We start from the raw sequence: 209456 nt of genomic DNA, 5'->3' as shown, positions 1-209456 counted from the left end.
CTCGGGCTTAAGCCCTCCCGGCGGTCTCAGGCCGGCGCCGCAGTGGCCGACTTTTGCTCCGCCCCGTGGCCGGTTTTTACTCCGCCGTTGACATCGAGAGCAGCCGTGGACAGGAACTCGGACTGCCAGTTCTATCGGAAGCGCGCCGGTCGGTTTGTCAGGTTCATCTGGATTTCGAGCCGGCTTGCAAATCGACCCACCAGCCGCACGAGCTTTCTGGTTTCCGACTCCTTGATGCGCTGTGATCGGCAATAGGCCAGGACGTCGAACACTCTGCTTGCCGGTGTCGAAAGTTTCTTGTCGAGATGTTGCATGATGCCTCCCCCGCTTTCGTGCCAGCCAAATGCGCTGGAGGAGAGGATGTTCCTGTCGAACGAGGGTTTGTACGAAACCGTACCGATTTCCGTGCCCGCTTTCTCGCAGGCTCGGCCGACGGTGGATGCACGTCCGTTCCCCTTTGTCCGCTTCCGTACCGACACCCGTCGCTGGGTTGTCTCACCGATTTTATGGTCATAGATGGACGGCCATTGACTCCAGGAGAGACCGAGGCCTTTGGCAGATATGCGGTCGCTGAACTGCATGGGATTGTTGGATGGCAAACGTTTGGCAGGGCAGGTTTCGGAACAACCTGCTGCGGCGTTTACCGGAAACGAGTCTGGAGCGGTTTGCTGCGCGGCTGGAGCGAATAGAGCTTTCTCGCTCCTGCCAGCTCTCCTCTCCGCATCAGCCGATGGAGCACGCCTATTTCTTCGAGAGCGGGATCGCGTCCGTCGTCGTGCGGTCTCCGGAAGGCCAGCATAGCGAGATCGGGATCATCGGGCGGGACGGCATGTGCCCGACATCGGCGATCCTTGATGTCGATACCGATCCCTTCTCAATCCTCACGCAGATGCATGGGGAGGCCTACCGCATCCCTGTCCCGGTCCTCAAGGCGGTGCTGTCCGAGGATTTCGAGGTTCGCAGGCTTTTTTCCCGCTACGCCCAGGCCCTGGCCGTCCAGCAGGCCTACACCGCGCTCTCCAATGCCGCGCACCAGATCGATGAGCGGCTCGCCCGATGGATCCTGATGTGCCAGGACCGCGTGGATGGGGCGGATATCAGCCTGACGCACGAATTCCTGTCGGTCATGCTTGCCGTCCGCCGCCCGAGTGTGACGACGGCGCTCCATGTGCTGGAGGGCAAGAAGCTCATCTATTCCGGGCGCGGCGTCGTCAGCGTGCGCGACCGGGCAGGCCTCGAGGCCTTTGCGCATGACGCCTATGGGGAATGCGAGAAGGAATACGAACGGCTTATAGGGATCGTTGTGTCCCGGCCCGCTAATTGATTGCATCGCTGAAAGGCATGCGCGCCACCAGTCGCCCGCTTTCGTCGACAATCTCGAACATGCGTGTTTCGTCTACCTGCCCTTTGCGGACATCCTCGGCCAGTATCTCACGGGCTGCAAGACGGGCATCGTCCAACGCTGCATTCAACGTGTTGAAATCCGCACCTTCCCGATCCTCGATCCGTTCGGCTCGACTGCAGATGTGAAAGAAGTAGCGGGTCATGTTCGCCTCGGAACAGTTTCGACTCTTCTAAGGACTAACGAAGCCGCGAAGTGTTCCATTCTCTTTTGCCGGAATCCGTACGCTATCGTACAGCAACCTCCACGACCGCGCTCCGTTTCCCCCGAAAGGGAGGAATGAATGGAAGTCCTGGTCTCCGAGCGCGCCACTCAGACGGTTTACGGTGCAATTGAAGCGCAATTGCCTGCGCTGCGGCGGTTTGCCCAACGGCTGAGCCGGTCGGCAAGCGATCGCGAAGACCTGATCCAGGAAACGGTCATGCGGGCGCTTCGATCCTCTCACCATTTTCACCCAGACACGAGACTCCGTTCGTGGCTCTTCACGATCATGCGCAACACCTTCAACACGGAATATCGCCGCCGCTGTCGGGAACCTGTCGGGTTGGACGACGCAATCATCGAACGAACCGGCATGGCAGCGCCGCAGGAATGGGCGGTTCGCCGCAGTGAGTTGCACTGCGCACTTCGACGCATTCCGCCGCGCTCGCGCCGTACATTGCTGCTTGTCGCGATGGGCGTTAGCTACATCGATACCGCGCGGTTGTGCGGGTGCGAGATCGGCACCGTGAAAAGCCGCGTCAATCGCGCGCGAAAGATGCTCGAGGACGAGATCGGCCGCCCTGGCGCGTCTTGACGAGAACAATTGCTGAAACCATCGGTCCCCCCTTCGCGTTGCAAACCTGACCCCTGAAGAAGAGGAGAGGGTGCCATGTCCGATGACAGCACGAAGACCATGTGGGCGACATTCTCGACCCGGGAGGCCGCCGACCGGGCCGTCGAACATCTCGTGCAGCAATGCGGGATCGCCCGCGCCGATGTCTTCGTCGAACCGAGCACGGAGGCCAACACGGCCGGCGTCGAGCCCTCCGGTGGCGATGCCTTTCGCGCCGATGCGCCGCTTCACGGTGAGATCCGGGTCTCGGCCGATATTGCGCGCACCGATCTCCTCAAGGTCGAAGAGGCCTTTCGCCAGGTCGGCGCGCGCAGCGTGATGGCGCAATAGACCTGGTCAAACCTGCAAGGAGCCCACTCATGGCCATCATTCCGAACGAACCCAGTCCCGGCCCGAACCCGGTGCCGGATCTTCCTCCGATCGGCGAGCCGACGCCGCCGGTCAAGGAGCCGGAGCCCGATCGCCTGCCGGACGAGGAGCCCAATCCGAACCCGGACGAGAACGATGACCCGCCCAAGCAGACCGGCTTGCGATAGGCTTCGATCCGTCGGTCTACGTCCGGGTCAATGCATCGTGATGGCGATGTTCGCATCGTGTGCGGCCGCCAGAAACGCATCCCGCACGTCCTCGTCCACCGCCTCGCCGTCGAGCGCATCCGCACAGAGGCGGATGGCTTTGTAGAAGGCGGGGCCGTGCTGCTTCGGCCAGAAATCCATGAGATAGGCCGCAGCCTCCTGAGCGTTGCGCACCACCACGAACGCTTCCGCTTCCGGATCGGCCAGTACGACGGGCAGTTGCCAATTGGGAGCGCTTTCCATGCCGAAACCCCACGCTGTTGTCTTCCTTCTACAACCGGGAATGGCGAAGAATGTTCCCTTTGCTTTCCGGAATTCATTGCGGATCTGTGGCTTCGTCGCCTTTATCCCTTCGGCAAACCCGGCCTCAGGGTGAGGCCATTTGACACCCCCTGAAAATCCCGAGGAACCAAACGCCTCGATCTCTGTTTGCTCCTTGCCTTCAACAGGCTGACAACGAGGAGACACCATGAACAAGTTATTGCTCGCCGCCGCATTCGTCGGCGCATCGACCCTCGGCGCCTTCGCCCAGACCTCCACGGCGCCTGCCACTGATGGCGATACGCCGGCGATCGCGACCCCGGACGAGAACAACGCCACCGCGCCGGTCGAAGGTGCGAACAGCTTCACCGAGGACCAGGCGAAGGAACGCATCGTGGAAGCGGGTTATGCCGACATCACCGGGCTCACGCTCGACGACAAGGGTGTCTGGCGCGGCACCGCGATGAAGGACGGCAAATCCGTCAATGTCGCACTCGACTACCAGGGCAACATCGTTGCCAACTGAGAAAAGGATACTGCCATGAAGAGAACTGCTACCGGACTTTTTGACGACTATTCCGACGCGCGTGACGCAGTCAGCGCCCTTGAAGCGCGGGGTATTCCCTCGGACGATATCAGCATCGTCTCGAACAATGCGGACGAGCGCCGGAGCGGCGATACGAATGCTGCGGAAGGCGCGGGAGCGGGTGCCGGTATCGGCGCGGCCGTCGGCGGCGTCGGCGGCCTTCTGACGGGCCTTGGCATCATGGCCATTCCGGGCGTAGGGCCGGTCGTTGCCGCAGGCTGGCTCGCCGCCACGGCGGCCGGTGCCGCCGCGGGTGCGGTCGCCGGCGGTGCGGCAGGCGGCCTCATCGGCGCGATGACGGAATCCGGCGTGCCGGAAGAGCACGCCCATGTTTATGCCGAAGGCGTGCGCCGTGGCGGCACGCTCGTTACCGCCCGCGTCGAGGAAAGCCTCTATCCGGAGGCCGAGGCGATCCTGCGCCAGTCGAACTGGGTCGATCCGGACGAGCGGCGGGCGGCCTATTCCGAACAGGGCTGGACGCGCTTCGACGAGACGCTCGATCCCTACGGTCCGGCCGAAATCGAGCAGGAGCGGCTGCGCTACCGGCGCTGATCGCGCAGAAACGTCGCAATTCCCAGATCTTTGACGAAGTGGCTGGCCCGGACCTTCGGGCCGGCCGCGTTTGTATGCGTCGCCTCGCGTGTGGCTCACCGTCGCGCGCCCGCTCTTGCGACATGGACAGGAAGTCGTAAGCTCGGCGGCGCGTCGGCATCATCTCCGAAGTGCCGATGCCAGGCGCTGCAATATACATCGGCCCGAAACAGGAGGCGTGGACATGGCCGCCCCGTTGCGCTCCGCACCCCCCAATAACCTCCTGCAGCTTCTGCCGGATGTCGACTTCCAGATGCTGGCACCCGATCTCAAGCATGAGGTCCTTCCCAAGGGCAGGCCCCTGGCGCATCGGGACCGGCCGATCGACGCGGTGTACTTTCTGACATCCGGCATCGGGTCCGTCGTGATCACGACGCCGGAAGGCCGGCGCGCGGAAGCGGGCATCTTCGGTTTCGACGGCTATATCCCGACCTCCGCGGTGACAGGCGCCCGGATCAGTTCCTATGACGTGACGGTCCAGCTCGACGCCGAGGGCTACAGCATGGACTTTGACGATTTCCGCCGCTGGATGGACCAGAGCAAGCCCTTCGTCCAAATCATGAACCGGTCGATGGAGAGTTTTGCCGTGCAACTGGCGCACACGGCCGTGTCCAATGCGGTGCACGAGGTCAACGAGCGGCTCGCCCGCTGGCTTCTCATGTGCCACGACCGCTCGCGCAGCGACGAGATGGCGGTAACGCACGAACTCCTGTCGGTGCTCCTGGGCGTCCGGCGGCCCAGCGTGACGACCGCCCTTCATGTTCTCGAAGGCGAAGGCTTCATCCGTTCGCTGCGAGGCAGCGTCGTCATTCGCAACCGTCCGGCCTTGGAGGATTTCGCGCGTGATTCTTACGGCAGGCCGGAGGAGGAATATCGCCGCCTAATGAACGGGCTTTTCTGAAGCGTGTGGATGTGCCGTCAAGGCGCAAAGCGCACTTCGACCGTTCGCCGGCAACAGACATCGATCTTTCCTGTTGCGTCGCGTCTGGTGTGGTGCGACCGCGTGTTCGCGGAATGCAATATAGGCTCGCCGCAGCGTTGATTGTCGGCGCAAGAACGGGGCTGAATGCCTCATTCCTGATGTGCCCCTGAGCCGAACGTCGCCCGAGATCCGGTCTTTCCCTTTTCTCCGGCATGGCGGAAAAACATCATTTTTTCAATAGATTGACTTGGGCGGCAGGTGTCTTGGGATTTGCCGGCGGCATGTTGTGTTCATCAAGATATCACATATTGCGATAGATAGTTATTGACATGTCATACCAGTTTGAGGATATAGGCTTACACCGGGTGCCCGGTGAGGGAAATTCGGCTGGACGACGTTGGGTTCGGCTGTCGCATTCAGGGAGGTCTTCGATGACATCGATCGCGTTGTTCGGCGCCGGTGGCAAAATGGGCTATCGGCTCGCCAGGAATCTCAAGGGTTCGCGCTTCGATGTCCGCCATGTCGAGGTGAGCGATGCCGGAAAGGCGCGTCTTTCCGATGACCTTGGCCTTTCCTGCGTCTCCGCCGATGAAGGCCTCGACGGCGCCGATGTCGTGATCCTCGCGGTTCCGGACGCGGCGATCGGCAAGGTCGCGGCCGGCATCGTCGACAAGCTGAAGCCGGGCACGATGGTCGTGGCGCTCGACGCGGCCGCCCCTTTCGCCGGCCATCTGCCGAAGCGCGGCGACCTCACCTATTTCGTCACGCATCCCTGCCATCCGCCGATCTTCAACGACGAGACGAACCCGGCCGCCAAGCGCGACTTCTTCGGCGGCATCGCCGCCAAGCAGCATATCGTGTCCGCCCTGATGCAGGGCCCGGAAGAGGCCTATGCGCTCGGCGAGGAGATCGCCAAGGCCATCTGGGCTCCGGTCATGCGTTCGCACCGCGTCACCGTCGAGCAAATGGCGCTGTTGGAGCCCGGGCTCTCCGAGACGGTCTGCGCTTCGCTGCTCGTCGTCATGCGCGAGGCCATGGATGAATGCGTCAGGCGCGGTGTCGCCAAGGAGGCGGCCCGCGACTTCCTCCTCGGCCACATGAACGTGCTCGGCGCGGTCATCTTCGAGGAGACGCCCGGCGTCTTCTCCGATGCCTGCAACAAGGCGATCGAATTCGGCAAGCCCGTGCTCATGAAGGACGACTGGAAGCGCGTGTTCGAGCCGGAGGAAATCGCCGCCAGCATTCAGCGCATCACCTGATTTTCCGGCGGGTTCGCCCGCTGACGACGCGACTTGCACCGGGGCGGCCCTTTTCAATGGAGGAATGGCCGCAGGGAGCCGGTGCCTAACCGGGAGGAAAAGATGAACATTACCCGCAGACTGATCACCGTCGGCTTCGCCGCCGTCATGGCCGCAGGCGTCGCCATGCCGTCCTTCGCCGCCGATCTCATCGCCATCATCACGCCGAGCCACGACAATCCGTTCTTCAAGGCGGAAGCCGTCGGCGCGGAGGCGAAGGCCAAGGAACTCGGCTACGAGACGCTGGTCCTCGTGCATGACGACGACGCCAACAAGCAGTCGCAGCTCATCGATACGGCCATCGGCCGCGGCGCCAAGGCGATCATCCTCGACAATGCCGGCTCGGAGGCCTCGATCGCCGCCGTGCAGAAGGCGAAGGATGCCGGCGTTCCCTCCTTCCTGATCGACCGCGAGATCAACGCCACGGGCGTCGCCGTCTCGCAGATCGTCTCGAACAACTATCAGGGCGCGCAGCTCGGCGCGGAAGAATTCGTCAGGCTGATGGGCGAGAAGGGCAACTATGTCGAGCTGCTCGGCCGCGAAGCCGATCTCAATGCCGGCATCCGCTCCAAGGGCTATCACGACGTCATCGACGAATATCCCGACATGAAGATGGTCGCCCAGCAGTCGGCCAACTGGAGCCAGACCGAAGGCTACTCCAAGATGGAGACCATCCTCCAGGCGAACCCGGACATCCAGGGCGTGATCGCCGGCAACGACACCATGGCCATGGGCGCGATCGCGGCACTCCAGGCGGCCGGCCGCAAGGATGTCATCGTCATCGGCTTCGACGGCTCGAACGACGTGCGGGACTCGATCAAGGCCGATGGCATCAAGGCGACCGTCATGCAGCCGGCCTATGCCCAGGCCCAGCTCGCCGTCACCCAGGCGCATGAATACATCACGACCGGCAAGGCGCCGGCCGAGGAAAAGCAGCTTATGGACTGCGTGCTCATCACCGCGGACAACGCCGGCAAGCTCGAGACCTTCGCACTCGCCGAATAATTTTTCGCGGTGGCGCGAGGCGGGGTGCGGTCCTGCCTCGCGCTTTCTGTTCATGACGGAGAATGGAATGGTGAGGTTTCAGGCTGCCTGTACGGTTCTGCTTGCCGGCGCTCTGGCGCTTGGCGGCTGCAAGTTCGTCAAGACCGAGGACGAACAGAAGCAGGCGGCGGCCGGTGCCTTCAATCCGGACAAGCTGGTCGCCGATATCTGGGACGCGAAGGTCGTGCCCTATCTCGAACAGCGCGCCGGCCCGTTCCGGGAGGTTTCCGCCCTTGCGGCGAACGACCTCGACGCGGCGGCTGCAAGATACGGCCACAAGGAGAAGCAGGGCAACGCGCCCTGGACCTTTGCGGCCAAGATCGACGGGGTGATCGTCGCGGAAGAAACGAAGTCGCGCGCAGCCTATGTGGACGTGGATGTCGACGGTGACAGGCAGGCGGATGTGCGCGTCTCGATCGGCCCGGCCATCCGCGGCACGGCGCTGCGCGACAGCCTTGATTTCGTGATTTTCAACGACTTCAAGAACCAGATCGAATGGGCGCAGTACGGCAAGTCCTTCAACACCCATGTGAACGGCGCGCTATTGGAAAAGCTGCCGCGCGAAGGCCTGACCGGCAGGACGATCAAGGCGACGGGCGCCTATCCGCTGCCGGCCAAGGGGCAACTGCCGCAATTCGTGCCCGCCACCATCGCGGTCGGAGGCTGAGATGAGCGGCATCGACGACGGCGACGTCATTCTCGAACTCAAGGACATCACGAAAGCCTATTCCGGCATCGTGGCGCTGAAGAAGGCCGACCTGAAGCTGCGGCGCGGTGCGGTCAACGTGCTCGTCGGTGAAAACGGCGCCGGCAAGTCGACGATGATGCGCATCATCGCCGGCGTCGAGCAGCCGACGCTGGGGGAAATCTGGATGGATGGCGAGCGCATCCACCTGAACAGCCCCGCGGACGCCGTGCGCCACGGTATCGGCATCGTCTTCCAGGAGCTGAACCTCTTCGGCAATCTCTCCGTCGCCGAGAACATCTTCGCGACGCGCGAGATCACCCGGGGCCTGCGCGGCATCGACCACAGGGCGCAGGTGGAAAGGGCCAACGCATTCCTGAACCGGCTGGAGGCCGGCATTTCCGCCGATACGCTGGCGGAAGACCTGCCGATCGGCCAGCAGCAACTGGTCGAGATCGCAAGAGCCGTCTCGCTCGACACGCGCATCCTCATCATGGACGAGCCGACCTCGGCGCTCAGCGCCGCCGAGGTCGACGTGCTCTTCCGCGTCATCGCCGACCTCAAGGCGCGCGGCGTCGCCATCGTCTATATCTCGCACCGGCTGGAAGAGCTGATGCGCCTCGGCGATTACATCACCGTCTTGAAGGACGGCCAGATCACCGGCCATGCCATGGTCAAGGATATCGACACACGCTGGATCGTACGCTCGATGATCGGCTCGGACGCCAAGGATTTTGCCAAGCAGGTCGATCACGAACCGGGCGGGGAGGTCTTTCGCACGGAAAACATCTGCCTGCCGCGGGCGCAGGGTGGCTATGCCGTCGATCATGTCTCGATCGGCGTGCGCAAGGGCGAAATCCTCGGCATCTACGGCCTGATGGGGGCGGGGCGTTCCGAACTCTTCGAATGCATTATGGGTCGGCACGAGCACTATACGGGGAAAATCTTCGTCGAGGACGAGGAGCTGAAGGGGCGCGATACGACGCGGCGCATCCGCGAAGGTCTGGCGCTGATCCCAGAGGATCGCCAGCGCGAGGGCCTCGTGCAGTCCATGTCGATCGCCGACAACCTCTCCATGGCGAGCCTGGGCCAGTTCCTGAAGGGCGGTTTCCATATCGATCTGAAGCTTGAGAAGAAGGCGGTCCGGGATGCGATCCGCAATCTTTCCATCAAGGCGAAGAACCCGGAATTCGACGTCACCTCCATGTCCGGCGGCAACCAGCAGAAGGTCGTCATCGGCAAGGCGCTGATGACCGGGCCGAAGGTGCTGTTGATGGACGAGCCGAGCCGCGGCATCGATGTCGGCGCCAAGGCGGACGTTTTCCGCACCATGCGGCAACTGGCGGGCGAGGGGCTTGCCATCCTGTTCTCCACCTCCGACCTCGAAGAGGTCATGGCCCTTTCCGACCGCATCGCCGTCATGAGCAACGGCCGGCTGGTGATGGTGGTGGACCGCAAGGATGCCACCGAGGAGATGATCGTTTCGGCCTCCGCGGAGGGACACAAAACCAGAAGGATGCATGCGTGATGACGACAGCAACGCACACTGCCGCCACCGGCAATCATCTCTCCACGGGCGCGGCCCTGCTCACGATCATGAAGCTGAGGACCTTCATCGCCCTCTTCGCGGTGATCATCTTCTTCTCGATCTTCGCGCCGAATTTCTTGTCGACCGCCAACATGATCCTGATGTCGAAGCACGCGACGCAGAATGCGTTCCTTGCCATCGGCATGACCTTCGTCATCATCACCGGCGGCATCGATCTCTCGGTCGGCTCGATCGTCGGCCTCTGCGGCATGATCGCCGGTGGCCTCATCATGTATGGCGTGGCGTTGCCGCTCGGCTACACGGTCTATTTCAACGTGGTCGAGGTCGCGATCATCGTCATGGCCGTCGGTATCCTGATCGGCGCGGTCAACGGCCTGCTCATCACCCGGCTCAACGTCGCGCCCTTCATCGCGACACTCGGTACGCTCTACGTGGCGCGCGGCATGGCGCTGCTCTATTCCGACGGCCAGACGCTGCCCAATCTCACGGGCCGCGAAGACCTCGGCAACCAGGGCTTTTCCTATCTTGGTTCCGGCTCGATCCTCGGCCTTCCGGTCTCCGTCTGGATTCTCATCGTCGTCGCGCTGGGAGCGGCCTACTTCGCCCGCTTTGTCCCGCTCGGCCGCCATATCTTCGCCGTCGGCGGCAACGAGCGCGCCTCCCGCATGTCCGGCATCCGCGTCAATCGCGTGAAGATGTTCGTCTACATGTTTTCAGGTTTCTGTGCAGCGATCGTCGGCCTGATCATTTCCTCGGAACTGATGGCCTCGCATCCGGCGACCGGCACCAATCTCGAACTGAACGCCATTGCGGCGGCCGTTCTGGGTGGTACATCCATGTCGGGCGGACGCGGCACGATCGGCGGCACGATTATCGGCGCCTTCGTGATTGGCATTCTCTCCGACGGTCTGGTGATGATGGGTGTCAGTTCCTTCTGGCAGATGGTGATCAAGGGGCTCGTGATCATCGTGGCGGTCGTGGTCGACCAGGCACAGCGCCGTCTCCAGCAGCGCGTCACCCTGATGCAGATGGCAAAGGCAGGCTGAGCATGGCGAAGACAAAGGGTGCGCTGATCGGCTGCGGCTTCTTCGCCGTCAACCAGATGCATGGCTGGCAGGATCTTGATGGCGTCGAGATCGTGGCGATCTGCGACCGCGATCCGGAGCGTCTTCACCTCGTCGGCGACCAGTTCGGCGTCGACAGGCGATACCGGTCGGCGGACGAGATGTTCGATGATGGCGGCTTCGATTTCGTCGACATAGCGACGACGGTCGGCAGCCACCGCGCGCTGGTCGAGCTTGCCGCCAGCCACGCGGTGCCGGTTATCTGCCAGAAACCGTTCGCCCCGGCGCTTGCCGATGCCAAGGCCATGGTCGCCGCTGCCGAAAAGGCCGGCATTGCCCTGATGATCCACGAGAATTTCCGGTGGCAGACGCCGATCCTCGCCGTCAGGGCGGTGCTGGACAGCGGTGTGATCGGTGAGCCCTTCTGGGGACGGGTTTCCTTTCGCTCCGGCTTCGATGTCTTCTCCGGCCAGCCCTATCTTGCCAGGGGAAAGCGCTTCATCATCGAAGACCTGGGTATCCATTCCCTCGATATCGCCCGTTTCCTCTTCGGGGATGCCAGCCGCATGACGGCCCGCACGCGCCGTATCAATCCGGATATTGCCGGCGAGGATGTCGCCACGATGCTGCTCGACCACGACAACGGCATCACCTCGATCGTCGATGTCAGCTACGCGACGAAACTGCCGGAAGAACCCTTTCCGGAAACCTTCGTCGAGATCGACGGCAGCAGGGGCACGCTGCGCCTCGGCAAGGATTACAAGCTGACTGTCCACGGTCCCGACGGTACGACACGGAGCGTCGTCGCGCCCAATCTGCTGCCCTGGGCCTCGCGCCCATGGCACAATATCCAGGAGAGCGTGGCGCTTATCCAGAAACACTGGGTCGAGCGACTGGCGGAGGGCCGCGAGCCGGATACGTCCGGCCGTGACAACCTGAAGACCTTCGCGCTCGTCGAGGCCGCCTATCGCAGCGCCGAGTATGGCGAGACGATCGCGATTGCGGACCTGCTTGCATGAGCGGCGACCCGTTCAGGCTCTATGGCACGAACGAGCGCGAACCGGAAAGCCGCACGCTCGTTGCCGGCGACCTGAGCGTGGTGCTTCAGGATGGCAATCTGCGCACCCTGCGGTTTCGCGGTCATGAGGTGCTGCGCGCCATCGCCTTTCTTGTGCGCGACAAGGATTGGGGCACCTGCAATGCCGTGATCCGCGATCTGGCGGTGCAGGCAGCGGGCGAGGGTTTTTCCGTTACCTACAAGGCCCGCTTCACCGCGCCGTCGGGCGCCAATCTGGATTGCGCCATTGCGATCTCCGGCACCACGAAGGCCGTGGCCTTCTCCGCCGATTGCGTCAGCGATGCCGATTTCGAAACCGCGCGCGCCGGCTTCGTCGTGCTGCATCCGGTCACCGGCGTGGCGGGACGGCCCTTGCAGGTCCGCCACGGCGATGGCAGCGTCGAGCACGCGCACTGGCCGGACCAGATCGAGCCCTGGCAACCGTTCAAGGATATTTCCGCGATCACCCATCAGGTCGCATCCGGCATTTCGGCGGCGACAACGTTCGGCGGCGACGTCTTCGAGATGGAGGACCAGCGCAACTGGACCGACGGCTCTTTCAAGACCTATGTGCGCCCGCTGTCGCTGCCTTGGCCCTATCTCGTGCCGGAGGGCCAGCCGTTCAGCCAGGCGATATCGGTCGAAATCCAGGTTGCCGACAATGCGGCGCCCGCCACCGGCGCATCCGGCGCCATCACCCTGCAAATGGCGCCGACAGGTCGCCGCTTTCCCGAAATCGGCGTCGGTCTGCGCCCGGAATGCCTCGCGCAGGAACATGCCGCGCTCGATACCCTGGCGGCCGTCGGCGCACGGCATCTGATTGCCCATTTCGATCCCGGCGCCGGCCACGGCCTGGCGGCCTTGAAGGGATATGCCGGCATCGCGGCGAAATCCGGTCTCAGGGTGACGCTGGAACTGGCCGTGCCGTGCAGGCGTCCGCTGGCCGAGGAGATGGCCGGATTTGCCCGCCTGGTGCGTGAAGCCGGTCTGCTGCCCGACACGCTCTTCGTCTGCCCCTCGGTCGATCGCCAGTCGACGCCGCCGGGCAGCATCTGGCCGGAATGCCCGCCGCTCAAGGACATCTATGCCGCGGCGCGGGCCGCCTTTCCCGGTATCCGCCTCGGCGGTGGCATGATGAGCTATTTCACGGAACTCAACCGCAAGCGCGTGCCCGCGGATCTCATCGACTATGTCAGCCATTGCACGAACCCCATCGTGCACGCTGCCGACGATCTCTCGGTCATGCAGACTTTCGAGGCGCTGCTTTCCGTCGTCCGCTCGACCCGCGCCATCTACGGCGAAAAGCCCTACCGCATCGGCCCTTCGACCATCGCCATGCGGCAGAACCCCTATGGCAGCACGACGAAGGACAATCCGGCGGGAGCGCGCATTCCTATGGCCAATGTCGATCCGCGCCACAATGGTCGGTTCGGCGCCGCCTGGACGCTGGCCTATGCCGCGACCGTTGCCGCGACGGGGCTGGAAGTCCTGACGCTTTCGACGCTTGCCGGTCCGTTCGGGCTGGTGGCGGGGGAGGGCGAACCGAGGGCGCAGGGGACGTGGCGGCCGCTCGCGCATGTCGTCGCACGCCTCGGCGCGCTGGCGGGCGAGGATGTGCAATCCGTCGAAACGTCGCGGCCGGATGCGGTGCTTGGGCTTGCTTCGCGGAAGCGGTTGCTGCTGTCGAATATCACGCCGGCAATGCAGACAGTGGTCCTGCCTTCGCTGCCGCGTTCGGTTTCGCTGATCGCAGAAGAGGCTTTGCCCGTCGCCGCGCGGCTCGTCCTGCCGCCCTATGGCTGTGCCGAGATCGTGCTCTGAACTATTTCTGTCCCTTGAGCGCATAAAGTGCGCGGGAGCGTTCGAGGTGCTTGATCATCGCCTTTTCGGCAAGGTCCGCATCGCCTCTCTCGATGGCACGGATGATTTCCTCGTGCTCGGCGAGCGTGAAGTTCTCGCGACCGGTCCAGATGAGCATTTCGGTATGATAGGATTTCAGCCACCCCAGCATCGCGCCGCTGACGGCGGCGAAGATCGGATTGCCCGAGATCTGCGCGATGTACTGGTGGAATTCCATGTCGGCATCGATGAAGGCATCCGCATCGCCGAGGCTCTGTTTCTGCTTGTCGAGGAGGGCGCGCAATTCCGCGATGTGCTCCGGTGTCGCCTTGGTGGCGGCCTCGCGAATCATGCCGCGCTCGAAGAAGATGCGGGCGCTCTTCAGGTGTTCCAGCGAGTCGGAGGAGCCGGAAAGCATCAGCTTGGCCGGCAGGTCCACCTGGCGGATGATGGATTCGGCGGTGATGCGCAGCACCTTGGCACGTTCACCCTGGGAAATCTCGACCAGCCCCTTGCCGGCGAGCGCCTGCATGGCCTCGCGAATGGCCGGGCGGCCGACGCCGTAGCGCTCCATGAGTTCGCGTTCGGAGGGCATGTCGTCGCCGGCTTTCAATTCGCCGGTTTCGATCATGGTCTTCAATCGCGCGAAAACTTCGTCGGAGAGTTTCTTGCGGACGATCGGTTCGGAAACGACGCTCATGAGTCACCTGATTTCGACAGGTTTGAATATGCACCAAGTTCCTTCGCCGCAACAGCTTTCACCGCAATCGGCTTGCAATAACATAAATACTCATTATACCAGTTATTGGGCTATAACAAGATACGCCTCGGCGGCGGGAGGGAACGTGATCCGTCTGACATATCGGATAGAGACGCCGGGTCCGGTGGAGGCTATGGCGATGAAAATCGCCAGCGACCAGTCGACCGGTACCTTCGTGGCGCTGCCGGGCGAGACGGAGGCGCTGAAGGCCCGCGTCGCCGCGCGCGTCGTCGCCATCCGTCCGCTCACGCCGGTGGATCGCGCATCCTTTCCCGACGAGGCAGGCGACGCCACGCAGTTCAGCCGCGCGGATGTCGACATCGACTTCCCGCTGGATGCCATTGGCACCGATCTTTCCGCGCTGATGACGATCGCCATCGGCGGCGTCTTCTCCATCAAGGGCATGACAGGCATTCGCATCGTCGACATGAAGCTGCCGCTGGAATTCGCCGCTGCCCATCTTGGGCCCCAGTTCGGCGTTTCCGGGAGCTTTGCGCTGACGGGGGTCAGGGGCCGGCCGATCATCGGCACCATCGTCAAGCCGGCATTGGGCCTTCGCCCGCATGAGACGGCGGAAATGGTCGGTGAACTGATCGAGGCGGGTGTCGATTTCATCAAGGATGACGAGAAGCTGATGAGCCCGGCCTATTCGTCGCTGAAGGATCGCGTGGCGGCGGTCATGCCGAAGATTCTCGACCACGAGCAGAAGACCGGCAAGAAGGTCATGTACGCCTTCGGCATCAGCCATGCCGATCCGGACGAGATGATGCGCAATCATGATCGGGTGCTGGAAGCCGGCGGCAATTGTGCGGTCGTCAATATCAATTCCATCGGCTTCGGCGGGCTTGCCTTCCTGCGCAAGCGCTCCGGCCTTGTATTGCACGCCCACCGCAACGGCTGGGACATCCTAACGCGTCATGCCGGGCTCGGCTTCGAGTTCTCCGTCTGGCAGCAGTTCTGGCGCCTGCTCGGGGTCGACCAGTTCCAGATCAACGGCATCCGTGTCAAATACTGGGAGCCGGACGACAGTTTCGTGCGCTCCTACAAGGCGGTCACCACGCCGCTGTTTTCAGACAGGGACGTGGCGCTTCCGGTCATCGGCTCCGGCCAATGGGGCGGCCAGGCGCCGGATACGATCGCGGCGACGGGTGGTTCGACCAACCTGCTCTATCTCTGCGGCGGCGGCATCGTCAGCCATCCGGGCGGGCCGGGGGCAGGGGTGAAGGCGGTGAAGCAGGCCTGGGAGGCGGCGGTCGCCGGTGTGCCGCTCGAAGCCTATGCCAAGGACCATCCGGAACTTCGGCAATCCATCGAAAAATTTGCCGATGGCAAGGCGGCCTGAGCCATGATGCGACCCCTGATCAGCTACTACGGCGACGATTTCACCGGCTCGACCGACGTCATGGAGGCGCTTGCCTCGAACGGTGTCGAGACGGTGCTTTTCCTGAAAGTGCCGGATGCCGACCTGTTGTCGCGCTTTGCTGGTGCACGCGCCTTCGGCCTTGCCGGCACCAGCCGCAGCGAGGCTCCGGACTGGATGGATGTGCATCTGAGCGAGGCTTTCGGCTGGCTGAAGACGCTGGATGCAGAGCTTTGCCACTACAAGGTCTGCTCGACCTTCGATTCCGCCCCGCATGTCGGCAATATCGGCCGGGCGATCGAGATCGGCCGCGCCGTCTTCGGCGCGGCGACCGTGCCGCTTATCGTCGGCGCGCCGCAGATCCGGCGCTATACGGCCTTTGGCGAGCTCTTTGCCGCCTATCAGGGCCGCAACTATCGCATCGACCGCCATCCCGTCATGGCGCGCCATCCCGTCACGCCGATGGACGAGGCCAATGTGCTGCTGCATCTCTCGCGCCAGACAAAACTGTCCTCCGCGCTGGTGGACAATGTCGCGCTGCTCGATGCGCCGGAGCCTGAGGAGGCGGATATCCTGCTGCTCGACGTGCTCGACCGGCAGACGCAGGCGGCGGCAGGCAGCCTGCTTTGGAACCGGTTGCGCCCGAAAAGCCGCTTCGTCTGCGGTTCGTCGGGCGTCGAATATGCGCTGATCCCCGCCTGGCGGAAGGACGGGTTGCTCGGCGAGAAGCCAACCTTTGCCGATGCCGGTCCGGTGGATCGTATCGCCGTCGTCTCCGGCAGCGTTTCGCCGACGACGGAGCGCCAGATCCGCCATGCACTCGTCAATGGTTTCGATGGCGTGACTCTCGACCCGGTCGCCCTTTCCCGTGCAGAAAATACTGCAACCATCGCAGCCGCGGTCGAGGCCGGCCTCACGGTGCTTGAGAGCGGCCGAAGCGTCGTGCTTTACACGGCACTCGGGCCGTCCGCCGACCGTGGCGGCGAGCTCGATTCATCCGTCGGCGCACGCCATCGGCTTAGCCGGGCACTTGGTCGTATCCAGTTGGAACTGGTGGCACGCGCGGGCCTTTTGCGCGCCGTCGTCGCCGGAGGCGACACGTCAAGCCATGCGCTCGGCGAGATGGGAATCGCCGCCCTCACGCTGAGAATGCCGCTGCCGCAAACGCCCGGCTCGCCGCTCTGCATGGCCCATGGCGGTCCTGCGGATGGCCTGCAGATTGCATTGAAGGGCGGCCAGGTGGGTGGAGACAATTATTTCAGCATGATCCGGTCGGGTAGGATTTAGACTGCCGTTCCGGGAAACTCGGAGGGCTTGCGATCCGGCGGTCTCTTAAGGGGGGCACATCCCCTCTTCCCTACCGGTTGGAAGAGAAATCGAGGCCGGCGGGCAGGTCTGTAGCCTTTGATCTTGCTTCCTGCCGGGCCTGGCGTGGAGTCAGGCCGGTCGCCTGGCGGAAGGCGTGGATGAAGGCGCTTTCCGAACCGTAACCGAACTGCGCCGCGATGGTCGCGATCGTTGCATCCGGTTGCAGCAGCGCCTTTTGTGCGAGTGTCATGCGCCATCGCAGCACATAGTCCATCGGGGCGCGCCCGACGGCGGCACGAAACCGTGCGGAGAACCGCGATCGTGAGAGATGGCTGATCCCTGCAAGCTCATCGAGGCGCCAAACCCGATGGGGCGCATCGTGAATGGCGCGCAGCGCGGCGCCGATCCGCGGATCGGAAAGCGCCGCAAGCCAGCTGCCCGTCCGCTCTTCCGGTAGGTTTCGCAGCAGCTCGATGAAAATCATCTGCATGATCTGCCTTGCCATCGCCGTCGAGCCGGGGGCGTTGGAGGAAAGCTCGTCCTCCAGCCTGCCGACAAGCCAGTGCAGGCGCCCGGCAACCGGGCTGTCCGAGCGGACCACGATTATCGGCGGTAGCGTGTCCGTCAGAAACCGTGCGGTTTCCGTCAGGTCCATGCGCCCGCTGAGACAAAGGAAGTCCGGTCCCGCGCCGGCATCCAACTGTGCGTAGCTGCTCTCGCGTGGTCCGGCAAAAACCTCGGCAGCGTGCCGGGGCAGGCGGTTCAAATCGGTCCCGATGACAAAAGGCAGTTCGGGGCCGATCAGGAAACAGTCTCCCGCCGTCAGCCGCCATCGCTTTCCCCTGGTCTCCACCGTGCATTCGCCACGCTTGATCATGTTGCATTTGAGCGCCCGCACGGGCGGTACATGCATTGCCCATAGGCCTCGTGCCGCAAGCCCGGTGGATATCACCGCGCGCGCCTCGACCAGGCTCAGGAACTGTGAAAGCGGGTCTTCCATGACGATTCAGGATGATCTCGATATGATTCAGGTATATTTCATATAGAATTACTCGTCTTCGGCGTCCACTTTCCTGGCTTTCAGACAGGAGAAGAACATGACGGTCACTCAAGAGACACTTGGCACGCCCTTTGGCCCCTTCACGACGGCAGAGGAGGTCGTGCGGGACGTCGACCTTTCCGGCAAGACGGCCATCGTTACCGGTGGTGCATCCAACCTTGGTCGCGAGACCGTGCGGGTTCTTGCGTCGAGGGGCGCCCATGTCATCGTGCCGGCACGCGACGTCACGGCCGCACGGCAAGCATTGTCCGGAATGGATCGCGTCGAGATCGTTTGCATGGATCTGCTCGATCCGGCTTCCATCGACGGTTTTGCCGACAGGTTTCAGGCCGATCACGAAACCCTCGATCTTCTGATACTGAGCGCCGGCGTGATGGCCACGCCCCTGTTCCGCGACAAGGAAGGGCATGAAGGGCAACTTGCCACCAATCACCTTGGGCACTTTCATCTGACTGCCGCGCTGTGGCCGGCGCTGCGTGCCGCCGAAGGCGCGCGTGTCGTGGTCCTTTCCTCCCGCGCGCACCAGCTTGGAGGCCTCGATCTCGACGACCTCAATTTCACGCGTCGTCCCTATGACAAGTGGCTCGCGTACGGCCAGGCCAAGACCGCGAATGCCCTCTTCGCCGTTGCATTGGATGCGCGTGGCATCGCGCATGGCGTGCGGGCGTTTTCGGTTCATCCGGGCTCTATCCTCGGTCCGCTGGCGCGGCATCTGAGCCGGGAAGAGATCGATGCGTTCGGCGCTTTGAGCGAGGACGGTACACCGGTGGTCGATCCTGCCCGGGACAAGAAATCGTCCGAACAGGGCGCCGCCACCACGATATGGTGTGCCACCGCGCCGGAACTGGCCGGGATCGGCGGTGTCTATTGCGAGGATTGCGACATTGCACCTTTGCGCACGGAAGGCCAGCTCGGCGCGGCTGGTGTTCGGCCTTTCGCGGTCGATCCGACCATCGCCGAAGCTCTGTGGGCACAAAGCGTGCGGTTAACCGGTCGCGATCTGCATGAGTGATCGCGACCGGGCTTCCGGATGCCTGGCAGCGGCGATGCGGCCCGTCGATCGGGCCCATCCGAACGTCATCCTGCTTGCAAGCCATAACGCGGATCATTATAGTCCGCGTTATGGCGCATATCACCGCTGGCGTGGAATACGCATTGCATTGTCTCCTGTGGCTGGTGGATTCGCCCGGTGCACCATTGAGCAGTCGCGACCTGGCGGATTTTCAGGGCATTTCCCCGAGTTTCCTGGCGAAGGTTTTTCCGAAGCTGGAGAAAGCGGGAATCGTGGCTTCATCGGAGGGCGTGAGGGGCGGTTATCGACTGGCCAAGCGGCCCGAGGCAATCAGCGTGCTCGCGGTCGTCGATGCCATCGAAGGCGAGAAACCGCTGTTCGATTGCCAGGAAATCCGGGGCCGTTGCGCCGCCTTTGGCGGGCGGCCACCGGCATGGGCAACGAAGGGTGTATGCGCGATCCATGCGGTGATGCTGCGTGCGGAGAAGGCGATGCGCGATAGCCTGGAAAGCCAGACGCTGGCCGACATCGCCGGCACCCTCGAGCGCAAGATGCCGCCGGAGTTTTCGGAGGAAGTCCGCAGATGGGTCGAGGAAAGAACCGAAGCCCGGATCCGCGGTAAGGCATGAGGCGGATTTCGGATCCGTCGCTCCGGCGGGTGGGGATGTTGGTCATGAAGGACATGTTCATTTGCAAGCGTGAGACAGGTTCTGCGGCACACGCAAATCATCCGGAGGCCGCACGATGACCGCCACCGCCGCCGTCATTGCGGATTGTCCGCTGGTTCTCGTCGTCGATGACGACGCGGGCGTCCGGAATTCCCTGCAGGAACTCATGGAATCCGTCGGGCTCGACGTTGCCTGCTTTCCATCCCCCTCCGAACTCCTGAATGTCGGCCTTCCCGACCGGCCCGGGTGCCTGGTTCTCGATGTCCGGATGCCGGGGGCAAGCGGCCTTGACCTGCAGCACCAGCTTGCGACACGGGGAATTGCGAAGCCGATCATCTTCCTGACGGGTTACGGCGACATTCCGATGACGGTGCAGGCGATGAAGGCCGGCGCCATCGATTTCCTGACGAAACCCGTGCGTGACCAGACGCTGCTGGACGCCGTGATTGCCGGTATCCAGCGGGATGTCGAGCAGCGGGCGCAGGCGCAGAACATCCACCAGCACGCGACACGGTTTGCGACCCTGACACCGCGTGAACGGCAGGTTTTCCGGGAGGTCGCGCATGGGCGCCTCAACAAGCAGATCGCCTTCGACCTCGGGATCAGCGAGATCACCGTCAAGCTCCACCGCAGCAATGTGATGCGCAAAATGGGGGCGATTTCGGTTGGCGAGCTCATTCGTACCTGGGATTCGTTGCCGCCCGGCTTGCGCGAGAAGCCGCAGGCCTGATTTCAGGCATCAGCGGTTGCAGCGGGCCTGATCAAGAAGCCCCTATCTCCTGAAAGATCTTCCTCCCCGGCCATCGGCGACCGGGCCGAAGCGGTCTTGCTCCCCTGTCCGCTGGTCTGGCGCCAACCTATGCCAATGCCGTCAGACATGCCCGAGGTGTGCCCTGACGCCATGCCGACAGAGTTGGTGATCGACGGATGGGGCAAGGCACCTAATCCCCCGATGTGCCGGACCTGTCCTCTGGGACTAGGTAAGCGATGCTTGCGTTCGATAGTCCGGCGGCCCGCTCTGGCGCATTCTCCTCACAAGTCGAGACGACGCGAGGGAGAGACCGGATGCGAGATATCATCGAAGCAAGGGCCCCCGCCGTCGTGGCCGGCCTGCCCTGACGGCTTCCCATCCCGGGGAAGCAGCCTCGTTCATCGATAAACGGCCTCGTCAAACAGTCGCCCGGCGCCCCTGCGCCGCTCGGCGATCCGAGCAATCCGACATCAACTTGAAACCAGGAGAGTGGACATGAAAATCGTCGTCATTGGAGGCACCGGGCTGATCGGCTCGAAAACTGTCGAACGGCTTCGCAAGAAGGGCCATGACGTGCTGGCCGCTTCGCCGAATTCCGGCGTGAACACCGTTACCGGCGAAGGCCTGGACGAGGCGCTTGCCGGCGCCCAGGTGGTGATCGATCTGGCGAATTCGCCGTCCTTCGAGGAAAAGGCTGCCATGGACTTCTTCGAAGCGGCGGGCCGCAACCTGTTCGCGGCGGAAAAGGCCGCCGGCGTTCGCCACCACGTGGCACTTTCGGTGGTCGGCACCGACCGGATGCAGGCGATGGGGTATTTCCGCGCCAAGCTGCTTCAGGAGAAGCACATCAGGAATTCCGGCGTTCCCTACACGATCGTCCACGCAACCCAGTTCTTCGAATTTGCGGGCGCCATCGCCCAGTCGGCCACCGAGGGAATGACCGTTCGGCTGCCCACGGGCGCCTTTCAGCCCATCGCAGCCGACAACGTGGCGGATGCGATGGCTGATGCCAGCACCGCCGAACCCGTGAACGGCATGATCGAGATCGCCGGTCCGGAGCGGGGGCGGATGCACGATTTCATCGCCCGCTACCTCAAGGCTACCAACGATCCGCGCACCGTCGTTGCTGATCCGCAGGCCCGCTACTTCGAGGTCGAGATCGATGATCGGACGCTGGTTCCGGATGATGGCGCACGCCTTGGCCAGATCCGCTTCGACGACTGGCTGAAAACCGCCGCTGCCCCGAAAGCGTGAACGGCCCGTTCCGGGATTTCTCTCAGCTTCGCCGGATCCTCGGTTCGGTGAAGCTCTGTTCAACAAGGAGAACGAAGATGATCAAGACACTTTTCTGCGCGACGGCGTTCCTGTTCGCTTCCATCGTGGCGGGCGCCGCCCATGACGGCGATGACGAAAAGGTCACGCTGGTCTATGACCAGCCATTGCCGAACGTGCCCGGCAAGAGCATGAAAGGCGTGCTCGTCGAGTATGCGCCCGGCGGCAACTCGCCCGCGCACACGCATCCGGATTCGGCATTCATCTATGCGACGGTTCTGGAAGGCGCGATCCGCAGCCAGGTCAATGACGGCCCGATCGTCGTCTACCGTGCCGGCGAGAACTTCTCTGAATTTCCCGGCGATCATCACGGCGTCAGCGAAAATGCCAGCGAGACGGAGCGCGCCCTGCTGCTTGCCGTGTTCGTGGTCGACACGGACGAAACCAACCTGACGACCTACGAGAAATAAGCTCGTGACACGCGTCAGGGCGAAATTCCGGAGCCACTTCGACGCCATCGGCGCCAGGACCTCGCCGGGCCTGCCCGTCCATGTTCGACCCCGCAACGACGGGCTTCGCCTGACGCAGGTCACCGATGCCGGAGTGGCGCAGCCGCCGCGCCACTCCGGTTTTCGCATCAGCGGCCGCACGGCCGTGAACGACGCCATGCGCATCGGAAGGCTCTATACCTCGGCACAGGTGTCTTTGTCGTCAACTCCATTATACGCTGCCGGTTGGGTGGATCGTGGTGCCGGTCGTCGGACGAGGCATCACGACGATCTCAAGTGCAATGGGATCAGGTCGAGGCATGTCGAGGTCAGCCGGAACATCGGGAGCAGATAGGAGCGGATCTGCAAAACCACCTGATATCAACGCTATGGAGGCGGCCAGGATTGTCGAGCGGATTACCGGCAATGCTTGGGCGACAGATGCCGAGGGCGTCTTCATCTATGTGACGCCGGCTGCGCTGGCCTTTCTCGGCATCACCCTGGAAAGCCTCAATGCGCCTTCTGCCGGAAGCGCCTTCGGCTGGAGGCGGGTCATACATCCGGAGGACTACGATGCCGCGGCAGCGGCCTGGCGCCGCTGCCTGCAAACCGGCGAACACTACAATGTCGAGCACCGGATGTTGCGCGCGACCGGTGTCTATGGCTGGGCGCGCAGCACCGGACAACCGATACGCAACGGCGAGGGCATGATCGTCGGATGGTACGGCACCGTGATCGACGCTGCCCTTCGGCCCGAGCCCGGCGAGCGTTCGGCGATACATCTCGATGATCCTCTAGCCGGCGGACCCGCCCGCAATCCGCGTCCGTCCATGGAAGCGATCCATCCACATGACAGGTCCATTGTCGAGCAGGCGGCGGCGAGGGCCTTCTTCCATGGCATTCCCCAGATCAGCAGCTACCGCCAGCTTCAGGCGGACGGCAGCTATCGCTGGGTCGAGTTCCGGATGGAGCCGGGCCATGGCAATAGCGTCGACGTCGATCCGGCGGTGGCACGACAGGATGCGCCATGGACGATCGCGCGCTCCTTCGGCGAGACCGGCGATGCGATTCAAGCGGCCCTTGCCATCGAAAAGCTCTATGGCGGCGCCTGGGCCATCGATGCCACCGGACAGTTCACCTATGCGACGCCGACGGCGCAGACCTCGATCGCCATGACATTGGAGGATCTCAATCTTCTGCTGGACGGCAAACCCTTCCTGGACGGTGGGAGACAGGGCTGGCAGCGAGGCACGCATCCCGACGACAGCGACCGGGCAGCCGAGACGTTGCGCCATGCCCTTAGGACGGGCGAGAACTGGAACTTCGAATACCGGGTCCTGCGCGCCAACGGCGCTTATGTCTGGCATCGGGCCGCGGCACGGCCGACACGCGACGAGCAGGGGCGGATCACCGGATGGTACGGTACCGCGCTGGACATCGACGTCTATAAACGCACCGAGACTGCCTTGCGCGAACGCGAAAGGCAGCTCCAGCAATTGATCGATACCGTGCCGGCGCTGATCTGGAGCACCGCGGCGGATGGGACGCCGACCTATGTCAGCAAACCCTTCACCGAGATAACCGGCGCCACGCTGCAAGACATCACCGCACCCGATGGATCTGCGTCCCTCGGCGTGGTGCATCCGGAGGACAGGGCGGCGGCAAGGGAAGCGTTCCGGCAGTCGGTCACGGCAGGTGTTCCCTATGTCCAGCGCTATCGTCAGCGCCGGGCCGATGGAAGCTATCGCTGGACCGAGACGCGGGCGGCGCCGTTGCGGGACGAAGCCGACGCGATTCTTCAATGGTACGGCGTGAGCACGGACATTCATGACCTCGTCACGACGCAGGACGCGCTCCGCGAGAGCGAACGGTATTCCCGTCAGTTGGTCGAAACGTTGCCCGCAATGGTCTATTGCGCCTTGCCCGACGGCAAGCCGATATATCGCAGCCAGCGGCTCCGCCGATATCTCGGCTTCAACCTCGAGGACAAGGACGAAGAGGGAAAATCCCGGCTGGACGGCACACTCGACGCGGTGATCCATCCCGAGGATCTCGCGGCGGTGAAGCAGCGATACAACCACGCACTGTCCACAGGCGAGCCCTATGCGCTGAGGCATCGGCTGCGGCGGTTCGACGGCGTGTATCGCTGGGTGGAGACGCGCGCCACGGCGATGCGCAATGGCGATGGTGCGATCGTCCAGTGGAACGGAATATGCCTCGATATCGAGGATCAGGTGAATGCGCAGGAGGAGCTCAGCCGTGCCCAGGAGAACCTGGCCCGGGCAAACCAGGCAGCGAGCCTTGCGGAGCTGTCGGCATCGATCGCCCACGAGGTCAACCAGCCGCTCTCGGCCGTGATGAACTATTCCAGCGCCTGCCAGCGCTGGCTGACCGCGGAGCCCCCCAACATCGAACGGGCCCAGAAGGCATTGGAGATGATTGTCCAAAGTGCCGATTCCGCTGCCGATGTCGTCAGCCGTATCCGCGCCCTCTTCAAGCAATCGACGGACAAGAGGGATTGCACGACGCTTGGCACCGTCGTTGCCGAAGCCCGCGCTCTGCTTGCCGAGGAGGCCTCGCGGCGGCGCGTGCGGATGACGATCGAAGGCGACAGCGGGCTTCGGCCGGTTCCGTTCGATCGGGTCCAGATCCAGCAGGTGCTGGTCAATCTCATGCGAAACGGTATGGATGCGATGGCATCCGTCTCGAACGAAAGGATCCTTCGGATCCAAGGTTACGGGGCCGGGGACATGGCCCGGATCGAAGTCAGCGATCAAGGCAGAGGCATCCAGTTTCCCGACAGGATATTCGAGCCCTTCTTCACGACGAAGGATCAGGGAATGGGGATGGGGCTCGCCATCTCCCGTTCGATCGTCGAAGCGCATGGCGGGCAGTTGTGGGCGGAGAGGAACGAACCGCGTGGTGCGAAATTCATCTTCACCCTGCCGCTCGTAATGACGAAAAACGCATGAGCCGGGATTGGCGCATCGAACCGAACCGGCCGCCAATGGAATGGCGGATAGCAAGGAACACGGTATGAGCAAGCCTGTTGTGGCAATCGTCGACGATGATCCGAGGGTGCTTGCTTCCCTGGAGGAGCTGCTGGAATCGGCAGGATATGTGACCAGGAGCTTCCTTTCGGCAGAGGCACTGCTTGCCCAGGGGCTCACAGGCATAGAGGTCCTGATCACCGACATCGGCATGCCGGGAACCGACGGGTTTGAACTGCGCGACCGGATCCGGCAAGCGCTTCCGGAACTGCCGGTATTCCTGATCACGGGCCGGCACGAGATTACCGATCAGAGCCGGTCTCGCGGCAAGGGTGGTTTCCTGCGCAAACCCTTCGATGGCCATGTCCTGCTTGCGGCCCTCCGCGATGCTCTGGATAGCCGGGCAAGCTGATCCCGTCCACGTTCGCTACCGCTCGCGCATCATGGCCGATGTCTGGTTCACGCGGCAGCGTGGAGGCTGGCGCGAGCGTTTGTTCGGCCCGTCCACCCGGGAGGGCTTGTCTTCGCCCGTAATACGGGGAGGGGCGCTCGTCTTGGCGATCACGTCGACATCATCCGTATCCCTTCCTTCACGCCAGCCTGCCATCACGGAATCCCTGCTCCCGTAACCGAACCGGGCAGTCAACCCTGTTCTCTGGTGTAGCCCAGCCTCTTCCATGGCCTGATCGACCGCCAGAACACGCCGACCTACACTTCGTCGCATGGTCCGTGCTCGGCACGTTCCGACCCCGCAAAACAGGAGCGCATCATGACGCAGGCAGAAGCAAATCCCCGTACGATGGGGCAGCAGGAGACAAACTTGGGTTTGAGTAGGGCCCTCCCGAATGGATCGGGAACGGAAGAACTGGTTCCCTCGCGCTACGCGGTGCAGGTCGGCGAGATCGAAGTGCTGGTGATCAGCGACGGCGTGCTGCCCCTCCCGACCAAGATGCTGGGGCACAATGTCGAGCCGAAGGAACGCGCGGCCTGGCTGGACGGGATGTTCCTGCCGCCGGATGCCTTCGACTGGTCCTTGAACGTGGTTCTGGTCCGCAGCGGCGGGCAGACCATACTCGTCGATGCCGGGCTCGGGCTGGACCCGGATTTGAACCTGCCCCGGGCCGGGCAGGTGGTCAGGCGGCTGGAAGCCGCCGGCATCGATCTTGCATCCGTGACCGACGTGGTGCTTACCCACATGCATATGGACCACATTGGCGGGTTGCTCGTCGAGGGCGTGAAGGACCGGTTGCGCCCCGATCTGCGCATTCACGTGGCTGCCGCCGAGATCCGGTTCTGGGAGGCCCCCGATTTCACGCATGTCAACATGCCCCCAGGCTTCCCGGACGCGCTTCGGGCGGCAGCCAAGCGGTTCGCGGCAGCGTACCGCAGCTATCTGCGGCCGTTTGATGAAGAGCATGAGGTGGCGCCGGGCGTGACCGTCCGGCGCACCGGTGGCCACACGCCCGGGCACAGTGTCGTCCGCCTGGCATCCGGCGGCGACCGGCTGACCTTCGCCGGCGATGCGGTGTTCGCGGTCGGCTTCGACCACCCCGACTGGCACAACGGCTTCGAGCACGACCCGGAGGAGGCCGCCCGCGTTCGGATCCGCCTCTTGCGGGAACTGGCGGATACCGGCGAGCAGTTGGTGGCCACGCACCTGCCGTTCCCCTCCGTCGGCCGGGTGGCGGCCGATGGTGACGCCTTTCGCTGGGTTCCGGTCTTCTGGGACTACTGACCGTATGGTCGATTGCGTTTGCCAGGGAAAGACGATCTTCCCGTAAAGCCAAACGAAAACACAGGAAGATGGAGCGGGTCCGGTTCAATCCGAACCGGACCCGCTCTAGGTAAGAAAAACTCAAAGCCCGGCAAGCGCCTTGGCCTCGCTGGCCATGAAGTCGCAGAACAGCTTGACGCGCGCGGGGACGGTACGTCCGAAGGCATGCAGGACGCTGAGCGGAAGCGTCGGCAGCGCGATGTGCGGCGCGACGGAGACGAGCGCGCCCTCCCGCAGTTCATGCGCAACCAGGCATCGCAGGACATAGGCGGCGCCAAGCCCGCTGCGCGCGGCATGAATCAGGGCGGCGCCCGTGTCGCAATCGATCCTCCCCCTTGGAGTGAAGGCCGTTCCGTCTGCCAGGCGGACGGGTTGCACCGCGCCATTCATCGCGTAGCGGGCGAAAGGCAGGTCGGCAAGGGCTTCAGCGGTTTCAGGATTGCCCCATGTCTCCAGAAAGGCGGGGGAGCAGACCATCGCCATCGGCAGGTCCGCCAGACGACGGACGATAAGATCGTCCTGCAGGGGAGCGCCGGCACGCAAGGCGACATCATAGTCTTCGCGGACAAGGTTGACGAAGCGATCGGTCAGCCCGACGTCCAGATGCAGGTCCGGGTAGTCCGCCGCAAAAGCACCGAACAGGCGTGGAAGCAAGAGCGGGGCGAGCTCGGCAGGCATGCTGATGCGCAGTCTGCCCGATGGTGTCCCCTGCGACCGGATGGCTTCGTCGCTCGCATCCAGTTCCCGCAAAAGCGGCGCGACGCGCTCGAAGAACACCTGCCCGTCCTGCGTCAGGGTGAGCGCGCGGGTGGTACGCAGGAAAAGCCGCGTGCCGATCTTCTTCTCCAGGCGTGCCACGCTCTTCGAGATCGCCGAGGGCGTGGTGCCCAGATCGCGTGCGGCCGCCGTGAACGATCCGGCCTCGACCGTCCGCACGAACGCCATCAGTCCCGATGTCTCATCCAGCAGATTTGGCATTGGCATCTCCGCGGCACAGATCATGTGCCTGACCATGGTCTAAAGGCTTGAGGTCGCAGTGCTTATCTCACGCTCCGTTGAAAAGGAGATAAGCAAAATGCAGCAGCTCAAGAACAAGGTCGCCGTGATCACCGGCGGCAACAGCGGCATCGGCAAGGCGACCGCGCAGCTCTTCGCCGAAGAGGGCGCACAGGTCATCATCACCGGGCGGCGTGATGACGTCGTCGACCAGGCGGTCGCCGACATCGGCCACGGCGCCATCGGCCTCGTTGGCGACGTGGCCGATCTGGCGCATCATCAGAAGCTTGCCGACCTGGTGAAGAACAGATTCGGCAGGCTGGACGTCTACATGGCGAATGCCGGCATCATCAACCTCACCACGTCGGACAAGGTGACGCCGGACGAATACGACCGGCACTTCGCGACGAATACCCGCGGGGTGTTCTTTGGCGTACAGGCGGTCGCTCCGCTGATCCGCGACGGCGGCAGCATCATCGTCACCAGTTCGCTCGCCGCAACGAAGATCCTGCCGGACCATACCGTCTATGCCGGTTCGAAAGCCGCGGTCGCCGCATTCGCCAGGAATTGGGCCGTCGAGCTCAAACCGCGGAAGATCCGGGTCAACATTCTCAGCCCCGGGCCGGTCGAAACCGCGATCCTCGGCAAGCTCGGCGTTTCGGAGGCCGACAGCCCGGCTTTCGAAAGGCACATGGCATCCCTTATCCCCGTGGGGCGAATGGGCCTGCCTGAGGAACTTGCGCGCGCGGCGCTGTTCCTCGCCTCTGAAGCCGGAAGTTTCGTCAACGGCATCGAACTGCATGTCGATGGTGGCATGACCCTGGCTTGAAGCAGGGGTGCGCGCCTGCGCTCCCCGGAATGCCTTGCAGCCGGTTCGCCGCGAACCGGCTGCAATCGTCTCTGACAACCGGTTGCCGATTTCGGCTTCCGGAGCCGTGGTAAAAATCCGGCTGTCGCTCATGGTGAGTGCCAATTAGCCGGCGGTCCGGCGCCATTCGCTGGGCGTCAGGCCGGTGTGCCGTTTGAATGCGACGGAGAAAGCGGTCAAGGTCGCATAGCCCAGCACGCCTGCAATGTCGGTTATCGGCATCGCGGAATCGCGCAGCATCGCCACCGCCTGCTCCATGCGCCTTTGCCGCAACCATTCGTGTGGCGTCAGGCCCGTGCTTTTTTTGAATGCACGGCAGAAGTGGAAGCGCGAAAGGTTGGCCGCCTCCGCGAGAGCGCCCAACGAGAAATCGTCCTCGTTTTCCGACGACAGCCGTTCCAGCGACATCCGCAGGACGCTGGGAGACAGGCCGCCGTATGCTTTCGAGGCCATCTCGGCGAGACCGCTATGGGTCTTGACGATATGGATGGCAATCAGCGTCGCGAGTTGCTGACGATACAGGGCATCCAGATGGACCAGTCCGCCCGCCGAGTTGAGCGTCATTTCAAGGAGTGTCGACATGATATTGTCGGGCCGCACCGTACTTTCGATCAGCGGTTTGGTCGGACCAGGGCACTCCCGTGCCACCTGCTCGAGAAGCTCCGGCGCCAGATAGAGCTGCACGATCTCCATCGGACCATGAATGTCCCAGCGCGAACTGGACCCGGCCGGGATGAAGGTTATGCTGCCGCGACGCCCCATACCGGTTGAATATTGCCGTCCGGATCGGCGCTCAAGGCGTTGCATCGGTCCGAGATAGGTCATGATGACGTGATCCGACATTGGAAGCACGACCTCATGAAACGGCGCGTGCTTCCAATGAGCGAGGCGGGTATCGAAAGGGTCGTCGATGCTGAAGGATTCGATCGGGGCGGTGCGGAGCACGCGCTGCATCTCTCTATCCGCCGGGACTCCGCTCTGTTTCTGAGGGGCGGCGATTGCAGCGGGGTCTTGATCCATGAAAGGGGAGGGAGCCATACGTGATCCTTCCAACAGGCTCGTGGTCGAGAATGTGGAAGAAAAGTAGAGCCCGAGGGCTGCAGACGATATCGGCCGATGGGATATCCTGATCTGCTCCGGGGGAACGGGCAGCCCCCTTCGAATGCGGGCCTGATCCCTGTCGATTGGTGAAATGCCCTATGCTTGGGAATAGCTTCGCCTTCAATGCCGATGTCTGCGATCTGGATCGGGAGGCGGCGCCAGCGGCGGATAGCGCCGCCTCCCGGCCGGCCTACCGCTGGATGAAAGCGAGCAGGTCGGCGTTGATGATCCCGGCATGGGTCGTGCACATGCCATGCGGCAGGCCGGGATAGATCTTGAGGGTGGGATTCTTCAGAAGCTTGGCCGCGAGGGGGGCGGCGTCGGCGACGGGCACGATCTGGTCGTCGTCGCCATGCAGGACAAGCGTCGGAACCGTGATGGCCTTGAGGTCTTCGGTGAAGTCGGTTTCCGAGAAGGCCCTGATGCCGAGATACTGCGCGTTCGCAGCTCCCGTCATCGCCTGACGCCACCAGTTCTGCACGATCGTGTCGGTGACCTCGGCGCCGGCGCGGTTGAAGCCGTAGAAGGGGCCGCTTGCCAGGTCGAAGTAGAATTGCGCACGGTTTGCGGCGAGCTGCGCCCGCAGCCCGTCAAAAACCTCGATCGGCAGACCGCCGGGATTGGCCGCAGTCCTTACCATGATCGGCGTCACGGCTCCGATCAGCACCAGCTTCGCCACGCGCCCGTTCGGCTGGCCGTGTCTGGCGACATAATGCGCAGCCTCGCCGCCGCCGGTGGAATGGCCGATATGGATGGCATTGCGCAGGTCGAGATGTTCGACGACCGCCGCGACGTCAGCGGCATAGTGGTCCATGTCATGGCCGCCGCTGACCTGGCTCGAACGGCCATGACCACGGCGGTCATGGGCAATTACCCGATAGCCCTTGCCGAGAAAATAGAGCATCTGAGCGTCCCAGTCGTCTGCGGAGAGCGGCCAGCCGTGATGGAAAACGAGAGGCTGGGCATCCTTTGGGCCCCAGTCCTTGTAGAAGATCCCGGTGCCGTCGGCGGTGGTTACGTAGTTCATATCGTGGTTTTCCCTGGTGGCATGGTTGCCGTTGCTGGAGGTGTTCTCGGCGGCAGCGCTGAGAGGCATTCCTGCCAAAACAGAGGCCGAGAGGCCGGCAATCAAGAGGTTGCGGCGAAGTGGCATGGGGGCCGCAAAAAGATGCTCGCTGGCGATGGATGGGTCCGGATAAGTGGGTTTGATCATGGCTATCTCCTTCTTGGGGTGTCTCGCCCGGGGAGATTTATCGAAGAGGGAAGGTCTGTGACCTTTCGCTATTGCCGGGGGTGTCGCGGGATTGCTGCACTTTCGCTCGATTGAGCCAGGAGGGGCTCAAAACGGCTTCCGTTGATTGCCGGAGACGCCCCGGAAGGCTTCCTCAAGCCTTAACGGTGCCAAGGAGGGAACTCGTCGGTAATGGCGCTCACGACGGTCATCGCGACGCGGAAGATTGATGCGAAGCATCTGTAAAGGGGAGAAAGGTTATCTCCCTCGGGCCTTGTCCGGCAGCCATGTCGCCGGTGTTCATCTGCCCGGAAAGAGGGGCCAGCCGGCCACCTCGCGCCAGCGAACATCCTGGAGTGATCGGCAGGGCATCCCTATGGATAGGACATGACTTCCGCGTGGGAGGCGACGCGAAACTCCTTCGTGTCCGTTACCCAGCCGCGGAACATGCCATCGGTGTTGTAGGGGGCGGCGACCGAGCCGTCGGCGCCGACGGCAACGAGGCCTGCGCCGATATTGTGCGGCTTCAGGTCTTCCATGATGACCTTGGCAGAGGCAGTCTTCACGTCCTCGCCGAGATAGGCCATACGCGCGGCGACCTCGTGGCCGACGACGTGGCGGATGAAGAATTCGCCCTTGCCGGTGCCGGAGAGCGCGCAGACGCCGTCGCGTGCATAGGTGCCGGCGCCGATGACCGGACTGTCGCCGACCCGTCCGTCGGGCTTGTTGTTATAGCCGCCCGTCGAGGTGGCGGCGGCAAGGTGGCCGTGCCGGTCGAGCGCGACCGCGCCCACTGTGCCGTGCTTTTCGGATTCGCTGGCGGCGACCTGCGTGCCGGCGGCGACATGGGCCTTCATCGCGGCCAGCGCCTGCCTTCGCCGTTCGGTGGTGAAATAGGCCTGATCCACCACCGCCAGCCCCCTGGCCTCGGCGAAGCGGTCGGCGGCGGGGCCTGCAAGCAGCATGGCATCGCCATGTTCGAGAACGGCGCGCGCGGCAAGCACGGGATTGCGGATATGGCGCGCGGCGCAGACCGCGCCGGCCGCCAGCGTCTCTCCGTCCATGATGGAGGCGTCCAGTTCATGAATGCCGTTCTCGTTCAGCGCAGCGCCATGGCCGGCGTTGAAATGCGGGCTGTCCTCCATGACGACGACGGCGGCCTGCACGGCGTCGATGGCACGTCCGCCGCGCTCCAGAACGGCATAGCCGGCTTCCAGCGCGCGCCCGAGGTCGCGCCGGGCTGCGATCCATTCGGCCTCGCTGAGGTCCAGCTTGGCCATCACGCCGCAGCCGCCATGGATGGCAAGGGCGAATTTCGTCATGGGAATCTCCGATTATCATGAGAAAGGGCACCGGCGGCTGCCGGTGCCCCTGAGGCCTGTTGCCGGGCTTATTGCTTGGGATGGACGTCCATGGCCAGCGTGTCCTCGTCCGAGCGCGGATCGTAGGTCACCTTGTCGGCCTTGGCGCCCCAGGCGGAAAGGTTGGTCGCCAGCGGGAGGTCGGGCAGGTCGGTCGCAACCAGCATGTTGGCCTCCTCGAGCAGGGCGCGGCGCTTGGCTTCGTCCATCTCGACCGCTGCATCCTCGATCAGCTTGTCCATCTGCGGGTTGGAATAGCCGCGCACGTTGAAGGCGCCGAGCGACTTTTCCGCATCGTTGGTGTGCATCAGCGACGACAGCATGTAGTTGGCTTCGCCCGTCAGCGTGCCCCAGGAGGCCATGTAGAGCGAATATTCGCCGCGCGTCTTGGCCGGGTTGAACACCGCGGCCGGCACGCCCTGCACATCGACCGTGACGTTGATCGCGGCCAGAAGCTGGGCGACGGTCGGGCCGAGTTCGGTCGGCATGCGGTCGTTGGCATAGCTGAGCGCGACCTTGAAACCGTCAGGATAGCCAGCCTCGGCCATCAGCTTGAGCGCCTTTTCGACATCGAAGGCCGGAGCGGCGATCGCCGTGTTGTAGCCGAAGATATTCGGGCTGACGAGCTGGGTGGAGACGACGCCCATGCCCTCAAGCGCGAATTCCACGATGGTCTCGCGGTCGAGCGCCAGATCGAAGGCTTCGCGCACCTTCGGGTCGAGGAAGGGGTTCTTGTCGAGTGTCTTGCCAGCATTGTCCCAGACCTGCGGGGAGTTCTCCCGGAAGTCGAATTCCAGATAGGGAATGTAGATCGATTCCGTCTTGATCACCTGCAGGGCGGAATCGGACTCGATGCTGGCAAGATCCGTTGCCGGCACCTTGGAGATGAGGTCGACCTGACCGGCCTTCAGCTGGGCGACGCGGGCCGCGTCATTCGGGATTTCCTTGCGAATGACCTTGTCCCACGGCTGGGCGCCGTCCCAGTAGCCGTCGAATTTCTCCAGCACCAGGTCCTGCGTCGGTGCCCAGCTCACGAACTTGTAGGGGCCGGTGCCGATGGTCGCCTTGCCCATGTTGAAGCCCTCGGCCGAGCTGTCCTTGGTCGAGTAGTCGGCTGCCGCCTTGTGCGAAACGATGAAGAGGCGAATGAAATCGTTCGGCAGGGTGGGGGCGGGACCATTGGTCTTCACGCGCAGCGTATAGTCGTCGATGATCTCGACGCTGGCGACGCGCCGTACATAGATGGTCGACGGGTTCGGGCCGGTGACGTTCGGGATGCGCTCGATGGAGAACTTCACGTCCTCGGCGGTGAAGTCGGAGCCGTCATGGAACTTCACGCCCTGGCGCAGCTTGAATTCCCAGGTCGTGTCGTCCAGCGCCTGCCAGCTCGTCGCCAGCGACGGCAGGATTTCCAGATTGTTGCCGGAGCGGAGCAGCGTGTCGAAGATGTGCTTGGTGGCTTCGGCATTGGCCGAGGTCGCGGTGAAGTGCGGGTCCATCGAGGCCGGGCCGTTCTTCGTCGCGATCACCAGATCGGCGGCGAGCGCGGCGATGGGCGACGACAGCATGGTGGCCACCAGGGCTGCGCGGAGCATGGATTTCAATATCATCGGACTTCCTCTCTCGTTAAACGGGGTGTTGGCGGGTCCGCCGCCGTCCGGCTCCAGCCGGAGAATGATAGGTGCGGATCAAAGCGCGTCGTCCGACTGATCGTTGTCGATCATCTGCGGCCACTGGCCGGAGGCGGTCACGAGCTTGGTCATGATCTCCGAAAGGCTCAGCCGCTCGGCGGGGCTGAGGCATTCCAGCATGCGGCGTTCATGCTCGATCATCATGCCCTTGGCGAATTCCACCGCCTCGCGCCCCTTGCCGGTGAGATCGAGCGTGATGCGGCGCTGGTCGTCCTGGTCGATGGCGCGGTCGATCATGCCGAGGCGGGTCAGCTTGTTGGCGGCGCGGCTCAGCGTGTTCTTCGGGAAGCCGGACGAGCGCACCACATCGGTCAGCGTCGAGCTTCCGCCGAGATAGAGCGACCAGAGCACCACGAATTCAGGGCGCAGCAGGCCGAGATGCTGCTGGATATAGCTGTAGACCGGGTTGTTGAAGTGAAGCGCCAGATAGTTCAGGCGGAAGGAGAACCAGCAGGGATTGTCCCACAGTTTCGCGTGCATGAGCGCGTCTATTTTCGTGCCCGGCGCGACCACGGGCTCCTCCCGGCCGGCCCGCCCCTCAAACAGTGCCTGACGCAACGCCTCGTCCATTCCGCTATCCCATGCAAAATAGATATTGATCTCGAATGGGACTTTATTTGGCGTGAAACCCTTGCGTCAATCGCAATTTTTGATCCATAAAGAACTAATTTCAAGAAGCGGCTCCCCGTGGACAACGGGGACGGGCGGCGCGCCGAAGGCGTGGCCGAGCAGTGAGAAGGACGGGAAATGCGCATTCAGGACATGCATTGGAGCCAGGTCGAGGAGCGGGTGAAGGAAGACGATCGCTGCGTCCTGCCGATCGGCTCGATCGAACAGCATGCCTATCTGAGCCTCGCCACCGACATGATCCTGGCCGAGCGGGTCTCGGTGGAGGCAGCCGAGCCGCTCGGCGTGCCGGTCTTTCCATGCCTGCCCTACGGCATGGCCTCGGGCTTTGCCGATTTCCCCGGCACGGTCACCCTTTCGCTGCGCACCTATATCGGTATCTTCGAGGATATCCTCGACAGCCTCCACGGTTCCGGCTTCCGGCGCATCCTCATCGTCAACGGCCATGGCGGCAACACGCCGGTCAATCCTGTCATCAGCGAGTGGATGAACCGCAATCGCGACGCCTCGGTCAAGCTGCACGACTGGTGGCGCGCGCCCAGGACCATGGCGAAGGTGCAGGAGATCGATCCTGCCGCCTCGCATGCGAGCTGGATGGAAAACTTCCCCTGGACCCGTCTCGAAGGCGCGCCGATCCCCAATTTCCAGAAGGAGCGGATCGATTTCGCCGCCACGTCGCGCGTCGACGCGGGCCGCAAGCGCGCGCGTATCGCCGAGGGCAACTATCACGGCGTCTTCCAGCGGCCCGATGCGGACATGCTGGAGGTCTGGCAGGTCGGCGTCGAGGAAACGCGTCACGAGATCGAGCACGGCTGGCACTGAAATCCGGGGGCATTTTGCCCCGTCGCGGGTTCACCGGGGGGAGACATGGCATCTTTCATTCTTCGCAGATTGGGGCAGGCGGGCTTCGTGCTCCTGGTCATGTCCATGCTCGTCTTCATGGGCGTCTACGTCATCGGCAATCCGGTCGACGTGCTGATCTCGCCCGATGTGACGCAGGAGATGCGCCAGCAGGTCATCCAGCAATACGGGCTCGACCTGCCCTTGTGGGAACAGTATTTCCAGTTCCTCCAGCGCCTGCTGACCGGTGACCTCGGGCGCTCCTTCGTCTTCAACATGCCGGTCGTCACGCTGATCGCCCAGCGTCTGCCGGCGACGCTGGAACTGACGCTGATCGCGGTGCTGTTCGCCTCCCTCATCGGCATTCCGCTCGGCGTCTATGCCGGCTACAAGCCCGACAGCTATATCGCGAAGGCCATCATGGCCGTGTCGATCCTCGGCTTCTCGGTGCCGACCTTCTGGATCGGCCTGATGCTGATCATGGTCTTCGCCGTGCAGTTCGGCGTCCTGCCGGCCGGCGGGCGGGGGCAGACGGCGGAGCTTTTCGGCATCCCGTTCTCCTTCCTGACGCTGGACGGCTGGTCGCATCTCATCCTGCCGGCCCTCAATCTCTCGCTGTTCAAGCTGTCGATGATGTGCCGGCTCGCCGCGTCCGGCACCCGTGAGGTGATGCTCACCGACACGATCAAGTTCGCGCGCGCGGCTGGCATTTCGGAAGGCACCATCCTGCGCCGTCATGTGCTCAAGCTGATCTCGATTCCGCTGGTGACGGTGTTCGGCCTGGAGCTCGGCTCGACGCTGGCCTTCGCGCTGGTCACCGAAACGATCTTCTCCTGGCCGGGGCTCGGCAAGCTGATCGTCGATTCCATCACTTCGCTCGACCGGCCCGTCATGGTCGCCTATCTGATGCTCGTCTCGGCGCTCTTCGTGGTCATCAATCTTTGCGTGGATCTCGCCTATGCGGCGCTCGATCCGCGCCTGCGGCAGGGGAGGCGCTGACATGTCGATGGAAGCCCGCGCGGTGACGTCCGTCTCGCCGCTTTCCGAATTCTGGCATATCTTCCGCCGCAACAAGATCGCGGTCGTGGCCCTCGGCGTCGTGATCGCCATCATCCTTCTGGCCGTCTTCGCGCCGTTTCTCGTGCCGCAGGACCCTTATGACCTGAAGTCGCTGGTGCTGCGCGATGCCCGCCGCCCGCCGGGCCATGTCGGCTCGACCGGCATCGTGCATCTGCTCGGCACGGACAGCCAGGGACGCGACCTGCTTTCGGCCATCGTCTACGGGCTGCGCATCTCGCTGCAGATGGGGCTTGTCGCCGGCGCCATCGCCTTTTCGATCGGCGCGGTGGTGGGGTGCTTTGCCGCCTATGTCGGCGGGCGCATCGAATCCGTCATCATGCGCATTGTCGACATCCAGCTCTCCTTCCCGGCGATCCTGCTGGCCTTCGTCGTGGCGGCGATCCTCGGCCAGGGCAAGTCGCAGCTCATCCTCGCGCTGGTCTTCGCGCAATATGCCTATTTCGTGCGCACTGCCCATGGCGCCGCCGCGGCCGAACGGCAAAAGGATTATGTGCAGGCCGCCCTTTCCGTGCCCATGAGCGGCTGGTTCGTCATCACCCGGCATATCCTGCCGAATTCGCTGCCGCCGCTCATCGTGGTCGCCACGGTGCAGATCGCCTCGGCGATTTCGCTGGAAGCGACCCTTTCCTTCCTCGGTGTCGGCCTGCCGCCGACGGAGCCGTCGCTCGGCATGCTGATCGCCAACGGATTCCAGTACCTGATGTCGGGGCGCTACTGGATCGCGATCTATCCGGGCGTCGCCCTCATCATCCTCATCATGGCGATCAATCTGGTCGGGGACCAGATCAGGGATCAGCTCAATCCGAGGCTGCGCAAATGAGCGATCTTCTGGATGTCCGCAATCTGCGGACCTATTTTGCGACCGACAGGGGCACCGTCAAATCGGTGGACGACATCTCCTTCACGCTGAAGCGCGGCGAGGTCATGGGCCTCGTCGGGGAGAGCGGCTCGGGCAAGTCCATCACCGGCTTTTCGCTGATCGGCCTGCTGGACGAGACCGGCCGCATCCAGGAGGGCAGTTCCATCCGGTTCAACGGGCGCGAACTGGTCGGCCTGGACGGCAAGGAATTGCGCAAGATCCGCGGCAAGGACATCTCCATGGTGTTCCAGGATCCGATGATGACGCTGAACCCGGTGGTCCGGATCATCGACCAGATCGGCATGGCGATCCGGGCGCATGAACCGGTCTCGGAGGCCGAAATCCGCCGCCGCGCGGTCGAGGCGCTGGAGCGGGTGAGGATCGTCGATCCGGAAAGCAAGGTGGACCAGTATCCGCACGAATTTTCCGGCGGCATGCGCCAGCGCGTGGCGATCGCCATCGCGCTCCTGCATCGCCCGCAACTCGTCATCGCCGACGAGCCGACGACCGCGCTCGACGTCTCAGTTCAGGCCGAGATCCTGCGCATGGTGAAGGCGCTGGTTGCCGAGATGGGGACCTCCCTGATCTGGGTGAGCCATGACCTTGCCACCGTTTCCTCGATCGCCGACACCATCGCGGTGATGCGACGCGGCAAGATCGTCGAGGCCGGTCCCGCACGGCAGGTGCTGCACAACCCGCAGCATCCCTATACGCAAGGGTTGCTGGACGCCCTGCCGTCGCGCTCGACGCCCGGAAAGCCGCTGGCGTCCGCCGCGACCGAGGCGGCCGGCCCGGTGGACCTCGACGGTCTCGGCGGCGCGGCGATCGGTGCCGCACCCGACGAAGCCTTCGTGAAGGCGGAGGCGATCGAGAAGATCTTCGCCCCGCGCATCGGCTTCCTGCGGGGTCTCGGCATACGCTGGGGCCTGCTGCGCCAGCCCGGCCCCGTCCATGCGGTGATCTCGGCAAACCTTGCCATTGCCCGCGGCGAGATCCTCGGCCTCGTCGGCGAATCCGGCTCCGGCAAATCGACGCTCGGGCGCATCCTGTGCGGCATCTATCCGCCGACCTCCGGCACGGTCAGCGTCGGCGGCAAGCCGGTGCGCTCGGCGACGGGCAAGCTCGGCACCCATGTGCAGATGATCTTCCAGGATCCCTTCGCCTCGCTCGATCCGCGCCGCACCATCTTCCAGTCGGTGGCCGAAGGGCCGATCGCGCACGGTTTCTGCACGCGCGCCGATGCGCGCGACTATGTCAACCGCTGGCTGCGCGCCGTCGCCTTCGACCCGGCGCTGGCCGATCGCTATCCGCACCAGTTCTCGGGCGGACAGCGCCAGCGCATCGCCATCGCCCGGGCGCTGGCCATGCAGCCGGAAGTCATCATCTGCGACGAACCGGTCGCCTCGCTCGATGTCTCGATCCAGGCGCAGGTCATCAACCTGCTGATGGAACTGCGCCGCAGCCTCAACATCACGCTGCTGTTCATCAGCCACGATCTCTCGGTCGTGCATCACCTGTGCGACCGCGTCGTCGTGATGCGCCATGGCGAGATCGTCGAACAGGGCCCGGCGGGACAGGTTTTTACCGCGCCCCGGCATCCCTATACGCAGATGCTGCTCGCTGCCGTTCCGAAGCTTGAGACGAGTCCACAATAACATCGGATCGCGTGTCGATGTCGGTGGAGAATCCTCGGCATTGTAACGAGCGCTTCGAACGGGACGGATGCGAGCATGATGCCCGAGCGTTTGAGCGCCGGGGAAGGGTAGCCTTCCGGCAAGAAAAGTCGGCTTTCGTTTCATGGCAGTTCGGGGAAGAGCCGTGGTCGACGCGCATCACGCTCCAAGCGTGGAAAATTTTCTTATTGGAATCAACACAGTGGGTCCCCGGTGTGCGGGACATGCCGATTTGGCTGTGTTTTGTTGATTTTCTGCATATTGACAATTTCCACAAAACCAACATAAATCCACATAACTGGAGATGAAGGTCGTGGATTTTTCGGTTCTTGCACTCAGATCGGCAATTGCTTCCGGCAGCCTCACCTCCGAGGCGCTCGTGCAGGAAAGCCTGGAGCGCATCCGGCGATTGAACCCGGTCGTCAACGCCTTCAGCCAGGTCTACGAAAAGGAGGCTCTGGAGGAGGCGCGCGCCTGCGACCGGGAGCGGGCGGAAGGCCGCCTGCGCGGCCCGCTGCACGGCATCCCCATGGGGGTGAAGGACCTCTTCTTCGTGGCGGACCGGCTCTGTCAGCGAGGCTCGGCCGCCTACAGCAATTTCGCTCCCAAGGCGACGGCACCGATTGTCCAGCGGATGATCGATGCCGGATCGATCATGATCGGCAAGACGACGACGACGGAAATGGGCTGGTCCGGATCCGGCTGCTCGGATTTCTACGGGCCGACCCGCAATCCCTGGAACCTGGAACTGACGAGTGGCGGCTCGAGTTCCGGTTCCGGTGCGGCGCTCGCCGCGCGGATGGTTCCCTTCACGCTGGGGTCCGACGGCGGCGGTTCCGTGCGCATCCCGGCAGCCTTTTGTGGAATTTTCGCCATGAAGGGTTCGCTGGGGCGCGTACCGGCCTGGCCGTGGAGCGCAACGGAAATGCTCTCCCATGCCGGTCCGATGAGCCTTTCGGCGAAGGATAGCGCCCTCCTGTTCAACATCCTCAAGGGGCCGGATCCGCGCGACCATCAGGCGCTGCCCGATGACGGCGCCGACTATACGGCACCGCGATCCCTCGGGTCGTTGCGCGTCGGTTTCGTACCCGGCCTGTTCGGCTTTTCCGTCGCGCCCGAAATCGAGCGGGTGGTTCGGGAAGCCGTTGCGACCCTCTCCACGACGCTCGGCATCGACATCCGCCCGGTCGTCCTCGACTGGCAGGACCCGATCGGGATTTTCGAAACGCTCTGGGTCGCCGGTCGCGGCGTCGCCTATGGCGCGCAGGCGGACCTCTCGGCTTTCGGGAGCGGTTTCCGCGGTCTCGTCGAGGCTTCGGCGCGCTACGATCTCGCCGACTATCTTGCGGCTGCAAAGGCGCGCGCCGAATTCGCCGGCAGCGTCCATGCGCTTTTCGAGGATATCGACCTTCTGCTCATGCCAACCGTGCCGGTCGAGCCCTTCGCCGCCGACCGCGAGGCGCCCGAAGGCTTCACGTCGCCGTCCGAGGTGCTGGCCTGGACGGGTTGGACGCCCTTTACCTATCCCTTCAACCTGTCGGGCAACCCGGCAGCCTCGCTGCCCTGCGGGCTGACGGCGAATGGCCTGCCGGTCGGCCTTCAGGTCGTTGGCCGGCGGCATGCCGATGCGCTTGTGATGGCCTTCTGCCAGCAGGCCGAAGACCATCTTTTCCAGAATAAAATACCTCCGCTTGTCGTTGCTGGCGGCAAAGCGGGGTGGGGAACACCCAGCAATCCAACTGCGGAGATATCGTCATGCAATTCAACAGGAGAGCATTCCTAAAGAGTTCTGCGCTCGCTGGCGTCGCCGTCGGCCTGCCGGTCCTCAATACCGCCTTTTTTGTCAATCCGGCGCATGCCGCCGAGGGCAAGGTCCTCAATTTCATGTCGGCGGAGAACCTGACCGGCAACTGGGACCCGTCCTCGCACACCACGCTCGCCCAGATCAATCTGGAGAGCTTCGTCTTCGGTTATCTCACCCGCGCGCCGATGCGGCCGGACAACCCGGACGAACTGGTGATGGAACTGGCGACCGACATGAAGCTCGTCGACGAGCATACACTGGAGTTCACGCTGCGCGAGGGCGTGACCTTCCATGACGGCAAGCCCTTCACCGCCGAAGACGTGAAGGCGACCTTCGAATATGCCAGCCAGCCCGACCGGCCGGCGGCGTGGTATCCCGGCCCCTGCGAGGTCGAGGTGGTGAGCGATCATGTCGCCCGCATCAGGACCGACAAGGCCGGCTACCCGGCGAGCCTCTTCTGGTTCCTGTCGGCCTTCCTGCCGATCATGTCCGCAAAGGACGTCGCCGACCCGAAGACGCTGTCCTCGCGTCCGAATGGCACCGGCGCCTTCAAGTTCGCCCGCCAGGACGGCAACACGACGGTGCTGGAGGCTTTTGACGGCTTCTATCTCGGCAAACCGGCCATTCCCGGCATCAATTTCAGCTTCGTCGGCGATGCGACCACCCGCACGCTGGCGCTGCTCAACGGAGAGGCGGACCTCATCGAGCGTCTTGAGGCCGAGCAGGTCCAGACCATCGAGGAGACCGGCGGCTATAAGTTGAGCAAGGCGGTGTCGGTCGAGAACAAATATCTCTGGTTCCGCTGCTCCAAGCCGCCCTTCAACGATCCGCGCGTGCGCAAGGCGGCCGCCCATGCGATCGACCGCGCCGTGCTGCTCGACATCCTCGGCGTCTCCGGCCACGCGTCCAAGGCGTGGATCTCGCCGGTGAAGTTCGGCTATGTCGATACGCCGAACTATCCGGAATACGATCCGGAGGAAAGCCAGCGGCTTCTGGCCGAAGCCGGCTTCCCGAAGGGTGAGGGCCTGCCGGAACTCGAATACATCACCTCGGTCGGCTTCTATCCGAAGACCAAGGAATATGGCGAGGTCATCACGGCGATGCTCCAGGAACAGGGTTTCCCCGTGAAGCTCAATGTCATGGAGGTCGCGGCCTGGAACGAGCGGCTCTATGACCGGCCGGGCGGCGGGCCGGGCCACATGATCGACTGCGGCTGGTCGACGGGCTCGCCGGAACCCGACCTCGTGCTGCGCACGCATTTCCATTCGAGCTCGAAGCGCATCTGCGGCATCGAGGACAAGGATCTGGATACGGTTCTCGACAAGGAGCGCAACACGCTCGATCCGGCGGAGCGCAAGGCGGTGATCCAGAACGAGGTGATGCCGATGCTGGCGGACAAGGTGCCGGCGCTGTCGCTGTTCACCTCGGTCTTCATCCACGCCATGCGCGACGGGCTGGACGGCATGTACTTCTACCCGAACGGCATGATGGACGCGAACAAGGCGACCCTGGCCTGATGGCACGCGGCGGCCGCCATCAAGGGCGGTCGCTTCCATACCGATCAGCGCAAGGGAAACCGCATGTTCGTCCTGTCGTTCCTGTTGAGACGGCTCCTGCAGGGAGCGCTCATCATCCTGCTCGTGACCTTCATCATCTTCACGCTGCTGCGTGTGGTGCCGGGCGATCCGGCACGCCTCATCGTCGGCGGCATGGCGCCCGACGAGGTGGTGGTGATGAAAGCGAAGGAACTCGGCCTCGACCGGCCCATTCCCGTGCAGTTCGTCTCCTATCTCGGCGATCTCGTGACCGGCGATCTCGGCACGTCCTTCGTGCGCCCGAAAAGCGGCGCCAGCCTCGGCGGCTCGTCCTTCGACGATGCGACGCGCGAGGAGCGCGCCAAGGTGCTGGACCTCATCCTCGCGACGCTGCCGATGACGCTCCAGCTTGCGGCCGTGGCGCTGGCGCTCGCCTTGCTCGTGGCCGTGCCGCTCGGCACTTTGGGCGGGCTCTATCCGGGGCGCTGGCCGGACAAGCTGGCACTTGCGATCGGCTCCATCTGCGTGTCGACGCCGAATTTCTGGCTCGGCATCGTGCTGACGCTGTTCCTGTCGGTGAAACTGAAACTGCTTCCGGCCATCGGCTATCGCGGTTTCAGCTACACCATCCTGCCGGCGATCGTGCTTGCGGTGGAGATCGTGCCGTTCATCCTGCGCACGCTCACCGTCTCGGTGGCGCAGGTGATGCGCGAGGATTTCATCCAGCTCGCGCCGATCCGCGGCCTCTCGCGCAGCCGCACGATCTTCTCCCATGCGCTGGGCAATTCGGCGATCCCGCTCATCAATCTGCTCGGCGTGCAGCTAGGCATGCTGCTCGGTGGGGTCCTCGTCATCGAGTTCATCTTCGACTATCCCGGCCTTGGCCTCCTGACGATCAATGCCGTGCTGCAACGCGATTTCCCGCTCATCCAGGGCATCGCGATCTTCATTTCCGTGATGTTCGTGATGATCAACGTTCTCGTCGATCTCATCGCGATGACCATCGATCCGAGACTGGAGTACTGACGTGGCCGATATCGCCCATGAGAATGTCGCCCCGCGCCCCGCGGCCAAACGGGGCGTCACGCCCACCCGGCGCATGCTCCAGATCGCTGCGGCGCGTACGGATTTCCGCATCGGCCTCGTCGGTTTTGCCATGCTCGTCGGCCTTGCGATCCTGTTGCCGCTGGTGAGCCCGGTCGATCCGATCAAGATCGCCTACGGTTCCAAGCTGCTGCCGCCGTTCCCCGCCGAGGGCTGGAAGTGGCCCTACCTGCTCGGCACGGACCAGCTCGGCCGCGACGTGCTGATGCGCTGTCTGGTGGGCCTGCGCTATTCGCTGCTGATCGGCATCACCACCGTCGTCCTGATGTTCGTCGTCGGCTGCAGCCTCGGGCTCTATGCCGGCTTTCGCGGTGGCTGGGTCGATGCCGTCATCATGCGGCTCACCGATGCGCAGCTTTCGATCCCGATGATCATCCTCGCCATCACCATTCTCGGTGTCTCCCGCCCGACGGTGCCGGCGATCATCCTCGTTCTGGGGCTTTCCGGCTGGCCGCTCTATGCCCGCGTCGCCCGTTCCGTGGCGCTCGGCGAGCGCAGCCGTGGCTATGTGCTGGGCGAGCGGGTGCTCGGGGCCTCGGACCTGCGCATCATGCTGCTCTTCGTCGCGCCGGTCGTTCTGCCGCCCATCGCCTTCGTCGCGGTGCTCGATATCGCCCGCATGATGATCTTCGAATCCATTCTCGGTTTTCTCGGCCTCGGCGTGCAGCCGCCGACGCCCACCTTCGGCAATGTCATCGCCGATGCGCGAAAATACCTTCTGAACGCCTGGTGGATCGCCACCATGCCCGGCGTCTTCATGCTGGTTTCGCTCACCTGCCTCAACCTGATGGGATCGGCGCTGGAGCGCGCGCGCAATGCCGTGCTGCGGGGAGAAGCGTGATGACCGGTCCCATTCTCGCCGTCTCCAATCTCAGCGTCGATCTCGAGCGTGAAGGGCGCAGCCGGCGCGTCGTCGACGATGTCAGCTTCGCCCTGGCGCCCGGCGAAGTGCTCGGCCTCGTCGGCGAGGCCGGTTCCGGCAAGTCGGTGCTTGCCCGTGCGCTGGTGCGCGCCGTCTCCACGCCCTTGGAGATCGCCGCCGGCAAGGTCGTCTTCGAGGGCAAGGACATCCTGTCGCTGCCGCCGCGCGCGCTCTCCGCCATCCGCGGCAACCGCATCGGTTTCATCGGCGCCAATCCCATGGGGTCGCTCGATCCCCGTCTGCCGATCGGCCAGCAGATCGTCGAGAAGCTGCGCTGCGTGCGGCCCGGGATCGGCCGGGCCGAGGCGCGCGACAAGGTGCTCGACCTGCTCGCCCGCGTGCGCATCCCTTCGCCGGGCGCCCGCTTCCACGAGGCGCCGTTCCAGTTCTCCGGCGGCATGATGCAGCGGGTGATGATCGTCGATGCGCTTGTTTCCGATCCGTCGCTGGTCATCGCCGACAACATCACCCAGCCGCTCGACGTGACGGTGGCCGCGCAGATCATCCGTCTCATCGACGGGCTGCGGCAGAGCCTGGATACCGCTTTCCTCTTCATTTCGTCATCGCTGCCGGTGGTGGCGCAGATCGCCGAGCGCACGCTCGTCATGCAGCGCGGCCGCATCGTGGAGGAGGGGCGCACGGCGGAGATCGCCGCGCGTCCCCGGCAATCCTATACGCGCGCGCTCATCTCGCGCATCCCCTCGATCTGGAAGGATGTGACGGCCCCGGCGGCGCGGGAAGGCGAGGCGGTGCTGACCGTCGACAACGTCATGCGCTCCTACCTCGTGCGCCGGCGGGGCTCCTTCAACGCCTATAACGAGGTGAAGGCGGTGCGCGACGTCTCCTTCACCGTGAAGGCCGGCGAGAATTTCGGCATCGTGGGCGAAAGCGGCTGCGGAAAGTCCACCCTGACCCGCCTCCTCGCCTGGCTGGAGCAGCCGGACGGCGGTCGCATCGCCTTCCTCGGCAAGGACCTTTCGCACCTTTCCGCCCGCTCGCTGACGGAAATGCGCCGGTCCTTCCAGCTTCTTCTGCAGGACCCCTACGGTTCGCTGCCGTCAGGCATGCCGCTCCAGCGCATGATCGAGGAGCCTTTGCTCATTCACGGCGTCGGCCGGGCGGAGGCGGCGAAACGGGCACAGGAGGCGATGGCCGAGGTGGGGCTCGACATGGAGCTTGCCGACCGGCTGCCCGTGGGTCTGAGCGCCGGCCAGCGCCAGCGCATCAACATCGCCCGCGCGCTGGTGCTGAAGCCGCGCCTGCTCATCCTCGACGAGACGCTGTCGGCGCTCGACCAGGTGGAGCAGGCCGAGCTTCTGGACCTCTTCAACCGGCTCCAGGCAACACACGGATTTTCCTATGTGTTCATTTCGCACGACCTCGCGCTCGTGCGCCGGATGTGCCACCGTATCGCCGTCATGTATCTTGGGCGCATCGTGGAATTGGCCGACAACAGCACGCTTTTCGAACAGCCGCACCACCCCTATACGCGGGCGCTGCTGAGCGCCATGCCGACGCTGGAGGACAACCGTTTTCCGCGCCCGCGCTACCTGCTCGACGGCGAGCCGCCAAGCCCGATCGATCTGCCGCTCGGCTGTTCGTTCCGCTCGCGCTGCCCGCGCGCGCAAGGCGACTGCGAGAAAACCGATCCGCCGCTGCTGGCCCTTGCCGGCGGCAACTACGCCGCCTGCCTGCACCGGCACGAGGCGCCGCATGAGGAGGAAGCCGTTCATGTCGAGTGAGATCCGCAAGGAGGTCATCCTGGAGCGCCTGGACCGCGATCAGCGCGTCAGCGTGCTCGAGCTTTCGGCCGAATTCGGCGTTTCCGGCGAAACGATCCGGCGCGACCTCAAGGACCTGGAGGCGGAGGGCGCCGTGCGGCGTGTGCATGGCGGTGCCATTCCGGCGGGCCGCACCGCCGACACGCCGATCACCGAGCGCATCAAGCTGAATGCCCTGGAGAAGGACGAGGTCGCGGGCCTTGCGCGCGACCTCATCGTCGACGACTGCGTCATCTTCCTCGACACCGGCACGACGACGCTGGCGCTGGCCCGCCGGCTCGTCGGTTTCAAGAAACTCAGGCTCTATACCAACTCGCTGCGCATCGCGCAGGCGGCCTGCGAGCATTTCGGCGTTCAGGTGCTGATGACGCCCGGGCACCTGCGTCCGGTGGAGCAGGATCTCGTCGGCTACGACACGATCGCCTACATCCAGCAGTTCCATTTCGACATGGTGTTCATGGGCGCAGCCGCCGTGAATGCCGATTACGGCTTCATGGACTTCGAGGAGGACGAGGCGCGCATCCGCCAGGTGCTGCTGAAGCAGACGTCGCGAAGCGTGATGCTTGCCGATCACTCCAAGTTCGGCAAGGTCGGCAATGTCATCACCGCGCCCTTCGGCCGGGTTCATACGCTGGTGACGGACCGCCGTCCTCCGCCTGCCATCGTCACGGCTGTCCAGGCCGAGGGGCTGGAGATCATCCATGGATAGCGCAGCGGCTATGACCGGCTCCGATCTGGCGACGATTTTCGATCGGATGTCCGCGATCGGCGCGCATCCCGGGGCAGGGATCACGCGGCTGGCCGCAAGCGCCGAGGATGGCGCGGCGCGGCGCCTCTTTGCCGACTGGATGTCGAGGGGTGGCGCCCGCATCGCGCAGGATGCGATCGGCAACCAGTTCGCCTGTTTCGACTGGGCGGGTGAGGGTGCCCCCTGGGTCTTTGCCGGCTCGCATCTCGACAGCCAGCCACGCGGCGGCCGCTTCGACGGCGCGTTTGGCGTGCTCGCGGCTGGCTGCGCGGCGCTGGATCTCGATGCGGAGATTCGCGCTGGCGGCTTTCGCCCAAGCTGCAATCTCGCCGTCGTCAACTGGACGAACGAGGAGGGCGCGCGCTACCAGCCGAGCCTCACCGGCAGCGGCGTCTTTTCGGGCGCCCTGCCGCTGGACGATGCGCTTGCTCTCAAGGACGGGGCTGGCATTGCGCTCCGCGCCGCCCTCGATGCGATCGGTGTGGCCGGCGAAACGGGAAGCGTTCCGCCTCGCCCGGAAGCCTATGTCGAATTGCATGTCGAACAGGGCCGGGTCCTGACGGAGGCCGAGCGGCGGATCGGCGTTGTCGAGGGAACCTGGGCGGCCCGCAAGATCACCGCGGCCTGGACCGGCCGCGCCGCCCATACGGGACCGACACCCATGGCGGACCGGCGCGATGCGCTTCTCGCTGCGGCGCGGGGTATTACGGCCTTCGAGGCCCTTGTCGCCGCGCATCATCCCCACCTCCATCGCTCGGCTGCGCGCCTCGTCATCGAGCCGAATTCGCCGAACGTCGTGGTCGAGCGCGCGACGGTCTGGTTCGAACTGCGCGGTCGCGACGTCGTCGAACTCGACATCGCTGGCCGGGCGGTGATCGCGGCCTTCGAAAAGGCGACGCGCGAAACCGGCACGCGGTTGGAGATTGCCGCCGATGGGCTGCGTGCGCCCGCCCGCATGGACGACCGTCTGTCGGCGCTTGCCGGCGACACGGCACGTGCCTGCGGTTTCGATCCGCTGATCATGCGCTCGGTTGCCGGGCATGACGCCGTGGCATTGCAAAATGCCGGCATTCCCTCGGCCCTGATCTTCATTCCGAGCGTCGACGGCATCGCGCACCATCCCGACGAACTGACCCATCCGGAGGACATGAAGGCGGGTCTCAAGGTTCTGACAGCACTGTTGCGGCGGCTCGCCGAGGGAGGATTTCATGCAGAACGATGAGGCGATCCTGCCCGCGCTTGCAGCCATCGGCCTGTCTGGTGCGGCGCTTTCTCCGTCGATCGGGGGCATTGTTTCCCCCATTCACCGGGCCGTCGAGAACACCTGCCTTTTCGCCACGGCGCCCGGCCGGCCGCCAGTCTTCATCAAGCACCGTCACGACGACATGGCCGATTTCATCGCGCTGGACCGCGTTGCGGAGGCCAGCCGCAAGGCGGGAGAGCTTGGTATCGCGCCCCGGCTGCTGCATGCCGATCCCACACGCGGTGTCCTCGTCTTCGACGCGCTGGGCGAGGAATGGGCATGGGGCCGGGCGGATGTGCTTCGCCGTCCCGCGGTGCTCGAAAACCTGCTTGCCGCCAAGCGCCGCTTCCAGGAGGCGGAACCGCTTGCCGAAGACCGCAGCGTGTTCGATCTCGTCGCCGCCTATCGAAGGCTTGCCGAAGCGCCCGGCGTGATCCTGCCCGCGCCGGTGCGGACCGTTGCAGCGGCCGTAGAGCGGATTGGCGCGGCGATCGCGGCCGCCGGCGTCGATCGCGTCGCCTGCCATGCCGATGGCGTGTCGTCGAACGTGATGGTCGGGCCGCAAGACGCCGTCCGGCTGGTCGATTTCGAATGGGCGCGACAGGCGGACCCCGCCCATGATCTTGGAACCGTGCTCGCCGAACTGCTTCCCTTCGATGGCGAAGCGCTGCTGGCGATCGAGATCGCGACCGGAAAACCGGATGGGCAGATCCTTGCCCGCGCGCGCCTCTATGGCGCGGCGGACGATCTGATGTGGGCGCTATGGGGCTTCATCAGTGCGGCGCGCTCGCCGCGAAAGCACGTGGAATTCTTCAAATACGCCGAATGGCGGCTGCTCAGGGCGCGCACCGTGATCGAGGGGCCGCGCTTCGAAACGTGGCTGAAACAGGTCTGAGGGAGGGGCGGATGCGGCGCAGTCTGGGTGAAGGCGTATCTCCGGCGGAGCGGGCGATCGAGGCCGCCATTCTCGCCGTCGCGGATTGGCGGGAGCGGCCGGTTTCCTACGAGCCGGTGCCTGGCGGCATCAGCAATCCGAACTGGCGGGTGCATGTCGATGGCACGCCGCACAGCTTCTTCGTCAAGATCCCGGGCGAAGGCACGGAAATGTTCATCGATCGCCGGACGGCGAACGAGGCCGGCCGCAAGGCGCATGCCGCCGGCGTCGGCGCGCGCATCATCGACTTCTTCCCCGAGACCGGCGTGGAGATCAGCGAGTTCGTCGAGGGGCTGCGCACATCCACCAATGCAGACTTTCTCGACCCGGTCGTGCGCTTCAACGGCCTGCGCGCCCTGAAGGCCTTCAATGACAGCGTGCCGCTCTCCCAGCGCAAGACGACCTTCGACATGATCGACGAGCATTTCGAGCAGGCCCTGGTGTTGGGCGGCGAGTTTCCCGGCGATTTCGGCTGGCTCAATGCGCGCTACCGCGAGGCGCGGCAGGCCCTGGAAGCGTCCGGCCTCGACCTCGCCCCCTGCATGAACGATACGCTCGCCGGGAATTTCCTGCTCCATGCCGACCAGCGGGTCATGCTCGTCGATTTCGAATATGCCTCGACAAACGACCGGGCGGCCGAACTTGCCCTGTGGTTCAGCGAAATGTGCTTCTCGCCGGAGGTGGAAGCGGAGATGATCGAGGAATATTACGGCCGTCTCGATCCGGCTCTCCTGGCGCGGGTCTGCCTGTTCAAGGCGCTGGTCGATCTCAAATGGTCGACCTGGGCGATGGTGCAGAACCGGATCTCCCGCCTCGATTTCGATTTCTTCAAATACGGTTTCTGGAAGCACATGCGGGCGCGCTTCGTGATGAGCGATCCGCGCTGGGCGGAATGGTTGAAGGCCGTTTGAGGAAGGCGGAGCAATGATCCCCGTTGATTTCATACACCGGCTCGCCGCGGTCGCGGCGCGCGAGACCCTGCCGCGGTTCCGGCAGGCAGGTCTTATCGCCAACAAGCTTGCGGCCGGCTTCGACCCCGTGACGGAGGCCGATCGCGAAACGGAAAAGGCCATCCGCGCATTGATCCGGACCGAGTTTCCGGACCACGGTATTCTCGGCGAGGAGTTCGGCGCGGAGGGAGCGGAGAACCGGTATGTCTGGGTGGTCGATCCGATCGATGGAACGCGCTCCTTCATTGCCGGGATACCGCTCTGGGGCACGCTTGTCGGCCTGACGGAAGAGGGCGATGCGGTCGCGGGCATGATGGTGCAGCCGTTCATCGGCGAATTGTTTTACGCCACTGGCCACGGCGCGCACTATGAAGGGCCGCATGGCCGCACCAGGCTTGCCACGCGGGCAACGGAAAACCTCGCCGACGCCACGCTCTGCACGACCACGCCTGCGATCTTCGAGCCCGCGCAGAGAGCCGCCTTCGACCGGCTGGAGCGGCAGGTTCGCCTGTCGCGCTACGGCACGGATTGTTACGCCTATTGCATGCTCGCCGCCGGGCAGGTCGACCTCGTGGTCGAGGCGGGTCTGCAGCCGTACGACATCGTCGCCCTCATTCCGATCATCGAGCAGGCGGGCGGCGTCGTCACGGATTGGAGCGGCGGGCCTGCGGAAAATGGCGGCTCCATCATCGCGGCCGGCTCTGCCGGATTGCATTCACAGGCGCTCGCCTTCCTGGCGTCTGCCTGAGCTTCCGTGCAAGGCATCCGCTGTCTTTGTAGCCGGTCTTTTTGATTCAATCGGCTAACGACGGGCTCCCGTCCTGTTCACCAGAAGCCTTCGTGAGCCTTTGCAATCTCCTCTTCGAGCGCAGGGACGGGGCCGACGACCTCCACCCGGCGCTGCCCGGCATCGAAAATGCGCTCGCAGGGCATGTCCATCGTCAGGTTTTCCGGATTGTCGCCCGTCAGTTCCGCGAGGCGCTTTTCCGTCATGCCGTAGACGAGACGGCCGATACCCGCCCAATAGGTGCCGCCGGAGCACATGCAGCACGGCTCCACCGAGGTGACGAGCGTGCATTCGGCTAGAAATTCCGGAGAATAGGCCTTTGCGGCGTTGCGCGCGACATTCATCTCGGCATGGCCGACGCCCTTGTCGTCCTTGAATGTGTTGCCCGCGGTGAGGAGCACGGCGCCATCCGGCCCCGCCAGCAGCGCGCCGAACGGGTGATTGCCCGTCGCACGGCTTTCCTCCGCGATCTTCATCGCCTCGCGCAGGTTGCGCAGGTCGATGTCGGTTGCCTGTCCCTTGTTCTGTTTGCCAATCATTTCTTTTCTTCCTCAACGCTTGAAATTCCTGCAGTCACAGAGTGCGCGAGAAAGGGGCTTGCGCCAATGATGCGCGCGACCTGGCGTCCCTTCACGCCCGCTTGGAAACACTCACTTTCTAAGCCAGACAGTGCCGCTCGTGTTGATCGCCGGCACACCGCCGGCCGGCTGGTGGGAAACCTGCCGCAGGCCGGAGAGCGCGTCCTGTATATCCCGCCGGGTCCTTGATGAGTCCGCGTAGACGGCATAGACCGGATAGGTGAATTCGGGGGCGCCTTTGATCCTTTCGAGCGTGCCGGCCCTCAGATAGGGCGCCACCGTTCCCTTGCGGAAATAGCCGGTGCCGCCGACACGCAGGATATAGTGGAGGGCGAGCAGGCCGAAATCCACCTGTAGCGCCGGCTCGGCAAAGCCGGCCTGCCCGAAACCGGACTGGCCGGCGAACTGCGGCCCCCATTCGACATGGACATGGTCCGGTTCCTCGCCCTCCTTCAAGCCGGTGGTGCTGCGAACCAGGACGAGCTGTTCTTCTTCCAGAAGATCGACCCGGAAGCCCGGCATCAGCTTCGGCGCGTAGAGCACGGCGATGTCGAGCACCCCCGTGCGCAACTGTTCGAGCAATTGGTCGGGAATGCCGATGCGGGCATGGACCGCGATATTCTGGCAATGCCCCTTCATCCAGACCAGCCATTCGAGCATGAGGGGGTTCCACAGGCTCACCTCCCCGCCGACGGCCACGACGGCGGTGCGGCCGGGCGGCACGGTGAGCTGCTGGCGCGCCCGTTCCCAGACCTGCACGAAGGATTGGGCGAAGCGCTCGAATTCCCGGCCCGCCGCCGTCAGCGCCGCGCCGTTGCGCGTGCGCACGAAAAGCTTGCGCCCCAGCGCTTCTTCGAGCGTGCGGATGCGTGCGCTCACCGTCGTCTGGGTGATGTGCAGCCGCTCCGACGCCTTCAGGAAGCTGCCGGTATGGACGATCTCAAGAAAGGTGCGAGCCCGGTCGATATCCATGCGAAGCCCCGTTCAATGCAATTTTTTTGTGCTTATAACGCATTTAGATCCGTTTGCCTTCCTGTTCCCTACTGTCAGGCATTCTCGGAACCGGCCTTTCCGTGGTGCTGCGCATGGAGACGCTCTCCTCGCCGCCGCCGTTGATCGAACAGTCGAGGGACTTGCAAGCGAGGTGCGTAGCGGCAGGCGGCCTCCTCGATCTTCGGAGAAACAGGCTCGGCAGTCCCGCGATTGCTGATTGCCGACCAAGCCAAAGGCGAACTTGTGCGCTATAACGCCATCATGACAATACAAAGCAATATCGCCGTTATCTCCAGTCACGATGCGCATCATCCGCAGGTGCTGCTTGCGGACGCCGTGACACGGTGGCGCGATGAGGGCGCCCGCGTTGCAGGGGTGCTCGCAGAGGGTTACGAAGGGGAAGGCGCGTGCAGCGCGGGCCATTTGCGCGACATCGCGACCGGCCGTCGGTTTTCGATCCATCTGGATGCGCCGCCTGCCGGCACCTCGTGCCACCTCGACGCCCGCGGCGTGGAGGAAGTCTGCAGCGTGTTGATGGCTGGTATCGCTTCCGCCGATGTCCTGGTGCTCAGCAAGTTCGGCAAGCTGGAAGCGATGCGGCAGGGCCTTTGGGATGCGTTCACGTTCGCCGCGCAGGCTGGCATGCCTTTGCTGACGACCGTTTCGCCCAGGCATATGGAGGCCTGGAACGCGTGGGCGCCGTCGGCGATCCGGCTGCAGCCGGATGCCGAAGCGATCGACGGCTGGTGGCGGGCGGCGCGTCTCGTGGCACCTCGTCCGCGCTGAGGCGATGGCCCCTTGGTCATGCCACTTGGATTATTTTAACGCAATTCCGGACGCAAAACCGCTTCGCACTTTTGCTGGAACTGCTCTAGAAACCGGGGAGCGTGTCAAGCCTGACGACCTTGACGGTTTCACCCGCCACGGCTGGCGCAGCCCCCGCCGGCCGAAACAGGAGCGCATTGGCGGATGCGAGCACGGCCAGCATCGAACTGTCTTGCTCGGAGAACGCTTCGACTAAGAGCGCACCATCATCAAGGGAGACCGTTGCTCGCAAATAATCGTCCCGCTCTCCCGTCTTGCCGATTGGGGAAACAAGACGAGCATTCTCGAACCGCGGGCCGGAAGCGTCGTGGCCCGCCAGCGCGCCGATGGCGGGTTCGAGGAAAAGCACGGCACAGACCAGGGCCGATACCGAATTGCCGGGCAGCCCCAGCACCGGCATGTCGCCGAGCGTGCCGAACATCAGCGGCTTGCCGGGGCGCATGCGGATCTTCCAGAATTCGAAGCTCAGGCCGAGTGCCTGAAGTGTCGGCCGCACCCTGTCGTGGTCGCCGACGGAGGCGCCGCCGGTGATCAGCAGGAGATCCGCATCCAAGCCCTGAAGGGCGGCTGTGATCGCGGCGTCGTCATCGCCGGCAATGCCCAGGTCCGATGCCTCGCCACCCCATGCCCGGACGAGCGCAAGGAGTGCCGGGCGGTTCGCGTCGAAGATCCGGCCCGGACCGATGCCGGTCCCGCTTGCCACCAGTTCATCGCCGGTCGAAAGCACCGCGACCCTTGGCCGGCGGTGGACGAGGATGCTGTCGTGACCGGAGGCGGCAAGCAATCCGATGTCGCGCGCCGTCAGCACGCGCCCGGCCGCGACGACCTCGGCTCCTTCGGCAAAGTTCAAACCGGCCTTGCGGATGAAGAGGCCCCGTTGGGCGGCGGTGCGAAAGACGATACGCTCCCCGTCGCTCTCCACGTCCTCCTGAATGACGATCGCATCGGCGCCGGCTGGAACAGGCGCGCCGGTGAAGATACGCATGCATGTTCCGTGACTGAGCGTCGGCACGGCGGCAAGCCCCGCTTTCGACGCGCCCGCGAGGGGAAGCGCAATGCCGCTGGCAGGGACGTCGTCAGCCCGGACGGCATAACCATCCATTGCGGACACGTCGAAGGGCGGCGACGTCGTCAGTGCCTTGACCGCGGCGGCCGAAACCCGACCCAATGCCTCTTGCAGGCCGATGGTCTCCACCGCGACCGGGCGTATCGCGGAGGTGATCATTCCGCGTGCTTCGTCGACGGTAATGGCACTTTTCCCGAACGGCTTCTCGATACCCATGCACCCCTCACATTCCGGCAGCCTGCAATGAACAGTTCATTCCGGTTCCACGTCAGTCCGCAGCGGCGGCGGTCGTCCTCGAAATGGTGGCTCCGCGCGCGCCGCTACCGTTGGCTTCGGTCGAATATAACGAGGCGTCGCTGGAACCGATAGGCCGATCACGCACCGGCACCACTTGCGTCGCCGCCGTATCGCAGCAAACTGCACGCGCACGCGACGGACCGCAGGAATGCCTTGCTGCCGCGCTTCCCTCTATCCCTTCGTCGCGCGGGGGCTCCTCCTTCAAGCAAGCACCGTTCCGGGCAGTTCCAGGCTCCGGAAGTGCTCCTTCGCATGATCGTAGAAGACGGCCGGTGCAAAATGCAGACCGGCGCGGGCGCGCACCATCAGGCCGAACCGGTTGGTGGAAAGCCCGGGATCGTCGAGCGGGCGGAACACCAGAGCCCCGCTGCTGATTTCGGTGTGCGCGCCGATCGGGGTCATGATCGAAACATGATGCCCGGCCTGCGCCAGCTCGACCAGCATACGGATGGAGCCCACCTCCAGAAGCGGCGGCGGCACGGATGCAGATGCGTCGAGGGTCGACTGGATGGCGCGCCGGATGGACAGTTCGCGGGTCCCGATCGCGACAGGGTGCACGAAACAGTCGGCAAGGGTCAGCTTCTGGCGGCTTGCCAGGGCATGGTCCGGCCGCATCAGGGCACCGACGCGAACGTCGCGCCGGACGGCCATTTCGATCTCGCGCGGCGGCACCGTGACGAAGCCGAAGCCGACATCCACGGTCTCGTCGACGAGGCGGGTGACGACGTCGGCCGACGACGTGACCTCGACGCTGAGATGGAGCGTCGGATAGCGTTGCGCGAACGCGGTCAGGAGGGGCGGCAGGAAGGAAAGGCCGACGCTCTCCACCGTGGCGATGCGCACCGATCCGGTCTTCAGCCCGCGCAGCATGTCGAGCTCCGAGACGGCCGCCTCCAGCGGCGAAGCAACGCGGCGCACATGACGGAAGAGAATTTCGCCGGCCGCCGTCAGCCGCAATCCGCGCCCCTCGCGCTGGAAGAGCGCCATGCCGAGCGCATCCTCGAGCTGGGCGATCTGGCGCGAGACCGCGGACGACGCGACGTTGAGCCGGCGGGCGCATTCGCGAACGGAGAGCAGCTCCGCGACGGTCTGGAAGTAGATCATCGCGGGCTGGTGGAACATGCGGGCGAGCAGGGCAGGCGACAGCGCGCGCTCGCGCGGCGGTGACGGACGGGTGGTTTTTTCCTTCGGAGCGCGCATGGGCGATGCATTCCATTGATGCCTTTCCGGCAACAATCTGCTCTTGAATTGGAAATGGCAAGATCAGTTGCGATGCGCGACAGTGATGGCGCGGCACGGGACGCCGCCATTCGCACCGGAGCTGCCGCCTTGGACATCAACACCATCACCGCCGTCAGGAGGCCGCGCGAGCGCGCCGAACTCTGGCCGTTTTGCGAGGGCGATGCCTGGCTCGGCGGCGGGACCTGGCTGTTTTCCGAGCCGCAGCCGAAGCTCTCCCGGCTGGTCGACCTTTCCGATCTCGGCTGGCAGCCCCTTGTTGCCAGCGATGCGGGCCTCTCGATTGCGGCGACATGCAAGGTGGCGACGCTCGATGCCTTCGAACCGCCGGTCGCCTGGCCGGCGGCGCGGCTGATCGGAACGTGCTGCCGCTCGTTCCTCGCCTCCTTCAAGATCTGGAACATGGCGACGGTCGGCGGCAATCTCTGCATGTCGCTGCCGGCTGGTCCGATGATCTCGCTGACGGCGGCGCTCGACGGCGTCTGCACCATCTGGTCGCCGGATGGTTCCGAGCGAAGGGTTCCGGTGGTCGATTTCGTGAAGGGGCCGCTCAGCAACGACCTGCGGCCGGGCGAGATCCTGCGCAGCATCAGCCTGCCCTGGCAAGCGCTGGCGCGCCGCACGGCCTTTCGCCGCGCGAGCCTCACGCCGCTCGGCCGTTCCGGCGTGCTTCTCATCGGAACGCTTGCGAGCCGGGGGGAATTCGTCCTCACGGTAACGGCGTCGACGCGGCGCCCGGTCCGGCTCGCTTTCGCCGCTCTTCCGGGCGAGAGGGAGCTCGTGCGCCGCCTGGAAGCCGAAATTCCCGAGGCGCTCTACTACGACGACATCCACGGCCTGCCCGACTGGCGCCGGCACATGACGCATGTCTTCGCGGAAGAGATCCGGCTCGAACTCGGAGGACGGCCATGACCTATCTCGTAAACGGCGTGGAGCATGGGGCAACGCCCCGTCCGGGCCAGTGCCTGCGCACCTTCCTGCGCGACCTCGGCTGTTTCGGGGTCAAGAAGGGGTGCGATGCGGGCGACTGCGGTGCCTGCACCGTCCACCTCGACGGCCGGCCGGTGCATAGCTGCCTGGTGCCGGCATTTCGTGCCGAAGGCTTGGAGGTGACGACGATCGAGGGGCTCGGATCGCCGGACGACCTGCATCCGGTGCAGCAGTCCTTTCTCGACGCGCAGGGTTTCCAGTGCGGCTTCTGCACGGCCGGCGCGATCATGACGGCGGCGGCGCTCGACCAGGCCCAGCGCCGTGACCTGCCGGCCGCGCTCAAGGGCAACCTGTGCCGTTGCACCGGCTACCGGGCGATTGCGGATGCCATAGAAGGCGTGAAGCATGTCGAGCGCGTCGGCGCAGGCGAGGCGTGCGGCCGCAATCTCGCGGCCCCTGCTGGGCCTGGCGTCGTGACCGGCCGTGTGCGTTACACGATGGATGTCGCGCCCGTCGGTGACCTGGCCGGCCTCACCCATATGAAGATCCTGCGTGCGCCGCATCCGTCCGCGCGCATCGTTTCCATCGATGCGCGCGCCGCGCTTGCGCTGCCGGGCGTCGTCGCGGTGCTGACCCACGAGGATGCGCCGGATCGCTATTTCTCCACCGCGCGCCACGAGATGTATACGGACGACCCCGACGACACGCTGGTGCTAGATCCGATCGTCCGCCATATCGGCCAGCGGGTTGCAGCCGTCATTGCGGAAAGCGAGGGGATCGCCGAGGCCGGCTGCAAGCTGATTGCGGTCGAATATGAACTGCTGCCCGCTGTCTTCGATCCGGAGGACGCCCTGAAGCCCGGTGCGCATGTCGTGCATGACAAGCCCCTCTCGTCCCGCATCGCCAATCCGCAGCGCAATATCGTCGCCGAACTGCATGGGCATCTCGGCGATGTCGAGGCGGGTTTTGCCGAGGCGGACGCCATCCACGAGGGCACCTACCATATCCAGCGCGTGCAGCACGCCCATCTCGAAACCCATGGCGCCATCGGCTGGCTCGACGGCGACGGGCGACTCAACATGCGCACCAGCACGCAGGTGCCGTTCCTGACGCGCGACGCGCTGTGTGCCCTCTTCGACCTGCCGCAGGACAAGATCCGGGTCTTCGCCGAGCGCGTCGGCGGCGGTTTCGGCGGCAAGCAGGAGATGATCACCGAGGACATCGTGGCGCTCGCCGTTTTCAAGACCGGGCGCCCGGTGAAGCTCGAATATACGCGTATGGAACAGTTTTCCGCCTCCACCAGCCGGCATCCGATGAAGATCACGGTGAAGGTCGGCGCGAAGAAGGACGGCCGCCTGACGGCCATTTCGATGCGCATGCTCTCCAATACGGGCGCCTATGGCAATCACGGACCGGGTGTCATGTACCACGGCTCGGGAGAATGCATTGCGCTTTACCGCTGCCCCAACAAGAAGGTCGATTCCGTCGCCATCTACACCAACGAAATGCCGAGCGGTGCCTTTCGCGGCTATGGGCTGAGCCAGAGCAATTTCGCGATCGAATCGGCGATGGACGAGGTAGCCCGGCAGATCGGCATGGACCCGATCGCGTTCCGACGGATCAACGTCGTCGTGCCGGGCGACCCGATGACCGCGGCGGACGACGGCCCGCATGACGTGGAATATGGCAGCTACGGGCTCGACCAGTGCCTTGACAGGGTGGAAGCCGCCCTGTGCAAAGGGCCGCATCCCGATCTCTCCGACGACTGGCTGATCGGCCGCGGCATCGCCGCCGGCATGATCGACACGATCCCGCCGCGCGGCCACCGGGCCGAAAGCCGGGTCACGCTTTTGCCGGACGGCACCTACGAGCTGAAGACCGGCACGGCCGAGTTCGGCAATGGCACGACGACCGTGCATGGGCAGATCGTTGCCTCGCTGCTCGGCACGACGCTTTCCCATGTGCGCATCAAGCAGTCGGACACCGACCACATCTCGCATGACACGGGCGCCTTCGGCAGCACCGGAACGGTCGTCGCCGGCTCGGCGACACGGGAGGCGGCGGAGGACCTTGCCGGCATGCTCCTCGATTTTGCGGCATCGTTCGCCGGCGCCCGGCGATCGGCGTGCAAGCTCGGCGAGGGCGTCGTGATTGCCGCGGGCCAAAGCATCCCGCTTGCGAAGCTGGCGCAGGCAGCGGCCCTGGCGGGGGTAAAGCTCTCGGGGCAGGGTCGCAGCGGCGGCACGCCGCGCTCCGTCGCCTTCAATGTCCAGGGTTTCGAGGTTGCCGTCCATCGCCGTTACGGCGAGATCCGCATCCTGCGCTCCGTCCATGCCGCCGATGCAGGCACGGTGATGAACCCGATGCAGTGCCGTGGCCAGGTGGAGGGCGGGGTCGCCCAGGCGATCGGCGCCGCGCTCTACGAGGATCTCAAGATCGACGGGGAGGGGCGGGTCACGAACCCGACCTTCCGGGGCTATCACATCCCCGCCTTCGCCGATATTCCGCGCACCGAGGTCTTCTTCGCCGACACTTACGACCGGATCGGACCGCTTGGCGCGAAATCGATGAGCGAGAGCCCGTACAATCCGGTCGCCGCGGCGCTCGGCAATGCCATTCGGGATGCGATCGGGGTCCGCCTCTACGCGACGCCCTTCAAGGCCGACATGCTTTACAAGTTGGCGATGGAGGTGCGGCCCGCGCCGGTATCGATGCCGGCCGATGTTCATGAACCTGCCTGAGAAGAGGAGCACGCGATGAAGATGCCAGCCGGATCGTGGGATCAGTTCGACGATTACGTCATCGACTTTGCCATCGACCGAAAGCGCCGCAGCGAACGGATCGCGATCGTCACGCTGGTGCAGATCGAGGGATCCTCGCCGCGTCCGCTGGGGGCGCAGATGGCGGTTTCGGAGACGGGACGCTGGACGGGCTATCTCTCCGGCGGCTGCATCGAGCGGGCCGTGGTCACGGAGGCCATCGCCGCCATCCAGGACGGGGAGAACCGGCGCGTGCGCTACGGCCGCGGCTCGAAATATTTCGATATCCAGCTTCCCTGCGGCAGTGCGATCGAACTCGTTTTCGATGTCGGCATCGCGGATGAGGACCTGGTTGCGATCGATTCCCGCCTGCACCGCCGTCTGCCGGCCATGATGCATGTGCCTTCGCTTGCGGGCGACGAGACCGAGACATTGACCCGCATCTACGCGCCGCGCACGCGCCTCATCATCGCCGGCATCGGGCCTTCGGCCGTTCAACTCTCTAGGCTCGGCCTGCTCACCGGTTTCGAGGTTGTGCTCTATTCGCCGGACAGGGAAACGCGGGAAGAGGTGCTGAAGACGCCGGGCGTGGAGGTGGTGCCGATTCCGAGCGCGGCGAGCCTGCCGGTGATCCATGCGGATCGCCATACGGCGGTGGCGGTGATGTTCCATGACCATGAATGGGAAACGAACCTGCTGCCGCTCATCCTCGAGACGGACGCCTTCTATGTCGGCGCCATGGGCAGCCGGAAGACCCATCAGCGCCGGCTCGATATCCTCGCGCGCTTCGGTGTGGAAAAGGAGAAGCTGGGCCGGATCCGCGGGCCGGCCGGCCTGTTCGAGAGCGGCAAGAGCGCATCCTCCATCGCTCTCTCCATCCTGGCGGAGATCATGCAGGCGAATGTGGGTGCAACAGCCGGAGCCGGCCTGTTGACGGATGGCAGCGAAGCGTCTGCGTTGCCGCTCTGGGAGCCCGCCAACCAACCCTTGCCGGTCGGTTGTCTTTCTCGCGACGGCACAGTCACCCTTTGACGGCAGCCCGTTTACAGTCTGCCGTAGGCGCCGGTGATCGCGGCGAGGAAGCTGGCAAGGCCGGCCGAGCGAAGCGGCAGATACGACTTGCCCTGTTCCCGGCACAGGCGCTTCACGAGGCCCACAGCCGTGTGGCTGATGTGGTCGACCGGAAAGAGAACCGTCGCCGCCTGACCGACGAGGGCGGGCAGGAGCGTCGTGCTGTCTTCCATACCGCCGTCGTGAAGAAGCAGATCGACCCTTCGGTTTTCCGCGCAGGCGCGCAGATGATCGAACAGATTGCGCCGGCCGCCGACATAGAGAACAGGTCCGGGCATCGCGACGGCATCCTGCCTCTCCCCGCTCCTCGTCCTTTCGGCAAGCATCGCCTCAAGGGCCTCGTTTTCCCGAAGCAGGGCATTGCTGAGATCCTGCGAATGGTCGAGGGCGCGCTGCAGGCCGCCAATGGTCTCCTCGGCCGCGACGAGCTGTTCGGCGAAGGTATTGGCGCGGTTCGACCCGGTTTCGACGCGGTCCGTCGCGCCGGTTGCGGGGGATGCCTGGCGAGAAGCGGCGGCGGATGCTTGGGCCTGTACCAGCTTTTCCTCTAGCTGCCGGATGCGCTGCTGCAAGGCGACACGCTCGTCGGCGGCCGTCCTCAGCCGCTGCTCCTGGCGTTCGCTCTTCTCATGCGCAAGCGCGAGGTCCTTTTCCAGCCGTGTCAGGCGGGCGATGTCGAGGCGGCTCGCGCTGCCGACAAGGTGCGAAAGCATATGCACCTCGCCGAAGATATCGCGGATCAGCGCCTGCGGGCTGCCCGGATGGCTCATCAGCGCCCAGTAGGGGCCGGCGATGTCGCCACGGTCGAAGGATTCCCGCCAGATGCTGCGCAACGCCGCCTCGTCCGCCTGGCGGGGAATGCGCTTGATGGCGCTTTCGTGGCGCTTGTCGAGCGCCTTGTTGAGCAGCTTTGCCGCGTGGTCGCGCTGGCCGGCAAGACGCACGCCGCGCCCGTGCAGGGCATGGTCTGTCGCGGTGCGTGCGTCCTCCTGTCCGGCCTTGACGAGAATCTGGCGGAGTTCGCCGGCGGTCAGGCATGTGCCGATGATCGAGCAGTGGAACGTCGTGGGGATGTCCCATGTCCGCAGGCGCTGCGAGCCGGCTTTGGCCGCAGGCGCTTGCAGGGGCAGGAAAACGCCCGAAGGGCCCGGTTGCGGAGATGTCAGGCGGGGCAGGCTCGGCATGGATGTTCCGATCTTGGCAGGGGGCGTTCAGGCCGCGGCTTCTCGGCCTTGCTGATGGGGCAGATCCGTTCCGAACTGCATCTGCCAGTACAGGGTGAGGATGTGGTTGCGTGTGAGCGGGGCGAGCGGCAGTGTCGGCGCGTCATGGATCGGCATCCACCTCGCCTCGTCGATCTCGCAGGTCGGCGCGATGATCTCGTCTTCGAGCTGGACCCTGAATACATAGGCGACGAGGAGGTGGTCCGTTTCGTCGGCCGCCTCCGCTTCGAAACAGCCGAAGGGCGCCATGCGCGCCGGCGGAATGTCGAGGCTCAGTTCCTCGCGCAATCTCCGGGCAAGCGTCGCCTTCGGCGTTTCGGTGCCCGCGATCCTGCCGCCGGCCTGCATGAATTGCGGCCCGCCGCGCTTGCGCACGAGAAGCGTGTCGCCGTTTTCTCGGATGATGAGCGCGACCGCGATCCGGATTTCTTCCTGCATGATGATCGGATGACCCTTCAATTCGTTGTTGCCGCGCCGGATGCCGCCCAAAGGCGCTTTCGCTTCGATGGCAAATCCACTAATCGTTATATTTCATGAAATATAACGATTTGAAAAGAGCGATATCGATGCGGTGGCGTGCGGCGCCGAGCCCAGCCGCTTGAGGCTGGCGGCCGCGACCGGGCGGAAGTCCGTTCGGCTCTCCGATCGATGACGCGAGAAACGATACGGGACGCGCTAATGCTGATCAGGCATCTGAAGTTTTTCGTGACGCTCGCCGAAGAGCAGCATTTCGGGCGGGCGGCGGAGCTGTGCAGCGTCACGCAGCCGACGCTGTCGCAGGCCATTCGAAAGCTCGAGGAGGATTTGAACCTTTCCCTGATCGTCCGGGGTCACCGCTTCCTTTCGCTGACCGCCGAAGGCGAAAAGGTCCTGCGCTGGGGGAGGCAGATCCTTGCCGACTACGAAAGCCTGCACGATGACCTCAGGGGCAAGAAGAAGGGCGGGCTGACCGGCACGTTGCGGCTCGGCGTTATCCCTGCGGCCATGCCATCGGTCTCCTTCGTCACCGAGCAGTTCGAAGATCGCAATCCGCTGGTCCAGATCGAGATCCGCTCGATGTCGTCACGGGCGATCGAGAAATCGCTGGAGACCTTCGAGATCGATGGCGGCCTGACCTATCTCGACAACGAACCGCTCGACAATGTCCGGCGCTTTCCGCTCTACCGGGAGCGCTACGTTTTCGCATGCCGGTCCGACCATCCCCTGGCGAAGGCGCAGACCGTGCGCTGGGCGGAGGCGGTGACGCAGCCGCTGTGCCTGTTGTCCGACGATATGCAGAACAGGCGTATCCTCAACGGGATTGCCGCAGGCGCCGGAGTGGAGCTTCGGCCGAAGGTGGTCAGCAACTCCTTCCTCGGCGTTGCTTCGCATCTGCGCCGCGGATTGTGGTGCGCGATCGTGCCCCACACCTTTGGCTTCGTCTTCGGCCGTGCGGACGACCTGGTCCTTCTCGACATGGTCGATCCGGTTCACCATCAGGCGATCGGCCTCGTGCTCGCCGACCGTCTGCCGCAATCGCCGATGGTCCTGGCGCTCCAGGACTGTGTGGAGCGCGCCGATATCGAAGGGCATTTCGATCGTGCCTTCGGCGGAGGCACTGGACCCTTGCGGGACGCCGCGATGCAAGAACACGGCCGGAAGGGCCGAAAGCTGGGTGTCGTCGGGGAGGGCCGATGACGGCGCACCACAGGGAGTTCAAGATCCATGATGCTGCGCGTGGCCGACTCGCGGTGTTCCGTGGAGGCGCCCATTGTGTCCGCGGGGCGTTGCGGTCCCCCGATCGCCAGTTGCGGGCAAATTTCCTGACCGGCATTGAAGTTGCTTATTGCTGCGCTGCAACTTCATCGGCATCGCCTATGGATTCGTAAAAAACATCCATTGGATGTCGCATCGGCTGCCATGCAAGATGCCCGTGTCAAAGAGATACCTCTTAACCCGAGGCCTCCAGGAGGAACCCCGCATCTCGCCGGTCACCGGCCGGCGTGCCTGATCGTACCGAGCAGGCCTTTGACCCGTACGCGGCACGCGTGCGGGAGGTCTCTGGTTGTCTCAAGTTCAGAAAGGAAATGTCATGGCCAAAGTAGTGTGCGTCCTTTACGACGATCCGATCGACGGTTATCCGACCGGCTATGCGCGTGAATCCCTGCCGGTCATCGAACGCTATGCCGACGGGCAGACCCTGCCGACGCCGAAGGCGATCGACTTCGTTCCGGGAAGCCTGCTGGGTTGCGTGTCCGGCGAGCTTGGCCTGCGCAACTATCTGGAATCGAACGGTCATACCTTTGTCGTGACCTCCGACAAGGACGGGCCGGAATCCCGGTTCGAGGAGGAACTGGCCGACGCGGACGTCGTGATCTCCCAACCCTTCTGGCCCGCCTATCTGACGGCCGAACGCATCGCCAAGGCGCCGAAGCTGAAGCTGGCGCTCACGGCCGGCATCGGTTCGGACCACGTCGACCTGCAGGCCGCCATCGACCGCGGCATCACCGTCGCGGAGGTCACGTTCTGCAACTCCATCAGCGTGGCCGAGCATGTGGTGATGACCGCCCTCAACCTCGTGCGCAACTATACGCCGTCGCATGCCTGGGCGGTGAACGGCGGCTGGAACATCGCCGATTGCGGCGCCCGCTCCTACGACATCGAAGGCATGCATGTCGGCACGGTGGCCGCCGGCCGTATCGGTCTTGCGGTTCTGCGCCGGCTGAAACCGTTCGGCATGCATCTCCACTATACCGACCGCCACCGCCTGCCGCGCGAGGTCGAGCTGGAACTGGGCCTGATCTGGCACGAGACGCGGGAAGACATGTATCCGGCCTGCGATATCGTGACGCTGAATTGCCCGCTGCATCCCGAGACGGAGAACATGATCAACGCGGAGACGCTGAAGCTCTTCAAGCGCGGCGCCTATCTCGTCAATACCGCACGCGGCAAGCTCTGCGACCGGGACGCCGTTGCGCGCGCGCTGGTGAGCGGCCACCTGGCCGGGTACGGCGGCGATGTCTGGTTCCCGCAGCCGGCGCCCAAGGATCATCCCTGGCGAACGGCCCCGAACAACGCCATGACGCCGCATATCTCGGGCACCTCGCTCTCGGCGCAGGCCCGTTACGCGGCCGGCACGCGCGAAATCCTCGAATGCTTCTTCGAGGGTCGGCCGATCCGCAACGAATATCTGATCGCGCAGGGCGGAGCCCTGGCCGGTGTCGGCGCGCATTCCTATTCGAAGGGCAATGCGACCGGTGGCTCCGAAGAGGCGGTCAAGTTCAAGAAGGCCAATTGATCGGCCCGGCCCGCGCAAGACGGACATGCGCGGGCCGATTTTCCTGAGGAGGCGAGCACATGTCGCCAGGTATGGAAGCCGTCAGGCCCGTTTCCGGGACGCAGGCGCTTCTCCTCCATATCAGGAGGAGTGCGATTCCCGCCCTCGCGTCAGGCCTCGGTGGCGCGTTCGCAATCTGGTTGCTTGCCGTGCTGACGGAGAATCTGGGCCAGGTTCTCTTGATCGCACCATTTGGAGCAAGCTGCGTTCTTCTCTTCGCCTTGCCGCAAAGCCCGCTTGCACGGCCGCGGAACGTCATCGGTGGCCACCTGATCTCCGCGCTTGTCGGCCTGCTTGTCCTGACGTTCCTCGGCAACGGTGTCGTCGCCATGGGGCTCGGCGTCGGTCTTGCCATTGCGCTCATGCAGTTCACCGATACGCTTCATCCGCCGGCCGGGGGCAATCCCTTGGTTGTCATCCTTGCCGGCGCAGGCTGGTCTTTCCTGCTTCTGCCGATCGCCGCGGGAACCGGAGCCCTTGTTCTTCTTGCCTGGCTCTATCACCGGTTCGTTTCGAAGCGCGTCTATCCCGCATGAAAGGCGCCAGGCGTAAGTTCATCGCGCGTGTGGACGAAGGCCCGCCGCCATCCATGCGAAATCGACGGCGGCCATCACCACCACGCAGATGACCCTATTTGGCAACGGTATCGGCTGTAGCAAACGCCGGATTCGCCTTCGGCGATACCGGGAAGCCCTCCGGCGTAAACCATTTGGCTAGGGCCTAGACCTTTCAGCCACGTTGCCTCGGCGGAAGAGAGTTTTACGATGCAGCATGGTCCGTGACCTGGCCCTCCGCCGGAAGCATCGGCCGGGCAGAACCGTGCCGGCAGCCCCCGACCCCCATCCTTGCCGGCCACGGTTGGGGGAGACCCCGAGGCGCCCTGTGTCCTCGTCCTCCGGGTCTCTCCCGCCCTGGCGCGGCTGTTCGGCCGGCCATGGCGCAACCATCCTTTCCGGAAGGGGCTTTCTCATGGAAAAAGTGAAGGAACGAAAGATCGCATCCACACCCACGCGGCGCACGGTCGACGCGGCTCTCGACAAGACCGACAAGAGCGCCGCCACGCTTGCGGATCTCTTTCTCCGCTATCGGCGCGAAGGCTGGAGCGACAGCGAAATCGAAATGGGCATCGCCGGCCAGTGAGGCCGGTGGACATTAGCGGCGCGAAGCGCCGCCCCGCACGAGAAGAAGCCAGTCGCTGGAGCCCGAAGCGTTCTGCGTGGACGGGGCCTGCAGCCGGTGTATGCCGGCATTTCTGTCCAGCGGGCCGGATCGGCTGAGCGCGCCGGTGGACGGATCGTACCATTCGAAGGCCAGGTCCGCAGCCGCAAGCCCGTGCGCATCGATCTCCACGGAAAGCGCATCATAGAGATAGACGACGGCGAAGGTTCCATCATCCGCAAGGGCCGAGATCGCGGTCGCCGTGGGCAGTCCCGTGGCCCTGACGGCGAATGTCGGGTCGGCAGGCCGCAGCCTCCACCAGTCGAGACGTTCGAAAAACCGTGCGAGATGGCCGATGCTTTGCGCGCCTTCGCTTGCGAGCGCCTGCTCCCAGCCCACTGGGGCGTCGTAAAGGCCGGGGCCGCCGAAATGCCACACGGGATTGTTGCCGTAGACCTGGCCGCTCGCCCCCGACAGCAACGCGCCATAGGCGATCTTGCGGATTTCCGATGCGCCGACGCCGTGCTCGTTTTCGTAGCGCGATTCGATGAGGAAGAAAGGCCGGCGCGGACCGGAGCGGTGGCGCGCCAGAGCCGCCGCGGCCACGTCGCCATAGGTGTAGACGGTATCGAGCTTCAGCCAGCCTGCGTCCTTCCAGTAGAGGTGGGTTGCGGAATCGCGATCCCCGTGCACCGTCTGCAGGACGCCGGGATTTCCCGCCTCGATCCCCGCGGCCAGGGCCTCCACAAGGCGCTTTTCGGGTGGATCATAGTCGCCGCCCTGGACCCAGATGACGTTCGGATAGCGGGCGAACCGCTTGCCGACATAGCGGCCATAGGCCTGCAGCGCCTCGGGGCCGGCCGCGGCCACTTCGCCATACCAGCCCTGCGGGCCGCCATTAGCGCCGAGATAGGCCGGCGCCAGAAGCACCAGCATGTCCGCCTTGAGCGCGATATCAAGCATGCGCTCGGCCGCCGCAAAATAGGGATCGTTCGGCTTCGTGAAATTGCCCGGTTCGAGAAAGGGTGCGACGCCGTCGATATTGGCGGGTGCGTTCCGGGCGAATTCGTGCTCGATCAGCGAGACCAGGAGGGTGTTGAACCCCCGCGCCTTGCGGTCGGCGACGTAGGACTGCGCCTCCGATGCCGAGAGGTCCGCGATCATCGACCAAGCCGAATCTCCCGTGATGAGAAACGGTTGTCCCGCCTGGTCCTCAAGATGGAGGCCGCCAGGTGCGATGCGCAGGGGAAACCGCGCATTCTCCGCACCGGTCGCATCTCCCGGAAGCGACAGGCTGGCCAGCAGGCAGACGCAGAGGGCGAGGCGGAGGACATGCATGGCGGTTCCTTTCGAAGGGATCGACATCGGCCGCAAGCGACAGGTCACAGCCGCTCGCGAACCAGGCGCAGCCAGTTCTTCACCGGGCCGGGGAGGTAGGTCCGCAAGCCGGGGCGCAGACCCGAGGGCAGCGACCAGTTCTCGATGGGCAGCGACGGGGCGATCGGCGGGGGATTCAAGGCGGTCTTGCGCAGCGCCTCGGCATAGCGCATCGCCATGCGCTCCACGGTAAAATTCCGCGCCACCTTGCGCCGGGCGCCGGCGGACAGGTGCGCGAGGCGCGGGCGATCGCCATCGAGCGCATGGACGAGGTCGGCGGCCTTCCTCCTGTCGCCGACAGGAAACAGAAGGCCGTCATGCCCGTCGTCGACGACCATGTCCGTGACGCCGCGAAGGGCGGAAGCGATCGGCACGCAGCCCGCGGCCATGGCCTCCACCAGGGCCATGGGCAACCCCTCGTAGCGTGACGGCATGAGGAGGACATCATGGCGTGCCATCAGCGCTGGCACCGCCTGGATGCCGACGGCGCCCAGGAAATCGACCCGCGCCGAGGCGGGCAGGGCCGCCCGGAGGCGGGGCAGGTCCGGACCATCGCCGACGATCGTCAGCCGCGCCGTGCCGGGCGACCGCGCGAAAATCTCCGGCAGCCACAGGACGCCCTTCGACGCATCCTCGATCCGGCCGAGAAACAGCAGGCGAAGGCCCTCAAACCGTAACGTGCGATCCTGCAAAGGAAAATCCTTCAGCGAAACGGCGTTCGGAATGACATGGGTGCGGCCGGCGGGAAAGCCGTGACGGTCGACGAGATCATCCCGGGCGCGGCGGCACACGCAGATGGTCGCGTGCACATGCGGCGCGATGGCGCAGGCCGCGGCATAGGTGCCGGGCGTGATGTTGTGCACGACCATGAAGCGCAGGATCTCGGGCGGCAGGTAACGCACGATGTTGGTCTGGACGCGGTCGCTGAGAACATTGACGACGACACCATCGAAGCCTTCCGCCACGATGGCGTCGGCGAGGCGGCGGGCCGTTTCCCGGTCGTCGGGAAGGGCGGCCGCATCGATCCCGGCGCCCAGGGCCGCCGCGTCCGAAAGCGTGGGGTCGACGCCGCCGGTCCCGTGGCGGAGCCCGAGCCAGCGGAGTTCTATATCGTAGGGCGCAAGCCCCCTGCGAAGCTGCGTGAACACGGTGTAGGTGCCGCCGAGATGCGGGAGGACGAAATAGGCAAGCTTCATGGTCAACCCCCTGCATCCTTTGTCGCTGCACGGGGGAGGCATTGGAATCCGCCCGTTCGTACCGTCACGGCCCTCCTTCGCGACAGCCCTCCGCCGATCTACCCCTTCCGGATGAGGCTGCGGGTCGAAGGGGGGCGTTTTCCGCTCTCCGCCCGGGCGCAATAATCCCGCCGCTATCACGCTCCGGATGGGACCTACGGATGAAGATCGGCCTGCTGGGACAGTTCGGCTCCGGAAACTCCGGCAATGACGGCTCGCTGGAAGCCATGGTGCGCTTCCTGCGCCAGGCGCGGCCCGAGGCGAGGCTGCTGTGCATCTGCTCCAATCCGGCAAAGGTCCGCGACGACTTCGCGCTCGATGTCGTCAGCATCCGCGGGAAGAAGCCGTCAACGGGCCGGTCTGTACGATCGCCCGGCGCCGGCTTCTGGCGCGTGCCCTCCCGGATCGGCAGCATGATCGCCATTTTCCAGGCGCTTGCCGGGACGGAGGTCCTTGTCATTCCCGGCACGGGCATCCTCGACGATTTCCAGGAGACGCCGTTCGGCTGGCCCTTCATCCTCTTCTGGTGGTGCCTCGCCGCCCGTTTGCGCGGCATCCGCATCGCCTTTGTCAGCATCGGCGCGGGACCGATCCACAATACGCTCAGCCGCCGCTTCCTGAAGGCGGCGGTGCAGATGGCCGAATATCGGTCCTACCGCGACGATTTCTCGCTCCGTTACGTGAGGGATCTCGGCGTCGATGTGTCCCGCGATCTTCGCTTTCCCGATCTTGCCTTCGGATTGCGTGCCCCGACCCAAGATCCCGTCGTGGACCGCCGGCCGGCGCATGCCGCCATCGGCGTCGGGGTCATGCACTATCGCGGCTGGAAACGCGGGCAGGCCGATGGGGACGCGATCTACCGCACCTATATAAACAAGCTTTCGGCGGTCATCGGCCGGCTTCTCGAGGATGGCCGGAGGGTTCATCTCTTCATGGGGGACAAGGCGGACGAAACGGCCCTGGACGATATCTTCCAGGGGCTTGCACCACGCCCTGCGGGCGCGAGCCACGCCTTCGTGTCGGTGGCGCGCACGACCTCGCTGGATCAGGTGATGGAAGAGCTCAAGAAGGTCGATATCGCCATCGTCTCGCGCTACCACAACCTGCTCTGCGCCCTGAAGACCGGCCGGCCGGCCTTTTCGCTCGGATATGCGCAGAAGAACGACGAACTGATGGCGACGTTCGGCCGCGCTGCCTTCTGCCAGCATATCGAGGATTTCGATGTCGAGGTCCTGATCGGGCAGGTGCGCACGGCGCTCGCGGACCTCGATGGCGCCCGCAAGGAGATCGAGCAGCACAACGCCGCGATCCGTCGCGAACTCGCCCGGCAGGGAGAGCTTCTGCTGTCGGGCATATTGAAGGAGCGGTGCGCCTGACACCGTACGCCTTGAAGGGGAGGGCCCAGGCTAAACGGACAGGTGGTGTGCACCGGCGGCGGGCTTACGTTACCCCGTCACTGTGGAGTGAACCGACATGAGATGCAGTTCCGAAAATGCAGCGCCGCCGGCCCGCCGGCGCCGGAAAGTGTGACCCGCATGGTTCGCCGCGCCTATATCATGGCATCGCTGGAGCAATATCTCGCCCTGCTCATCAATTTCGCGGTCCTTGCGACCGTGGCGCGACTGCTCACCCCCGGCGAGATCGGCGAGGCCGTCACGGGGCTGGCCATCGCGGTGGTCGCCTTCTCGACGCGTGAATTCGTCACGGCGGAGTTCCTCATCCAGCGCCATGCCGTTGACCGGGAGGCCGTGGGCACGTCCCTGACGCTGCAGGTGCTGTGCAGCGCCGCCGTCGCCCTCGGTCTCGGTCTCGCCTCCGGCCTCATCGCCGGCTTCTATGGCACGCCCGACCTTTCCTTCTTCCTGCTGCTCGCCGCCGTCGCGGGGTTCACGGAGGCCGTCGCCCAGCCCGTCATCGCCATCCTGCGCAGGAACATGAGCTTTGGCGCGCTTGCGGCGATCCGCACTGCGGTGTCGCTCGTCAACGGGCTGACGACCATCCTTCTTGCCGTCCTCGGCTTCGGTCCGATCAGCTTTGCCTGGGGCTTGCTGGCGGGCGCGATGATGCTCGCGGGCCTCTCCGTCATGCTTTCTCCCGTGCCGACGCGGGAATTCTTTCGCCCGGGCCTCTCGCGCTGGCGGGAGGTCCTTGCCTTCGGCGCCTTCAAGGGGGCGGCGCTGGTGGTGGAGCGTATCCAGGAGGCCGTGCCGCAACTGATCCTCGGCCGGCTCACCTCCATGACCGCCGTCGCACTCTACAACCGCTCGAACGCCCTTTGCGGCGTGCCGGACCGCATCATCATGTCCGCCTTCTACAGCATGGCCTTCCCGGCGCTGGCAAACAGCATCCGCGAGGGATACGACATTGAGAAAACCTATCTTCGCGTGCTGGCCTATCTTTCGGTGCTCTACTGGCCGGCCGCCATCATGGTTTGCCTTCTCGCTCCGCAGATCGTGCGGATCGTGCTCGGCCACCAGTGGGAAGAGGCCATTCCCGTCGTGCGGATCCTCGGTCTTTCCGCGGTCTTCTGGGCGCCGGCGATCGTCACGGGACCGCTTCTCCTGGCACTTGGCCAGAACCGCGACGCCTTCCTCGCCAGCCTGGTTTCCCGCGTCTTTGCGGCGTCCGTCCTTTGCACCGCCAGCCTCTACGGGGTGATCGCCATGGCGCTCAGCCAGTTCATCGCGCTTCCGGTCCAGACGGCGGTGGGCTTCTTCTTCGTACGCCGCCATATCCCCTTTTCCCTGCGCGCCCTCGTTGCGGCGTTTGCGCCGAGCGCCATCGTCACCGCCTTTGCCCTTGCAGGCCCCTTGGCGCTTGTCATCTCCAACGAGCAGCCGCAGTCGGACCTCCTGTCCTTCGCTGCGGCCACCGTCCTTGCCGCGATCGGCTGGCTCGCCGGGCTGCACCTCACGCGCCATCCCTTCCTTGCCGAAATACAGATCGGGCTGCGCCTTGGCCGCAGCCGCATCGAACGGCTGCGGCGGCTCCTCGCCGCAGGGGCCTAGGTCATGGCGAGCGTCGATGTCGTCATTCCCAACTACAATTACGGCCGGTATCTCGAAGCCTGCGTGACGAGCGCGCTGTCCCAGGAAGCCGCCGCCGTGCGCGTCCTCATCGTCGACAACGCCTCGACGGACGACAGCGTGGCGATCGCCCGGCGCCTTGCGGCTGCGGACCCGCGGGTGGAACTGCTGCTTCGCCCGGAAAATCTTGGTCCCCACGCCTCCTTCAACGCCGGCATAGACTGGGCGCGCGCCGACTATTTTCTTCTCCTCTTTGCGGATGACTTTCTCGTGCCGGGCGCACTCCGGCGGGCAACCGCGGTCATGGAGAAAGACCGGGCGATCGCCTTCTGCTACGGACATGCTGTCGCGATCCGCGACGACGCGCCGTTGCCCGAGGTCGCGGCGCAGCCTGCTTTCCCGACGGTGGAGCTGATGTCCGGCCGCGCCTTCATCGAGCGTTTCTGCTATCTCGGCGTCTTCCAGATACCAGGCCCCTCCATTCTCGTGCGCACCAGCGTCCAGCAGCGCACCGGCCACTACCGGACCTCCCTTCCGCACAGCGACGACTACGAAGTTTGGCTGCGGCTTGCCATGCACGGTCCCGTTGCCGCGCTCGATTGCGTGCAGGCCGGAATCCGCACCCACGCCGCAAACCGTTCGACGGACCTGTGGACGCATCAAAGCCTGCATGTCCTGCACACGGCGGCGGCGGCGGAGAGCTTCTTCCACCATGAGGGTCGATGGCTGGACGGGGCCGAGGCGCTGCGCAAGCGCGCCCGGCGCGGTATCGCCCAGCGCGCCTACTGGTCGGCCGTGTCCCATGCCCTGCAGGGAAATGCGGAGGCCTTGCGACTGCTGAACGTCGCCTTCCGGCTGTCGCCCTTCACGGCGCTCGTGCCGCCCCTCGGCTATCTCCTGCGGCGTCGCGATATGATGCCGCGCGTCCGCTCGCTCCTTGCCAGGGCGCTGCGCTAGCGCCGGTTGACGGGAACGACCTGCCGATGCTCTCGCGACAGGGCGTAAGCCTCCTATACGTTCGGTGGAGGTTCTACCCCATACAGTCGCGTTAACACCGTCGGAACGGTTTCCTATAGTGTCGGTTACGGGCGCTCAGTCTGTCCGGCCTTGCCTCACGGGGGAGAACATGACCGTTTCCGACGCAGCCGCCGTTTCCGAAAAGAACGCCTATTATGACACGTCCTATTTCGACAAAACGTTCGCGCACCAGCGCTACGCGGCCTATTTCGATCGCCTGAAGTTCGAGAAGTTTGTCGGCCCGTCGGATCGCGTGATCGATTTTGGATGTGGCGGCGGCTACATACTCTCCGGCCTCGATGTCAGGGAGAGGGTCGGCGTCGAGATCAACGAGGCGGCCGCGGCGGCGGCGCGCGAGAACGGCATCCAGGTTTTCGACAGTATAGAGAAGATAGAGGAAGGCTGGGCCGACATCATCATTTCCCATCATGCACTCGAACATGTCGACGACCCGCTCGCCATGGTGCGGTTGATGTTCACCAGGCTTCGCGCAGGTGGGCGGATCGTGCTCGTGACGCCGAGCGAAACCTTCAAGATGCGCTACCGCGAGGACGACCCGAACTTCCATCTGTTCACATGGTCGCCCAGCAATCTCGGCAATCTGCTGAAGCGCGCCGGTTTTACGGAAATCAGCGCGTCGCCAATCCATCACCGCTGGCCGCGCTACTGGTGGGTTGTCGGCCCCATCGTTGGCAAGAGGGCAATGAACCGCATCTGCACCGTCTACGGACGGCTCATGACGGGGATCAGCCAGGTGAGGGCCGTCGGCTACAGGCCTTGAGCGTGTCGCTCACCATTGACAGGCGTTCCGGGGCGGTGAGCCACGGTTCGCTTCCGCCTCCGGAATAATTTCCAGCAAACGTGTGAAACGGTTTCGCGCCCCGGCTCATCGGCGGGCGATGTTCGCCTCGTCCAGGATGATGCTCACGCGAAGGATGTCGCCCGCCAGCACCGGGTCGGTCTGGCCGACCTCGACTTCCTGGTACTTGCCGTCGAGCATCCGGATGGCGGAGAAGCGGAAGGCGGCCTGCCGGCTGCCATCCTTCTTCTGCAGGGCGATGCCTGCCTCCGCCATGGACTGGATGTTGTAGGCCATCTTCCGGCGCAGGCGCAGGATGTCGATGTTCACCTCGCGCAGCTCGGCTGCCGCCTCGCCGCGGCGCTGCCCGCGCAGCGATACCAATCGACCGTCGATCAGCGTCAGGTTCTGGCGCGCCCGCGCGAGGAACGAGCCGAACTCCAGGACGTCGCGGTTGGTGGCGGATATTTCCCGCTGTTTCTCGCGAAGCTGGGTTTTCGAGGTGAGGCCGCGCTCCACCATGGCGCTCGCCACCTTGACGTCCTCGTTGAGCAGCGCAAGCTCGCCGTCGCGCAGCTTGCCGCTCTTTTCCAGCGTGTCGATCTCCTCGACATAACCAACCCGCTGCCGCTCCAGGCTGCTCAATTCGGCATCGAGCGAGGTGCGCCGCATTTCGAACAGCGTGCGCTCGGCCTCGACCACCTGCTGGACGACGCGGGCATCGGGCGTTCCGATGTCGTCATTCGCCACATAGGTGAAAGGCCGCCCGTTGAGTTCCGCCTCGAGGCGCGCCCGCTTCACGTCCTGGCCGAGAAGCTGCACGCCCAGATCGGCATATTCCTGCCGGAGGCCGGTAAGGCGCGCGGAACCGCTTTCGCCCTCCGCAAGCGCCTCCTTCTGTCCTCCGCCGAGCGCGAACAGTTCAAGCGCGATCATGCCGGGGTGAAATTCGTATTTGCCGGGCTTCTGCACCTCGCCGACGATGTAGACGGGTGCGTAGTTCTCCACCACCACCGCGACGGAGAGATTGGCGATATGCACCTTCAGCCCGTCGTCGATGATCGCGCGGACCTGCTCGATGCTCTTTCCCCCCACGGGGAGATTGCCGAGCAGCGGATAGCCGATCGTGCCGTCCGCGCCGACCGGAAAGGAGCCGCTCAACCCGGTATCGCCATAGACGGTGATGCGCAGCACGTCGCCGCTTCCCACCGGATATTCGGCGCCGGCCGCCTTGTCCGGACCGCTCGAAACGGCAAGCAGCAGGGCGCCGAGGACCGCGGCCAGGCGGATGGTGCCTCGTCGACGGCCGGCGGCAGTGGGAATGGCCTCTTGCGCTTTCAGCATCTGTTTCAAGCCTCACATTCCGGCAATCGACGGCATGTCGACGGCCGCATCGGTTCGTTTTCTGCCTTCATTCGCGGCCTGGAGATCCTTGGTCGGGCTCGCCCGGCGTTTCAATGTGCCGCGCGAAGCCTCGTTGATGACCAGACCGTCCACGACGATACCGGCCGCTGCGGCCTTGCGCAGGCCGCTCATCGCCTGCAGGAGGTCGCTGCCGGCAGGGATGACAAAGATGGTCGCATCGACCAGCGCCGACACGAGCAGCGCCCCCGACCCGCTCCCCACCGGGACGGAATCGATGACCACCGCGTCGTAGGTCTGCTTGAGCGTACCAAGCAGCCGGGCGAAGGACTCGTGGCCGAGAACGTGTTCGGCCGGGCCTTCCGCCAGGTCGGCACAGACGAGATCGATGCCCGATCCGCCGTCGTGGCGCAGGATGTCGTCAAGCGAAATGCCATCGCGTGCGGCAACGAGATCGACGAGCGTGCGCCCGGGCTGGATGGAAAACTCCCGCGCCACCGCGGGGGCCAGCAGGTTCGCGTCGAGCAGGACGGTTCGCAGGCCCGTTGCCGCCAGCGACCGGGCGAGACAGGAGGCGATGAAGGTCTTTCCCTCGCGAGGGCCGGCCGACGTCACCGAAACCGTCAGGGCGTTGCCGGCGCGGGCGGAGAGCCGCAGGCGCCCCTGCAGGTCGGCCACCGCATGGGCGAAGGGCGCATGCCCCTGGCAGATCAGCTTGGCGATGCCGGTCCGCTGGTGCTGCGAAAGCTCGGGAATGCGCCCGACGATCGGCACGCCGGCATGTTCCTCATAGGCGGTCGACCGGCGCAGGAAGACGGAGCGCAGCTCCAGAAGCACGGCGGCGAGCAGCCCGCCGGCGAGGCCGAAGACGATCCCGGCGAGCAGCCAGGTCGCAGCATCGGGGCCTGCCCGCGAGGATGGCGGCATCGCCTTGGAGATGATCCGCGCCTCCGCCATCGCGATGCCGTCCTGCTCGATCGTCTGCTTGTAGCGGGCAAGATAGCTCTCGTAGATCGCGCGGTTCGCGCTCGCCTCGCGATCGAGCTGGTCGGCCTGGACGATCGCCTCGTTCGCGATGGACATCTCGGTCTGCATCTGCTTGAGGCTCGCTATGAGGCCGGCCTGCTGACGCTTGGAGACCTCGATCTCGTTGCGCAGGCTCTCGACGATCTGGTCCACCTCCACCGCGATCTGCGCCTGGATCGTCTCGAGCTGGGACTTCAGCTCGGGGATCTGCGGGTTCTTGACCGCACCGCTCTCGCTGATCGTCGCAAGCGAGCGCTTGAGGCGCGACTCCTCGGTGCGCAGTTGCTGGATCGCCGGTGAGTTCAGGACCTCCGACAGAGTGAGGCCGCTTTCTGTCTTGGAAACGTCGAGCGCGGTCTCCAGCCGGGCGCTCGCGCCCGCGACCTGTGCCCTCAGCTTCGCCAGCTCCGTGTTCAGCCCGGCAATCTGCTGCGAAAGCAGGGTCGTGCCGCCCGACTTGACGATGCCGGATTTTTCGCGGAACTCGGTGGCCGCATGTTCGGATCGTTCGAGCTCGCTGCGCAGGCTCACCAGACGGGTGCCCAGCCAGTCGCTGACATGCCGCGTCGCGGTCGTCTGCACGTCGACCTGATAATCGATATAGGCCTCCGCATAGGCATTGGCGACGATGGCGGGAAATTCCGGGTTCGCACCGCTGAACGAGATGTAGATCGTATAGGACCGGCCGTCGTTGGCGACGCGCACGCCGGAGAGCAAGTGATCGACCAGAATGCGATCGTCGATGGCCGGGTGGAATCTCGGCTCGGCGGTCGTTGCCGCCGAGGAGCCGGCGCCGGTCTCCCCTGTCAGCCCCAGACCCCTGGCGACATCGACGCCGGCCGCCCGGAGCTGCGTCAGGACCTTTTCGCCCATGGACCTCGAACTGATGATGTCGATCTCGGTGCGCAGTGCCGGGCTTTCCTGCGGCAGGGGCGAGACGACGGATTCGGTGGGCAGCGCCTGGAACTTGCGCACGTCCAGCGCCAGCACCGCCTCGGCGAAGTAGCGCGGCGGCTGGTCCAGGTAACCGACCGTCGAGCCGAACATGCCGGCCGCCAGGAAGGCGAGGATCAGCCATTTGCGCTGCAAGACAAGCGATACCGCCCGAGAAACGGCAAGTTCCTCGGAGACGCCAGGGTTCCCCGACACGATCATGACACTATTCCTGTTGCGGGGCGTTCTAGACCCGGTCGAGATGATGCTCGGCGTCGGGCAGGAGGTCGCCGACCTTGCATGCGACCTCGGTGCGGTTCGTGGCGCCGAGCTTCTTCATGATGTTCCTGATATGCACCTTGACGGTGCTTTCGCAGAGATTGAGTTCCCGTGCGATCATCTTGTTCGCCTTGCCGCGGCGCAGCGCTTCGGCGACGGCCGTCTGGCGTACCGTGAAGGCGGAACGGATCGCCTTGCGGGCAACGAAGCCCCCGACGAGCCCGCGCATCGCAAGCACGCTGCTTGCCGGCACGAATTGCCCTCCGGCAATCGCCAGTCCGATCGCCTCGATGCACACGTCGATGTCGACGGAACTTGGAATGAAGCCATGCACGCCGAGATCGATGGCCTGCAGCACATGGTCCAGCGTCTGGCTGTTGGAGAGCACCACGACCGGCACCGGCTCCAGCGTCGTCACGAGCTGGGTGATTTCCTGGCGAACCGAAACATCCGTGATGTCGTTGCTGCCGATGTTGATCAATGCGACCCTGAGGGTGCCGAGCGTCGACTTGCATTGCTGCCAGCTTGCGATGCCCGAGAAGGTGAAGATGCTGATGCCGATCTGGTGGGAAATGAGACTGTTCGCCAGGCATTCCCGGTCGAGGTTCCGTTTGTCGAAGATCGCCAGGTAATCGTTTGCCGCGTAGGTTTGCGACGGATACTCAACTCGCTCGCTCACGGCCTCCCGCCGCTCGACGCCGAGCGAGTTCCGTGATCGAAAGATATCGATTGACTGCCTCTCCAAAAATGTTTCGTCTTTCGCCATGGTATCCCTCGCTAACTCCTGGTTCGAAATCCGAGTCCTGATCTATTTCCGCTTGTGCCTCGCTCCGCTTTATTAGCGTTAACGTTTCGTGAAGGTGAATCCACTTAAACGAGAGCCAATTTTCTTACAGTAAACGCCTCCGCGAACAGCGAGGGCGAACGGCATTCCATTCCGCGCATGCGCGCAACGCCTCGAAACACGTCCTCGTGGAACCAGTCCTTCGATCTTTGCGTCGCAAAATGCTCCATGAGCAGGTCAATCTTGCGCTCGATCATTCCCGGCAGCAGCGGCACATAGGTGTTGCGCTCCGTGAAGTCCCCGTCCCATTTCGGAACCTCGTATTCCAGCACGAGGTGGTCGCGGAAGACATTCGTGGTCAGCCTGTTCAACTCCTGATGGTCCTGATGCGCATCGAAGCGGCTATGCGTGAAGATCACCTCCGGCTCCACGCGCGCGCGCAATGCCAGCAGGAACTGCTTTATCTCGCGGCTCTGGCTCGGAAAGTAGCTGTCCTCGAAGCCGCAGACCTCCACCACCGCGGCGGCAGCGCCCTCGAGAAAGGCGGCCGCCGAACGTCGGGTTTCCAACGCGCGCTCCGGCGTTGCGCTCAGCACGCACCAGTAGACGTCGAGCTTCACGCCGGCCGCGATCAGGCCGAGGATCGTGCCGCCCGCTCCGATCTCGATGTCGTCGGCATGCGCGCCGAGGCAAAGGATCTTCAACGGGTGCCCGGCGGAGGCTATCGACAGCGTTTTCATGAACGGCCTGCCATCCGAAGGCTGGAGACCCGGCCGGCCGCCGCCCGGCGCACCCACGGCATCTCGCCGCGCTCGACCATTTCCTCCAGCACCTGCCAGTCGCGCAGCGTATCCATCGACCGCCAGAAGCCCTCATGCTTGTAGGCCATCAGCATGTCGTCCGCGATCAGCCGCGCGAAGGGTTCGAGCACCAGCTCCTCACCCTCCCGCATATAGTCGAAGATCTCGCGGCGCATCAGGAAGTAGCCGCCGTTGATCCAGATTTCCGATGTGTCCGACGAGCGGAACTCGACCACCCGGCCGGTCGCGTCGATGTCGGCGAGATGATAGGTCAGCGGCGGCCTGACCGCGAGGAAGCAGGCGATCTTGCCGCTGGCCTCGAAGCGGGCGACCATGTCGTCGAGATCGACATCGGTCAGGCCGTCGCTGTAGTTGGCGAGGAACATTCGCTCACTCATCACATGGTCGCGCACGGCCCACAGGCGCTCACCGATGTTACGCCAGATGCCTGTGTCGATCAGCGCCACGCGCCATTGCTCCTGCGCCTCGCCAAGAAGTTCGACCCGGCCCTCGCCGGACACCACGCAGTCCGAAAAGGTTTGCGGCCGGCAATTCAGGAAGAATCCCTTGATGACATCCGCCTTGTAGCCAAGGCAGAGGGTGAAATCGTCATGCCCGTAGGAGGCGTAGTACTGCATGACGTGACGCAGGATCGGCTGGGTGCCGAGCGGGATCATGGGCTTGGGGATGCTTTCGGAATATTCCCGGATGCGCGTGCCCCGGCCACCGCAGAAAAGCACGACCTTCATGACCAGGCCTCCGAGGGATCGATGATGCTGACATCGGGGATCGGGACGATGAATTTCGCGCCCCATTCGCCGACATGGCGCATCTGGGCGACGATCTCGTCCTTGAGGTTCCAGGGCAGGATCAGGATGTAATCCGGCTTGTGCCGGTCGATCGCGTCGACGGGCAGGATGGGAATGTGCATTCCCGGCGTGAACCGGCCATGCTTGTAGGGATTGCGGTCGACGGTGAAATCGAGGAAGTCCGTGCCGATGCCGCAATAGTTGAGCAGCGTGTTGCCCTTGCCGGGGGCGCCGTAGCCGCAGATGCACCCGCCGCGCTCCTTCACGCCGATGAGGAAAAAGAGCAGGTTGCGCTTGGCCTTGCGGGCCCTGGCTGCAAAGGACGTATAGGCCTCCACCGTATGGAGCCCGGCGCGTCGTTCCTGTCCCAGGAGGTCGGCGACGCGGGGGCTGATCACGCTGCGCGCGCCGGCATGGCCGAGATAGACCCGCAGCGAACCGCCATGGGTGGGCAGTTCCTCCACGTCGAAAACCTCAAGGCCGTGCAGCCGCGCGGCGATCTGCACCGTGAGCAGGGAGAAGTAGGAGAAATGCTCGTGGTAGATCGTGTCGAACTGGTTGTGCGCCAGAAGCATCGCGACATGGGGAAATTCCAGCGTGATGACCCCGTGCGGCTTGAGGATGCGGTTCATGCCGGCGAGGAAGTCGTTGAGGTCGGGCACCTGCGCCAGAACGTTGTTGGCGGCGATCAGGTCTGCCTGCTGGCCGGCCGCGACCATGTCGTCGGCAAGCCGCCGCCCGAAGAAGGCGATCTTCGTCGGCACGTTCCTGGCGATGGCGGCCTTCGCCACATTGGCGGCCGGCTCGATGCCGAGCACCGGAATGCCGCGCGCCACGAAATGCTGGAGCAGGTAGCCGTCATTGCTGGCGACCTCCACGACGAAGCTCTCGCCATCGAGGGCGAACCGGTCGATCATCCCTTCGCAGTAGCGTTTCGCATGCGCCACCCAGCTCGTGGAGTAGGACGAGAAATAGGCATACTCCTCAAAGATGCTTTCGCGGCTGACATACTCCTCCAGTTGGACGAGCATGCATTCTTCGCAGACACGGACATGGAGCGGATAATATTCCTCCATGCGTCCGAGCTCGTTTTCCTGACGAAAACTTTCGCAAGGCGGCGACATGCCGAGATCAACGACAGTATGGTTCAGTGCCGTACCGCACAAACGGCAGCTCGGTTTCAAGGAAATATCGGATGCGTACGAAAGCGAAGGACTAATCTGCGAGCTCATCTACCGTCTCCACAGAAAATTCGACAGAACGGGAACGAAAAGCTGAACGTGAACAGCTTTCCAAATTGAAATCGTCTCTTGGCCCACTGTCAGATTAGGCGAGTGGTACGGCAGTTACGATACTGCCATGCGAACAGACACCCTGTCTGAAAGGCGTAGCATTTCGAACCAGGGGGTAAGATTTTCCTAACTATAGGCCGGCCGGCCCGCCAGAATACGTCGGAAGCAGCACTTGGCAGCACCATCGCATGCGGCAGGATAGCGCGTCCCCGGAAGGGAGGATGTCATGTTGTTCGCCCAAACTGATCTCGAAGGCGTATGGTTGATCGGGTCATGTCCCGTTGCGGACGAGCGTGGTTCCTTCGCGCGAACCTTCTGCGTCGACGAGATGGAGCAGCATGGGCTCGAGCACCATTTCGTGCAGCACAGCCTTTCCCGCTCGCGGCAAAGGCATACGCTTCGCGGCCTGCATTTCCAGGAGGAGCCGCATGGCGAGGTGAAGCTGGTGTCCTGCCTCAAGGGGGCGATCTGGGATGTCGCGGTCGATCTGCGGCCGCGGTCGCATACCTATCTTCGCTGGACGGCGGCGGAACTTACCGAGCAGAACATGCGGCAACTCTATATTCCCGAGGGGTTTGCGCACGGCTTCCTGTCGCTCACCGAGGATGTCGCGGTCGGCTACCTCATATCGGCGCGCTATGAACAGGCGGCAAGCCGCGGCCTCCGCTACGACGATCCGGCGCTCGGCATCGACTGGCCGGCCACGCCCTCCGCCATGTCGGACAAGGACAGGAACTGGCCGTTGCTCTCAGGCTGACGGCCCCGCATCGGCCAGCAGCCCGCCGGCCTTCAGCCGGGCGGCGGCCTCGGCGATATCGCGGAAGGGCAGGCCGGAACGGCGGGCGATATCGAGAAGGGTATGAGCGCCATCCGCCAGATTGAGGACCCAGAGGTAGCCCATCGTGACATCCGAGGTAACCTTGTGCCCGCCGGTCGCCGAATAGAGCCCGCGCCGCCCGAGCTGCGGCTCGCCTTTCGGCGAAAGGTTCAGCGGCAGCCAGTCCCCCTCCAGAACCTCCACGATATCGAGGATCATCCGGAAGGAGGATGCCAGGTGTTGCGGCTGCACCAGGTCCAGGTTGTCGGCCGAGGTATGGTATTGCGGGAAGGAGCCGAAGGCGCTGCGTTGCAGGAGGCCGACCGGAAGGTTGAAGCCCGGCGAGCAGAACTGGCGTTCGTCATAGCCGAAAGGGCTGAAATCCACCGTGGCAACCCGCCGCCCTTCGCAGCGCACGGCATCGACCGCCCGGTCGATGACCGCGTCACCGCGGCGGCTGCGCTTGTAGACCGGACCGCCGCCGTCACCGATGCAGGAGACGACCAGGCCGTGATCGATGCGGCGCGTTGCCTCTTCATTTGCGGCCAGCCAGCAGAGCGCCCCTATGGTGCCCGGCGCGAAGAGGAAGCGGTAGCCGAAACGGTTGCGCCGCCGCGCCAGCGTTTGCGCAAGAAGGGCCAGAACAGCAAGGCCCGAGCAATTGTCGTTCGCCAGCGAAGGATGGCAGATATGGGCGGAGAACAGGACCTCGCGATCCGTTTCGCCCGGCAGGAAGACCTCGCCATAGGTCAGCGCCCCATCGGCAAGCTCCGTATCGATGAAGACCTCGTACTCCTCGTCGGGCAGGGCGAGGTAGTCGCGATGGGTCATGCAGAAACCCCAGTCGCGGCTGTAGTAACTGGTGCGGTAGGGGATCAGGTCCGGCTGGTCGGGCAGCGTGTGGAGATGCGGTCTCAGCTCTTCCAGCGACAGGCGGCGCAAGACCGGCTCGCTGTAATTCATGAGATGGAGGTTCGAGTCGGCGAAATCCACCACGGTCCGGCCGTTTGCCGTGCGCAGGAAGGCGCCGCGCACGGTCCATTCCTTCGGCACCGTCCAGTCGAACACCTGCGTGCCCGTCGGCACCTCCCGCACCGCGATGTCGACATGCTCCGACAGGATGGCGAGGGTTTCGCGCACGCCGTTGCCGGTGATGCTTCGGCAGATCGGAAAGAGCCGGGCGACGAGCGCAAAAAGCGCGCGGCCCGGATCGGCCGTGTCGCCCGGCAAGGCTCCGGGGGGAAATCGTGTGGCCTCGTTCATGCCATCGCCTCAAACGCGGATTTCCCGCATGGCGGCCGGGCTGCGAACCGCGGGGCGCCAGCGCAGGTCCGGGTCGATCGCGCCGGTTTCGAGGAGCTGGCGGATCTGGCTGATGCGCTGGTAGCGCGGCCCTTCGAACTCCGCGAGGCTGAGCCCGGCGCTGCTGTAGGCCGTATAAAGCTGGCGCGCGCCGGCGACCACGTCCCATTGCGGCCGAAACGCCGGCAGAACACGGGCGATCTTGCCGAAGTCGACGCGGTAGGAGCGCGCGTCCGGCCCGGCTTCCTGTGCATATTCCAGCCGGCATCCCGGGACGATCCGCGCGACGACGTCGGCGATCTCGCGGATCTGGTAATTGTGCGCCGTCTGGCCGACATTGAATGCCTCGTTGAAGACGCTCTTCACCGGCGCTTCGAGGGCTGCGAGGAAGGCGCGCGAAATATCCTCGACATGCACGATCGGCCGCCAGGGCGTGCCGTCCGATTTCAGGAGGATGAGGTGCTGCGTCACGGCCCAGGCGACGAGGTTGTTGAGAACGATGTCGAAGCGCAGCATCGGCGACAGGCCGTAGGCGGTCGCGGGGCGCAGGAAGACCGGGCAGAACCGCGCATCCGCAAGTTCGGCGATGTCGGCCTCGGCCCGCACCTTGGAAATGCCATAGGCAGAGACGGGATTGAGCGGCGCATCCTCGTCCACGAGGTCGGCGCCGGCAAGGCCGTAGTTGCTGCAGGAGGAGGCGAGGAGGAAGCGGGACACCCCCGCCTGTCTCGCCGCGCGCGCGACCCGCACGCTGCCCCTGTGGTTGATGTCGTAGGTGACCTCGGGATCGAGATTGCTGAGCGGATCGTTCGAAAGGGCGGCGAGATGGATCACGGCGTCGAAGCCGTCGAGGTCGCGGGGGGAGATATCGCGCACATCCTTCAGCACGGACGGGATATCGAACATCGCGCCGCCCGGCGTATAAGCGCAGTGCCGGTAGAGCCCGGCATCATAGCCATGCACGTCATGCCCGGCGCGCAAGAGGAAGGGCACCATCACGGCGCCGATATAGCCCTGGTGTCCGGTCACAAGCACCTTCATGTCGAAAACCCCCATCTGATGTTCGCGGATGGTAGGCGCGGGGTGTCGCGGCCGCGATTGAGGACAAAGACGGCGCCCCCTGCTCGAACGGCGCAGGCGCCGCGATACCCTACTCCTTTCGGCTGTTGTAGCGACGGAAGACGACCTCCGAGGGCCGGCCCACGAGGTAGCGTTCGACCCCTTCTTCCAGCGCCAGCCGATAGATGTGGAGGGCTCCGTCGAAGGCATCGACGGTCTGGTCTATATCGTCGTCGCCGTGCGAGTAGCTCACCACCAGCGACGGGGCGAGCACGCCGCGGCGGATCGTTTCCTGAAGGAGCAGGGTGCGCAATGCCTGCGAGGGCTTTCCCGTCGCATCCCGCGTTCCATAGGACAGGCAGGCCGGGTGCCCGACGACATTGACATGGCGTTGCAGGCCGTGCCGGGCGATGACCTGGTCAAGCCCCGCCTTCAGCCGCAGCCCCTGGCTGCGCAGATGCTCGATGACGGGCTCCTGCGCATAGACATGCATGGTGGCGATCGCCGCCGCCATGGCGTGGGTCTCGGCGCCGTGCGTCGTCGACAGCAGGAAGACCCGCGGCTTCTCCACCTGCTCGATGCCGCCGAGCACCATGTATTCCCGCTGGCCGGCAAGGGCCGAGATGGCAAAACCGTTGCCCAGCGCCTTGCCGAAGCAGGAAAGGTCTGGCTGCACGGCGTAATGCGCCTGCGCACCGCCGCGCGCCCAGCGAAGCCCGGTGATCATCTCGTCGAGGATGAACAGCGCGCCGTTGTCGTGGCACAGGTCCTTCAGGGCCTGGAGATAGCCAGGCTCGGGATCGTCGCCACGCGAGGCCTCCAGGATCAGCGCCGCGATGGCGCCGGGATGACGGGCGAAAAGCGCGCGCGCATCGTCAAGGTCGTTGTAGCGGAAGCCGAGCGTCAGGTTGCTGACGGCCTTGGGAATGCCGGCATTCATCTCGGTCGTGCCGATGAACCAGTCGTCCGTCGAGAAGAACGGATGATCGCTGCACCGCGCGATGAGGTCCCGCCCCGTCACCGCCCGCGCCAGGCGCACCGCCGCCGAGGTCGCATCCGAGCCGTCCTTGCAGAACTTCACCATGTCGGCCGTCGGGATCATGTCCAGGAAGGTGGAGGCGCATTCGACCTCGATATGAGAAGGCCGCGTGAAGTTGCAGCCAAATTCGAGCTGCCGCATGACGGCATCGAGCACATGGCGATAGGCATGGCCGAGGCCGACCGCCCGGTTGCCCATGCCGTATTCGATATAGCCATTGCCGTCGACGTCCCAGACGTGGCAGCCGTAGCCGTTGACGATGAAGCCGGGGGAGAGCACGGGATACTGGTCGTCTCCCTTGGCATAGGTGTGCGCGCCGCCCGGAATCATCGAATGCGCGAGGTCGCGCAGCCTGTTCGAATTGTCGAAATTCTGGATGAACCCGGCCATTGCGCAGCCCCCGCTCGGTCTCCTAGACCTATCACCGCAGGGGTAGCGCGCCATCCAAGTCCTTGGGATAGACGGGCTGGCCGATAGGGGTAGGCCCGTTCGCCTTCCGCGATTTCGGACACAGAGGCGCTCCCCATGTCGGCTGGAAATGCCCTAGCTGAACAGCTCGTTGAGCTTGAAGATGACCTCCGTCCGGTTGTGGACCTTCAGCTTCTTCATGATGTTGCGGATATGCACCTTGACCGTGCTTTCCCTGAGGTCGAGTTCGTAGGCGATGATCTTGTTCGCCTTGCCCAGCTTGAGCATGGAGATGACCTCCTCCTCGCGGCTGGTGAAGACCTCGGCCCGCTTGCGCTCCTGCTGGTCGGCGACGGACATCAGGCGGCGCAGTTCCGGCAGGCTCTCGGTGGAGATGAAGATACCGCCCGACAAGGCGAGCGAAATCGCCTTCACGCAGACGGCGATGCCGACTGCCGATGGAATGAAGCCCTTGACGCCGAGATCCAGCGCCGTCAGCACCTGGCGCAGGTCATGATTGTCGGACAGGATGATGACCGGCAGCTCGGGAAACTTCGTGACCAGCATGCGGATACTGTCCTCGATGCCGGACTCGGTGAAGTCATGGCTACCGAGGCTGATCAGAAGGCCGCTCGATTCTCCGGAATATTTCGCCATCCACGCGTCGATGGAATTGAACAGCACGATCGTCATGTTGAGACCGTGCGACACAAGGCTTTGCGACAGGCACTCGCGGTCGAGCGCCCGCTCGTCGATGATGTCGAGCACCGGCGCCCGGTAGAGCGACGGCTTCACGTTGACGGACGATGGGAAAGGGGAGGACGGGATCGCCCCGTTCAAGCCCTTTCCGATGCCAGACCCGATTATTCCCCTGACTTCAGTCACAGCGAAACTCCTGGTACATCACGCTTAACGTCGGGAATGTCTGGCCGCCGCGTCACATCTCAAAACAGATGCAACGTCAAAATTGAGTGTGACAAAAGCGGTTTTCCAGCCTGTCGGCCGCCGTCGCTTTCCCGTATTTGTCCATTTTCCACTATACATCACCAGAACGCGACCCGAATAGATTCGGAAAATACGTAAATATGGCAATTATTTAGTGTGAATAGTATTATGATTAATCATGAGTTGCGCAAGGCGACACCATTCTAAGGATAATCGTGCCGCCCTTGCACGCTACGGCTCGTCTTCTTCCATCGGTCGTACAGTTCCTCGATGCCGGCCCTGAGGCCGATGCTCGGCGACCATCCGAGCGCGCGAAGCCTGGAGCAATCAAGGAGTTTTCTGGGGGCGCCATCCGGCTTCAGTGTGTCGAAAACGATATGGCCGCGGAAATCGACGATGTCGGCAATGAGGAAGGCGAGCTCACCGATCGCGATCTCCTCTCCGGAGCCGATATTGATGGGCTTCGGGCTCTCATACTGCTTCATGAGGAAGACGCAGGCATCGGCGAGGTCATCGACATGGAGGAATTCGCGCCGCGGCGTGCCGGTGCCCCAGACGACCACGCTGTCGCGATGGGCGATCTTCGCCTCGTGCATCTTGCGGATCAGCGCGGGGATGACATGGGAATGATCGAGGTCGAAATTGTCGTTCCGGCCGTAGAGATTGGTCGGCATGACGGAGATGAACCGGTGGCCGTATTCCTCCGCATAGGCGGAAGCGAGCTTCATTCCGGCGATCTTGGCGATCGCATAGGCCTCGTTGGTGGGCTCAAGGCTTCCTGTCAGGAGGGCCTCCTCGCGGATCGGCTGCTCGGCATGTTTCGGATAGATGCAGCTTGAACCGAGGCACATCAGCTTCTCGACGCCCAGTTCCGAGGCCGCCTTGATGACATTCACCAGGATGAGCACGTTCTCGACGAGGAATTCGGCGGGATAACGGGCGTTCGCGCTGATGCCGCCGACCCGCGCGGCGGCTATGAACACCGCCTCGGGCCGCGCCTTTCGCATCCAGTTCGCCGTATCGGCCTGGGAGGTCAGGTCGACCTCGCTGCGCGGCACGGTCTGCAGATCGCAGTTTTCGTCCTCCAGGCGGCGCAGGAGCGCCGAGCCCACCATGCCGCGATGGCCGGCCACCCAGACGCGTTTTCCACGCAGATCATAGGGACTTTCATCCATGGAGGTCATTGCGACCCTTCTCCCTCATCATGACGTTCACGTCCGACATCACCATCTCCGAAACGAGATTGCTGAAGGAAATCGTCGGGCTCCAGCCGAGCCGGGCCCAGGCCTTGCCCGGGTCGCCGAGCAGGAAATCCACTTCGGCGGGCCGGAAATATCGCGGGTCGATCTCGATGAGGCGCTCGCCGCTCTTGCGGTCGTAGCCGACCTCGTCGACCCCATGCCCTTCCCACACGATGGTCCGCCCGACGACGTCGAAGGCGCATTCCACGAATTCGCGAACGGTGTGGACCTCGCCGGTGGCGAGCACATAGTCGTCGGGCGCATCCTGCTGCAGGATGCGCCACATGCCCTCCACATAGTCCTTCGCGTGACCCCAGTCGCGCTTGGTCTCGAGATTGCCGAGATAGAGCTTGTCCTGCATCCCCCACTCGATCGCCGCGACGGCGCGCGTGATCTTGCGCGTCACGAAGGTCTCGCCGCGCCGGGGGCTTTCATGGTTGAACAGGATGCCGTTCGAGGCATGGAAGCCGTAGGCCTCGCGATAATTGATCGTCATCCAGTAGGCGTAGAGTTTCGCCGCGGCATAGGGGCTGCGCGGGTGGAAGGGTGTATCCTCGCGCTGCGCCGTTTCCCCCAGCCCACCGAAGAGCTCCGAGGTCGAGGCCTGGTAGTAGCGGCAATCCGCTCCGAGCTTGAGGATGCGCATCGCCTCCAGGATCCGCAGGGTGCCGAGCGCGTCGGTGTTCGCCGTATATTCCGGCGTCTCGAAGCTCACCTGGACATGGCTCTGCGCACCCAGATTGTAAATCTCGTCCGGCCGGACCTCCTGGATGACCCGGCAAAGGTTCATCGCGTCGGTAAGATCGCCGAAATGCATCTGGAAGCGCGCGCCGGGCGTGCGCGGATCGACATAGAGATGATCGACCCGGGCCGTGTTGAAGGATGAGGACCGGCGCTTCAGGCCATGCACATGATAGCCCTTCTCCAGCAGCAGCTCCGTCAGATAGGAGCCGTCCTGGCCGGTTACGCCGATGATCAGGGCTGTCTTGTTGGTCATGGCTCGCTCCCCGTCTCAATCTGCGAGAGTTAGCGAGCGGACACCGGATCACAAGGTGACCGTTCGAGCAGTGCGATGCGTTTCTCCTCCTCCGATCAGGCGATGGCCGCCGAATGCAAACCGAAGGTTTATGCTCCCCCTGCGGAAGGCTTAGGGCGGATAGGGGAGCCGGATGCTCCCTAGCGCCTTTGGAGAGCTTGCCGGATGCGGCACGGCTGGCAGGATCGTACACTCCAGAATTGAGGGCGGGCGCGATCATGCGGGTGATTTTCGTCAATCGGTATTTTCATCCCGACCAGTCGGCGACGAGCCGGATGGTCTCCGCCCTTGCCTTCGGACTGGCGCGGCACGGGACCGAGGTCGCGGTTGTCGCCAGCCGCAGCCGCCATGACGACCCGCAGAGCGCTCTTTCCGGCAAGGAAACCCATGCCGGTGTCGGCATCGTCCGGCTCGCCACGAGCCGCTTCGGCCGCCATGCCCTGCCCGGGCGCGCCGTGGACTACCTCTCCTTCCACGTCATGGCTTTCATCTGGCTGCTGCGCCATGTCAGGCGTGGCGATATGGTCGTCGTCTGCACGGATCCGCCGCTCATCTCGCTCGCCTGCGGGTTGCCGGTGCGCCTGCGCGGCGGCCACATGATCAACTGGATCATGGACCTCTTCCCTGAAACCGCCGTCGAACTCGGCCTCTTTCGCAGGGCACCCTTCCTCGGCCGGCTCGCCGCCCATCTGCGCGACCGTTCGATCGCGCGGTCGCGGCTGAGCATATGCCCGACCGAAAGGATGGCGGATTTCCTGCGCCAGCGCGGTGCGCCGGCCGATCGCGTCAAGGTGCTGCACCACTGGTCGGACGCCGCCGAGATCCGGCCGGTCGCGAAAGACCGAAATTCCCTGCGCGCCGCCTGGGGCTACCAGGAAAAATTTGTCGTCGGCTATTCCGGCAATTTCGGCAGGGCCCATGAATTCGCCACCTTGATCGATGCCGCCACTTCGCTGAAGGACCGCACGGATATCGCCTTCCTGATGGTCGGCGGCGGCTACAAGCTGGCGCCGGTCATGACCGCGGTGCGCGAGCGTGGCCTTACGAATATAACGTTCAAGCCCTTGCAGCCGGCGGAGCGCATCGCCGAAAGCCTCGGCGTGCCGGATCTGCATGTTGTCTCCCTGCTCCCCCATCTCGAACATTGCATCATCCCGAGCAAGTTCTATGGCGTTCTCGCCGCCGGCCGGCCGACGCTCTTCATCGGCGATCCCAAGGGCAGCGTCGCCGCTGTCATCGACGCGCATGGCTGCGGCGTCACGGCCACCATTGGCGAGCCGGAGCGACTGGCCGGAACGATTGCGTCGCTTGCTGCCGCGCCGGAGCGCGTGGCGGCAATGGGTGCGAAGGCGCGGGCCCTGCTGGAAACGGACTACGCCTATGACCGCGCGCTCGTCAGTTGGCGCACCCTCTTTCACGCGCTCGCCGAGGATGATGCGCTTCCCGCACGATCCCGCATCCTGGAGGAGGAGCCGTCGTGAACGAGACGATCGTCGTCAGCCAGCTCGGCGCCCGCATGCACTATGCCGTGCCCCGGATCCTGGCACGGGAAGGCCAGCTCGGCCATTTCTTCACCGATATCTGCGGCACGAAGAGCTGGCCTTCCCTGCTGCGAAAACTGCCGCCGGCGATGTTGCCGAAGGCTGTGCGCCGCCTCACCGGACGCATCCCGAGCGGTGTTCCCGCCGAACTCATCACGGATTTCCCGCTGTTCGGCCTCAGATCCGGCATTCGGCGGCTTCGTGTCGAAAACGACATCGAGGAGATCTCGCACGCTGTCTGGGCCGGCAGTCATTTTTCGACGCTCGTCGCCGGCTGTGGGTTTCACGATGCGGCCGGCCTCTACGCCTATAGCGGCGACGCGCTGGAGCAGATGCAGGCGGCCAAGCGCCAGGGCATGTGGACCGCCGTCGAGCAGATGGTCGCGCCGCGCGCCGTACTGGAGCGCATCCTGGCGGAGGAGATGGGCCGCTTTCCCGACTGGGCCGGGCCGCCGAAGCGAAATCCTTTCGCCGACACGCTCGCCGAGCGCGAACGCGCCGAATGGCGGATTGCGGATTGCATCGTCTGCCCGTCGGAATTCGTCCGCGATCATGTCGTTGCAGAAGGCGGGCCGGCGGAGCGTTGCGTCGTCGTTCCCTATGGCGTCGACGCCGAGGCGCGGTTCGGCGCGGCGGGCCGCACGCCCGGGCCGTTCCGTGTGCTCACCGTCGGCGAGGTCGGGCTGCGCAAGGGGTCGCCCTATGTGCTCCAGGCTGCCGAGCGCCTCGGCGCGGCCGCGCGTATCCGCATGGTCGGCCCCGACCGCCTGCCGCCCTCCCTTCGCCGCAGGCTGGGTCGCTCGGTCGAATTGAAAGGCATCGTGCCACGCCAGCAGATCGCCGCCGAATACCATTGGGCGGACGCGTTCCTGCTGCCCTCGCTTTGCGAAGGCTCGGCCACGGTCGTCTACGAGGCGCTGGCGGCCGGCCTTCCGGTCATTACCACCTACAGCACCGGCAGCGTGGTGCGCGACGGCGTGGAGGGCCTCATCGTGCGCGAGCGCGATCCCCAGGCGATCGTCGAGGCCATCCGCCATCTCGCCGACAATGAGGATACAAGGGCGCGCATGTCGGAAAACGCCCGGCGCACCGCCCGGGAGAACACGGTCGAAAAATACGGCCGCCGTCTTCTCGATGTGCTCACCCACCTGCATGCGCGCCATGGCGTCGTGTCATGAAGATCGTGCACGTCATCACCTCGATGGATCCGGACAAGGGCGGGCCGCAGGCGGTGGTGATGCGGCTCGCCGCCGCGCAGGCAAATCTTGGCCATGACGTCCAGGTCGTCAGCCAGGCGGACCGGAACGTCGTCGCCCGCATGGCTGCGCTCGGCCGGCTCATCCCCGGCTTCGAACGGATCAGTTGGCATCTTCTTCCCCCGCCGGGACGCGTCGAGGAAATCCTCTGCCGCAAGGCGCGCGGCTTGCTGGGCCACGTGCTCGCCGATGCCGACCAGTTGCATCTGCATGGCGTCTGGGAACCGATCCTCGTTTCCGCCGCGACCATCGCACGGCGCATCGGCCTTCCCTACTGCGTCTGCCCGGCGGGCATGCTCGATACGTGGAGCCTCGCCCAGAAGCGCTGGAAGAAGCGGCTGGCGTTGGCGCTCGGCTGCCGCCGGATGCTCGACAACGCCGCCTTCATCCACGCGCTCAACCGGGACGAAGTCGACCTGATGCAGCCGGTGGGCCTGCGCGCTCCGGCCGAGATCATCCCGAACGGCGTCTTCATCGAGGAGTTCGAACAGCTTCCGTCGCCGCGACCGTTTCTCGATTTGATTGCCCGGCCGGGCGGGCGGCGCTACGTGCTCTTCCTTTCCCGGCTGCACTACAAGAAGGGGCTGGACCTGCTGGCCCACGCCTTCCGGCAGGTGGCCGCCGAATGCCCCGACGTCGATCTTGTGGTCGCGGGGCCGGATGGCGGTGCGGAAGACGATTTCCGTACGCTGGTGCGGCGCTTCGGGCTGGAGAAGCGTGTCCTGATGGTCGGGCCGCTTTACGGCGAAACGAAGCTGCAGGCGCTCGTTGCCGCCGCCTGCTTCTGCCTGCCGAGCAGGCAGGAGGGGTTCAGCATCGCGATCACCGAGGCGCTCGCCTGCGGCACGCCCGTCGTCATCACGCATGCCTGCCATTTTCCGGAAGTGGCGATCGCCGGTGCGGGCGTCGTCACCACGCTGGAGCCGGCGGAGATCGCCCATGGCATGATCGAGATCCTGGAGAATACCGGCGCGGCAGAGAAGATGGGAATGCGCGGGCGGCACCTGGTCTTCGAGAACTACACCTGGCCGCGCATCGCACGCCTGACGACCGGCCTCTACGAAGCCTATGCGCATGCTGCGTAATCAGGCGGCGTCGTCCTCGTGCCGGCGGCCGGCGACGGCGCGGGCCGGATTTCCGACATAGACGGTCCAGGGCGCAAGCGGCTTCACCGCCACCCCCCGCGCGCCGAGCACGGCCCCTTCGCCCACCACCGTTCCGGGGCCGACGAAGGCCTCCGCCGCGATCCAGCACTTGCGCCGTAGCACGATCGCTCGTGACACCAGCGGAAAGCCCGCCCGATGGATATCGTGCGTGCCGGTGCACAGATGTGCGCGCTGCGAGACGATGGCCAGCGCCTCCAGCGTCACCGGCGCGACATTGTAGCAGATCACGCCCGGCCCCATCGAGGCGTTGGGGCCCATGATGAGATTGCCCGGCCACCAGATGGAGGTCGTGCCATGCACGATGGCCGTCGGATCCAGCTTCGCCCCGAACAGGCGCAGCAACCGGTTGCGCCAGGGATGGAACGGCGAGGGCGTCCAGGCGGCAAGGCATCGCCATGCGATGAGCCATGCCAGCCGCATCAGCCGGAAACGCAGCGCGAAGGTCGGCCCGCCGAGAAGCGGTGAGACACAGGTCACGTCGTCGAAACGCGGATCGTCATAACGGGACTTCATGGGGGAACGGGCCTCCTCGATGTTGAAACGACTGCGCCGATCCACCTCGTCCCGGGTGCGACCGTCAGGAGCCGGAGCCTCGTCCTTCCTTCTCCTGACGGCGGCCTTGGGAGGCGGTGGGCCTCCCCTGACCCCGGTCATACCGGCAGGCCGCTTTCGCGTCGCCGCAGCTCCTCGGTCTTGATGACGATCATGTATTCGTAGGCCGCCAGCAGCCGGCAATAGTGATAGCCTTCCCGGCCATCGAGGAAGCCACCGCGCACGACATACATGTAGAGGAAGCGGGCAGCGGGGCGGAAGGGCAGCCGCATGGCGAGTTCCTTCAGCGCACGCCGGCGCGTCTCCGGCACATGGCTCAGCACATCGCGCCAGGGCACATGTTTCTCGCGCAGGCTGGCGATCGTCTCGCGCGCCTCGGAAGAGGAATAGCGGTTGTGCTTGTCGTACCAGGCGGTCATGCCCTTGTTGAAGCTGTAGTGGATGAAATGCGCATTGAGACGCCCTTCCGGGCCGTCTGAAAGGCAGCGCGAATGCGCCTCCCGCTCGTAGCGCACGCAATCGGGCCGCACGAGCCGGGTGATCCAGGTCGGGTAGAGGCTGCTGTGCTTGATCCAGCGCCCCATGAACATGTTCTTGTAGCGGATGCGGAAGGAGGTCTCCGGCCGTGTCGGGTCGCGGACGATGGCCAGCATCTCGTCGCGCAGGTCCGGCGGCGTGATCTCGTCGGCGTCGGGCGTGTAGACCCAGGGGTATTTGTATCGGATCTCCTTCAAGCCATAGGTGCGCTGCCCGGATTCCGTGTCGTGCACCCGCTGGTAGACACGCGCTCCCGCGGCGCGCGCGATTTCCACCGTGCGGTCGGTGCTGTAGGAGTCAAGCACCACGATGTCGTCGCACCAATCCAGCGAAGCGAGGCAGGCAGGCAGGTTCCGCTCCTCGTTCAGCGTCATGATGAGCACGGAAATCGACATGGGCTCGTCTCCGCCGGTCACAGATGCAGATGGATCGGGGGCCGCGCGACGCGGTGGCGCGCCGTGGCTTCGACGGCCAGCACGAAGGCCGTATGGGCGAAGGCGACGAAAAAGAGGCCGATCGTCATCACCGATGCCGGCAGGCCGGCGACAAGACCGGCATAACCGACGCCGCCGCACAGGAACGACACCGCGATGATGGTGTAGCTCGCAGCGGCCGGTGAAAGGCCCGTGTCGATCAGCAGGTGGTGCAGATGCCGCCGATCGGCCGACATCGGGTTGCGATGATCGAGCATGCGGCGCACCATCAGGCTGAGCGTGTCGATGACCGGCACGACGACCAGCCACAGCAGAACAGGGAAAGGCAGGCCCTCCGTCCCGTTGGAGAGGTGCAGAACAAGATAGGCGATGATCGCCCCAAGGGTGGTGCTGCCGGCATCGCCCAGATAGACGGACGCCCTCGGCCGCCACGGGCTCCGCGCATTGAAGATCAGGAAGCCGCCGATCGCCGCGATCAGCGCCATGACGGGGAAGACAAGCCCTTCCTCGCCGAGATGGACCGCAAGAAGGAGGATCCAGACCAGGGCGGCTGCGGCGCTGCCGCCCGCAAGGCCATCGACGCCGTCCATCATGTTCCAGGCGTTGACCAGCCCGACGATGAATATGGCGGAGAGGATGAAAAGGCCTACCGCCCCCCCGATCGCTTCCGGCGGCAGCAGATCGCCGAGGGACAGCCGGCCAAGATCTTCCGTGGAGATCAGGGCCAGCGCGATCAGGACCTGCGCCAGGAAACGGGTGCGGGCAGGCAGGGGAAACCGGTCGTCGACGACGCCGAGAACCGTGATCAGGCCCATCGCCACCCAGAAGCCAGGCCCGAGGCTCAAAGGTTCCGACAGAAGGGAAATCCCTGCGAAGGACAGGAAGATCGCGATGCCGCCGCAAAGCGGAACGGCGCCTTCATGAAGCTTGCGGTGATCCGGCAGGTCGATCAGGTGCAAGGGGACCGCAAGCCGGCGCAGGAAAATGATCAGAAAGGCACTCAAGGCAAGGGAAGCTGAACTTTCAAGCAGCAGGAAAACCATAGGATCCCCCTCGTTGCGGCGCTCACCGTTCATCATCACGGTGTTTGGCCGGCGATGAAGCATAGCGAGAGACCCCGGGGCCTGAACATTCGAGCAAAGGGGGAAGAGACGAGAAGTAAAACACCGGAAGATGTTTACACGCTCTGGTTTTCTACCTCGTTTCCCCCACGCACTCCGCCTTTTGGCCGAAGCAGGGGCATGTGCGGTCACCGCCTCCTACGCCGCAACCCGGCTTTCCCGTCGGTTTGGTGCCCGGTTTTGCGGGGAGGGCGCCTTACCACCAATGGCGCAAGGCGCTGCGCCGAAAGGACAGATGGCGCGCCTCCGGCGGCGACCGCATGCTCGCCGCATGGAAACGATCGAGAGCCAGCGCACGTTCTGGAATGCATGGAACGCCGAAAATCGCGAGGCGAGCGTCGGCGAGATATCGCGCCGCCAGGCCGAGATCGTTCTGGACTGGCTGGGCAAGCTCGACCGCGACGACCTGGACATCATCGAAGTCGGCTGCGGCACGGGATGGCTGTGCCCGCACCTTGCCCGCTTCGGCCGGGTCACCGGCACCGACCTGTCGGACGAGGTGCTGCGGCGTGCGCAGCTTCGCTGGCCCCATATCAAGTTCATCGCAGGTGATTTCGCCGCGCTGCCCCTTTGCGAGGAAGCCTATGACGTCGTGGTGAGCCTGGAGGTTCTCTCGCATATTGCAGACCAGCCGGCCTTCATCGCCCGGATCACGCGGCTCCTGCGGCCGGGCGGCGTTCTGCTTCTTGCTACGCAGAACAGGACCGTTCTCACCGAGCGCTGCCATGTCCCGCCGCCCCAGCCCGGCCAGTTGCGCAACTGGGTGAACAGGCGTGAGCTTCAACATCTGCTGGAAGCCGGCTTCCATGTCGAGCGGCTCGTTTCCGCCAGCCCCGTCGCCCACAAGGGGCTGCGCCGCATCCTGGCCGGCCGAAGGTTGAACAACGCCCTGAGAACCATCGTCGGCGATCGCTGGCGCGACCTTCTGGAGCGCCGTGACTGGGGCTGGACGCTGATGGCGATGGCGCGCAAGCCCGGACATCGGGTTGCCGGGCAAGGGTGCACGGGCTGACGTTTCACCGCGCCAGGCTTCCGCTGAACCGCACTTCAACAGCCGTCACGCCTTACCCGATCGGCCACCGGCCGGCAGTCTTCCCCCATCGGCGCGTGAGGGCAGTGCTTCACCGCGCGCGGTGAATAAAAAAAGCCCGATTCGCGTTGTTGAATGGGCTTTAGCCTATCGATGACTATCATGCGGGAGTCATAGATGAAGCTGCGTCAGAGTTCTCCAGATTTAATTCGAAATAATAATGTCGTGGTCAGTGGTGAAACGAGGAAAATTGCTGATTTCCTGAGAAGAATTGCATTGGAGATAGAACAAGCGGGCCATGAGGATGTATGTATCCCCTCTCAGATCGGGCCGTTCCTGGAAATAGACGGAAACAGAGTATGCCTGTGCATTCTGGACCAGTCGCGCATGGCCGCGGCACAGGTGAGCAATGGTCTTCTGTCCACCTTGTCTCGACGCCAGCACGAGATTCTCATGGAGCTGGTGAAAGGGCATTCGGCAAAAACCATTGCCGAGCATCTCGGCATTCATCCAAGAACCGTCGAAGCGCACATATACAGAATCTACCGGAAGACCGGCACCCATGGAATCGTTCAGCTCATGGAGGTTTTTTTCGCGCAGTTGTAGCGCTTTTCCAGAATGGGGGAAGAACGGTCGTTCGTCGCCCTGGGGGCGGGGATACGCGCGAAGATCAGCACTGGTATCATGAAGAGCGCGATATGCACCCAGGCGATGGCGATCTCGTTCGTGAAATGGGTCACGGCGAGCATGGCCGGTATGACGGACAGCATATAGAGCAGCTGCATGGCCGTATTGCCCTGCATGGCGCATGAATAGATCCCTGCCAGCAGGGCCGCGATCAGCGCGAATTTCAGGCATCCGAAATAGGAAAACGATGCGAAGGCGTCCATCATGCCCGTCGGCGTCGTTCCCGGCGCCGGTTCATAGCCGACCGCGTATCGCAAGGGGTTGCGAATGTAGAGCGCTTCCTTGCGCGCCGAGCCGACGAGCTGGGCCGGCACATAGGAATGGACCAGCGTGTTCCAGTGGGTCGAACCGAAATCATAGGCGTTGTTTTCGGAGACATAGGAAAGGGAGAACGCGAGGTTGCGGAATTCCGGGCCGCCTTGCTGGATGAGCTTGCGCCAGTTTTCCGCAAGGTTGATGTCGAGAACCGCGCGCCAGTTCGGCGCGCCGCTGTAATAGGTCGCCGCCCGATATTCGCCGGCGGCGAGCAGGCCGACGACGGCGAAGACCATGCTCGACGCCACGACATGACGGGGTACGGCATATCGCCGGTGAAACCACAGGGCGAGCGCTATCATCAGAGCGAGTTCGGCCGCCTCGCCGCGCCGTCCGGCGATCACGATGCGGTCGAAGTAGAACACGCAGTCGAACAGGATGATCCAGAGCGCCATCGGCGAGCGACGGCGCGCGAAGCACAGGAGCGCGATCGCCAGCCCGTAGGTCAGGAGCTTGGCGAAGAAGAGATATGCGACCGCGGTTCCGGTGAGAAAGCCGCGGAGGCGCTGTTCATCGTCGAGCTGGCCGAACTTGTGAAAGAAATACGCTCCGGCCAGCGACAGCACGGCGGAACAGGCAAGCAGCCGCTTTTCGCTGAATGTGGCGTTCCAGCCCGGTTTCGAATGCCGCCCGAGCTCCCAGCCGATAGCGCACATCATAAGGCACAGCCAGGAAAAGAAGATCGCACGCGTCAAGGCGCCGTCCTGCGGCATGAAGCGATCGTTGATGAGCCCGGGAATCTGCGGCAGGACGAATGTCAGGAACATGGCGGCGGCAAGAAACGGAAAACCGTAAAATCCGCCGCGCTTCCAAAGCCCCCAGCCCAGAAAGGCAAGGGACGTCAGCAGGAGAAGCACTGTGCCGATCCATGCCATGGCGAACCTCCGGCCGGTGGTCTCGCATGATTGCGACGAGACGCCCGCCGGCGCAACACAGCCGTTCGACGTAGCGAATGCCGGCGCCTGCCTCTCAAGCCGGTGTGGCGCACGCGGACATCGAGCCCAGGCCTGCCGCCTGCTGCCGGTCACCGTTCCGGCAGATGGAAGGCCTGCTGGAAATAGGAGCGGAAGGCGAGCATGGGCGGGGAAAGCTCCATTTTGCGCCGCCAGGCGAGGCCGACATCCATGGCGGGCACGGCATCGCTGATATTCACCGTCTCGATGCGCCGGCCCTCCAGCGACCAGGGCCGGTGCACCATGTCGGAAAGGATCGCCACGCCCTGGCCGTTGGCGACGAGCGAGCGCACCGCCTCCACCGAGGAGGTGCGCAGGATGACGCGGGGCTGGTAAGGCGTCGTGCTCCAGTATTTGAGGGCGGAATGCGCCGCCTCGTCCACCGTCAGCATGATGTAGGGCTCCTCCGCGATTTCCTTCAGCCCCACCGTCTCGGCCTGCAGCAGCGGATGCTGTGCCGGCAGCCAGAGGCGGCGCGTCGAGCTCAGCACCTTCTCCGTCACCAGCGCGGGATTGAGGATGTTGGAGGTGAGCAGCACCGACATGTCGTAGCGGTTGCTCAAAAGCCCCTCCTCGATCGATTCGCGATTGAGCTCGAAGAGCTGGATGTCGAGCTTCGGGAAGAGGCGCCGCAGCCGCTCGATATGCAGCGGCAGGAAATAGCCGATGACCGTATAGGTCGCCGCAACCGTCAGCGTGCCCTCGATCTCGCTGCTGACGGCATTGAGGTGCACCGCCTCGTCGACCTTCTTCAGGATCTCGTAGGCATGCGACAGGAACTGCCGGCCGGCCGGCGTCAGGTCCATGCCGTGCGGCGTGCGCAGGAAGAGGCCGACGCCCACCGTGCGCTCCAGTTCCTTGATCGCCGTCGTCACCGCGGACTGCGAGATCGACAGGTCGACGGCGGCCTGCGAGATCTGCCCGAGCTCGGCCGTCGCGACAAAGTAGCGGATCTGTCTGAGGCTGATCGTCAAGGCTGTGCTGTCCCTTCTGATTTATTGCGGCAAGGTATCGGAAAATCAGAAGGAGCGATATCGAAATGGGCATGGCGCTGCACCATTGCGGGCGTTCTGCGCATATCCATTTGATTTCCCGTATTTTTGCGCCGCAACAAAAAGAGGCAACGGGTTCTGATTTTCAGAATTCATATATAGAAAAATAGAATTTTTCAAAAGGCGGAAAACGACCTAGCGTTTCCCCGTCGGGAAAAGCAGGCGAGGGAAGAGACAGTGCGCGAGGTCGTCGACATCAATTGCGACATGGGCGAGGCCTTCGGCCGCTGGCGCGTCGGCGATACCGACGATGCCGCCCTGATGCCGCTGATCAGCTCGGCCAATATCGCGACCGGTTTCCACGCCGGCGACCCGAACCTGATGGACCAGACCGTGCGGCTTGCCGCCGAGCACGGCGTCGGTATCGGTGCCCATCCGGGCTACAACGACCTGCAGGGTTTTGGCCGCCGCAAGATCGCCGGCACCGCCCGGGAACTCGTCAACGACATCATCTACCAGGTCGGTGCCATCCGGGAATTCGCCCATCGCCACGGCGTGCGCCTGCAGCACGTCAAGCCGCATGGCGCGCTCTACATGGAGATGGCCGCCAATCCGGAGTTGTCGCAGATCTTCGTGCAGTACATGCGCACCGTCGAGCCGAATGCCTACATCTTCTGCATGGGCGGCTCGGCCACCTGGCGCGCAGCCGGGGAGGCCGGCCAGCCGGTCGTGCGCGAATTCTATGCCGACCGGGACTATGACGACAGCGGCTCCATCGTCTTTACCCGCGATGCCGGCCGGCCCGATCCGGCGGCGATCGCCCGCAAGGTCTTGCGCGCCTGCAAGGAGGGCAAGGTCAGGACGGTGACGGGAAACGACATCGCCATCGACTTCGAATCCATCTGCTTCCATTCCGACACGCTCGGCGCCTTCGACATCGTGCGCCAGATGCGCGAGGCGCTGGTGGGGGCGGGCATTCGCATTGCGCCGGTCTCGAACGTGGCCGGGCGCTGACGTCATAAAGTGGAGAGAGAACCATGAGCAAGATCGAGATCAGATCGCCCCTGCCGGGCACCTTCTACCGGGCATCCTCGCCGGACGTCCCGCCGTTCAAGGCGGATGGCGACGCCGTTTCGAGCGGCGATGCGATCGGGCTCATCGAGGTGATGAAGACCTTCCAGGAAGTGCCGGCCGGCGTTGCGGGCAGGAACATCACCTTCCTCGTCGACAACGAGGAGCCGGTCATGGCGGGCCAGGTCATCGCCGAGGTGGAGGCATGACCATCCGCTCGATCCTCGTTGCCAACCGCGGCGAGATCGCGGTGCGCATCATCCGGGCGGCCAGGGCGCTCGGCATCCGCACCGTGCAGGTTCACAGCGCGGCGGATGCTGACATGCTGGCGGTCAAGCTCGCGGACGCCGCCGTCGACATCGGCTCGCCGGCGCCGAAGAAGTCCTATCTCAACATAGCGGCGGTGGTGGACGCGGCGAAGGCCGCCGGCGTCGATGCGGTGCATCCCGGCTACGGCTTCCTCTCGGAAAATGCCGATTTCGCCGATGCCGTCGAGGCGGCGGGCATGATCTTCATCGGCCCGAAGGGCGACGCGATCCGCCTGCTCGGCGACAAGGTCGCGGCGCGAGCCGTCGCGGCGAAGGCCGGCGTGCCGACGGTGCCGGGCAGCGCGGGACGCCTTTCGACGATCGAGGAAGCGCGGGCCGTGGCGGAAAGAACCGGCTTTCCGATCATGATCAAGGCGGCGGCAGGCGGCGGCGGCCGCGGCATCCGCATCGCTGCCGACCTTGCCGACCTGGAGCGCCATTTCCCGCAGGCCTCCGCCGAGGCGCTCGCCGCCTTCGGCGATGGCGGCCTCTATCTGGAGAAGGTCATCACCCGGGCGCGCCATGTCGAGGTGCAGATCCTCGGCGACGGGCAGGATTTCATCCATTGCTTCGAGCGGGAATGCTCGCTGCAGCGCCGTCGCCAGAAGGTGTGGGAGGAGGCGCCGTCCTTCCTGCTGCCGGCGGATGTGCGGACGCGGCTTTGCGACAGCGCCGTGGCGCTCGCCCGCGCGGTCGGCTATCGCGGCGCCGGCACGGTGGAATATCTTTATGACGAGGCGACGCGGGAATTCTACTTCATCGAGGTGAACACCCGCATCCAGGTCGAACATCCGGTGACGGAGATGATCACGGGCATCGACCTCGTCGAGGAGATGATCCGCATCGCCGGCGGTGCGCCGCTGTCGATCCGCCAGGCGGATGTCGCGGCCGAGGGCCACGCCATCGAATGCCGCATCAATGCGGAAGACCCTGCCAGGGGGTTCATGCCCGCGCCGGGAACGATCACGAGGCTCGTCGTGCCTGAGGGCGAGGGCATCCGCTTCGATACGATGCTCTACGAGGGCTACACGATCCCGCCCTTCTACGATTCGCTCGTCGGCAAGCTCATCGTCTGGGCCGAGACGCGCGAGGCTTGCTTCGCACGGCTGAAGGGCGCGCTGGAGGGGCTGGTGATCGAAGGCATCCCGACGACGATCCCGCTGCATCTGGCGCTCGCCGCGGACGACAGCGTCCGGCGCGGCGCCTTCGACACTCGTTTCCTCGAACACTGGCTTGAAACCGAATTCGCCGCAAGGGCCGGCGCGACTGCGGAGGTTGCCTGATGAGCATCCGATACACATTTGGCGGCGACGAGCACCTCTTCGTCGAATGCAGCGAGGAGATGTCGCTCGAAGCCTTCTTCAAGAGCCTTTCCATGGCGAAGGGCGTGCGCGAGAGCGGCATTAAGGGCGTGACGGAGATCTGCCCGGCCAACGCCTCCTTTCAGGTGAAGTTCGATCCCGACCTCATCCATCCCGACGACATCCTGCGGGAAGTGAAGGCGATCGAGGGCGCGGCGGAAAAGGCCGAGCCCGTGCTGAAGACCCGCATCGTCGAGATCCCCGTCTTCTACAACGATCCCTGGACGCACGAGACGCTGATGCGCTTTCGCGAGCGCCACCAGGAGCCCTCGGGCACCGACCTCGACTATGCCGCGCGCATCAACGGCTACGGCTCGGTCGAGGATTTCGTCGGCGCCCATTCCGGCTCGCCCTGGTTCGTCTCCATGGTCGGCTTCGTCGCGGGCCTGCCCTTCATGTACCAGATGGTCGAGCGAAAGCGGCAGATCCAGGTGCCGAAATACCTGCGGCCGCGCACGGACACGCCGAGGCTGACAGTCGGCCATGGCGGCTGCTTCGGCTGCATCTATTCGGTGCGCGGGGCGGGCGGCTACCAGATGTTCGGCATCACGCCCATGCCGATCTTCGACCCGGCGCAGACGACCAGTTATCTCCGCGATTTCATGGTCTTCTTCCGCCCCGGCGACATCGTCAAGTTCAAGCCGATCGATCGCGACGCCTATGACCAGGCGGTGGAGGATGTCGACCGGGGCCGTTTCGCCCCGCCCATCCGCGAGGTGCGTTTCGACCTCCGGGACTTCCAGAAGGATATCGACGGCACCAACGCCACGCTGGAGGGCATGCTCCATGGCCATTAAGGTTCTCCACCACGGTCTTGCGACCACTGTCCAGGATCTCGGCCGGCCCGGCTATTTCCATCTCGGCATCCCCGTCGGCGGGGCGATGGACCGTTTCGCCATGCGCGCGGCGAATTTGCTGGTCGGCAATGACGAGGGCGCGGCGGGGCTCGAGGCCGTCTTCATCGGCCCCAAGCTGGAATTCACCGAGGATGCGCTGGTCGCCGTCACCGGTGCGGACATGCCGGCCAAGGTGGACGGCGTTGCCCAGCCCGGCTGGACGGCCTTCAAGGTGAAGGCGGGCCAGACGCTGACCTTCGACTTCCTGAAGTCCGGCGCGCGCATCTTGATCGCGGTCTCCGGCGGCATCGATGTGCCGGAAGCGCTCGGCAGCCGCTCGACCTATCCGATCGGCGCGCTCGGCGGCCACAAGGGCCGGCCGCTTGCCGCGGGCGACGAATTGCCGGTCGGGAAGGCAAGCCTTTCCGGCGAGGGGAGAACGGTGCCCGAGGCGCTGCGCCGCAAGCCGGGCCTGCCGGCGGCGCTGCGCGTCGTGCCGGGCCTCTACTGGCATCGCCTGACCGAGGCGTCGCAGGAGAACTTCTTCGCCGACGAATGGAAGGTGGCGAACGAGGCCGACCGCATGGGCTATCGCTTCAAGGGCGGGCGCAAGCTGGATTTCGTCGCGCGAGACCAGCCCTTCGGGGCGGGCTCCGATCCGTCGAACATCGTCGATAGCTGCTATCCCTATGGCTCGATCCAGGTGCCCGGCGGCACGGAGCCGATCATCCTGCATCGCGACGCCGTCTCCGGCGGTGGCTATTTCATGGTCGGCACGATCATCTCCGCCGACATGGACCTGATCGGCCAGCTCCAGCCCCACACGCCGACCCGTTTCGTCAAGGTGACGATGGAGGAGGCGCTGGCGGCGCGCAAGGCCCGGCAGGCGAGCCTCGCGCAGCTGCGCGAAGCGCTGGCATAGGGGAGGGGCGATGCGACCGGCCGCCGCGCTCATGACGAGACATGTCCTGCCCGGCGGGGCGGGGTCATTGTCCGTGCAGCGAGGGCGGCCTGGTCGTGGCGTTACGAGGCACCCCCCTCTGGCCTGCCGGCCATCTCCCCCTCAAGGGGGGAGATCGGCAAGAGGCGAAAACCTTGCTCAATTGGCAACTTTGGAGATTGGCGGAACGGTGCCCCATCCAATCTCCCCCCTTGAGGGGGAGATGGCCGGCAGGCCAGAGGGGGGTGGACGGCATGACCCGGCCTCTTCGCGGGAGGCGGGCGGACGCCTTGCGATCCGCTGCTTCTCAATCCAGCACGGGTGTCAGATACGCCGCCGTGACGCCCGGCCCGGGGATGATCGCGACGATCTTCATCTGGGCGATGGTGCGGTTCAGCGAGGCCTCCAGATGGGTCTCCATCATCGAGACGGCCGCTTCCGTCGCCCCGCGCAGCAGAAGCTCGCCGACCAGCCGCAGCTCCGTGATGATCGCGGGATCGCCCGGCAGGCCGAGGCGGCGCAGCAGCCGGTCGGTGGCCGTGACGGGCAGGAGGTTGTTGCGCACGAGATCCTTCAGCCGCTCGTTCGGCGCGGCGAGCACGCAGCATTCGATGAATTCGGTCTGGATCGCCTCGCTTTCGCGCAGGGAGCCGGCGGCGCTCGCCTCCTCGGCGGCGCGCAGGCGCTTCAGCAGCGCCTCCAGCCGCGCCTGGTTGACGGCACGCGCGCCAAGACGGATCGCCGGCGGCTCCAGCATGGTGCGCAGCACGAAATGGTCCTTCACCGTCTGGGCGGTCAGCGGCCCGGCGATCCAGTGCGAGCTCTGGTTCTTGCGCACGAGCCCCCGCTCGCGCAGGCGCGTCAGCACGTCGCGCACCACGGTGCGGCTGACGTTGAAATGGGTGGCGAGCTCCATCTCGATGATGCGGTAGCGGCCGAACACCACGCAGCCGGCGACGTCCGCCTCGACCTGGTTGTAGATGCGCTCCCAGGAGGAGCGGCTTTGCAGCGCCTCGTCCGCATGGCGCGGCACGATGAGCCCGAGCGCCTTGATGTCCGTGCGGTTCGGCTCGATGCCGGCGCCCGGCGGGCCGACCAGGAAGCCGCGGCCGGAAAAGCGGTGCACCAGCCCCTCCGCCTCCAGCGCCTGCAGCGCCCTTTGCACCGGCGCGCGCGAGGTCTGCAGGATGTCGGCGATCGGGCCTTCCAGGAGCACCAGGCCGGGTGGCAGCGTGCCCGCTTCGATATTGCTGCGCAGCACGTCCTCGGCGATCGCGTAGCGTCGCTGGGTGCCGGTGGCTGCCTGCTCGTCCTTCATGGGGTCCTGATCCGTCGGCCTCGTGGAGGGCAGCACTCTGCCGCATTCTCCGCCGCAAGGAAAGGATGGCATAAATGATTATTGAATACAAAATTTGAAGATAGCCTCGGCAGTTCTTCGAGCACGAAAGATGACGGCGCGCTATCGCTGGTCGCGCCACCATGGCGGTTCGGTCGCCGAATTTATAGGCGAAAGCGGTGAACTTTGCGCATAATGCGCGGAAATTCGCCAGAAGACGTGGAAAGCCTTGGTGCGAGGACGACGTCTCCGCAGCCGGAAATTCATGAGCAAAATGCCGGAACGGCCCCGCGATAGAAATTTCTAAAAAGTCTATTGAATACAAAAATCATTTATGCCATGGTTTTGACAACAAGACGCCCGGAAGAGGCGTCGACAGTGGAACAAAACGAAATGCTCAGGATCGACGCTGCGCCGCGCATCTGACCGATGCGCGAACGGGAGCCTCTTGCCCTCTCCGACGGCCTCTTCGCGCCCGGGGATGCGGAGCCCCGTGCGCCGAAGGTCCTGGCCGGAACTGGTGGGAACAGAGGTGTCAGCCGTCCTCCAATTGAAGAATGTGCACAAGGCCTTTGCCGGCGTGCCGGCGCTTGCGGGCGTCGATGCGGCGCTCATGGACAATTCCTATGTCTCGCTGCTCGGGCCGTCGGGCTCGGGCAAGACGACGCTGTTGCGCGTCATCGCCGGCTTCGAGCAGCCGGACGGCGGGGAGATCCTCTTTGCCGGCAGGCGCATCGACGGCGTGCCGCCGCATGAGCGCGGCATCGGCTTCGTCTTCCAGAATTTCGCGCTCTTTCCGCATCTGAGCGTCGCGCAGAACATCGCCTTCGGCCTCGAGAACCGCGCCGTCGCCCCGGTGACGGACGCGAAGGCCGTCACCGCCCGGGTGCGCGACATGATCGGCCTCGTCGGGCTCACGGGCCTCGAAGACCGCGCCGTCACGCAGATCTCCGGCGGCCAGAAGCAGCGCGTGGCGCTCGCCCGCACGCTGGTGACGGAGCCGAGCATGGTGCTGCTCGACGAGCCGCTCGGCGCGCTCGACGCCAACCTGCGCACGCGCATGCGCGGGGAGCTCCGCACCATCCGCGAGCGCTGCGGCGTCACCTTCCTCCACGTCACCGGTTCGGAGACCGAGGCGCTCGCCATGGGCGACACCGTGCTGGTGCTCGATCGCGGCCGCATCGCGCAAGCGACGGATGCCGGCACGCTCTACAGCCGCCCGGCCTCCGCCGACGTCGCGCGTTTCCTCAATTGCTACAACATCTTTTCCGGCGCGGTCTCGGGCAATGTCTTCGAGAGCCCCGTCGGCCGCCTGGCGCTCGGCGGCGTGCGCCAGGCATCCGGCAGGCCGGCCTACGCCATCCGCTACGACCGTGTTGCGATCCGCCCGAGAGATGCGGCGGCCGCTGGCGACGAGGTGCGCATCGAGGCGAGCTTCGTCGCCAGCGAGTATTCCGGCGCGGCGATCAACTCCTTCTTCACGCTCGACGACGGCCGCGTCTTCGAGGTGGAGACGCATCTCAGCCATGCCGCGCCCGAGGCCTTCGAGGAGAAGGCCCGCTACGCCCTCGTCTGGAAACGGGAGGACGCCCTTGTCTTCGTTTGAGAACCCCGTCGCCGGTCCCGCCCCTGTCCACCCGGAGAATGAGAGATGACGATGGCCGCCACCAGCCATGACACGCCCGTCGAAACGGCGGCGCCTTCCACCCGCAGGCAGCCGGACCGCACCTATTGGCTGCTCGCCCCCGGCGTCCTGTGGATGCTGCTCTTCCTCGTCGCGCCCATCCTGATGATGGTCTACGTCTCCTTCTGGACGCAGACCACCTTCAAGATCGAGCCGACGCTGACGCTGAAGAGCTGGATCACCTTCTTCTCCTCCGACACCTATCTCGGCGCGCTCTGGACGACGGTCCGCATCTGGCTGATCGTGCTCGTCTCCACCCTCCTCGTCGGTTATCCGGCGGCGCTCTTCGTCGGGCTCTTCGTCAAGAACAAGACGCTCTCGACCGCACTCCTGGTGCTCTGCGTCATCCCGTTCTGGACCTCCTTCCTCATCCGCGTGCTCGCCTGGCGGCCGATGCTCGGCAAGGAGGGCGCGATCAACATGATCCTGATGAAGCTCGGCATCGTCACCCAGCCGATCGAGGTGCTGCTGTTCTCCGAACTCTCCGTCATCATCGGCATGACGCAGATCTATTGCGTCTTCATGGTCGGGCCGATCGCCTTCATGCTCGGCCGCATCGACCCTTCCGTCATCGAGGCGGCGCAGGATCTCGGGGCGAGCTTCTGGCGGATCTTCAGAACCATCATCCTGCCGCTCTCCATGCCGGGCGTGGTGGTGGGCGCGATCTTCGTCTCCGTGATGGTGCTCGGCGAATTCGCCACCTCGGCCGCGCTGTCCGGCCGTAAGGTCAACCTCCTCGGCAACATCATCGTCACCCAGGTAGGGTCGCTGAAATGGGCCTTCGCCGCGGTCGCCGGCGTGGTGCTGACCATCCTGATGGGCGCGGTCGTCGCCGCGCTGCTCAGGGTCGTCGATCTCAGGAAGGAGCTCTGAGCCATGAACGCTTCCGGCATCAAGCTCGGCCTCGGCCTCTATACGACGCTGTTCATCGTCTTCCTTTACGGCCCGCTCGTCGTGCTCGCCATCCTCTCCTTCCAGACCGGGCCGGAAGGTGGGCCGCAATTCCCGATCATCGAATGGTCGACCTACTGGTACAAGCACCTCTTCGGCCTCACCCCGCCCTCGCGCATCGCGCCGCTGCCGATCGAACAGGCGCTGGTGCGCTCGCTGGCGCTCGCCGTCATGACGATGATCGTCTCGACCGTGCTCGGCGTCACCGCCGCCCAGGCGTTCCGCAAGAAGTTTCGCGGCTCGGGCGTCGTCTTCTATCTCATCGTGCTCGGCATGATGGTGCCCGGCGTGCTCGTCGGCCTCGGCATGGCGCTGGTCGCCAACACGCTCGGCGTCGACCGCCACTGGTGGGGCACGGCCTTCGTGCTGCATGTCGTCTACACCTTCCCCTTCGCCTTCCTCGTCATGCTGGCGATCTTCAACCGCTTCGATCCGAGCGTGGAGGAAGCCGCCTGGTCGCTCGGCGTCACCCCGGCGCGGACCTTCCGCAAGATCACCTTCCCGCTGATCTTCCCCGGCGTGCTCTCGGCCATGCTCTTCGCCTTCACGCTCTCCTACGACGAATTCTCGCGCACGCTCTTCGCCTCGGGCCGGGACCTGACGCTGCCGCTCGCCATCTACGGCACCTTCTCGGTGGAAGTGCATCCGAACGTCTTCGCCTTTGGCGTGCTGACCACGCTGTTCTCCTTCGCGTTGCTCGGCACCTATGCCGTGCTGATGGGCCTGTCGGTGCGCCGCGCCAAGCGCATGGCGATCCAGGAGGAGGCGTGATGGCGGGCGCAGCTCTCGTCACCGGCGCAGGCTCCGGCATCGGCCGCGCCATCGCGATGAAGCTCGCGGCGGACGGTTACGCCGTGACGGTCAACGACCTCTCGTCCGAGCGCGCCGAGGCGGTGGCGGACGAGATCCGCGTGGCGGGCGGCAAGGCCGTCGCCGTGGCGGGCGATGTCTCCGGCGAGGCGGATGTCGCGGCCATCCATCTTGCCGCCGTCGCGGCGCATGGCGATGTCACGCTGCTCGTCAACAATGCCGGCATCGCCCATCAGGCGTTGTTCGAGAACCTCGATGTCCGCGATTTCGACCGCATGTTCGCCGTGCATGTGCGCGGCACGTTCCTGATGACCAGGGCCGTGCTGCCGGCGATGCTCTCCGCCGGGGCGGGCGTCATCGTCAACGTCGCCTCGCAGCTCGGCCAGATCGGCGGCGTCGAGCTCGTGCACTATTCCGGCGCCAAGGCCGCGATCATCGGCATGACCAAGGCGCTTGCCCGCGAGGTTTCCGCCCGCGGGGTGCGCGTCAACGCCGTCGCGCCCGGCCCGATCAACACGCCGCTCGTCATGCAGCTTTCGGAGGACTGGCGGGCCGCCAAGCGGGCGGGCCTGCCGCTCGGCCGTTTCGGCGAGCCGGAGGAGGTGGCCGAGACCGTCGCCTTCCTCGCATCCCCCGCCGCCAGCCTCTTCGTCGGACAGACGCTCGGGCCGAATTCCGGCGACGTCATGCTGTGAACCCGGAGATATCCATGACCAAAGAAACGAAACGCATCGTCATCGTCACAGGGGCCGGCATCGGCATCGGCGCGGCCACCGCGAAGGCGTTTGCGGCCCTGGGCGACCATGTGGTCGTCACCGACATTCTTGAAAGGGAAGGCCGGGAGACGGTGGCGGCGATCTCGGCCGCGGGCGGCGCGGCGGAGTTCCACCTCTATGACGTGCGCTCGACGGAGGCGACCGACGCGCTGGTCGCCGATGTCGAGGCGCGGCACGGCCGCATCGACGTCGTCGTCGCCAATGCCGGCATCGCGCACCGCACGAAGCTGGCCGACCTCACCGACGAGAAGTGGGACCTCACCTTCGACATCGACCTCAAGGGCATCTTCCGCCTCGTGCGGGCCGCCGCGCCCGGCATGCGCGCCCGCCGGTCGGGGGCGGTCGTCGCGCTCTCCTCCATCATGGGCGTCGCCTATGGCTGGGACGAGCACGTGCACTATTCGGCGGCCAAATCTGGCGTCGTCGGCCTGGTGCGGGGCCTTGCCGTCGAGATGGCGCGCGACGGCGTGCGGGTGAACGGCATCGCGCCCGGCTACATCCGCACCGCGCAGCTTCTCTCGGAGGAGAACTCGCTCGGGCCCGCGGGGGCGGAGAAGGCGGCGGAGTTCATTCCGATGGGGCGGCTCGGGACCGGGGAGGACATCGCCGATGTCGCCGTGTTCCTCGCGTCCGACAGCGCGAGATACATGACCGGCCAGGTGCTGGTCGTGGATGGCGGCCTCCTGGTGGGCCGGTACTGAGCAATCCCGGCAAGCATGTGCAGCGGTTTGCGCCCGGAATTGCAGACAAAAAGGAGCCGCGGGGCGGCTCCGGGGAACGATAACAACTGGAGAAGAGACATGTTCAAGTCGGAAATCAATCGCCGCTCGCTCCTCAAGCGCTCGGCCGGGGTGATGGCGCTGGCGATGGGCGGCGGCACGCCGTTCCTCTCCTCACGCATGGCCTTCGCGCAGGCCGCTGACCTCGCCGGCCAGCAGCTGCGCACCATCGGCCTTTCCGTGACGGTGCAGGAGCGCATCCTCGAGGAGTTCAAGAAGGCCTCCGGCGTCGGCGGCACCTCGGGCACCGCGGCCACCTTCCCGGACGCGCAGACGAAGATCCTCTCGGGCTCGAAGGACTACGACTGCTGGGAGATCATCGCCGAGCGCCTGCCCTCCATCGTCATGACCGACAATGTCGAGACGATCCCGGCCGCCTCGCTGAAGAACTGGGCCAATATCCGCGACACCTTCACCACGGCGAGCGACAAGTGGGACCGTGCCGCGCAGATCGTCGGCCAGATCTGGGCGGACGAGGGCCAGACCGTGCTCAACATGGTGCCTGCCGTCTACAACTACGATTCCATCGGCTACAATCCGGATGTGCTCTCCGACGAGGAGGCCAACACCTGGACGGCGATCTTCGATGCGAAGTGGAAGGGCAAGTCGGGCCTCAACACCGACCCGCTCATCGCCTTCGGCCAGGCCATCATGGCGATGAACACGCTCGGCCTGTCGGATGTGAAGAACCCCGGCAACCCGACCGCCGCCGAGATCGACGAGGCCGCCGCCTTCCTCGTCTCCAAGAAGAAGGAAGGCCAGTTCCGCGCGCTCTGGGGCGATTTCGGCGAGCTGGTCAACCTGATGGCCTCGGGCGAGATGGTCGTCTGCGACGCCTGGCAGCCGGCCGTCATGGCCGTCAAGGCGCAGGGCAAGGCCTGCAAGTACGCCGTGCCGAAGGAAGGTTATCGCGGCTGGGCGATCGGTCCCTCGATGATCGCCGGCACGGCCAACCGCGACGCCGTCATCGCCTATGCCGACTACTGGCTCTCGGGCGAGCCCGGCATCACTGTCTCCGAACAGGGCTATTATTCGCCCTCCACCAACATCAAGGATGTCATGTCCCCGGAGAAATACGCCTTCTGGTACGAGGGCAAGCCCTGGGTCGGCGCGGAGGAGCGCGGCATCAAGGAGGGGGACCTGCGCGACGGCGGCTCGCTGGAGGAGCGCGCAAAGAACGTCGCCTACTGGCACCAGTGGCCGGACGAATACGACCACCTCATCCAGAAATGGGACGAGTTCCTCAACGCCTGATCCCAAGACGAAGGACCGGGGCGCGCGTGGCCCCGGTCCGCGACCGGAGATTTTCCTGATGCTGTTCGACCTCGAACTCAACAATGTCGGCAAGGTCTATGACAATGGCACGCCCGCCGTCATCGACTTCAACCTGTCCGTCCGCAAGGGCGAGTTCATCGCCTTCCTCGGCCCGTCCGGCTGCGGCAAGACGACGACGCTGCGCATGATCGCCGGCTTCGAGGGCATTTCCTCCGGCGACATGCTGATCCGCGGCGAGCGCATGAACGACGTGCCGCCGCAGCGCCGCCCGACATCGATGATCTTCCAGAACTACGCGCTCTTCCCGCATATGAGCGTGCGCCGCAATGTCGGCTACGGGCTGGAGGTCAAGGGTGTTCCCAAGGGCGAGCGCGAGGCGAAGGTCGACCGCATCCTTGCGACGCTCGGCCTTCAGGACATCGCCGAGCGCAAGCCGGAGAAACTCTCCGGCGGCCAGCGCCAGCGCATCGCGCTCGCCCGCGGCCTCGTCGTCGAGCCGGATATCCTGCTGCTCGACGAGCCGCTCGGCGCGCTCGACGCCAATCTGCGCAAGGCCATCCAGAACGAACTGAAGCTCTTGCAGAAGAGCCTCGGCGTCACCTTCATCTTCGTCACGCATGCCCAGTCGGAAGCGCTGGCGCTCTCCGACCGCATCGTGGTGATGAACCAGGGCCGCGTCGAGCAGGTGAGCCCGCCGCACCAGCTCTATACCCGCCCGAACACGCCCTTCGTCGCGCAGTTCATCGGCCGCAACACCGTGCTTTCGGGCGAGGTCGCGGGCAGCGAGGGCGAGGACGTGGTGGTGACGACGGGCATCGGCACGCTTTCCGGCCGCGCCAACGGCGCGCTCGCCGAGAAGGGCCGCGTCAATCTCGTCGTGCCGGCCGAGGCGATCGAGCTGCATGCGGCGGGCGAGGGGACGCTGTCCGGCGCGAAGAACCGGGTGGACGCCCGCATCGAGCGCTCGGAGGTCGTCGGCCATATCGCGCATCTGACGGCGCGGCTTCAGGACGGGCGGGCCGTCGCGCTCGAAGCCCATGTCGACAAGTACCGCCCGGGCGCGTTCCCGGCCGGAACCCCCGTTCTTTTGAGCTGGAACCCCGCCGAGGCGACGGTCATCCCGGCCCATTGATCCTTTTTGAGGGAACCAAGGAGATACAAAATGGCAAAAGAGATTTTGTGCAGTTTCGGCGTCGACGTCGATGCGGTGGCCGGATGGATCGGCTCCTATGGCGGCGAGGATTCGCCGGATGACATCTCGCGCGGCATCTTCGCCGGCGAGGTCGGCAGCCTGCGCCTCCTCAAGCTCTTCGAGCGGTTCGGCGTCAGGACGACATGGTTCATCCCCGGCCACTCGATCGAGACCTTTCCCGAGCAGATGCAGGCCGTTGCCGAGGCCGGCCACGAGATCGGCATCCATGGCTATACCCATGAGAACCCCATCGCCATGACGCGCGAGCAGGAGACGGAGGTGCTCGACAAGAGCATCGAGCTGGTCTCGAAACTCTCGGGCAAGCGGCCGACCGGCTACGTCGCGCCGTGGTGGGAGTTCTCCAACGTCACCAACGAGCTGCTTTTGGAGCGGGGCATCAAGTACGACCACTCGCTGATGCACAACGACTTCACACCCTATTACGTGCGCGTCGGCGACAGCTGGACCAAGATCGACTATTCGAAGAAGCCGTCGGACTGGATGGTGCCGCTGAAGCGTGGGCATGAGACCGACCTCATCGAGATCCCGGCCTCCTGGTATCTCGACGACCTGCCGCCGATGATGTTCATCAAGAAATCGCCGAACAGCCACGGCTTCGTCAATCCGCGGCATCTGGAGGAGATGTGGCGCGACCAATTCGACTGGGTCTACCGCGAGATGGACTATGCCGTCTTCCCGATCACCATCCACCCCGACGTCGCCGGCCGGCCGCAGGTGCTGATGATGCTGGAGCGGCTTTATGCGCATATGATCAGGCATCCGGGCGTGAAATTCGTGACGATGGACGAGATCGCGGATGATTTTGCGCGGCGGTTTCCGCGGAAGAAATAGGGGCGGGATCCCTGATCCAAGAGCGATGTTGGAGATGGGCGAAACAGTCCCATCCCATCTCCCTCCCTTTGAGGGGGCGCCGCATCCAAGGAAGAAAGGAACCACCCCATGTGCTCCCTATGCGGCGTCATCGGCGGAGATCAGCACTGGACGGATGCCGCCGCACGGCCCGGCGTCTTCACGCGCAACGTCGAGCGCCTCGACCGGCGGCGCGAGCGCGCCCGCCGGGTTGTCGCGGTCAACCGCGTTCTGGCCGCTTTCGGCATGAGCCTTTCCGACTGGCAGGGCTCGTCCTTCGTGCTGGCGACGCGCACCGGCAAGAGCGAGATGATCGAAGACCTCGGCCATCTCTGGCCGGCCGCCGAGCGCCTCGCCGGCCGGCCCTGCGATCCGCTCGACCCCGCGCTGATCGCGCGCATGGAAAGCGTGAGCGATGGCTGACATTCCCGCTTTCACGCCCGTCCATCTCCTCACCGGCTTTCTCGGTTCGGGCAAGACGACGCTGCTGAAGCGTCTGCTTGCCGATCCGGCGCTTGCCGATACCGCCGTCATGATCAACGAATTCGGCGAGGTCGGCCTCGACCACCATCTCGTCGAACGCATCGACGACACGATGGTGCTGCTGCAATCGGGCTGCGTGTGCTGCACCGTGCGCGGCGAGCTTGCCGAGGCGTTGCGCGATCTCCATTCGAAGCGCGAGCGCGGCCTCGTGCCGCCCTTCACCCGCGTCGTCATCGAAAGCACCGGCCTTGCCGATCCCTTCCCCGTGCTCTCGACGCTGAAATCCGACCCCGTGCTGCGCCATCATTTTCGCGCCGGCAGCGTGGTGACCACCGTCGATGCCGTCAATGGCCTCGCCCAGCTCGAAACCTATGTCGAATCGAACCGGCAGGCGGCCATCGCCGACCGGATCGTCGTGACCAAGGCGGATCTTTGCGCGGGCAGTGCCGGTCTGGCGCGCCTGCTTTCGCGCCTTGCCGAACTCAACCCCGATGCGGTCCGCCACATTGCGACGGCCGACGGGCCGGGCGCCGAAGCGCTCTTCGGCGATGACGCGGCCCATCGCGCAGCAAAACTGCAATCGGCGAGCGGCTTCTATTGCGATGCCCCCGCCGGGTTGGTGACGGCGGACGGCACGCCGCACCAGGCGGCCATCTCCTCCTTCGTGATCGCCGCCGATACCCCGGTCGACTGGACCGGTTTCGGCGTCTGGCTCACCATGCTGCTCAATCGCCACGGCGAACGCGTGTTGCGGGTGAAGGGCATGCTCGACATCGAGGGCGAGGACCGGCCGGTGGCGGTGCATGGCGTGCAGCATCTCGTCCATCCGCCCGTGCATATGGACGCGTGGCCGGCGGGGGAGCGCTCTTCGCGCATCGTGTTTATTGTTGACGGTCTCGATCCGAACCTGTTGAAACGGTCCTTCAACGCCTTCGCGCTTGCCGGGAAGGCCGCAGACAGTCCGCAGCCAGAGGCAGCCGAACCGGTTCGCAACGCCCAGAGCCCTTGATGAACAAGCATTCCCCGAAACCGGAACCGGCAGCACCGGCCGTCCATACGGCCGGCAAGCCGAAGCTGCGCGTGCTTGGCACGGCCATCTCGCTTCTGGAGGAGCTGCGCGTGAAGGCCGAGGCCGATCTCGGCATCGAGGTCAGTTTCGACAACAACGACTTCATCGTCACCCAGCACAAGGCCGCGCAGGAACCCGACAGCTACGACATCTACGATCAGTGTTTCCACAATCTCGATATCGTCTGGTACTGGCGCGCCATCCAGCCGATCGAGATTGCCCGCATTGCGCTCTGGGACGAGATCAACGACCTGACGAAGACCGGCCAGATCGGTCCGGGCGCCCGCCTCGGCCAGGGCGACGTGCCGGCCCGCAAGCTCTATGTCCAGCCGAGCCTTGCGCTCGGCGACACGCCGACCGGCCGCATCTCCATGCTGCCGACGACGCACAATTTCGACAGCTTCGCCTATCGCAGCGATGCCGTCGATCCCCTTCAGCCGATGAACAGTTGGGCCGCGCTTCTCGACGAACGCTGGAGCGGCCGCTCCGCCCTCGTCGACGAGCCGGCGATCGGCATTTTCGACGCCGCGCTCGCCGCGCAGGCGGCCGGCCTGATGAGCTTCGGCAATATCGGCAACATGACGGTGGCGGAGATCGACGAGCTGATGGATATCCTGGAGGCGCGGCGCAAGGCGGGCTTCTTCCGGGGGTTCTGGCGCACGGCGGAAGAGGCCGCGGGGCTGATGGTGGCCGGCGAAACCGACATCCAGAGCATGTGGTCGACGGGCATCGGCATCCTGAACGGCCGGGGCTTCCCCGTCGAGCAGGCCGCGCCCGCGGAAGGCTATCGCGCCTGGCACGGCGGCCTGTGCCTTTCGCGGCGGCTTTCCGGCCGCATGCTGGATGTCGCCTACGACTATCTCAACTGGTGGATTTCCGGCTGGCCGGGCGCGGTCGTCGCCCGGCAGGGCTACTATATCTCCACCCCGGAGCGTTCGCGCCGCTATATGAGCGCAGCCGAGTGGGATTACTGGTACGAAGGCCTTGCCGCGCGGGAGGACCTGCCAGGTCCCGATGGCACGGTCCGCGTGAAACGCGGTTCGGTGCGCAGCGGCGGCTCCTACTGGCAGCGCGCCAACGGCATCGCCGTCTGGAACACGACCATGGATGAACATAACTATCTCGTCCGACGCTGGATGCAGCTTGTCGGGCGCGCAGAGAAGGACATTTGACGATGACGACAGAGCCGCGGTCGATCGCCCAGCTTTCCGTGCTCCTGCAATCGGGTGCGCTCGATCCCGTCGCGCTTGCGCAAGAGACGCTCGCGGCCATCCGGTCCCATCCGGATGCCGCGATCTTCACCTTTCTTCTGGAAGAGCGCGCAAACGCGGAGGCGGAGGCTGCGCGGCGGCGCCTGCGCGAAGGGCGCTCGCGCGGCGCGCTGGACGGCGTGCCGGTCGCCTGGAAGGACCTTTTCGATATTGCGGGCCTGCCGACCACCGCCGGCTCGCGCGTGCTGAAGGATGCGGCGCCCGCAGGCCGGGACGCGGCCGTGGTGCAGGCGCTTGCCGGCGCCGGCATGGTCAGCGTCGGGCGGGTGAACATGAGCGAATTCGCCTTTTCCGGCCTCGGCATCAACCCGCATTACGGCACGCCGCGCAACCCGGCCTCGCCCGCCGGCGAGCACCGCATTCCCGGAGGCTCCTCGTCCGGCTCCGGCGTCGCGGTCGCGGCGGGGCTCGTGCCCGTCTCTATCGGCACGGATACCGGCGGCTCGGTGCGCATCCCCGCCGCCTTCAACGGCATCGTCGGCTACAAGGCGACGCGCGGGCGCTATGCCATGGACGGCGTATTCCCGCTGGCCAAAAGCCTCGATTCCCTCGGCCCGCTCTGCCGTACGGTGCAGGACGCGATCCTCATCGATGCGGCCATGCGGGGTCTGCCCGCCGCGGGACCCATCCCGCGCCGGAATGTTGCCGATCTCTCCTTCGTCATCCCCGAGACCGTGTTCTTCGACGGCGCGGAACCGGAGGTCGTCGCGGCCTTCGAGGCGGGCGTCACGCAGCTTTCGCGGGCCGGCGCGCGCATCCGGCGCGAGGCGTTCCCGGAATTTTCCGCGATTTTCGACTTGATGGCGAAACACGGTGCACTGGTGACGGCCGAGGCCTTCGTCCTTCACCGCGCGCGCATCAAGGGCGCGGCAGCGGCGGAGATGGATCCGCGCGTCGTCAAGCGTACGCTGCTCGGCGAAAAGATCACCGTCGCCGACTATCTCGAAACGCTGGAGGCCCGCGAAAAACTGACCGCCGCCTTTGAAGCCCGGCTCGGCCCGAAAGACCTGTTGCTCAGCCCGACGCTGCCCCATGTCGCCCCGGCAATCCAGCCGCTGCTCGATGACGAGGACCTGTTCTTCCAGACCAACGGCAAGACGCTGCGCAACACGCTTGTCGGCAATTTCCTCGACTGGTGCGGTGTCTCGCTGCCCTGCGGCACGGGTGCCGGCGGCATGCCCGTCGGGCTCCTCGTCTCGGCGCCGCGCAACGGCGACGACCGGCTGCTTGCCGCCGCTGCGGCGGTGGAGGGCGCGCTCGGCTGAGTTTCTTGATCAGCCCTTCCCGCGGCATCGGTGTTCCGCCGGTGAAATGCGGAGCCATGTGGCTGCGTTTCCACGGCACAGCGAACAGGGACATGGCGTGTTTTGCCGCCCGGCGCATTCCCGCCCGGGCGGCCGCAACACCTCAGAACTCGATCACGATCTTCCCGAATGGTCCGCGATCGAGATGCGCGAATGCCTTGTCTGCGTCCTCGAAGCGATAGCGCCTGTCGATCACCGGCTTGAGTCCGATGCTGTCCACGGCTCTGGCGAAATCTTCAAGCGCCCGGCGGGAGCCGACCGAAATGCCCTGCACGACCGGTGATTTGAGCAGAAGCGCCGATGCGGGACCGGAGATTTCGAACCCTTCGAACACGCCGATCAGGGAGACGCGCCCGCCCACCGCCACGGCGTTCAGCGCTTCTCCAAAACCCGCGCCGCCGGCGATATCGAGCACATGATCGGCGCCATGGCCGTCTGTCAGGTCGAGAAGCCGCTCCACCCAACCGTCGCGAAGCAGGCGATGGTCGGCGCCCAGGGCGCGCAGTCTTTCGAGCTTCTCCGCGCTTGACGAGGTGACGAAGGTCTCCGCGCCATGCGCCCGCGCAATCTGCAGGGCAAAAAGGGCGACCCCGCCCGTTCCCTGGATCAGCACCTTCTCGCCGGCCTTCAGCTTTCCGCTTTCGATGAGCGCCATCCATGCCGTAAGGCCCGCGCAGGGCAGCGTGCTTGCCTCCCCGGCATCCAGCGTCTTCGGCGCGGCAACGAACCAGTCTGCCGGAAAGGTCACATAGTCCGAGAGCACGCCGGGATGCGCGCCGCCGAGCGTCCTGTACGGCGGATTGCGCGCATTGCCCAGGCCCTTGCCTTCGATCCGGCCGGGCATGAAGGTGGAGATCACCCGGTCGCCGGGCTTGAAGCGGGTGACGCGGGGGCCGACGGCCTCGACCACGCCAGCCATGTCGGAGGCCGGTACGAAGGGATATTCCAGCGGCAGGCCCATGCCGGTCTCCAGAACAAGCTTGTCGCGGTAGTTCAGGGAAACGGCTTCGGTGCGCACGCGAACCTCGTCGTAACCGGGTTCCGTGATCGCGGCGGTGCGGATCGCGAAATCCTTCGGGCCGATTGCCGCCATGCTCCACTGCCTTGCCATTGTCATCGTCATTCTCCTTCTGGATGCATGAAGGAAGCCTATCGTTGAAAAAGCATCGGCAGTTGCGGTATTAATTCGCCACACTGGTTCCCAGATGGATACAATATGGAACACCTGAAGGACGTCTCGGTTTTTGTGGAAGCGGTCGATGCCGGCGGTTTCTCGGCGGCTGCGAAGCGGCTCAACCTGACACGCTCCGCCGTGGCCAAGACGATCGCGCGCATGGAGGCGCGGTTGAAGGTCCGGCTTTTTCATCGCACGACGCGCAGCCAGGGCATGACCGAAGAGGGTCGCTTTTTCTATGAGCGATGTCTGAGGGCGATCGAGGAGATCCGGGCCGGCGAGGCGGAGCTGGAATCGGGCCGGCGCGATGTCCGCGGCAAGCTGCGGGTCACGATGCCTGTCATTTTCGGCCGCCAATGCGTCGCCCCGCTGCTGATCGGCCTGCTCGACAAGCATCCGGGGCTCGAACTCGACCTCTCCTTCAGCGACCGTGTCGCCGACCTGCGGGCCGACGGCTTTGACCTGGCCGTGCGCAATGGCCGCCTCAAGGACGATGCCGATACCATCGTTCGGCGGGTCGCGTTCCAGCGCCTGACGGTCTGCGCCTCGCCGGCCTATATCGAGAGGCACGGCGAACCCCAAGGGCTGGAGGACGTGCCGAACCATGAGGGCATCATCTATGGCAAGAGGGAGAGCCATGACACCTGGGTCTTTCCATCGTCCGACGATCCCTGGCGTGTCGTCCTGCCCCGCTCCCGCCTGAGGCTGGACGATCTGGAATCGATCCGGGATGCGGCCTGTCGGGGATTGGGGCTGGCCTGGCTGCCCTGTTGGATGATCCGGAACGACGTTGCGGCGGGGCGGCTTCGGCAGGTCTTGAAGGCCGTGCCGTCGGTCACCTTCGAGACCCATGCCGTCTGGCCGCGCTCCCCCGTCATGCTGCCGCGCGTCCGCCTGGCCATCGACACGCTGGCGGCGGGATTGCCCGGCATGATGGAGTAAGTGTGAGCGAGGCAAGGGGAGGCGCCCCGGCACTATCCGCGCTTTGTCATTGTCACAATTGCCTCTGGCCGGAGGCACGTCCGTCTTGAAATTGCGCTGTTCCCGGCGTCTGCCAGAGGTGCCGCGCATGCCGCGTGCGTTGAAGATAGGAGAAAAAACTACGCTACCCGGTACAAGTTGGAATGTGCGCTCTCGTTGGGATTAAATTCTATAGATTATATAATTTGTAGGTTTCGAAGAAGAACATCGTGATGATCGCAGACCGCCCTTTCGCCGCCGCCCTTGCAGGCAAGATGGTTTTGTCGCCTCCAGGGGGCAGCTTGGGCTGGGTGCAAGTGCTGCGCGAAGCCGCCATCGTCCCCCGATGCTGCGATCGATCTCGGCTGTTCCCGGCAGGAGCTTGCCGATCCACGGGATGTCGACCACCGGGGGCGGATATCTGAAGACCGTCCCGAACCTTCGGCCGCGGCTTGGCCTTGCCGTATGTCCGGCCTGCGCATCATCTTTATCGAGGAGCTTTCATGACCATTCATACCAAGCCCATCCATTTGCCGACGATCGATTTTTCCCGCTTCTACGGCGGCCCCGCCGAGCGAGAGGGCTTCATCCGGGAGCTGACCCGCGTCCTGCATGACCACGGTTTCTTCTATCTTACCGGCCACGGCGTGCCGCAGAGCCTGATCGATGACGTACTCGCCGCTTCCAAGCGGTTCTTCGCCCTGCCGGAGGCGGAAAAGCTGTCGATCGAGATGGTGAAGTCGCCGCATTTCCGCGGCTACAACCGGGCCGGCTACGAACGGACCCGCGGGGAACAGGACTGGCGCGAGCAGCTCGACATCAACACGGAGGGCGTGCCGGTCGAAGCCGGGCCGGAGACGCCCTGGAACCGCCTCTACGGTCCGAACCAGTGGCCGGCGGCGCAACCGGAGCTGAAGCAGCTATTGCTGCGCTATCAGGCGGAGGTCACCCGCATCGGGATCGACGTGCTGAAGGCCATCGCGCTTTCGCTCGGCCAGCCGGAAGACGCCTTTGCCGAGATCTACGAGCCGTCGCCCTCGCAGCTCCTGAAGATCATCCGCTATCCCGGCCGCGAGGCTGCCGGCAGCGACCAGGGCGTCGGCGCGCACAAGGACGGCGGCTTCGTCACGGTGCTGTTGCAGGATACGACGCCGGGCCTGCGCATCCGCACGGAGGAAGGCGTCTGGATCGAGGCGCCACCGGTGCCCGGCACGTTCATCATCAACAGCGGCGAGCTCCTGGAGCTTGCGACCAACGGCTTCGTGCGGGCGGATGTGCATGACGTCGTCACGCCGCCTGCCGGCACGGAGCGCTTCTCCGTCGCCTTCTTCCTCGGCGCGCGCTACGACGCGACCATTCCCGTGATCGCCCTGCCGGACGAATTGAAGCGCGCCGAACGGGGCGTGACGGTCGATCCGCTCAACCCGATCTTCCGTGAAGTCGGCATCAATCACCTGAAAAGCCGCCTGCGCTCCCATCCGGATGTCGCGGCCGCGCATCATCCGGACCTGCTGTACCTCCTGGAAAAACCGGCCAAGGGGTGACGACCATGCCCGCCTCGAAAGGGCGGGCGTTTCCTCCGTGGCGAGGTCTAGCCATGTCCGAGGCGGCCATGCGGTTGTTTCCGGGTGGCAGGCCGCCACCCGGGCATTTGATGAGGGCCGGCCGATCCTACGACGCGGAGGTCAGCTTGACATTGCCGCCATGGCCGCCGCCGCCGAAGACCTGGTGGCCGCCGAAGGACGAGCGCAACTGGTTGCGCGGGCCGGGCAGGCCGAGTTCCGGGAAGAGCAGTTCGGAGACGCGGTAGGCCTCCTCCACATGCGGATAGCCCGACGCGATGACCGTATCGATCCCGAGCGCCTGATATTCGCGAAGCCGCGCGGCGACGGTCTTCGGCGAGCCGACCAGGGCCGTGCCGGCGCCGGAGCGCACGAGGCCGATGCCCGCCCACAGGTTCGGCGAGACCTCCAGCCTGTCGCGCCGGCCGTTGTGCAGGGCCACCATGCGCGCCTGGCCGACGGAATCGGAGTTCTTCGTCAGCACCTCCTGGGCCGAGGCGATGGCCTCGTCGGAGAGTTTCGAGATCAGCCGGTCGGCGGCTTCCCATGCCTCGTCGTCCGTCTCGCGCACGATGAAGTGCAGGCGGATGCCGAAGGTCGCCGCGCGGCCTTTGGCGGCGGCGGCCTTGCGGGCGTGGGCGATCTTTTCGGCGACCTGCGCCGGCGGCTCGCCCCAGGTGAGGTACTTGTCGACGATGCCGCCGGCGAAATCGATCGCCGCATCGGACGAGCCGCCGAAATAGATCGGCGGGCGCGGTGCCTGCACCGGCGGCAGGCCGAGCTTGGCGTCGATCGCCTTGATGTACTTGCCGTCGAGGGTGGAGCGGCCGGTCTCGATCAGCTCGTTGAAGACCTGGAAGAATTCGCTGGCGTGATCATAGCGTTCGTCATGCGGCAGGAAGATGCCGTCGCCGGCAAGCTCCTCGGCGCTGCCGCCCACCACGATGTTGAGCAGCAGCCGGCCGTTCGACACGCGGTCGAGCGTGGAGGCGAGGCGCGCATAATAGGCCGGCGTCGCGGTTCCCGGGCGGATCGCCACCAGGAACTTCAGCTTCTCCGTGCGTGCGGCAAGGTCGGCGGCGAGCACGAAGGATTCTTCGCAGGCCGCGCCGACGGGAATGAGCACGCCCGAATAGCCGAGGCGGTCCGCCGCCACCGCGATCTCGCGGAAATAGCCCGGATCCGGCGGGCGGCTCAGCTCATCGGAGCCGAGATAGGCGCCGTCGCCGGAGCTCGGGATGAACCAGAGGAAATCAAGGGGCTGGTCGGGTTTGCTCATGCGCTGTCTTCCAGGTTGGAACAAAGTTCGCAACAGGATAATAAATTCTATAGTTTGAGTAAGGAATTATATTCTCTGTGCCGCCGCCGCCGGAGTTATTCCTTGCGCGCCGCGGCCGATGCGCCGGCCGGCTGCCGGCCGGCCGTGAGCCGCCGCTCCAGCCACCGGCTGTAGCGGGACGCGCTGAAGCAGATGGCGAAGTAAACGAGCGCGACGACGATATAGGCCTCGTTGTAGAAACCCAGCCATTGCGGATCGGTCGCCGCGGCGCGGGCGGCGTTGAGAAGGTCGAAGATGCCGATGACGGCGAGCAGCGATGTCGCCAGAAGGAAGCCGATGGCCAGATTGACCATGCCGGGAATGACGATGCGGAAGGCCTGCGGCAGGATGACGAGGCGCTGTGTCCTCCAGTAGCCGAGGCCGAGCGCCGTCGCCGCTTCCCGCTGTCCGTCGGGAATGGCCTGCAGCCCGGCGCGAATGACCTCGGCGATATAGGCGGCCCAGAACAGCGTCACCATGAAGATGGCGCGCAGCATCTTGTCGAAGGAGAGTGCGTCCGGCAGGGCCATGGGCAGGATCAGCATGGCGACGTAGAGGATGCCGACCATCGGCGTGCCGCGCATCAGTTCGATATAGAGCACCGAGAAGGTGCGCAACCCGCCGAGCGACGAGCGGCGGGCGAGCGCCAGCAGCACGGCGACGGGCGTTGCCGCGGCAAAGCAGACGGCCCAGACGAAGAGCGTCACCGGCAGGCCGCCCCATTGATTGGAGGGGATGGGTGTCGCGGTGAAGGCGCCCTCCAGGAGAAGCCAGCAGGCGAGGATCGTCAGCGGCCAGGCGAGAAGCAGCGTGCGGCCCCAGAAGCGGGGCAGGGCGCTCGCCGTCAGGATCGCCGCGATGAGCAGGATGACCAGCGCTGGCCGCCATTGCAGGTCCGGCGGGTAGAAGGCGAAGAGAATGAAGCGCAGCTTCGCCGAAACGAAGGCCCAGCAGGCGCCCTCCCGCGTGCAGGCGCCCGCATCGCCGGTGAAGGTGGCGTCGAGCACGGCCCAGCGCAGCAGTGGCGGCAGGATCTGCGACAGGACGAGCAGCGTCGCGGCGGTGATCAGCGTGTTCGTGCGCGTGCCGAACAGGCCGGTGCGCAGTGTCGCAAGCGTTCGGGCGGCCGCCGTCATCGGGTGCCTCCCCGAAGGGCGACGCGGTTGTTGTAGGCGTTCATGAGGGCGGACAGCGAGAGGTTGATGGCAAGGAAGGTGCCGATCAGGATGATCAGCGCCTCCATGGACTGGCCGGTCGTGTTGGCCGTTGTGTTGACGATGCTGACGAGGTCGGGAAAGCCGATGGCGACGGCAAGGCTCGAATCCTTGGTGAGGTCGAGATAGCTCGACGTCGTCAGCGGCGTGATGACGCGCAGCGCCTGCGGCAGCACGACGAGGCGGATGATCTGGCCGTCATGCAGCCCGAGCGCCCGCGCCGCTTCCCACTGGCCGGTGCCGACCGACTGGATGCCCGCCCGCACGATCTCCGCGATCAGCGCGGAGAACCGGACGACGAGGCCGGTCAGGAGAGCCGCGAATTCCGGCGAGAGATTGAGCCCGCCACGAATGTTGAAGCCGGAAAGCGCCGGTATCTCGGCGACCGGCCGGGCACCGGAGAGGAGGAGAAGGGAAAACGCCGCGGCGACGGCGAGGATGACCGCCGCAAGGCCGGTCCTGCCTGTCAGCCGGCGGGCGGCGCGCAGCGCGAGAAGCAGCGCGATGGCGCCCGTGCCTGCAAGCGCCAGCGCGGCCGGCAGGCCGAAGACGCCGCCCTCCAGCGACAGCGAGGGCATGTAGATGCCGCGATTGGTGAGGAAGACCGTGCCGAAGAGCGCGGCGGCCTGGCGCGGGGCGGGCAGTGCCTTGGCGAGACCCATCCAGAAGAAGAGCTGCAGCAGCAGCGGCGTGTTGCGGGTGATTTCGATATACCAGCGCACGAGCCCGGACAGCAGGAGATTGCGCGAAAGGCCGGCAATGCCGACGGCAACGCCGAGGATCGTCGCAAGCAGGCAGCCGAGGAGGGAGACCTTCAGCGTGTTGAGAAGCCCGGCAAGGATCGCGCGCAGATAGGTGTCCCCCGCGCGAAAGGCGATCGGGCTTTCGCCGATCTCGAAATTGGCGGAGTTGGAGAGGAAGCCGAAGCCGGGCAGGATGCCGATCCGCGCCATGGTTTCGAGCACGTTGTGAACGAACAGGGCGGCGAAAAGCGCGACGACGGCAAGGAAGGCGAACTGGCCGACCGGCCAGCCGCCCCACCAGGCGCGCACCTTCCCGAAAGCGCCGGGCCTTGGCGGGCCCGGCACCACAGCGCGAAACACGCGTCTGTCCGACATCAGCGGAACGGCGGCGAATAGAGCAGGCCGCCGTCGGTCCACAGGCTGTTATAGCCACGGTCCCAGCCGAGCGGCTTGAGGTTGCGCTCGAAGATCTCGCCGTAATTGCCGACGGTCTTGATGATCGTATAGGCCCATTTCGGATCGAGCCCGAGCTCGTTCGCGAAGGACGGGTCGACGCCGAGGAAGCGCTGGATGGCCGGATCGTCCGTCTCCAGGAACTCATCGACATTGGCCGAGGTGATGCCCCACTCTTCCGCCTGGATCGTCGCGTTCACCGTCCAGTTCACCAGTTCCAGCCAGCGGTCGTCGCCGCCGGCAATCGCCGGTGCGAGCGGCTCCTTGGACAGGCGCTCGGGCAGGAGCACGTAGTCGTCGGGCTTCTTCAACTGCGTGCGCTTGCCGACGAGATCGGAAGAATCCTGCGTGATCGCATCGACCCGGCCGGATTCGAGCGCGTCGATGAACTGCCCGGTATCCTCGATGGTGACGGGCGTGAAGGTCTTGCCCGTCTTGCGGAAGAAGTCGGCGACGTTGAGCTCGCCCGTCGTGCCGCTCTGCGCGCCGATGGTCGCCCCGTCGAGGTCGGCGGCCTTGGTGACGCCGAGGTCCTTGCGCACGAGGATGCCCTGGCCGTCATAGAAGACCGTCGGGCCGAAGTGGAAGCCGAGCTTGAAGGCGCGCGTGGTGGTGACGGTCACGCCGGACAGCAGGATGTCGAATTCGCCGCTCTGGAGGGCGGGAAGGCGCTGCTGCGGCGAGGAGGAGGTGAACTCCACCTTGTCGGGCGTGCCGAAGACGGCGATGGAAAGGGCCCGGCCGAAATCGATGAAGAAGCCCTGCCACTTGCCGTTGCTGTCGGGCGCGAAGAAGCCCGGCGTGGTGCCGACGCCGACCTTGATGGCGCCGCGCTGGTTGATCTTGTCCAGCGTCGGGCCGGCATGGGCGAGACCCGAAAGCATGGTGGTGGCAAGGAAGGCGGCGGCCGCAGCCGCCTGAATGGCCCGCCGGAAGGGTTTTTGAACTATCATATTGAAATGTCCCCGTTTTCAAAAAGAACTGAGCTTCCGCGGGACACGCTCTCTGGCTGGCGCGGAAGATATCTTTATATTATCTATGTAATTAGTGTATTTAAGGGACGAACATTCCATTTTGCACGACGGGAGAGGAAATTGCTTCCCGGGGCGGACCTGTGGCGGCCGGTTTCGACTGCAGCGCGTGCAATGCGTTGGCCAGTCGGCGTATGGGGAGGGGGGAGGCGAATTGCCTATGGAATTCCTGGCGTTTCTTGCCTGTGGGGGCCTCCGCCGGAAACTTGCAAGAGGCGGAGCGGAAAAGGCAGGGCGCGCGATCGGGAGAATGCCGGAACCGCGATGCCTGCAAACGGCAAAAGAATATTCCTCCGTCGGGCGATGAAATAATCCATAAAATCTATAAACTATATATAATTTTGATAGGCTGACCCCATCATTTCGCGAGGGGACATCCGATGAGCCAGCAATCCGAAACCATCCTTTCCAGGGGCCTGTCGCGCCGCGGCCTGATCAAGGCGGCGGGCGTCACCGCATTCGCCGCCACGGCCGGCGTGATCGGCGCCCGTTCGACGCGCTATGCCATTGCCGGCAATCTCATACCGATCAAGCTGGAATGGACCGAGGTCGCGGCCTGCCATTCTCCCGTCGGCTTCGGCCTTTCCAAGGGCATTTATGCCAAGCACGGCCTCGATGTGGAACTGTTCTATCAGGGCGCGAGCGGCCAGACGCTCATCCAGGCGCTCGCCACCCGCAAGGCCGAAGCCGGTCCGGGCCTGCTCTACGACTGGCTGAAGCCCATCGAGCAGGGTTTCGACGTTCGGCTTTTCGCCGGCTCGCATGGGGGTTGCCAGAGCATCCTGGTCCAGCCGGACAGCGACATCAAGACCCTGACCGACCTCAAGGGCAAGACCATCGGCACCTTCGACGTGATGTCGCCCTCGCGCGTCGCCTTCTCCGTTGCGCTTGCCAAGGCCGGCCTCAATCCGGAAACCGACGTCACCTGGAAGGTCTTCCCCTTCGACCTCGTGGCCGAGGGCGTGCTGAAGGGCGAGGCGGATGCCGTCGCGCATATGGATCCCTGGGCCTATTCCTATGAGAAGCAGCACGGTTTCCGCCGTGTCGCCGATACGCAGACCGGCACCTTCCAGGATCGCGTCTGCTGTGTGCTCGGCGTCAACGGCGACTATTACGAGGCCAACAAGGATGCCATCAAGCGCGTCGCGGCCGCCAACCTCGAAATCCACCAGTACACGTCAAAGCACCCGGACGAAGTCGCCAAATGGTACTTCGACACGCTGAAGCCGGGCCTGTCGCTGCAGGATCTGACGGAGGTCCTCGCCGCCTTCACCTATCATGACCACTGGTTCGGCAAGGATCTGCTGAAGGAAGTGCGGATCGGCTACGAGGACCTGAAGCTGACCGGCGTCATCGATGCCTCCACCGATCCGGAAGAGATCGCAAGCCGCATCACCATCGACATCTTCGCGTGACGCCATGAGCACGGCGGTCGAGGAAACATTCGGCGGGGCAGGGCGGCGATCCCTCGCCCTTCCCTTTTCGGGCATCTGGCGCAACGGGCTTTTCGCGGCCGGCACCTGGTCTCTCGCTGCGGTGCTGACCTATGGCCTGCCCGATGTCATCACCTGGGGCGCGACGGAGCTTTTCGCAGCCGTCACGCTTGCCGGCGCGGGGATTTTTCTCGTGCTGTCGGTGACGGTCCACCGGCTCGGCGGGGTCGGCCGCACGCTCGTCCACTACGGGCCGTGGTTCATCGTGCTCGGCCTCTGGCTTGCCGCATGGGAGGTGCTGACGGCCAAGCTCGGCTGGCTGCCGAAGCCGTTCTTCTCGCCGCCGCAGGGCCTGCTGCACGTCTATGTCACCGACTGGGAGCGGCTGCTGATCTGCATCGCCTATACGGGGCGCCTGTGGGGGCTCGGCTTCTTCTCGGGCATCCTCGTCGGCTTTGCCGGCGGCGTCGCGCTCGGCTGGTCGAAGCGGTTCGCCTATTGGGGCATGCCGCTTCTCAAGCTGATCGGGCCGGTGCCGGCGAGCGCCTGGATCCCCTGCACCTTCTTCATCTTCCCGTCGACTTTCCACGCCTCCGTCTTTCTCGTGGCGCTGGCGTCGGGCATTCCGGTCGCGATCCTCACGGCGGCCGGGGTCAGCCAGGTGAACCGTTCCTTCTACGATGTCGCCCGCACCCTCGGCGCGGACAATCGTTTCCTCGTCCTCAAGGTCGCGATCCCGGCCTCGCTGCCGAACGTCTTCGTCGGCCTGTTCATGGGGCTCTACTATTCCTTCGCCGTTCTGGTCGTCGCCGAGATGCTTGGCGCCAAGTTCGGCCTCGGCTGGTATCTCCAGTTCAACACGGCCTATTCGGCCTATGCCAATGTCTATGCCGCCCTCATCGTCATGGCGCTGATATGCGCCGGGCTGGTGCGGCTGCTCTTCCTCGTGCGCGATGAACTGCTCGGCTGGCAGAAGGGGATCCTCTGATGGCGCTCGCCCTTGCAGAAGCCCCCGCCGCCAGCATCGCGCTCGATGTGGAAGGCGTTTCCCACCGCTACGAGCTCGACGGCAAGGAACTGAAGGTTCTCGACAATGTGAGCCTGACGATCGCGCCCGGCGAGTTCGTCGCTCTGCTCGGCCCGTCGGGCTGCGGCAAGTCCACGTTGCTGCGCCTTGCCGCCGGGCTGGAGACGCCGACGACCGGCAGGGTGCTGGAAGATGGTCGGCCCGTTACCGCGCCGAACCCGGACCGCATCCTCGTCTTCCAGGATGCGACGCTGTTTCCCTGGCGCACCGTGCGCGGCAATATCGCGACGGGCCTTGAGGCGCGGGGCCTCATCCGCGAGCGGGAATACCGCATCGACGAGGTGCTGGAGCTCGTCAAGCTGGAAGGCTTTGCCGATTTCTACCCGCACCAGCTCTCCGGCGGCATGGCCCAGCGCGCCGCGCTTGCCCGGGCGCTGGTCAACGATCCCAAGCTGCTGCTGCTGGACGAACCGTTCGGCAAGCTCGATTCCCTGACGCGGCTGAGGATGCAGAACGAGCTTCTCGACCTGTGGAAGAGCGCCGGCTTCACCGCGCTGCTCGTCACGCATGACGTGGAGGAGGCGCTGCTTCTGGCCGACCGCGTGATCGTGCTCTCCGACAGGCCCGCCGCCATCGTCGCGGAGGTGCGGGTCGACCGGCCGCATCCGCGCCGGCGGGACGATGCAAGCCTCATCGCGCTGCGCCGCTCGCTGCTCGAAACGCTGGGGATCGCCCACGATGTCTAGCGCGCGCCTTGGCCAGCATGCCGTCGCCATTGCCGGTGGTGCTCTCGCCCTCGTCGCCGTCGGCTGGTGGTGGCTGATCTTCGGCAAGGTCGTCGAGAACGACTATCTCACCGTCCGCCAGGCCGTGACCTGCCTTGCGGGCGCGAGCGACCTCTGCGCGCTCGCCCAGGCGCTCTGCACCAACGACCATCTCTACGGCATCCGGTGGTACGCGCCGGAGGCCTTCTGGGCCGCGGCAAGCATTCTCGTCGCGGGCGTGTTCCTGTCCGTCCGCCCCTCTCGCGCCTGAGGGCGCCTCACCAAAGGAGTACTGTCATGACGATCCATCAATCCCCCGAGGTCGCCGAGCAGGATATCGTCACCGTCCCGGCCGGAACCGCCACCTTCAAGAGCCGCCATCCGGAAACCATCGCGCTGCACGGCGGCAGTTTCCGCTTCGATCCGGCGAGCGGCGCGGTCGCCGTGCCGATCTACCAGACCTCGTCCTTCCAACTGCCCGGCACGGACGGCGCCGACAAGCTCTTCGCCCTCGAAGCGCCCGGCCATCTCTATACCCGCGTCTCCAACCCGACGCAGGACGCCTTCGAGCAGCGCCTCGCCGAGCTGGAAGGCGGCGCGGCCGCGCTTGCGCTCGCCTCCGGCCAGGCGGCCTCGGCCTTCGCGATCCTCAACCTGGCGCGGGCCGGCGACAACATCGTCAGCGCCGCCGGCCTCTATGGCGGCACCTGGGCGCTCTTCGCCGCCACGCTGAAGAGTTTTGGCATCGAGACCCGCTTCGTCGATGCGTCCGATCCGGAAGCCTTCGAGAAGGCGACGGACGCGCGCACCCGCGCCTATTATGCCGAATCCCTGCCGAACCCGAAGCTGGAGGTCTTCCCGATATCCGAGGTCGCCGCCATCGGCCGCCGCCACGGCATTCCGCTCATCGTCGACAACACCGCTGCGCCGCTGATCATTCGCCCGCTGGAGCATGGCGCTGCCATCGTCGTCTATTCGACGACGAAATATATCGGCGGCCACGGCACCTCCATCGGCGGCGCGATCGTCGACAGCGGCACCTTCCCCTGGACGGAGAACCCGGCCCGCCAGCCGAACCTCACCGAGCCGGACGCCAGCTACCAGGGCAAGACCTGGATCGAGAAGGCCGAGGCCATCGCCTTCCACCCCTATATCCTGCGCGCCCGTGCCGTGCTCCTGCGCGACCTCGGCGCGGCGATCAGCCCGCAGAACGCCTTCCAGTTCATCCAGGGCCTCGAAACCCTGCCGCTGCGCCTGCGCCAGCATAACGAGAACGCGGTGAAGGTCGCCGAATATCTCAAGGGCCACGCCAAGGTCGAGCGTGTCATCTTCCCGAAATTCCAGGAGGGTGCCGCCAAGGCGCGGGCGGAAAAATACTTTACGCCGGGCTCCTTCGGCGCGCTGGTCGGCTTCGAGCTGAAGGGCGGTCGCGAGGCGGGGCGCCGTTTCATCGACAGTCTCCAGCTCTTCTACCATCTCGCCAATATCGGCGATGCGCGCTCGCTGGCGATCCATCCTTCGACGACGACCCATTCGCAGCTCTCGCTGGAAGACCAGCTCGCAACCGGCGTCACGCCCGGCTACGTGCGCCTTTCCATCGGTCTCGAACATCCCGACGACCTGATCGCCGATCTGGAAAGAGCCATCGCGCTGGCCTGAGGCCGGCCGCCCGATCGGCGTGCGACCCCGGCGCTTCCTCCTCGCGCCGGGGTCTTTTGTTTGGCCCATCCCCGTCACGGCTGCCGGAAGAAACAGCATTCCGCTTTGTAATATATAAAAAAGATAGAATTTCTGTATTTATATGGAGCGACGGCTACTCTCCTCGCCAATTCCAAGCGTGATCGGCCGCCGCGGCCGGCACGGCAGCGATGAGTGGGAAGCATGACGCAGATCGAGAACGCCTGGGGCGCCGGCCCCGGGGAAGGATATGAGGCTTTGGCCGCGCCGTTCCGGCCGATTTTCGCCGAGATCGCCGCCGAGGCCGTGCGGCGGGACCTGGAGCGCGACCTGCCGCACAAGGCGATCCGTCTTTTGAAAGAGGCCGGTTTCGGCGCGGTGCGTCTGCCGGTCGAGGCGGGCGGCAAGGGTGCGAGCCTGCCGCAGTTCTTCAATCTTCTCATCGAGCTTTCCGCCGCCGATTCCAACATCACGCAGGCGCTGCGCGGCCATTTCGGCTTCGCCGAGGATATCCTCAACACGAAGGACGCTGCGCGCCGGGCGCTCTGGTTTGGCCGGATCGGCCGCGGGGAGATCGCCGGTAACGCCTGGAGCGAGATCGGAACGGGTGCAGCGCTCGAATGCTTCTCCACCAACGTCGCGGAAAAGGACGGCCGGCTCGTCCTCAACGGCGCGAAATATTATACGACCGGCTCGTTCTTCGCCGACTGGATCGACGTCGGCGCGTCCAATGCGGCCGGGGAGGACGTTTCGGTCGCCGTGCGTCGCGAAGCCGCCGGCGTCGAGGTGGTCGACGACTGGGACGGTTTCGGACAGACGCTGACGGCGAGCGGCACCACCACCTTCCGCGACGTCGCCGTCGCGCCTGACGATGTCGTCATCGATGACGATCGCTTCAAATATTCGGCCGCCTTCTACCAGCTCGTGCATCTTGCGACGCTCGCCGGCATCGGCCGGGCGATCACGGCGGACGTTGCCAAAGCCGTGGCGGAGCGGCGGCGTACCTACACCCACGCGAGCGCCGCGCGTTCCAGCGCGGATCCTCAGGTCCTGCAGGTCGTCGGGCGCATTCGCGCCGCGGCCTATGCGGCGGGCGCGGTCACCCTTCAGGCGGCCGCCAGCCTCGAACGCGCCTACTCCGCCCATTTCGTCGATGACGCCGAGGCCGAGGAAAAGGCCAATGCCATTGCCGAACTCGAGGCGGCGCAGGCCCAGACGGTCGTCTCGGACCTCATCCTCGACGCCTCGACCCTGCTTTTTGACGCGCTCGGCGCCTCGGCGACCAAGAAGCCGGCCGGCCTCGACCGCCACTGGCGCAACGCCCGCACGCTCGCCTCGCACAATCCGCGCATCTACAAGCATCGCATCATCGGCGATTTCGCCGTCAACGGCACGCCGCCGCCCTATCAATGGCGCATCGGCGCCAGCGCGGGCTGACGGCGATGATCAGGCTGGAACGGATCACCAAGAGTTTTACCGGCAGGCAAGGTGCGGTCGCCGCGCTCGACGGTGTCGACCTCTCCATCGCCAAGGGCGAGATTTTTGGCGTCATCGGCTCCTCCGGCGCCGGCAAGTCCACGCTGGTGCGGCTCATCAACCTGCTGGAACGCCCGAGCGGCGGCGAGATCTTTGTCGCCGGCGAGCGGGTGACGGACGCCCGCGGCGAGCGCCTTCGCGCGCTGCGCCGGTCGATCGGCATGATCTTCCAGCATTTCAACCTTTTGAGTGCCCGCACGGTCGCCGGAAACGTCGCCTATCCTCTGGAACTGACCGGGCAATATGGCAAGGTGGAGATCGCCGAACGGGTGGCGGCGCTGCTCGCCCGCGTCGGCCTCACGGAGCATGCGCAGAAATATCCGCGCCAGCTTTCGGGCGGGCAGAAACAGCGCGTCGGCATTGCCCGGGCGCTTGCCTGCGAGCCCTCGGTTCTCCTTTGCGACGAAGCGACGAGCGCGCTCGATCCGCAGACAACGGGTGCGGTGCTCGATCTCCTGCGCCAGATCAACCGCGACCTCGGCGTCACCATCGTGCTCATCACCCATGAGATGGATGTGATCCGCCGCACCTGCGACCGCGTCGCCGTGCTCGATCGCGGCCGCGTGGTGGAGGAGGGACCGGTGACCGACGTCTTCCTGCATCCGCGCCACCCCGCGACGCTGCGCCTGGTGCGCGAGGCCGAGCCGGATGGCGGTTCGCTCGACGCCGTCGCCGGGGCCGATCTCGGCGGACGCACCGTGCGCCTCACCTTCACGGGGCCGGCAGCGCACAAGCCGATCCTCGGCCGCATCGCCCGGGAAAACCTCGTCGATTACGCGATCCTCGCCGGCCGCATCGGCCATATCCGCGAGACACCCTATGCGCAGTTCATCGTCTCGCTCAGCGGGCGGGACGTGGCGGGCGCGATCGCGGGGCTGGAGGCGAGCGGCGTCGATGTGGAGCTGGGCGGCGCGCCGCTGGCCGCCATCGAGGAAAGGCCGCGCCATGTCGTTTGAGAACATCTATTGGGGCGATATCGGTGCGGCGCTCGGCCAGACGCTCGCCATGGTCGGCGGCGCGCTGCTGCTCACCGTGCTCGTCGGCCTGCCGCTCGGCGTCCTGCTCTTCCTCACCGGGCGACAGCAGCTCTTCCAGGCCCCGGTCGCCTATGGCGGCCTGTCGTTCGTCTTGAACATCATCCGCTCGGTGCCCTTCATCATCCTGCTCATCGTGCTGATGCCCGTCACGGTCATCGTCACGGGCACCTCGCTCGGCGTCCGCGGCGTCATCTTCCCGCTCGTCGTCGGCACCGCGCCCTTCTTCGCACGGCTGGTCGAGACGGCGCTGCGCGAGGTCGACCGTGGCGTCATCGAGGCGAGCCTCGCGATGGGCGCGTCCACCAGCCAGACGATCCTGCGCGCCGTGCTGCCCGAAGCGCTGCCGAGCCTCCTGGCGGCCGTCACGGTCACGGCCATCGTGCTCGTCGATTATACGGCCATGTCCGGCGCGATCGGCGGCGGCGGGCTCGGGGATCTTGCCATCCGCTACGGCTACCACCGGTTCCAGACCGAAATCATGCTGGTCTGCGTGGCGATCCTCATCGTCTTCGTCCAGCTCATCCAGGCGAGCGGCAACCGTCTCGTCGCCCATTTTTCCCGCAAATGACCCGCGCCAGGAGGACCCACATGCGCATCCTGAAATCCCTCACCATCGCCGCCGGCCTCGCGCTCGCCGCCTTCGGTTCCGCCAGGGCGGACGACACGCTCGTCGTCGGCGCCACCGCCATTCCGCACGCGGAGATCCTCGAATTCGTCAAGCCGATCCTCGCCAAGGACGGCCTCGACCTCGATATCCGCGTCTTCACGGATTACATCCAGCCGAACGCCCAGCTCGTCTCCGGCGAGCTCGACGCCAACTACTACCAGTACAGGCCGTTCCTCAACGACTACAACAAGCAGCGCGGCACGGATCTGACGCCGATCGTGCCCGTGCATATCGAGCCCTTCGTCGCCTATTCGACGAAGATCGACGCGGTGGAAAAACTCGCCGACGGCGCGACCGTCGCGATCCCGAACGATCCGGTCAATGGCGGACGCGGCCTGCTGCTTCTGCAAAAACTGGGTCTGATAAAAGTTGCCGGCAAGCCGGAGCTAACCTCGCCGGAAGACCCGTTGCCGACCATCAAGGACGTCGTCGAGAACCCGAAAAACCTCAAGATCGTCGAGCTGGAATCGGCGCTTCTGCCGCGCGCGCTCGGCGAAGTCGACCTCGCCGCACTCAACGGCAACTACGTCTTCGAGGCAAAGCTCGACATCTCCAAGTCGCTGCTGATCGACCGCGGCCAGGATGGCTACAACGTCTGGAGCGAATATCTCGTCACCCGCCCGGAGACCAAGGGCGATGCACGCGTCGCCAAGCTCGCCAAGGCGCTGAACAGCGAAGAGACGCGGAAATTCATCGAGGAGCGCTACAAGGGACAGGTGGTCGCCGCCTTCTGATTTTTCGCCCTTCGCCGCCGGGCTGTGCCCTATCGCAGCCCGGCAACCCCTTCTTGAAGTGACGGCCGAAACCATGACCCCGACCCAAGCCAACGCACGAAAAACCCTTGCCGAACCCGCGCCCGGCGAAGCCGGCTGGCTACCCGCCCCACCGGCGCGAGCCGCCCATGTCATCCGTGACGACGCGGAGGCGATCGCCGTCGCGGAACGGCTGAAGCCGCTCTTCGCTGCCGAGGCGAGGGAGCGCGACCGCGACCGGCGCTTGCCCTTCTCCGAGGTCGACCTCTTCTCGGAAAGTGGTCTCTGGGGCATCACCATCCCGAAAGAGTACGGCGGGGCGGGTGTCTCGCAGGTCACGCTGGCGAAAGTTTTCGCCACGCTCGCGGCCGGCGATCCTTCCCTCACCCAGATTGCCCAGAACAGTTTCGAGATCGTCGACGTCATCCGCCAGACCGGCAGCGACGCACAGAAGCACGAGCTTTTCGGCGCGGTGCTGGCGGGCAAACGGCTCGGCAATGCCTTCTCCGAATTCGGCGGCAAGAATGTCGAAGCTTTCGAGACGAAGCTTGTCCGCACGGGCGACCACTTCACCGTCTCGGGCAAGAAATTCTATTCCACGGGCGCGCTCTTTGCCCATCTCGTGCCCATCGTTGCGCTCGATGAGGACGGCCATGTCGTCGTCGCCGTCGCCGATCGGGACGCGGCGGGGCTGGAGGTCGTCAACGACTGGTCGGCCTTCGGCCAGCGCACCACCGCGAGCGGTACGGTGATCCTGAACGCGGTGGCGATCCCGGAAGCCCGCGTGCTGCCCGCCCATATCGTCTACGAGAACCAGAGCGCCGTCGGTCCGCAAAGCCAGCTCATCCACGCGGCGATCGACGCCGGCATCGCGCGCGGCGCCATCGAGGCGACCATCGACCTCGTGCGAAACCATGCCCGCCCGTGGATCGACAGCGGTTCGGATAAGGCGGCGGACGATCCCTATACGATCGCGGCGATCGGCGATCTCAAGATCCGCCTCCACGCCGCCGAGGCGTTGCTCGAACGCGCCGGCCGCCAGCTCGACGAGACCATTGCGGGCGTCACCGACGAGACGATCGCCAGGGCGAAGATCGCGGTCGCCGAAGCCAAGGTGCTGACGACGGAGGTGGCGCTGGCCGCCGCCAACAAGCTTTTCGAGCTCGCCGGCACGCGCTCGACGCTCGGTACGCACAATCTCGATCGCTTCTGGCGTGACGCGCGCACCCACACGCTGCACGATCCGGTGCGCTGGAAGTTCCACGCGGTCGGTCAGTATTACCTCAACGGCGTGCAGCCGCCGCTGCATTCGTGGATCTGACAGGCCGGAAGAAGGGGAGGGCGCCGTGCCGCCCTCCGCAAGAAGACATGCGAAAAGAAATCCTCCTCAACGCCTTCACCATGAACTGCGCCGGCCATATCAACCATGGCCTTTGGGCGCATCCGCGCGACCAGTCACACCGCTATACCAGGCTCAGCTACTGGACGGACCTGGCGATGACGCTGGAGCGCGGCCTGTTCGACGGCGTGTTCCTCGCCGACATCGTCGGGGTCTACGACGTCTACCAGCGGTCCGTCGACCTGACCCTGCGCGAATCCATCCAGCTTCCGGTCAACGATCCCCTGATGCTGATCTCCGCCATGGCGGCGGTGACGAAGGGGCTCGGCTTCGGTGTCACGGTCAATGTCAATGCGGAGGCGCCCGCCATCTTCGCCCGGCGCATCTCGACGCTCGACCACTTGACGGACGGCCGCATCGGCTGGAACATCGTCACCGGCTATCTCGACAGTGCGGCGCGGGCGATGGGCGAAAGCGCGCTCGGCGAACACGACCAGCGCTACGACCGGGCCGACGAATTCCTCGATCTCCTCTACCAGCTCTGGGAAGGAAGCTGGGACGACGACGCCGTCATCCGCGATCGCCGTGCCCGCGTCTATTCGGACCCGGCCCGGGTGCGAAAAATCCGGCACGAAGGAAAATTCTATCGCGCCGAGGCCTATCATCTCAGCGAGCCCTCACGCCAGCGCACGCCGGTGCTCTACCAGGCCGGCACCTCCGGCCGCGGGCGGAGTTTCGCCGCACGCCACGCCGAATGCGTCTTCATCTCCCCGCCGGATGCGGACGTCGCGCGCACCGCGGCGCGCGCTATCCGCAAGGGCGCGGTGGAGGCGGGCCGGCGAGCCGAGGATGTCCGTATCTTCGCCGGCCTCACCGTCGTCGTCGACCGCACGGAGAAGGCGGCAAAGGAGAAGTTCGAGGACTACGCCCGCTACGCCAGCCCCGAGGCGGGCCTTGCACATTTCTCCGCCGGTACGGGCATCGACTTTTCGCAATATGAACCCGACGAGCCGATCGCCTACGGCAAGGGCAATTTCGTACAGACCTCGGTAGATCTCGCCCGCGCGCGCGGCTGGACGAAGCGGAGCATCCTCTCCGAGATGGCGCTCGGCGGGCGCTATCCGCTGATCGTCGGCAATCCCTACCAGGTGGCCGATGCGCTGGAGGCGTGGATCGCGGAAGGCGAGGTGGACGGCTTCAACCTCGCCCGCACCGTCGCGCCGGAAAGCTATGAGGATTTCGTCGATCTCGTCATCCCGGTTCTGCAGGAGCGCGGCCGCTACAAGACCGCCTACGCGGCCGGCAGCCTGCGCAACCGCCTCTTCGGCGAAGGCGACCGCCTGCCGGACCGACACCCCGCCGGCTGGTTCCGCGCAAGGGCGGCTGCTGCGGAGTGAAGGGGCGGGCTGCGCGGCGTATCTTGCGTACAGCCGAATCTTTTCCCAAGCCGGCTCCATTTTGGAAAAACCTGCCTGTTTTCGCATATTAGTCCATCTATTTTATAGATTATATGATTATTGATCCAACGGGGACACCATGACCGACGACACGTTTTCCGGCGTTAACCGCCGCAATCTCCTGAAACTCACGGCTGTCGCCGGCGTGGTGGCGGGCACCGGCCTTCTTTCGGCGCGCACCGCAGCGGCTGAGGAGGGGCTTTCCCTGAAGGGCAAGCGCATCGGCATCAGCACCGCCGGCACGGACCATTTCTTCGATCTCCAGGCCTACAACGCCCAGGTCGAGGAAGTGAAGCGCCTCGGCGGCGAGCCGATCGCCGTCGACGCCGGCCGCAACGACGGCAAGCTCGTCTCCCAGCTCCAGACGCTCATCGCCCAGAAGCCGGATGCCATCGTGCAGCTCCTCGGCACGCTCAGCGTCATCGATCCCTGGCTGAAGAAGGCGCGCGAGGCCGATATCCCGGTCTTCACCATCGATGTCGGCTCGGTCAACTCGATCAACAATTCGACCTCGGACAACTGGGGCATCGGCAAGGACCTCGCCCTCCAGCTCGTCTCCGACATCGGCGGCGAGGGCAACATCGTCGTCTTCAACGGTTTCTACGGCGTCACGCCCTGCGCCATCCGCTACGACCAGCTCGTCAACGTGACGAAATATTTCCCGAAGGTGCAGATCGTGCAGCCGGAGCTGCGCGACGTGATCCCCAACACCGTCCAGGACGCCTTCACCCAGATCACCGCGATCCTCGCCAAATATCCGGAAAAGGGCTCGATCAAGGCGATCTGGTCGGCCTGGGACATCCCGCAGCTCGGCGCGACGCAGGCGCTGACCGCCGCCGGCCGCACCGAGATCCGGACCTACGGCGTCGACGGCAGCCCGGAAGTGCTCCAGCTCGTCGCCGACCCGAATTCGCCGGCCGCCGCCGACGTCGCCCAGCAGCCGGCCGAACTCGGCCGCGTGGCGATCCGGAACGTCGCCCGCTACCTCGCCGGCGAGACCCTGCCGCGTGAGACCTATGTGCCGGCGCTGCTCGCCAACAAGCAGAATGTCGGCGAGGTGTCGAAGAAGCTCGGCATCGGCTGATCGTCGAAGCGGACCGCGGCGGCGCCGCGGTCCCTTTCCGGAAAACGGGGAATGCAGCCATGGCGGACACGGCAAAGAGCGGCGAGGCGATCATCCGCCTCGAAAACATCGTCAAGCGTTTCGGCGGGGCTGAGGCGCTTTCGGGCGCGTCGCTGACCGTCCGGCGCGGCTCGGTGCATGGCCTCGTCGGCCAGAACGGCGCGGGAAAGTCGACGCTGATCAAGCTCATCGCCGGCCTCCACCGGGCGGACGAGGGCACCGTCGAGATCGACGGCAAGGCCTATGACCGGCTGACGCCGCATCTCGTCGAAGAACTCGGTGTCCATTTCATCCACCAGGATCGCCTGCTGGTGCCGACCTTCACGGTGGGGGAGGCGCTGTTCCTCGGCCGGGAACTGCGGTTTCCCGGCACGCCCTTCCTCGATCGTGCGGGCATGCGCCGCAAGTCCGCCGAGATTCTGGAGCGCTATTTCGGCCTTTCCCTGCCCCATTCGGCGCTGATCGCCGAATTGTCCGCGGCGGAAAAGCAGATCGTGCAGATCACCCGCGCGCTCATCGCCAATCCCAAGGTGCTGGTCTTCGACGAGCCGACCGCCGCGCTGGTCCGGCGCGAGGCGGACCTGCTCTTCCAGCTCATCCGACGCCTCAGCGCCGAGGGCGTCACGGTCCTCTATATCTCGCACTATCTCGGCGAGATCGTCGATCTCTGCGACACCGTGACGGTGCTGCGCAACGGCCGCGACGTCGCCACCCTGCCGGTGGCGGAAACCTCGGCGGCGGATATCGGTGCGCTGATGGTCAACCGGGCCATCGGCGAGCTCTATCCGAAACCGGACGTCACCCCCGGCGAGGTGGTTCTCGACGTGGAGAATCTTGCCCTTGCGGGCCGCTTCGAGGCGGTGTCCTTCAGGCTGCGCAAGGGCGAAGTGCTAGGCCTCACCGGCCTCGTCGGCTCGGGGGCCAAGGAGGTGGTGCGCTCGCTCTTCGGCCTCGACCGGCCGACCGGCGGAACCGTCCGCATCAAGGGCGAGACGGTGTTCTCCGCCGATCCCGCCGCCGCCACCCGCCGGCGTCTGGCGCTGGTGCCGGAGGACCGCCGCCGCGACGGGGTCGCGCTCGACCTTACCGTCACCGAAAACACCACGCTCGCCAGCCTCGACCGATTTTCCCGCGGCATCATCGACCGCAGCGCGGAACGCCGTCAGACGGAAAACCTCGTGAAAAGGCTTGAGATCAAGACCGACGGCGTCGACGCGCTGGTGAAGACGCTTTCCGGCGGCAACCAGCAGAAGGTGGCGATCGCCAAATGGCTGAGCCGACAGTCGGAAATCTACCTGCTCGACGAGCCGACGGTCGGCGTCGACATCGCCGCCAAGGTGGAGATCTACCGGCTGATCGGGGAACTGGCCGAGCGCGGCGCGGCCGTCCTCGTGCTCTCCTCCGATATCGAGGAACTGCTCGGTGTCACCGACCGCATCCTCGTCTTCTTCCGCGGCAGCGTGACGCGGGAGTTCCCCTCTTCCGAAACGAGCCCGGGCGAGATCCTTGCGGATGTCACGGGTGCCCACGAGACGCTTCGCCATGCTGGTTGACGCCCCCTATATCCCGGCCTCCGTCATCGAAATCGAGGCGCAGAAGGCCTTCGAGACGGGCAAACCCGGTCCCGCCTTCGGCCGCCAGCTTGCCACGATCGCGTTGCGGGGCGGTGCGCTCGCCGTCTTCATCGGCGTTCTCGTGGTCTTCTCCGTCACCGCGCCGTTCTTTCTCACCGTCGGCAATATCGGCAACGTGCTCGGCCAGTCGGCGATTGCCGGCGTGCTGGCGATCGGCCTCACCATCGTCATCATCGCGGGCGGCTCGAATGTGGTGACGGGCGGCATCGACCTGTCGCTTGCCGCGAACATGGGCCTCAGCGCCGCCGTCTATGCCTCGCTCGTGCAGGCGGGCCATGGTGATGGCCTCGCCATCCTCGGCGCGCTTGGAACGGGCCTTGCCATCGGCGCGGTCAATGCCGCCGCCGTCACGCTGGCCGGCATCGTGCCGCTGCTGGCGACGCTCGCCGTGATGAACGTCGTCGCCGGTCTCGAACTGGTGCTGACGCAGAACACCGTCGTGCCGGCCTCCACGGATTTCCTCGCGGCGCTTTCGGCCGGCGGTCCCTTCGGCATTCCGGTGCTCGCCTATATCCTGCTCGGCTTCACGCTCGTCGTCGCCGCCATCGTGCAATATACGCCCCTCGGCCTTCGCCTCTATGCGGTCGGCGCCTTTCCGGATGCGGCGCGCGCGGCGGGCCTGCCGGTCAAATCGTTCGTCGCCGGCTCCTTCCTGGCGAGCGGCCTTTGCGGCGGCCTCGCCGGCGTCCTCTCGGTCTCCTATCTCTCGGGCAGCACCACTGGGGCTGGCGACATGCTGCTGCCGGTCGTCGTCACGGCCCTGCTCGGCACGGTCTTCTCCCGCCGGCTGGTGCCGACCATCACGGGCACGCTGCTCTCCGCGCTCTTCGTCGGCTTCCTCATCAACGGTTTCCAGCTTCTCAACATTTCCAGCACCTTGGTCAGCGGCGTGCAGGGTCTCCTGATCCTGCTCGTCGTCTCCGCCACGACCCTGCTCGGCCGCAAGGAGAATGCCTGACATGGCCCTTCCGTCCTTCGCCCACGGGCTCGCGCGCTATGCGCTGGTCGCCGCGCTTGCCGCCGTCTTCGCGCTCTTCGCGGCGCTGGCGCCCGGCTTCCTCTCTGGTGCCAATCTCCTCAGCGTGCTGGTCAACAATTTCGCACTGCTCGCCATCGTCGCCATTGCCATGACCTTCGCCGTCTCGGCGGGTGGTATCGACCTTTCGGTCGGCACGGCGGTGGATTTTTCGAGCTTCGCCTTCGTCTCCCTCGTGCTCGCCGGGCAACCGGTGGCGCTCGCGGCGCTCGGCGGGCTTGCCGGCGGGGCGCTCGTCGGCCTCTTCAACGCCGTGCTGATCGCCGGCATCGGCATCTCGCCGTTCCTCGCGACGCTCGGCACGCTCTTCGTCGGCCGCAGCGTGCAGCAATTGCTGACGAATGGCGGCAATCCGGTCTACCTGCCGCCGGCCGGCGTGCCGGAGGCTTTTCGCTTCCTCGGCCATGGTGCGCTCGCCGGCATTCCCGTGCCGCTCATTGTCACGGCGCTGGTCGTCGCCGGGGCGTGGGTCGTGCTGGCGCGCACCCGTTTCGGCCGGGTGGCGCTCGCAACCGGCATCCAGGCGAGCGTCGTGCGTTATTCGGGCCTGCGCCTTCCGCGCATCACCGCCGCAACCTACGTGCTGGTCTCGACGATCGCCGCCGTGGTCGGGCTCATCCTCACCTCCACGGTGACGGTCTACATCCCCTCCTCGGGCAACGCCTTCCTGCTCAACGCCATCGGCGCGACCTTCATCGGCACCACCTTCGACCCGCATGGCCGGCCGAACGTACCGGGGACCGTGCTCGGCGTGCTGCTGCTCGGCGTGGTCGCCAACGGGCTCCTGCTGTCGGGCCTCAATTTCTACTGGCAGCAGGTCGGCACCGGCCTTCTCATCTTCTCCGTCCTCGCCATCGGCTTTGCCAACCGCAAGGCCGCCGGCCGGGTGTAATCCCGGACTTTTCGAAAGGATCTTTCATGAGCAGCGTCACCCGGCTCGCCGCCCGACAGGAAACCGCCCACCGCATCGTCAGCGAGGACGAGGCGCTCGCCGTCGCCCGCCGGCTGGCCGACGAATTCTCCGTCGGGGCGAGCCGGCGCGACTATGAACGGGCACTGCCGCATGAGGAACTGGACAAGCTTTCCGCCTCCGGCCTGCTCGCCATCACCGTCCCGGCCGAATATGGCGGCATCGATGTCTCCAACGCCGTGCTCGCCGAGGTGACGGCGATCCTATCGGAGGCCGATAGCTCGATCGGCCAGATTCCCCAGAACCATTTCTACATCCTCGAAGCGCTGCGCCATGACGGCAGCGAAGAGCAGAAGCGGTTCTATTTCGGCCGGGCGCTTGCCGGCGACCGCTTCGGCAACGCCCTCTCCGAGGTCGGCACCAGGACGGTCGGCGACTACAATACGCGCATCACCCCGGACGGTGCGGGCTTCCGCATCAACGGCCGGAAGTTTTATTCGACGGGCGTGCTCTTCGCCCATTGGGTGGCGATCTTCGCGCTGGATGGCCAGGATCGCCTGACCATGTCGTTCGCCCCGCGCGAGACCGAGGGCATCGAGATCGTCGACGACTGGGACGGTTTCGGCCAGCGCACGACGGGCAGCGGCACGACGATCCTGCGCGATGTCTATGTGCCGGCCGACGCCGTGGTGCAGCATCAGAAGGGGTTCGAGCGCCCCGGCACGATCGGCTCCGTCGGCCAGATCATCCATGCCGGCGTCGATCTCGGCATCGCCCGCGCGGCGCTGAAGGAGACGATCGGCTATGTGCGCGACAAGGCGAGGCCCTGGACGGACAGCGGTGTCGACCGCGCGGCCGACGATCCCCTGACCATCGCCCGTATCGGCGAGCTTGCCATCCGTATTGAGGCGGCCGAGGCCGTGCTGGAGCGGGCGGGGCGCAAGGTCGACCAGGCACAGGTCAATCTCAACGAGGAGAACGCCGTTGCCGCCACGCTGGCGGTCGCCGCCGCCAAGGTGCTGACGACGGAGCTCGCCATCGACGCGGCCAATGTGCTCTTCGAGCTCGCCGGCACCTCCGCAACGAAACGCGGCCTCAATCTGGAGCGCCACTGGCGCAACGCCCGAACGCATACGCTGCACGATCCGGTGCGCTGGAAATACCACGTCGTCGGCAACTATCACCTCAACGGCGTCATCCCGCCGAAGAACGGCGCGCTCTGAAATCCAACCCTCGTGGTGGGGGTGGTCCCCTGGCCGCAATCCCTCGGGATTGCGGCCCTTTTTTTGGCCAGGAAAAAGGGCGGCCTGCTTTGCGGGCCGCCCCGTTTCACGCCGGTTCTTTGCCGTCAGCTATAGAGGCTCGGCTCCGGCACGCGGCCGTTCAGTGCGAAATCGCCGACCTCGCGCGCCTTGTAGAACACCGGGTCATGCAGCGTGTGGGTGCGCACGTTGCGCCAGTAGCGGTCGAAGCGGTGATGGGCGGCCGTCGAGCGGGCGCCGGTGAGTTCGAAGACGCGGGCGGTGACGTCGAGCGCCACGTGGGTGGCGTTGACCTTGGCCGCATAGGCCTCGATGGCTGCCTCGCCGCGTTCGCGGGCGCTGACGCCCCGGCCGCGCGCAAGCGCCGACTGAACGGCGGTTGCGGCAGTATCGGCAAGCGCGGCGGATGCCTTCAGCGCCGCACGGAACTCGCCGATGCGCTCCAGGATGTACGGATCGTCGCTTGCCTTTTCGAGGCCGGACGTGACCCAGGGGCGCGTCGTGGTCCGGACATAGTCGCTCGCCGCCGCCAGCGCGCCTTCCGCCGTGCCGAGATAGAAATTGACGAAGACGAGCTGGATCAGCGGCGTGTTGAACGTTGCCTGGACGGGCGGGGCGCTGTCCTTTTCGACGAGCGGCAGGAGGAAATCGGTCTCGTAGACCGGAAAATCGCGGAACTCGACGCTGCCGCTGTCGGAGAGCCGCTGGCCGATATTGTCCCAGTCGTCATTGGCGATGTAGCCCGGCCGGTCGGTCGGCAGCACGAGATTGGCGATCTGGTCGCCGAGGGCCGCATTCGCATTGATGCGGTCGGAAACATGCGCGCCGGTCGAGAAGGTCTTCTTGCCGTTGAGCAGGTAGTGGTCGCCCTGGCGCGTCAGCGTCAGGCCGGGATCGCGCGGATTGACGGCGGCCCCCCAGTAGAGCTTCTTCGCAACCGTCTCGGCGCCGAGGTCCCACGCCTTGTCCGGGTCGTCGGCCGCCCAGTAGACATACTGGCTGTTGACATAGTGATAGCCGAGCAACTGGCCGATCGAGCTTTCGCCGCGCGCGAGGATTCGCACCAGCTTCAGCCCGTCCACCCAGTCGAGGCCGCCGCCGCCGATCTCGACCGGGTGCAGCGCCGTCAGCAGGCCTTCGCTCTTCAGCCGGGCGATCTCCGCATGCGGCGGCTTGCCCTCGGCATCGAGCGCTGCGCCGCGGCGGGCGAGATCGGCGGAAATCTCCTCGGCGCGTGCAAAGAGGCGGGCCCGGTCGTCCTGAAGTTCGGGTTCCTTGACAAGGTGCAGGGCAGTCATGGTCGGTCTCCAGCGGTCTGGCCGATACCGGGCAGGGCGCCACGGTCGGATGGGTGGATCGGTGCGCACGGGTGTCCGCCGCTTCCGCGCATCTTCCCAAAGCCTTCGGGCAGCGGCCAGAAAAGCCATTTCCAAAATTAGTATATATAAAAGATAGAATTTCTGTATTTAGAATGTGGAGGTACTATTCTCGCCGCACGACCATGCCGTCAGGCATTCCTGCTACCTGGAGAGACCCCATGGCCCGCCACATCCGTTTCAACGCCTTCGACATGAACTGTGTCGGCCACCAGTCGCCGGGCCTGTGGGCGCATCCGAACGATAAATCCTGGAAATACAAGGACCTGGACTATTGGCAGGATCTCGCCCGTACGCTGGAGCGCGGCGTTTTCGACGGCATCTTCATTGCCGATGTCATCGGCTACTACGACGTCTACAAGGGCTCGAACTACCACGCCATCCACCAGGCCGCGCAGATCCCGGTGAACGATCCGCTCCAGCTTGCCGCCCCCATCGCGCTTGCCACCGAACATCTCGGCATCGGCATCACGGCGTCCACCTCCTTCGAGCATCCCTATACCTTCGCCCGACGCCTCGCGACGGCCGACCACCACTCCAAGGGCCGCGTCGGCTGGAACATCGTCACCTCCTACCTTGAAAGCGGCGCGAAGAATGTCGGGCAGGGCGGCCTGCGCCGGCACGACAACCGCTACGAGGTCGCCGCCGAATATGTCGAGGTGCTCTACAAGCTGCTCGAAGGTTCCTGGGAAGAGGGGGCTGTGGTGCGTGATGGTGAAAAACGCATCTTCACCCATCCGGAGAAGGTCCATGAGATCGGCCACAAGGGCAAGTATTTCGAGGTGCCCGGCTACGGCCTGACGGAACCCTCGCCGCAGCGCACCCCCGTGCTCTACCAGGCGGGCGCCTCCGGCCCGGGCAAGGCGTTCGCTGCCGCCCATGCGGAGTGCATCTTCGTCGCAGCGCCGACCAAGTCGGTGCTCAAGGCCTATGTCGCCGATATCCGCCAGCGCATCGCCGCCGCCGGCCGCGATCCGAAGAAGGTCTTCATCTACACGCTCGTCACCATCATCACCGACGAGACGGAAGAAAAGGCACAAAGGAAATTCGAGGACTACAAGGGCTACGTCTCCTACGACGGCTCGCTCACCTTCATGTCGGGCTGGAGCGGTATCGACTTCGGCCAGTATGCGCCGACGGACGTCGTGGAGAAGATCGAGACAAATGCCATCCATTCCTTCGTCGAGCACATTGCCGGCGGCGACAAATCCTGGACCATCGACGAGCTCGCCCAGTTCGGCGGCATTGGCGGCATGGGGCCGGTCTTCGTCGGCTCGCCGGAGCACATCGCCGACATCCTGCAGGAATGGGTGGCGGATACGGATGTCGACGGCTTCAACCTCGCCTATGCGGTGACGCCCGACAGTTTCGAGGATGTCGTCGCCCATATCGTGCCGGAACTGCAGAAGCGCGGCGCCTATCCGACGGCCTACCGCCCCGGAACGCTGCGCGAAAAACTGTTCGGCGAGGGACCATATCTGCCGAAAACCCATCCGGCCGACGGCTACCGGGATATCGAGGCCGTCAAGCGGCGCGAGGCCGAGCATGTTCCGGCGTTGAAGTCGGTCGGGACGTGATGCCGTCCGCAAGCAGACCTTACGATCGCGTCGCCGCCTCGGTCCGCCAGGTCTGGAGCCACTGATCGAACCCGGCCGCCCGGTCCGTGGGGGCTGGCCCCGCGATCTCGTAGGCTCCGACGATCGGGTTGATGGCCGGGCAGAGCTGTATAAGCTGGCCTTCGCGCAACTCCCGCTCGATCAGCGACGGGCTCGCCTGGCCGATGCCGAGGCCGGTCATGCAGGCATCGATGGAGGCTTCGTCGGTATCGAAGGTGATGCTGCCGCTGCGCGGCTGGAACGGGATGTCCGCCGCCGCGCACCAGCGCCGCCATGACCATGCATCCGCGGTGTCGAGCAGGATCGGCAGGTCCAGCAGCGCGTCCGGCGTCACCGTCTTCGCCATGCTGCCGATCAGAAGTGGCGAGCAGACGGCGACCGTCCGGTCGAGCAGGAAGGCGGAGGCAAACCGCGCCTCGTCGGAACCTCTCTTGTAACTGACCGTGACATCGGGAACATCGCCGGCGCCGAGCGCGAGCGACTGGATGTTGAGATCGACGCTGGGGTTTTCCTGAAGATAGGCGCCGAGCCTTGGAATGAGCCAGCGCCGCGCCAGCGTGATCGGCGCCTGGATCACCAGGCGCACGCGATCCGGCAGAAGGGCGCGCGTGCCGTTCTCCAGCGTGGCGAGGGCCGCGTTCACATGGATCAGATATTGCCGTCCCGCATCGGTGAGCGAAATCGCATTGTGCCCGCGGTGGAAGAGCTGGACGCCGAGCGCATCTTCCAGCGACTTGATCTGCCGGCTGATCGCGCCGGGCGTCAGGTGCAGTTCCCGCGCCGCCAGCGTGAGGCTGCCCGTGCGGGCCGCGATGGAAAAGGCCGGTAGCGTCGCCAGCGGCGGCAGTTTGGCGCGGTTGGATTGAGGATTTCTCATGCCCGCGTGAGAATCTTTCGCTTGCAAATAAGTTGACCATATCTATCCACATTCTCTCCGAACCACAAGAATGATCCGGGAAGCCCGTCTTGAAGACCGATATCCGCAATCGGCGCGATCCATCCGCGCCGGGCTTTCTGCCGGGCCGCGGCATGCATTTGGCGCAACCCCGTATGCGACCTGCCGTGCGCCGCTGTCATCACTGATCACATCGAGGGAGAGAACCATGTTTTCCAGTTTTGCCTTGTCGAGCAGGCGCGCCCTTCTGTCCGGCGTCTTCGCCGCCTGCCTCGTTGCCGGCATGAACACCGTGCTTGCCGAGGAGGCGATGCAGGCGGTGACCGATGATCGCGGTGTGGAGGTCGAGGTCCCCGCCCATCCGAAGCGCATCGCCTCGATTTCGTTCTTCGCCGATGACGTGGCGCTGGCGCTCGGCATCAAGCCGGTCGCCAGCACCTACATGGTGGCGGGTCGCCCGCCGGAATTCCTGCTCGGCCTCACCGGCGAAATGACGCAGATCGGCCAGCGTGCGAAGCCGAACCTCGAATTGCTCTCGGAAGCAAAGCCGGATCTTATCGTCGCCATCCGCCGCTATACCGTCGGCAATGCGCCGCAGCTCGAGAAGATCGCGCCCTATGTCGCCTGGAACATGGAACTGCTGGACGGCAGCGACAGGGAAATCGAGGCGCTGGCAAAACTCCTCGGCAAGCCCGAACGCGGCGTCGAACTGAACAAGGAATTCCGCGCGCATCTTGCCGAGATCGCGGCCAAGGCGCCGAAGGATACGCATCCCCGTTACGCCATCATGTGGGGCGGCGAAGTGCCCTTCGCCTTCCATGACGAGAACACTTCCGCATCGATCGTGAACGCCATCGGCGGCGAGAACATCGCAGGCGCCATGATACCGGGCGGCGAGTTCGGCATCGATCTCAGCCTCGAAACCATGCTTGAAAAGGATCCGGAGGTCCTCTTCATCTATGATTACGGTCCGGACCGCCCGCACGAGAACAACCCGATCTGGAAGGAACTCACCGCCGTCAAGAACAACCGGGTCTTCTATGTCGGAGACCAATGGGTGGAGACCAATGGCCCGATCGCCCGGGAGATCGTCCTGCGCGAGGCGGCCCATTATCTCTATCCGGATGTCTTCCCCAAGGTTGACGTGAAGGCGGAAGCGGCCAAGATCATCCCGGCCGAACTCCAGAAGTAAGCGACTGACCGCGACGACGATGGACGCACGGAAATCCTCGATAGCCATCGGCTGCATCGTCGTCGCGACCCTTCTCGTCCTTGCGGCCGGTCTGATGCCCGGCGCGCGCACGCTCTCCTTCGAGGCTGTCCTGCGGGCGCTCGTCAGCCCCGACGGCAGGATCGAGTCGATCCTCGTCTGGACCCTCCGGCTGCCGCGGAGCCTTGCCGCCGCGACGGCCGGCGCGGGGCTTGCCGTGTCGGGCTATCTCCTCCAGTCGCTGACCCGAAATCCGCTCGCCGATCCCGGCATTACCGGCGTCACCGCTGGGGCGATCGCGCCGATCGTCGTCTGCTTCGTCTTCCTGCCTTCCGTTTCCGGGCTGTACTACCCGCTCGTCGGGCTCGCCGGGGGTCTTGCGGCGGCTTCGGTGACGTTCTGGGTGGCGCGGGGCGGCAACGGCCATCCGCTGCATCTGGCGCTCGGCGGCGTCAGCGTCTCGCTCTTCCTCGGCGCGATCACGATCTACGTGCTGCTCTTCGCCGGGCCGCAATCCACCGCGCTGCTGTTCTGGCTGGCCGGGGGCTTTGCCGGACGGACCTGGGGACATCTGCTGCAGATGCTGCCGTGGGTGCTGGTCGGGGTGTCGGGCGCCTTCCTCTTGCATCGGGTGATCGCCATGTTCGCGCTCAGCGACCATTCCGCCGCGGCGATGGGGGTCCAGCTCAATCTCTGGAAACCGGTTCTGCTCCTGCTCGGCATCTGCCCCGTGGCGGGTGTTGCTCCTGTCGCCGGCCCCGTGGCGTTCGTCGGCCTTGCCGCACCGCATATCGCCAAGCTCCTGCGACCGCGCGGCACGGCCCTGGAGATCGGCCTCACCGCCGCCATCGGGGCGCTGATCGTGACTGCGGCGGACCTTGTCGCGCGCACCATCGCCATTCCCAAGGAACTGCCGGTCGGCATCGTCACCGCCCTGCTCGGCGGGCCGTTCTTCGTCTATCTCGTCCAGCGCGGACGGCTCGATTTCAAGGGGGAGGGCGCATGAGCCTGAACGCCCCGGCCATCGGCCAGCCAAGCCGCTGGATCCTGCCCGCCGCCCTGGTGCTCGTCCTCCTGTCGTTCGTCGCCGCCGTTTTCCTCGGCATCGTCGACCTCCCCGCCCGGGATGTCCTGTCGGCGCTGACCGGAACCGGCTCGCCGGAAGCGCGCTCGATCATCCTCGACATCAGGTTGCCGCGCATCGTGACGGGTATTCTCGCCGGGATGCAGTTCGCCCTCGCGGGCCTGTTTCTCCAGACCATCACGCGCAACCCGCTCGCCGATCCCTCGCTGATGGGCGTCTCGCAGGGCGCGACGCTGACCGTGACGGTCTTCCTTCTCTTCACGGTCTATCTCGCCAATCCCGATTCCTATTCCGTCAACGAACTGCCGATCGCCTGGCTTCCGCCCGCCGGAATGATCGGCGGCATGCTCGCCGGCGGCATCATCTATCTGCTGGCCTTCCGCCTCGATCTCAGCCCGCTCCGCATCACGCTCTGCGGCATCGCCATCGGCGCGGTTCTGCATGCCGTCGCCATCGGGCTCATCGCGGGATGGGGCTCGGCGCGCATCGAGATCATTCTCGAATGGCTCTCCGGCAGCCTCTATGCAAGGACCTGGGATCATGCGCTCTTCCTGCTGCCGTTCACCATTGCGGGCCTCGCAATGCTCCCGCTGATCTATCGCCCGCTCATCCTGCTGCGGTTCGATCCGGCGGTCGCCCGCTCCTTCGGGTTGTCCTATAAACGGCAGTTCTCGCTTGTCCTGCTCGTCTCCTGCGCGCTGGCGGCCAGCGCCGTCGGCGCGGTCGGGCCGGTCGTCTTCGTCGGCCTCATCGTCCCGCATCTGGCACGCTTCCTCGCAGGACGGCATTTTCCGCTGGTCCTTCCGCTCACCGTCGTGCTCGGCGCCGTCATCGTCACGCTGGGTGACCTGATCGGCCGGCTGGCCGGCGGGCCGGAAGAAGTGCCGATCGGCGTCGTCACCGCCCTCATGGGTGTTCCTGTCCTGCTTGCGCTGCTGCGCAAGGTTCCGTGAGATCGCCCATGCCGCTCACCGCCTCGCACCTGTCGGTCCTCTACGGTCGCCGGAAGGCATTGACCGATTTCTCCCTGTCGATGGAGAAGGGGGAGATCCGCGCGCTCATCGGGCCGAACGGTTCGGGAAAGAGCACGGCGCTGCAGGCCCTGGCCGGATTGCTCACGCCATCGGACGGCAGGGCGGAGATCGAGGGCGTCGCCGTCGCCTCGATGTCGCGCCGTGCCATTGCGAAAAAACTCGCCTTCCTGCCGCAGCAGCCGACGGCTCCGGACGAGATGACGATCGCGCAGCTCGTGCGCCAGGGCCGTTTTCCCCATGTCGGCCTGTTCCGCTCCTATGACAGGAAGGACGAAGCGGCGATCGAATGGGCGCTCGAAAGCACGGGCCTCACGCGCTTCGCCGACCGGACGCTGCAAGAGCTTTCCGGCGGCGAACGCCAGCGCGCATGGATTTCCGCGGCGCTGGCGCAGGAGGCCGATATCCTGCTCCTGGACGAGCCGACGTCGTTCCTCGACATCGGCTATCAGGTGGAGGTGCTGGACCTGGTGCACCGCCTCAGCCGAGAGCGCGGCGTGACGATCCTCATGGCGATCCACGACATCAACCAGGCGATCGCCGTCAGCGACCGCATCTGCCTTCTGGAGAAAGGTGAGCTACGCTTCGACGGCGCGCCGAGGGCGCTTGCCGAAAGCGGCCTGATCGAAAGGACCTTTCGGGTGAAGGGGCGGTTCGTCGAGGTCGCACCCGACAAGCCGCCCCATTTCGACGTCGAGCTTACGAAGCTGCACCGGCCGGGTTCTTGACGAGCCGGAAGACGATCTTGGTCTGCGTGTAATAGTCGAGGGCATCGGCAAAGTCGGGCGTCCAGCCGTCTTCGAAGAACGGGACGAAACCGTCATATTCCAGCTTGCGGCCGGAGACTTCGAAACCGGCCTTGGCAAAGGCCCTGGCATAGTCGGTGATCGACCGGTCCTGGACGATGGTGTTCGTGCGCCGGGCGACGAGATCGCGCCACTTCGGCCAGAGCGGGTTGTCGGTGTGGCAGCCCGTGACGGCATAATAGACGCCGCCCGGTTTCAGGGCCTTGAAGATATCGGCGGCATGGGCGTCGATATCCTCGACGAGATAGATCACCTCATGGCTGACCGCCAGGTCGAACTCCTCCACCCAGCCCTCGAGCGTTCCGCCGACGGCATGCTGGACGGGAATGTTGCCCTTGAAAGCCTCGGCCCTGGCAACCGACTGTTCGGCGATGTCGATGCCGAGTGCCTTGCGGAAGGGCCTGATGGCATAGAGGTGCCGCAACAGGCCGCCCTGGTTGCAGCCGAAGTCCAGCACGCTCTTCTGGCTGAGGTCGCGTTCGGCGATCAGGTCGATCAGGTGCCGCCAGATCGGCGCATGACCATCCGCCATCCGGTCCTCGGCGTCCGGATCGACATACCAGGTGGTGATGGTCTTGTTGTTCGGGCTCACGGCAAACCTCCGATGCAATCCTCGTCGTGATGGCGTTCTAGAGCAACGGGACTCCCGCCGGTAGCCCCATTTCGCATATGCGGCAAGGATGCTCTTGCCGTTGCCATCGGCCTGCAATGCGGCGCGCCGGAAGGGCGGTCCCTACCGGCTTAAAACGAAATCCGCCATGCGACGGATCAGGAAAGCACCGACCGTTGCACCGGCATCCTGCAGGCCGATGGTCTTCTCCTGGAAGGCGGCTGCCTTGCCGTGTTGGGCAAGCGCCGACCTCCTCGGCCAGGCGGCATGCGTTTGTGCGACGGGCTGTCTTCCGGTTCCGGCGCGAGGCGAAGGTTTATTCCTTCGCCTTGGGCTATTTGGCCGGCGTCGCCGTGGCCATGCTCTCCGCATCCTTGAATGCGCGAAGGAAATGGTCGTTTTCCTCTCGGGCGCCGATGCTGACGCGGATGAAGGTCTCGAAGCCGGGTTGCTTCCACGGCTTGACGATGACCCCGCGCTCGAGCAGCGCCACGGCCAGTTCCGAAGCGTTCCTCCTTGCATCCACGAAGAGGAAGTTGCCTTTCGACGGTGCTGTCCGATAGCCGGCGGCGGCGAGGGCCGTCCTCATGCGCTCCCGCTCCTCAAGGGCGGCGGTGACCGATTGTTGCAGGTGGGCGAGGTCGTCCAGGGCGGCGATCGCCGAGGCCTGGGCGATGGCATTGGTGTTGAACGGGGTGCGGGCGCGGTTGAAGAAATCACAGAGGCCGCCGTCGCCGACGATGCCGTAGCCGATGCGCAGGCCCGCCAGGCCATAGGCCTTGGAGAAGGTGCGCAGCACCACCCAGGGAATGTCCTTTTCCCTCAGCATGTCGATTGCCGACGGGTAGTCGTCGCCGACGGCATATTCGGCATAGGCCTCGTCGATGACCAGCAGCGTCTCGCCGTCGAGCGCGGCGATGACCGCCGCAAGCTCATCGGGCGTCAGCCAGCAGCCGACCGGGTTCATCGGGTTGGAGAACATCAGCATGCGCGGCTTTCGGGCCGCGGCGGCAAGGAGCGCCGCCATGTCGATGGTGAGGTCGTCGGTCACCGGCACGCGCTCGATCCGGCCGCCCATCAGGGCCGTGTAGTCTTCATGCAACGGGAAGGAGGGGTAGAGCGTCGCGACCGTGTCGCCCGGGCGCACGACCGAGCGGCAGATGACGCCGATCAGGTCCTCCGAACCGTTGCCGAGGATGACCTGGCGGCTGTCGACGCCGAAGCCGGCGGCGAGCCGGGTGCACAGGGCGCGGCCCTGCGGATCGGGATAGAGCCGGGCGAGCTCTCCGATATCGGAAAACAGCCGCCGCAGCGCCGGGGAAGGGCCGAGGGGGTTCTCGTTGGAGCCGAGCTTGGCGATGGTGTCCACATGGTACGTCGCCCGCACCTCTTCGAGCGTCAGCCCGGCATTGTAGGGCGGGATAGAGCGGATTTCTCCGCGGATCAGGCTTGAAGGGTCTGCCATTTTGCGGCTCCATGCGATGGGTTTGCCATGCCGCATTCATACGCCGGGAATTTTGATCTGTATATATGTATAGACATTTTCTTGCGGAAGTGCTGTCATTTGCAGGAAGTCAATCGAGGTGCCGCCATGAACCGTCCGATCTTCGATCTCTCCCGCCGCCGGGCGCTCGTCACCGGGGCCAGTCGCGGGATCGGCCAGGCCATCGCGGTGGCGCTTGCCGAGGCCGGCGCCGACGTGGCTGTGACGGCGCGGTCGCTCGATGGCCTGGCCGAGACCCGGGCCCTGGTGGAGAAGGCCGGCCGGCGCTGCGTGGCGCTTGCGCAGGATGTGCGCGACGTGGAGGCGTGCACGGCCGTGACGAACGCTGCGGCCGATGCACTCGGCGGTCTCGACATCCTCATCAACAATGCCGGCTTCGAAAATGTCCGCCCGTCCTTCGACATCGACGAGGCACTGTGGGAATCGATCCTTTCGACGAACCTGAAGGGCGCCTTCTTCTGCGCGCAGGCGGCCGGCCGCATGATGGCCGGGTCCGGCGGCGGGGCGATCGTCAATCTCTGCTCGCTGACGTCCTATGTCGGCATTCCGACGGCGGTGCCCTATGGCGCGTCGAAGTCGGGCCTTCTCGGCGTGACGCGGGCGCTCGCCACGGAATGGGCGCCGCACAATATCCGCGTCAACGCCATCGCCCCCGGCTATTTCCGCACGGCCATGACGGAGGCGTTCTACGAGAACGAGGACTGGCAGGCGCGGATGCTGGACAAGATCCCGCAGCGTCGCTTCGGTGGCGAAGGCGATATCGGCGGCGTGGCCGTTTTCCTGTGCAGCGATGCCGCCGCCTATGTCACCGGCCATTGCATTCCGGTCGATGGCGGCTACCTTGCCTCGATCTGAGCGGTGCACCCCCTTGTATCGGTCGTGCTGCCTTTAGAGGCGTTGCAAAGCGGCGATTTTTTGCGGTTGCACAAAATTTAAACGATCTTTTTTGCAGTGCAAAAAATGCGCAAATCTGGTTGACGGAGCTTGTATGCATATGTATAGACAATTACGTGAAATGCTCGGCCGCCCGCCCGTGGCCGCAGTGGCAAGAGGAAGCCTTCCAGCGGCCCCGCGTCGCAGGTAGAGCAGCACAGGGGAATGTCATGGGCGTTGTCGATGCCGTGCAGCCTGCGGTCGAGCCGCGCGACCGGATTGCGGTTTCCGTCAAAGATGTCAGCATGGTCTTCGGCAATGTCCATGCCGTGCGGAGCGCATCCTTCGACCTGCCGAAAGGGCGGTTCCTGACGATCCTCGGGCCATCGGGATCCGGCAAGACGACCCTGCTGCGCATGATCGCCGGTTTCGATCGCCCGACCGGCGGCGAGATTTTCATCAATGGCCAGCCTGTCAGCGCCGTGCCGCCGCATGGCCGGGCCATCGGCATGGTGTTCCAGAAGCTGGCGCTTTTCCCGCATATGACGGCTGCCGAGAATGTCGCCTTTCCGCTGAAGATGCGCCGTCACGATGCCCGCGGCATTCCGGAAAAGGTGGAGCGCTACCTCGATCTCGTCCGCCTCGGCGGTTACGGCAGCCGGCGTATCAACGAGCTTTCCGGCGGCCAGCAGCAGCGCGTGGCGATTGCCCGCGCCCTGGTGTTCGAGCCGGACCTGCTGCTGCTCGACGAGCCGCTCGCCGCGCTCGATCGCAAGCTGCGCGAGGAGATGCAGCTGGAATTCCGCCGCATCCAGAAGGAACTCGGCGTGACGACGATCAACGTCACGCACGATCAGCGCGAGGCGCTGGTCGTTTCCGACGAGATCATCGTCATGAACGGTGGCTCGATCCAGCAGAAGGCGCGCCCGGTGGATGCCTATCGCGCGCCTTCCAATGCCTTCGTCGCCAATTTCATCGGTGTCACCAATTTCGTCGAGGGCAGGGTGGTCGAGCTTGCCGGGTCGCGTGCGACGATCGAGGCCAATGGCCTGCATCTTGCCGGCCTGGCGGCTGACGCAACGCTCGCCGGCGGCAAACCCTGCGCCGGAGCGGTGCGCGCCGAACAGATCCGCGTCGCGCCGAAGGATGGTCATCTCGATGGCCTCGAAACGGTGGTCGACGGCCTCGTGGTCGACTGCATCTTCGAAGGCGAGCGCGTCGTCTATGAAATCCGGGTTCCGCGGCTCGGTGGCGTGCTGATGCGTGTCTTCGACCACGATCCCGAATCCCATTTGCAGTTCGGCCCGGGTGACGCGGTTCGCCTCGGCTGGAATGCAAGGGACATGCATGTCTTTGCAAAATAACCAACGAAGGCTAAGCCAGAGGAGAACGCGTAATGTCGCATGATAAATTGTCATCCATGCAGATTCGCCGCCGCACGCTGCTGGCGTCGATGGCCGCGGCGGGTGCGTCCGCAGGTCTTTCGACGCTGGGTGTCAGCCGCGCTTTTGCCCAGGAGCCGGAAAAACCGGCCGAAATCATCGTCCGTGCCTGGGGCGGCAGCTGGGTCGATGCGCTGAAGGCCGGCGTTTCCGACAGCTTCACCAAGGCCACCGGCATTGCGGTTCGCCATGACCTGACCGAAGACAACGAGATCCAGCCGAAGGTGTGGGCCGCCGTCGCCCAGAAGCGCGTGCCGCCGATCCATGTGAACTGGGACACGACCACCAACGCCACCAAGTCGGCGCTGCGCGGCGTGACGGAGGACCTGTCGGACCTGCCGAACCTCAAGGACACCACCGAGCTTGCCAAGCCCGTCGGGCTCGACGGCTATCCGATCGTCAACACCTATGGCTATGTCTACGTGCTGGCCTATCGCCCCTCGGCCTTCCCGAACGGTGCGCCGAAGTCCTGGAAGGACCTGCTCGATCCCAAGCTCAAGGGCCGCATCGCGCTCTATAACGACGGCATCGGCTTCCACTTCCCGGCCCAGGTTGCCGGCGGCGGCAAGCTGGAGGATATCCCCGGCAACATGCAGCCGGCCTGGGACTTCATCTCGAAGATCAAGGAACAGCAGCCGCTGCTCGGCGAGGACCCGGACTTCACCACCTGGTTCCAGAAGGGCGAGATCGACGCCGCCTGCACCATTTCGACCAATGCGCGCGAAGCCAAGAAGAACGGCATCGAGCTTGCCTGGGTGGTGCCGGAAGAGGGCGCGAAGTTCGATACGGACGGGCTGTGGATCCCCAAGGGCCTGCCGGAAAACGAACTCTACTGGGCCAAGCAGTACATCAACCACGCGCTGACCAGGGAAGCCCAGCAGGTCTGGCTCGACGGCCTTGGCCTGCCCGGCGTCGTGCCCGGCCTCACCCCGCCGGCCGACCTCGTTGACGATCCGTCCTATCCGGTGACGGAAGAGGCCTTCGAGCACCTCATCCGCATCTCGTCCAAGGTACAGGTCGAAAACGAGAGCCAGTGGTTCGCCAAGTTCAAGGAAATCATGCAGGGCTGAGGCCCTGCCTGCCCGCCGCGGCATTTTGGCGGCGGGCCGTCTCCTTTCGCTAAGAGGATCGGTTCATGCGCACTCCCCGTGCCGCATATCCCGTGACATGGCGTGTCATGGATATGCTCGAACGCCTTGCGGCCGCCGTCTGGCCATCGAGTTTCCAGCGGGGCCTGCCCTATCTCATGCTGCTGCCGGCCATCGTGCTGGTGGGGCTGCTGGTGCTCGGCCTCGTGCAGATCGGTGATACGAGCCTGAGGGTGCTCGACACCAGCACGTTCCTGATGTCGGAGGACTACACGCTCGCCAATTACCAGCGTGTGCTGACGGAGAATTTCTTCGCGACGGTCGCCGGCCGCAGCCTGATGGGCTCGCTGATCGTCACCGCGATCACGCTGCTCTTCGCCTTCCCCTATGCCTATCTGATGGTGCGAACGCCCTCTTCGGCGCTGCGCAAGTTCCTGCTGGTCGCCCTGTTCCTGCCGTTCTTCATCGGCCAGGTCGTGCGTGCCTATGGCTGGCTCATCATCCTCGGCAACCAGGGCATGGTCAACGAGGCGCTGGGGCTCGTCGGCGTGCCGCCCATGCGGCTGCTCTACAACTATCCGGCCGTCCTATTCGGCCTCGTACAATACATGTTGCCCTTCGCGGTGCTGATGCTGGCCCCGGCGCTGACGGCGATCCCGAACGAACTGGAGGCCGCGGCCGCCTCGCTCGGCGCCGGCTGGGTGCGCACCTTCCGCTATGTCGTGCTGCCTTTGTCCCGCCCGGGGCTGGTCGGCGCCGGCCTCGTGGTCGTCACGCTGTCGCTGACGGATTTCGCCATCCCGGCCATTCTTGGCGGCGGCACCCAGGATTTCATCGCCAACGCGATCTACGACCAGTTCTTCCGCACCTCCGACCAGGGCCTCGGCGCGACGCTGTCGCTGATGCTCGTCGCCGTCGGCTCCATCCTCGTCGGCGTGGTCTTCATGCTGTTCGGCGCGGGCACGCTTGCCATGGGGGAGACGCGCAAATGACCGGCAGCCGCAGCAAATCCGTCGTCCTGTGGACCTTCGTCACCGCCGCGCTCCTCATGCTGTCCGCGCCCACCGTCGTGGTGCTCGGCGCATCCTTCACCGCCGGCAACATCATCACCTTCCCGCCGGACGGGCTGTCGCTGAAATGGTACGGCGCGATCGCTCAGGCGAGCGATCTTAGGCAGGCTTTCGTGCGCTCGCTGATCGTCGCCACGATCTGCACGGTCGTCGCCATTCCCGTCGGCACGCTCGCCGGCATCGCGCTGGCCAAGTACCGCGTGCGCTTCGCCCGCTCCATCCAGATCTACCTGCTGCTGCCCTTCACCATTCCCCTGATCGGCTCCGGCATCGGCCTGATGCTGGTGTTCGGCAATGCGGGCGTGCTCGGCAAGCTCTGGCCCGTCGGCATCGCCTGCTGCGTCATCAACCTGCCCTTCATGATCTGGGCTGTGACCGCAAGCGCCAGCAACCTGTCGCCCGATCTGGAACTGGCTGCGGCCAATTGCGGCGCGCCGCCCCTGCAGCGCTTCCTCTACATCACGCTTCCGGCGGTGCTGCCCGGCGTCATCACCGGCTCGCTCCTGATGTTCATCCTCGCGCTCAACGAGTTCCTGGTCAGCCTTCTGCTCGTCGACGCCCGGAGTGTCACGCTGCCGGTGCAGATCTACAATTCCATCCGGTCGATCATCACGCCGGACCTTGCCGCCATCTCGGTGGTCTTCATCGCCTGCGCCGCCTTCGTGATCGCTCTGCTCGATCGTCTGGTCGGCCTCGACATCTTCCTCAAATCGAAATGACCCTTGAAGGGCCAGACATCAAGGACAAGACGATGACATCAGTGTCTTTCTACGAGTATTCCAAGCTCAACGCCGAGGAGAAGGCGGCCCTCCTGCGCCGGTCGGAGACCGATATTTCGGGTTTCATCGAGAAGGTCGCGCCGATCCTGGAAGCCGTGCGCACCGAGGGCGACAAGGCGCTGGCGCGTTTCGGCCGCGAACTCGACAAGGCCGCCATGACCGAGGCCAACCTCAAGGTCACCGAGGCGGAATTCGACGCGGCCTTCAAGCTGGTCGATGCGAGCGTCGTCGAATCGATCCAGTTCGGCATCGACAATATCCGTATCTTCCATGAGGAGCAGAAGCCGGAAGCCATGTGGCTGAAGGAGATCCGGCCCGGCGCCTTTGCCGGCGACCGCTTCACGCCCATCCAGTCCGTGGCGCTCTACGTGCCGCGCGGCAAGGGCTCCTTCCCGTCGGTGACGATGATGACCTCGGTTCCCGCGGTCGTTGCCGGCGTGCCGAACCTTGCCATCGTCACGCCGCCGGCGCCGGATGGCTCCGTCGATGCCGCGACGCTGGTCGCCGCGCGCCTCGCCGGCGTGGAGACCGTCTACAAGGTCGGCGGCGCCCAGGCGGTGGCGGCGGTCGCCTATGGCACCGAGACCGTCAAGCCGGCGCTGAAGATCGTCGGGCCGGGCAGCCCGTGGGTGGTCGCTGCCAAGCGTTCGCTGTCCGGCGTCATCGATACCGGCCTTCCGGCCGGCCCCTCGGAGGTGATGATCCTCGCCGACGAAACGGTGCATGGCGGGCTGGCCGCGCTCGACCTCCTGATCGAGGCCGAACATGGCCCGGATTCGTCGGCCTATCTGGTCACCCACAGCCGCCGCGTCGCGGAAGAAGCGCTTGCCGCCCTGCCGGATCACTGGTCACGCATGTCGGAGCAGCGCGTCGCCTTCTCCAAGGCCGTGCTGACCGGCAGGACGGGCGGCATCGTGCTGACGAATTCGATCGAGGAAAGCTATGCCTTCGTCAACGCCTATGCGCCGGAACATCTCGAACTTCTCTCGGAAGACCCCTTCATCCATCTCGGCCATATCACCGAGGCCTCGGAGATCCTGATGGGCACGCATACCCCGGTCAGCATCGCCAATTTCTCGCTCGGGCCCAACGCGGTCCTGCCGACGAGCCGCTGGGCCCGTACCTTCGGCCCGCTCTCCGTCACTGACTTCGTCAAACGCAGCTCGATCGGCTACGTCACCGCGCCGGCCTATCCGGAATTCGCCCGGCACTCGCACAATCTGGCGGTCTACGAGGGCTTCTCCTCCCATGCGCTGGCGGTGTCGCCGCTGCGCGACGCCTACCTGAAGAAGGGCGGCTGAGAACGATGAAGGCGGTGCGGCTTCACGATGCGAAGGACCTGCGGGTGGAGGCGGTGGCCCCGCTCTCCGCACCGCCTGCCGGTTTCGTCAATCTCGCTGTCAGAGCTGCCGGCATCTGCGGCTCCGATCTTCACAACTACCGTACCGGCCAGTGGATCACCCGCCGGCCCTCGACGGCGGGGCATGAATTCTGCGGCCGCGTGACGGCGGTCGGCGAGGGCGTCGGCCATGTCGCCGTCGGGGATGTGGTTTGTGCGGATTCCCGCGTCGGATGCGGCACCTGCCCGGCCTGCCGCAACGGCCGCGCCAATGTCTGCGAGGCTCTCGGCTTCGTCGGCGAGGTCTGCGACGGCGGTTTTGCCGAGGCGGTGCAACTGCCCGCGCGGCTGGTGCTGCGCCACGATCCGACGCTTTCGCCGCATGTCGCCGCGATGGCCGAACCGCTGGCGGTGGCGTTGCATGCCGTGCGCCGGCTGGCCGCCCCGGTGGGCGAGCCGGTGCTCGTCGTCGGCTGCGGCACGATCGGCGGGCTGAGCGCGCTGCTTCTCTCCCGCCTGCATGACGGCCCGCTCCTCCTCGCCGATCTCAACCCCGAGAAGGCTGCGCTGGTGAAGGTGGTTGCGGGCGGCACCGTGGTCGCTCTCGAACGGGATGCCCTCGATGCGGCGCTTTCCGGCGGGCGGCTGCGCTATGCGCTCGATGCGACCGGCAGCATCCGGGCCATTGCCGGGGTGCTGGACCTGCTTTCAGGCAGCGGCGCGCTTGCCCTCGTCGGCATCGGCCACGGCAAGCTCGACCTCGACCCCAATATCCTCGTCGAGCGGGAAATCACGCTGGTCGGCTGCCATGCCTTTGCGGACGAACTGGCCGATGCGGTCGGCCTGCTTCCCGAACTCGCCCCGGCGCTTGAGCAGCTGATCGAGGTCCTGCCGGGACTCGATGCGGTGCCTGCGGCCTATGAGCGGCTTTCGCGGGGCGAAAGCCGGGCACTGAAGACGATCGTCGCGGTGGCGGACTAACCGCTGCGTCATTCCGGATGCCGGCCCTGCCTGCCGGTGGAGACAGTGAACCATGAACACGCTTTCGGATTCCGCATCGCCGCTCTACGAGAAGGTCAAGGATTTCGTCCTCGGCAATATCGGCAGCGGCAAATGGACCCGCAACAGCCGGCTTCCCTCGGAGAACGAGCTTGTCTCCGCGCTCGGCGTCTCGCGCATGACCGTACACCGGGCGCTGCGGGAGCTGACCTCGGAGGGACACTTGCGCCGCATCCAGGGCGTCGGCACCTTCGTCGCGCCGCCCAAGCCGCAATCGACACTGATCGAGATCAGCAACATCATCACCGAGATCAAGGCGCGCGGCAGCCGTCACCGGGCCGAGGTAGTCGTGCTCGAACGCATCAGACGGCCGGAGCCGGAGCTTCTGCTCGCCTTCGAGTTCGAAGCCGTCAGGCCCGTCGATCACTCGGTGGTGATCCACTTCGAGAACGACCTGCCCGTCCAGCTCGAGGAACGCTTTGTCAATCCGGACCTCGTCTCCGGCTATGTCGAGCAGGATTTCAGCATTACTGCGACCTACGACTACCTGCAGACCGCAACGCCGCTGACCGAGGTCGAACACCTCATCAGCGCCCTGCCGGCCGGCGAGGGCAATGCGCGCCTCCTGCAGATTCGCCCCGGCGACTGCTGCCTTGTCCTGCACCGCAAGACCTGGACGGGGCCGGTCGTCGCTACGGTCAATACCCTGACCTATGTCGGCAGCCGCTATTCGCTTGGCAGCCGATACCTGCACGGCAGCAAATAATCCCCTTTCATCCGGAAAGAATGCCATGAACCAGCCCACCAGCCGCACGGCGGAAATCAGGAAGCTCGCCAAGACAGGAAGCGGGGAGGCGGAGCGGATGCTGGCCGATCTTCTGCGCGACCTCTTCACGATCGAGGTGCGGAACGTAGCGATCAACCACGACCAGTACAGCCTCAATTCGCTGAACGGTTTCTTCGAAACCGATGATGGCGCCTTCTTTTTCAAGTTCCATCAGGAAGAGGGCGAGGAGGCGATGAGCGGAGAATATTACCGCGCCGACATCCTGGCGAAGGCCGGGCTCCCGGTGGACCAGCCGCTGCTGATGTCGGTGTTGCCGGGCGAGCAGATCCTCGTCTATCGCCGCCGTACCGATCCACGCTTCTCCGACGTCCTGCGGGCCTTGGACATGACGGACGATGCCGAAGTGCGCGAAAGGGCCGTCGCGGCCGAGCGCGCGCTGAGCGAGGCCGTGCTGAAGGTCTATCTCGACACGCTGCATCCGGTCAGCGCCGCCGAGGTCGCGGCCGAGCCGATCCACCGTCTGTTCTACGAACGCCTGATCGATCCGCCGGCTGGCGCCTATCCGGGCGGGCGGCTTTCGCGCTTCTATGTCGGCGAGGACTTTGCCTTTCCCGGCCTCACGCTCGGCTGGGACCGGCTTTCGCGGTGCCGCTTCGTCGTCAACGGCATCGAATACAAGGATGGTATCGGCGCGCTTTTCGATGCCGCGCACGAACGGCTTGCCCCGGCGCGCCTTGCCGACGCTGGCGGCGTCGTCGCCCATGGCGATGCCCACAACGCCAATGTCTGGTACGAGGAGCGCGAGGGTTCCGCACGCCTTGCCTTCTTCGACCCGGCCTTTGCCGGCGAGAACATCCCGACGCTTCTCGCCGAAGTGAAGACGACCTTCCACAACATCCTCGCCCATCCCTTCTGGCTGTACGATCCTGCCATGGCGGCCGAGCGGTATCGGGCAAGCGCGGTTCTCGACGGCGACCGGCTGCACGTCACCATGGATTTCGAACCGAGCCCGGTCCGGCGAGCGCTGCTGGAGGTGAAGGCCGAGGCCCTGTGGCGCCCCTTGCTGGCGGCCCTGAAGGCGCGGGACATGCTGCCCGCCGACTGGCGGCGGGTCGTCCGGCTCGGCCTCTTCCTCTGCCCGACGCTTGTCATGAACCTGCGTGCCGGAGCGACGAGCCACAATCCCGTCTCCTCGCTCATCGGCCTGTCCATCGCGGTGATGGCCGGCAGCGAGCCGGTGGCGGGGGAGGATGCGGTCACCCGCTTTCTCGACGCGATCGACCCCGGCAGGGGCTGACATGGCCCCGGTCAATATCCACGATTTTCGCGACCTCGCCCGCCGGCGCCTGCCGAAGATCTTCTTCGACTACATCGACGGCGGATCGTTCGAGGAGGAGACCATGCGGGCGAACCGGTCGGATTTCGCCCGGTTCGGCCTGCGCCAGACCGTGTTGTCGGAAGTCCGTCAGCAGGATCTTTCGACCGTCTATCTCGGACGTCGCCATCCCCTGCCGTTCATGCTGGGGCCGGTCGGGTTCCTCGGGCTCTATTCCGGCCGCGGCGAGGAGAAGGCGGTGCGCGCCGCCCATGCCGCCGGCATCCCCTTCTGCCTGTCGACCTTCTCGATCGCCTCGCTGGCCGATCTTCGCGCGGTGACGGGCGGGCCGCTGCATTTCCAGCTCTATGTGCTGGAGGATCGCTCGCTCTCGGAGGCGTTCCTTGCGACGGCCGAACAGGCCGGTGTCGACACCCTGTTCGTCACGGTCGATACGGCCATTACCGGCATTCGCGAACGGGATGTGCGCAACGGTTTCCGCTCCTTGACGCGGGTGACGCCGGGGCTTCTGGCGCGGCTCGCGCTGAAGCCGCGCTGGCTCGTCGACGTCGCGATGCGCGGCATGCCTTCGGTGCGGGCGATCGAGCACCGGCCGGATTTCGGCCGCGGCGCCCTGGAACAGGCGGCCAGCCTGTCGCGCCGCATCGACAAGACGCTGTCCTGGAAGGACATCGCCTGGCTGCGCGAGCGCTGGGCCGGAAAACTTATCGTCAAGGGCGTTCTTGCGCCGGAGGATGCCGTGGCTGCTCGGAACCTTGGCTGCGACGGGGTCGTGATCTCCAATCACGGCGGCCGCCAGCTCGACGGCGCGTCGAGCACCATCGGCGCGCTTCCGGCGATCCGGGCCGCCGTCGGCCCGGATTTCTGCCTCATGCTGGACGGCGGCATCCGCCGCGGCACGGATATCCTCAAGGCGGTCGGCCTCGGCGCCGATGGCGTGATGCTCGGCCGGGCCTATGCCTACGGCCTTGCTGCGGCAGGCGAGGCCGGCGTCGCCGAGGTGATCGCGATCCTGACACGGGAAGTCTCGATCAGCCTCGTCCTGATGGGCATCGCCTCGATCGACGAACTCAAGGCTGCGGGCAGCGCTGCCGTGCAGCACAAGGGCGGCGGGGCCTGATCTGCGTTCCTTGGAGGCAGGCTTGCACCCGGCTGCCGTTGAGGCGCAGGCCGGGACCGTCCTCATGCCAGAATGCTTTCCGCCATCGCCGCGTCACTTTGCGGAGAAGAGGCCCCTGAGCGCGGCAAGGTCGGTGCGCAGGCGCCGGTCGATGTCCTCGTCGTCACTGTTGTCATCGGCGATGAACTTGAAGAACCGGATGTTCTGCAGCGAGAACAGGCAGTCGGCCAGCGCCTCGCTGTCGACGCTCTCCAGTATCAGGCCGCGCTTCTGGAACGTGACGATCATCGCGCGCATCAGCTCGATGAGAACGCGGTCGAGTTCGAGATAGGTCCGCCCGAAATCGCTGCTGCCCTCCTGGATGCTGGCCGAGAGCACCTCGCGCCAGGTCGACTTCTCCAGATAGCGCATGGCGTGGCGGCGCAGGATCTGGCCGAAGGTGGCGACGGCGTCGATGATATCCGTCGGTTCGCGCGCGATCATCGCCTTCAGTTGGCGGATCAGCAACTGGTCGCTTTCGCTGACGAGAGCGAGGAGAAGCCCGGCCTTCGTGTCGAAGTAGTTGTAGACGGTGACGGCGGAGACGTCGGCATCCCTGGCGATCATTTCGATCGTGGTCGGGGCGTAGCCATCCGTCTGGAAGCGCGCCTTTGCGACTTCCAGGATGCGCTCGCGGCGGCTTGCCTTCTGCCGTTCTCTCAGTCCCATCAAGGCCATATCACCCGCCTGCCTTTCCCCATGGCTTTTGCCTGCGATTTCCTTGATGCGCAACCAAAATTGATATTGCCAAGAATTTCAGTGGCACAAAGTTTCAATGTTCTGCGTTGCGCCCGCCCGGTCGGGTCAGCCGGTCTCCGTCGCCCCACCCGGCAGTCCCGCGCCAAAACTGCGAAGCGCCCAGCGCCTGCCGTCGCTGGTCAGCGACAGCATTGCGAGCGGCTCGACATCGATACGCCAGAGCGAGGACAGGGGCGCGCCGACCACATGCAGGAAGAGCAGTTTCAGGACGATGGCGTGCGTGACGGCCAGCGTGTGCCCGCCTTTTGCATGACGCTGTTCCAACCAGGCCGCCGCCCGGGCCTGCACCGCTTCGAAAGTTTCGCCGCCGTGCGGGGCGCAGGACGGATCCGACATCCAGCGCTGCAGGTCCTCCGGCGACTGTTCCGCCACGTCCGCGATCGTCCGGCCGTTCCATCGCCCGTAGTCGGCATCCCGCAGCGCCGGGCATGATGCCGCGTCGGGGGCGAAGGCGGCGGCGGTTTCTGCCGCGGAGCGCTCGGGCGCATGGAGCACCAGGTCGAACCGGCCGAGGCCTCGTGCCCGTTCGCGCAATCGCACCCGCTCCTTGGGCAGCAGGGGGACGTCGGAGGAAAATCGCGTCTGCTGATTGGCCGCGGTCGCGCCGCGGCACAGGATTGTCAGGCGTGTGGCCCTGCCTGCGGCTGGTTTCGGCTCTTTTGCTTGCGTGCTCACCTTCTGTCCATGCTCCGCGCCGTCAAAGGAAAAGGGTCGGCCGCGCCGGGGCGCCGCCGACAGATAGCCCTATCATCCCGGGAGGCCAGAAAAATTCCCGGGCGGTCCCGTCCCAAGAATGGTTTTGCGGCATGCCCGGGCGTCGGCATCATGCCGTCGGTGGATGCAGCCGCGTATCGAGGGCAAAGTTTTCCTGGAATTTCAGGGTGTAGGCGCCCGGCGCGGCGCCTGCGAGAAAGATCAGGTTCCAGCTGTGCGGCGAGACCGCGCTGGGAATGGCAACGAAACGGTGCCGTCGCAAGAGCTCGTCGCCGAAGGCCTGCTGGCCCGCGCCGGGAATGCCCGGGCGCAGCCAGTTGGGATTAGGCACCGTTTGCGGATCGACGATGTGGACATCGCCGGTATCGGCGATGACGGCGGCCGTCATGCGATGCGCTACCGTGTCGAGCGCCCGAAACCCCTTGTGGACCGCGACTTCGAGAATGGCCGTCGCGGGATCGAGCGAGCAGTAGACCGCGCGCGTGCCCCTGCTGTTCCAGCGGCCGCCGACGCGATAGGCCCCTTCGCCGCTATCCCATGTCGCGGCATGGATGGCCTGGTCGAGCCGCCAGGCGACCAGCTCGCTGCCGCCGAGCGCAATCGGCAGAAAGGTCATGCGTAGACGCCGTATTCCAGACGGTCGAGGTGATCCTCGACCAGTTCCACGCCGGCAGGCGTGCCGAGAAGGTCGATGGGGCGGCGCTGGTCGAGCCCGACGGCCGGCCGCTCCAGCCATTGCTCGGCCTCCGCCTGCGATCCGAAGATGTCCGTCGCCTTTGCCAGGATCTCGGCGAATTTCCATGTCCGGCCGCTCTGTTCCAGGCTGAGCGGCTTGGAGGGCGTCTCCTTCCGCCGCTGCCAGGTGCGCAGGCTCATGCCCACGGCCTTTTCGAGCGACTCGTTCTTGCCGATGAAGACGAGATTGCCGACAAGGTGATCCAGCGCCGAGGCGGGCAGGCCGTGCAGCAGCAGTTCATGGGCGTCGAGCGCATTGGTCAGGCGGCGCGACAGGATGCGCGCGCCGCCGAGCAGGGCTTCGATTTTCTGCAGTTCCCCGCCGGCTGCTGCCTGGGATGCCTTTGCTGCGACGGCCATGGTTCTTCTCCGCGTCATCTGTCGCTTGATATATGCCACCTGTCGCATGCGATTTCAAGCTCCGGAGTCATGCCGGAAGATTTCGCCAACCAGGATGACGGCCTGGTTCATGGGTCGATTTCCTTCAGCAGGGTTCCCGGATTGGTGAAGCGCTTGCTGACGAGGCCGGCCTTCCCGGTGGATTTCCTGCTGCAGGCAATTCCGCTGATCCGGCCGGGCGGTTAAGGTGCCGCTGCCATTGCCAGGGGACTGCACATGCGGAGAGCGGCCGAATGACCACAATCACCGTGGACGATGTACTCGACCGGGCCGGTGCCGGAGCCTATCAGCGGCGGCTTCTGGCGATCTTCGGGCTGGTCTGGACTGCCGACGCGATGCAGGTGCTCGCTGTCGGCTTCACGGCCGCCTCGATTGCCGCCACGTTCGATCTCACCGTCCCGCAAGCCCTGCAGACCGGCACGCTCTTCTTCCTGGGCATGCTCCTCGGCGCCGCCGGTTTCGGCAGGCTGGCGGATCGCATCGGCCGGCGGCGGGTCCTGATCGTCACGGTTGCCTGCGACGCCCTCTTCGGCACGCTTTCCGTCTTCGCGCCCGATTTCACCATCCTGCTCGTGCTGCGCTTCCTCACCGGGGTGGCTGTGGGCGGCACGCTGCCGGTCGATTATGCGATGATGGCGGAGTTCCTGCCGGCGCGAAACCGTGGCCGCTGGCTGGTCATGCTCGAGGGGTTCTGGGCCGTCGGCACGCTCATCGTCGCGCTCGTCGCCTGGGCGGTCAGCCTTGCGGGCATGGCCGACGGCTGGCGCTACATCTTCGCGGCAACGGCAATTCCGGCGCTGATGGGCATCGGCCTGCGCTTCCTGGTGCCGGAATCCCCCCTTTACCTCTTGCGCCTCGGGAGGATGCAGGAGGCGAAGGCCGTTCTCGACAGGATCCTCGTTGCCAATGGCAAGGCGCCGCTGGCGGCGGATGCGCCCCTGGTCTCGCCGCCCAGCGTCGGGCAGCCCGGCATTTTCGGCGCGGATTTGCGCCAGCGCAGCCTGATGATCCTGACGATCTGGTTCCTGGTCTCCGTCTCCTATTACGGCGTCTTCACCTGGCTGCCGCCGAAGCTTGCGGGCGAGGGCTTCGGCTTCGTCCGGGGCTACGGCTTCCTCGTCTTCCTCGCGCTGGCCCAGATACCCGGTTATGCGCTGGCCGCCTACGGGGTCGAGACATGGGGGCGCCGGCCGACGCTGACGGGCTTCTGCCTGCTCTCGGCGCTGGGATGCCTGCTGTTCGTCGTCGCCGGCACGGGCACGCTGATCGGCGCCTCCCTGCTGATCATGAGCTTCGCCCTGCTCGGCACCTGGGGTGCGCTCTATGCCTTCACCCCGGAACTCTACCCGACGGCCTCGCGGGCGACGGGCATGGGCACGGCGGGCGCCGTGGCCCGGCTCGGCGGCCTGCTGGCGCCGTCCCTGACGGGGCTTGTCGTGGAGCAGAGCTTCGGCCTTGCCATCGGCATCTTCGCCGGCCTTCTGGTCGCCGCCGCCGTCGCGGCCTTCCTGATCGATGCGGAAACGCGGCAGGCATCGCTGGCCTGAGAAGGCCGGTTTCCACCGGCGTCGGGGCGCGGCGGGCGGCGGCGTCCGGTCCCCTGCGCGGTTTCGCGCCGCTGCAAACCCTTGTCTTTCCGGCGTGCATCATGTCATTAGGGCGTCTTCCTGCGGAGACGGGTACATGATCAAGAACACAATGGCCGGACGACCATGGAAGAGCCTGGTGCTTGTTGCGTCCCTTTTCATGGGGGTCGCCGCACATGCAACGCCCGTGCTCGTCGTGGATGCCGACAGTCATCAGGTGCTGCATGAAGAGGACGCCGGGGTGCCCTGGTATCCCGCCTCGACGACCAAGCTCATGTCGGCGCTCGTCGTGTTCGAAGCCATCCGGGCCGGCGAGGTGAATCTCACGACGCCGGTCGTCATGTCCCGCAACGCGACGAAACAGGCCTTTCTGGAATCCGGCCTGGTTCTCGGGCGGACGATGACGCTTGAAGATGCGCTCTTCGCCATGATCACCGCATCGGCGAACGATGTCGCCGTGGCCCTTGCGGAAACCGTTGCCTCCGACGAGGCCTCCTTCGTCCGGCGCATGAACGAGACGGCGGCCCGCATCGGGCTTACCGGCACGCATTTTTCCAATCCGAACGGCCTGTTCGACCGAAAGAACTATACGACCGCCCGCGATCTTGCGCTGTTGGGCATGGAAGTGGACCGGCTGTTCCCGGAATATCGCCGCTTCTTCCTCGCCTCGGCCGTCACGATCGACGGCAAGGAGATCAAGTCCAACAACCTGCTGCTGACCCGTTTCAACGGCACGGTCGGAATGAAGACCGGCTTCCTTTGCGCCTCCGGACGGAATCTCGTCGGGCTGGCCACGCGCAACGGACGGCGCATAATGGTGGTCATTCTCGGCGCGACGACCGAACGGGAGCGCAACGAGCGATCGGCGCAATACCTGACGCAGGCCTTCGACGGCCGCCTGTCTTCCGATGCCGGGCTCCTGGAAAACCTGCAGAACCGGACCGATGTCGCGCCGGAGGACATGCGCATCCGCCTCTGCACCGACAAGAGCGCGGCCTATGAGGCGAGCCGCGACGCGCTTTACCCGATGGGCCTGCCGGGTCACGAGACCTATCTGCAGGACCAGATACCGGGACAGGTCCACGCGATCAGCACCTGGGCCACCGATACCGCAGATGACGTCCCGGTCCCTACGCGCCGTCCGTCCTGAACGGCGCGATCGGCAAGGGCCTCAGGCGTAGCGGGCGACGGCAAGGTCGGTGGCGTCGATCTCCGGCTTCCGGCCGGAAACGAGGTCGGCGATGACGCGGGCCGAGCCGGAGCTCATCGTCCAGCCGAGCGTGCCGTGGCCGGTGTTGAGGAAGAGGCCGGCGACCCTGGTCGGGCCGATGACGGGCGTGCCGTCCGGCGTCATCGGGCGAAGACCGGACCAGAAGCTCGCCTTCGACACGTCGCCACCGGGGAAGAGGTCGGTGACGGAGTGCTGCAGCGTCAGGCGGCGCGGCTCGCCGAGATCGTTGGTGTAGCCGGAGATCTCGGCCATGCCGCCGACGCGGATGCGGTCGCCGAGCCGGGTGATGGCGATCTTGAAGGTCTCGTCCATCACGGTCGATTCCGGCGCGCGTGCGGGATCGGTGATCGGGATCGTCAGCGAATAGCCCTTGACCGGATAGACCGGCAGGCGGATGCCGTGCGGGCGAACGAGGAGCGGCGAGAAGCTGCCGAGCGCGACGACCACGGCATCGGCCGCGAGCACTCCATGGGCGGTGACGACGCCGCGCACGCGGCCGCCGTCCACGTCGAGCCCCCGGATGATGCTGCCATAGTTGAAGGTGACGCCGAGCGCCGCGGCCTTCGCCGCCAGCGCATTGGCGAACTTGAAGCAGTCGCCGGTCTCGTCCTTCGGCGTCAGAAGGCCGCCGACGATCTTTTCGCGCACATGTTTCAGCGCCGGTTCGACGCGGATGCAACCTTCGGGGTCGAGCACTTCATAGGGAATGCCGTCGGCGGCGAGCGCCTTGACGTCCTTGGCCGAGGCGTCGAGCTGGGCCTCGGTGCGGAAGAGCTGCAGCGTGCCCTGCATGCGCTCGTCATAGGTTATGCCGGTTTCCGCGCGCAGCGCGGCGAGCGAGATGCGGCTGTAGTCGGCAAGGCGCAGCATGCGGCTCTTGTTGAGGGCATAGCGGGCCGAGGTGCAGTTGCGCAGCATCTGCGTCATCCAGGAGAGCATGGCCATGTCGACCTTGGGGCGCAGGATCAGCGGCGCATGCTGCATGAACAGCCACTTCATTGCCTTCATCGGAATGCCGGGCGCGGCCCAGGGCGAGCAATAGCCGAAGGAGACCTCGCCGGCATTGGCAAAGCTCGTCTCCAGCGCCGGACCGGGCTGGCGGTCGACGACCGTGACCTCGTGGCCGGCGCGGGCAAGCTGGTAGGCCGAAGTGACGCCGACGATGCCGGCGCCGAGAACGATGACTTTCATGATGTCCTCATTGGGGAAGAGAATGGCTCAGCGGTACTGCCGCCGGTAGCGTTGGCCGAGGCCGGTCAGGATTTCGTAGGGAATAGTGCCGGCATCGCGCGCCACGTCCTCCAGGCTCTGATGCGGGCCGAGGATCTCGACGCGGCTGCCCAGGGCAAGGCGGCCCTCCGGCAGGGCGGAGATGTCGATCGTGATGCTGTCCATCGAAACGCGCCCGACGATGGGCAGGCGCACGCCGTCGCAAAAGGCGGCGCCCCGGCCCGAGAGGCTGCGGGGCAGGCCGTCGGCATAGCCCGCGGCGATGGTGGCAAGGCGCGCCGGGCCGGGCGTGACGTGGCTGGCGCCGTAGCCGACGCGCGTGCCGGTGGGTACGCTGCGGGTCTGCACCACGGCGACGTCGAGGCTGACCACCGGCTCCATCGGGTTCGCCCGGCCGGCAGTCGGCGCGCCGCCATAGAGCGCGATGCCGGGGCGGGCGAGCACGCCGTGATAGGCCTTGCCGAGAAAGATGCCACCCGAATTGGCAAAGCAGACGTCGAAGCCGGGAAATTCCGCCGCAACGCGCTCCATCTCGGCGCGCTGGTCTTCGTTCTGTTCGCTCTCCGCATCGTCGGCGGAGGCGAGGTGGCTCATCAGGAACAGGACGTCGATGCAGCCGCCGGCGCTGACGAGGCCGGCAAGCGCCGCGCGCTCCTCCGGCGGCACGCCGAGGCGCGACATGCCGGTGTCGAACTGCAGCACCGCCGGCAGCGTGCGGCCGAGGGTCTTCGCCATGCCGCTCCACGCGTGCCACTGTTCCAGCGAATTGACGACCGGCACGATGTTTTCGCGGGCGCAGGCGCTTTCGTTGCCGGGCTGCAGGCCGTTCAGCACGAAGACCGCGGCGTCGGCCGCCAGAAGGGGGCGCAGGCGAAGCGCCTCGACGAACTGCGCGACGAAGAAGTGGCGGCAGCCATGGGCGTAGAGTTTTTCTGCCACCCGGCCGGCGCCGAGCCCGTAGGCATCGGCCTTGACGACGGCCGCAGCGCGCGCCGGGGCGACCTCGGCGGCAAGCTTTTCATAGTTGCGGGCGAGTGCACCGAGATCGATGCCGAGATAACCCGATGCACCGTCGATCACGCTTGCTCCGCCAGTACTGTCCCGTTGTATGCCGCCGTCCATCCCAAGCCCCCTCAATTGCGCGAAGCCTAGTGAAACGATCGTGAAATTGCCGAGGAAACAGCGATTGATTGTTGCGTGAAAGCATGATTTTTGAACGAAACGACGACGATTTGGAATGATCTGCCATGGCCGCCCTCGACGCGATCGACCGTAACATCCTCCGGCTCCTGCGGCTCGATGCGCGCATGAGCAATGCCAGCCTTGCGGCCGATGTCGGCCTCTCCCCGTCCGCCTGCCTTCGCCGGATCAAGCTGATGGAGCAGGCGGGCGTCATTCGCGGCTACACGGCGCTGGTGGACACGTCGAATGTCGAGGCGAGCATCGCCGTCATCATCAACATCACGCTGGAGCGGCAGACGGAGGACCATCTCGACCGCTTCGAGGCGGCGGTGCGCAAGCATCCGGAAATCCGAGAATGTTTCCTGATGACGGGCGGTTCGGATTACCTGCTGCGCGTCGAGGTGGCCAATGCGGGCGAGTTCGAGCGCATCCACAAGGAAATCCTCTCGGCCATGCCGGGCGTCTCGCGCATCCATTCGAGCTTTGCGATCCGCAACGTGCTGGCGACGCGGCCGCGGGGGCGGCGATAGGCGGCACCCCGGGCGTCAGGTCCGGCCGCCGTAGTATTTCTCCGCGATGCCGCGGGCGGCGGCGGCGGCCTTCCGGCCGATCTCGTGCATGCGGGCCATGTCGGCGCGCGCGGTCGGCGCCGCCACCGCCAGCGCGCCCATCGGCCGCCCGCCGGGCGTGAGGATCGGCGCTGCGGCGCTGATGACGCCGATCTCGAAGCCCTGCTGGCTGATCGAATAGCCCCGCTCCACCGTTTCGCGCAGGAGCGTGCGCACGGCGTCCGCATCCGTGGCCGTATGGGCGGAAAAGCGCTCCAGCGGCCGCGCCAGCGCGCGGTCGATCTCACCGGGCGGAAGGAAGGCGAGATAGGCGAGCCCCGATGCGGTGGCGTGGAAGGGCAGCACGGCCCCGGGATCGACGATCACGCGGTGCGCCTGCGCGGAATCCTCCACATGGATGGTGGAGAGCCGCCCGCCGGAAAATTCCGACAGGTGCACCGTCTCGCCGGCCTCTTCCGCCAGCGCCTTGACGAAGGGGGCGGCCACGGCGACGAAGGGGAAACGCGCCTGGCGCAGGCGCGCCAGCCGGACGGGTGCCGCGCCGAGGCGGTAGCGGCGCGTCTCCTCGTCCTGTTCCACGAAGCCGTGTCTTTCCAGATCCACCAGGAAGCGTCGCGCCGTCGCCTTGTCGAGCGCGGAAAGCCGCGCGAGGTCGCTGAGGCCGATATCCTTGTCGAGTTCGGAAATCAGGTCGAGGAGGGAAAGGGCCTTTCCGATGGTGCTCATGCTGCGCTCCGCGGTGTTGTGTCTGTCGTCCCGCAAGGAGCCATTTTCCGCTGCCTGCCATTCCTGTTCCGCACGCTCGACCGGCCGAGATACTTAACATGAGAAATAACTTGACGGCGGAACTGGCTTTTGCAAATCTATAATTAAAATAACGGTTCAAATAATGAACCACAAGGAAAATGTTTCGTGGGAACCGCCGTCGCCTCGGCACGGCATCGGACAAGCGGCCGCCGGACGCGTGGGGGCGGCCGCCAGGATGGGAGCAAGATCATGACAGAACACAGCGTGCCGCCCGGCGGCGCGAACCAGTTGCGCAGGAACAGCCTTGGTGTCGGGGCGGTCACATTCCTCGTTGTCTCGGCGGCCGCGCCGCTGACGGCGGTTGCCGGCGGCGTGCCGCTGTCGATGATGCTGGGCAATGGTCCGGGCATTCCGCTGACCTTCGCCTTCGTGACGACGGTGCTGCTGCTCTTCGCTATCGGCTATGTCGCCATGGCCCGGCATATCAGCAATGCCGGCGCCTTCTATGCCTATACGGCGCAGGGTCTCGGTGGCCTTGCCGGCGGCGCCGCGGCGCTCGTCGCCATCCTCGCCTACAATGCCATGCAGATCGGCGTCTTCGGCCTGTTCGGCGCCGCCACGGCCGGCTTCCTCGCCGGCTACGGCTTCGACCTGCCGTGGTGGGTCTGGACCTATATCGGCATCGCGCTCGTCGCGGTCTTCGGCTATCGGCGGGTGGATTTTTCCGCCCGCGTGCTCGCCGTGCTCGTCGTGCTGGAATATCTCGTCGTGCTGGTCATCGACGCCGCCATTCTCATGAAGGGCGGCGACAGCGGCCTTTCCGCCGCGCCCTTCACGCCCTCGGCCTTCTTCTCGGGCACGCCGGCCATCGGCATCCTGTTCTGCTTTGCCGCCTTCATCGGCTTCGAGGCGACGACCATCTACAGCGAGGAAGCCCGCGAGCCGGAAAAGACCGTGCCGCGCGCCACCTACATCTCCGTGCTGATCATCGGCCTCTTCTACATGCTGACCTCCTGGCTGATGGTCAACGGCGCGGGCGTCGACAAGCTGGTGCCGGAAATCCAGGGCCTCGCCGACCCGACCACCTTCCTCTTCGGCCTGGCGGACCGCTATGTCGGCGGCGGCATCACCACCATCATGAGCATCCTCTTCATCACCAGCCTCTTTGCCGGCGTCGTCGCCTTCCACAACGGCGTCGCCCGCTATCTCTACGTCGCCGGCCGCGAGGGCCTGCTGCCCAGGGCGCTCGGTGTCACCCATCCGGTGTTCCAGAGCCCGCATGCCGGCTCGGTCGTGCAGACGGTGATCGCCGCCCTCGTCGTCGCGCTCTTCTCCTTCACGGGGCAGGATCCGGTGCTGGCGCTGTTCTCCTGGCTCACCAATGTCGGCACGCTGGCGATCATCCTTCTGATGGCGCTGACCGCCTTCTCCATCGTCGCCTTCTTCGGCCGCAATCCGGGCCTCGAAGGCAACCGCGTCGTCACGACGGTGCTGCCGGTTCTGACGGGCCTTATCCTCCTGGCGCTGGTCTTCTACATTGCCACGAATTTCGGCGCGCTGGCCGGGGCGGAGGGGGCGCTTGCCGTGTTCCTGCCGGGCCTCGTGCTGATCGCCGCGATCATCGGCCTCCTGTGCGCCCTGCGCCTGAAGGCGGGCGATGCCGGCGCCTTTGCCCGGCTCGGCGTCCGCCGGGAAGTGTGAGAATCCGGGTGGCGCTCCGGCGCCACCCGTCCTTCGAGGGAAGACCATGCAGGAAAAGATCGAAGCGCTCCGCAACCTCGCCGTCGCTCCGCAGGCGCTGTTCATAAACGGCATCTGGCAGGGCCCGGCGGATGGCGCGGTGCTGGATGTCGTCTCGCCCATCGACGGGCGCAGGCTGACGACCATCGCGGATGCCGGCGCGGAGGATGTCGACCGGGCGGTGAAGGCCGCCCGTGTCGCCTTCGAAAGGGGCCGCTGGGCGAAGGCAGTGCCGGCCGAGCGCAAGCGGGTGCTGCTGAGGATCGCCGAGCTGATCGACAAACATGCCCTGGAGCTCGCCGTGCTCGGCGTGCGCGACAACGGCACCGAGATTTCCATGGCGCTGAAGGCCGAGCCCGGCAGCGCCGCCGGCACGTTCCGCTATTACGGCGAGGCGATCGACAAGGTCTATGGCGAGATCGCGCCGACGGCCGGCGACGTCCTCGGCCTCGTCCACCGCGAGCCGGTCGGCGTCGTCGGTGCCATCGTGCCGTGGAATTTCCCGCTGATGATCGGCGCCTGGAAGATCGCCCCGGCGCTTGCCGCCGGCAATTCCGTCGTGCTGAAGCCGGCGGAGGCCGCATCGCTGACGCTGCTGCGCCTTGCCGAACTTGGCGCCGAGGCCGGGCTGCCGGAGGGCGTGCTGAACGTCGTGACAGGCCGTGGCGCGGTGGCCGGGGAGGCGATGGGCCTGCATCCGGATATCGACGTGCTGGTCTTCACCGGCTCGGGTCCCGTCGGCCGGCGCCTGCTCGAATATTCCGCGCGTTCCAACCTGAAGCGCGTCTATCTGGAGCTCGGCGGCAAGTCGCCGAACATCGTCTTCGCCGACGCGCCGGACCTTGACCGTGCGGCCAAGGTCTCGGCCTATGGCATCTTCCGCAATTCGGGGCAGGTCTGCGTGGCCGGCTCGCGGCTGCTCGTCGAGCGCTCCATCGCGGAGGAGTTTTCGCAGAAGGTGGCCGAAATCGCCGCCGCGATGACGGTCGGCGATCCGCTGCTGTTGACCACCGAGGCCGGCGCCGTCTCCAGCGAGGCGCAGCTCGGCAAGAATCTCGATTTTGCCGAACAGGCGCTTTCCGAGGGCGCCAAGCTGCGCACCGGCGGCAAACGTGTCTTTGCCGAGACCGGCGGCTTCTACATGAAGCCCACCGTCTTCGACGTCACGCCGGACATGACGCTCGCCCGCGAGGAGGTTTTCGGGCCGATCCTCTCCGTCATCCCCTTCGACAGCGAGGACGAGGCCTTGCGCATCGCCAATGGCACGGACTATGGCCTCGCCTCGGCCGTCTGGACCGCCAACCTGTCACGGGCGCATCGCATGGTGCGCGGTATCCGCGCCGGCGTCGTGCATGTCAACACCTATGGCGGGGCCGACAACACCGTGCCGCTCGGCGGCGTTCGCCAGTCCGGCAACGGGCACGACAAGTCCCTGCACGCGCTGGACAAATATCTCGACCTGAAGACGGCCTGGATCCAGCTCTAGGACCGATCGACATTCAGTCCGTGCCGGTCTGCAAATGGCGCTTTTCCGCGCTTCCGGTGCTCACGTACGTTCAGTACGCTGCGCTCCGGGTCGCGGAAAACCACCATTTTCGCCACGGCCTGAACTGAATGTCGATCGGTCCTAGGCGTCTTCCAGCGAGCGGGCGATTTCCGTGATGACCGTGAAGGCGGCGTCTGCGTCGTCGCGGGTCATCTCGAACTGGCCGGCCTGGAAGCGGATGGCGATGCGGCCGTCGACGCGGGTCTGCGTCAGGTAGATACGGCCGTCGTCGTTGATGGCGTTGACGAGGGCGATATTGTGCCGGTCGGCCTCCGCGCCGCCCTTGTGGCGGAAGGAGAAGAGCGAGAGCACCGGCTCGCTGACGATCTCGAAATCCGGCTCGCCGGCAAGACGCTCCGTCAGTTCCCTCGACCAGGCGACATGATTGCGGATCATTGTGCGCAGCCCTTCAAGGCCGTGGTAGCGCAGCAGGAACCACAGTTTCAGCGCACGGAAGCGGCGGCCGAGCGGCACGGACCATTCGGAATAGTTGATGATGCCGTCATGGCCGTGCGTCTTCAGGTATTCCGGCTGGATGGCGAGCGTGCGCACCTGGTCTTCCGGGCTGCGGATGAACTGCACCGAGCAGTCGAAATTGGCGCCGAGCCATTTGTGCGGGTTGAAGACGATGGAATCGGCCGCCTCGACGCCCTCCCAGAGATTACGGAATTCCGGGCAGATCATGGCCGAGCCCGCCCAGGCGGCATCGACATGCAGGTAGAGGCCATGCGCCTTGGCCACTGCCGCCACATCGCGGATCGGGTCGCAGGCGCCGATGGAGGTGCCGCCGGTGCAGGCGATGACGCCGGCCGGGATATGGCCGGCGGCACGATCCGCGTGGATCGCGGCATCGAGCGCCTCAGGGTCCATGCCGTTGAGGGGGCCCTTGGTCGGGATGCGCACGAGGTTCGCCTCGCCGATGCCGGCAATCCAGATCGCCCGGTCGATGGAGGTGTGCACCTGCTTCGACGCATAGACGCGAACCGCCCCGTGCGCCGCCAGCCCCTCGCTGTTCCCTTTCCAGCCGAGCGCCTTCTCGCGCATGACCAGCACGGCGGCGAGCGTCGCGGTGGAGGCGGAATCCTGGATGACGCCGGAAAAGCCCTCCGGCAGGCCGAGCGCCTGGCGCAGCCAGTCGACCACCCGCGTCTCAAGCTCGGTGGCGGCGGGCGAGGTCTGCCAGAGCATGCACTGGGCGGCGACGGAAGTGACGAGATAGTCGGCGATCACCGAAACGGGCGCGGCATTGGCCGGAAAATAGGCGAAGAAGCGCGGATGCTGCCAATGGGTGAGGCCATCGGGAATGATGCGCTCGAAATCCGCGAAGATCGCTTCCATCGCCTCGCCGTCTTCCGGGGGCGTACGGGCGATCTGCCGGGCGATATCGCCTGGCTTCGTCTGCGCCCGCACCGGCCGGTCACGCAGGCCCGCGCGGTAGTCTGCGCCCCAATCGGCGGCCGTTCGCGACCACTGGCGGAATTCTTCGCTGTCCATCTCTTGCTCCTGTCTGGCGCTACGCAGTTCTCGGTGTTCGTCCGTCGATTTGCAAGGCCCCTGAAGAGGTCCGCATCCCGAGCTTGCCGTGCGTGATTTCCGTGGCGTATCCGCGCGAACATATTTAACACGTTAATAGTGATTGGGTGCCTGTCAAGCCGGCGAAAGGGCATTGGCCGACGCGGCTGCGAGCGTCGCGGTTGCGGTGGTAAAACGTACTTGTCCGGTTCGTTATATGAACCAATGCTTCAAATATAGACTTGCAAACGGTTGTGCTTCCTGCCAAGTTAATTCGCATGTTAAGTATATGGGCCGCGACACCCGAGGAGCTGCTGCGGGCGGAGCCGGACTTGACGGGAGGAGAACGGAAATGCGCGTCGACGACATGGCCCGGATGCTGCGGGGGTCTTTGTCCACACCGGATATCGAGATGGAACTGACGCGGGCCGTGCCGGCCCGCTATCCTCCGGTGGGAGACCGGTTTTGCAGCGAGCCGGCATGTCGGGCCATGCGCGGGCCGGGTGCGCCTTCGGCGCAGGTCAGGCGCTTTGTCCCGCTGTTCATATCGAGGAGGAACGGTCGATGAGCGCGAACGCCCGTCTGCCCCATATTCTGGTGATCGGCACCGGCGATACCAAGAGCGAGGAGCTCCTGTTCATGGCCGATGTCATCGGCAAGGCCGGGGGCGTTCCCGTTCTGGTCGATGTCAGCGTGCTCGGCGACCCGCCCTATGTGCCGGACCATTCCAAGCGCGACATCGCCGCCGCGGCCGGCACCACCATGGAGGCGATCACCGGCAGCGGCGACGAGAACACCGCCATGGCGCTGATGGCAAAGGGCGCCGCGGCGCTGGTGCGCCGGCTTTCGGAGGCGGGAGAGGTGGACGGCATGATCGCGCTCGGCGGCTCGCTCGGCACCGATCTCGCCCTCGACGTCGCCGCCGTGCTGCCGCTCGGCGTGCCGAAGTTCATCGTCTCCACCATCGCCTATTCCCATCTCCTGCCGCCGGAACGCATCGCGCCCGACCTGATGATGATCCTGTGGGCCGGCGGGCTCTACGGCCTCAACCCGATCTGCCGGGCGGTGCTGTCGCAGGCTTCGGGCGCGGTCGTGGGCGCAGCCAAGGCCGGCGAGCGGCCCGGCCGTCAGCGCCCGCTGGTCGGTATGACCTCGCTCGGCTCCTCCTGCCTCAGCTACATGAAGCTGCTCAAGCCGGAGCTGGAGCGGCGCGGCTATGATGTCGCCGTGTTCCATTCCACCGGCATGGGCGGGCGCGCCTATGAGGCGGTGGCGGCGCAGCGGGGCTTTGCCGCCGTCTTCGATTTCTGCATCCAGGAGGTGACCAATGCGCAGAACGGCTCGATCGCCGTCTCCGGGCCGGACCGTTTGGAAAATGCCGGCCGCGCCGGCATTCCGCAGATCGTCGCGCCCGGCGCGGTCGACATGGTGGACATGCCCGCCTGGCAGGAGACGCCGGATCGCTTCGCCGGCCGGCCCTATCATGCGCACAACCGGCTGATCGCCTCCGTCACCGTCTCGCCCGATGAGCGCCGCGCGGTCGCCCGCGTCGTCGCCGCCAAGCTGGAGGGGGCGAGCGCCCCCGTCGCCTTCCTGCTGCCGACAAAGGGCATCCAGGAATGGGACCGGGAGGGCGAGCCGCTGCACGAACCGGACGGGCTGGAGGCCTTCCTCGACGAGATGCGCCGTGCCGTGCCGGCCTCCGTCGCCTTCGAGGAGGTCGATGCGCATATCAACGCCCCGGACTTTGCCGCGAGAGCACTGGAAATCTTCGACCGCTGGGTGGCCGAAGGCATCGTCGAAAAGGGACAGGCGGCATGACGGAAGCCAGGCGCGCATTGATCCTCGATTTCGGCGGCGTCGTCACCCGCACGCTGTTCGAAACGCATGACATCACCGAGCGGGCGCTCGGCCTGCCGGCCGGCACGCTGACCTGGCGCGGTCCCTTCGACCCGGCCAGCGATCCGCTCTGGCAGTCGATGCAAGCGCGAAAAATCACCGAGCGCGACTACTGGATGACGCGCACGCGGGAGGTCGGCGCGCTGCTCGGCGAGGACTGGACGGACATGAAGACCTTCGTGCAGCGGGCGCGCGGGGCCGATCCCGAACTCGTCCTGCGCCCCGAGGCGCGCGATGCGATCCTGAAAGCCAGGGCGGCCGGGCTGAAGCTCGCCATCCTCTCCAACGAGCTCGACCTTTTCTACGGCGAGAGCTTCCGCAGGCGCTTCCCGCTGATCGACCTTTTCGACGTCATCGTCGATGCGACATACACGAAGATCCTGAAGCCCGATCCGCGCGCCTATGAACAGGTGCTGGCGGAACTCGCTCTCAGCCGTGCCGACTGCGTCTTCGTCGACGACCAGAAGAAGAACATCGAGGGCGCGGCGGCCGTCGGCCTTCCCCATGTGCATTTCGACGTGACCCGGCCTGCCGAAGGTTATGCGCAGGCGCTGACCATGCTTGGACTTTGAAAGGATATCCCATGCGCGATTCCAACTTCCTGATCGAGAACAATGCCCGTCATCTCTGGCATCCCATGGCGCATCCAGCTGAAATGCAGGCCAAGCCCCCGCGCATCATCAATGCGGGCGAGGGCGTTTCGGTGGTGGATATCCATGGCAAGACGGTGCTGGATGCCGTCGGCGGCCTGTGGAACGTCAATCTCGGCTATTCCTGCGAGCCGGTGAAGAAGGCGATCCGCGACCAGCTCGACGAGCTGCCCTATTACTCCACCTTCCGCGGCACCACCAATTCGCCGCTGATCGAACTGTCCTATGAGCTGGCCGAATTCTTCAGGCAGGACGGGCTCACCCGCGCCTTCTTCACCTCGGGCGGCTCGGATTCCGTCGAGACGGCGCTGCGGCTCGCCCGCCAGTTCCACAAGATCAACGGCCAGCCGGAGCGCACCAAGTTCGTGGCGCTGAAGAAGGGCTACCACGGCACGCATTTCGGCGGCGCCTCGGTCAATGGCAATGCCAATTTCCGCCGCAACTACGAGCCGCTGCTGCCCGGCGTCTTCCACCTTGCCGCGCCCTATCCCTATCGCAACCCCTTCAACACGGCCGATCCGGCGGAGATCGCCCAGGCGATCGCCCGCCAGTTCGAGGACGAGATCGCCTTCCAGGGCGCCGACACCATCGCCGCCTTCATCATGGAACCGGTGCTCGGCGCCGGCGGCGTCATCGTGCCGCACGAGACCTTCATGCCGCTGATGCGCGCGATCTGCGACAGGCACGGCATCCTCCTCATCGCCGACGAGGTCATCACCGCCTTCGGCCGCACCGGGGCCTGGACCGGCTCGCGCGGCTTTGGCGTCAAGCCCGACATGATGACCACCGCCAAGGCGATCACCAACGGCTACTTCCCCTTCGGCGCGGTGATGATCGCGGACAAGGTCGCCGATACATTTGAAGCCAACAGGGATTCATTCGGCGCCATCGGCCATGGCTATACCTATTCCGGCCATCCGGTCGGCGCGGCGGCGGCGCTGGCGACGCTGAAGGAAACCGCCCGGATCGACACCGCCGCCAATGCTGCCGCGCGCGGCGCCGAGCTGATCGCCGGGCTGGAAGGCCTGAAGGCGAAGCACGAACTGGTCGGCGATGTGCGCGGCAAGGGGCTGATGGCCGCGCTGGAGCTCGTCTCCGACCGCCGGACGAAGAGCGCGGCTGCCAAGGACGTGGTGCAGAAGGTCTATGATGCCGCCTATGACGAGGGCGTGATGGTCCGCACGTCGGGCGCCAATGTCATCCTCTCGCCGCCGCTCGTCATCACGGCGGCCGATGTGCAGAAGATCGTCTCGGCGCTGGATGCGGGACTGTCGACGGCGCAGAGAGGGGTGTCGCCATGACCGATGCGCAGGCCCTGCGCGCCCGCCGCGAGCGGCTGCTCGGCCGCAACATGTCGCTCTTCTACGATGACCCGGTGCATCTGGTGAGGGGCGAGGGCGTCTGGCTGTGGGATGCGGACGGGCGGCGGTATCTCGACTGCTACAACAATGTGCCGCATGTCGGCCATTGCCATCCGCGGGTGGTCGAGGCGATCTGCCGGCAGGCGTCGATGCTCAACACCCACACGCGCTACCTGCACGAAGGCATTCTCGACTATGTCGAACGGCTGACGGCGACCTTCGACAGGAGCCTCGACACGGCGATCCTCACCTGCACCGGCAGCGAGGCCAACGACGTGGCCCTGCGCATGGCGCAGGCGGTGACCGGCCGGACGGGCGTCATCGCCACCGACTTCACCTATCACGGCAACACGACGGCGGTCTCTCAGCTCTCGACGCGCATGCCGCCGGTCGGCGGTTATGGTGGGCATGTACGCCTTGTGCCGGCGCCGGATGCCTATCGTCCGCTCGGCGGAGAGGGCGGTAAGGCCTTCGCCGAGGCCTGGGCCGCCACGGTGGAGGCGGCGATCGCCGCGCTGCAGGAAAGCCCGTTCGGCTTTTCCGCGCTGATCATCGACCCCTTCTTCGCCAATGAGGGTTTTCCGGACCTGCCGGAGGATTTCCTCGCGCCCGCCGTCGCGGCTGTCAGGAAGGTCGGAGGCCTTGTCATCTGCGACGAGGTGCAGCCCGGTTTCGGCCGCACCGGCACGCATTTCTGGGGGCATCAGAAGGCCGGCATCCTCCCCGATATCGTCACCCTCGGCAAGCCGATGGGCAACGGCCATCCGGTCGGCGGTGTCGTCGCGGCGTCCGAGATGCTGAATGCCTTCCGCAAGGCGTTCCGCTACTTCAACACCTTCGGTGGCAATCCGGTCTCCTGCGCGGCGGCCATGGCCGTTCTCGACGTGCTGGAGGAAGAGAAGCTGCAAGAGAATGCGCTTCATGTCGGCGCCTATGCCCGCGAGGGTCTGCGGAAGCTGGCGGACAAGCATACGCTGATCGGCAATGTGCGCGGCAGCGGCCTGTTCTTCGGCGCGGAGCTGGTGCTCGACCGGCAGGAAAAGACGCCCGCCTCGGACATCGCCACGCGGGTGACCAACGGCATGCGCGAGCGCGGCGTCTTGATGGGCAAGCTCGGCATCCACCAGAACGCCACCAAGATCCGCCCGCCCATGCCCTTCTCCCGGGAGAATGCCGACCTGATGCTGGCGGTGCTCGACGATGTGCTGAGCGGGCTGTGACGCGATGGATGACATGATCGCAGCCCTGACGGCCCGCGCGGCGGGCGCCCTAGTCCATTGGAACCTGCCGGACCAGGTGCCCGAACTCTTGAAATACCGCGAGAACGCGGTCTTCAAGGTTCACCTGCGCGACGGCCGGCCGGCGGCCTTGCGGCTGCACCGCCCGGCCTATCATTCGCCGGCGGCGCTCGCCTCGGAACTCGTCTTCATGGCGGCGCTGCGTGAAAAGGGCATCGCCGTGCCGCTGCCCATCGCCACGGCGGACGGCGGCCTGCTTGCCGCCTTGCCGTCCCCGGCGGCGGCCGAACGACACTATGCCGACCTGATCGACTGGATGGAGGGCGAGCCGCTCGGCGATACGGGCGCTCCGCTTCCCCGGAGCGGCCGGGATTTGCCGGCGCTCTTTCGCGCCATCGGCCGGGAGATGGCGCGCCTGCACGATGCGGCCGATGCCTTCTTGCGGCCGGCCGGGTTCGAGCGCCCGGCCTGGGATGTCGAGGGGTTGCTGGGCGAAGCGCCCTTCTGGGGCCGGTTCTGGGATTGCCCGGTCATCACGCCGGTGCAGCGGGACGCCCTGGCGCGCCTGCGCGCCCATCTCCTGCCGCGGCTTTCGGCGCTGGCGCCGGGGCTGGACTACGGCCTGATCCATGCCGACCTGGTGCGCGAGAATGTCTTCGTGGCGGGAGGCGCCGTCGCCTTCATCGATTTCGACGATTGCGGCTTCGGCTTCCGGTTGTTCGACCTGGCGACCGCGCTGCTGCGCAACCGGCATGAACCCGACTATCCGCAATTGCGTACGGCCCTGCTGGAAGGCTATGCCGCCGTCCGGCCGCAGGCGGAGGCGGAATTCCGGCACCTGCCGCTGTTCCTGCTGCTGCGCGCGCTCACCTATATCGGCTGGGCGGCGGCGCGGCCGGAGCTTCCGGACAATCCCGCGCGCCTGCAGCGCTATCTTGGCGACACGGAAACGCTTGCGAGGGAACTCGGCCTTTGACGGCAGCCCGTCAGCGCGGATCGGCCTTGCGCAAGGCCGTCGGCACGATGCCGAAGCGGCGGCGGAAGGCGGTGGCGAAATTGGCGGCGCTGGTATAGCCGGCGATGGCGCTCGCCTCCTGCACGGTGACGTTTTCCTGGTCGAGGGCGGCAAAGGCGCGCTCCAGCCGGATATTGCGCACATAGTCGAAGACGCTGCGGTTTTCCGCGACGCGGAACAGGCGTTGCAGGCCGCTCGCGCTGATGCCGGCCTCGCGCGCGATCGTTTCCACGCTCAGCGCCTCGGTGGCGCGGGCCGCGATGAAGTCCCGGGCGCGGCTGAGGCAGATCGCGTCCTGCCGGCTCAGCAGCGTGCCGCCCGCCCCGCGCCGGTCGGCCTGCAGCACCGCCGCCATCGTCTCCGCCACGAGCTCGACGGCGCGGCCTTCGAGATAGAGGTCGCGCAGTTCGGGAATGAGCGGCGAGGGGCTGAAGATCTGCCGCACCAGCTCCATCATGCGCGGCGTCAGCGTCCAGCGGTGCTCGCTGAGGTGATCGCGCAGCAGCCGCGCGCCGCCCGTCGTATCCGCCACGGCTTCCAGCGCGTCGCGGTGCAGCCATTCCGGCGTTGCGGAGACCACGAGATGGCGCAGGTGCTGGCCGCCGCGCGAGGCGCGTTCGAAATTCTCCGGGCAGGCATTCATGATCGCAACGCCGCGCACCGCGCTGCGGTCCGCCTGGAAGGCAAAGCGGCGGCCGCCGATCGAAAGATCGACGCTGCCCTCCAGGAAGAAGATGCAGGAAAGCTCCTCCGGCAGGAGCGAGGTGGCCGTGAAGGCCCGCTCCTCGATCGCGTCGCTGACATGCAGGACGAGGCCGCGACGCAGCTCCCTGTGCAGGAACTCGCCCTTCATCAGTGTGTCGTCGGGCGAAAGCCGGTCGTCGGGGCTGTCGAAGGCGATGCCCTCGTGGCGCAGGAAATCGCGCACACGCACGCGGCCCCCCTTGCCCTCGTTTCCGGCGTTGCCAGGTGCGGCCGCCATCCCCTGTCCTTCACTGTTCCGGTCACCGGCATTGCGCAGGATGACCCGTTATTGGTGATCGAATTCCGGCACTGCGCGGAGATTTGCCGGTGCGCAAAGGCATCTGCGCGGTGCGCAAAGGTGCCGACATTGTCCGTCGTGCAAGTGTTGCCCTAGAGATAGCTTAACTTGATTTAAGAGGTCAAGTTTAGGAAAAGGCTATCGGACGGTGGGACCGCGATCATGAGATTGGCAGAAGAGACGGTGATGGGAGCAACGGAGAGGGCGGGGCGCGCGATCTGGCACAGGCGCCTGTGGCTGGCCGCGACCGTGGCGCTGGCCGGGCTTGCCGGCCCGGCACAGGCGCAGGAGGCCGGCACAACGGCGCTCCAGACGATCACCGTCGAGGGCGGCGAGGACAACCCGAAGGGGCCGGACCAGGGCATCGTCGCAAAGCGCAGCCTCAGCGCCTCCAAGACGGACACGTCCCTGCTCGAAACGCCGCAGGCGGTCAGCGTCGTCACGCGCGACCAGATGGATGCGCAGGGCGTGAACACGGTCGCCGAGGCGCTGCGCTATACGCCGGGCGTGCATCCGGACCCGAACGGCTACGACATCCGCTACGACTGGCTCTATATCCGCGGCTTCAACGCTTATGGCACGATGTGGCTCGACGGGCTCATTCTGCCGGGCGACCCGAGCAACTATGCGACGCCGAGCGTCAATGCCTTCGCGCTGGAACGCATCGACGTCATCAAGGGGCCGGCCTCCGTGCTCTACGGCAGCACCGTGCCGGGCGGCCTCATCAACCAGGTGAGCAAGCGCCCGCAGGCGACGGCGCACAACGAGGCGGGCCTCCAGACCTCCTCGCATGGCGGCGTGCAGGCGACGCTCGACATGACCGGCCCGCTGACCGAGGACGGCGACTGGCTCTACCGCCTCGTCGCGCTTGGCAAGAACATGGGCAGTCAGGTCGACCGGGAACGGGAGAAGCAGTTGATGCTGGCGCCGAGCCTCACCTGGTCGCCCACCGACCAGACCACGCTCACGCTCTACGGCTATTACCAGAAGGACCGCCCGACCTTCAGCCCGCGCTTCTACCCCGCCGTCGGCACGCTGATCGACAATCCGACCGCCCGCGTGCCGCGCGACATCTATCTCGGCGATCCCAACGCGGATGTCTTCGACCGGGACTTCTACGCCCTCGGCTATGAATTCGAGCACGAGTTCAACGAAACCTTCACGGTGCGGCAGAACCTGCGCTACAGCCGCTCCGACCAGAACATGTTCCTCGTCCTCGTCAACCCGGCCTTCGCCTGGCAGCCGGACGGGCACACGCTCAACCGCGCCTCGGCGATCTCCGACGACCGGGTCTCGGCCTTCAATGTCGACACGCAGCTCGAAGCCCGCTTCGATACCGGCGCGCTCGACCACACGATGCTCTTCGGCCTCGATTACCTGAAGGCGACGTCCTCCACCAATTTCGGCAATGCCGTCGCCGGCGTGCCGCCGCTCGACCTCCTCGACCCGCGCTACGGCGAGGTGGACATCCCCGTGCCGGCCATCCAGCGCTCCGGCCTGCAGGAGCAGCAGCAGCTCGGCTTCTACATGCAGGACCAGATCCGCTACGACAACTGGGTGGGCACCTTCGGCCTGCGCTACGACCTGTCCGAGATCGACAGCACGAACCGCCTTGCTGGCACGCCGACCGTGACGACGCGGGACCGGGAGCTGACCTGGCGCGCGGGCCTCACCTATCTCTTCGACAACGGCCTTGCGCCCTATGCCAGCTATGCGACCTCGTTCCTGCCGACGCTCGGCACGGACCGGGACGGCAACCCCTTCCGGGCGCAGACGGCCGAGCAGTATGAGATCGGCCTGAAATACGAGCCCCCAGGCGGCCGCGGCATGATCACCGCCTCGCTCTTCGACCTGACGCTCGACAACGCCCTGACGCCGGACCCGGCCGATATCCTGTTCGACGTGCAATCTGGCCGCCAGCGGGTGCGTGGCCTTGAGATCGAGGGCAAGTATGAGCTGACGCCGGAGCTCGACCTTCTCGCCGCCTATGCCTATTCCCATTCGGAAGTGCTGAAGTCCAACAATCCCGTCGAGCTCGGCCGTGAGGTGCTGCGCCTGCCCGAGCATCAGGGCAGCGTCTGGCTCAGTTATCGGCCGGCCTTCGCAGAGGGGCTGACGCTCACCGCGGGCGTGCGGGCCATGTCCTCCTACCAGACGGACAGCACCTACAAGGCGGAACTGCGCATTCCCGGCCGGGCGCTCGTCGATATCGGCGCGGAATACGATTTCGGCGCCATCGACAAGGATTTTTCCGGCACGAAGCTTCGGGTCAACGTCACCAATCTGTTCGACAAGGAGTACGTCTCCCATTGCCTCAACAGCACCGGTGGAAGCTGTAACTACGGCGCGGGCCGCGCCATCACCGCGAGCCTGAAATATTCGTGGTGAGCGCCTCGCATCGAACCGGGACGAGGGGAGGGGGCGCCGGCTTGCCGGCGGCCCTCTGTCGGCTGTCGCTGCTGTTGCTGCTGGCGTTTCCGGCCTTCGCCTTGCCGGCGCGGGCCGAGATCCTGCTGTCGGATGCCGCCGGGCGCAGCGTGCGCCTTGCTGAGCCGGCGCGCCGCATCGTCACGAACGAAAGCCTGCTGCTCCTCTCGCTCGCCCTTGTCGATCCCGATCCCGTCGCGCGCATCGCCGGCTGGGCCGCGCCGCAGCGCATCGATCGCGGCATGTACGAGGCCTATCGCCGGCGCTTCCCTGATATCGACGCCGTTCCCACCGTCGGCGCCGTGCTGCCGGGGAAGACATCCGTCGAGGCGATCCTCTCGGTCAAGCCGGACCTTTTCGTCGTCTCCATCTGGGAGAGCGGCTGGACGGAGGCGGCCGCGACGCTGGAGGCGGCGGGCGTGCCCGTCCTCTTCCTCGACGGGCCGGTGAACGACGACAAGGGGCCGGCGGAAACGACCGCCTTCTCCGTCACACTGCTTGCCGCCGCCATTGGCCAGGAGGCGAAGGGCAGGGCGTTCGGCGATTTCCTGCAGGAACGCTACCGGCGCATCACGGAGCGCACGGCCAGGGCGAAGCCGGTTTCCGTGCTGGTCGATGCCCATGCGGGGGCCACCTGCTGCTCGACGCCCGGCAAGGGCAATCGCATGACGGACTATCTGCGGCTTGCGGGCGGCGAGAGCATCGGCGCGGATGTGCCGGGCTATGACGGCCAGCTCAGCCCAGAATTCGTGCTCGGCGCGGATCCCACGGTCTATATCGCCACCGGCGGCCCGCATCTTGCCGCCCAGGGCGGCCTCGTGCTCGGCGGCGATGTCGATGCCGAAAGCGCGCGCGGATCCTTCCGGGATATTCTCGGCAAGGGCCTGCGCGACGGGCTGACGGCGGTGCAGCAGGGCCGGGCGCATGCGGTGTCGCACCAACTGTCGATCTCGGTTCTCAACATCCTCGTCTTCGAATGTTTCGCGAAGTGGATGCACCCTGATCTCGTCGCGGATGTCGATCCCGCCAAGACGCTCGCCGAGATCAACGACCGTTTCCTGGCGGTGCCGCTGGAGGGCACCTTCTGGATCGACGCGCAATAGGAAAGAGACATGCACGCAAGACAGTACACCGCCCGGGCGCGGATCGCCCTGCGCAACCCCGCTCCCGTCATCGCGGAATTCTGCGATCATATGCAGGAACACAATGCGGAGGTGAGCGAGGGGCCGACCGGCCCGCTGCTTCGACTCGGGAGCATCCGCGCGCAGTTCTCGCGCGAGGGCGAGGCGACGCTGGTCGATGTCGCCGCGCCGGATCTCGAAGGGCTCTATCTCGCCCGCATGGCCGTCGCCTCGCATATCCTGGAATTTGCCGGCGACGATCCGCCGGCCATCACCTGGACGGGCGATGGCGAGGAGATCGTCCGCCCGCCGAACTTCCAGATCCTTCAGGTCGTCGCCTGCCGGACGCTGACGCCGCACATGCGCCGCCTGACGCTGTCCGGCGAAAACGTCGCGCGGTTCGCCGGGCTCGACGCGCTGCACCTCAATCTCATGGTGCAGCGGCCGGAGGCGGGAGAGCCGCAATGGCCGCATGTCGGCGCGAACGGGGTGATCGCCTGGGAAAAGCCCGAGCTGCGCCCGCTGATGCGCAAATATACGGTGCGCTCCGTCGATCTGGCCGCCGGCACGCTCGATATCGATTTCGTGCTCCATGCGGATGCAGGTCCCGGCTCCGGCTTTGCGGCGGCCGCGGCGGTCGGCGACCGGGTCGGCGTGGTCGGCCCCGGCGGCGGCGGCCTCGTTGCGGCCGACTGGTATCTTTTCGCCGGCGACGAGACGGCGCTGCCGGCCGTCGCCCGCATGTTGGAAAACCTGCCGGCGGGCGCACGCGGCCGGGTCTTCATCGAGGTCGCGGATGCCGGCGAGGTCCAGGCCCTTGCGCCGCCGCCCGCGATCGCCGTCGAATGGCTGTTCCGCGATGGCCGGCCGCCGGGCAGCACGAGCCTGCTGATCGATGCCGTGCGGTCCGTGGCATTCCCGATGGACGGCGAGGCCGTCTATGTCTGGGCGGGCTGCGAGTTCGAAGCGTTCCGGGCGATCCGCAGCTTCGCGCGGCAGGAAAGGCGCCTTTCCAACACCGAGCACCTCGTCGTTTCCTACTGGCGTTGCGGGCGCGCGGAAGAGGACTGACGGACGCGCAACGGCGAATGAGGGGCGGCATCGGCCTTTCGCCCGCCGGCAGATGCTTGTCGGCGAGGAGGCGTGACGGTGCGTGGTCGATGAAGACCGGCGCTCCGGTTGCCGATGAATAGTTTTCTTTCGGAGATGATGATTCTCTAATATTTCTCCGTCGTGATCGGCTGCTATTCCGTATTTTTGGATTATTTTAGACGAAGTTCTTTCAATCGTTATATTCTATTGAATACAACGGCAATTGATGTTGCGCAAATATATACTTGATTAAAATAGAAAAGTTTAATTCACTTTATTTTCAGCGGGGCAATGCTAGTATTACGACAATGAATGGTATCGGAGGACGTATACCTTGTCTGAGGTCGCCCCGGAACAACTGACGCCGCAAAGGCCCGGATCGCGTCGGCGGCGGGAGCTCATCACGTTCTTTGTCCTTGCTTTCGGCATCTGGCCGATCGTCGCCGTCGGTGTCGTCGGCGGCTATGGTTTCCTCGTCTGGATGTTCCAGATCCTCTATGGCCCGCCGGGCCCGCCCGGGCATTGAGGGGAAGGTCATGGTGCAGCAGGCTCTCTCCAGGCGGACCTTTCTGAGCGGTGGCCGGCGCAGCGCCGCCGCCCGTATTCGCCCGCCCGGCATCGCGGAGGAAGGCCTTGCGGCCTGCACGGGCTGCGGGCAATGCGTGGAACACTGTCCGACCGGCGTCATCGCCCTTGTCGATGGCCTGCCCGCGCTCGATTTCTCCACGGCGGAATGCACCTTCTGCGGCGCCTGCGCGCAAAACTGTCCCGAGCCGGTGTTCGCCGATGGCGTCGCCGGCCGCTTCGATCATGTCGTCGCCATCGCGTCCTCCTGCCTGCCGTTCCAGGGTGTCGACTGTCAGGCCTGTCGGGATGCCTGTCCCACCGCCGCTATCCGCTTCCGGCCGGTGCGCGGCGGGCCGTTCGTGCCGGACCTCCTGGCCGAGGCTTGCACGGGCTGCGGCGCCTGCATCTCCGTCTGTCCCGTCGGCGCGGTTTCGACCGCGCCGCGAAACGCGGAGGCCGCTTATGCCTGAACGGCGGCAACATCATATTTCCAGCGCTGTGATTGCCACGAAGCCGGGTGCGCTCGACAGCGTGCTGGCGGCGCTCGCGGGCTTCGACAATGTCGAGGTGCACGGCTGCGACAAGGGCAAGATCGTCGTCGTCATCGAGGGGCCGAGCACCGGCGTGCTCGGGGATACGCTGATGCGCATCTCCGTCCTCGACGGCGTGATCGCGGCGAACATGGTTTTCGAACATGTCGAATTGGAAGAGGACGAGGTGCATGGGCAGCGAACTGACGCGGCGTGACATCCTGAAGGCCCAGGCGGCGGGCGTCGCGGCGGCGGCGGCGGGCATCGCGCTTCCCGCTGCCGCCCAGCCGGTTCCGGGCGGGGTGAGCGCGCTGGAGATCAAATGGGACAAGGCGCCCTGCCGCTTCTGCGGCACGGGCTGCGGCGTCATGGTGGGCGTCAAGGAGGGAAAGGTCGTCGCCACGCACGGCGACATGCAGGCCGAGGTCAACCGCGGCCTCAACTGCATCAAGGGCTATTTCCTCTCGAAGATCATGTACGGCTCCGACCGCCTGACGGCGCCGCTCCTGCGCAAGCGCAACGGCGTCTATGCCAAGGACGGCGAGTTCGAGCCGGTGACCTGGGAAGAAGCCTTCGACGTGATGGCCGAACAGGCCAAGAAGGTGCTGAAGGAAAAAGGGCCGACCGCCGTCGGCATGTTCGGCTCCGGCCAGTGGACGATCTTCGAGGGCTATGCCGCCACCAAGCTGATGCGCGCCGGCTTCCGCTCGAACAATCTCGACCCGAACGCCCGCCACTGCATGGCATCGGCCGCCGTCGCCTTCATGCGCACCTTCGGCATGGACGAGCCGATGGGCTGCTACGACGATTTCGAGCATGCCGACGCCTTCGTGCTCTGGGGCTCGAACATGGCGGAGATGCACCCGATCCTGTGGACGCGCATCGCCGACCGGCGGCTCGGCAACGAGCATGTGCGCGTGGCGGTGCTTTCCACCTTCACCCATCGCAGCATGGACCTCGCCGATATCCCGATGGTCTTCAAGCCGGGCACGGACCTCGTCATCCTCAACTACATCGCCAACCACATCATCCAGTCCGGCCGGGTGAACGAGGATTTCGTGCAGAGTCACACGAAGTTCGTGCGCGGCGTCACCGATATCGGCTACGGCCTCAGGCCGGACAATCCGGTGGAGGTGAATGCCGCCAATTCCGCCGATCCGGGCAAGACGGAGCCGATGGACTACGAGGCCTTCAAGGCCTTCGTCGCGGAATACACGCTGGAAAAGGCCGTCGAGATGACCGGTGTCGAGGCCGGCTTCCTCCGGCAGCTCGCCGAGCTCTATGCGGATCCGGACCGCAAGGTCATGTCGCTCTGGACCATGGGATTCAACCAGCATGTGCGCGGCGTCTGGGCGAACCAGATGGTCTATAACCTGCATCTCCTGACAGGCAAGATTTCCGAACCCGGCAACAGCCCCTTCTCGCTGACCGGCCAGCCGTCTGCCTGCGGCACGGCGCGCGAGGTCGGCACCTTCGCGCATCGCCTGCCCGCCGATATGGTGGTGACGAACCCGGAACACCGCAAGCATGCCGAAGAGATCTGGCGCGTGCCGCATGGCATCATTCCGGAAAAGCCCGGCTATCACGCCGTCCAGCAGGACCGCATGCTCCGCGACGGCAAGCTCAATTTCTACTGGGTGCAGGTCAACAACAACGTCCAGGCCGGCCCGAACACCTCGAACGAGACCTATCAGGGCTACCGCAATCCGGAAAACTTCATCGTCGTGTCGGATGCCTATCCGACGATCACGGCGATGAGCGCGGACCTCATCCTTCCCGCCGCCATGTGGGTGGAGAAGGAAGGTGCCTATGGCAATGCCGAGCGGCGCACCCATGTCTGGCACCAGCTTGTTCAGGCGCCGGGCGAGGCGCGGTCCGACCTCTGGCAGATGGTCGAATTCTCCAAGCGCTTCACGACGGACGAGGTGTGGCCTGCGGACATCCTCGCCGCCAACCCCGCCTACAAGGGCAAGACGCTCTACCAGGTGCTGTTCGCCGAAAGCGACGTGGCGAAGTTCCCGATCAGCGAGGTCAGCCCGGACCACGCCAACAACGAGGCGCAGCATTTCGGCTTCTACCTGCAGAAGGGCCTCTTCGAGGAATATGCCGCCTTCGGCCGTGGCCATGGGCACGACCTTGCGCCCTATGACACCTATCACGAGGTGCGCGGCCTGCGCTGGCCGGTGGTCGACGGCAAGGAGACGCTGTGGCGCTACCGCGAAGGGTACGATCCCTATGTGAAGCCCGGTGAGGGCGTGAAGTTCTACGGCAATGCGGACGGCAAGGCGGCGATCATCGCCGTGCCCTACGAGCCGCCGGCCGAATCCCCTGACGACGAGTTCGACACCTGGCTGGTCACCGGCCGCGTGCTGGAGCACTGGCATTCCGGCTCGATGACCATGCGCGTCCCCGAGCTCTACAAGGCCTTCCCCGGCGCGCGCTGCTTCATGAATGCCGACGATGCGCGCAAGCGCGGCCTCAACCAGGGATCGGAGATCCGCATCATCTCGCGGCGCGGCGAGATCCGCTCGCGCGTCGAGACGCGCGGGCGCAACCGCATGCCGCCGGGCGTGATCTTCGTGCCGTGGTTCGATGCCAGCCAGCTCATCAACAAGGTCACGCTCGACGCCACCGACCCCATCTCGAAACAGACGGATTTCAAGAAATGCGCAGTCAAGATCGAACCCGTCGCCTGACCCCGAGCCCCGGATGGATTTTCGCCGCGATCGGCGTGGCGGTGCTTGCCACCGGCGCCATGGCGCAGATGGTGCCGCAGCTTTCCGGCCCGCAGGGCGATGCGATGCAGACCCTGCCGGCCGATCCCCTGCCGAAATGGGTCATCGACGACATCCGCCGCATGCGCGCCTATCCGGAACAGCCGCCCGTCATCCCGCACTCGATCGACGGCTACCAGCTGTCGGTCAACGCCAATCGCTGTCTTTCCTGCCACAAGCGTGAGTTCTCGCAGGATGCCGGCGCGCCGATGATCAGCATCACACACTACATGACGCGCGAGGGCCAGATGCTCGCCGACGTCTCGCCGCGGCGCTATTTCTGCACCGCCTGCCATGTGCCGCAGGCCGATCACAAGCCGCTCGTCGAGAACACCTTCAAGGACATGAGCGAGATGGGCGTCACCAGGGCGGGAAGCGAGTGATGGTTGCGCGCATCAAGGCACTGATCGCCTGGGTCTGGACCATTCTGACCACGCCGGCGGCAACGCTCAGCCTCGCCTTCCTGACGCTCGGCGGCTTCGTCGGCGGCGTCATGTTCTGGGGCGCCTTCAACACCGCGCTGGAGCTGACGAACACGGAGAAATTCTGCACCTCGTGCCATGAGATGCGGGACAACGTCTACCAGGAGCTGACCAACACGGTGCATTTCACCAACCGCTCCGGCGTGCGCGCCTCCTGTCCGGATTGCCATGTGCCGCACGAATGGACCGACAAGATCGCCCGCAAGATGCAGGCCTCGAAGGAGGTCTGGGGCAAGATCTTCGGCACGATCAACACGCGCGAGAAATTCCTCGACCACCGGCTGGAGCTTGCCCAGCATGAATGGGCGCGGCTGAAGGCGAATGACAGCCTGGAATGCCGCAACTGCCATTCGGCCGTCGCGATGGACTTCACCAAGCAGACCCAGCGCGCGGCCGATATCCACGCGAAGTTCCTCCTGCCCGGCAAGGCGACCTGCATCGATTGCCACAAGGGCATCGCGCACGAACTGCCCAACATGGAGGGCATCGATCCCGGCTGGAAGATGCCGCGCGAACTGGAGGGCGAAACGCTTCCCGCGGCGTCCAACGGGGCGATCGAGGACCTGCGCAAGGCGGTGGCGAGCGCGCATGGAGCGGTGACGTTCTAAGCAATTCCAGCAAAAGTGCGACGCGGTTTTGCGTCCGGAACTGCGATTCGAAGAAAAACGGAAACGCTCCAACGCCCGTCGACATCCAGTTCATGCCGGCCCGTAACGGCATTCTCCGCATTTCCGGGCCGAAGATGCCGTTGCCAAGACGCGGCTGAACATCCGTGCTGCCAGGTGAGCCGATCCTTTACCGGCCGGCGCCCTCCAGCGTCTCGCTCACACGCTCCCAGGCCTTTTTCAGGTGGCGTCCGAGAACTTCGGACAGTCGGTCGGCATCGCGCGCCTCCAGCGCGGCGACCATTTCCTCGTGCTCGCCGACGGCGGCGGCCCATTTTTCGGGGCCTTCATGGCCGACGAAGCGGATGCGCTTCAGCCGGGTCTGCAGCATGCCGTGCACCTCGGCCAGCGCGGCATTGCCTGAAATGGCGACGATACGTGTGTGGATCGCCTGGTTGAGCTTGTAATATTCCAGGCGGTCGCCCGCTTTATAATGCCGGACCATGCGGTCGTGCAGGGCACGGATTTCCGCGATCTCTTCGTCGCGCGCGCTGGCGCAGGCCAGCCTGCCCGCCAGTTCCTCCAGCGTGGCGAGGACCGAGAGCATGTCCTTGACGTCCTTCGCTCCGAAGCGCTTCACGACGGCGCCGCGGCTGGGAACGAGCTCGACCAGGCCTTCGCTCGCCAGATATTTGATGGCCTCGCGCAGGGGGGTGCGCGAAACGCCGAGCATCTGGCCGAGCTGGCCTTCGTTGAGGCGCGTTCCCGGCGACAGGTGCCCTTCGATGATCATGTCGCGCAGGCGGCCGACGAGCGTGTCGTGCAGCGCCGTGCGGCGGATCGGTTCCGGCAGGCTGCTTTCCGGGAGCCCCAAGCTTCTGATCTCATCCATGTCTTTGATCTTGCGTATTTCAGGTCCGGTCCGAGGGCGCCGGCCGCGTTGGCGATTTGGTGCGAGCATGGAGAGGCCGGAGGGCGGCGTCAATAAAAAATGCTGCATACAAAATACAAAAGACTTGATGCAGCATTTTGGATACCGTATGAAAGCTGCATACAGAATGCAGCGGAGGAGCTTCATCATGACCGAGAGCGCAAAAGACGCGCGTCCCGTTATCGCGCTCGCCATGGGCGACCCGGCCGGCATCAGCCCCGAGCTGACCGCCCGCATCATCGCGCTCGACGACGTCAAGGCGGCGGCCCATCTCGTGGTGATCGGCGATCGCCGCATTCTCGACGAGGGCGCGAAGGCGGCCGGCCTCGACCTCGACCTGGAGGACGCAACGCTCGAGACCTTCGGTGCGGCGAGCGGCGAGCGCCATGTCTTCATCGACCTTGCCCATCTCGACCCGGCGGACGTGGTGCGTGGTGAGGCGACGCTTGCCGGCGGTACCTTCGCGACGACCAATTTCCGCACCGCGCTGCAGCTTGCCGATCGGGGCAAGGCCGGGGCCGTCTGCTTCACGCCCTTCAACAAGAAGGCCATGCGCTACGCCTATCCGGGTTATGACGACGAGATCCGCTTCGTCGCCGATGTCATCGGCTTCACCGGCAAGGTCCGCGAGTTCAACGTGCTGGAAAAGGTCTGGAATGCGCGCGTCACCTCGCACATTCCGCTGAAGGACGTGGCGGCGGCGCTTTCGGTCGAGGCGATCCTCGCCGAGATCGAGCTCACCGCGGCCTGCCTGCGCAATGCGGGCTATCACAATCCGCGCATCGCCGTTGCCGGCCTCAACCCGCATGCCGGCGACGGCGGTTCCTTCGGCATGGAGGAGATCGACATCATCGAGCCTGCCGTTGCGGCGGCGAAGGCGCGCGGTTTCGATGTCGAGGGTCCGTTCCCGGCCGATACCGTCTTCCTGCGCGCCCTGAAGGACGGCTTCCAGGCGGTCATGACCATGTATCACGACCAGGGCCAGATCGCGATGAAGCTCATGGGCTTCGACAAGGGCGTCACCATGATGGGTGGCCTGCCGTTCCCGCTCTGCACGCCGGCCCACGGCACGGCCTATGACATTGCCGGCAAGGGCATTGCCGATGTCGGCGCGAGCCGCGAGGCGCTGCTTCTGGCCGCGCGCATGGCGAAAAAGGCCGCCGCGCTTTCAGCCGCCGCCTGACCTGTCGAATTTTTGAGGTATACCGGCACGGAGGAGGTTCGTGCCGGGATCATCCCAACGGAGGAGCAAGATGAAAAAGTCCCTTACCATTGCCTGCATCGTTGCGGCCGCATCGGGCGTCGCCCTGCCGGCCTTCGCCTTCGAGCCGGAGCGCCCGGTCGAATTCGTCGTCACGGCCGGCCCCGGCGGCGGCACGGATATCTTCGCCCGCACCATCCAGTCGATCATCGCCAAGTACGAGCTGATGAAGGCGCCGGTGGTGGTGACCAACAAGGGCAGCGCCGGCGGCGCGGAGGGCTTCGTATATGCCGCGACCGCAAAGGGCGATGCCCACAAGCTGACCTTCGGCACGAACAACGCCTATCTGCTGCCGGTCCGCGCCAAGGTGCCCTACGCCGCCGCCGACCTGACGCCGGTCGCCGCGCTCGCCTCCGACGAATTCGTGCTCTGGGTCAACGGCAAGTCCGACATCAAGACAGCCGCCGATTTCGTAGAGAAGGCCAAGGCGGCGCCGGGCACGCTGAAGGTCGCCGGCAGCCAGTCCAAGGACGTCGACCAGATCCTCACCTCGATGATCAACGAGGCGACCGGTGCCGATATCGGCTACGTTCCGTTCAAGAGCGGCGGCGAGGCGGCCGTGCAGCTTGCCGGCGACCACGTCGCGGCCAATGTCAACAATCCGAGCGAGAACCTTGGCCAGTGGCAGGCCGGCATGGTCAAGCCGGTCTGCGTCTTCAAGTCGGAAAAGCTGAAGAACGATGCGAAGGTGGCCGGCGACCAGGGCTGGGCCGACATCCCGACCTGCAAGGACAGCGGCATCGCCATCGACAACTACGCCATGCCCCGCACCGTCTGGCTTGCCGCCGGTGTCGAGCCCGAGGTCGTCAGCTTCTATGCGGATGTCCTGAAGAAGGTGTCCGAGACGCCGGAATGGCAGAAATATCTTGCCGACACCTCGCAGTCCGGCACCTATATGAGCGGCGCGGAGTTTGCGGATTTCATCAAGAAGGACGAGGCCGCCGTCAGCGCCGTGCTGAAGCGCGAAGGCTGGCTTGCGAACTGAACCTCCCAAGGTTCCGCGCGGATGCCCCACGGCATCCGCACCCCCTTTCGGAAAGGTCTGATCCATGCGTGAGAACAGCGCGAATGGGCTTTCCCGTTTCGCCATGGAAACGGGCGTCGCCCTCCTGACGGGCGCCTTCGGCATCGCCGTCGCCTACGGCTCGATCGAGGCCGGCGCAGGCTGGACGGAGATGGGGCCGGATGCCGGCTATTTCCCCTTCTATATCGGCCTGCTGATCGTCTTCGGCAGCGCGATGAACCTCGTCTACGCTGTCGTCAAGCATCGCGGCAGCGGCGAGATCTTCGTCGACATGGCGCGCTTCAAGGTCGTGCTCGGCTTCCTGCTGCCGCTCGTCGCCTTCGCCGCGGTCTCCACCCTCGTCGGCCTCTATGTCGGCACCGCGCTCTACATCGCCGGAACGATGACCTTCCAGGGCAAGTACAAGTGGTGGGCCGGCCTTGCCGCGGGCATCGGCGTCGCCCTCTTCTTCTTCGTCATTTTCGAGATCGGCTTCAAGGTTCCGCTCCTGAAGGGTCCGGTCGAGGCCTTCTTCGGGATCTACTGATCGCGCGGGGGCGCCGGTCTTCGGAGGAAAGACATGGAAAATATCGGTCTTCTCATGGATGGCTTCGGCCATATCCTGAGCTTTAACCACATCCTGCTCATGATGCTCGGCGTCACGCTCGGCATCCTGGTGGGCGTGCTGCCTGGCCTCGGCGCGCCGAACGGCGTGTCGCTGCTCCTGCCGCTCACCTTCTCGATGGATCCGATCTCGGCCATCATCCTGCTCTCCTGCATGTATTGGGGCGCGCTCTTCGGCGGGTCGACGACCTCCATCCTCTTCAACATTCCAGGCGAGCCCTCTTCCGTCGCCACCACCTTCGACGGCTATCCGATGGCGAAGAAGGGCGAGGCGAGCCGGGCGCTGACGCTCGCCTTCGTCTCGGCCGGTCTCGGCGCGCTTGCCGGCGTCGTGATGATCACGCTGCTTTCCGGCTGGGTCGCCAATTTTGCGCTGCGCTTCTCCTCGCCGGAATATTTCGCCGTCTATTTCCTCGCCTTCGCGAGCTTCATCTCGATGGGCGCCCAGTCGCCGTTCAAGACGCTCGTCTCCATGATGATCGGCTTCGCGCTCGCCTCCGTCGGCATGGACACGATCTCGGGCAACCTGCGCCTGACCTTCGACATTCCCGAACTCATCAAGGGCGTCTCGTTCCTCATCGCCGTCATGGGCCTCTTCGGCATCGGCGAACTGCTGCTGACCACGGAGGAGGGGCTGCGCTTCGAGGGCATCAAGGCGCGCGTGAAGCTCGTCGAGATCGGCCGCACGCTGGTCGAGATGCCGCGCTACTGGTTCACCATCGCGCGCTCCACGCTGATCGGCATCTGGATGGGCATCACGCCCGCCGGCCCGACGGCGGCCTCCTTCATGAGCTACGGCGTCGCCCGCCGCTCGGCCCGCGACAAGTCGCAGTTCGGCAAGGGCGATCCGCGCGGCGTCGTCGCGCCGGAGACGGCCGACCATTCCGCCGGCACCTCCGCGTTGCTGCCAATGCTCGCGCTCGGCGTGCCGGGCTCGGCCACCGCGGCCGTCATGATGGGCGGCCTGATGATCTGGGGCCTGACGCCCGGTCCGACGCTCTTCACCGACCGGCCGGATTTCGTCTGGGGCCTGATCGCCTCCATGTATCTCGGCAACATCGTCGCCGTCGTGCTGGTGATCGCCACCGTGCCACTCTATGCCTCGATCCTGCGCGTGCCCTTCGCCATCATCGGGCCGATCATCGTCGCCATCATCCTGTCCGGCGCCTACCAGGTCGGCAATGCCGTCAGCGACATGTGGCTGGTGCTTCTCTTCGGCCTCCTCGGCTATGTCTTCAAGAAGCTCGATTATCCGCTTGCCCCGCTCGTGCTTGCCATGGTGCTCGGCGACAAGGCGGAGGATGCCTTCCGGCAGTCCATGCTCTTGTCCGGCGGCCAGCTTTCGGTCTTTTGGTCGAACGGGCTGGTGACGACGCTGATGCTGATCGGCCTTGCGCTGCTCTTCTCGCCGCTCGTCTTCTGGCTCCTCGGCATCTCGCGCCGCCGCCGGCTCGGCGTTCCCAAGTCCCCGCAGGACGGCACGCCGGCGGTCTGATCCGCCGGCTCCCCACCCTTTCCGCATCAGGAGTTCGCCATGACCGTTCCGGCACCCGCATGGACCCGTGAGACCTGGCCGATCGCGGCCGCGATGATCCAGTATCCCAACCTCCTGGCGGACGGCCGTTCGGTGCAGGACCAGTCCGTCGAGGAATGGGCGGCGACGCTCGACGACGTCGTCGATGCCGGCTTCACCGAGCTCGACCCGACGGATAGCTGGCTGCGGCTCGCCGACCTTTCGCCGGCGCGGCTCGACGCCTTCATGGCGCTGGTGCGCTCGCTCGGCCTGACGATCCCGGCGATCTCGACCTCCCGCCGCAGCGTCATCGATGCCGTCCATGGCGATGCCTATCTCGCCTATGGCCACCGCGTCATCGACACCGCGAAGGCGATCGGCGCGGGCGCCGTCTCCTTCGGCCTCTTCGAGCCGCTGACGGCCGGGCAGAAGACGGCGCTCTGGTTCTGGACGGTCGATGGCCCGCGCAATCCTGATGATCCGGCCGTCTGGCAGAAGGCCGTCGCGCGCATCCGCGAGCTCGGTCGCCATGCCGAGGAGCTCGGCATCGAGGTGGCGCTGGAAATGTACGAGGATACCTATCTCGGCACGGCCGACAGCAGCGTGCGTTTCGTCGAGGCGGTCGGCCTGCCGAATGTCGGCATCAATGCGGATATCGGCAACCTCATCCGCCTGCACCGCCCCGTCGAGCACTGGCAGGCGATGATGGAGAAGGTCGCGCCCTTCGCGAAATACTGGCACGTCAAGAACTATACGCGCACGGAGGATCCGGGAACGGGGGTGATCGTCACCCATCCGGCGCCGCTGGAGACGGGCATCATCAACTACCGCGCCGCCATCCGCATGGCGCTTGCGCACGGTTTCCGCAGCGCCTTCCTTTGCGAGCATTACGGCGGCGACGGCCTTTCGGTCTCGGCCGCCAACCGCGATTACCTGCGGCGCATCCTGCCGCGCCGCTGACACGACGATCCAGCAAGACGAGGGACGATCACCATGACCACCATCTTCGATGCACCGGAGGATTTCGCGGCCACCGCGCTTGCCGGCTTTGCCGATCTCTACAGCCGCCATGTCCGCCTCGTGCGCGGCGGCGTGGTGCGGGCGACACGAGTGCCGGAGGGCAAGGTCTCGGTCGTCGTCGGCGGCGGTTCGGGGCATTATCCGGCCTTTGCCGGCTATGTCGGCGCGGGCATGGCGGACGCGGCGGTTGCCGGCGACGTCTTCGCCTCGCCCTCGACGGCGGCGGTCGCCCGCGTCTGCCGGCAGGCCCATCACGGCGGCGGCATCCTGCTCGGCTTCGGCAACTATGCCGGCGACGTGCTGAATTTCGGTGTCGCCGCCGAGCGTCTCAGGGCCGAGGGCATCGATGTGCGCATCGTTCCCGTCACCGATGACGTGGCGAGCGCGCCGGCCGAGGCGCATGGAAAGCGCCGTGGCATTGCGGGTGATCTTGCCGTGTTCAAGGTCGCGGGCGCGGCGGCGGAAGCCGGCCTTTCCCTCGACGAGGTGGAGCGCATCACGCGCCGTGCCAACGACCGCACCGTCTCCTTCGGCGTCGCCTTTGACGGCTGCACCTTGCCCGGCGCCGGCGGCCCGCTCTTCACCGTGCCGAAGGGCCGCATGGCGCTCGGCCTCGGCATCCATGGCGAACCGGGCATCCGCGAGGAGGCCGTCGTGCCGGCGAAGGATCTTGCGGCCCTCCTCGTCGAACGGCTTCTTGCCGAGCGCCCGCAGGGCGTCACGCGCGTGGCAGCGGTGCTCAATGGCCTCGGCGCAACGAAATACGAGGAGCTCTTCGTTCTCTGGACCGCGATCTCCGGGCTGCTGAAGGCGGCCGGGCTGGAGATCGTGGCGCCCGAGGCGGGGGAATATGTCACCAGCCTCGACATGCAGGGCTGCTCGCTGACGCTGATATGGCTGGATGCGGAGCTCGAAACCTACTGGACCGCGGCCTGCGATACGCCCGTCCTCCGGCGCGGCGGCGAGATCCGCACGGAGCCGGCCACTGATACCATCGTCAACGAGGATGCCGCGCCGACCTTCGGCCCGTCCTCGGCCGCCTCGCGCAAGGACGCGGCCTGCATCGCAAGGCTTCTCGGCCTTGCCGCCAAAGGGTTGAAGGACGCGGAGGACGAGCTGGGCCGCATCGACGCGCAGGCCGGCGACGGCGACCATGGCCAGGGCATGCGCCGCGGCTCCGCCGCCGCCGAAGACGCCGTGGGGCAGGCACTCGCCGCCGGTGCCGGCGCTGCGAGCACGCTTGCGGTCGCCGGCGATGCCTGGGCGGACCGGGCGGGCGGCACGTCGGGTGCCATCTGGGGCCTGCTGCTGCGCGCCTGGAGCAACGCGCTTTCCGACGATGCCGTTTTCGATGACGCCGCCGTGGTCAGGGGCGCGCGTCTTGCGCTCGATGCGGTGACGCGGCTTGGCCGCGCCCGCGTCGGCGACAAGACCCTCGTCGATGCGCTCGTGCCCTTCGTCGAGACGCTGGAAGCGTCGTTTGTAGCCGGCAAGCCGCTGAAATCCGCCTGGATCGACGCCGCAGGCGCTGCGACGGCAGCGGCCGACGCCACCGCCGCGCTGACGCCGAAACTCGGCCGTGCCCGCCCGCTCGCCGAACGCAGCATCGGCCATCCGGACGCCGGCGCGATCTCACTGGCGCTGGTTGCAAGGATCATCGGCGAGGCTATCTGACCGGTCGACAGAGCAATTCCGGAAACGGGCCCGGCGATTTTTGCCGGGGCCATGCGGACCGTCCTGCCTCCAGCTCCATCAGGCTCTCAAGGCGGCCGCCGGGCTGAGGCGAAGGGCCGAAAGCGCCGGTACGATCGACACCAGCACCGCAAGAGCGGCGAACCACATCGCCAGCGAGAGATCCGCCCGGGCGAATTCCACGGGCATATGGACCGCCGTCGTGGAGGCGAGGGCGGCGGAGATGGCCCGTGCCGCGCCATAGCCGATGGCAAGGCCGAGGGCGAAACCGGCCAGCAGCAGCAGGAAGAGTTCGCCCCAGACGATCGCGAAGACCGCCCGGCGCGGGGCGCCAAAGGCCCTGAGCGCCCCGATCTGCCGCCGGCGGGCGCCGACATGCATGATCGTGACGAGCAGGATGGCGGCGACGACGATCGCCTGCGTGGCGATGGCGATCGCAAGCAGCAGGCTGCGGGCATCGCCGAGCGTCGCATAGAGGCGGGTCAGCACCTCGGCGGGGAACACGGCGAGCGTCGTCTCGCCGCGATATTCCTGGCGCAGGCGGTAGGCGTCGCCCATGGTCTTCGGCTTGACGAGGACGGCGGGGATGCCGGGCGTTTCGGCATCGAAATGTTCGTCGAGCGCCGCGTCCGCCTCGACATGGACCGCGTGGTCGTGATCCTCCGCCGCCGCGCCGTCAGGCGCTTCGTCGCCATGGTCGTGCGCGTGTTCGGCCTCCGCGCCCATGCCGTGCAGTTGCCAGACGGCCCGGATCGGCACGAGGATCGCCCGGTCCCAGGCGGTGCCGGTCGGCGCCATGCGGCCGCGTACCGTATAGGCGAGTTCGACATGGGTATGGCCGCCGCTATCGGCCGCGCCGTGCATCGGCTTGATCTTTGCCCCGAGGCGCATCGGCACGTCGGCGCCTATCACCGCCTCGCCGAGGCGGGCGAAGACCGCGCCTTCCGCAAGTGTTGGCGAGAGGGCCGCAACCAGCGCCGTCGTCGTGCCGACGACCGGGCGACCGTCGGCGGAATCGCCGAAGCCGACGGGGGCGGCGAAGGAAACGCGCGGGTCCCGCGCGAGCTTTTCCAGCACGGCGCCGGACATCAGGGGCAGGGGGGATGGCTGGAGGAAGACGGCCGACAGGGCAAGCTGCGTCTCGCTGCCGGCGGCGCCGACGACGAGGTCGAACTTTTCCGCCGCCCGTGCGCTGCCGAGCCGGACGGCCCGTTCCTGCAGCGTGACGGCGACGCTGAGCGCGACCGACAGCGCGATCAGCACGACCACGGCGAGCGCGCCGCCCTTGAACCGGCGAAGATCGGCGAGGATGAAGCCCATCATGCCGCTTCCGCCTTTCCGGCATCCTCGACGATGCGGCCACCGTCGAGGACGATATGCCGGCCGATGCGCTCCACCAGGGCGGGGTCATGGGTCACGACGAGCAGCGTGGCACCCTCCGCGCGGGCAAGCCGCACGATGAGGTCGGCCACCTCGCCGCCGATGCGGCGGTCGAGGCTCGCCGTCGGTTCGTCGGCGACGATCACGCCCGGTTTCGACAGCAGCGCCCGCGCCACCGCCACGCGCTGCATCTCGCCGCGCGACAGCGTCTCGATGGGCTGGCCGGGGCGGGCAATGCCGGTGATTTCGAGCAGGTGAAGGGCGCGTTCGCGCTCGGCCGGCTTCAGGCGGCGGGCGAGCCGCACCGGCAGCACGACGTTCTCGTAGGCCGAAAGGCCGGGGAAAAGGTGGAAATCCTGCATCACCAGGCCGATATGGGCGGCGCGGAAGGCATCGCGCCGGCCGGTGGGCAGGCGGGTGATCTCCGTTTCTCCCCAGGAAACGGATCCCTGCGTCGCCCGCTCCAGCCCGGTGACGACATTGACCAGCGTGCTCTTGCCCGAGCCTGAGGCACCCGTGATCGCAAGGCCGCCGCCTGCGGCAAGATGCAGTTTGTCGATGGAGAGCACCGGCGTGTCGAGGCCCGGAAAGCGCATCTCCAGGCCGGCAATATCGAGCGCGAGCATCGTCAGACCGTGTCGAAGGTGGCGCCGCGCAGGCGCAACTGGCTGACGAAGCCGGTTTCAGGATCGACCCACGACCCGTATTCCAGCACACCTTGGGCCTCGATCGGCGCATTGTACTGCACGAAGGTCTGCTTTTCGGCGAGGTAGACGACGAGGATATTGTCCGGCCAGTCGGCATCCGAGGAGCAGAAGGGGCAGAGCGACATCGGGATTTCTGTGAGCACGAAGAAGTTCGCCTCCGCCTTCAGCGGCGGCGCCATGAACCCCTTCACGGCGACGTCCTGCCCGTTCAGCCGCTTCACCTTGTCGGAGAATTCGAGGCCGAGCACGCCGAAGCTCTTGTAGAGTTCGCCGAAGCCCAGCGTCTCGCCAGCAAGGGCCGGGCGGGAAAGGGCGAGGGTGGGCAAGGCCGCCAGCGCGCAAAGCAGCCGGCGCCTCTCGAACGATACGCGGTCCGTCTGCGTCATGGCCGGGCCTCCTTCTTTGTCGGCAGGAGCGTGGACAGGCGGCGCGGGCCGCCTGTCCAGCAAGGTCTGGTGTCAGTCCTTCGGCACGCCGAGCGCGAAGGCATCGGCCAGCACGCGGTAGACGTCGCTCTGTTCCATGTAGCCGCGGAACCCTTCGGAGCCGGGGCCGATGGCCTGCAGCACGACGTCGTCGACGGCATGCACGCCCGTGTCGTCTTCCTTCGGGATATTGCCTTCCACGAAGACCGCACCGGGCACGTCCTTGTAGGCTTCGTTGGCAACATATTCCTTCGCCTCGTTCTGCACGGCCGGCACGAATGGACCGTCCAGCTTCGGGCGGAAGGTCTCGTAGTGGTCCGGGCCGTTGTTGGCGGCCAGGAACAGGCGGCGCGAGACGTCGATGCGATCCGGATAGCCGTCGCCGTCCTTGTCCTCGTAGTTCGGGAAGCCGGCATTGTCGTAGGTGCCGACCTTTTCGCGCATCACGTCGCCCGGCTTCTCGTCGTCGACCGTGCCGATGATGGCGACGCCGTGCGTGTGGTCGCCCGTCACGACGATAAGCGTGTCCGGGTTCTTCTCGGCGAATTCACGGGCAACGCCGATGGCCTTGTCGAACTCGATCGTCTCGACGAGCGCGCGATCCCAGTCGAGCGGATGGCTCATCTTGTCGACCGACGCGGCTTCCACCATCAGGAAGAAGCCTTCCGGGTTCTTCGAGAGCTTGTCGAGCGCGGCCCTGGTCATCTCGACGAGGCCGGGCTGGTTCGGGAACTTGTCGACGGTGCCTTTCTTGAGGAAGTCGCGGTCGAGCGTCACGTCCATGTTGCCGGTGTGGAACAGGCCGAGCAGCCGCTCCTGGTTCGATCCGGCGGCCGCGGCGAGCTCGGCCTTGTCCGTCGCGATTGCATAATCGGCATTACGGAACTCGGCGATATAGTCCTTGTCGTCCTTGCGCTTGGAGCCCGGCACGTCCTTGGAGAGGAAATAGGCCGAGCCGCCGCCGAGCAGGACGTCCGGCTTGACGTCGAGCATCATGCCGACGATCTCGGCCTTGTCGGCGCGCTTGCGCGTATGGGCGACGAGCGCTGCGGGCGTCGCGTCCTGGAGTTCCGAGGTGGAGACGATGCCGATGGACTTCCTGGTGTTCCGGCGCAGCGCCTCGGCAATGGTCTCGACCTTCGGGTCGTCGAGGCTTGCCGGCGTGCGGTCGGCATAGACGCCGAGCGCGTTGACGCGCGACTTGTGGCCGGTCATGTAGGCCGACATGGTGTTGGCGCTGTCCGTGGCGATCGAATGGGTGGAGGACGTGCCGATGAAGGCGACCGGCGGGATATCGTCCATCGCCAGGCGGCCGTTCGCCTTGCCCTCGGTCATGCCCTTGGACATGATGCGCGCGCCGGTGCGGTGGGCGACGGACAGGCCGTCGGCGATCAGGAAGATGATGTTCTTCGCCTTCGGCTGGGCGGCGGTCTCGTAGACGTCCCAGTTGACCGACTGCGTTTCGCTGCCGGCGGACACCTCGACCGTGTAGTCGCCGGCCGTGCCGATCGTCAGGCCGCGCAGGATGAGCGCCGAACCCAGCACTTCGTCCTCGGCGCCCTTCTCTTCCGCGACGAATTCGGCGGGCTTGCCGAAGACCTCCGCATAGTCCTTGCCGTTGACCGTGATCTTCACGTCTTCCGGCTTCACGACCGCATCGAACTCGACCTTGAAGTCGAACGGCGAGCCGACGAGGATCGTGGCGCGATCGATGGGATAGACGGTTGCGGCGTTGGCGGCGCCGGCGAGAATCGTTGCCGATGCCAGGGCGAGGATGAGTTTACGCATGGGAGGGCCTCTCTTGAGCGGTGCGTTACCTCCCTGCGCATAGAAAGCCTGCATGACAGGCGTATTACACCGCGATGACCATGCTGTGACCGTCGCGTATGACGCGCCTCAATCGATCGACGGGTGGAGGACGGGCCGGTAGCCGGAACGAAGCGCCGCGACCGTCGAGGGCGGCGTCAGCAGGGCGTCGGCGCTGTCGAGGCGTCGCGGCGGGGCGTAGCCATCGGCGGTCCAGCGATGAGCGAGGCCGGCGCGAAGGGTGAAGGCGTGCCCCTCGGCCGCCACGACCGCTCCGTCGGGAAGCGCCGCCAGAGGTCCGGCGATCGGGTGGAGGCGCTTGCGCCGGCCTTCCAGGCGTTCGCCGTGCAGGACGGCATCCATCGTGCCGGCGGAGGGCGGCGGCTCGTCCTTCGCCGATGCCCAGCAGGCCTGGAAGCGCTGCGCAGCCTCCCGGCGGCAGAAGAAGCAGGGCCGGTGGCCGGCGGCCAGCGCGACCGCCTCGTCGAGGAAGAACAATTCGGTCCAACTCCGTCCCCCCATCACCTCCCGCCGGCGGCCCTGGAAGTCGCGGAGGCAGATCAGCCAGGCCCTGGACGCCCAGCGTTTCGAAAGCAGCGTCTTCGTCGCCGGGTCATGGATGATGCCGCGATTGCCGGTAAACAGGCCACGCTGCGGAAGCGCGACGATCTCGCCGAAGGGCGTGACGCGATTTTGAAGGGGCATGGCACTCCACCCGGATCAAACGACAGTGCGCCATCCTATCCCCAGGCATCGGCGCCGTCTCCCTTTCAAAGAGGGCCGGTTGGCAGTCGCCCGTATCGTCTTACTGGATGATATCGTCGATCTTATATTGATGGCATCGCTATCAAATATGCGAGGTTGCCATCATGCCGGCGGTTACAATCCGGAACCTTTCCGAGACGACTGTCAACGGCGGAGTAAAAACCGGCCACGGGGCGGAGCAAAAGTCGGCCACTGCGGCGCCGGCCTGAGACCGCCGGGAGGGCTTAAGCCCGAGC

Annotated in this window: 196 protein-coding genes and 1 pseudogene; 136 read left to right on the top strand and 61 right to left on the bottom strand. The window is 65.4% G+C overall.

Going from position 1 to position 209456, the window contains the following annotated elements:
* Window positions 1-131: 131 nt before the first annotated feature.
* Window positions 132-581: a hypothetical protein gene (locus EV665_RS16665; RefSeq protein ID WP_133034951.1), complete on the bottom strand. Its 450-nt coding sequence runs from the start codon at window positions 579-581 to the stop codon at window positions 132-134.
* A gap of 11 nt (window positions 582-592) precedes the next feature.
* Between EV665_RS16665 and EV665_RS16660 the strand changes: the two genes are divergently transcribed.
* A complete protein-coding gene (locus tag EV665_RS16660) occupies window positions 593-1324 on the top strand; it encodes a Crp/Fnr family transcriptional regulator (RefSeq protein WP_133034950.1) in 732 nt (243 codons plus the stop codon).
* On the opposite strand, the gene EV665_RS16655 is transcribed toward EV665_RS16660, so the two are convergent.
* Window positions 1317-1547 (bottom strand): DUF6894 family protein, encoded by a 231-nt coding sequence (locus EV665_RS16655; protein WP_064333699.1) that lies wholly within the window; start codon window positions 1545-1547, stop codon window positions 1317-1319. The genes EV665_RS16660 and EV665_RS16655 overlap by 8 nt on opposite strands.
* Before the next feature lie 138 nt (window positions 1548-1685).
* Between EV665_RS16655 and EV665_RS16650 the strand changes: the two genes are divergently transcribed.
* From EV665_RS16650 to EV665_RS32355, 3 genes are all read left to right on the top strand, one after another.
* Window positions 1686-2198: a sigma-70 family RNA polymerase sigma factor gene (locus EV665_RS16650; protein WP_133034949.1), complete on the top strand. Its 513-nt coding sequence runs from the start codon at window positions 1686-1688 to the stop codon at window positions 2196-2198.
* A 75-nt stretch (window positions 2199-2273) separates the two neighbouring features.
* Window positions 2274-2567 (top strand): hypothetical protein, encoded by a 294-nt coding sequence (locus EV665_RS16645; protein ID WP_133034948.1) that lies wholly within the window; start codon window positions 2274-2276, stop codon window positions 2565-2567.
* 29 nt (window positions 2568-2596) lie between these two features.
* Complete coding sequence (locus tag EV665_RS32355) at window positions 2597-2773, top strand: hypothetical protein (protein WP_162853085.1); 177 nt, start codon at window positions 2597-2599, stop codon at window positions 2771-2773.
* Window positions 2774-2800: 27 nt separating this feature from the next.
* Here EV665_RS32355 and EV665_RS16640 read toward each other — a convergent pair whose 3' ends face one another.
* Window positions 2801-3283, bottom strand: a complete 483-nt coding sequence (locus EV665_RS16640) for a DUF982 domain-containing protein (RefSeq protein WP_245507742.1) — start codon at window positions 3281-3283, stop codon at window positions 2801-2803.
* Here EV665_RS16640 and EV665_RS16635 point away from each other — a divergent pair.
* From EV665_RS16635 to apnL, 10 genes are all read left to right on the top strand, one after another.
* Complete coding sequence (locus tag EV665_RS16635; protein WP_064333703.1) at window positions 3282-3599, top strand: hypothetical protein; 318 nt, start codon at window positions 3282-3284, stop codon at window positions 3597-3599. The genes EV665_RS16640 and EV665_RS16635 overlap by 2 nt on opposite strands.
* Window positions 3600-3614: 15 nt before the next feature.
* On the top strand, window positions 3615-4211 hold the full coding sequence (locus EV665_RS16630) for a general stress protein (RefSeq protein WP_064333704.1): 597 nt from the start codon (window positions 3615-3617) through the stop codon (window positions 4209-4211).
* Between the two features lie 223 nt (window positions 4212-4434).
* Window positions 4435-5151 carry a Crp/Fnr family transcriptional regulator gene (locus EV665_RS16625; RefSeq protein WP_133034946.1) on the top strand — a complete coding sequence of 239 codons (717 nt, stop codon included), beginning with the start codon at window positions 4435-4437 and terminating at the stop codon, window positions 5149-5151.
* A 452-nt stretch (window positions 5152-5603) separates the two neighbouring features.
* Window positions 5604-6431, top strand: a complete 828-nt coding sequence (locus EV665_RS16620; protein WP_133034945.1) for a phosphogluconate dehydrogenase C-terminal domain-containing protein — start codon at window positions 5604-5606, stop codon at window positions 6429-6431.
* A 102-nt stretch (window positions 6432-6533) separates the two neighbouring features.
* Window positions 6534-7475, top strand: a complete 942-nt coding sequence (locus tag EV665_RS16615; RefSeq protein ID WP_133034944.1) for a D-ribose ABC transporter substrate-binding protein — start codon at window positions 6534-6536, stop codon at window positions 7473-7475.
* A gap of 67 nt (window positions 7476-7542) precedes the next feature.
* Complete coding sequence (locus EV665_RS16610) at window positions 7543-8181, top strand: DUF2291 family protein (RefSeq protein WP_133034943.1); 639 nt, start codon at window positions 7543-7545, stop codon at window positions 8179-8181.
* A gap of 1 nt (window position 8182) precedes the next feature.
* Complete coding sequence (locus EV665_RS16605) at window positions 8183-9727, top strand: sugar ABC transporter ATP-binding protein (RefSeq protein WP_133034942.1); 1545 nt, start codon at window positions 8183-8185, stop codon at window positions 9725-9727.
* The gene (locus EV665_RS16600; protein ID WP_064333710.1) at window positions 9727-10794 is read left to right on the top strand and encodes an ABC transporter permease; all 1068 of its coding nucleotides are present in this window, start codon (window positions 9727-9729) and stop codon (window positions 10792-10794) included. The genes EV665_RS16605 and EV665_RS16600 overlap by 1 nt, the downstream gene beginning before the upstream one ends.
* A gap of 2 nt (window positions 10795-10796) precedes the next feature.
* Complete coding sequence (locus tag EV665_RS16595; RefSeq protein WP_133034941.1) at window positions 10797-11831, top strand: Gfo/Idh/MocA family protein; 1035 nt, start codon at window positions 10797-10799, stop codon at window positions 11829-11831.
* The gene (gene apnL / locus EV665_RS16590) at window positions 11828-13690 is read left to right on the top strand and encodes a D-apionate lactonase (protein ID WP_133034940.1); all 1863 of its coding nucleotides are present in this window, start codon (window positions 11828-11830) and stop codon (window positions 13688-13690) included. The genes EV665_RS16595 and apnL overlap by 4 nt, the downstream gene beginning before the upstream one ends.
* Before the next feature lies 1 nt (window position 13691).
* On the opposite strand, the gene EV665_RS16585 is transcribed toward apnL, so the two are convergent.
* On the bottom strand, window positions 13692-14408 hold the full coding sequence (locus tag EV665_RS16585; RefSeq protein ID WP_133034939.1) for a transcriptional regulator NanR: 717 nt from the start codon (window positions 14406-14408) through the stop codon (window positions 13692-13694).
* Between the two features lie 145 nt (window positions 14409-14553).
* On the opposite strand from EV665_RS16585, the gene oiaX reads away from it, so the two are divergent.
* Window positions 14554-15810, top strand: coding sequence for a 3-oxo-isoapionate-4-phosphate decarboxylase OiaX (gene oiaX / locus EV665_RS16580; RefSeq protein WP_133034938.1), 1257 nt, complete (start codon window positions 14554-14556; stop codon window positions 15808-15810).
* A 3-nt stretch (window positions 15811-15813) separates the two neighbouring features.
* A complete protein-coding gene (locus EV665_RS16575) occupies window positions 15814-17115 on the top strand; it encodes a four-carbon acid sugar kinase family protein (RefSeq protein WP_133034937.1) in 1302 nt (433 codons plus the stop codon).
* 70 nt (window positions 17116-17185) lie between these two features.
* Here EV665_RS16575 and EV665_RS16570 read toward each other — a convergent pair whose 3' ends face one another.
* Complete coding sequence (locus tag EV665_RS16570; protein WP_133034936.1) at window positions 17186-18136, bottom strand: AraC family transcriptional regulator; 951 nt, start codon at window positions 18134-18136, stop codon at window positions 17186-17188.
* A 97-nt stretch (window positions 18137-18233) separates the two neighbouring features.
* Between EV665_RS16570 and EV665_RS16565 the strand changes: the two genes are divergently transcribed.
* The 9 genes and pseudogenes from EV665_RS16565 to EV665_RS16530 all read left to right on the top strand — a co-directional run bounded on the left by EV665_RS16565 (window position 18234) and on the right by EV665_RS16530 (window position 27112).
* Entirely contained in the window at window positions 18234-19208 is a 975-nt protein-coding gene (locus EV665_RS16565; protein WP_133034935.1) for an SDR family NAD(P)-dependent oxidoreductase, read from the top strand.
* Between the two features lie 110 nt (window positions 19209-19318).
* Window positions 19319-19837 (top strand): RrF2 family transcriptional regulator, encoded by a 519-nt coding sequence (locus EV665_RS16560; protein WP_133034934.1) that lies wholly within the window; start codon window positions 19319-19321, stop codon window positions 19835-19837.
* A gap of 115 nt (window positions 19838-19952) precedes the next feature.
* Entirely contained in the window at window positions 19953-20606 is a 654-nt protein-coding gene (locus EV665_RS16555; protein ID WP_133034933.1) for a response regulator transcription factor, read from the top strand.
* A 516-nt stretch (window positions 20607-21122) separates the two neighbouring features.
* Window positions 21123-21881: an SDR family oxidoreductase gene (locus tag EV665_RS16550; protein ID WP_133034932.1), complete on the top strand. Its 759-nt coding sequence runs from the start codon at window positions 21123-21125 to the stop codon at window positions 21879-21881.
* A 77-nt stretch (window positions 21882-21958) separates the two neighbouring features.
* Window positions 21959-22369 (top strand): cupin domain-containing protein, encoded by a 411-nt coding sequence (locus tag EV665_RS16545; RefSeq protein ID WP_133034931.1) that lies wholly within the window; start codon window positions 21959-21961, stop codon window positions 22367-22369.
* Between the two features lie 320 nt (window positions 22370-22689).
* Window positions 22690-23349 (top strand): annotated as a pseudogene (locus EV665_RS33275) (PAS domain-containing protein); the annotation flags it as partial.
* 3 nt (window positions 23350-23352) lie between these two features.
* Window positions 23353-25359: a PAS domain-containing protein gene (locus tag EV665_RS16540; protein WP_425376498.1), complete on the top strand. Its 2007-nt coding sequence runs from the start codon at window positions 23353-23355 to the stop codon at window positions 25357-25359.
* 64 nt (window positions 25360-25423) lie between these two features.
* Window positions 25424-25789 (top strand): response regulator transcription factor, encoded by a 366-nt coding sequence (locus EV665_RS16535; RefSeq protein ID WP_133034929.1) that lies wholly within the window; start codon window positions 25424-25426, stop codon window positions 25787-25789.
* A 357-nt stretch (window positions 25790-26146) separates the two neighbouring features.
* Entirely contained in the window at window positions 26147-27112 is a 966-nt protein-coding gene (locus EV665_RS16530) for an MBL fold metallo-hydrolase (protein ID WP_133034928.1), read from the top strand.
* Between the two features lie 120 nt (window positions 27113-27232).
* Here the strand turns inward: EV665_RS16530 and EV665_RS16525 are convergent, their stop codons facing one another.
* Complete coding sequence (locus EV665_RS16525) at window positions 27233-28129, bottom strand: LysR family transcriptional regulator (protein WP_133034927.1); 897 nt, start codon at window positions 28127-28129, stop codon at window positions 27233-27235.
* A gap of 97 nt (window positions 28130-28226) precedes the next feature.
* Between EV665_RS16525 and EV665_RS16520 the strand changes: the two genes are divergently transcribed.
* Complete coding sequence (locus EV665_RS16520; protein WP_133034926.1) at window positions 28227-28976, top strand: SDR family NAD(P)-dependent oxidoreductase; 750 nt, start codon at window positions 28227-28229, stop codon at window positions 28974-28976.
* Window positions 28977-29120: 144 nt separating this feature from the next.
* Here EV665_RS16520 and EV665_RS16515 read toward each other — a convergent pair whose 3' ends face one another.
* From EV665_RS16515 to EV665_RS16495, 5 genes are all read right to left on the bottom strand, one after another.
* Window positions 29121-29969 carry a helix-turn-helix transcriptional regulator gene (locus EV665_RS16515; protein ID WP_245507736.1) on the bottom strand — a complete coding sequence of 283 codons (849 nt, stop codon included), beginning with the start codon at window positions 29967-29969 and terminating at the stop codon, window positions 29121-29123.
* A 337-nt stretch (window positions 29970-30306) separates the two neighbouring features.
* Entirely contained in the window at window positions 30307-31143 is an 837-nt protein-coding gene (locus EV665_RS16510; RefSeq protein WP_133034962.1) for an alpha/beta fold hydrolase, read from the bottom strand.
* 578 nt (window positions 31144-31721) lie between these two features.
* On the bottom strand, window positions 31722-32669 hold the full coding sequence (locus EV665_RS16505) for an isoaspartyl peptidase/L-asparaginase family protein (protein WP_133034924.1): 948 nt from the start codon (window positions 32667-32669) through the stop codon (window positions 31722-31724).
* Between the two features lie 68 nt (window positions 32670-32737).
* On the bottom strand, window positions 32738-34303 hold the full coding sequence (locus EV665_RS16500) for an ABC transporter substrate-binding protein (protein WP_245507735.1): 1566 nt from the start codon (window positions 34301-34303) through the stop codon (window positions 32738-32740).
* A gap of 93 nt (window positions 34304-34396) precedes the next feature.
* Complete coding sequence (locus EV665_RS16495; RefSeq protein WP_084438584.1) at window positions 34397-34969, bottom strand: MarR family winged helix-turn-helix transcriptional regulator; 573 nt, start codon at window positions 34967-34969, stop codon at window positions 34397-34399.
* A 177-nt stretch (window positions 34970-35146) separates the two neighbouring features.
* Between EV665_RS16495 and EV665_RS16490 the strand changes: the two genes are divergently transcribed.
* The 14 genes from EV665_RS16490 to hisN all read left to right on the top strand — a co-directional run bounded on the left by EV665_RS16490 (window position 35147) and on the right by hisN (window position 51247).
* Window positions 35147-35848 (top strand): creatininase family protein, encoded by a 702-nt coding sequence (locus EV665_RS16490; protein WP_133034922.1) that lies wholly within the window; start codon window positions 35147-35149, stop codon window positions 35846-35848.
* A gap of 45 nt (window positions 35849-35893) precedes the next feature.
* Window positions 35894-36865 (top strand): ABC transporter permease, encoded by a 972-nt coding sequence (locus EV665_RS16485; RefSeq protein ID WP_064333731.1) that lies wholly within the window; start codon window positions 35894-35896, stop codon window positions 36863-36865.
* A gap of 1 nt (window position 36866) precedes the next feature.
* On the top strand, window positions 36867-37766 hold the full coding sequence (locus tag EV665_RS16480; RefSeq protein WP_133034921.1) for an ABC transporter permease: 900 nt from the start codon (window positions 36867-36869) through the stop codon (window positions 37764-37766).
* Window positions 37763-39460: a dipeptide ABC transporter ATP-binding protein gene (locus tag EV665_RS16475; protein ID WP_133034920.1), complete on the top strand. Its 1698-nt coding sequence runs from the start codon at window positions 37763-37765 to the stop codon at window positions 39458-39460. Before EV665_RS16480 ends, EV665_RS16475 begins: the two co-directional genes overlap by 4 nt.
* Before the next feature lie 331 nt (window positions 39461-39791).
* A complete protein-coding gene (locus tag EV665_RS16470) occupies window positions 39792-41261 on the top strand; it encodes an amidase (protein WP_210234646.1) in 1470 nt (489 codons plus the stop codon).
* Complete coding sequence (locus EV665_RS16465; protein ID WP_133034918.1) at window positions 41234-42799, top strand: ABC transporter substrate-binding protein; 1566 nt, start codon at window positions 41234-41236, stop codon at window positions 42797-42799. The genes EV665_RS16470 and EV665_RS16465 overlap by 28 nt, the downstream gene beginning before the upstream one ends.
* 63 nt (window positions 42800-42862) lie before the next feature.
* On the top strand, window positions 42863-43843 hold the full coding sequence (locus EV665_RS16460; protein WP_064333736.1) for an ABC transporter permease: 981 nt from the start codon (window positions 42863-42865) through the stop codon (window positions 43841-43843).
* A 10-nt stretch (window positions 43844-43853) separates the two neighbouring features.
* Window positions 43854-44762 (top strand): ABC transporter permease, encoded by a 909-nt coding sequence (locus tag EV665_RS16455; RefSeq protein WP_245507741.1) that lies wholly within the window; start codon window positions 43854-43856, stop codon window positions 44760-44762.
* Entirely contained in the window at window positions 44762-46585 is a 1824-nt protein-coding gene (locus EV665_RS16450) for a dipeptide ABC transporter ATP-binding protein (RefSeq protein WP_133034917.1), read from the top strand. The genes EV665_RS16455 and EV665_RS16450 overlap by 1 nt, the downstream gene beginning before the upstream one ends.
* On the top strand, window positions 46575-47333 hold the full coding sequence (locus EV665_RS16445; protein WP_133034916.1) for a DeoR/GlpR family DNA-binding transcription regulator: 759 nt from the start codon (window positions 46575-46577) through the stop codon (window positions 47331-47333). The genes EV665_RS16450 and EV665_RS16445 overlap by 11 nt, the downstream gene beginning before the upstream one ends.
* Window positions 47326-48594 (top strand): Zn-dependent hydrolase, encoded by a 1269-nt coding sequence (locus tag EV665_RS16440; protein WP_133034915.1) that lies wholly within the window; start codon window positions 47326-47328, stop codon window positions 48592-48594. Before EV665_RS16445 ends, EV665_RS16440 begins: the two co-directional genes overlap by 8 nt.
* On the top strand, window positions 48581-49510 hold the full coding sequence (locus EV665_RS16435; RefSeq protein WP_133034914.1) for a phosphotransferase: 930 nt from the start codon (window positions 48581-48583) through the stop codon (window positions 49508-49510). The genes EV665_RS16440 and EV665_RS16435 overlap by 14 nt, the downstream gene beginning before the upstream one ends.
* Before the next feature lie 11 nt (window positions 49511-49521).
* Window positions 49522-50460: a choline/ethanolamine kinase family protein gene (locus EV665_RS16430; RefSeq protein WP_133034913.1), complete on the top strand. Its 939-nt coding sequence runs from the start codon at window positions 49522-49524 to the stop codon at window positions 50458-50460.
* 13 nt (window positions 50461-50473) lie between these two features.
* The gene (hisN, locus tag EV665_RS16425; RefSeq protein WP_133034912.1) at window positions 50474-51247 is read left to right on the top strand and encodes a histidinol-phosphatase; all 774 of its coding nucleotides are present in this window, start codon (window positions 50474-50476) and stop codon (window positions 51245-51247) included.
* A gap of 77 nt (window positions 51248-51324) precedes the next feature.
* Here hisN and EV665_RS16420 read toward each other — a convergent pair whose 3' ends face one another.
* Both EV665_RS16420 and EV665_RS16415 read right to left on the bottom strand, forming a co-directional pair.
* On the bottom strand, window positions 51325-51825 hold the full coding sequence (locus EV665_RS16420) for a nucleoside deaminase (RefSeq protein WP_064333743.1): 501 nt from the start codon (window positions 51823-51825) through the stop codon (window positions 51325-51327).
* Between the two features lie 111 nt (window positions 51826-51936).
* A complete protein-coding gene (locus tag EV665_RS16415; protein ID WP_133034911.1) occupies window positions 51937-52836 on the bottom strand; it encodes a LysR family transcriptional regulator in 900 nt (299 codons plus the stop codon).
* Between the two features lie 231 nt (window positions 52837-53067).
* Between EV665_RS16415 and EV665_RS16410 the strand changes: the two genes are divergently transcribed.
* Window positions 53068-53643: a DUF2478 domain-containing protein gene (locus EV665_RS16410; protein WP_245507734.1), complete on the top strand. Its 576-nt coding sequence runs from the start codon at window positions 53068-53070 to the stop codon at window positions 53641-53643.
* A gap of 85 nt (window positions 53644-53728) precedes the next feature.
* Here EV665_RS16410 and EV665_RS16405 read toward each other — a convergent pair whose 3' ends face one another.
* The gene (locus EV665_RS16405; protein WP_133034910.1) at window positions 53729-54964 is read right to left on the bottom strand and encodes a molybdopterin molybdotransferase MoeA; all 1236 of its coding nucleotides are present in this window, start codon (window positions 54962-54964) and stop codon (window positions 53729-53731) included.
* A 282-nt stretch (window positions 54965-55246) separates the two neighbouring features.
* Window positions 55247-56245 (bottom strand): LysR family transcriptional regulator, encoded by a 999-nt coding sequence (locus EV665_RS16400; RefSeq protein ID WP_133034909.1) that lies wholly within the window; start codon window positions 56243-56245, stop codon window positions 55247-55249.
* A 129-nt stretch (window positions 56246-56374) separates the two neighbouring features.
* Between EV665_RS16400 and EV665_RS16395 the strand changes: the two genes are divergently transcribed.
* The 3 genes from EV665_RS16395 to EV665_RS16385 are packed head-to-tail and all read left to right on the top strand — an operon-like array spanning window position 56375 to window position 61005.
* Window positions 56375-57196: an FAD binding domain-containing protein gene (locus EV665_RS16395; RefSeq protein ID WP_133034959.1), complete on the top strand. Its 822-nt coding sequence runs from the start codon at window positions 56375-56377 to the stop codon at window positions 57194-57196.
* Window positions 57193-59955: a molybdopterin-dependent oxidoreductase gene (locus tag EV665_RS16390; RefSeq protein ID WP_133034908.1), complete on the top strand. Its 2763-nt coding sequence runs from the start codon at window positions 57193-57195 to the stop codon at window positions 59953-59955. Before EV665_RS16395 ends, EV665_RS16390 begins: the two co-directional genes overlap by 4 nt.
* A 15-nt stretch (window positions 59956-59970) precedes the next feature.
* Window positions 59971-61005: an XdhC family protein gene (locus tag EV665_RS16385; protein WP_133034907.1), complete on the top strand. Its 1035-nt coding sequence runs from the start codon at window positions 59971-59973 to the stop codon at window positions 61003-61005.
* An 11-nt stretch (window positions 61006-61016) separates the two neighbouring features.
* Here the strand turns inward: EV665_RS16385 and EV665_RS16380 are convergent, their stop codons facing one another.
* Window positions 61017-62228 (bottom strand): DUF2325 domain-containing protein, encoded by a 1212-nt coding sequence (locus EV665_RS16380; protein WP_133034906.1) that lies wholly within the window; start codon window positions 62226-62228, stop codon window positions 61017-61019.
* Between the two features lie 27 nt (window positions 62229-62255).
* The gene (locus EV665_RS16375) at window positions 62256-62705 is read right to left on the bottom strand and encodes an NUDIX hydrolase (protein WP_064334026.1); all 450 of its coding nucleotides are present in this window, start codon (window positions 62703-62705) and stop codon (window positions 62256-62258) included.
* Between the two features lie 240 nt (window positions 62706-62945).
* Here EV665_RS16375 and EV665_RS16370 point away from each other — a divergent pair, with 240 nt between their 5' ends.
* The 4 genes from EV665_RS16370 (at window position 62946) to EV665_RS32350 (ending at window position 66723) form a co-directional block, all read left to right on the top strand.
* A complete protein-coding gene (locus tag EV665_RS16370) occupies window positions 62946-63944 on the top strand; it encodes a LysR family transcriptional regulator (RefSeq protein WP_133034905.1) in 999 nt (332 codons plus the stop codon).
* A 394-nt stretch (window positions 63945-64338) separates the two neighbouring features.
* Entirely contained in the window at window positions 64339-65544 is a 1206-nt protein-coding gene (locus EV665_RS16365; protein ID WP_133034904.1) for an NAD-dependent formate dehydrogenase, read from the top strand.
* 59 nt (window positions 65545-65603) lie between these two features.
* The gene (locus tag EV665_RS16360; RefSeq protein WP_342636216.1) at window positions 65604-66119 is read left to right on the top strand and encodes an HPP family protein; all 516 of its coding nucleotides are present in this window, start codon (window positions 65604-65606) and stop codon (window positions 66117-66119) included.
* Window positions 66120-66552: 433 nt separating this feature from the next.
* The gene (locus EV665_RS32350) at window positions 66553-66723 is read left to right on the top strand and encodes a hypothetical protein (protein ID WP_162853084.1); all 171 of its coding nucleotides are present in this window, start codon (window positions 66553-66555) and stop codon (window positions 66721-66723) included.
* 12 nt (window positions 66724-66735) lie between these two features.
* Here the strand turns inward: EV665_RS32350 and EV665_RS16355 are convergent, their stop codons facing one another.
* Both EV665_RS16355 and EV665_RS16350 read right to left on the bottom strand, forming a co-directional pair.
* A complete protein-coding gene (locus EV665_RS16355; protein ID WP_162853083.1) occupies window positions 66736-68079 on the bottom strand; it encodes a glycoside hydrolase family 140 protein in 1344 nt (447 codons plus the stop codon).
* Window positions 68080-68123: 44 nt separating this feature from the next.
* Entirely contained in the window at window positions 68124-69314 is a 1191-nt protein-coding gene (locus tag EV665_RS16350) for a glycosyltransferase family 4 protein (RefSeq protein ID WP_133034902.1), read from the bottom strand.
* A gap of 200 nt (window positions 69315-69514) precedes the next feature.
* Between EV665_RS16350 and EV665_RS16345 the strand changes: the two genes are divergently transcribed.
* The 4 genes from EV665_RS16345 (at window position 69515) to EV665_RS16330 (ending at window position 74177) form a co-directional block, all read left to right on the top strand.
* The gene (locus EV665_RS16345; RefSeq protein ID WP_133034901.1) at window positions 69515-70729 is read left to right on the top strand and encodes a polysaccharide pyruvyl transferase family protein; all 1215 of its coding nucleotides are present in this window, start codon (window positions 69515-69517) and stop codon (window positions 70727-70729) included.
* 159 nt (window positions 70730-70888) lie between these two features.
* Window positions 70889-72361 (top strand): oligosaccharide flippase family protein, encoded by a 1473-nt coding sequence (locus EV665_RS16340; protein ID WP_245507740.1) that lies wholly within the window; start codon window positions 70889-70891, stop codon window positions 72359-72361.
* Between the two features lie 3 nt (window positions 72362-72364).
* Window positions 72365-73336 (top strand): glycosyltransferase family 2 protein, encoded by a 972-nt coding sequence (locus EV665_RS16335; protein ID WP_133034899.1) that lies wholly within the window; start codon window positions 72365-72367, stop codon window positions 73334-73336.
* Window positions 73337-73505: 169 nt separating this feature from the next.
* Window positions 73506-74177: a class I SAM-dependent methyltransferase gene (locus tag EV665_RS16330; protein ID WP_133034898.1), complete on the top strand. Its 672-nt coding sequence runs from the start codon at window positions 73506-73508 to the stop codon at window positions 74175-74177.
* A 105-nt stretch (window positions 74178-74282) separates the two neighbouring features.
* Here the strand turns inward: EV665_RS16330 and EV665_RS16325 are convergent, their stop codons facing one another.
* The 6 genes from EV665_RS16325 to EV665_RS16300 all read right to left on the bottom strand — a co-directional run bounded on the left by EV665_RS16325 (window position 74283) and on the right by EV665_RS16300 (window position 81420).
* Window positions 74283-75539 (bottom strand): polysaccharide biosynthesis/export family protein, encoded by a 1257-nt coding sequence (locus EV665_RS16325; protein WP_133034897.1) that lies wholly within the window; start codon window positions 75537-75539, stop codon window positions 74283-74285.
* Between the two features lie 12 nt (window positions 75540-75551).
* Window positions 75552-77738: a GumC family protein gene (locus EV665_RS16320; RefSeq protein WP_133034896.1), complete on the bottom strand. Its 2187-nt coding sequence runs from the start codon at window positions 77736-77738 to the stop codon at window positions 75552-75554.
* Window positions 77739-77763: 25 nt separating this feature from the next.
* Window positions 77764-78474 carry a helix-turn-helix transcriptional regulator gene (locus EV665_RS16315; RefSeq protein WP_064334027.1) on the bottom strand — a complete coding sequence of 237 codons (711 nt, stop codon included), beginning with the start codon at window positions 78472-78474 and terminating at the stop codon, window positions 77764-77766.
* Between the two features lie 191 nt (window positions 78475-78665).
* Complete coding sequence (locus EV665_RS16310; protein ID WP_133034957.1) at window positions 78666-79319, bottom strand: PIG-L deacetylase family protein; 654 nt, start codon at window positions 79317-79319, stop codon at window positions 78666-78668.
* Entirely contained in the window at window positions 79316-80128 is an 813-nt protein-coding gene (locus tag EV665_RS16305; RefSeq protein ID WP_064333761.1) for a glucose-1-phosphate cytidylyltransferase, read from the bottom strand. The genes EV665_RS16310 and EV665_RS16305 overlap by 4 nt, the downstream gene beginning before the upstream one ends.
* The gene (locus tag EV665_RS16300) at window positions 80125-81420 is read right to left on the bottom strand and encodes a class I SAM-dependent methyltransferase (RefSeq protein WP_133034895.1); all 1296 of its coding nucleotides are present in this window, start codon (window positions 81418-81420) and stop codon (window positions 80125-80127) included. The genes EV665_RS16305 and EV665_RS16300 overlap by 4 nt, the downstream gene beginning before the upstream one ends.
* Window positions 81421-81706: 286 nt before the next feature.
* Between EV665_RS16300 and rfbC the strand changes: the two genes are divergently transcribed.
* A complete protein-coding gene (rfbC, locus tag EV665_RS16295; protein ID WP_133034894.1) occupies window positions 81707-82237 on the top strand; it encodes a dTDP-4-dehydrorhamnose 3,5-epimerase in 531 nt (176 codons plus the stop codon).
* On the opposite strand, the gene EV665_RS16290 is transcribed toward rfbC, so the two are convergent.
* The 6 genes from EV665_RS16290 to gmd form a co-directional block, all read right to left on the bottom strand.
* Window positions 82229-83560 (bottom strand): DUF4910 domain-containing protein, encoded by a 1332-nt coding sequence (locus EV665_RS16290; RefSeq protein WP_133034893.1) that lies wholly within the window; start codon window positions 83558-83560, stop codon window positions 82229-82231. The two genes, rfbC and EV665_RS16290, sit on opposite strands and share 9 nt — an antisense overlap.
* A 9-nt stretch (window positions 83561-83569) precedes the next feature.
* A complete protein-coding gene (locus EV665_RS16285; protein WP_133034892.1) occupies window positions 83570-84640 on the bottom strand; it encodes an NAD-dependent epimerase/dehydratase family protein in 1071 nt (356 codons plus the stop codon).
* A gap of 109 nt (window positions 84641-84749) precedes the next feature.
* Window positions 84750-86087: a glutamate-1-semialdehyde 2,1-aminomutase gene (locus EV665_RS16280; RefSeq protein ID WP_133034891.1), complete on the bottom strand. Its 1338-nt coding sequence runs from the start codon at window positions 86085-86087 to the stop codon at window positions 84750-84752.
* Window positions 86088-86240: 153 nt separating this feature from the next.
* Window positions 86241-86945 carry a LuxR family transcriptional regulator gene (locus tag EV665_RS16275; protein WP_245337503.1) on the bottom strand — a complete coding sequence of 235 codons (705 nt, stop codon included), beginning with the start codon at window positions 86943-86945 and terminating at the stop codon, window positions 86241-86243.
* 308 nt (window positions 86946-87253) lie between these two features.
* Entirely contained in the window at window positions 87254-88225 is a 972-nt protein-coding gene (locus EV665_RS16270) for a GDP-L-fucose synthase family protein (protein WP_133034956.1), read from the bottom strand.
* Window positions 88218-89288, bottom strand: a complete 1071-nt coding sequence (gmd, locus tag EV665_RS16265) for a GDP-mannose 4,6-dehydratase (protein WP_133034890.1) — start codon at window positions 89286-89288, stop codon at window positions 88218-88220. The genes EV665_RS16270 and gmd overlap by 8 nt, the downstream gene beginning before the upstream one ends.
* Before the next feature lie 257 nt (window positions 89289-89545).
* Between gmd and EV665_RS16260 the strand changes: the two genes are divergently transcribed.
* The 3 genes from EV665_RS16260 to EV665_RS16250 are packed head-to-tail and all read left to right on the top strand — an operon-like array spanning window position 89546 to window position 93209.
* Entirely contained in the window at window positions 89546-90808 is a 1263-nt protein-coding gene (locus EV665_RS16260; protein ID WP_162853081.1) for a glycosyltransferase family 4 protein, read from the top strand.
* The gene (locus EV665_RS16255; RefSeq protein WP_133034888.1) at window positions 90805-92046 is read left to right on the top strand and encodes a glycosyltransferase family 4 protein; all 1242 of its coding nucleotides are present in this window, start codon (window positions 90805-90807) and stop codon (window positions 92044-92046) included. Before EV665_RS16260 ends, EV665_RS16255 begins: the two co-directional genes overlap by 4 nt.
* Window positions 92043-93209 carry a glycosyltransferase gene (locus tag EV665_RS16250; RefSeq protein WP_133034887.1) on the top strand — a complete coding sequence of 389 codons (1167 nt, stop codon included), beginning with the start codon at window positions 92043-92045 and terminating at the stop codon, window positions 93207-93209. The genes EV665_RS16255 and EV665_RS16250 overlap by 4 nt, the downstream gene beginning before the upstream one ends.
* On the opposite strand, the gene EV665_RS16245 is transcribed toward EV665_RS16250, so the two are convergent.
* The 3 genes from EV665_RS16245 to EV665_RS16235 form a co-directional block, all read right to left on the bottom strand.
* Window positions 93210-93803 (bottom strand): putative colanic acid biosynthesis acetyltransferase, encoded by a 594-nt coding sequence (locus tag EV665_RS16245; RefSeq protein ID WP_133034886.1) that lies wholly within the window; start codon window positions 93801-93803, stop codon window positions 93210-93212. It abuts the gene before it with no gap.
* A gap of 137 nt (window positions 93804-93940) precedes the next feature.
* Window positions 93941-94774 carry a glycosyltransferase family 2 protein gene (locus tag EV665_RS16240; RefSeq protein ID WP_064333772.1) on the bottom strand — a complete coding sequence of 278 codons (834 nt, stop codon included), beginning with the start codon at window positions 94772-94774 and terminating at the stop codon, window positions 93941-93943.
* A gap of 17 nt (window positions 94775-94791) precedes the next feature.
* Window positions 94792-95772, bottom strand: coding sequence for an MraY family glycosyltransferase (locus EV665_RS16235; protein WP_162853080.1), 981 nt, complete (start codon window positions 95770-95772; stop codon window positions 94792-94794).
* A 433-nt stretch (window positions 95773-96205) separates the two neighbouring features.
* Here EV665_RS16235 and EV665_RS16230 point away from each other — a divergent pair, with 433 nt between their 5' ends.
* Together EV665_RS16230 and EV665_RS16225 are read left to right on the top strand one after the other, a co-directional pair.
* Window positions 96206-96946, top strand: coding sequence for a class I SAM-dependent methyltransferase (locus EV665_RS16230; protein WP_245507733.1), 741 nt, complete (start codon window positions 96206-96208; stop codon window positions 96944-96946).
* 195 nt (window positions 96947-97141) lie between these two features.
* The gene (locus tag EV665_RS16225) at window positions 97142-97570 is read left to right on the top strand and encodes a helix-turn-helix domain-containing protein (RefSeq protein WP_133034883.1); all 429 of its coding nucleotides are present in this window, start codon (window positions 97142-97144) and stop codon (window positions 97568-97570) included.
* Here the strand turns inward: EV665_RS16225 and EV665_RS16220 are convergent.
* Entirely contained in the window at window positions 97537-98841 is a 1305-nt protein-coding gene (locus EV665_RS16220; RefSeq protein ID WP_133034882.1) for an O-antigen polymerase, read from the bottom strand. The genes EV665_RS16225 and EV665_RS16220 overlap by 34 nt on opposite strands.
* A 149-nt stretch (window positions 98842-98990) precedes the next feature.
* Entirely contained in the window at window positions 98991-99893 is a 903-nt protein-coding gene (locus tag EV665_RS16215) for a LysR family transcriptional regulator (RefSeq protein WP_133034881.1), read from the bottom strand.
* A 65-nt stretch (window positions 99894-99958) separates the two neighbouring features.
* On the opposite strand from EV665_RS16215, the gene EV665_RS33105 reads away from it, so the two are divergent.
* The 6 genes from EV665_RS33105 (at window position 99959) to EV665_RS16190 (ending at window position 104409) form a co-directional block, all read left to right on the top strand.
* Complete coding sequence (locus tag EV665_RS33105; RefSeq protein WP_281048242.1) at window positions 99959-100081, top strand: hypothetical protein; 123 nt, start codon at window positions 99959-99961, stop codon at window positions 100079-100081.
* Between the two features lie 67 nt (window positions 100082-100148).
* Window positions 100149-100925 (top strand): 5-oxoprolinase subunit PxpA, encoded by a 777-nt coding sequence (locus EV665_RS16210; protein WP_133034880.1) that lies wholly within the window; start codon window positions 100149-100151, stop codon window positions 100923-100925.
* Window positions 100926-100948: 23 nt separating this feature from the next.
* Window positions 100949-101191, top strand: coding sequence for an acetyl-CoA carboxylase (locus EV665_RS16205; protein ID WP_064333778.1), 243 nt, complete (start codon window positions 100949-100951; stop codon window positions 101189-101191).
* Window positions 101188-102573, top strand: coding sequence for an acetyl-CoA carboxylase biotin carboxylase subunit (locus tag EV665_RS16200; RefSeq protein WP_133034879.1), 1386 nt, complete (start codon window positions 101188-101190; stop codon window positions 102571-102573). The genes EV665_RS16205 and EV665_RS16200 overlap by 4 nt, the downstream gene beginning before the upstream one ends.
* Window positions 102573-103448: a 5-oxoprolinase subunit B family protein gene (locus EV665_RS16195; protein ID WP_064333780.1), complete on the top strand. Its 876-nt coding sequence runs from the start codon at window positions 102573-102575 to the stop codon at window positions 103446-103448. Before EV665_RS16200 ends, EV665_RS16195 begins: the two co-directional genes overlap by 1 nt.
* Window positions 103438-104409, top strand: coding sequence for a 5-oxoprolinase subunit C family protein (locus tag EV665_RS16190; protein WP_133034878.1), 972 nt, complete (start codon window positions 103438-103440; stop codon window positions 104407-104409). The genes EV665_RS16195 and EV665_RS16190 overlap by 11 nt, the downstream gene beginning before the upstream one ends.
* 325 nt (window positions 104410-104734) lie before the next feature.
* Here EV665_RS16190 and EV665_RS16180 read toward each other — a convergent pair whose 3' ends face one another.
* Window positions 104735-105745 carry a GntR family transcriptional regulator gene (locus EV665_RS16180; protein ID WP_133034877.1) on the bottom strand — a complete coding sequence of 337 codons (1011 nt, stop codon included), beginning with the start codon at window positions 105743-105745 and terminating at the stop codon, window positions 104735-104737.
* A 550-nt stretch (window positions 105746-106295) separates the two neighbouring features.
* On the opposite strand from EV665_RS16180, the gene EV665_RS16175 reads away from it, so the two are divergent.
* From EV665_RS16175 to EV665_RS16120, 12 genes are all read left to right on the top strand, one after another.
* Complete coding sequence (locus EV665_RS16175; protein ID WP_133034876.1) at window positions 106296-107369, top strand: ABC transporter ATP-binding protein; 1074 nt, start codon at window positions 106296-106298, stop codon at window positions 107367-107369.
* 45 nt (window positions 107370-107414) lie between these two features.
* Window positions 107415-108320, top strand: coding sequence for an ABC transporter permease (locus EV665_RS16170; RefSeq protein ID WP_064333784.1), 906 nt, complete (start codon window positions 107415-107417; stop codon window positions 108318-108320).
* A 3-nt stretch (window positions 108321-108323) separates the two neighbouring features.
* A complete protein-coding gene (locus tag EV665_RS16165) occupies window positions 108324-109169 on the top strand; it encodes an ABC transporter permease (protein WP_133034875.1) in 846 nt (281 codons plus the stop codon).
* Window positions 109169-109903: an SDR family NAD(P)-dependent oxidoreductase gene (locus EV665_RS16160; protein ID WP_210234645.1), complete on the top strand. Its 735-nt coding sequence runs from the start codon at window positions 109169-109171 to the stop codon at window positions 109901-109903. Before EV665_RS16165 ends, EV665_RS16160 begins: the two co-directional genes overlap by 1 nt.
* Before the next feature lie 14 nt (window positions 109904-109917).
* Window positions 109918-110685: an SDR family NAD(P)-dependent oxidoreductase gene (locus EV665_RS16155; protein ID WP_133034873.1), complete on the top strand. Its 768-nt coding sequence runs from the start codon at window positions 109918-109920 to the stop codon at window positions 110683-110685.
* A gap of 99 nt (window positions 110686-110784) precedes the next feature.
* The gene (locus EV665_RS16150) at window positions 110785-112017 is read left to right on the top strand and encodes an ABC transporter substrate-binding protein (RefSeq protein ID WP_064333788.1); all 1233 of its coding nucleotides are present in this window, start codon (window positions 110785-110787) and stop codon (window positions 112015-112017) included.
* Between the two features lie 58 nt (window positions 112018-112075).
* Window positions 112076-113170 (top strand): ABC transporter ATP-binding protein, encoded by a 1095-nt coding sequence (locus EV665_RS16145; protein ID WP_133034872.1) that lies wholly within the window; start codon window positions 112076-112078, stop codon window positions 113168-113170.
* 30 nt (window positions 113171-113200) lie between these two features.
* Entirely contained in the window at window positions 113201-114082 is an 882-nt protein-coding gene (locus EV665_RS16140; RefSeq protein ID WP_064333790.1) for a polysaccharide deacetylase family protein, read from the top strand.
* A gap of 108 nt (window positions 114083-114190) precedes the next feature.
* Window positions 114191-114523: a hypothetical protein gene (locus tag EV665_RS16135; protein ID WP_133034871.1), complete on the top strand. Its 333-nt coding sequence runs from the start codon at window positions 114191-114193 to the stop codon at window positions 114521-114523.
* Window positions 114516-115592: a CobW family GTP-binding protein gene (locus tag EV665_RS16130; RefSeq protein WP_133034870.1), complete on the top strand. Its 1077-nt coding sequence runs from the start codon at window positions 114516-114518 to the stop codon at window positions 115590-115592. Before EV665_RS16135 ends, EV665_RS16130 begins: the two co-directional genes overlap by 8 nt.
* A complete protein-coding gene (locus tag EV665_RS16125) occupies window positions 115592-116824 on the top strand; it encodes an ABC transporter substrate-binding protein (protein ID WP_133034869.1) in 1233 nt (410 codons plus the stop codon). Before EV665_RS16130 ends, EV665_RS16125 begins: the two co-directional genes overlap by 1 nt.
* Window positions 116825-116826: 2 nt before the next feature.
* Complete coding sequence (locus tag EV665_RS16120) at window positions 116827-118188, top strand: amidase (protein WP_133034868.1); 1362 nt, start codon at window positions 116827-116829, stop codon at window positions 118186-118188.
* Window positions 118189-118330: 142 nt separating this feature from the next.
* Here the strand turns inward: EV665_RS16120 and EV665_RS16115 are convergent, their stop codons facing one another.
* Window positions 118331-119344, bottom strand: coding sequence for a zinc-dependent alcohol dehydrogenase family protein (locus tag EV665_RS16115; RefSeq protein ID WP_162853079.1), 1014 nt, complete (start codon window positions 119342-119344; stop codon window positions 118331-118333).
* A gap of 99 nt (window positions 119345-119443) precedes the next feature.
* Here EV665_RS16115 and EV665_RS16110 point away from each other — a divergent pair, with 99 nt between their 5' ends.
* Window positions 119444-120343, top strand: a complete 900-nt coding sequence (locus EV665_RS16110) for a LysR family transcriptional regulator (protein ID WP_162853078.1) — start codon at window positions 119444-119446, stop codon at window positions 120341-120343.
* A 521-nt stretch (window positions 120344-120864) separates the two neighbouring features.
* The gene (locus EV665_RS16105) at window positions 120865-121905 is read left to right on the top strand and encodes an isopenicillin N synthase family dioxygenase (protein ID WP_133034865.1); all 1041 of its coding nucleotides are present in this window, start codon (window positions 120865-120867) and stop codon (window positions 121903-121905) included.
* A gap of 127 nt (window positions 121906-122032) precedes the next feature.
* Here EV665_RS16105 and ssuD read toward each other — a convergent pair whose 3' ends face one another.
* The 4 genes from ssuD to EV665_RS16085 form a co-directional block, all read right to left on the bottom strand.
* The gene (gene ssuD, locus EV665_RS16100; protein WP_064333798.1) at window positions 122033-123202 is read right to left on the bottom strand and encodes an FMNH2-dependent alkanesulfonate monooxygenase; all 1170 of its coding nucleotides are present in this window, start codon (window positions 123200-123202) and stop codon (window positions 122033-122035) included.
* A gap of 95 nt (window positions 123203-123297) precedes the next feature.
* Window positions 123298-124377 (bottom strand): amino acid ABC transporter permease, encoded by a 1080-nt coding sequence (locus EV665_RS16095; RefSeq protein WP_133034864.1) that lies wholly within the window; start codon window positions 124375-124377, stop codon window positions 123298-123300.
* Entirely contained in the window at window positions 124374-125558 is a 1185-nt protein-coding gene (locus tag EV665_RS16090; protein ID WP_245507732.1) for an amino acid ABC transporter permease, read from the bottom strand. The genes EV665_RS16095 and EV665_RS16090 overlap by 4 nt, the downstream gene beginning before the upstream one ends.
* A gap of 14 nt (window positions 125559-125572) precedes the next feature.
* The gene (locus tag EV665_RS16085) at window positions 125573-126535 is read right to left on the bottom strand and encodes an amino acid ABC transporter substrate-binding protein (RefSeq protein WP_371328629.1); all 963 of its coding nucleotides are present in this window, start codon (window positions 126533-126535) and stop codon (window positions 125573-125575) included.
* 527 nt (window positions 126536-127062) lie between these two features.
* On the opposite strand from EV665_RS16085, the gene EV665_RS16080 reads away from it, so the two are divergent.
* From EV665_RS16080 to EV665_RS16005, 16 genes are all read left to right on the top strand, one after another.
* The gene (locus EV665_RS16080) at window positions 127063-128097 is read left to right on the top strand and encodes an ABC transporter substrate-binding protein (RefSeq protein WP_133034862.1); all 1035 of its coding nucleotides are present in this window, start codon (window positions 127063-127065) and stop codon (window positions 128095-128097) included.
* A gap of 4 nt (window positions 128098-128101) precedes the next feature.
* On the top strand, window positions 128102-129103 hold the full coding sequence (locus EV665_RS16075) for an ABC transporter permease (protein ID WP_133034861.1): 1002 nt from the start codon (window positions 128102-128104) through the stop codon (window positions 129101-129103).
* The gene (locus EV665_RS16070; protein ID WP_133034860.1) at window positions 129103-129888 is read left to right on the top strand and encodes an ABC transporter ATP-binding protein; all 786 of its coding nucleotides are present in this window, start codon (window positions 129103-129105) and stop codon (window positions 129886-129888) included. The genes EV665_RS16075 and EV665_RS16070 overlap by 1 nt, the downstream gene beginning before the upstream one ends.
* A complete protein-coding gene (locus EV665_RS16065; protein ID WP_133034859.1) occupies window positions 129881-130177 on the top strand; it encodes a hypothetical protein in 297 nt (98 codons plus the stop codon). The genes EV665_RS16070 and EV665_RS16065 overlap by 8 nt, the downstream gene beginning before the upstream one ends.
* Window positions 130178-130203: 26 nt before the next feature.
* Window positions 130204-131565, top strand: a complete 1362-nt coding sequence (locus EV665_RS16060) for an O-acetylhomoserine aminocarboxypropyltransferase/cysteine synthase family protein (RefSeq protein WP_133034858.1) — start codon at window positions 130204-130206, stop codon at window positions 131563-131565.
* Between the two features lie 222 nt (window positions 131566-131787).
* Window positions 131788-133020: an acyl-CoA dehydrogenase family protein gene (locus EV665_RS16055; protein WP_133034857.1), complete on the top strand. Its 1233-nt coding sequence runs from the start codon at window positions 131788-131790 to the stop codon at window positions 133018-133020.
* A complete protein-coding gene (locus EV665_RS16050) occupies window positions 132993-134075 on the top strand; it encodes a methionine ABC transporter ATP-binding protein (protein WP_245507731.1) in 1083 nt (360 codons plus the stop codon). The genes EV665_RS16055 and EV665_RS16050 overlap by 28 nt, the downstream gene beginning before the upstream one ends.
* A complete protein-coding gene (locus EV665_RS16045) occupies window positions 134065-134724 on the top strand; it encodes a methionine ABC transporter permease (protein ID WP_064333807.1) in 660 nt (219 codons plus the stop codon). Before EV665_RS16050 ends, EV665_RS16045 begins: the two co-directional genes overlap by 11 nt.
* 20 nt (window positions 134725-134744) lie before the next feature.
* A complete protein-coding gene (locus EV665_RS16040; RefSeq protein ID WP_206362246.1) occupies window positions 134745-135557 on the top strand; it encodes a MetQ/NlpA family ABC transporter substrate-binding protein in 813 nt (270 codons plus the stop codon).
* 73 nt (window positions 135558-135630) lie between these two features.
* Window positions 135631-136896 carry an SfnB family sulfur acquisition oxidoreductase gene (locus tag EV665_RS16035; RefSeq protein ID WP_133034856.1) on the top strand — a complete coding sequence of 422 codons (1266 nt, stop codon included), beginning with the start codon at window positions 135631-135633 and terminating at the stop codon, window positions 136894-136896.
* 47 nt (window positions 136897-136943) lie between these two features.
* Window positions 136944-138311: an LLM class flavin-dependent oxidoreductase gene (locus EV665_RS16030; RefSeq protein ID WP_133034855.1), complete on the top strand. Its 1368-nt coding sequence runs from the start codon at window positions 136944-136946 to the stop codon at window positions 138309-138311.
* A 139-nt stretch (window positions 138312-138450) separates the two neighbouring features.
* Entirely contained in the window at window positions 138451-139455 is a 1005-nt protein-coding gene (locus EV665_RS16025; RefSeq protein WP_064333810.1) for a sugar ABC transporter substrate-binding protein, read from the top strand.
* A gap of 59 nt (window positions 139456-139514) precedes the next feature.
* Window positions 139515-141047 (top strand): sugar ABC transporter ATP-binding protein, encoded by a 1533-nt coding sequence (locus tag EV665_RS16020; protein ID WP_133034854.1) that lies wholly within the window; start codon window positions 139515-139517, stop codon window positions 141045-141047.
* Window positions 141037-142086, top strand: coding sequence for an ABC transporter permease (locus EV665_RS16015; protein WP_133034853.1), 1050 nt, complete (start codon window positions 141037-141039; stop codon window positions 142084-142086). The genes EV665_RS16020 and EV665_RS16015 overlap by 11 nt, the downstream gene beginning before the upstream one ends.
* Window position 142087: 1 nt before the next feature.
* On the top strand, window positions 142088-143056 hold the full coding sequence (locus EV665_RS16010; protein WP_245507730.1) for an ABC transporter permease: 969 nt from the start codon (window positions 142088-142090) through the stop codon (window positions 143054-143056).
* A gap of 26 nt (window positions 143057-143082) precedes the next feature.
* On the top strand, window positions 143083-144297 hold the full coding sequence (locus EV665_RS16005) for an SfnB family sulfur acquisition oxidoreductase (protein ID WP_133034851.1): 1215 nt from the start codon (window positions 143083-143085) through the stop codon (window positions 144295-144297).
* Window positions 144298-144422: 125 nt separating this feature from the next.
* Here EV665_RS16005 and EV665_RS16000 read toward each other — a convergent pair whose 3' ends face one another.
* Entirely contained in the window at window positions 144423-145634 is a 1212-nt protein-coding gene (locus EV665_RS16000) for an acyl-CoA dehydrogenase family protein (protein ID WP_133034850.1), read from the bottom strand.
* Between the two features lie 239 nt (window positions 145635-145873).
* On the opposite strand from EV665_RS16000, the gene EV665_RS15995 reads away from it, so the two are divergent.
* The gene (locus EV665_RS15995; protein ID WP_133034849.1) at window positions 145874-147289 is read left to right on the top strand and encodes an LLM class flavin-dependent oxidoreductase; all 1416 of its coding nucleotides are present in this window, start codon (window positions 145874-145876) and stop codon (window positions 147287-147289) included.
* Window positions 147290-147308: 19 nt separating this feature from the next.
* Here the strand turns inward: EV665_RS15995 and EV665_RS15990 are convergent, their stop codons facing one another.
* Window positions 147309-148205: a LysR family transcriptional regulator gene (locus EV665_RS15990; protein WP_133034848.1), complete on the bottom strand. Its 897-nt coding sequence runs from the start codon at window positions 148203-148205 to the stop codon at window positions 147309-147311.
* A 226-nt stretch (window positions 148206-148431) separates the two neighbouring features.
* Here EV665_RS15990 and EV665_RS15985 point away from each other — a divergent pair, with 226 nt between their 5' ends.
* Genes EV665_RS15985 through EV665_RS15970 form a run of 4 tightly spaced genes read left to right on the top strand, consistent with a single transcriptional unit; the run spans window position 148432 to window position 152276 of the window.
* Window positions 148432-149415, top strand: a complete 984-nt coding sequence (locus tag EV665_RS15985; protein ID WP_133034847.1) for an ABC transporter substrate-binding protein — start codon at window positions 148432-148434, stop codon at window positions 149413-149415.
* Between the two features lie 19 nt (window positions 149416-149434).
* Window positions 149435-150439, top strand: a complete 1005-nt coding sequence (locus tag EV665_RS15980; protein ID WP_064333818.1) for a FecCD family ABC transporter permease — start codon at window positions 149435-149437, stop codon at window positions 150437-150439.
* Window positions 150436-151470 carry a FecCD family ABC transporter permease gene (locus tag EV665_RS15975; RefSeq protein ID WP_133034846.1) on the top strand — a complete coding sequence of 345 codons (1035 nt, stop codon included), beginning with the start codon at window positions 150436-150438 and terminating at the stop codon, window positions 151468-151470. The genes EV665_RS15980 and EV665_RS15975 overlap by 4 nt, the downstream gene beginning before the upstream one ends.
* Window positions 151471-151478: 8 nt before the next feature.
* Window positions 151479-152276, top strand: a complete 798-nt coding sequence (locus EV665_RS15970) for an ABC transporter ATP-binding protein (RefSeq protein ID WP_133034845.1) — start codon at window positions 151479-151481, stop codon at window positions 152274-152276.
* Here the strand turns inward: EV665_RS15970 and EV665_RS15965 are convergent.
* Together EV665_RS15965 and EV665_RS15955 are read right to left on the bottom strand one after the other, a co-directional pair.
* Window positions 152248-152886, bottom strand: a complete 639-nt coding sequence (locus EV665_RS15965; RefSeq protein ID WP_245507739.1) for a class I SAM-dependent methyltransferase — start codon at window positions 152884-152886, stop codon at window positions 152248-152250. The genes EV665_RS15970 and EV665_RS15965 overlap by 29 nt on opposite strands.
* Window positions 152887-153298: 412 nt before the next feature.
* Window positions 153299-154429, bottom strand: coding sequence for a histidinol-phosphate transaminase (locus EV665_RS15955; RefSeq protein ID WP_133034842.1), 1131 nt, complete (start codon window positions 154427-154429; stop codon window positions 153299-153301).
* 126 nt (window positions 154430-154555) lie between these two features.
* Here EV665_RS15955 and EV665_RS15950 point away from each other — a divergent pair, with 126 nt between their 5' ends.
* The 10 genes from EV665_RS15950 to EV665_RS15905 all read left to right on the top strand — a co-directional run bounded on the left by EV665_RS15950 (window position 154556) and on the right by EV665_RS15905 (window position 165301).
* Window positions 154556-155323, top strand: a complete 768-nt coding sequence (locus tag EV665_RS15950) for an SDR family NAD(P)-dependent oxidoreductase (protein WP_133034841.1) — start codon at window positions 154556-154558, stop codon at window positions 155321-155323.
* Between the two features lie 248 nt (window positions 155324-155571).
* A complete protein-coding gene (locus EV665_RS15945; RefSeq protein WP_133034840.1) occupies window positions 155572-156705 on the top strand; it encodes an ABC transporter ATP-binding protein in 1134 nt (377 codons plus the stop codon).
* Window positions 156706-156737: 32 nt separating this feature from the next.
* Window positions 156738-157853 carry an ABC transporter substrate-binding protein gene (locus tag EV665_RS15940; RefSeq protein WP_133034839.1) on the top strand — a complete coding sequence of 372 codons (1116 nt, stop codon included), beginning with the start codon at window positions 156738-156740 and terminating at the stop codon, window positions 157851-157853.
* Between the two features lie 65 nt (window positions 157854-157918).
* On the top strand, window positions 157919-158863 hold the full coding sequence (locus tag EV665_RS15935) for an ABC transporter permease (protein ID WP_133034838.1): 945 nt from the start codon (window positions 157919-157921) through the stop codon (window positions 158861-158863).
* The gene (locus EV665_RS15930; protein ID WP_133034837.1) at window positions 158860-159660 is read left to right on the top strand and encodes an ABC transporter permease; all 801 of its coding nucleotides are present in this window, start codon (window positions 158860-158862) and stop codon (window positions 159658-159660) included. Before EV665_RS15935 ends, EV665_RS15930 begins: the two co-directional genes overlap by 4 nt.
* 32 nt (window positions 159661-159692) lie before the next feature.
* Window positions 159693-161021: a histidinol dehydrogenase gene (hisD, locus tag EV665_RS15925; protein ID WP_133034836.1), complete on the top strand. Its 1329-nt coding sequence runs from the start codon at window positions 159693-159695 to the stop codon at window positions 161019-161021.
* A gap of 5 nt (window positions 161022-161026) precedes the next feature.
* On the top strand, window positions 161027-162040 hold the full coding sequence (locus tag EV665_RS15920; RefSeq protein WP_133034835.1) for a zinc-dependent alcohol dehydrogenase: 1014 nt from the start codon (window positions 161027-161029) through the stop codon (window positions 162038-162040).
* A gap of 52 nt (window positions 162041-162092) precedes the next feature.
* Window positions 162093-162824 (top strand): histidine utilization transcriptional repressor HutC, encoded by a 732-nt coding sequence (gene hutC / locus EV665_RS15915; RefSeq protein WP_133034834.1) that lies wholly within the window; start codon window positions 162093-162095, stop codon window positions 162822-162824.
* Between the two features lie 25 nt (window positions 162825-162849).
* Window positions 162850-164142 carry a hypothetical protein gene (locus tag EV665_RS15910; protein WP_133034833.1) on the top strand — a complete coding sequence of 431 codons (1293 nt, stop codon included), beginning with the start codon at window positions 162850-162852 and terminating at the stop codon, window positions 164140-164142.
* 1 nt (window position 164143) lies between these two features.
* A complete protein-coding gene (locus tag EV665_RS15905; RefSeq protein ID WP_133034832.1) occupies window positions 164144-165301 on the top strand; it encodes an alpha-hydroxy acid oxidase in 1158 nt (385 codons plus the stop codon).
* Between the two features lie 93 nt (window positions 165302-165394).
* On the opposite strand, the gene EV665_RS15900 is transcribed toward EV665_RS15905, so the two are convergent.
* From EV665_RS15900 to parS, 4 genes are all read right to left on the bottom strand, one after another.
* Complete coding sequence (locus EV665_RS15900; RefSeq protein ID WP_245507738.1) at window positions 165395-166009, bottom strand: TetR/AcrR family transcriptional regulator; 615 nt, start codon at window positions 166007-166009, stop codon at window positions 165395-165397.
* A gap of 135 nt (window positions 166010-166144) precedes the next feature.
* Window positions 166145-166774, bottom strand: a complete 630-nt coding sequence (locus EV665_RS15895; protein ID WP_162853076.1) for a histidine phosphatase family protein — start codon at window positions 166772-166774, stop codon at window positions 166145-166147.
* Window positions 166775-166922: 148 nt separating this feature from the next.
* The gene (locus EV665_RS15890) at window positions 166923-167429 is read right to left on the bottom strand and encodes an RES family NAD+ phosphorylase (RefSeq protein ID WP_133034829.1); all 507 of its coding nucleotides are present in this window, start codon (window positions 167427-167429) and stop codon (window positions 166923-166925) included.
* Window positions 167426-167908: a type II RES/Xre toxin-antitoxin system antitoxin gene (parS, locus tag EV665_RS15885; protein ID WP_064333834.1), complete on the bottom strand. Its 483-nt coding sequence runs from the start codon at window positions 167906-167908 to the stop codon at window positions 167426-167428. Before parS ends, EV665_RS15890 begins: the two co-directional genes overlap by 4 nt.
* 69 nt (window positions 167909-167977) lie before the next feature.
* Between parS and EV665_RS32345 the strand changes: the two genes are divergently transcribed.
* The 3 genes from EV665_RS32345 to EV665_RS15875 all read left to right on the top strand — a co-directional run bounded on the left by EV665_RS32345 (window position 167978) and on the right by EV665_RS15875 (window position 170683).
* Window positions 167978-168133, top strand: coding sequence for a hypothetical protein (locus tag EV665_RS32345; RefSeq protein WP_162853075.1), 156 nt, complete (start codon window positions 167978-167980; stop codon window positions 168131-168133).
* Between the two features lie 47 nt (window positions 168134-168180).
* Entirely contained in the window at window positions 168181-169494 is a 1314-nt protein-coding gene (locus tag EV665_RS15880) for an MFS transporter (RefSeq protein ID WP_064333835.1), read from the top strand.
* Window positions 169495-169630: 136 nt separating this feature from the next.
* Entirely contained in the window at window positions 169631-170683 is a 1053-nt protein-coding gene (locus EV665_RS15875) for a D-alanyl-D-alanine carboxypeptidase family protein (protein WP_245507729.1), read from the top strand.
* Between the two features lie 21 nt (window positions 170684-170704).
* On the opposite strand, the gene EV665_RS15870 is transcribed toward EV665_RS15875, so the two are convergent.
* Both EV665_RS15870 and alr read right to left on the bottom strand, forming a co-directional pair.
* A complete protein-coding gene (locus EV665_RS15870) occupies window positions 170705-171955 on the bottom strand; it encodes a D-amino acid dehydrogenase (RefSeq protein WP_133034828.1) in 1251 nt (416 codons plus the stop codon).
* Window positions 171956-171982: 27 nt separating this feature from the next.
* Window positions 171983-173116, bottom strand: a complete 1134-nt coding sequence (gene alr, locus EV665_RS15865; protein WP_133034827.1) for an alanine racemase — start codon at window positions 173114-173116, stop codon at window positions 171983-171985.
* A gap of 125 nt (window positions 173117-173241) precedes the next feature.
* Between alr and EV665_RS15860 the strand changes: the two genes are divergently transcribed.
* Window positions 173242-173706 carry an Lrp/AsnC family transcriptional regulator gene (locus tag EV665_RS15860; protein WP_064333838.1) on the top strand — a complete coding sequence of 155 codons (465 nt, stop codon included), beginning with the start codon at window positions 173242-173244 and terminating at the stop codon, window positions 173704-173706.
* Window positions 173707-173721: 15 nt separating this feature from the next.
* Here the strand turns inward: EV665_RS15860 and EV665_RS15855 are convergent, their stop codons facing one another.
* Window positions 173722-174471 carry an IclR family transcriptional regulator gene (locus EV665_RS15855; protein WP_133034826.1) on the bottom strand — a complete coding sequence of 250 codons (750 nt, stop codon included), beginning with the start codon at window positions 174469-174471 and terminating at the stop codon, window positions 173722-173724.
* A 270-nt stretch (window positions 174472-174741) separates the two neighbouring features.
* On the opposite strand from EV665_RS15855, the gene EV665_RS15850 reads away from it, so the two are divergent.
* Together EV665_RS15850 and EV665_RS15845 are read left to right on the top strand one after the other, a co-directional pair.
* Complete coding sequence (locus EV665_RS15850; RefSeq protein WP_133034825.1) at window positions 174742-176193, top strand: APC family permease; 1452 nt, start codon at window positions 174742-174744, stop codon at window positions 176191-176193.
* Window positions 176194-176239: 46 nt separating this feature from the next.
* Window positions 176240-177718: an aldehyde dehydrogenase gene (locus tag EV665_RS15845; protein ID WP_133034824.1), complete on the top strand. Its 1479-nt coding sequence runs from the start codon at window positions 176240-176242 to the stop codon at window positions 177716-177718.
* Between the two features lie 141 nt (window positions 177719-177859).
* On the opposite strand, the gene EV665_RS15840 is transcribed toward EV665_RS15845, so the two are convergent.
* Entirely contained in the window at window positions 177860-179272 is a 1413-nt protein-coding gene (locus tag EV665_RS15840; protein WP_133034823.1) for a pyridoxal phosphate-dependent decarboxylase family protein, read from the bottom strand.
* 370 nt (window positions 179273-179642) lie between these two features.
* On the opposite strand from EV665_RS15840, the gene EV665_RS15835 reads away from it, so the two are divergent.
* From EV665_RS15835 to EV665_RS15810, 6 genes are read left to right on the top strand one after another with little or no spacing between them, the layout of a single operon-like run.
* Window positions 179643-179858, top strand: coding sequence for a hypothetical protein (locus EV665_RS15835; RefSeq protein ID WP_064333841.1), 216 nt, complete (start codon window positions 179643-179645; stop codon window positions 179856-179858).
* A complete protein-coding gene (locus EV665_RS15830) occupies window positions 179855-181111 on the top strand; it encodes a Tm-1-like ATP-binding domain-containing protein (RefSeq protein ID WP_133034822.1) in 1257 nt (418 codons plus the stop codon). The genes EV665_RS15835 and EV665_RS15830 overlap by 4 nt, the downstream gene beginning before the upstream one ends.
* Window positions 181108-181761, top strand: coding sequence for an HAD family hydrolase (locus tag EV665_RS15825; protein ID WP_133034821.1), 654 nt, complete (start codon window positions 181108-181110; stop codon window positions 181759-181761). Before EV665_RS15830 ends, EV665_RS15825 begins: the two co-directional genes overlap by 4 nt.
* An 11-nt stretch (window positions 181762-181772) precedes the next feature.
* Window positions 181773-183140 (top strand): aspartate aminotransferase family protein, encoded by a 1368-nt coding sequence (locus EV665_RS15820; protein WP_133034820.1) that lies wholly within the window; start codon window positions 181773-181775, stop codon window positions 183138-183140.
* Window positions 183137-184420 (top strand): aspartate aminotransferase family protein, encoded by a 1284-nt coding sequence (locus tag EV665_RS15815; RefSeq protein ID WP_133034819.1) that lies wholly within the window; start codon window positions 183137-183139, stop codon window positions 184418-184420. Before EV665_RS15820 ends, EV665_RS15815 begins: the two co-directional genes overlap by 4 nt.
* A gap of 4 nt (window positions 184421-184424) precedes the next feature.
* On the top strand, window positions 184425-185414 hold the full coding sequence (locus EV665_RS15810; RefSeq protein WP_133034818.1) for a phosphotransferase enzyme family protein: 990 nt from the start codon (window positions 184425-184427) through the stop codon (window positions 185412-185414).
* Window positions 185415-185424: 10 nt separating this feature from the next.
* Here EV665_RS15810 and EV665_RS15805 read toward each other — a convergent pair whose 3' ends face one another.
* On the bottom strand, window positions 185425-186435 hold the full coding sequence (locus tag EV665_RS15805; protein ID WP_133034817.1) for a helix-turn-helix transcriptional regulator: 1011 nt from the start codon (window positions 186433-186435) through the stop codon (window positions 185425-185427).
* A 222-nt stretch (window positions 186436-186657) separates the two neighbouring features.
* Between EV665_RS15805 and EV665_RS15800 the strand changes: the two genes are divergently transcribed.
* From EV665_RS15800 to EV665_RS15760, 9 genes are all read left to right on the top strand, one after another.
* Entirely contained in the window at window positions 186658-188883 is a 2226-nt protein-coding gene (locus tag EV665_RS15800) for a TonB-dependent siderophore receptor (RefSeq protein ID WP_245507727.1), read from the top strand.
* 41 nt (window positions 188884-188924) lie between these two features.
* Window positions 188925-190025: an ABC transporter substrate-binding protein gene (locus tag EV665_RS15795; protein ID WP_133034816.1), complete on the top strand. Its 1101-nt coding sequence runs from the start codon at window positions 188925-188927 to the stop codon at window positions 190023-190025.
* Window positions 190026-190034: 9 nt separating this feature from the next.
* Window positions 190035-191114, top strand: coding sequence for a siderophore-interacting protein (locus EV665_RS15790; protein ID WP_133034815.1), 1080 nt, complete (start codon window positions 190035-190037; stop codon window positions 191112-191114).
* 379 nt (window positions 191115-191493) lie between these two features.
* Window positions 191494-191661: a periplasmic nitrate reductase, NapE protein gene (napE, locus tag EV665_RS15785; RefSeq protein WP_133034952.1), complete on the top strand. Its 168-nt coding sequence runs from the start codon at window positions 191494-191496 to the stop codon at window positions 191659-191661.
* 10 nt (window positions 191662-191671) lie between these two features.
* Entirely contained in the window at window positions 191672-192172 is a 501-nt protein-coding gene (gene napF / locus EV665_RS15780) for a ferredoxin-type protein NapF (RefSeq protein ID WP_133034814.1), read from the top strand.
* Window positions 192165-192449 (top strand): chaperone NapD, encoded by a 285-nt coding sequence (locus EV665_RS15775; RefSeq protein WP_064333851.1) that lies wholly within the window; start codon window positions 192165-192167, stop codon window positions 192447-192449. The genes napF and EV665_RS15775 overlap by 8 nt, the downstream gene beginning before the upstream one ends.
* The gene (gene napA / locus EV665_RS15770; RefSeq protein ID WP_133034813.1) at window positions 192424-194928 is read left to right on the top strand and encodes a periplasmic nitrate reductase subunit alpha; all 2505 of its coding nucleotides are present in this window, start codon (window positions 192424-192426) and stop codon (window positions 194926-194928) included. Before EV665_RS15775 ends, napA begins: the two co-directional genes overlap by 26 nt.
* The gene (locus EV665_RS15765; protein ID WP_064333853.1) at window positions 194898-195389 is read left to right on the top strand and encodes a nitrate reductase cytochrome c-type subunit; all 492 of its coding nucleotides are present in this window, start codon (window positions 194898-194900) and stop codon (window positions 195387-195389) included. The genes napA and EV665_RS15765 overlap by 31 nt, the downstream gene beginning before the upstream one ends.
* Window positions 195389-196096, top strand: a complete 708-nt coding sequence (locus EV665_RS15760; RefSeq protein WP_064333854.1) for a cytochrome c3 family protein — start codon at window positions 195389-195391, stop codon at window positions 196094-196096. Before EV665_RS15765 ends, EV665_RS15760 begins: the two co-directional genes overlap by 1 nt.
* Before the next feature lie 187 nt (window positions 196097-196283).
* On the opposite strand, the gene EV665_RS15755 is transcribed toward EV665_RS15760, so the two are convergent.
* Window positions 196284-196985, bottom strand: a complete 702-nt coding sequence (locus EV665_RS15755) for a GntR family transcriptional regulator (RefSeq protein ID WP_133034812.1) — start codon at window positions 196983-196985, stop codon at window positions 196284-196286.
* A gap of 187 nt (window positions 196986-197172) precedes the next feature.
* Between EV665_RS15755 and EV665_RS15750 the strand changes: the two genes are divergently transcribed.
* The 6 genes from EV665_RS15750 (at window position 197173) to EV665_RS15725 (ending at window position 204119) form a co-directional block, all read left to right on the top strand.
* Window positions 197173-198207 (top strand): 4-hydroxythreonine-4-phosphate dehydrogenase PdxA, encoded by a 1035-nt coding sequence (locus EV665_RS15750; protein ID WP_133034811.1) that lies wholly within the window; start codon window positions 197173-197175, stop codon window positions 198205-198207.
* Between the two features lie 70 nt (window positions 198208-198277).
* Window positions 198278-199270: a Bug family tripartite tricarboxylate transporter substrate binding protein gene (locus EV665_RS15745; RefSeq protein WP_133034810.1), complete on the top strand. Its 993-nt coding sequence runs from the start codon at window positions 198278-198280 to the stop codon at window positions 199268-199270.
* A 64-nt stretch (window positions 199271-199334) separates the two neighbouring features.
* The gene (locus EV665_RS15740; RefSeq protein ID WP_133034809.1) at window positions 199335-199835 is read left to right on the top strand and encodes a tripartite tricarboxylate transporter TctB family protein; all 501 of its coding nucleotides are present in this window, start codon (window positions 199335-199337) and stop codon (window positions 199833-199835) included.
* 33 nt (window positions 199836-199868) lie between these two features.
* Complete coding sequence (locus EV665_RS15735) at window positions 199869-201407, top strand: tripartite tricarboxylate transporter permease (RefSeq protein ID WP_064333859.1); 1539 nt, start codon at window positions 199869-199871, stop codon at window positions 201405-201407.
* Between the two features lie 39 nt (window positions 201408-201446).
* Window positions 201447-202385 carry a sugar phosphate isomerase/epimerase family protein gene (locus EV665_RS15730; protein ID WP_064333860.1) on the top strand — a complete coding sequence of 313 codons (939 nt, stop codon included), beginning with the start codon at window positions 201447-201449 and terminating at the stop codon, window positions 202383-202385.
* A gap of 33 nt (window positions 202386-202418) precedes the next feature.
* Complete coding sequence (locus EV665_RS15725; RefSeq protein ID WP_133034808.1) at window positions 202419-204119, top strand: dihydroxyacetone kinase family protein; 1701 nt, start codon at window positions 202419-202421, stop codon at window positions 204117-204119.
* Window positions 204120-204197: 78 nt separating this feature from the next.
* On the opposite strand, the gene EV665_RS15720 is transcribed toward EV665_RS15725, so the two are convergent.
* The 5 genes from EV665_RS15720 to EV665_RS15700 form a co-directional block, all read right to left on the bottom strand.
* A complete protein-coding gene (locus EV665_RS15720) occupies window positions 204198-205460 on the bottom strand; it encodes an FtsX-like permease family protein (RefSeq protein WP_133034807.1) in 1263 nt (420 codons plus the stop codon).
* Window positions 205457-206143 (bottom strand): ABC transporter ATP-binding protein, encoded by a 687-nt coding sequence (locus EV665_RS15715; RefSeq protein WP_133034806.1) that lies wholly within the window; start codon window positions 206141-206143, stop codon window positions 205457-205459. The genes EV665_RS15720 and EV665_RS15715 overlap by 4 nt, the downstream gene beginning before the upstream one ends.
* 2 nt (window positions 206144-206145) lie before the next feature.
* Complete coding sequence (locus tag EV665_RS15710) at window positions 206146-206610, bottom strand: hypothetical protein (protein WP_133034805.1); 465 nt, start codon at window positions 206608-206610, stop codon at window positions 206146-206148.
* A 72-nt stretch (window positions 206611-206682) separates the two neighbouring features.
* The gene (locus tag EV665_RS15705; protein ID WP_133034804.1) at window positions 206683-208437 is read right to left on the bottom strand and encodes an alkaline phosphatase; all 1755 of its coding nucleotides are present in this window, start codon (window positions 208435-208437) and stop codon (window positions 206683-206685) included.
* Between the two features lie 108 nt (window positions 208438-208545).
* Window positions 208546-209160, bottom strand: coding sequence for a hypothetical protein (locus EV665_RS15700; protein ID WP_133034803.1), 615 nt, complete (start codon window positions 209158-209160; stop codon window positions 208546-208548).
* Window positions 209161-209456: the final 296 nt, after the last annotated feature.

Source organism: Shinella granuli, assembly GCF_004341885.1.
In the GTDB taxonomy this organism is placed as follows: domain Bacteria; phylum Pseudomonadota; class Alphaproteobacteria; order Rhizobiales; family Rhizobiaceae; genus Shinella; species Shinella granuli.
Note: the sequence above shows the minus strand (reverse complement) of the source record. Positions and strands in the feature narration are given on the sequence as shown.

What these genes read in the sequence shown, in the direction of transcription:
- EV665_RS32345 (WP_162853075.1), top strand. Translation starts at nt 167,978, where the DNA reads ATGCCGGAAGATTTCGCCAACCAGGATGACGGCCTGGTTCATGGGTCG.
- EV665_RS15935 (WP_133034838.1), top strand. Translation starts at nt 157,919, where the DNA reads ATGCGCACTCCCCGTGCCGCATATCCCGTGACATGGCGTGTCATGGAT.
- EV665_RS16440 (WP_133034915.1), top strand. Translation starts at nt 47,326, where the DNA reads ATGGATAGCGCAGCGGCTATGACCGGCTCCGATCTGGCGACGATTTTC.
- EV665_RS15995 (WP_133034849.1), top strand. Translation starts at nt 145,874, where the DNA reads ATGGCCCGCCACATCCGTTTCAACGCCTTCGACATGAACTGTGTCGGC.
- EV665_RS15890 (WP_133034829.1), bottom strand. Translation starts at nt 167,429, where the DNA reads ATGACCTTTCTGCCGATTGCGCTCGGCGGCAGCGAGCTGGTCGCCTGG.
- EV665_RS16540 (WP_425376498.1), top strand. Translation starts at nt 23,353, where the DNA reads ATGGAGCCGGGCCATGGCAATAGCGTCGACGTCGATCCGGCGGTGGCA.
- parS (WP_064333834.1), bottom strand. Translation starts at nt 167,908, where the DNA reads ATGGCCGTCGCAGCAAAGGCATCCCAGGCAGCAGCCGGCGGGGAACTG.
- rfbC (WP_133034894.1), top strand. Translation starts at nt 81,707, where the DNA reads ATGTTGTTCGCCCAAACTGATCTCGAAGGCGTATGGTTGATCGGGTCA.
- EV665_RS16555 (WP_133034933.1), top strand. Translation starts at nt 19,953, where the DNA reads ATGACCGCCACCGCCGCCGTCATTGCGGATTGTCCGCTGGTTCTCGTC.
- EV665_RS16350 (WP_133034902.1), bottom strand. Translation starts at nt 69,314, where the DNA reads ATGAAGCTTGCCTATTTCGTCCTCCCGCATCTCGGCGGCACCTACACC.
- EV665_RS16505 (WP_133034924.1), bottom strand. Translation starts at nt 32,669, where the DNA reads ATGACGAAATTCGCCCTTGCCATCCATGGCGGCTGCGGCGTGATGGCC.
- EV665_RS15755 (WP_133034812.1), bottom strand. Translation starts at nt 196,985, where the DNA reads ATGGATGAGATCAGAAGCTTGGGGCTCCCGGAAAGCAGCCTGCCGGAA.
- EV665_RS16445 (WP_133034916.1), top strand. Translation starts at nt 46,575, where the DNA reads ATGTCGAGTGAGATCCGCAAGGAGGTCATCCTGGAGCGCCTGGACCGC.
- EV665_RS16195 (WP_064333780.1), top strand. Translation starts at nt 102,573, where the DNA reads ATGAGCATCCGATACACATTTGGCGGCGACGAGCACCTCTTCGTCGAA.
- EV665_RS15975 (WP_133034846.1), top strand. Translation starts at nt 150,436, where the DNA reads ATGAGCCTGAACGCCCCGGCCATCGGCCAGCCAAGCCGCTGGATCCTG.
- EV665_RS15815 (WP_133034819.1), top strand. Translation starts at nt 183,137, where the DNA reads ATGACCGATGCGCAGGCCCTGCGCGCCCGCCGCGAGCGGCTGCTCGGC.
- EV665_RS15720 (WP_133034807.1), bottom strand. Translation starts at nt 205,460, where the DNA reads ATGATGGGCTTCATCCTCGCCGATCTTCGCCGGTTCAAGGGCGGCGCG.
- EV665_RS16450 (WP_133034917.1), top strand. Translation starts at nt 44,762, where the DNA reads ATGACCGGTCCCATTCTCGCCGTCTCCAATCTCAGCGTCGATCTCGAG.
- hisD (WP_133034836.1), top strand. Translation starts at nt 159,693, where the DNA reads ATGACATCAGTGTCTTTCTACGAGTATTCCAAGCTCAACGCCGAGGAG.
- EV665_RS16070 (WP_133034860.1), top strand. Translation starts at nt 129,103, where the DNA reads ATGGCGCTCGCCCTTGCAGAAGCCCCCGCCGCCAGCATCGCGCTCGAT.
- EV665_RS16110 (WP_162853078.1), top strand. Translation starts at nt 119,444, where the DNA reads ATGGAACACCTGAAGGACGTCTCGGTTTTTGTGGAAGCGGTCGATGCC.
- EV665_RS16250 (WP_133034887.1), top strand. Translation starts at nt 92,043, where the DNA reads ATGAAGATCGTGCACGTCATCACCTCGATGGATCCGGACAAGGGCGGG.
- EV665_RS16495 (WP_084438584.1), bottom strand. Translation starts at nt 34,969, where the DNA reads ATGGACGAGGCGTTGCGTCAGGCACTGTTTGAGGGGCGGGCCGGCCGG.
- EV665_RS16620 (WP_133034945.1), top strand. Translation starts at nt 5,604, where the DNA reads ATGACATCGATCGCGTTGTTCGGCGCCGGTGGCAAAATGGGCTATCGG.
- EV665_RS16525 (WP_133034927.1), bottom strand. Translation starts at nt 28,129, where the DNA reads ATGCCAAATCTGCTGGATGAGACATCGGGACTGATGGCGTTCGTGCGG.
- EV665_RS16610 (WP_133034943.1), top strand. Translation starts at nt 7,543, where the DNA reads ATGGTGAGGTTTCAGGCTGCCTGTACGGTTCTGCTTGCCGGCGCTCTG.
- EV665_RS16050 (WP_245507731.1), top strand. Translation starts at nt 132,993, where the DNA reads ATGGCGCATCGGCGCCAGCGCGGGCTGACGGCGATGATCAGGCTGGAA.
- EV665_RS16005 (WP_133034851.1), top strand. Translation starts at nt 143,083, where the DNA reads ATGAGCAGCGTCACCCGGCTCGCCGCCCGACAGGAAACCGCCCACCGC.
- EV665_RS16055 (WP_133034857.1), top strand. Translation starts at nt 131,788, where the DNA reads ATGACGCAGATCGAGAACGCCTGGGGCGCCGGCCCCGGGGAAGGATAT.
- EV665_RS16385 (WP_133034907.1), top strand. Translation starts at nt 59,971, where the DNA reads ATGAAGATGCCAGCCGGATCGTGGGATCAGTTCGACGATTACGTCATC.
- EV665_RS16405 (WP_133034910.1), bottom strand. Translation starts at nt 54,964, where the DNA reads ATGGGTATCGAGAAGCCGTTCGGGAAAAGTGCCATTACCGTCGACGAA.
- EV665_RS16650 (WP_133034949.1), top strand. Translation starts at nt 1,686, where the DNA reads ATGGAAGTCCTGGTCTCCGAGCGCGCCACTCAGACGGTTTACGGTGCA.
- EV665_RS16530 (WP_133034928.1), top strand. Translation starts at nt 26,147, where the DNA reads ATGACGCAGGCAGAAGCAAATCCCCGTACGATGGGGCAGCAGGAGACA.
- EV665_RS15725 (WP_133034808.1), top strand. Translation starts at nt 202,419, where the DNA reads ATGACCACCATCTTCGATGCACCGGAGGATTTCGCGGCCACCGCGCTT.
- EV665_RS16510 (WP_133034962.1), bottom strand. Translation starts at nt 31,143, where the DNA reads ATGAACTACGTAACCACCGCCGACGGCACCGGGATCTTCTACAAGGAC.
- EV665_RS16300 (WP_133034895.1), bottom strand. Translation starts at nt 81,420, where the DNA reads ATGAGCTCGCAGATTAGTCCTTCGCTTTCGTACGCATCCGATATTTCC.
- EV665_RS15825 (WP_133034821.1), top strand. Translation starts at nt 181,108, where the DNA reads ATGACGGAAGCCAGGCGCGCATTGATCCTCGATTTCGGCGGCGTCGTC.
- EV665_RS16260 (WP_162853081.1), top strand. Translation starts at nt 89,546, where the DNA reads ATGCGGGTGATTTTCGTCAATCGGTATTTTCATCCCGACCAGTCGGCG.
- EV665_RS16560 (WP_133034934.1), top strand. Translation starts at nt 19,319, where the DNA reads ATGGCGCATATCACCGCTGGCGTGGAATACGCATTGCATTGTCTCCTG.
- EV665_RS16595 (WP_133034941.1), top strand. Translation starts at nt 10,797, where the DNA reads ATGGCGAAGACAAAGGGTGCGCTGATCGGCTGCGGCTTCTTCGCCGTC.
- EV665_RS15710 (WP_133034805.1), bottom strand. Translation starts at nt 206,610, where the DNA reads ATGACGCAGACGGACCGCGTATCGTTCGAGAGGCGCCGGCTGCTTTGC.
- EV665_RS15855 (WP_133034826.1), bottom strand. Translation starts at nt 174,471, where the DNA reads ATGAGCACCATCGGAAAGGCCCTTTCCCTCCTCGACCTGATTTCCGAA.
- EV665_RS16480 (WP_133034921.1), top strand. Translation starts at nt 36,867, where the DNA reads ATGTCGATGGAAGCCCGCGCGGTGACGTCCGTCTCGCCGCTTTCCGAA.
- EV665_RS16285 (WP_133034892.1), bottom strand. Translation starts at nt 84,640, where the DNA reads ATGAAGGTGCTTGTGACCGGACACCAGGGCTATATCGGCGCCGTGATG.
- EV665_RS16370 (WP_133034905.1), top strand. Translation starts at nt 62,946, where the DNA reads ATGCTGATCAGGCATCTGAAGTTTTTCGTGACGCTCGCCGAAGAGCAG.
- EV665_RS16520 (WP_133034926.1), top strand. Translation starts at nt 28,227, where the DNA reads ATGCAGCAGCTCAAGAACAAGGTCGCCGTGATCACCGGCGGCAACAGC.
- EV665_RS16180 (WP_133034877.1), bottom strand. Translation starts at nt 105,745, where the DNA reads ATGAAGGACGAGCAGGCAGCCACCGGCACCCAGCGACGCTACGCGATC.
- EV665_RS16380 (WP_133034906.1), bottom strand. Translation starts at nt 62,228, where the DNA reads ATGCCGAGCCTGCCCCGCCTGACATCTCCGCAACCGGGCCCTTCGGGC.
- EV665_RS16330 (WP_133034898.1), top strand. Translation starts at nt 73,506, where the DNA reads ATGACCGTTTCCGACGCAGCCGCCGTTTCCGAAAAGAACGCCTATTAT.
- EV665_RS32355 (WP_162853085.1), top strand. Translation starts at nt 2,597, where the DNA reads ATGGCCATCATTCCGAACGAACCCAGTCCCGGCCCGAACCCGGTGCCG.
- EV665_RS16345 (WP_133034901.1), top strand. Translation starts at nt 69,515, where the DNA reads ATGAAGATCGGCCTGCTGGGACAGTTCGGCTCCGGAAACTCCGGCAAT.
- EV665_RS16060 (WP_133034858.1), top strand. Translation starts at nt 130,204, where the DNA reads ATGACGATCCATCAATCCCCCGAGGTCGCCGAGCAGGATATCGTCACC.
- EV665_RS16150 (WP_064333788.1), top strand. Translation starts at nt 110,785, where the DNA reads ATGTTCAAGTCGGAAATCAATCGCCGCTCGCTCCTCAAGCGCTCGGCC.
- napF (WP_133034814.1), top strand. Translation starts at nt 191,672, where the DNA reads ATGGTGCAGCAGGCTCTCTCCAGGCGGACCTTTCTGAGCGGTGGCCGG.
- EV665_RS15920 (WP_133034835.1), top strand. Translation starts at nt 161,027, where the DNA reads ATGAAGGCGGTGCGGCTTCACGATGCGAAGGACCTGCGGGTGGAGGCG.
- EV665_RS15765 (WP_064333853.1), top strand. Translation starts at nt 194,898, where the DNA reads ATGCGCAGTCAAGATCGAACCCGTCGCCTGACCCCGAGCCCCGGATGG.
- EV665_RS16010 (WP_245507730.1), top strand. Translation starts at nt 142,088, where the DNA reads ATGGCCCTTCCGTCCTTCGCCCACGGGCTCGCGCGCTATGCGCTGGTC.
- EV665_RS15990 (WP_133034848.1), bottom strand. Translation starts at nt 148,205, where the DNA reads ATGAGAAATCCTCAATCCAACCGCGCCAAACTGCCGCCGCTGGCGACG.
- EV665_RS16460 (WP_064333736.1), top strand. Translation starts at nt 42,863, where the DNA reads ATGTTCGTCCTGTCGTTCCTGTTGAGACGGCTCCTGCAGGGAGCGCTC.
- EV665_RS15950 (WP_133034841.1), top strand. Translation starts at nt 154,556, where the DNA reads ATGAACCGTCCGATCTTCGATCTCTCCCGCCGCCGGGCGCTCGTCACC.
- EV665_RS15745 (WP_133034810.1), top strand. Translation starts at nt 198,278, where the DNA reads ATGAAAAAGTCCCTTACCATTGCCTGCATCGTTGCGGCCGCATCGGGC.
- EV665_RS16085 (WP_371328629.1), bottom strand. Translation starts at nt 126,535, where the DNA reads ATGCTTTCGGGTCTCGCCCATGCCGGCCCGACGCTGGACAAGATCAAC.
- EV665_RS15985 (WP_133034847.1), top strand. Translation starts at nt 148,432, where the DNA reads ATGTTTTCCAGTTTTGCCTTGTCGAGCAGGCGCGCCCTTCTGTCCGGC.
- EV665_RS15810 (WP_133034818.1), top strand. Translation starts at nt 184,425, where the DNA reads ATGGATGACATGATCGCAGCCCTGACGGCCCGCGCGGCGGGCGCCCTA.
- EV665_RS15945 (WP_133034840.1), top strand. Translation starts at nt 155,572, where the DNA reads ATGGGCGTTGTCGATGCCGTGCAGCCTGCGGTCGAGCCGCGCGACCGG.
- EV665_RS15705 (WP_133034804.1), bottom strand. Translation starts at nt 208,437, where the DNA reads ATGCGTAAACTCATCCTCGCCCTGGCATCGGCAACGATTCTCGCCGGC.
- EV665_RS15830 (WP_133034822.1), top strand. Translation starts at nt 179,855, where the DNA reads ATGAGCGCGAACGCCCGTCTGCCCCATATTCTGGTGATCGGCACCGGC.
- EV665_RS16535 (WP_133034929.1), top strand. Translation starts at nt 25,424, where the DNA reads ATGAGCAAGCCTGTTGTGGCAATCGTCGACGATGATCCGAGGGTGCTT.
- EV665_RS16040 (WP_206362246.1), top strand. Translation starts at nt 134,745, where the DNA reads ATGCGCATCCTGAAATCCCTCACCATCGCCGCCGGCCTCGCGCTCGCC.
- EV665_RS16065 (WP_133034859.1), top strand. Translation starts at nt 129,881, where the DNA reads ATGTCTAGCGCGCGCCTTGGCCAGCATGCCGTCGCCATTGCCGGTGGT.
- EV665_RS16240 (WP_064333772.1), bottom strand. Translation starts at nt 94,774, where the DNA reads ATGTCGATTTCCGTGCTCATCATGACGCTGAACGAGGAGCGGAACCTG.
- EV665_RS16320 (WP_133034896.1), bottom strand. Translation starts at nt 77,738, where the DNA reads ATGATCGTGTCGGGGAACCCTGGCGTCTCCGAGGAACTTGCCGTTTCT.
- EV665_RS16280 (WP_133034891.1), bottom strand. Translation starts at nt 86,087, where the DNA reads ATGGCCGGGTTCATCCAGAATTTCGACAATTCGAACAGGCTGCGCGAC.
- gmd (WP_133034890.1), bottom strand. Translation starts at nt 89,288, where the DNA reads ATGACCAACAAGACAGCCCTGATCATCGGCGTAACCGGCCAGGACGGC.
- EV665_RS16570 (WP_133034936.1), bottom strand. Translation starts at nt 18,136, where the DNA reads ATGGAAGACCCGCTTTCACAGTTCCTGAGCCTGGTCGAGGCGCGCGCG.
- EV665_RS16000 (WP_133034850.1), bottom strand. Translation starts at nt 145,634, where the DNA reads ATGACTGCCCTGCACCTTGTCAAGGAACCCGAACTTCAGGACGACCGG.
- EV665_RS15970 (WP_133034845.1), top strand. Translation starts at nt 151,479, where the DNA reads ATGCCGCTCACCGCCTCGCACCTGTCGGTCCTCTACGGTCGCCGGAAG.
- EV665_RS15790 (WP_133034815.1), top strand. Translation starts at nt 190,035, where the DNA reads ATGCACGCAAGACAGTACACCGCCCGGGCGCGGATCGCCCTGCGCAAC.
- EV665_RS16640 (WP_245507742.1), bottom strand. Translation starts at nt 3,283, where the DNA reads ATGGTGTCTCCTCGTTGTCAGCCTGTTGAAGGCAAGGAGCAAACAGAG.
- alr (WP_133034827.1), bottom strand. Translation starts at nt 173,116, where the DNA reads ATGGACGGCGGCATACAACGGGACAGTACTGGCGGAGCAAGCGTGATC.
- EV665_RS16310 (WP_133034957.1), bottom strand. Translation starts at nt 79,319, where the DNA reads ATGAAAACGCTGTCGATAGCCTCCGCCGGGCACCCGTTGAAGATCCTT.
- EV665_RS15900 (WP_245507738.1), bottom strand. Translation starts at nt 166,009, where the DNA reads ATGGGACTGAGAGAACGGCAGAAGGCAAGCCGCCGCGAGCGCATCCTG.
- EV665_RS16140 (WP_064333790.1), top strand. Translation starts at nt 113,201, where the DNA reads ATGGCAAAAGAGATTTTGTGCAGTTTCGGCGTCGACGTCGATGCGGTG.
- EV665_RS16080 (WP_133034862.1), top strand. Translation starts at nt 127,063, where the DNA reads ATGAGCCAGCAATCCGAAACCATCCTTTCCAGGGGCCTGTCGCGCCGC.
- napA (WP_133034813.1), top strand. Translation starts at nt 192,424, where the DNA reads ATGGGCAGCGAACTGACGCGGCGTGACATCCTGAAGGCCCAGGCGGCG.
- EV665_RS16135 (WP_133034871.1), top strand. Translation starts at nt 114,191, where the DNA reads ATGTGCTCCCTATGCGGCGTCATCGGCGGAGATCAGCACTGGACGGAT.
- EV665_RS16305 (WP_064333761.1), bottom strand. Translation starts at nt 80,128, where the DNA reads ATGAAGGTCGTGCTTTTCTGCGGTGGCCGGGGCACGCGCATCCGGGAA.
- apnL (WP_133034940.1), top strand. Translation starts at nt 11,828, where the DNA reads ATGAGCGGCGACCCGTTCAGGCTCTATGGCACGAACGAGCGCGAACCG.
- EV665_RS16120 (WP_133034868.1), top strand. Translation starts at nt 116,827, where the DNA reads ATGACGACAGAGCCGCGGTCGATCGCCCAGCTTTCCGTGCTCCTGCAA.
- EV665_RS15930 (WP_133034837.1), top strand. Translation starts at nt 158,860, where the DNA reads ATGACCGGCAGCCGCAGCAAATCCGTCGTCCTGTGGACCTTCGTCACC.
- EV665_RS16325 (WP_133034897.1), bottom strand. Translation starts at nt 75,539, where the DNA reads ATGCTGAAAGCGCAAGAGGCCATTCCCACTGCCGCCGGCCGTCGACGA.
- EV665_RS16400 (WP_133034909.1), bottom strand. Translation starts at nt 56,245, where the DNA reads ATGCGCGCTCCGAAGGAAAAAACCACCCGTCCGTCACCGCCGCGCGAG.
- EV665_RS16365 (WP_133034904.1), top strand. Translation starts at nt 64,339, where the DNA reads ATGGCCAAAGTAGTGTGCGTCCTTTACGACGATCCGATCGACGGTTAT.
- EV665_RS16575 (WP_133034937.1), top strand. Translation starts at nt 15,814, where the DNA reads ATGATGCGACCCCTGATCAGCTACTACGGCGACGATTTCACCGGCTCG.
- EV665_RS16230 (WP_245507733.1), top strand. Translation starts at nt 96,206, where the DNA reads ATGGAAACGATCGAGAGCCAGCGCACGTTCTGGAATGCATGGAACGCC.
- EV665_RS16490 (WP_133034922.1), top strand. Translation starts at nt 35,147, where the DNA reads ATGCGCATTCAGGACATGCATTGGAGCCAGGTCGAGGAGCGGGTGAAG.
- EV665_RS15740 (WP_133034809.1), top strand. Translation starts at nt 199,335, where the DNA reads ATGCGTGAGAACAGCGCGAATGGGCTTTCCCGTTTCGCCATGGAAACG.
- EV665_RS16665 (WP_133034951.1), bottom strand. Translation starts at nt 581, where the DNA reads ATGCAGTTCAGCGACCGCATATCTGCCAAAGGCCTCGGTCTCTCCTGG.
- EV665_RS16045 (WP_064333807.1), top strand. Translation starts at nt 134,065, where the DNA reads ATGTCGTTTGAGAACATCTATTGGGGCGATATCGGTGCGGCGCTCGGC.
- EV665_RS16170 (WP_064333784.1), top strand. Translation starts at nt 107,415, where the DNA reads ATGACGATGGCCGCCACCAGCCATGACACGCCCGTCGAAACGGCGGCG.
- EV665_RS16630 (WP_064333704.1), top strand. Translation starts at nt 3,615, where the DNA reads ATGAAGAGAACTGCTACCGGACTTTTTGACGACTATTCCGACGCGCGT.
- EV665_RS16515 (WP_245507736.1), bottom strand. Translation starts at nt 29,969, where the DNA reads ATGCAGCGCGTGCTCCGCACCGCCCCGATCGAATCCTTCAGCATCGAC.
- EV665_RS16565 (WP_133034935.1), top strand. Translation starts at nt 18,234, where the DNA reads ATGACGGTCACTCAAGAGACACTTGGCACGCCCTTTGGCCCCTTCACG.
- EV665_RS16375 (WP_064334026.1), bottom strand. Translation starts at nt 62,705, where the DNA reads ATGCAGGAAGAAATCCGGATCGCGGTCGCGCTCATCATCCGAGAAAAC.
- EV665_RS16130 (WP_133034870.1), top strand. Translation starts at nt 114,516, where the DNA reads ATGGCTGACATTCCCGCTTTCACGCCCGTCCATCTCCTCACCGGCTTT.
- EV665_RS15905 (WP_133034832.1), top strand. Translation starts at nt 164,144, where the DNA reads ATGGCCCCGGTCAATATCCACGATTTTCGCGACCTCGCCCGCCGGCGC.
- EV665_RS16225 (WP_133034883.1), top strand. Translation starts at nt 97,142, where the DNA reads ATGAAGCTGCGTCAGAGTTCTCCAGATTTAATTCGAAATAATAATGTC.
- EV665_RS16475 (WP_133034920.1), top strand. Translation starts at nt 37,763, where the DNA reads ATGAGCGATCTTCTGGATGTCCGCAATCTGCGGACCTATTTTGCGACC.
- EV665_RS15910 (WP_133034833.1), top strand. Translation starts at nt 162,850, where the DNA reads ATGAACCAGCCCACCAGCCGCACGGCGGAAATCAGGAAGCTCGCCAAG.
- EV665_RS16105 (WP_133034865.1), top strand. Translation starts at nt 120,865, where the DNA reads ATGACCATTCATACCAAGCCCATCCATTTGCCGACGATCGATTTTTCC.
- ssuD (WP_064333798.1), bottom strand. Translation starts at nt 123,202, where the DNA reads ATGAGCAAACCCGACCAGCCCCTTGATTTCCTCTGGTTCATCCCGAGC.
- EV665_RS15760 (WP_064333854.1), top strand. Translation starts at nt 195,389, where the DNA reads ATGGTTGCGCGCATCAAGGCACTGATCGCCTGGGTCTGGACCATTCTG.
- EV665_RS16190 (WP_133034878.1), top strand. Translation starts at nt 103,438, where the DNA reads ATGGCCATTAAGGTTCTCCACCACGGTCTTGCGACCACTGTCCAGGAT.
- EV665_RS16015 (WP_133034853.1), top strand. Translation starts at nt 141,037, where the DNA reads ATGCTGGTTGACGCCCCCTATATCCCGGCCTCCGTCATCGAAATCGAG.
- EV665_RS15805 (WP_133034817.1), bottom strand. Translation starts at nt 186,435, where the DNA reads ATGGCGGCCGCACCTGGCAACGCCGGAAACGAGGGCAAGGGGGGCCGC.
- EV665_RS15845 (WP_133034824.1), top strand. Translation starts at nt 176,240, where the DNA reads ATGCAGGAAAAGATCGAAGCGCTCCGCAACCTCGCCGTCGCTCCGCAG.
- EV665_RS16025 (WP_064333810.1), top strand. Translation starts at nt 138,451, where the DNA reads ATGACCGACGACACGTTTTCCGGCGTTAACCGCCGCAATCTCCTGAAA.
- EV665_RS16035 (WP_133034856.1), top strand. Translation starts at nt 135,631, where the DNA reads ATGACCCCGACCCAAGCCAACGCACGAAAAACCCTTGCCGAACCCGCG.
- EV665_RS16415 (WP_133034911.1), bottom strand. Translation starts at nt 52,836, where the DNA reads ATGGATATCGACCGGGCTCGCACCTTTCTTGAGATCGTCCATACCGGC.
- EV665_RS15875 (WP_245507729.1), top strand. Translation starts at nt 169,631, where the DNA reads ATGATCAAGAACACAATGGCCGGACGACCATGGAAGAGCCTGGTGCTT.
- EV665_RS16095 (WP_133034864.1), bottom strand. Translation starts at nt 124,377, where the DNA reads ATGACGGCGGCCGCCCGAACGCTTGCGACACTGCGCACCGGCCTGTTC.
- EV665_RS15775 (WP_064333851.1), top strand. Translation starts at nt 192,165, where the DNA reads ATGCCTGAACGGCGGCAACATCATATTTCCAGCGCTGTGATTGCCACG.
- EV665_RS16605 (WP_133034942.1), top strand. Translation starts at nt 8,183, where the DNA reads ATGAGCGGCATCGACGACGGCGACGTCATTCTCGAACTCAAGGACATC.
- EV665_RS15800 (WP_245507727.1), top strand. Translation starts at nt 186,658, where the DNA reads ATGAGATTGGCAGAAGAGACGGTGATGGGAGCAACGGAGAGGGCGGGG.
- EV665_RS15840 (WP_133034823.1), bottom strand. Translation starts at nt 179,272, where the DNA reads ATGGACAGCGAAGAATTCCGCCAGTGGTCGCGAACGGCCGCCGATTGG.
- EV665_RS16165 (WP_133034875.1), top strand. Translation starts at nt 108,324, where the DNA reads ATGAACGCTTCCGGCATCAAGCTCGGCCTCGGCCTCTATACGACGCTG.
- EV665_RS16600 (WP_064333710.1), top strand. Translation starts at nt 9,727, where the DNA reads ATGACGACAGCAACGCACACTGCCGCCACCGGCAATCATCTCTCCACG.
- EV665_RS15880 (WP_064333835.1), top strand. Translation starts at nt 168,181, where the DNA reads ATGACCACAATCACCGTGGACGATGTACTCGACCGGGCCGGTGCCGGA.
- EV665_RS16635 (WP_064333703.1), top strand. Translation starts at nt 3,282, where the DNA reads ATGAACAAGTTATTGCTCGCCGCCGCATTCGTCGGCGCATCGACCCTC.
- EV665_RS16355 (WP_162853083.1), bottom strand. Translation starts at nt 68,079, where the DNA reads ATGCATGTCCTCCGCCTCGCCCTCTGCGTCTGCCTGCTGGCCAGCCTG.
- EV665_RS16220 (WP_133034882.1), bottom strand. Translation starts at nt 98,841, where the DNA reads ATGGCATGGATCGGCACAGTGCTTCTCCTGCTGACGTCCCTTGCCTTT.
- EV665_RS16270 (WP_133034956.1), bottom strand. Translation starts at nt 88,225, where the DNA reads ATGGATGAAAGTCCCTATGATCTGCGTGGAAAACGCGTCTGGGTGGCC.
- hisN (WP_133034912.1), top strand. Translation starts at nt 50,474, where the DNA reads ATGATCCCCGTTGATTTCATACACCGGCTCGCCGCGGTCGCGGCGCGC.
- EV665_RS15750 (WP_133034811.1), top strand. Translation starts at nt 197,173, where the DNA reads ATGACCGAGAGCGCAAAAGACGCGCGTCCCGTTATCGCGCTCGCCATG.
- EV665_RS15850 (WP_133034825.1), top strand. Translation starts at nt 174,742, where the DNA reads ATGACAGAACACAGCGTGCCGCCCGGCGGCGCGAACCAGTTGCGCAGG.
- EV665_RS16500 (WP_245507735.1), bottom strand. Translation starts at nt 34,303, where the DNA reads ATGCTCCGCGCAGCCCTGGTGGCCACCATGCTGTCGTCGCCCATCGCC.
- EV665_RS16115 (WP_162853079.1), bottom strand. Translation starts at nt 119,344, where the DNA reads ATGACAATGGCAAGGCAGTGGAGCATGGCGGCAATCGGCCCGAAGGAT.
- EV665_RS16645 (WP_133034948.1), top strand. Translation starts at nt 2,274, where the DNA reads ATGTCCGATGACAGCACGAAGACCATGTGGGCGACATTCTCGACCCGG.
- EV665_RS16020 (WP_133034854.1), top strand. Translation starts at nt 139,515, where the DNA reads ATGGCGGACACGGCAAAGAGCGGCGAGGCGATCATCCGCCTCGAAAAC.
- EV665_RS16245 (WP_133034886.1), bottom strand. Translation starts at nt 93,803, where the DNA reads ATGAAGTCCCGTTATGACGATCCGCGTTTCGACGACGTGACCTGTGTC.
- EV665_RS15735 (WP_064333859.1), top strand. Translation starts at nt 199,869, where the DNA reads ATGGAAAATATCGGTCTTCTCATGGATGGCTTCGGCCATATCCTGAGC.
- EV665_RS32350 (WP_162853084.1), top strand. Translation starts at nt 66,553, where the DNA reads ATGGAAAAAGTGAAGGAACGAAAGATCGCATCCACACCCACGCGGCGC.
- EV665_RS16655 (WP_064333699.1), bottom strand. Translation starts at nt 1,547, where the DNA reads ATGACCCGCTACTTCTTTCACATCTGCAGTCGAGCCGAACGGATCGAG.
- EV665_RS16615 (WP_133034944.1), top strand. Translation starts at nt 6,534, where the DNA reads ATGAACATTACCCGCAGACTGATCACCGTCGGCTTCGCCGCCGTCATG.
- EV665_RS33105 (WP_281048242.1), top strand. Translation starts at nt 99,959, where the DNA reads ATGGGCATGGCGCTGCACCATTGCGGGCGTTCTGCGCATATCCATTTG.
- EV665_RS15955 (WP_133034842.1), bottom strand. Translation starts at nt 154,429, where the DNA reads ATGGCAGACCCTTCAAGCCTGATCCGCGGAGAAATCCGCTCTATCCCG.
- EV665_RS15860 (WP_064333838.1), top strand. Translation starts at nt 173,242, where the DNA reads ATGGCCGCCCTCGACGCGATCGACCGTAACATCCTCCGGCTCCTGCGG.
- EV665_RS16435 (WP_133034914.1), top strand. Translation starts at nt 48,581, where the DNA reads ATGCAGAACGATGAGGCGATCCTGCCCGCGCTTGCAGCCATCGGCCTG.
- EV665_RS16335 (WP_133034899.1), top strand. Translation starts at nt 72,365, where the DNA reads ATGGCGAGCGTCGATGTCGTCATTCCCAACTACAATTACGGCCGGTAT.
- EV665_RS16205 (WP_064333778.1), top strand. Translation starts at nt 100,949, where the DNA reads ATGAGCAAGATCGAGATCAGATCGCCCCTGCCGGGCACCTTCTACCGG.
- EV665_RS15870 (WP_133034828.1), bottom strand. Translation starts at nt 171,955, where the DNA reads ATGAAAGTCATCGTTCTCGGCGCCGGCATCGTCGGCGTCACTTCGGCC.
- EV665_RS16390 (WP_133034908.1), top strand. Translation starts at nt 57,193, where the DNA reads ATGACCTATCTCGTAAACGGCGTGGAGCATGGGGCAACGCCCCGTCCG.
- EV665_RS16360 (WP_342636216.1), top strand. Translation starts at nt 65,604, where the DNA reads ATGTCGCCAGGTATGGAAGCCGTCAGGCCCGTTTCCGGGACGCAGGCG.
- EV665_RS16030 (WP_133034855.1), top strand. Translation starts at nt 136,944, where the DNA reads ATGCGAAAAGAAATCCTCCTCAACGCCTTCACCATGAACTGCGCCGGC.
- EV665_RS16430 (WP_133034913.1), top strand. Translation starts at nt 49,522, where the DNA reads ATGCGGCGCAGTCTGGGTGAAGGCGTATCTCCGGCGGAGCGGGCGATC.
- EV665_RS16545 (WP_133034931.1), top strand. Translation starts at nt 21,959, where the DNA reads ATGATCAAGACACTTTTCTGCGCGACGGCGTTCCTGTTCGCTTCCATC.
- EV665_RS16075 (WP_133034861.1), top strand. Translation starts at nt 128,102, where the DNA reads ATGAGCACGGCGGTCGAGGAAACATTCGGCGGGGCAGGGCGGCGATCC.
- EV665_RS16485 (WP_064333731.1), top strand. Translation starts at nt 35,894, where the DNA reads ATGGCATCTTTCATTCTTCGCAGATTGGGGCAGGCGGGCTTCGTGCTC.
- EV665_RS15700 (WP_133034803.1), bottom strand. Translation starts at nt 209,160, where the DNA reads ATGCCCCTTCAAAATCGCGTCACGCCCTTCGGCGAGATCGTCGCGCTT.
- EV665_RS15980 (WP_064333818.1), top strand. Translation starts at nt 149,435, where the DNA reads ATGGACGCACGGAAATCCTCGATAGCCATCGGCTGCATCGTCGTCGCG.
- EV665_RS15715 (WP_133034806.1), bottom strand. Translation starts at nt 206,143, where the DNA reads ATGCTCGCGCTCGATATTGCCGGCCTGGAGATGCGCTTTCCGGGCCTC.
- EV665_RS16340 (WP_245507740.1), top strand. Translation starts at nt 70,889, where the DNA reads ATGGTTCGCCGCGCCTATATCATGGCATCGCTGGAGCAATATCTCGCC.
- EV665_RS16160 (WP_210234645.1), top strand. Translation starts at nt 109,169, where the DNA reads ATGGCGGGCGCAGCTCTCGTCACCGGCGCAGGCTCCGGCATCGGCCGC.
- EV665_RS16465 (WP_133034918.1), top strand. Translation starts at nt 41,234, where the DNA reads ATGCAATTCAACAGGAGAGCATTCCTAAAGAGTTCTGCGCTCGCTGGC.
- hutC (WP_133034834.1), top strand. Translation starts at nt 162,093, where the DNA reads ATGAACACGCTTTCGGATTCCGCATCGCCGCTCTACGAGAAGGTCAAG.
- EV665_RS15835 (WP_064333841.1), top strand. Translation starts at nt 179,643, where the DNA reads ATGCGCGTCGACGACATGGCCCGGATGCTGCGGGGGTCTTTGTCCACA.
- EV665_RS16125 (WP_133034869.1), top strand. Translation starts at nt 115,592, where the DNA reads ATGAACAAGCATTCCCCGAAACCGGAACCGGCAGCACCGGCCGTCCAT.
- EV665_RS16290 (WP_133034893.1), bottom strand. Translation starts at nt 83,560, where the DNA reads ATGAACGAGGCCACACGATTTCCCCCCGGAGCCTTGCCGGGCGACACG.
- EV665_RS15820 (WP_133034820.1), top strand. Translation starts at nt 181,773, where the DNA reads ATGCGCGATTCCAACTTCCTGATCGAGAACAATGCCCGTCATCTCTGG.
- EV665_RS16200 (WP_133034879.1), top strand. Translation starts at nt 101,188, where the DNA reads ATGACCATCCGCTCGATCCTCGTTGCCAACCGCGGCGAGATCGCGGTG.
- EV665_RS16625 (WP_133034946.1), top strand. Translation starts at nt 4,435, where the DNA reads ATGGCCGCCCCGTTGCGCTCCGCACCCCCCAATAACCTCCTGCAGCTT.
- EV665_RS16550 (WP_133034932.1), top strand. Translation starts at nt 21,123, where the DNA reads ATGAAAATCGTCGTCATTGGAGGCACCGGGCTGATCGGCTCGAAAACT.
- EV665_RS15965 (WP_245507739.1), bottom strand. Translation starts at nt 152,886, where the DNA reads ATGGCGGATGGTCATGCGCCGATCTGGCGGCACCTGATCGACCTGATC.
- EV665_RS15940 (WP_133034839.1), top strand. Translation starts at nt 156,738, where the DNA reads ATGTCGCATGATAAATTGTCATCCATGCAGATTCGCCGCCGCACGCTG.
- EV665_RS16420 (WP_064333743.1), bottom strand. Translation starts at nt 51,825, where the DNA reads ATGATTGGCAAACAGAACAAGGGACAGGCAACCGACATCGACCTGCGC.
- EV665_RS16660 (WP_133034950.1), top strand. Translation starts at nt 593, where the DNA reads ATGGCAAACGTTTGGCAGGGCAGGTTTCGGAACAACCTGCTGCGGCGT.
- EV665_RS16585 (WP_133034939.1), bottom strand. Translation starts at nt 14,408, where the DNA reads ATGAGCGTCGTTTCCGAACCGATCGTCCGCAAGAAACTCTCCGACGAA.
- EV665_RS16155 (WP_133034873.1), top strand. Translation starts at nt 109,918, where the DNA reads ATGACCAAAGAAACGAAACGCATCGTCATCGTCACAGGGGCCGGCATC.
- EV665_RS15730 (WP_064333860.1), top strand. Translation starts at nt 201,447, where the DNA reads ATGACCGTTCCGGCACCCGCATGGACCCGTGAGACCTGGCCGATCGCG.
- EV665_RS16145 (WP_133034872.1), top strand. Translation starts at nt 112,076, where the DNA reads ATGCTGTTCGACCTCGAACTCAACAATGTCGGCAAGGTCTATGACAAT.